Origin of the sequence: Streptomyces sp. NBC_01450, from assembly GCF_036227505.1 — a bacterium.
In the GTDB taxonomy this organism is placed as follows: domain Bacteria; phylum Actinomycetota; class Actinomycetes; order Streptomycetales; family Streptomycetaceae; genus Streptomyces.
Window position 1 is genome coordinate 57,672 of record NZ_CP109482.1, and the last position, 230,686, is coordinate 288,357.

Sequence of the window (230,686 nt, forward strand, 5' to 3'; positions counted from 1 at the left end):
GGGAGGTCGAACCGGGCAAGCTGGTCCACCATGCCGATCACGGCTGTCAATACACATCCGTGAAGCTCACAACTCGACTACTACGAGCGGGAGTTGAAGCATCCATGGGCTCGGTCGGGGACAGTTACGACAACGCTCTCGCGGAGAACCTGTGGATGATCATCAAGACGGAGTGCATCCGCGGCCGCGTCTTCGCCACCCGGGCCGAGGCGAATCTCGCGCTCTTCGAGTACATCGACGGCTTCTATAACTCCCGGCGCATCCAGAAGCGGCTCGGCTACCTCAGTCCGGTCGAGTTCGAGGAGAAGCACTACGCCGACCAGGCAACGGCCGAACGAACGAACCTGAAACCCCGTCAACCCGCCCTGACCAGCTGATCAGCACCTCCCGCACACCGGGGGAACCTCAGTTCTTGACATCGGCGATCACCTGCTCGACGACAGCGTGCCGGCGGTGATCACGCTCGGCATCCCTCAAGGCGAGCGGGGAGTCGGTGAACGCGGCGTGGTAGCGCCAGGTGTCGAACAGGCTGCCCTGCCCGGCGGGGACGGCGTCAGGGTTCAGGCGTTTGACGCGGCGCACGATCGGACGGGCGGTGACCTGTTGTTTCTTCGGCTTGGAAGTGAACGCGGTGTAGGGGACCTCGGCTATCTCGGCGTCGGAGATCCAGCACTGGCCCTCCTCGTCCCAAACAGCCTTGGGGTACTTGATCGGCGTCCAGGCGGTCTCATCGATGTGGGCGATGGCGGCCTTGACGGAAGCGTTCATCCGCATGGTGACGGAGAAGCGCGCGCCCAGCGCCCGGCAGGAGTTCACGACGTCGGCGCCGTAGAACGCGGAGTCCGCCCGCACCACCAGCAGGCCGCTCGCGCCGCAGGCGCGGGCGGTGCGGATGGTCTCGGCCGCGAACGCTGCCGCCCCGCGCGCTGAGTTCGAGGGCCCTTTGCGCAGCCTGGTGGCGGCGATCACGGGGGCGGACAGGGGTGTGGAAACGATGCCGAGCAACGCGTTCAGGCCCTTGACCTTGCTGTATCCGTAGCCTGCACCCTGTTTGGCGTAGCCGTAGGTGCGGCGGATGGTGTCGTCGATGTCCGCGTAGGCGACCTGGTCCGCGCCGGGCAGCAACGGGGTGTGACGGGCCAGTTCGGGCAGGAACCGGCGTGCCACGGCATGCAGTTGCTTCACATGCCCGTGCGTGAAGGAGCGCAGGAACGACCCCGGCGTGGACGGGGCCCGCACCCCGGAGAACAGGCGGCCCATCGCGCCATGCCGTAGCCGGTCCATGTCCGCGATGCTGTCGGCGCCCGCGGCCATACCGCCCACCAGCGACATCAGCTTCGCGGCGGGGAAGGAGCCGGTGCCGTCCTTCGAGACAGGGCTTGATCAAGTTCCGTGAGTGTCTGGGTTGTTGGTGATGCCCAGGATGGCGAGTGCTCGTTCGGGTTCGTGGCGGATGGCGCGGGTGGTCTTGGCGATGTTGTCGGCTCCGAGGGTCTTCAGGGTGCCGATGGCGAGGTTGCGGATGGTGGCCATGGCGCGGGGTGCGGTGCCGGTGTGAATGGTCGAGGCGTCCTCGGCGAACGTGACATCTCTGATGTAGTGGGAGGAATTTTCGATTCCCCAGTGCCCGCGGATGGCGGCGGCGAGGTCGGCGGGGCGGGTTTGATGGGCGGCGAGGCTGGTGACCGCGTAGACGTTCTCGCGGGTTTCGGGCCGGCCGGTGGGCTTGCGGCGGCGGTGGACCCGGATGGCGAGGTGGGCGTGGGGAAAGCGATGCCGCCGAGGTTGTCGGCGATAGCGCAGGTCTTGATCGAGCGGGACTCGCGGCGGCCGTGGGCGGTGGCGGAGGCGGTGTGCTGGACCTTGATCGAGGTCCAGGGCAGGGCGGCGAGCTGGGCGTAGGCGGTGGGCTGGTTGGTCTTGATGACGGCGATGTAGTGGGCCTTCTTCGTCTCGACCAGCCAGGTGATGTTGGCCTTCACCGAGTGGAGGGCATCGAAGGTGACGACGGTGTCGGCGAGGTCGAGCGGTGCCAGCAGGGGTTTGAAGTGGCGCACTTCGTTGGTCTTCGCACCGACTTCGACCTGGGCAATCGTGGCGACGCGGTCGTGGGTGACCGCCGAGAGCAGGTGACGGCGCGGCGCGGCCAGGCGGGCTGAGCCCTTGAGGGCCTTGCCGTCCACGGCGATGACCTGCCGCGATCGGGTCTCGGGCACGTCCGCGGACGCGGTGATGCGGTGCCGGCCGGCCAGGTAGGCGCCCACAGCCTGGTCCAGGGCGTCGCCGTCAAGTGCCTGAAGGACGCGTCCGAGAGTGACCGGCTTGGGGCTGCGCCGCCAGCCGAGCAGGTGACGGCGTACCCCGAGGGATGCCAGCAGCGAGTTCGTGGCCCGCTCGCCGAACTCGGCGAGCTCGTCGATGCTCTTCGCGCCGCAGACAGCCGCGCAGGCACACACCAGCAAGATCGCCGTCAGCGAGTACCACCGGCCCCGGCGTGAGCGCGGATCCGGAACCGATTCAAGGTAGGGACGCAGGTCAGCGATCCGGTCCGCATCCAGCGGCCCCAGCTTCTCCAGCACGGCAGGGATAGGGGAAGATGCAACAGCAGGCACGGGACATCCTCGTGATCATCTGGCTTCGACACCACAATGATCACGAACCCCCGTGCCTGCTCTGCTATCCGCCCCTACCCGCTGATCGCCAACTCTCCACGCAATCAGGGAACTTGACGGAGCCCTGCCTTCGAGACCGGCAGCCTGATGTGCTCCCCGGCCAACGTCGGCAGACCGCACCGCTCGGCCAGCCGCACCACCGGCTCCAGCCCGCCGTACGCGACCAGGTTCGGATCATCGAACGTGGAAGAGACCGCCGCCGCGGCATGGGAGGATTGCATCTCGAAAGTGCCTTGCCGATCGTGCCTGATGTGGTCCTAGAGAAACCCCATCATCGCAGGTCACAAGGCACTTCTTCGTTTCCGGAGAAACTATCCACAGGCATCAAGCCGGTGGATCCAGGCTCAGTCGGCGTCCGGGCGAACTGCTCCCAGGATTTGCATTGATCCCGCCGCTGACACGTATACGAATCCACCGGGGTGTGGGGCGGAGATGATTTGACCGTCGCCTATGTAGAGAGCGACGTGACTGGCATCGGAGAAGTAGACGATCAGGTCGCCGGGTCGCATCTTGGAAACGGGGACGTGGGGGAGCTGGGCCCACTGTTCCTCGGAAGTCCGGGGAAGGACTATTCCAGCGTGGAGCCATGCTTGAGAGGTGAGGCCAGAGCAGTCGAAGGAATCGGGGCCGGCGGCGCCCCAAACGTAGGGCTTGCCCAGTTGTTTAGCCGCATAGGCGATGGCCTCGGTACCGGCGGCGCTCGCCTTGGTTCCGACCTGATCGAGGATGCCGGTGCCGACCCACTTCGCCTGGGACTTGTCAGCCCGTTGTTTCTGCAATGCAGCGAGGCGCTGCTGGTCCTTCATTTGAAGCTGTGTTTCCAGGGTGCGGGCCCTAGCGATGTGCTCCTCGATTGTTTTGCGACTTTTGGCCATGGCGCGACGGCTTGACCATAGGTTCTTGAGTTCCGAGGTGGATTCTGTAGTGCGTGTGCGTAGCTCCTTCTCAGTTGCCTTCATCGCTGCTAGCTGCCCTAACGTGGCCTGCTGTGCCTGCTTGACCAACCCGGCGTTGTCCAGCGCGCGTTCCGGATCGAGGGCAAGTGCGAACTGAATTTCAGCGGACAATCCGCCACTGCGGTACTGGGCTCGGACCGCTGCGCCGATCGACTGCTTCAGCTGCGCTTCCCGCTGACTTGCCTGTTGCATCTGGCCGTTCAGGGCGACGACCCTTTTCTGTTGTGCACGAGCCATTTCATCCGCGGCGTTGTACTTCTCAGTGGCTACCTCCGCCTGATGGTAGAGGGAGTCCAACTGCGTCCGCACTTCGTCGAGGGTGGTGGGGCCTGGTTTCGGGGCCGCAAGTGCGGGTGAGTGCGTCGCGGTAAGGGCACACAGCAGGGTCAGGCCCACCGCCGTCCGGCGACCGCGTGCGCGCAGGATGCGTCTCATGTCTTTCCCGGAACTCTCTTTCTGGTAGAGGTGTTTGACGGCTCTACTCACGTGACGGTTGTGGAGTGCAAACTGGTTCAATTTTATTAGCCTCGATCCTTCGTGAGGGTCCGTCGACGGAGTCGGCGGGCCTTTTCGGTTTACGGGGCGGGTGGTGAGCCAGGGCCGATCTAAAGTCGTTTGATCTTGGTGTTGCCGCTGGTCACGGGGCGATGCCGAGGATGTCGAGCGGACGGGTGAAGGGTTCGTAGGACATCTTGCGGAGGCCGGCGGCGATGTTGGTGTGGCCGTTCTCGCGGAGCTTGTTGATGGCGAGGTTGCGCAGGGTGGCCATGTTCTCCGGGCCGTAGCCGGTGCGGACTTGGGAGCGGTCCTCGTCGAAGGTGACATCACGGATGAAGTGCAGCCGGTTTTCGATCACCCACTGTGATCTCACGAGGCGGGCGATCTTCTCTGGTGACGCCTGCCGACTGGTGAGGTCGGTGATCACGTAGACGGTCTCTCGGGTCCGCTTCCCGGTCTTCAGGCTGGTGCGATGCCGGGTGATCCTCGCGACCTGCGCGGCGTGCGGGAAGTCAAGGTCGTCGACAGTGAGCACCTGAACTACCCGGGTTTCGTTGCGGCCGTGGCCCTGGCTGCGGTCGTAGAACTTCGCGGTCGCCCGCTCCCAGGGCAGCGTGCGCAGCCGCTCGTGCAACGCCGGCCGGTTCTTCTTCACCGTGAACACGTAGTGCGCCTTCTTCACCTCGACGAGGAAGACGGCATGGTCACGCTGGGTGTGTAAGGCGTCGGCGGTCGCCACGGTCCCGGCCAGGTCGAAGGGATCCAACAGGGCCGCAAAGCAGGTGATTTCATTCGTCCTGCCCGGCACCCGCAGCTGGGTGACGGTCCGGCCGTCGCTGGTCATGGCGGCGAGCAGGTGCGCGGCCGGGCTCTGCCCGTGGCGGGAACCGCGGGCGCTCTTGCCGTCCGCGGCCACCGACTCCGCCCCGACCGGAACCTCGCCGGTCAGGTCCGCCAGGCCGCCCGGGCAGACGGTGGAGACGATCCGTCGGATCGTCGATCTACTCGGCGCGATCCGCACGTTCAGCGAGGTCAGCAGGCGTGCGCCGAGCCGGGCCAACGTCTGCTGCGGGGCACTGCGGGCCCACTGCCCGATCGCCGCGTATGACCGCGCGCCCGCCACCACGGCGGACGCAGCGATCAGCAGCACCGCCACGAACGGGTGACGTACGCCCCGGCGATGGCGCGGGTCCGGGAGCCTGACCAGCCGCTCCGCCAACGACAGCTCCGAACACCCGCCAACGACGGCGACCTGACGAGACAGACGGTGGCAGACTGACGGCACATCGAGGCTCCGGTTCGAGACGGTGACTGGCAAGGTCATCCGTCCACAACAGGAGCCTCGATCTGTTCGTAGCGGCCCTCGCCGACATCGTCACCACGCCGTGACCAGCACCTTCACCCACCCGGCAGGACTTTGGAACAGCCCTGGGTGGTGAGCAGGCCGGTGGCCCGGCTGTCGCGTCGGGTGGGCGCCGGGTTCCGCTGGCCGGGATCGAGTGGTGCTTTCGTCGGGACGGGAAGCCTGCTGGTCAGCCTGGGCTGGGCAAGAGCGCGCGTCGTCTGAGTGCGGTGGTGATCTCAGAAGCTGTTGTCGTTCCGATCTTGAGGGGTGTGTGTCGAACGGGAGTCTCGATCGGGTGATCGCAGCTGGTCGCGAGCATGAAGACAGGGCCTCTTGGTAGCTCGGGGTTGCGAAGCCAACCGAGATCCAGGAGACCCTAATTCCTTGTTAACAGCTCCAGCAGCGGGGACCGCCCGCGCCGGTGGAGTTCAACTCGACTGCACCGACGTGTGATTGTGTCGCCCACCGGTTCGGAAACGCGGCCGATCACCCGCAACGTGTTCGGCGGTTTCCCTCGGACATGACGGACGCGGAGTGGGCCGTGGTCCGGCCGCTGCTGCCGGTGCCCGGCTGGCTGCGCGGCCGGGGAGGGCAGCCGGAGGCGTACTGCCACCGGGCGATACTGGACGCGATCCGCTACCTCGTCGACAACGGCATCAAGTGGCGGGCCATGCCCGCCGACTTCCCGCCGTGGGACCGGGCATACGCATTCTTCCGCCGCTGGCGCGACCACGCCCTGGTCAAGGAGTTCCACGACCGGCTGCGCGCAAGGATCCGCGAGAGGGAGGGGCGCGACACGGAGCCGACGGCCGGCGTGATCGACTCACAGTCCGTCAAAGCGGATGCCGTCGTCGGCTCCGACAGCCGTGGCTTCGACGGCGGCAAACTGATCAACGGGCGCAAGCGACACGTCGTGGTCGACACCCTCTGTCTGCTGCTGGGCGTGATGGTCACCGCCGCGGACACCGGCGACCGCGCCGCCGCCCAGGTCCTGCTCGAGCAGGTGGCCGACACGCACCACCGCCTCGCCCTGGTCTGGGCCGACGGCGGCTACACCGGCCCCCTCGTCGAGTACTGCCTGGCCACGCTCGCCCTGGTCCTCGCGATCGTCAAACGCAGCGACGACATGCGCGGCTTCGTGGTCCTGCCCAAGCGGTCCTACCTTGTTCGTGGGTTGGACGGGCCGTCGTAAGGTCCAGAGACCCAGAGACACCGGGTATGGCTTCCAAGCGGTTGCCCTCGATGGTTCCATCCACCTGGCCGCCCGGTGTCTCACGACGACTCGGCCGCTGATTAGGAGCTGCGAACGCCTTCGAGCGGATCGCTGAGTAGGACCACGCCGGCGAGGTCGTCCGGGAGAACAGAGCGTCATCGAACGACCGGAGGAACAGGTGGCCCAGATCTGGGCGGGTACGGACATCGGCAAGACCCATCACCACTGCGTGGTCCTCAACGCAGAGGGCGCACGGTTGCTGTCGCGACGGGTCTTGAACGACGAGCCGGAGCTGCTGGCCCTGCTCGCCGACGTGCTGGCCCTCGACGAGGACGTGGTCTGGGCGGTCGACGTCGCCGACGGCATGGCCGCACTGTGGATCAGCCTCTTGCTCAACCACGGCCAGCACCTCGTCTACATACCCGGCCTGGCCGTTAACCGGGCTTCGGCCGGCTACCGGGGCATGGGCAAGACCGACGCGAAGGACGCCACCGTCATCGCCGACCAGGCCCGGATGCGCCGAGACCTGACCGTCCTGAAGCCGGACGACGAGCACGCCATCGAACTGCGGATCCTCACCAGCCGTCGGGCCGACCTGAACGCCGACCGCACCCGCCGGATCAACCGCCTGCGCGGCCAACTCACCAGCATCTTCCCGGCCTTGGAGCGAGTCCTCGACCTGGGCAACGCCGGGCCGCTGATTCTGCTGACCGGCTATCAGACGCCGGCCGCTCTGCGTCGAACCGGCCGCAGGCGCCTGGAGACCTGGCTGCGGAACCGTAACACCCGCAGTCCCGAAGCCCTGGCCGAGGTCGCCCTGGAAGCGGCTGAGCGCCAGCACACCGCCGTCCCCGGGGAGAAGATCACGGCGCAGGTGATCCATACCCTGGCCAAGGAGGTGATGAGCCTCAACGAGCAGATCACCGAGATCGACAAGCTCATTGCGGCCCGGTTTCGCGACCACGAACTCGCCGAAGTAATCTCCAGCATGCCCGGCATCGGCCCACTGTTGGGCGCGGAGTTCCTCGCCGCCACCGCCGGCGACATGAGCCGCTACGGCACCGCTGACCGCCTGGCCAGCCTTGCCGGAGTCGCTCCGGTCCCCCGGGACTCGGGCAACATCAGTGGCAACCTGCACAGGCCCAGGCGCTATCACCGCGGGCTGCAACGCGTCTTCTACACCTCCGCGCTGATCAGCATCCGCAGCTGCGACCAGTCGCGTCGTTTCTACGAACGCAAGCGCGCCGAAGGCAAGCGGCACATCCAGGCCGTCCTCGCCCTGGCCCGACGACGCGTGAACGTCCTGTGGGCTCTCATCCGTGACGGACAGTGCTACCAAAGCAACCTCCCCGTCACTGCTGCGGCTTGACAACATCATTAGGAGGTGGATCGTCGAGCGCCTCTTCGCCCACCTGATGCGGACCCGTCGCCTGGCACGCGACTACGAACGTTGAGGTGTCCCCCGGAGTGTGGACACGGGGGTTCATGCTGCGAGTGTGAGTTTACGTGCTCTCTGCTGTTGTTGTTCGAATTCGACTGGCGAGAGGTAGTTGAGGGCGCTGTGGCGCCTGCGGGCGTTGTAGTAGGTGAGCCACTGGAAGATCTCCAGCCTCGCCTGAGGCATCGTGGAGAACAGCCTCTGGTACATCGTCTCCCTCTTGAGTCCCTGCCAGAACGACTCGGCGAGGGCGTTGTCGTAGCTCGAGCCGACCCGGCCCATGCTCCTGTGGATCCCGAAACCGTTGCAGACCTGCGCGAACGCGGCCGACGTGTACTGCGAGCCCCTGTCCGCATGGAAGATCACCCCGCCCACGTGGCCGCCGCGGGTCGCCACGGCCATCTCCAGGGCGTCGATGACCAGTTCCGTGCGCATGTGCGTGGCCATCGACCAGCCGAGCACCCGGCGTGAACAGATGTCGATGACGCAGGCGAGATACAGCCACGTCCCGCCGACCTGGACGTATGTGATGTCGCCGCACCACTTCTCGTTCAACTGTCTGGCGGAGAAGTTGCGTTGGACGAGATCCGGGGCCGGTGGTGCAAGCCGGTCGGGGACCGTGGTGCGCTTGCGGCGCCGCAGGTGCCGGCCCTCGATACCGTGCCGGCGCATCAGGCGCTCGACGCGCTTGCGGTTGATGGTGTGCCCGAAGCCACGCAGCTCGGCATGGATGCGCCGGACTCCGTAGGTGCCCTTGTGCTCGGTATGGATCTCCCGGATCTCCACGAGCAGGGCGTCGTCGGCGGCCTGCCGCTCTCGACGGACCTTCGCACCGGCGAGCCACCGGTAGTAGCCCGAGCGCGAGACCTGCAGGACCCGGCATATCCGCTGAACGCCGAAGACTTCCGCGTGGGCGGAGACGAAGTCCCAGCGGTGGGTCTTCACTTCATCTCCTTCGCGAAATAGGCGGCTGCCCGGCGCAGGATCTCCCGCTCGAGTTCCCATTCCTTCTCTGCCTTGCGGAGCCGGCCGTTCTCCGCGCGCAGCCGGGCCAGTTCCTCGTTCCGGCTCTCCGCGCTCTGCTCGCCGCTGCTGTGATCACGGCCCGCGTGCTCGTCGGCCTGGCGCACCCAGCTCCGCAGGGTCTCGCCGGTCACCCCGACATCCGCCGCGACCGCCGCGTACGTGCGCTTCCCGCCCGCCGCGCGGTACAGCGCGACGGCATCGTTCCTGAACTCCACCGGATACGGAGACCTACGTCCCACCAGGACACCTTCCCTCGGATCTGCAAGATCCATTGTCAGAGTGTCCACACCACAGGGGTCGCCTCAGTTCGTACTGTCCGAGATGGGCGAGATACCAGCCGACCGCGTTGAGTATGCGTCCCGTGGTGCCGTTCTCTATGCCGTTGGAGCGGTGCAGTTCCAGTGCCTGCTGTGAGTGGTCCAGCGCGCTCTGCATGTCGCCCGCGCGCTCCAGCACCCAACTGGCCTGGCTGTGGGCCTTGCCGAGGAGTGCGGGGTCGCCGAGCTCGGTGAAGAATTCCAGCGCCTGCTCCATGTGCGCGGATGCCTCTTCCAGGGAGTCCGAGGACACGCTCGCCTGCGCGAGCGCCCCGTGCACGTAGCCCTCACCGAACCGGTCTCCAAGCCTCCGGGCCGCCTCCTGCGCCTGGCCGAACACCGTCTTCACCTCGTTCCATCTGGACCGGCGTTCCAGGTAGGGGCCGAGGGCCCATGCGAGGGGCCATGTGTAGGAATCGAGGCGCAGGCCGGCGGCGAGACCGACGCAGGCGAGCAGCACGGTGTGTTCGGCGTCGAACCACTCGCGCGCCGTGTCCGCGGTGGTGTGCTCGCCGTCGAACTCCGCGATGTACACGGCGGTCGCCGCGGGCGGGATGGTGACGGCGGCGGGGGCGGGGACGGAGGAGAGGTGACGCCGGGCCTTGACAGCGCTGTGCAGGTAGTGGTCGAGCATCCGTCGCTGTGCCGTGGCCCGGTCTTCCTCGGTGTCCTTCTCATGGAGCATTTCGGAGGCGTACGCGGCCAGAAGGTCGTGCGAGGAGTACCGGCCGGGGGAAAGCTCGTCCACGAGGTGGGCCCGCAGGAGCTCGTCCAGCAGCCCCCGCGTCCGCGCGGGGGAGAGGCCGACCAGACTGGCAACGGAGCCCAGGGCGGCGTCGGGACCGGGATGAAGGGGGAGCATGCGGAACAGCCGTGCCGCGTCGGCGCCAAGAGCGTGGTAGGAGTACGAGAACACGGCGCGTACGTCGGCTGCGGCGTCGCCGCTGTGGAACGCGTCGAGTCCGCCCGTGCTCTCTCGTAGTTCCGTCACGATGGCGGACAGTGACAGGGTTGGGCGGGTGGCGGCCCGCCCTGCGATGACGGCCAGGGCGAGGGGGAGCCGCCAGCACAGTGCGACGATCTCCGCCGTCGCCTCGGGCTCGGCCGCGGTACGGTGCTCGCCCAGCCTCCGGGCGAGGAGACGGTGGCTCTCCGCGTCGCTGAGAATGTCCAGCTGGATCGGGTGAGCACCCTCGATGGCCACCAGCCCGGCCATCTGGTTCCGGCTCGTTATGATGACCTGGCAGCCGGGCGAGCCCGCCAGGAGCGGCCGCACCTGGGCGGCGTCCCGGGCGTTGTCCAGGAGCAGCAGGACCCGCTTGCCACTGAGCCAGGTGCGGTAGTACGCCGCCCGCGTGTCCGTCTCCTGTGGAATGTCCCGCGGTTTCGCTCCCAGTGCGTCCAGGACCGTGCTGATGGCCTGACCGGGGGCGAGGGGTGGGCTCGCGTGGTCGAATCCGCGAAGGTTGAGGAAGATCTGCCCGTCGGGGAAGGCGTCGGCGATCTGCCGAGCCCAGCGCACAGCGAAGGTTGTTTTGCCGACCCCTGCCATCCCGGTGACGACGGTGATCGCCGCCTCGGCGGGCGATACGAGGTCGGAGGCCCTCGCCAGTTCGGCCTCACGGCCCACGAACGACGCAAGAGGGGCCGGGAGTTGGGAAGGGGGCGGCCCCGAGACGGCGGGCCCGGACCGGACTGCCGCCTTCGGACGGGCAGGCACCGACGGGGTGGTGAGGCCGGAGTCCGCGCGCAGGACACGCTGGAACATCGTCTGCAGACCCGGCCCGGGGTCGACCCCGAGTTCCTGCGCGAGCAGTTCCTGGATGTCCCGGTAGGCGGTGAGGGCGGCGGCCTGCCGTCCGGACCGGTAGAGGGCGAGCATCAGCATTTCCCGCAGACGCTCGTCGAGCGGATGCTCGTTCACCAGGCTGCTGAGTCTCCCGACCGCCAGATCGTGCGAACCCAGCTCGATCTCGGCCTTCATGAACAACATTTCGGCGGACAGCCGCTGATCTTCCAAGACGCGTCGCCGGACGTCGGCGTACTCGCCGCGGATTCCCGACAGGGCCGAACCCTGCCAGAGACCGAGTGCCGTGCGTAGGTCCTCCGCGGCCTCTTCGATCTCCCCGGTGTCCAAAGCTCGTTCCGCCCGGGCGAGCAGGCGCTGGAAGTCGGCGAGGTCGAGCGCGACGCGATCGGTGTCGAGCCGGTAACCGTGCCCCGCAGACGCTACCATCGACGGTTCCTCGGTCAAGTCAAGTGCCCTACGCAGCCGGTGCACATAGGTGCGCAGCGTGCCGAGGACGGTGTGTCCGCACCCCATACGGCGTCGATGAGTTCGTCCACCGAGACGGTCGCGCCTCTGGCCAAGAGCAGCGCGCACAGTCCGCTGCTGGGGTGACCCCAGGTCGACCTCGTCGGCTCCCCGCCGGGCCCGGACCGGCCCGAGGACGCTGAAGCGCACCTGCTCTGTCACGTGACTTCCCTCCGGACGTCCCCGGTGCCGCATCCGGCGGTCCGCGCACAGCCGACCCGGGGCTGACCCGGATCACGGAAAGATAGGTCATCGTGAACTGATACGCCAACTGCGTCTCAAAAGCAGCAGCTTGGCGACCAGAACGATGGTGGCCGCCTCCGAAGTCGGACCCGGGCCGCGGGGACGACGGTCTTGGTGCGGTCACTTTTGTGGCCGACTTCTTGAATAGGCGCAGGATCACGTCCACCGAGCCGCTGACCCCCGTCCAGACCGAGCAGCTCCGGCTGTGTGGTGTCGCCTACTTCGGCCGCGACCGTCTCGCGGGTGTAGGAACTCCTGAGGGCGGGTCGCAACCGGCGGGGTTATGCCGTGTCGCCGATGCCGTTGAGCATTGCCCGGGCCTCGGCACCTAGCCTGGGGCCGGCGAGCCAGCGGGCTTCGCTCGGCCCGACCGAGGTGTTGCTGACAAGCTCGAGCGAGCCGTCCGCTGTGGCCATGAACCAACCGCCGCCCGATGCACCGCCGTTCATAGTGCAGCCGATCCGGTAGAGCGTGGGGTCGTCTGCTGCGGGGGAGAATCGTGTCGGCCGGTCCTGGCAGGAGAACAGCAGGTTGCCGTCGAAGGGTGTCTCTGCGGGATATCCCCAGATCTTGAGGGTGGGGATGGAGGTGACGGGCGGTGCGTTGAATGCCACCGGGATCGCGTACCCGATCGTCCGTTCCAGTGATGCGTCGGGATTGTCGGAGAGCCGGACATGCAGGACCGCGTAGTCGAAGGACGCGCCGGCGCCGCCGCTGGCTTCGCCCTTTTGTGCCCAGCCGGGGGAGATGCTTGCCCGGTCGGCCCACCAGACCCCCAGCGGTGAGATCTTCTGTGTGTTGCGGTCAGCGCTGCTTGCTCCCGGCAGTGCTTCGTTGTTGTACGACGGGACGAACACGATGTTCCGGTACCAGGTGCCAGGCTTGCCGGTGTGCACACAGTGCGCCGCAGTCCACACCAGACTCGACGCGCCGTGGGCGTTCGGATCGGTGACGGCCGTTCCCGAACAGACGCGGGGGCCGTCGGGTGTCTCGAAGAACACCTTGCCCAGTACGGCTGCGTGGTCGACGTACGGCGGTTCTTCCGGGCGGGCGGTCACCGCGGTCGGTTCTGGGTCGGACACCCGCGGGTCGATCTCCGCGTCGTTCGGCATCGCTATGTCGTACGGGGCGGCTTCCGACATCTGTGAGGAGGTCCACGTTCCCGGTTCGCGGAAGCTGCCGACCGGCTCGGGCGTGGTGGCGGGCGGAGTGATCCGGCAGCCGGACACGGTCAGCAGTACGGCGGCCGCCAGCATGCCGAGGAGAGATCTGGACCGCCTACGCGTTGCACTGTTGGGCGACATTCTCCGTCCTTTCTCGTACGGTCCGCTCGTGGTCACAGAAGTACGCCGTGGTCGGCCAGATAGGCGACCGGGTCGATGTCGGAGCCGAAGACCGGCTCGGTGCGGACCTCGAAGTGGAGGTGCGGGCCGGTCACGTTGCCGGTGGCCCCCGACAGTCCGATCTCCTGCCCTGCCGACACGGTCGCCCCCTGCTCCACCTCCGGCCGGGAGAGATGTGCGTACAGCGTGTACTGGTGTTCCGCGTGGCGGATCAGCACGTAGGTGCCGTACTTGGCGTCGGTGGTCGACATGATCACTACCCCCGCGCGCACGGACATCACGGGGGTGCCGACCGGGACGGCCAGGTCGACGCCGGTGTGATGGCCCGTTGACCAGTTGCCCGCCTGGTCGTAGGGGGCGGTGATCACGTATCCGTGCACCGGCAGGGCGGTCGCGCCGTCCGCCGCGCTCGTGCTTCGCTGCTCGCCCGTGGTGAGCGGGGGTGTTGCCGCCGACGTGTCCGGTGATGGCGTAGGTCCTTCCTGCGGCGGTGTCTGGGCGCCTGCGGGCAGTTCCGGCGCTTCGATCACCCCGCCGTCGGGCTGTTCCGTGGTGTCCGGGGGCGGCATCACGCTGGCGGAGGGAAAGGGCGGGAAGGTCGTGACGGTCGCCGGGGCCGGGGTCCTGCCAGCGGCGACGGTCTCCGGTTCACCGGACAGGGCGTAGGCGGTGACCGATCCGGTGATGAGGAGACACGTTCCGGAGAGGACCGCCAGGGTCCTCTTCTTCAGGTGGGGGCGGACGACTCCGGGGGAACGGACGCGGATACGGGTACGGAAACGGCCGAGGCGGCCTGGCCTGTCGGCTCCGAAGGCGGACCGGGGGTCGGGTTCCTCGAACGGTGGTCGCTCGGTGTCGGTGTCGGGCCGGATCGGCTGCCGGAAGTATTGCACTGGGATCTCTTGACCTCGTGTGTCGCCCGCCGGTGACGGCTCGGGCGGGAGTCATGGTGAGTGGGGGGAGAGGGTTGGGGCGTCCTGGTGTGTGCCGGTTCAGGGCAGTTCTAGGCCGGTGGCGAAGGCTGGGGGGGTTACCCGGGTGAGGGCGGACAGTCGTCTTCTGGCGGCTTCGTATCTTTCGTTGCCGTCGGTCGCGCCGATGGTGTTCCACAGGGGGAGGAGTTTTTTGCCCAGTGGTATCGAGGTGAGCGGTGAGGCCACGAGTACCCAGCTGGCTGCGGCGCGTTCGATGTCTTTCCGGGCTTGTGGGTCTCCCTGCTGATGCCGTATCTCGGCGACCCGGAGTGAGAGGGCGGTTGCTGTGTGGTGATCGCCCGCCAGGTGGGCTACGTAGGCTTCGAGGGCGCGTGCTTCCAGCGCGTACAGGTGGTTTCGCCCGAACTGGTGGACGGCCTGCCGCTCCAGCGCGGATGCCTGGACTTTGGCCAGGGCCAGATTGCCGCCGATGATGGTCTCGCAGACTAGGGCCACATCGAGGGCCAGCTCGTCCGGCACCAGTACGGGGCCCGTGGTGGGAGAGACAGCGGTCTTGGGCGAGGTGGGGGCCGCGCTGGGGGTAGCAGGCAGGTCTGACGATGACGGCGAGTCAGGGCCGTCGGCTGTCGCGGGCTGGCGGTGCGCCTGCGGCCCGCCCAGAACGGCGGGCTCGGTGATCTTCGGTGCGGGGACGGTACGGCGCAGCGAGGGGGGGACACGGTTGGGCTTCAGCACAGCGGTGTCCAGGTCCGTGTACGGCTCCGGCTCGGGGAGTGGGGGTGCAGTCGGGGCGGGTGCGGGAGGGGTGTAGGGGTTGCCCGAGGCTGCGGAGACTGCGGCGGGCGCCGGCGCCGGGGCGGGGGCCTGCGCAGGACCGGAGGATGGGGCCGGGGGCGCGGGCGGGACGTCCTTGTCGAGGGGGCTCGGGTCCGCCATCAGTTCGCTGGCGCCGTCCTGCCATACCCGGATCCGCAGGGTGGCGCGGCGCTGGTGGTCGAGGACGGAGGCTTCCACGGGCCGTGCCAGCACCACCGCGCGTCCGTGCAGATGGTCCAGCACGGCCGTCTGGGCCGTGTCCCCGGTCGCCGTCGCGATGACCTCGCCGCCGACCGACACGGTGCCGTCGGCGGAGATGAGCACATGACACAGGTTGTCGCCCGCGCCGCCCTCGCGGCTGTTTCGGGCACTCCTGCCCTTGCCGCCCTTTGCGGCAGGTGGCGTCGGCCTGGCGGCACGCCGTTCCTGTCGGAACATGAGCCCTCACCGTCCTTCGATGTCTTGAGGTAGGGGAACGCGGACGGGGGCACAGCGGTCCGGCCGAGCCTCAGCTCCCCGATGCTTCGGAGTCCGGCGGTTGCCGGGCGTGCCAGGCCGGCTCGCGCCCGACCGGACGGTGGGGCGCGGGTCGTGTCCGGGGCGTCGCGGGAAAGGACCGGGACTCTCCCGTCCTGCCCGCGTCCCCGTCGCCCCGGACGGTCCGGGAGAGCCGGAACGGTCCGGGAGTCTCGCCCTTCCCCGGCACCGGCCCGCCGCTGTGGAACCGTTACCTGCCCCACCTCTTCCGACGACCGGTCCCTGCGCGGCCCCGTGCCGCCCGACCCGGCACGCGCCCCACGGGTGGGGCCGGTGTTCTCCGGCCCCACGTGCGGATCTATTCGTGCTCGGCTACGTCCGCACTCGGCTGCGCAGTTCAATTTCGACAATCGGATCCGGAAGTGAACTGGCCAGCGGATCCCGGCCGTAGGTGGCTGTCGTGAGGATCGGACCGCAGGAGGACAGCGCTCCTGCGGTCCGGCCCGGCAGCACCGGTACCACGCTCGAACGCCGCACCGAAACCCGTGACGGGTGTGGCACGAACGTCCCATCCCTGTGCCGGGCTCCCCGAACCGTCGACACCGGCCCGGTGTCCGGCGTGCCCGAACCACCGCGTGCGGAGTAGGAGATGAACACGATGAGCGCCTCGACCGCTGACTCCCCGTTGGACCCGTGGGTACGCGGTCCGGTGACGGAACGTCACAACTACCTCGCCGCACAGCCGTTCCCGGTGCATCCGCCGGAGACGGGCGCTCCCGGCAACGCCGACATGCTCGCTTCGCACACCGCTGTCCTGCCCGTCGCCGCCGACGCGCCTACCGGCGGATTCAGTTGGGTCGGGGCGCACGGAGGGGCCGGGGCGACCACGTTCGCAGGATCGCTGGGTGGGGTGGATGTCGGACATGCTTGGCCGGACGTCTCCCGGGGTGAACCCGGCGACATGCTGCTGCTCGCCCGGACCCATCTGTCCGGTCTGCAGTCCGCTTCCAAGGCCCTGGACGCGCTGCGGACGGGCAGGCATCCCGCCGGGCTGAACCTGCTGGCGCTCGTTCTCGTCGCGGACGCGCCCGGCCGTCTCCCGTCCGAACTGTGGCGCCGAGTACGGGTGTTGCGTTCCGCTGCGTCTACCTTCAGCATTCCGTGGATCCCGCAGTGGCGAGTGGGGCAGCCCGCTCCCAAGGCGCCCCGGTCCGTCCTGGAACTCGCGGCGTTCATGGCCAAGGACCGCCCCGGACCCACCGGCCCCGGATCTATGGGCCGTCCAGCGCCCACCGTCGGCCCACGGGATGCGGCCCGTCAGGAACGTCCCGCGGAGCCGGTACAGACCGTCAGACCACGGCGGCCCGCCGACCCCGGCCACCTGAACAGTGCCGATCCGGTGACAGGTCTCCAGCAGTTCGTGTATCCGACGCCGTTCTCTCCCCAGCGGGTGGTGGCCTCCGTGTACTCCGCACCTGCCTCGGCACCCCACCCCGACCACTCCGCGCCCGCCAGCCGCCCCTCCCGCCACGTATGAACCCGAAGGACAGACCATGATCCGCGACACCGTCGCCCACCAGGTCCTCGCAGCCCCCTTCGACCCGGGGGCCGACGCCGACTTCCTGCTCGGTCTGCTCGCCTGGTGCGCGTCCGCGGCCGGAGTCGGGGGCGTGCTGTTCACCGGCATCCTGATGGCCCTTCAGCTGCGCCGTGGCGAACCCGGCGAGGGCGCCTCGCACATGCGAGGCATGTTCTTCGTGCTCCTCGGCTGTGTGCTCGCGACGACCGCCGGCCCGATCGTGCAGTTCCTCGGCCCGCTGGGGCTCTGACCGCAGCCGGCTGTCCCGGCACGACGCGCCACCGGACCCTCCGCTCTTATTCCCCTTCCGTCACTTCTCGTTCAGGAGACTCCTTATGAACTGGTTCCTCGCTGCTATCCCCAACCCCGAGCGCAAGGCGCCCGCCGCCCTCACCGACAAGGTCGACCTCGTACTGGGCATCGCCGCCTGGGCGGGTACCGCCGCCGGGGTCGCCGGTGTCCTGGTGACCGGCGCGATGATGGCCATCTCGATGAAGCGCGGCGAGAGTTCGGAGCACATGAGCCGCCTTGGCATGGTGCTCGGCGGCTGTGTCCTGATCGCCACCGCGGGCCCCCTCGTCCAGTTCGTCTTCAACTGAACCGGCCGGGAAACACTCCATGTTCACCTCAGACCCCCGCAACGGCCTCCCACGACGACAAGGCGGGGACCCGGTCGCGGTCCCGCTCTGGAAGCAACGGGGGTGGCGCATCGCCGCGGGCTCTCTCGCGGCGGCCCTCTTCCTGTCGCTCGTCGCGGTCGTCACCGGCGGCGACACCCCCGAACCCCTGGAATCCACCTTCGCGCGCGGCCCGTTGTCCCGCAGCGCCCAGGACACCACGGGCCGGCCGGCCGGGTGCGACACCGACGACAGCGACCGTGCCACCCCCGACGCGCCGCCCGCCGAGATCCACTGGCGCACCCTCGGCGGTACCCGTGTCCCCCTCTCCCCGGTCGCCGGACCTACCCAGAAGACCGGCGCGGTGCTCTGGTGCTTCGCCCACACCCCGACGGGCGCGGTCATGGCGGCCCACGTCATCCCCGCGCAGATGACCTCGCCCAACTGGCGGGTGGTGACGCGCGACCAGGTGGTGGCCGGCTTCGGGCGCGACATGTTTGTCTCGCAGCGGGCCTCGTTCTCCGACGCCCGCCTGAAGAACCACAAGAACGGCACCTACGCCGGTTTCCTCCTCGTGGACTACACGTCCACCGACGCCACCGTCGACGTGCTGATCAAAAGCCCGGACGGCTCGTACTTCACCACCTCGGTCCGGCTGCGCTGGAACGGCGGCGACTGGAAGATCCTGCCCGGCAACGACGGGGGGCTGCACACCGATCTGTCTTCGGTGAGCGGCACCGACGGCTACGTGCTCTGGAAGGTGTGACATGGCCTGCACGACGGGCAGTGGCCCGGGAGACGCCATCAAGGGCTTCTTCGACTTCCTCGGTGACCCCATCGGGACCATCCTTCAGGTCATCGCCAACAAGGTGCTGGCCAGCGCCATCGAGGTCTTCGGCGACCTCACCACCGGCATCCCCACCCTCATCGCCGACTCTGGCGGCACCGCCGACAAGGTCAACCAGCAGACCCAGTGGATCGTCGTCTACACCGCCGTCGGTTCGCTGATCTTCGCCGCCGGACGCATGGCGCTGGAGCGGCGCGGCGAGGCGGGCGCCGCCGCCCTCAAGGGACTGCTGCGGGTGATCCTCGTGGCGGGCGCGGCGACCGCCGTCGTCACCGCCCTGGCGAGCCTCTCCGACCGGTACGCCGACCACCTCTTCGCCAACGGGGCGCAGCAGCAGCTCACCACCATCGGGTGCAGCGGTGGCGACGGCATCCCGCCGGTGCTGCTGCTGGTCCTCGCGTTCCTGCTGCTGATCGCCGCGATCGTGCAGACCGTGCTGCTGTACATCCGGCTCGGCGTCATGATCATCCTGCTCGGCACCCTGCCGATCGCCGCCGCCGCGTCCATGACCAACTGGGGAGGTGGCTGGTGGCGCAAGCACATCGGCTGGATGGTCGCCTGGCTGCTCTACAAGCCGGCCGCGGGACTGGTCATCTTCGCCGGGGCCGCGATGCTCTCCAATAACGGCACGGGGGGCGTCCACGAGAAGATCGCCGGTATCGGAGTTCTGCTGCTCTCGGCGCTCGCCCTGCCCGCCTTGCTCAAGCTGGTCGTCCCGGCGACGGCCGCGCTGGGAGCCGGCGGCCAGGGCGACACGGGTGCCGTGGTCGGCGCGCTCGCCTCGGGCGCCAAGTCCATCGGCGGCGGGTCCGGTTCCTCCGGCGGAGCCAGCGCGATGCCCGGTGCCGCAGGACCGTCCGGTGCTGCCGGTGGATCCGGTGCCGCCGGTGCTGCGGGAGCTGGTGGAGCGCGCGCCGCCGCCGCGGCGGGCGGCCCGGTAGGCGCCGCCGCAGCCGCCGCAATGACGGCCGGTCAGATGGTGGGCCGCATGGCCGCCGGAGCGGTCGAGGGCGCCAACGGCGACCGGGGACACAACCAGTGATGGAGCGCAGGCGCGGGTAGGCGCAGGAATGCGTGGTGTACGCCGTGAATTCCCCATAGCCACGAGACGTTCCGAGCACACAGTCACGAACGCCTCGTCGGACGCAGGGTGTTCGGCGGCGTATCCCGCGACTTCTCGGTGACCGATCCCCCCTGCCCCCGCGCCACGCCGTGGCCCACCTTCCAACTCATCAACTTCTCACCTCAGGAACTCACATGTCGACGGATACGGTCGTCCATCCCACGTACGGGAACTGGCGTCGGCCCCGGCGCCCCGGACTCGGCCCTCTCGGGCTGCTCGGCACGTTCGGGGTGTTCAGCGGGCTGGTGGTCACCCTGCTCGTCTCCCTGGTCTCCCTCGTGGCGGCCCTGTTCGTGCTGATCCCGGTCACCATGGTGATCGTGCCACTCATGGTGCGCACGCAGGACGGCCGCAATCTCTACCAGCTGCTCGGCCTGCGCGTCGGCTGGCTGCGACGCAAGTCCAAGGGCGCCCACCTGTACGTCGGCGGGCCGCTGTCGACCCGCCCCGGCGGCCACTTCAGCCCGCCCGGACTGCTCAGCCGGCTCACCATGAGCGAGGGCCGCGACGCCTACGACCGGCCCTTCGGCGTCCTGTACCACCCCACACGCAACACGTACACGATCGTGCTGGGTTGTGAGCCCGACGGTGGCTCGCTCGTCGACCCCGACCAGACCGACGTATGGGTTGCCGCTTGGGGGCAGTGGCTGGCCAGGCTTTCCCAGGAGCCCCAACTCCGCGGCGCATGCGTGGTCGTGGAGACCGCGCCCGACTCCGGCACGCGGCTGGCCAACGAGGTCCTGCCGAGGATCAAGGAGGGTGCGCCCGCCGCCGCCCAGGCGGTGATGCGCGAGGTCGTCGAGCGCTATCCCTCGGCCTCCTCCGAGATGAACACCTATATCGCCCTCACCTACGGCGTCATGCCCGGCCAGAAGCGCCAGCAGTCCGAGATCATCACCGAGTTGGCCATGCGTATCCCCGGCCTGCTGAGCGGACTGGTCGGCGCGGGCGCCGGCTCCGCGTCGCCGCTGTCCGCCGAGCGCATCGCCGAGGTGGTCCGCGTCGCCTACGACCCCGACATCGCCGGGGATGTGCTCGACGCTCGTGCCCGCTACGGCGGCACCGGACTGGTCTGGGAGGACACCGGTCCAGCCGCCGCGGTCGAGACCGTGAACTCGTACCAGCACGACTCCGGGATCTCCCGAACCTGGCTGCTCACGCTCGCGCCGCGCGGCACCGTACGGTCCGGTGTGCTGCGCGGCCTGCTGGAGGCCGCCCCGAGCACCCGCCGCAAGCGGGTCGCGCTGCTCTACCGGCCCATCGATCCGGCGACCTCCGCGCGGATCGTCGAAGCCGACCGCCGCGCCGCCCAGTTCATGGCCACCTCCGGCAAGGGCATGGTCCAGGCCCGCGCCGCCTCCGAGATGCGGGCCGCCGAACAGACCGCCGCCGAGGAGGCGGCCGGCGCCGGACTCGTCGAGTTCTCCCTCATGGTCACCGTGACTGTCGACACCCAGGCGCAGCTCTCCGACGCCGCCGTCACCGTCCGCAACCTCCAGGCTGCCGCCCGGCTCTCGCTGCGCCCCGCCGACCGTATGCAGGCCGCAGCTTTCACCTGCACACTCCCGGTCGGCGTCCTGCCGTGGGAGCACACCCTCGTCCCCCAGGCACTCCAGGAGGCACTGTGACATCCCCCGGCCACCAGTCCTCGTCGTCCAAGAACCGTCCCGCGCAGTCCCGGGGCGGACGGTCGTCCATGCCCGGTGCACGCGGCTGGCCGGGGCCGGGCGGAGGCGAGATCGGTAACCTTGACCCGCCGACCATGTGGCGCGCCACCACCGTCCAGGCGTGCGGGCTGTGGCCGTTCGCCGCCGGTTCCGGTTCTCCCATGACGGGGGTGCCCCTCGGCCAGCACATGGACACCGGCGCCACGGTGTGCGGTGATCCCATCTCCTGGTTCACCAGGGCCCGTTACATCTCCAACCCCTCGCTGTTCATGCTCGGCATGCCCGGCCTGGGCAAGTCCACCCTCATCAACCGCATGCTCATCGGCCTGGCCGCCACCGGCGTGGTACCCCTCGTGCTCGGTGACCTCAAGCCCGACTACGCCGACACCGTGCGGGCACTGGGCGGTCAGGTCATCTCCATCGGCCGCGGTGTCGGCGGCATCAACATCCTCGACCCGGGCGCCATGGGAACGGCCGCCGCCCGGCTGGGCGGTCCGGCCGGAGAGGCCCTGGCCGCCGAGGCCCAGGGCCGGGTGCTCAATATGGTTGCGGCGCTCATCACCGTGGTGCGCAGCCGGCCGATGGACGACCACGAGCAGTCCATCCTCTCGGCCGCGCTGCACCATCTGAGGGAACGTCTGCCCGTGGGCACGGCGCCGCTGCTGCCCGACCTGCTCGCCGTGCTCCAGGAAGGACCGGACCGGGTCCGCGCCGTCACCCTGGACCGCGGGGACGACACTCGCTACCGCGACGCAGTCGACCCGCTGCACCGCTCCCTGCTCGGCATCCTCGACGGCCCCCTCGGCAACACCTTCGCCTCACCGACCTCCACCCGCATCGACCCCGCCGCGCCCGCCGTGTGCATCGACATCTCCCGTATCGGCGAATCCGACACCCAGCTCACCGCGGCGGCCATGCTGGCGGCCTGGTCCGACGGCCTGGGCACCGTCGCCGCCGCACACGCCCTCGCCGACGCCGGACTCGCCCCGCGCCGCTGGTACTTCACCGTGCTCGACGAGCTGTGGCGCCCGCTGCGCGCCGCCTCCGGCATCGTCGACCGCATCGACGCCCTCACGCGCCTCAACCGTTCCCTCGGCCTCGGCGACGCCAAGATCACCCACACCCTCAAGGACGCCGAGGCCCTCGGCAGCGAGTCCGACCGGGCCAAGGCCCGCGGCTTCGTCGAGCGCGCCGGCATGGTCATCTGCGCGGGCCTGCCCCGCACGGAGATGGAGGAACTCGGCCGTGTCGTAGGGCTGTCGGAACGGGAGATCGATCTCGTCTCCTCCTGGTCCTCCCCGCCCGGCTGGGCCGTCACCGGCGGCCACGAGGAACCCCCGGGCCGCGGCCGGTTCCTCATCAAGGTCGGCGGACGGCCCGGCATCCCCATCAAGGTCGCGATCACCCAGACCGAACGCGACCTGCACAACACCAACACCCGCTGGGCCGCGACCGAAGAGTCCCGCGCCGCCGGCTCCGGGCGCACCGCATGAGCGCCGGCCCCCGGCCCACTGGCAACGAACTCGCGCCCTGGGCGATCGTCGCCGTCGCCGCCGTGGCCCTCCTGCTGTCCAGCACCGTCTGGCTCGGCGGCACCCTTGCCGCGGCCCTGAGCGGCGCCGGTTGGCACCCGCCGCCCTTCGTCCTGTCCACCTTCACCGACATCGTCACCCACGGAACGGAGAAGGGCTGGCCCGGCGCGTCACCGCTCGCCGTGTACGGCGGGATCCTGGGCGCCTTCGCCGTGCTCGTCACAGCCGTCGTCATGGTGAGCGCCCGGGTATGGGGATTCGGAAAGCCCTCCTCGGGACTGGCCGGTGCACGCGAACTCGCCGCGCTCACACCCGATGGCATCGCCGCCCGCGCCCGCGACCTGCGCCCCTCCCTCAAGGGAATCAAGGAGCTCCACGCCGACGAAACCGGCAATCTCCTCGGCGACCTGTCGCCCAACGGCCCCGAACTCCGCTCCTCCTTCGAGGACGTCGAACTCGACCTCATGGCACCCCGCGCGGGCAAGTCCACCGGCATCGCCATCCCGCGCGTCCTGCGGGCCCGCGGCGCCGTCCTGCTGACCTCCAACAAGTCCGACGTCTACGCCGTCACGCGCGCCGCCCGCACCGAGGTGGGCCGGGTCTGGACGTTCGACCCGCAGGGCATCGCCCACGCCCCCCGCGAGATGTGGTGGGACATCCTCGCCGACTGCATCACCATCGAGGGCGCCCGCCGTCTCGCCGGACACTTCGTGGCCTCCGTCAACGACGACTCCTCGAAGAAGGATTTCTGGATTTCCGCGGCGCAGAACACCCTCACCGCACTGTTCCATGCGGCGGCGGGCGGGAAGCGGCAGGTGACCGATCTGCTTGCGTGGCTCGCCGACCCCGCGGACCGCACCCCGATCGACCTGCTGCGCGACATGGGCATGCATGCCTTCGCCGAGCAGCTCCAGGGCACGGTGCGCGGGGCGGTCGAGACCCGCGACGGCATCTACGAGACTGCCCGCCAGTGTGTGTCCTGTCTGCTGGACCCGGAGATCGTCGCCTGGGTGACCCCGCAGCCCAACCTGCCGGAGTTCCGGCCGCATGAGCACGTCCTGACCCGTGACACCCTCTACCTGTTGTCCAAGGACGGCGGCGGGTCGGCGGCCGGAGTCGTCGCGGGTATCGCCGACGGCACCATGCGCGCCGGAGTGATGGCCGCCGAACGCATGGGCGGCCGCCTCGACCCACCGATGACGGCCGTTCTCGACGAGGCCGCCAACGTCTGCCGTATCTCCGATCTCCCCGATCTCTACAGCCACTTGGGCTCGCGCGGCATCAACGTCGTGACCCTGCTGCAGAGTTACCGCCAGGGCAGCCGGGTGTGGGGCGAGGCGGGCATGGACGCGCTGTGGAGCGCGGCGACCATCAAACTCCTCGGCGCGGGTCTGGACGACGCCGACTTCGTTGACAAGGTTTCCAAACTCGTCGGCCAGCAGGAGGTCAGCACGCTCAGCGTGTCCCGCAGCAAGGAGGGCACATCGCGTTCGACGTCGTACCGCCTCGACCCGATCCTTCCGCCCGACCGCATCCGCGCCCTGCCCAAGGGCACCGCGCTCCTGCTGGCCACCGGGGTCAAACCCGCGATGATCCGTCTGCGCCCCTGGTTCAAGGAGCCCGGCGCCGACATCATCTCCGCCGCGGCCAGGGCCGAGGCGGACGCCATCACCCAGCGTGCGACAGAGAAATGGACCGGGCATGGTATCGAGCACTGAAGGAGCCGGCATCTATATGGGAGGCACGCAGACACCGGGCGGGAGGCCGGGTGCGGAGGAACGGGGCGACGAGATGTCCGACACCGGAGGATGGGTACGGGTCGCGCCCACCACCGGCGAAAGCGGTGTTCCGGTGATGTCGGCCGAACCCGACGACAACGAGGGGACGGTGGCCGGGCCCGGACCGGACCCGGCCGGGCCGCCCCCGTCCACGCCTGAACAGGCACCCGCCGACGAACCGCCCCCGCACTCCCCGGGCGTCTCCGGCTCCGAGGACGTCTCCGGCTCCCCGGACGTCTCCGGCTCCGAGGACGTCTCCGGCTCCCCGGACGTCTCCGGCTCCGAGGAGGAACCGCCGTTCATCCTGTACAAGGCGGGCGAGGATTTCACCAAGGGGATGTCCGACCTGGCCCTCTGGGTGCACGGGCTGGTGTTGCCGGTCTACGGCCGTGAGATCTCCTCCACCGCCCCCTGGTGCCCGCGCTGGTACGAGCACCTGGAAGCCGTCGCCCAGCTCTACGGCCTGTGGATGGCCTGGCAGAACCTCACCGGAAAGGGCTCGCCGCTGACGGGTCCCGCCACGTGGCACCGGGACTACCTGAACCCGGTGATGCACTCCCTGCGCGACCCCTCGGGCATCTTCGCCGGCTGCAAGCCGGGCCAGCACCGGCCCAAGGAAGCACCCCCGACGGAGATCATGTGACGTACCCGGCCACCCTGGAACACAGAGCCTGACGAACCCGGAGAAAACCTCACCATGGACCGCGTCAGGGCGAACGCAGCGCCCCCGTGCAGCAGTCGGGAACTCCCCGGCTCCCCGGCGGGCGGTGACCGGTTGCCGCGGATCGACGCCCTGCGGGGCTTCGCCCTGCTCGGCATTTGCGTGGTCAACGCCCAGATGTTCGGGGGCACCTGGAGCCCGATCCCCGGCACCGCACCCGTGGACCGGGCTGCCGCATGGCTGATCACCGCCCTGTTCACCACGAAGTTCTACCTGCTCTTCGCCTTCCTGTTCGGCTACAGCTTCGTCCTTCAGGAGAAGGCCGCCGAACAGGAAAGGGTGTCCTTCGCCCGCCGCCACGTCCGCAGGGTCCTGGGGCTGTTCCTGATCGGCCTCGCCCACGCAGTACTGCTCTACCCCGGTGACATCCTCAGCACCTACGCCGTACTCGGCCTGGTCCTTCTCACCGTACGGCGGCTGAACCCGCGGACCGCGCTGCGCACAGCGACGGCCCTGGTCGTCTTCCTGACCGCCGTCTTCCTCCTCGTCGGCGTCCTCGCACTGGGGCTGCACGGCGCCCCACACATCACCACGGAGACCGTGGCGGCGGGGCAGAGCGCGCGGTACCGGGGCGACCCGCTCACGGTCGTCCGCACCAACATCGAGGAGTACCGGCACGCCTTCAGCGGCGTCCTCGTCTACAGCCTCCACCTCCTCGCCGCGGTCCTGACCGGCCTGGCCGCTGGCAGGCAGGGCTGGCTGGACCCCACAATCCGCTCTCCCGCCGACACTGCCGTCCGGCGCCGACGACTGATCGCCATCTGCCTGCCCGTCGGCCTGACAGGCGGTGTCCTCACCGCGATGTGCACCGACGGCCCATTCGACGAGCGCTCCTACTACCTTGGCCAGGCCGTGGACATCCTCACCGCACCCCTTCTCACCGCCGCCTACGCCGCCGTACTGCTGGCACTGCTGGACAGCAGGTTCGGCCCGCCAATCACCCGAGCGCTCGCCCCGGCAGGTCGGATGTCCCTCACGAACTACCTGCTCCAATCAGCCGTCATGGCCCTCACTTTCACCGGCTACGGCCTCGCCCTCCACGGCACCATCGGCCCAGCCGCCATACTCTGTGGCTCCGGCATCCTCTGGACCACCCAACTCACCCTCTCCACACCCCTCATCACCCACACCCGCTACGGCCCCGCCGAAACACTGCTACGCCTCATCACATCAGGCCCCCGCAAAACACAGTGAGCACGAGACCAAGGACCCATGCCTGCTCCTCGCGCTGCGTCTGGGCGCTCAGGGCATGGCGACGGTGTCGGCGGTGAACCTCACCGCCCAGGGTAGGCACGGGAGTCGCCGGGCTCCTCCCATGAGGAAGAGCCCGGTGTTCGAACTCTCCCTCATGGGAGCCACGTCGGCGACGGTCGGCCTGAGGCATGGTCGGCTGTGGCGCAGGTCAGCACGGCGGCTGCCTCTGGCCACGCTCGGTAGAACATGAGAGGTCCGCACTCGCCTCCCGACGTGGCCCGCTCGGCAACCCGACCACACACCCGCGGGCATAGGTCCGGACGGAGGGTCGTCCCTGGTGCTCACCCGGCGACCAGGCACGGCCCCGGCGCCCGCGATTGAGGTACTTTCCCTTCCATGCTCGAACAGCTGGTGGAAAAGGAACCGTCGGACGGTGAATTGGTGCGTGCGGCGCAAGCGGGCGAGGCGGGATGCCTCGGACTCCTTCTCGACCGGCACCGGGCGGGTATGCACGCGGTCGCTCTTGGGCTGCTCGGCGATGTGCCGGACGCCGAGGACGCCGTGCAGGAAGCGGCGATCGTCGCGCTTCGCCGTCTCGGTGACGTGCGAGACCCGGACGCGGTCGGCTCCTGGCTGCGGATGATCGTGCGCAACATGTGCCGCGCCCGGCTGCGCAGAATGTCCGCCGTTCCGATGGCCACCCCCTCGGGCACCGTCGCGATGAACCGTACGGGCGGTCCGTCCGACCCAGCGGAGGTCCTCGACCGGCACGCGCTGCGGGACTGGGTCTGGACGGCACTGGAGGAGCTGACGCCCGGGCTGCGATTGGTCACCATGCTGCGCTACTTCACCGACGTCTCGGCGTACGAGGACATCGCGACGCTCTGCTCCATCCCCGTCGGCACCGTGCGCAGCAGGCTGAGCCAGGCTCGTACGAAGCTCACGGCCGCGTTGTCGAGTTCGGCGGACCGGGCCCACGGCGACGTCGGGGCGCTGGGCATGCGGCATCGCGGTCTGGCCGAGGATGTGCTGCGCTCTGCCCACCGGGGCGAGTTCCTCCCGGCGGTGGCCGAACGCTGGCTGCCGCACGCGGAGGTGACCTGGCCGACCGGCAGGCGCACGGACCTCAGCTACCTCGGCGGCGCGTTTGAACGTGACCTGTCCGACGGGGTGCGCCAGCAGCTGGTGGACGTGGTGGCCAGCCGTGAAGTCGTCATCTGGCAGTCAGCCCTGCTCAGTCCGCCGCAGGATCCCCTTCACTGCCCGCCCGGCATCGTGTGGGTGCACTTCCTGAAGGGAGGCCGCGTCAGCGGACTGAGGCTATTCCACCTGCCCCGCCGCTGAGCCGGTCCGGGCCCGTGCAGCCACTCTGGAAAATCCGTTCTGCAGTGGGTCGAACTTTTGCGCACCCCACCACATCAGGTGGGTATGAACTCAACCAACCCCGTTCCCGACGGCACGGTGCGGACCGAAGCCGACGGCGTCCGCCAGGTGCACCGGTTCGCCGGTGCCGGCCCCTCGCGTGCTGTCCGGTGCGGATGCTCGGGCGTTCACTCCCGGCATCCGCGCACGCCGACGGACGGGCATCACTCCACGCTTTTGCACGCCCGCTTCGCCGAGACAGCCGGAGCGGTCCGGGGCCGGGACGGATTCGTCGTACGGCGGACCCGGGAGTTCACCGACGCTGAGTCGCACCGGTGCTTCGTGGACGGCGTCCTGCCCGCGTATCTCGCCGCCCGCCGCGGGAAGTCCGGGTGGGGCGGCGCGCTGGACCTCCAGGTACCCGGCGGTTCCGGCCAGCTGACGGTCGACAGCCGCGTACTCGAAGGGCTCGGGGCGACGACCGGGACACCGGCGCGTATGAGGGACCGCGCCCACGACTTCATCCACTCCGCATGCAACGTGTACGGCGGAGCCACCGTGTTGTCGTGTTTTCGGCCCCGGGGGAGGGCCAAGAGCGGGCACCTCGGACACGTCCCGGTACCGGATGCCCGCGCGGGCGCCGTGCCGCTCTGTGTCAGTGCCGGGCGGTCCGCGCGTGGGCGCGTGGAGGAAAGGACGGCAGCACGACGACGACCGTACCGATCGGCCTGGCCGAGCAGACCGAGATCCGAGCCTACGCCGACTTCATGACCGGCGCCGCGGCGGCCGTGCTCACGGCACGGGGCACCAGCTCGCTGACCGTGGGCCCGGTGTCGGCGCTGCCGGTCCGCGAGGACACGAGCGGCTTTTCGACCGTGCCGGTGGATTCGGCGCCCGGGAGGCGGTCACCCAGGACGTCGTGGCCCAGGTGTGTGACTTCTACCGCCGACAGGGCGTGCCCAGCTCCTTCATGATCGCGCCGCCCCTGCTGCCGTCCGACTGGACCTCCGTCGCCGCGAATTGCGGCCTGACCGAAGGCACCCAGTACACCAAGTTGTGGTGCGCCGCCGAGGCCGCGTCGGCACCCACCGGGGTGGCGTTCCGCCAGGTGGTGTAGCGGATCTAGGCGCCGGAATCCACAGGTCGCTGCGTCGGCGCGGTTCGGGGCCGCGCACCGTGCTGACGGCAGGTCAGCCGCCGTGCGACCCGGGAGCCGTGTCCCATGGGTGGCCGACTCGCGGCTTGCCGGAACGCGTCGAGCGAGGTCTCTTACACCACAGAGCGGGACACGACCAGCACGCCCGCTGCCGATGGCTGCGGAACGAACACTCCTGGCCCTGGGCCGACACCTTCACCACCCGTTGGCGACGGCTCGGACACGGCGGTTGTGGTTCGTGACTCGTGGGTCTCCTGTCATGGGATGGCCCTTGCTGTGACGTTGTTCCAGTGGTGGTGGCAGGCCGTAGTGTGATGGTGGTGTAGGCGACGCCGGTTCGGCCGGTGCGGGGGTGTGCCGGTTGGGTGTCCTGGCGGGGCCTTGGCAGGGCGAAGGCCCGGAGCAGCGCGAGAAGTTCGCGCGGGCTGACGGGCGCCGTGGCCAACTCGCCGTCGGGGTCGGTGGGGTGGGCGCGTTGCCGCTCGTAGAGGGTGCCGGCGGCCGGGAGTGCGCGGGCGGTCGTTGATGTGGGCCAGGCGCAGGCGAAGCTTTGTGGGTTCCCGGCGGCGGGTGTCGCCGGTCAGGGCGAGCATGGGCATCCGGGCGAGGAGGCCGAGTGCGAGGGAGATGATGTCCTCGCGCAGATGGACGTCGGCGAGAAGACGAACGAGTATCTGTATCCGGCATACCGGACGTCGGCGCAGCCGTGAAAATGAGGCCGTGTGGCGGCTGCCCGCCCGACGCCGATGATCTGTGGGCACGAAGCCCGTAATGAGTCTGGTGCTGGGGCTGGCCCTGAGGGGCTGCGCATTGTTGCTTCGAGCACTTGCGACGCGAGGTCGCTTGAGTTGAGTGGTTCGACACCGAGGAGGGTCGGCTGATGTCGAAGGTGTAGGCGCAGGCCAGTGTGCATGGCCTGTCCCCGCCCCAGCGTGCGCCGCGGGTAACCGCGGGGTGCGGAGCCTGGGGTAGCGGCCCAAGGGTCCCCGTTCCATCCGGGATCACAGGCTGGGGAAGGGCGGCCGGGTGAACGTAAGCGAATCCTCGATGATGCCTCGTCAAGCAAACGCCCGTCGATGGGTAGCCGAAACGGGTTATAGGGACCGGCCGTTGGAAGACGGCAGGTGCCGACCGGAGAGTGCTCGCCGGTCGGGAGCACACCACCGTCCCCGGGGTTCAGAGGACACCCGACCCGTCCATATCTCACTCATGCGGAACGCGAAAATCCCGATGAGGTCCAGACGGCAACGACTGGTAAGCCAACCGCAAGGAAGGCCCAACTCCTCAGCGGGCGCAGGAAGATCCAAGAAGCCAATGCCGGCGGCCGAAAGGAAGCAGGAAAACGGATGCCGCAGTGCCGACGACTCCGTCGGAGGCCTCCGCATAACTGGCCGGATAGGGGCCAATGCCCCGACCTGAAAGGGTGCTGACGTGGATCTGGTGAGCCTGTGAAGCACGACTGCCGATGACACCGGAACCTAAGGGCAAGTTTGACACCATGACGATATGCGTGACGCAGGCGGCGAAGCCCGCCAAGGACGCGACGCTGAGGTGAACGGACCGGAGGACGAGGTCAGCGACTGGGCGTCGATCGACTGGCGCCGAGTTGAAGACGACGTACGGCGTCTGCGACAGCGGATCTTCACGGCATCGCAGGCAGGGGACCTGAAGAAGGTCCGCAATTTACAGAAGTTGATGCTCCGGTCCCGCGCCAGCACGCTTCTCAGCGTGCGGCGCGTCACGGAGGTCAATGCTGGGCGCAAGACGGCCGGTATCGACGGAAAGACGGCACTGCTGCCACAGTCCAAGGCAGAGTTAGCGGACTGGATTCAGCATTGTGCCGCCCCGTGGAAACCAAAGCCTGTCAAGCGCGTGTATGTACCGAAGGACAATGGAAAACGGCGGCCATTAGGAATTCCTGTGATCGCTGACAGATGCCTTCAGGCTCTGGCGCTCAGCGCACTGGAACCCGAGTGGGAGGCACGGTTCGGGCCGAGATCCTATGGATTCCGCCCCGGTCGTGGCTGTCATGACGCGATCGTAGCCATCCACACCACGGCACGCGGCAAGAACGCCAAACGCCTGTGGGTGCTCGACGCCGACTTGAAAGCGGCATTCGACCGAATCGATCACCAGCACCTTCTCACTTCACTCGGAAGGTTCCCCGGGAGGGGGCTGATTGCCGGGTGGCTGAAGGCGGGGGTGGTCGAGAAAGGTTGGTTCACGCCCACCGAGGAGGGAACTCCCCAGCCCTTCAGTTGTAGTTCGGCGATCAGGTTCACAGGGTAACTCCCTGTTATGGACGACTGGTCCGGCGATGTGGCACAAGTAGCCGCAACGTCGCTCGGGTAGCTGAAGATCGTCTACGATCTCGATCTTGTGCCGAAGGATCACATAGCTGGTGAGACGTACCCGGAGCGGATCCGGATGGGGTTGCTGTCGCGGACCTTCACGCCCGAGTTGGTCGACTTCGTGGTCGATGAGGCCGGGGCCCGTGAGGAGCGAACGAAGTCGCTGCCCGCCCGGCTGATGGTGTACTTCGTGCTCACGATGTGGCTGTTCACCGGGAGTGGGTACGGCCTGGTGCTGCGGGAGTTGGTGGAGCACTGGCCGCGCCGGGCCGCTGAGGGCTGGCGGCCGGCACGCACGGGGTCGCTGACCGAGGCCCGTCAGCGGCTGGGGCCAGGCCCCTTGCGGTTGCTGTTCGACCGGGTGGCCGGGGTCAGCGGGAGTGCGGCCACGCCCGGGGCGTTCTGGTGCGGGCTGCGGCTGACCTCGCTGGACGGCTCGCTGTTCGACGTGCCCGCCAGCAAGGCCAACGCCGCGGCCTACGGCCGGTCCGCCAACGGTCATCGGCCCGGACCGTTCCCGCAGGTGCGGCTGCTCGCGCTGGTCGAGTGCGGCACCAAGGCGATGATCGGCGCGGCCTTCGACTCCTTCGCGGTGGGCGAGCGGACCCTGGCCAGGCGCCTGCTGGTCCACCTGCGCGCCGGGATGCTCCTGATGGCCGACCGGGGCTTTCCCGCCTTCGTCCTGTGGCAGGCGGCGACGCGGACCGGGGCTCAACTGCTGTGGCGCTGCTCGGATTCCTTCACCCTGCCCGTCGATCGGGTTCTGCACGACGGCACCTATCTCTCCCACCTCAACGGACCGCATGGGAAACGGATCACGGTGCGGGTGGTCGAGTACACGGTGACCACCTCGACCCTGGACGAGTCCGGTGTCAGCGAGGAGACCTCCGAGCTGTTCTGCTTGATCACCACGTTGCTCGAACCTCAGGCGGTACCCGCCGCCGAGCTCGCGGAGCTCTACACCTCGCGCTGGACCAGCGAAACGATCTTCAAGCACATCAAGATCGAGCAACGGGGCGGACGCACCGCGACCCTGCGCTCGAACAGCCCGGCCATGGTCGAGCAGGAACTGTGGGCCATGCTCTGCGTCTACCAGGCGATCCACCACCTGACGGTCGAGACCGCCACCCATGCCCAACTCCCCGTCTCCCACATCAGTTTCAAGCAGACCCTCGCCGCCGCCCGACGTTCCGTCGGCGCGGACTTTTCCCCTCGCCAACTGGCCGCCAAGGCCCGTGACGTCCAGGACGACCTGGCCCGCGAGGCCGTCAAGCCCCGCCCCGGACGCGCCGCACCCCGCGCCACCAAACGCAGCACCGCCGGCTACCGCACCGTGAAACCCGACGAGCCGGCCACAACCCGCGTCATCCACACCGTCGGCCTACGCCTCTTCCCCGAAGAGCGACGCCCCGCGCCACCCGCCGACACCACGAGCCAACGGATCACGCCACCAGGCATGCCGTCACCTCGACGTCGAGAGATGGCCACTGCAGCCTAAACGAGCGACGTTGCAGTTAAAGGTGCCCATCTCTTTCATTCCCTCTGTTTTTACCGTCGTTAATGGAAGCTTCACTTGCATAGCAGGATTCCTATGCCATGTACTGTCCCGGCAGCTGTAGTTCTTGATCGTCATGGTGGTGTCATGTGGTCGCGGCGGCGGTGACGTTGTTCCAGCGCCGGTGGCAGGCTTGCGCGATGGCCTGGTGACGGCGTCGCCAGGCGGACCAGTGCAGGACATGGCCGATGTCGTGGCGGAGCGGGGGCAGGGTGGTTGCCCGCAGGATGGTCAGCAGCTCGCGTGCGCTGACCGGGATGAGGCCGACGGCCATGGTGGTGGTCGCGGTGCGGGCGCGGGTGACGGCCAGGACGGCGGTGGCCAGGATGCTGATCAGGGTCCAACGCATCCAGGAGTTCCAGCAGGTCGTCTGGCCCTGGTCGAGTCCGGTGACGCCCTTGGCGAGCTGGAAGTCCTCTTCGACCTGCCATCTGGTGCAGATGATGTGTATGAGGCCGGCAAGGGTGACGGGTCGGGTGGAGTAGCAGTGGTAGAAGGAGAGTTCGCCGGTGAAGCGGTGTCGGCGCACGACCAGGACGGATGTCCCGTCGTCCTCGGTGTCGGGGGCGTCGTCGCTCTGGATGTCGGTCCAGGTCCAGTCGTAGTGGCGGTCGCCCTTCAGGCCGTGACCGGTGAGCATCCGCATCCATGCCCGCCGGGGCAGCCGTGCGGCCAGGGTGGTCGCGGTGAAGCGGCCACCCGGGGTGGTGACCTGGTGATCGGCGCGGACCGACAGGGCGTAGTCGAAGCCGAGCCGGCGAGCACTGCGGCGCAGTTCGCGCCCGCCGTAGACCTCGTCGCCGGCGAACCAGCGTGCACGCAGGCCCAGCTGTCGGGCCCGGGTGAGCATGGCGGCAGCAAGTTCGGGCTTGGTGGCGAAGTCCACGTCGTCGGGGACGTGGGTGAGCAGGCGGCGTTCTTCGTCGGCGGCCCAGTCGGCGCCCAGGTACAGGGCCCGGTCGATCGGGGCATGGCCACGTGCGGAGGCGTAGGTGAGATGGACGGCGACCTGGCACAGACCGATCCCGCCCAGGGCCCGTATTTCAATAAGTGCTCGGCAGAGGGGTGTTGGTGGGAGTCTGAGATATGACCCCGTGTCTGTCAGGCCGCGCTGCCACCCGTGCTCTGCGGACTAAGTTCGAGCAAATCCTGCCGCACTTCGATGAGCGCCGCCGTCGGTTGTACCTGGCCAGTGAGGCGACGGCCCTCGGCCGCGGCGGGATCGTCCGGGTCGCCGCCGCCTCCGGCACCAGCACTGCCACCATCGCGCGAGGTATCGCCGAGTTGGCCGGTTGCTCCTCACCGACCCGACGGGTTCGGGCTCCAGGCGCCGGCCGCAAGCGGCTGACAGACACCGACTCCGGTCTGCTGCCCGCGCTGGAGTCGCTGATCGAGCCGCACACCCGAGGCGACCCCGTCTCCCCGCTGCGGTGGACCACGCTGTCGTTACGGGCCCTGGCCTCGGCCCTCACCACACAGGGCCACCCGATCAGCGCTTCAACCGTCGGACACCTGCTGCACACCCTGGGCTACAGCCTGCAGGGAACCGCGAAGACAACAGAGGGCATCAGCCATCCGGACCGCGATGCCCAGTTCACCCACCTCAATGCCACCGCTACCGAGTTCCTCAACGACGCCCAGCCGGTGATCAGCGTCGACACCAAGGCCAAGGAATGGCTCGGCAACCGGGACCGGCCCGGTCGCACCTGGCGGCCGGGCAAGAACGCGATCAAGGTGGACTGAGGCGACCCCTGTGGTGTGGACACTCTGACAATGGATCTTGCAGATCCGAGGGAAGGTGTCCTGGTGGGACGTAGGTCTCCGTATCCGGTGGAGTTCAGGAACGATGCCGTCGCGCTGTACCGCGCGGCGGGCGGGAAGCGCACGTACGCGGCGGTCGCGGCGGATGTCGGGGTGACCGGCGAGACCCTGCGGAGCTGGGTGCGCCAGGCCGACGAGCACGCGGGCCGTGATCACAGCAGCGGCGAGCAGAGCGCGGAGAGCCGGAACGAGGAACTGGCCCGGCTGCGCGCGGAGAACGGCCGGCTCCGCAAGGCAGAGAAGGAATGGGAACTCGAGCGGGAGATCCTGCGCCGGGCAGCCGCCTATTTCGCGAAGGAGATGAAGTGAAGACCCACCGCTGGGACTTCGTCTCCGCCCACGCGGAAGTCTTCGGCGTTCAGCGGATATGCCGGGTCCTGCAGGTCTCGCGCTCGGGCTACTACCGGTGGCTCGCCGGTGCGAAGGTCCGTCGAGAGCGGCAGGCCGCCGACGACGCCCTGCTCGTGGAGATCCGGGAGATCCATACCGAGCACAAGGGCACCTACGGAGTCCGGCGCATCCATGCCGAGCTGCGTGGCTTCGGGCACACCATCAACCGCAAGCGCGTCGAGCGCCTGATGCGCCGGCACGGTATCGAGGGCCGGCACCTGCGGCGCCGCAAGCGCACCACGGTCCCCGACCGGCTTGCACCACCGGCCCCGGATCTCGTCCAACGCAACTTCTCCGCCAGACAGTTGAACGAGAAGTGGTGCGGCGACATCACATACGTCCAGGTCGGCGGGACGTGGCTGTATCTCGCCTGCGTCATCGACATCTGTTCACGCCGGGTGCTCGGCTGGTCGATGGCCACGCACATGCGCACGGAACTGGTCATCGACGCCCTGGAGATGGCCGTGGCGACCCGCGGCGGCCACGTGGGCGGGGTGATCTTCCATGCGGACAGGGGCTCGCAGTACACGTCGGCCGCGTTCGCGCAGGTCTGCAACGGTTTCGGGATCCACAGGAGCATGGGCCGGGTCGGCTCGAGCTACGACAACGCCCTCGCCGAGTCGTTCTGGCAGGGACTCAAGAGGGAGACGATGTACCAGAGGCTGTTCTCCACGATGCCTCAGGCGAGGCTGGAGATCTTCCAGTGGCTCACCTACTACAACGCCCGCAGGCGCCACAGCGCCCTCAACTACCTCTCGCCAGTCGAATTCGAACAACAACAGCAGAGAGCACGTAAACTCACACTCGCAGCATGAACCCCCGTGTCCACACTCCGGGGGACACCTCAGGACTGCCACACGTTCACCACCAACGACCAGCCCATGGCGATCCCCTACGGGATCTACGACATTGCCAACAACAGCGGATGGGTCAACGTCGGCACCGACCACGACACCGCCCAGTTCGCGGTGGAGTCCATCCGACGCTGGTGGCAGCACCGCGGACGGACGGACCACCCGAATGCCGGCAGGCTCCTGATCACCGCCGACTCCGGCGGCTCCAACGACCCCCGCCGCTGGACCTGGAAAAGCAACCTTGCCACCTTCGCACGAGAGAGCGGCCTGGAGATCACGGTCTGTCACCTACCTCCCGGAACTCAATGCCGTTGCTTGAACTCGTCAAGCAGTTCGTGGTGACGCCGGAGGAGCGCGGTCGTTGGGCCCGGCATGCATCCTTGGGTGGGGTTGTCCGATCATGTGCGACTGGGGGTGGTGACCCGGTGGGTGACTCCGGAACTGGTCGGCGAGGTGCTGGAGAAGTGCCGGGTCCGGGACAAGAAGCCCGGCGCGCTGCCGGCCGGGTTCATGGTCTACTTCACGCTTGCCCTGGCGCTGTTCCAGCAGGACTCCTATGACGATGTGGCGGAGCAACTGGTGGGCAGTATTCGGGAGTTGAGCGGGAGCATCCCGAACAAGTCCTCGTTCACGCGGGCGCGCAGGCGTCTGGGACCGCTGGTCCTGGAGGCCGTCTTCCGTGAGCTGGCCGACCCGTTGGCCCCGGTCGGCTTGGAGGGCTCCTTCTACCGCGGGATGCGGCTGGCCGCGGTGGACGGGTTCGTGCTGGACGCGCCGGACACACCGGCCAACCGGGCCGCGTTTGGTGGGCCGGTCAAGAACGGCCAGCCGGCGGGGTTCCCTCAAGTGCGGGTGGTGACACTGACCGAGTGTGGCACGCACGCGCAGATCGACGCGGCGGTGGGCGGATTCAGCGGCGGTGAGCGGGAGTTGGCGATCACTCTGGCGACCTCGGCGAGCAAGATGCTCGTCATCATGGACCGGGGCTTCCCTGGGGTCGAGTTATGGAAGGCCTATCTCGGATTCGGGGCCCATCTGCTGATCCGGGCTCGCTCGCCGGTGGCGCACCGGCCGGTTGAGTATCTGCCCGACGGGACCTACCTGGGGAGGATGAACCTGGGCGGGCAGAAGGGCGCGCATCCTGGCGGGGTGCTGGTCCGGGTGATCGAGTACCGCGTCGACGGCGGCGATGTGGTCAGGCTGTTGACTGATCTGTTGGACCCGGTTGCGTATCCGGCGGCGGAGTTGGCAGCGCTTTACCATGCCAGGTGGGAGGCGGAGTCGGCGTTCCGGCAGATCAAGACGTTCCAGCGCGGGCCGGTCGAGGTCCTGCGCTCGGGAGACCCGGATCTGGTGCGGCAGGAGGTCTGGGCGCACCTGGTCGTGCACCACTGCCTCACGCGGGTCATCATGTGTCTGGCCGACGACAACGGCATCAACCCGGACCGGGTCTCGTTCGTCAAGGTCCTCAAGCACACGCGGCGCAGCGTGGTCCGGCAGTGCGCGGATACGCCCAAGAAGATCAAGAAGTTCCTGGCTGTGCTGGCGGCGAAGGTGCGCCGGAAGCTCGACAACGGCGCCAGGCGCCTGCGCGAGGCGGACCGGCACCTCAAACGGCCGGACTCGAAGTACTCCTCGAAGCTCTCCTACCGGATCAACACCCGGGACCGGCAACCGACACGGCGGATCACAGCCAAGGCCATCACGCTGCACACCGCGATAGTCCAGTAGTCAAGCAACGGCATTGTCCCGGAACTTCGAAATGGAACAAAATAGAGCATCGTATGTTCTGCCACATCACCGCGAACTGGCGGGGGCGACCGCTGACCAGCTACCAGGTCGTCCTCGAGACCATCGCCGCCACAACAACCAAGACCGGCCTAACCATCGGGGCCGAACTGGACACCGGCAGCTACGACCTCGGCATCAGCGTCACACCCGCCGAGTTCCACACCCTTCCGATCACACCCAACGCCTTCCACGGCGACTGGAACTACACACTGTCTCCCGAGCCACCGCGAACGCCCGACGCGCCGGCAACCACTCACCGGACCGACCCGGCTCTGACCATGATGCTCACCGATCCAGCCCTGACCGGCATGTCACGAACCGCCTTTGAGCATTTGGTGGCGGTCTCGGAACCCTTCTGGGACGCCATGGCCGAGGCGGCATTCCAGCGACGCTTCCACCGCCCACGCAGCTACCGACACCCGCAGACCAGCAGCGTGGACCACACCCACCGGCTCCTGGCAGCCATCCTGCGCCGCCGCAGAGCGGTGACCATGACCTTCCTGGCCCAACTACTGGGCGTCAACCGCACCAACCTGTCCATCCAGTACCAGGACGCAAAACGGCTCCTGGACCTGCACCGGATCCTCGTCACGCCGATACCCGGATCACCCGCCCGCACATTGGAACAGCTACACGCCCGAACAACCCCCGCGGAAACCCGTCGCTGACAGTTATTGAAATACGGGCCCCCAGCGCACCGGAGTATTGCCTTGCCGCCCCGACGGCGTCGGTGGAGGACTTCTCGTCCCCCGTCTCGTCCACGATCAACACGGCGTCGTCATCCGCGAGTTCACCGGCCGCCCAGGTGGCCGTCCGGTCGCGCACGGCGTCGTGATCCCACACGCCGCGGGACAAGAAGTGCTGCAGCCGGGACGGCGACGCGTGCCCCAACGCCTCAGCGAGCGTCCAGCAGTTGCGGGTCTCGAGCCCCGTCAGCATCGCCTCGGCCATGTCCCTGGCCAGCAGCCGCGACTCCCGTCGCGGGAAGCAGGCGGCCACCGCCGCCATCGCCGCCCTGAAACACTCGCTCCACACCCCACCGGCTATCGTGGCGCCCACGGCCACCGCGTCCTGATCTGTTGTCACAGACGATCATCATCGCGGTGGCCGTACTCGTTCCCGCGGGCACCCCATCAGGCCGCTCACCAGCACGAATCCGTCAACGATCAAGAACTACAGCTGCCGAGTCCGAGCTTCATTCCTGTTAGCCTCGATCTTTCGCGCGCCCAGCAGACTCGGAGGTCTTCGTGTTGTAGTTGATCTTGAGTCGTAAGCTCGTTGTCGCCTGCCGGTGGAAGTCCGGTCCGGGTAGCTGCCAGGAGGCCCGGTAGCAGACTGGCGGCGTCGGGGGAAACGCCCGGCGTCGAAGCCCAGTGTCGAAAGCCCTGCAAAGGGGGGAGCAAAGCGTAACTGTTTAGGGGTTTCAGCTGGTTGTGGGCAGCATCCATGGCCGTCCGTGAAGAGGTCGCGTAGGGCGGTCAGGGGGTTGACGCCGTGCTTGCGCACGGTGGAGATGTAGGAGCGGATCCGGGCGAAACGCCTCGCTCCGGTCGGGGTCCGCCAGGAGCCGGAGACCTTCTGTTGCGTCTTGATCATTCTGAGGTCGCGCTCGGCCTGGTTGTTTTCGAACGGGACACTGAAGTCGGTCATGTACCGCTGGTACTCCTCGGTGCGGTCGTGCAGCCGCTCGGCCAGGGCTCTGGCCTTGGCTCTCGGTCCGGTGCCGGAGTACGGGTTGGCTGCGATCCCGCACAACGCCGCGTGCCGGTAGCGGTCTTGGAAGCCGGCCAGTACATCGGCGGCCAGAGCGTCCTGTCCGGCCGCGACCGCGTCGGCGACCGCGGTCTTGGCCTCGATAAGGACCTGGATCATGGTGGTCGCCCAGGTGGGGTCATGACGGGTGTCCTCGGTGACGGCGATCAGTTCGCGCAGGACGTGCGCACCGCACAGGGCCTTGCTGTTGCCGTAGACCGTGTAGGAGGCCAGGGCGTCGGTGACCAGGGTGCCGGTGAAGGCGGGCAGCACGCCGAGGTCGTTCATCGCGATACGACCGCGCTGGGTGTGGATGCCGTAGAAGGTGACCAGGTGGGTGCACATCACGTGCAGCCAGTGCAGTTTCCCCGCCACCCGCACCCCCGACTCATCGGCGTGTGCGACCGGGGCGGCGGTCAGATGCTCCTTGACCTGCTCCTCGAAGCCGGCCAGCCCGTCGTGGGCGCGGGCCAGGACGGACAGGACGGTGCCGGTGGACAGGGGCAGGCCGAACAGGCTGTCCATCGCCTCGGCCAGGCGCTTGGCAGGAAGGTGCTGGTAGGCCGACAGGTAGCAGACCGCGGCCCGCACTCACGTCCCGTACACGGTCGCGGCCGGTACGTGCTCCGGTGCTGTGGCCGAGGTGGTGTGCCCGCAGCCGCAGACCGCCCGGTGCAGCCGGTGCTCGGTGACCTCCGGTGCGATCTTGGGCAGATCGAAGACCTGCCGGGCCCGATAGCCCGTGCTCACCGCACCGGCCAGGTCATTCCCGCAGCCGCCGCAGGCGGCCGGATGGTGATCGAGTATCACGTCGGGATCGGCGACCTGCTCCATTCGGCCGCCCGGATCACCCTTGGCCCGACCAGGCTTACGGCCCGAACGCTGCCGCAGCGACTTCGGCGCGGGCCTCTTGCGCAGCCCGTCACTGGACGGCGGCTTGGAGGAGTTGTGCGAGTCCGATGAGAACTGCCGCTCCAGCTCCGCGATCCGCTCCGCCTGCTCGGCGTTCCTCGCGGTCAGCTCCGCGATCGTCGCCGCCTGGGCGGTCACCAACAGCTTCAACTCCACTGCCAGCGCGGCAAGCTCCTCGTACGAGGGCGGCGGCGGGGCGGAGGACACAAGATCAACCTACCCGACCGTCAAGAACCGCCTGACACCGCATCACCGCCCCTCAGTCACGGCAGCTGTAGATGTGGCTGCCTCGTGAGTTGAGGCTGGTCAGCGGGATGGCGGGGTGCCTGCGGGCATGAGTACGGCCACCTTGATCATGAACGTTTGTGACGACGTTTCAGAACCAGGTGGCCGCAGAGGCCACGATAGCCGAGCAGACATGGACGGCGGCGTTGGGGGCGGTGACCGAGGAGATCGCGGACTGCTTCGAGCGCCGTGAACCACCCGCTGTGGTACGGGAGATGACCGAGGCGATGCTGATGGAGCTGGACACGCGGAACTGCTGGACACTCGCCGAGGCCCTCGGCCACCGCGGGCCGCACCGGCTCTCCCGTGCCGCCGTCGACCATGATCTGGCCCGGGACCGGATCGCCACCTGGGCCGCCGGTGAACTCGCCGATCCGGACGCGGTGCTGATCGTGGACGAAACCGGAGACGAGAAGTCCTCCACGGACTGCGTCGGCGCGGCCCGCCAATACTCCGGAGCACTGGGCGGTATCGGTCTGTGCCAGGTCGCCGTCCACCTCACCTACGCAAGCCGGCACGGACACGCCCCGATCGACCGGGCCCTCTACCTCGGCGCCGAGTGGGCCGCTGACGAGGAACGACGCCTGCTCACCGGTGTCCCCGACGACGTCGTGTTCGCCACCAAGCCGCAACTGGCCGCCGCCCTGCTCGCCCGCACCCGCGACCTGGGCATCAAGGCCCGCTGGCTGGCCGGCGACGAGGTCTACGGAGGCAAGGAACTGCGCCGCACGGCTCGCGCACTCGACTTCGACTACGCCCTGGCCGTCCGCACCGACCACCGCGTGGACACCGCCATCGGCCGCCTGACCGTCACCCAGCTCGCCGCCCGCGTCCCGAAGAAGAACTGGATGCGCCTGCGCACCGGCCACGGCCTCAAGGGCGACCGCCACTACGACTGGGCCATGCTCGGCATCCACCCCGACGACACCCCCGACGGGCACCGGCCCGGGCACGCCACCGTCCTGGTCCGCCGCCACCGCTACACCCGTGAACTCTCCTTCTACCGCTGCCACTCGACCACTCCCGTCACCCTGGCCGATCTTGTGGATGTGGTGTGCTGCAGGTGGCGCGTCGAGGAGGACTTCCAGACCTCCAAGGGCGTCTGCGGCCTCGACCAAGGCCAGACCACCTGCTGGAACTCCTGGATGCGCTGGACTTTGATCAGCATGCTCGCCGCCGCCGTCCTGGCCGTCACCCACGCCCGCACCACCACGGCTACCACCCCCGGCAGCGAACTCGTCCCGCCCAGCGGCCGCGAACCGCTCCGACTCCTGAGGATCACCGCCCTGCCCCGCCCCCGACGCGACCGCGACCACCTCCTGCACTGGTCCGCCTGGCGCCGTCACCACCAATACCAGGCAGCCGAAGCCCACCGGAGATGGAACAACATCACCGCCACCGCAACGACCTGACCAGCCGCGATGCCCTGCCAATCAGGGAACTACAGCTGCCGTGTCAGATCGCGGATGGAAAAGGCTCAGCAACGGTACCGCGATGCTGAGCAGTCAGTGTTCAGGCCGGGACGGTGAGCCGGATCCCGAGCACAGGGATGTCCACGACGCCGTCCGCCTCGGCCCGCCAGCGCCAGTGGGCGCCGCCCACCTCGCCGCAGACCAGGCCCGTCCAGCCGGCCCCACCGGGGCCGCAGAGTGCGGCGAGCTCGGTGGCCTCGCGTTCGGTCGGCGTACCGGCCATGACGACCAGCCCTTTCACCGGGCGGCGGGCGGCCGCGCCACGCACCGTCCCGCGCTCCTCGCGCGAGGCGTCCCGTACTGGCTCGCCCTGCTGTTCGACGCGGACAACCGGCTGTAGCCCGGCGGGCAGCTCCAACGGTGGCCTGTGGTCGCTGCTGTGCAGGACGGTGACCGGGGTGCCGGGCCGGCTGCGGGCAACCTCCTCCAGCAGTCCGTGCACGACGTCGCGAGCGACGGAGTAGTCGCCGGTCACGCTCAACACCCCGTCCAGTCGACTCAGGTCGTACAGCACGGCCTCGCCGTCCGCGTCCACGCCCACCCGGACCAGGCACGCACGGCTGTCCGTGGTCCGGGGCTCGTGGCTGTGGGCGGCGGCACGCCGCCAGCGGGTGCCGTGCGCGCCATCCAGCGGAGCCCAGGGTGCGCCCGGCGCGTCGCCGGGGGCCAGCCAGGCTGTCACGCCGGCTTCGTCGACCCGCAGCGCGTGCACCGGCCGCCCGGGGATGGCCCCGGTGCTGGAAATTCCGGCGACGGCAGCGTAGGCACGGCGCACGGTACCTGCGTCGGCCGCGAAGCGCTGGCTGACCGCGCGGCGTGCCGCCAGCCGACGCCGCCGCCCGACCCCGCCGCCGAGTCGGCGCACCGCGTGCCCCATGACAGCCGACGCGGCACGCACCCGCCGCCGGCCGACGATGCCCACGGTCACCAGGGCGAGCAGCACGGCGACGGCGGCCGCAATAGCGGCGGGCAGCGGAATGGTGACAGCGGCGCTGCCTCCGACCGTCGTGTTCGTGCCTCCGCCGACCGAGGGCGCGGAAGAGCCGCCCTGGCTCGCGGTGTCCCGGGCCAGCTTCACGTCGGGGCCCGCGGCGTCCTGCGGCAGCCGCAGGATCCAGCCGGGGTGAAGTTGCTCGTCCTCACTGGTGAGGACGGCGCCGTCGGCCTGGGCCAGGCCGCGGTTCAGGTCGAAGATCTCACCGGCCCGACCGGCATCGCCCAGAGTGCTGGAGGCGACGGACTGCAAGGTGGCGGGAACACCCCCGTCCTGCGCCGGGTCCGGTACGACGAAGACCTTCACCACTTGGTCACCCGTCCCGACCGCCATGGCCTGGGCGGCAAGCGTGCCGAGCACCGCCCACAGTGCCAGCAGCACCACAGCGGCGGTTCGCCCCAGTGCCGCCGCGCGGACGGCACCCGTTCTGGCATTCCTCGGCCGGCTCTGCTGTATGGCGCTGACGCCGTCTCTCATCGTCTCCACCCATGTCACTCGTCGGGCGAGCCGGATCCCGCGTCCCGGCCCTGTCACCCCCTACACGGCGCAGCCCTGGGCAAGGGTTCGAAAGGAAATATGAACTCCTTCCCCGGCCAGTGACGTGTCAGAAGCAACACAGGTCACGAAAAACGGATCAGGGGGGTCACCAATGGGACGCCGGCACGCGAGTGGCGAGGACTTTCACCTCGTCGGACTCGACCGGGACCCCACTCCCGGGGATCCCGAACTCATCCGCGACATCGTCAATCGGTACCGGGACATCGGTGACGCGGCCCAGACGGCGCTCGGCATCCTCAAGAAGGACGGCACCATCTCCCAAGGCCGTGGGTCGGCCATGGACAAGCTCCGGGAGAAGATCGGCGACGACCTCCCGGACAAGCTCAACAAGACGGCGACCTCCTACCACGACGCCGCCCAGGCCTACACCGACTACATCCCCCGGTTGCAGGAGGCGCAGGACACCTTCGACCGGGCAGTGGATCAGGCCATCGCCGCGTCCGCGAAGGCGAACCAGACGCCGACGGCGCTCGGGGAGAACCCCACCGATCAGGAGCGGTCCGAGGCCCGCGCCGTCCAGGACGGCATCGACGCCGGCAAGAACGAGCTGTCCGCCGCCAAGAGCCTGGCCAGGCAGGCACAGCAGATGCGCGAGTCGGCCCAGCGCACCTGCGCCGACACTCTGGACAGGGCCGCCTCGGAAGCGATTCCGGAGCGGAACATCTTCCAGAAGATCGCCGACTTCTTCAAGGATTTCCCATTCGTCCAGATCCTGCTGGCCGCGTTGATCGCCGTCGTGGCGGTCTTCTTCCCGGTCGTCGGGGCACTGCTGGGCGCGGCGTTGTTCGTCTTCAACCAAGTGGTGGCGAGTCAGGCAGGGGGCCTGAAGGCCGGTGACTTCATCACCGGGCTGGTCGGCCTGATCCCGGGCGGGTCCCTGTTCAAGCTCGGCGGCAAGGCGCTTGAGGCGATCGCCCCCGGAGCGGTCGCGGCGATCAAGAACTCCTCGGCACTCACCAAGATTAACGGACCGATCAGCAAGATCAGCGAAACCTTGGAGAACAACAAGACGCTGGATGTGGTGGTGGACCTCACCGGCGGTTTCCTTGGAAACTCCGCGGTAGAGGCGGCTGCCAAGGCCGCCAACCACGACGAGATCACCGCTGCGGGCGTCTTCGCGGGAGCCGCCGCAGGAGCCGCTGCCGGCATCGGGTTCAAGGGCGTCATCGGCAAGATCGGTTCCGCGCGCGGCAACTCGGAGGTCCAGCCCGGCACCGGGGGCCGGTTCGGGGACACCACCGAGCCTTCGATCGACGACTCGATCGGCAAGAAGATCTCGGACCAAGTGGGAGGCGTCCTCGAGGAGGGTGCGGCGGTCGGCGCGAAGATCGGCGTCGGAGTCGCCGAGGGCGGCGACCCGAACGAGGTCGCGGCCGGGGAGATCGCCAACGCGGCGCCCAAGATCGGCGTGGGGCCCATCGGCATCGCGGGGGTCGGCCGCAAGATCGACGGCATCCCGATCAAGGGCAGCATCGGGGGCGGCGGCACGACCGCCCCGGTGACCGGCGGACCCGGGACGCACACCCCCGTCCCCCGACCCGTTGCTCCCGCGGACATACCCCTACCGCCCTCCCCCGTTTCACCGACCACGCCCCCACCCGTACGACCGGCGACAACACACCCCGCAGACATACCCCTACCGGCCTCCCCGACGACTCCCTGAGGGGCGGTCGTCGGCCGCAGCCAGTGGCCGCCTCCACAGGTTTCCGTCCCCGCGGGGGACGGATTGTTCACTCACATGACGACAGCCTTTGTCGTCCACTCGTCAAGGAGTACCGATATGCCCGATTTTCGCGTGAACTCTGAAGAGACCGCCTCGACCTCGCAGGCGCTGCTCAACGACTTCTCCCAGCTGCAGGACAAGCTGAACGAGGTCAAGGGCAAGATCTCCAACCTGCTTGCCAACGGCTACAGCACCCCTGCCGCCCAGCAGAAGTTCTCGCCGTTCTTCGACGAGTTCGCCAAGGGCTTCGACCAGGTCAACCAGGGCCTGCAGGGCATCGGTCAGTACGTCCGCGCCGTCGGAGACGCCTTCTCGCAGACCGACGACCAGCTCGGTTCGAACCTGAGCTGACATCGACCCGGTCTCCGACCCACGCTCCTTCATGAGAGAGACGATGCATCGTGCGTTTGAACGTCAGCGTCCGTGCCCCCCATCTTGAGGGGGTGTCCACCACCGTCGTCGTCGACACCGAGCCGTCCGCGCGCGCGGGCCGCCTCGCGGCAGAACTCGCGCGGGCCGTCGACCACAGGGGGACCGGTGGGGCGGAAACGCGGGGGCCCGCCCTGTTCATCGGCGCGGAGGAGATCGACCCCGATGCCACCCTGCAGGCGGCCGGGGTCCGGGACGGTATGGACCTCGGGCTCGACGCCGCCCTTCCGGCGGCGTCCGAGCCCGAGGGCCGGACCGAGATCCGGCTGGTGTCGGGACGGGGCGCGGGAACGGTCTTCCGGCTCGTCCCCGGCGACTACGACATCGGCAGCGACCGTGCCTGCCGCATCCGGCTGGCCGAGGACGTGACCGCTTTCGCGGCCCGCGTGCGGGTACGGCTCGACGGCGGTGCCGAACTGCTCACCGTCGGCAAGTCGTTGCTCAACGGGAAGCCCGCGGCAGACGGTACGGTGTGGCGCGAGGGCAGCCAGCTCGCCGTCGGTGACACTCTGCTGGAGCTTGCCTCCCGCGAGTTGGCCACCGCACCGCTGACCCCGGCAGCGGACGGCCTGGGTCTGGAGTTCAACCGGCCGCCACGCTTCCTGCCGGCGTGGGCAGGCGGCAAATTCCGTCTGCCCACGCCCCCCGTCAAACCCGACAAGCGGCCCATCCCGCTGCTGCCCATCCTGCTGCTGCCGGCCGGCAGCGCCGCCATCGCCATCTTCGTCACCAAGAGCTGGACCTTCGTCTTCATAGCCCTGCTGTCCCCGCTGGCCGCGCTGTTCACCCAGTTCGGCAGTCGCAAGCAGGCGATGCTGAAGTACGAGGAGAAGAAAGAGGAGTACGAGGCGGCGGCCGAGCGGGTCAGGGCCGACATCGGGAGCGCCGTCCTCGACGAGCAGCACGGCCTGCGTCTCTCCCTGCCCGATCCGGCCTCGCTGCTGCGAATGGCGGACCAGCCGTCCGAGCGGTTGTGGGAACGCCGCTGGCAGGACCCGGACTTTCTCTCCATGCGGGTGGGCACCGCCGATCTGCCCTCATCGGTGAGCGTGGAGGACCCCACGCAGGACGAACACCGGCGTACCACGGTGGCGCCGCTCAACCAGGTGCCGGTCCCCATCGCGCTGCGCCGCGCCGGCGTCGCGGGCCTGGCAGGCCCCGGCGCGGACCGCCTGGCCGGCTGGCTGACCGCCCAGGCCGCCGCCCTGCACAGCCCCGCGGACCTGCGGATCGTCGTGCTCGCCAGCCCTGACGGAGAGACGGCGTGGTCCTGGGCCCGCTGGCTGCCGCACACTCAGGCGCAGAGCGAGGACGCTTACGTGCTGGTGGGCAGCACCGTGGACTCGCTGGCCCGGCGTATCGGCGAACTGGGCCAGATCGTCGCGGCCCGCATGGCGGCGGGACCTGACCTGGTACGCGGCGGCGTCAACGGCTACCCCGACATCCTGGTCGTGCTGGAACAGGCCCGCCGGGCGCGGTCGCTGCCAGGTGTGATCGCCCTGCTCCGCGACGGGCCCTCGGTCGGGGTCCACACGCTGTGCATCGACCGCGAGGAACGGCTGCTGCCCGAGGAGTGCGGCGCGGTCGTCGTCACCGGCACGGGCGCGCCTAGTACGTCCCGGGTGCGCACCGGTACTGGCGCCGCTCTGGAGAACGTGCGTACCGATTCGCCCGAGGCGACCTGGTACGACCACCTGGGGCGGGCGCTGGCGCCGCTCCGTGGTGTAGGGGACAGCGACGAGAGCGCGCTGCCTGGTTCGGTGCGCCTGCTGGACCTGCTGCACGTCGAACCGCCTACCGCGGAGGCGGTGGTCGCCGGCTGGTCGCTCGGCGGCCGCAGCACCCGCGCCCTGCTGGGCACCGGTTACGACGGCGACTTCTCCGTGGACCTGATCCGCGACGGGCCGCACGCGTTGATCGCCGGCACCACCGGTTCCGGCAAGTCGGAGCTGCTGCAGACCCTGGTCGCCTCGCTCGCCGTGGTGAACCGGCCAGACGAGATGACGTTCGTCCTCGTCGACTACAAGGGCGGCAGCGCCTTTGCCGAGTGCGCCGACCTGCCGCACACCGTGGGCCTCGTCACCGACCTGGACACGAACCTCGTGGAGCGCGCCCTGGTCTCCCTCGGCGCCGAACTGCGCCGCCGTGAGACCCAGTTGGCCGGTGCGGCCGCCAAGGACATCGAGGACTACCTCGACAAGCGCTCGCGCGGTGGCAACGCACTGCCGCCGATGCCCCGCCTGGTGCTGGTCGTGGACGAGTTCGCGTCCATGGTGCGCGAACTGCCCGACTTCATCTCGGGCCTTGTCGACATCGCCCAGCGCGGGCGCTCGCTCGGCATCCACATGGTGCTGGCGACCCAGCGTCCCGGTGGCGCGGTCACTCCGGACATCCGGGCCAACACCAATCTGCGCATCGCCCTGCGCACCACGGACACCACCGAGAGCCGCGATATCATCGACGCGCCCGACTCCGGTGAGATCTCGACCGCCAACCCCGGCCGCGCCTACGCACGGCTCGGCCCCTCCGCCCTGCTGCCGTTCCAGGCCGGACGGGTCGGCGGCCGTCGGCCGGACGGCACGGTCCCGGAGGGCACGGAGACGCCGGTCCGGGCCGAGGCGGTGAGCTGGCGGGAACTCGGCGGCCCGCTGCCCAGCGGCCGTTCCCGCAAAGGCGGTTCGGGGCCGGCGCAGACCCAGACGGTTACCGACCTCGCAGTGCTCACCGAGGCCGTCGCACAGGCCGCACGGTTGGCCGAGGTGCCGCGCCAGCCGAGCCCGTGGCTGCCACCGCTGCCGGACGTGCTGGAATGGACCGCCTCGCCCGCACCCGCCCCCGCCACGGAGCGCGAGGCCGGGCTGCCGTCCGTGGCGTACGGCATGGTGGACCTGCCAGCCCGGCAGACCCGCGCTCCGCTGGAGTTCGACATCGACCGGGCGGGCCACCTGCACCTGATCGGCTCACCGCGCAGCGGACGGTCGCAGGCGCTGCGCACCCTGGCGGCCGCGCTGGCCCAGGCGCACGGCGCCGACGATGTCCACATTTATGGCGTGGACTGCGGCAACGGGGCGCTCAACGCGCTGACCGCCCTACCGCACTGCGGTGCGGTCGTCGACCGTAACCAGGTGGAGCGGCTGAGCCGCCTGCTGGACCGGCTGAACGCCGAAATCACCGCGCGTCAGGGCGTACTGGGCTCCCGCGGCGCGGCCGACCTCGCCGAACTGCGCCGCTCGCAGCCCCCCGGGGAGCGACTGGCGCACATCGTGGTGCTGGTGGACCGTTTCGAGGTCTTCGAGCGCGAGTTCACCGCGTACGACAACGGCAGCCTCATGGAGCGCATGGTCAGGCTGCTGCGCGACGGCGCGGGCGTGGGCATCCACGTGGTGCTCGCGGGCGACCGGGTGCTGGGCGGCAGCCGGTTCTCCGGGACGACCGAGGACAAGATCGTCCTCAAACTCAACGACCGCCAGGACTACTCGTCGGTCGGCATCCCCACCAAGTCCGCGCCGACCGACCCCGCGCCCGGTCGCGGCATCCGCACCCTGGACCTCGCCGAGGTCCAGATCGCGGTGCTCACCGGCGACCTCTCCGGCGCGGCCCAGAGTCAGTACCTCGCCGATCTGGGAAGCCGGCTCACCGAGCGCGAGGCGGAGCTGACCAGCGAACGTCGCGCGCTATGCCTGGACGTCCTGCCGGACCGGATCAGCTACCGGCAGGCACTGGCCCTGCACCACCGGCACGGTCCGATGCGCCCGCTGGTCGCCGTCGGCGGTGACACCCTCACCTCACTGGGTCCCGATCTGGCCGACGTACCGACGTTCGTCGTCGCAGGGCCCCCGCGCACCGGCCGCAGCACGGTCCTGCTCACCGCAGCGCACTCCCTGCTGGCGGACGGCGCGGGCCTGGTGGTGCTCGCGCCACGCCGGTCGCCGCTGCGCGACCTGGCGGGCCGCCACGGCGTGGCGGCAGTGATCACCGACGCACAGGTGACGGTCCAGGAGTTCCGCGACGTCCTGGGGAACATCGAGCAGGACAACGCGGTGATCATCGTGGACGACGCCGAACTGCTCATGGGCACCGACATCGACAGCGACCTGGCGCTGCTTGCCCGCGGCGGCGCGGGCAGCGGCTGGGGAGTCCTGGCCGCAGGCAACGCGGAGTCGCTGTCGCTGAGCCTGGCCGGCTGGATGGGCCAGGTGAAGCGGAACCGGACCGGCATGCTGCTGTCGCCGCAGAACCTTGCCGACGGCGAGGTCATCGGCGTCAAGCTGACCCGGGGCGTCGTCGGCCAGGCGCCCCAGCCCGGCCGTGGCCTGCTGCACCTCGGTGATGGCGCGCTGGTGTCCGTACAGGTACCCCTCTCCGGCGCCGAGGTCTGAGGCCCCGGCAGGCGACAACGCGAAGGGCGGCCGGGAATCCTCTCCCGGCCGCCCTTCGCATCGTTCCCCGTGAGCCGCGTCAGGCGGCGGCCGGCGCCAGTGGCGTCCCGTCCCCGGACACGAAGCGAAAGGTGCTCGTGACGGCGTCGAAGAGGTCGTACACCTCGTTCGTCAGCGGCAGGTTGGGGCTGGCGAGCGTGACGACGAGGAAGTCCTCGGTGCGGCCGGGAACCGGCATCATCGTGTGCATGGTGAGCAGCCGGACGTCGATGTCCCCGGTGAGCCGGGTGGTCTCGGTGCCGGTGACGCGGGCCACGGTGCCCACGTGAGGCATCCTCACGGAGGTGATCACCCGGTCCTTGGGTGCTCCGCCGCCGACGGACGTGGTGCCCAGCTGCGCGGAGAGTACCGGCAGTGTCAGCTCTGATCCTTCGGGCGTGGTGACGGCGAAGACCATCCCGTAGGCCATGAACAGACCCTCGTCGTAGAGCGTCGCGGTGCCGACGGCCAGCAGTGCGCCCTGGCGCCGGGCGGCCCGGCTGACTTCGCGCCCCTGCCGGAACATGTCGTTGATCCGGGCCTTCTCGCGGGGGTCGTCGGTGGTGGCGAGAGCCGCGGCTCGGGTCCTGGCCAGTTCCTCCCCGCTCAGGTCGACGGTGTTCCACAGGTCGGGTATGTCGAGCAGGAAGCGATGCGCGGTGTTCACTAACGGCCCTTTCCGTTGTCGAGGTTGCTCACGGCGTCCTGGTCGGTCTTGTTCATCGAGTCGAGGATGCTGCCGATGGCGTCCCTGATCCCTGTGATCTGCTTCTTCAGCTGCTTCTTGCCGTCGTTCCACTTGTTCTCGAAGTGCTGGGCCGCACCGCGGGAGAGCTCGCGACCGAACGCCGCGTCGAAGTCGAAGGTGTGGTGCCCGATGTCGATCTGGTCGTGGACGAGGTCCAGCATCTGCTGAGCCTGCTGTAGCTCGTCTCCTGGTACATAGACGTCGTCTGCCATGCCGATCCCCTCGTGCTCCGCCGCTACCGGCCTCAGCCGTCACACGGCCGGAGCGGCCCGAAAGGTTCAATCGCTTTTTCCATCGAACGGTGAACTCCGGCTGACCTCATCCCCGTGTAGGGGTCATGACCTCTCCTCACCCGTTTTCAGCCGCCTCACGTGGTCCGGTACGTCGCGCGGTCGTCGCCACCGCGGTGGTCCTGTGTGGTGTGGCAAGCCTCGCCGGATGCGGCAAGACCATCTCGATCGGCGACGCCGCCTCCGCACCGGCCGTCTCCTCACCGTCGGCCGAAGCCGCGTCCGGCGCGGGCAACACCGCGCTGCAGGTCGTGGACAAGACGGCCGCGGACGCGGGCCTGACCGGTACCGGCGGCACTGTTGTGGGCGCGGCCGTCCAGGAGGCCCCGCCGAAATGGGTCCAGCTGTCGGCGGTCACCTCGCAGCCGTTCTCGGCCTCGCACCTGATCAACATCAACCAGGCAGCGCTCTACCGATTCGACGGTGACAACGCCGACCCGAAGCACTCCCACTGCGACGACACCTGCGCCGCGAAGTGGCCGCCTGTCACCATCGAGGAGAACGGCAACGTCTACCTCGCGGGCGTCGACAGCAAGGAGGTCGGCGCCATCCGTCGAGAGGACGGCCAGGTGCAGCTCACGGTCGGCGGCGCGCCGGTCTACCGCTTCGCGGGGGACACCAAGCCCGGAGACCTGAACGGCCAGGGTGTCGACGGAAAGTGGTTCGCGGTCGGACCGACGGGCGAGCGGGTCGCCGGGTAAGACGTGGGCATGCGCAGGCGTGGAAACGGCCGAACCAGCGGTGCACGGTGGCCGGGTCGTACGCCACCAACACGGCGATCTGCGCGGGTGACAGGCCATGCAGCGACAGCAACACCCTCACCGCCCGCAGCACCGTCCGGCCCCGGCCGCACACCAGACCGCGTTATCGCTCATACCCGACGGCCGACGCATGGGCGAACACGGTGGGCGGGCGCACGCTGGCCGCCGGCCACCCGACAGATGAACCATGTCCGAGTGGTCTGCGTAGTGAAAGATGAGTGGGCTTTTTCGAGCGCGCCCACCTGGAAAGCTCCAATCGAAAGCAGGGGGCCCACGGTCGATCGGTGGCCGTTTCAGGGAAACGCCGACGCATACCTCTTTTCTTGGGAAAGTGAACCATGTCACAGTGACGGGCCCTGCGCTTCTCGGACAGCGGTGTTGAGGGTTCTGCCTATGCCGCTGCCTGCAATTCCTCGTACTCGGCGTGGACTTCTGCGGGAGTCTTGTAGCCGAGTCCGGAGTGGAGGCGCTTTCGATTGTAGAAAATCTCGATGTAGCGGACGATAGCCCGGTGAGCGTGTGCGCGTGTTGGGAACGTAGTTCGGTGCACGAGTTCGTTTTTGAGGGCGCCGAAAAATGATTCAGCCATCGCATTGTCCCAGCAGACGCCGGTGCGGCCGACCGACGCTCGCAGGCCCAACGAGCTGAGCTTGGAACGAAGTTCGCGAGACGTGTATGGACTGCCGCGATCGGAATGAAATATGCAGCCTTCGGCGAGGTCGATGTTCCGGGCCGCCATATCGAGTGCATCCGATATAAGAGAGGTCTTCATGTGGTCGGCCATCGCCCAGCCGACCACCGCTTTGGTGTGGCAGTCGATGACGGTCGCGAGATAAAGGAACCCGGCCCAGGTGTGAACGTAGGTGATATCGCTGACCAGTTTGCGCCCGGGAGCGTCAGCGGTGAAGTCACGGGTCAGCAGGTCGGGCGTGGCCGGCGCCGCATCATCGGCGATCGTGGTCGCCCGCCAGGGCCGCGGCTGGCATGGCACCAGGCCGAGCTCGCGCATCAGACTCGGCAGCTGTAGTTCTTGATCGTTGACGGATTCGTGCTGGTGAGCGGCCTGATGGGGTGCCCGCGGGAACGAGTACGGCCACCGCGATGATGATCGTCTGTGACAACAGATCAGGACGCGGTGGCCGTGGGCGCCACGATAGCCGGTGGGGTGTGGAGCGAGTGTTTCAGGGCGGCGATGGCGGCGGTGGCCGCCTGCTTCCCGCGACGGGAGTCGCGGCTGCTGGCCAGGGACATGGCCGAGGCGATGCTGACGGGGCTCGAGACCCGCAACTGCTGGACGCTCGCTGAGGCGTTGGGGCACGCGTCGCCGTCCCGGCTGCAGCACTTCTTGTCCCGCGGCGTGTGGGATCACGACGCCGTGCGCGACCGGACGGCCACCTGGGCGGCCGGTGAACTCGCGGATGACGACGCCGTGTTGATCGTGGACGAGACGGGGGACGAGAAGTCCTCCACCGACGTCGTCGGGGCGGCAAGGCAATACTCCGGTGCGCTGGGCGGGATCGGTCTGTGCCAGGTCGCCGTCCATCTCACCTACGCCTCCGCACGTGGCCATGCCCCGATCGACCGGGCCCTGTACCTGGGCGCCGACTGGGCCGCCGACGAAGAACGCCGCCTGCTCACCCACGTCCCCGACGACGTGGACTTCGCCACCAAGCCCGAACTTGCTGCCGCCATGCTCACCCGGGCCCGACAGCTGGGCCTGCGTGCACGCTGGTTCGCCGGCGACGAGGTCTACGGCGGGCGCGAACTGCGCCGCAGTGCTCGCCGGCTCGGCTTCGACTACGCCCTGTCGGTCCGCGCCGATCACCAGGTCACCACCCCGGGTGGCCGCTTCACCGCGACCACCCTGGCCGCACGGCTGCCCCGGCGGGCATGGATGCGGATGCTCACCGGTCACGGCCTGAAGGGCGACCGCCACTACGACTGGACCTGGACCGACATCCAGAGCGACGACGCCCCCGACACCGAGGACGACGGGACATCCGTCCTGGTCGTGCGCCGACACCGCTTCACCGGCGAACTCTCCTTCTACCGCTGCTACTCCACCCGACCCGTCACCCTTGCCGGCCTCATACACATCATCTGCACCAGATGGCAGGTCGAAGAGGACTTCCAGCTGGCCAAGGGCGTCACCGGACTCGACCAGGGCCAGACGACCTGCTGGAACTCCTGGATGCGTTGGACCCTGATCAGCATCCTGGCCACCGCCGTCCTGGCCGTCACCCGCGCCCGCACCGCGACCACCACCATGGCCGTCGGCCTCATCCCGGTCAGCGCACGCGAGCTGCTGACCATCCTGCGGGCAACCACCCTGCCCCCGCTCCGCCACGACATCGGCCATGTCCTGCACTGGTCCGCCTGGCGACGCCGTCACCAGGCCATCGCGCAAGCCTGCCACCGGCGCTGGAACAACGTCACCGCCGCCGCGACCACATGACACCACCATGACGATCAAGAACTACAGCTGCCGGGTCAGCGCGCGGACCAGTTCTGCTCCGGCCTGCACGTTCATCCGCTGGAGCGCGGCGTGGACACGCCGGTAGCCGTAGGTTTCATGCGAGTCGGAGAAGACCTGGAGGATGACAGCCCTCAGTTCCGCACGGTGCTTCGCGGTGGCCGACAATGGCCTCGATCTCCAGTGGTAGAAGCCCGACGTGGATACTCCCGCCCAGGTGCACATCTGCTGCACGGGAAAGTTACCGGCCTCGCCGTCGATGAATTCGTACTTCTCCGTCACCGGTATTCCTGGGCGAAGAAGGCCGCCGCTGAGATGTGAATCCTGGGTCCCACGGGCATCTTTAAGTGCGGCCTCGCGGCGAGGCCGCACTCCTGCCGACCCCGGTTCAGGCGGGTCCGGTTCCTGGGGGTCCGATGGTGACGTCGAAACCGAGGGCTTCGAGCTGGGCGGTCAGCCGCCTGGCGCGTTGCTCGGGGCTGAATCGCCTCGCTGCCCAGTCGGGGCCCAACTCCCGGTAGGGCACCTGGTCGTGGACGATGTGCCAGTAGGCCACGACGATGTCGTGGCGGGTCGCACCGAGAGCCTTGAAGCCGCCCGCCCGGCCTTTGATCTGCATGTGATGCGCGTGCAGGTAGGTGCCCTTGGCCTTGACCGCGCCCCAGGCCGCTTCGGTCAGCGCGGCCTTCAGCCACTTCGGACCGGGCCGGCTGCGTCCGCCCCTGCGCTTGCCGCCCGAAGCATGATTGCCCGGACACACCCCCGCCCAGGAGGCGAGATGAGCCGAGGACGGGAATGCCGACATGTCCAGACCGATCTCGGCGATCAGCACCTGGGCGACCTTCGCCCCCACCCCGGGGATGGTCTGGATCAGCTCCAGGACCTCCTGGTGCGGGGCAAGCCGGATCGCGATCTCCGCATCGTAGGCGTCGAGCCGCTGCTCCAGCCCGTCGATATGCGCCAGCAGACCGCGCACGATGACACCGTGGTGCTCGACACGGAAGCGGTGCTCGAGAGCCTCCTCCAGAGCCTCCCGCTTCGAGCGGAGCCGTCCCTTGGCCAGCGCGGCCAGCTCCACCGGCGAGGTCACCCCGTCCAGCAGCGCCTCCAGCACGGCCCGCGCCGTCTTCGACCACACCTGCGAGGCCACCGAGGTCAGCTTGATACCGGCGTCTTGCAGTACCTTCTCCAGCCGCTGGATCACCCGCACCCGCTCCTGAGACACCGCCGTACGCGCCCGGGTCAGGTCTCGCAGCTCGCGAAACTCCTGCACCGGCACGAACGACGGCCGCACCAGACCGCACTCCAGGATCCGGGCGATCCACACCGAATCAGCGACATCGGTCTTGCGCCCGGGCACGTTCCGCAGATGCGCCGCGTTCACCAGCCAGCAGGTGAACCGCCCCTCCAGCGCGGCGAAGACGGGCTTCCAGTACACCCCCGTCGCTTCCATGCCGACCAGCTCCACCCCCTCGCAGACCAGCCAGTCGCCCAGGTCGGCCAGCGCGCGCACGGTGGTCTTGAAGGTCCGGGTCTCCGTTGCCCGTGAACCCCGGCGCTGCCCCGGCGAGCGCACCGTCGCCACCACCGTGTCCCGGTGCACGTCCAGCCCGGCGCACCGCTCGAAGATCACCTGCATCTCTGGCCTCCTCCGCGACAGCACCGGTCAACGTGCCGCCCGGAAGGGGCCTACTGATCCAAAGAGTCTGAGATTCGCGCTCGCAGCAGCAGTCAACAATCCCTCAAGCCCCAGCGTCATACTTTTCCCCGGACTCGTGGATACCAAGCGTCACCGACGTCTGCCCGGACCGCACCCCACCAGCATGCCAACGGCGCCACAGAGCACTCAACCCGCGCACAGAAGCCAACCACCCACCGGCCAGAAGCCGTTACGCGCCCCGGATTCTCATCCCGCCACGGTGCCGGCGCACAGCGCCGTCATGGGTACTTTTCCCAGGAAATCGGTCTTCATGCGGAGTTCCCGGTTCTCGCGTTCCAGTTCGCGCAGGCGGGCACGTTCGCTGATGTTCAGCGGAGGTTCCTCCCCAACGTGCTCCTGCCGGTACCGGCTAACCCAGGTGCCCAGCGTTCCCTCGTTCACTTGTATCTCTCGGGCCAGGGCGAATGCGTTCTCAGGCGGTGAGATCGAGGAGGGTAGTCGCGTGCTCGGGGCGTGACCGGTAGTGGTCGGTTGCGGCGGCGATGTTGGTCCAGCCGGCCTGGCGCATGAGGCCGATGGCCAGGTTCCGCATCGTGGCCATGGCTCGTGGCGCGGTGCCGGTGCGCACGCGCGAGGCGTCCTGGCCGTAGGTCACGTCTCTGACATGGTGCAGGGCCTCAACTGACCAGTGGTTCTGCATCAGTTCGGCGAGCTGGGACGGGTTGGCCTGGCCCGGGGACAGGTTGGTGACGGCGTAGACCGTCTTCGTCTGGACCTTCCCGGTCCTGCGATTGACCCGGCGGCGCTTGATTTCGATGGCCTGGACGGCGTGCGGGAACAACAGGCCGGGCTGGACGGTGCAGACCTTCAGCCGGCGGATCTCGCGGCGGCCGTGGCCGGTGGTGGTAGTGCGGTCCTGCAGTGGGATCTGGCGCCAGGGCAGCTTCTTGAGCTGCTTGCGGAGCTTCTTCTGGTTCCCTTTGACGACCAGAAGGTAGTGACCTTGAGCCGCGATGACGTGCTCGGCGTGGGCGCGCTGGGTGTGCATGGCGTCGGCGGTGATCACAGTGCCGCGCAGGTCGATGCGGTTCAGCAGTGGAGCGAAGGCGGGGATCTCGTTGCTCTTCGCGGGGATCTGGCGCTGGGCGATGACGGTCTGCGAGGTGTGCAGTGCGGCGGCGAGCAGGTAGACGGCTTTGTCGTTGTCGGTGCGTGAGCCGCGCACGGCTTTGCCGTCGACGGCGAGGCCGACCGGGGTGTCGCCGGGTTCGTCGACCGGGTCGGTGGCGTAGCGGGCGATCCAGGCACCCACGGCGTCGTCCAGGGCGTCGCCGTCCAGGCGGGCCAGCAGTCGGCCCAGGGTGGTGGTGTTCGGGGTGGCGCAGGTGAGACCGAGGCGTGTCCGCAGGTCAGAGTTGCTGTCGGCGGCGAAGCGGGCGATGGCGGCCACAGATTTGGTGCCGCTGAGGACGGCGACCAGGCACAGGGCGAGCAGGGAGCCGATCCGGTAGCGGCGGCCTCGGACCCGGCGCGGGTCGGGCACCTGGTCCAGCACGTCGGCCAGGGTGCACAGGCCGGGCAGTTCGATGAGCGGGCATGGGAGGTCAACGTCCTCGTGGTGGCGCGCGAGGGCGTCGATCAGGGAAGATGGCACGCGAACGCGACCCCTGTTCATGATCTTCGGCTTCGAGAACCTTGATCATCGGGAGTCGCGTTCGTCATTTCCAGTCGGGCACATCGACCACCGGGCACCACACCGGCGCGAACCCCTCATCTCGACATCTGAGAACGCATCAGCCCTGGGCTTCGTGCCGCCGTGCGCGCGTAGGGATGGTTCGCATAGGAGGCGTCGACGATGTCCGCGATTTCTCTTCTCGGGGTCGGATGGTCGCGTGCGACATGCCTGATCGTCATGTTTGCGCCTTCTCCGGCCTCTGTATAAGCCGCGAAATCCCCCTGCATACCGCAACGGCTCGGGTGCGACAGGGGGAAATCTCGTTGCTGATGCGCAGGGCCGGACTGAGTAACCTCCGCCGAGGTGGGCGGCAGGCCCGGGAAGGCTGATATTGCCATACCTGCCGCCACCGCGATACTACCAGCGGCCACGAGGGAATTTTGCACGTCAGAAGCAAACCCCGCATAGGTTCCCATTCCCCGCAGCCCGGCACCCATCACCTGAAGCACATTTCCAACGAGTTTGACCGAACTGAACTCAGGCTTTCCGCACAGACCGATCTCATCCGCAACCCTGTGGACACTCTCAAGCCCAAGTCCGGCGATACCTGCAATGCATAGAGCATTCCCAGCGGTCCCGCCCAGAAGGTGGCCAACTCCTTGCATCGTATACGGCATGGACTTGTATGTGAAGCTTTTGAAGAACGCAGTCCTATTTTTCAGATAACTTTCTTCAATCCGTGACCTAGCGGCATCAGATTGCGCAAGTCGCGAAATCTCCGCGTTTTGAATTCCTGAAATTCCGAATGTTCCCTGTTGGCCACATCGCTCCAGAGACTCATCGAGTGATTCCGATGCGCGCAGTTCAGTCATAACTGCATTACCTCTCTGCAGTGATTCATGCGTCCGCTGCTCCAACAATCCGAACTACCCACAACTACTACGTACGACCACACAGTCAAGGTTCAGCGGTATTGGTCGATCTGACACGGCAGCTGTAGTTCCCTGATTGGCAGGGCATCGCGGCTGGTCAGGTCGTTGCGGTGGCGGTGATGTTGTTCCATCTCCGGTGGGCTTCGGCTGCCTGGTATTGGTGGTGACGGCGCCAGGCGGACCAGTGCAGGAGGTGGTCGCGGTCGCGTCGGGGGCGGGGCAGGGCGGTGATCCTCAGGAGTCGGAGCGGTTCGCGGCCGCTGGGCGGGACGAGTTCGCTGCCGGGGGTGGTAGCCGTGGTGGTGCGGGCGTGGGTGACGGCCAGGACGGCGGCGGCGAGCATGCTGATCAAAGTCCAGCGCATCCAGGAGATATCGAAGTCGACCGCCCACCGCCGGTTCCTGATCTGGTCGAGAGCCGGTGTCTGGGCCCGCCTGCACGAAGCCGTGCTGCACCGCCTCGATGACGCCGGCCTCATCGACGTCACCCGCGTCGTCCTCGACACCGCCCATGTGAGGGCTAAAAAGGGGGCGAACACACAGGTCCGAGCCCCGTGGACCGGGGCAAACCCAGGGCTTGATCAAGTTCCGTGAGTGTCTGGGTTGTTGGTGATGCCCAGGATGGCGAGTGCTCGTTCGGGTTCGTGGCGGATGGCGCGGGTGGTCTTGGCGATGTTGTCGGCTCCGAGGGTCTTCAGGGTGCCGATGGCGAGGTTGCGGATGGTGGCCATGGCGCGGGGTGCGGTGCCGGTGTGAATGGTCGAGGCGTCCTCGGCGAACGTGACATCTCGGATGTAGTGGGAGGAATTTTCGATTCCCCAGTGCCCGCGGATGGCGGCGGCGAGGTCGATGGGGCGGGTTTGATGGGCGGCGAGGCTGGTGACCGCGTAGACGTTCTCGCGGGTTTCGGGCCGGCCGGTGGGCTTGCGGCGGCGGTGGACCCGGATGGCGAGGTGGGCGTGGGGGAAAGCGATGCCGCCGAGGTTGTCGGCGATAGCGCAGGTTTTGATCGAGCGGGACTCGCGGCGGCCGTGGGCGGTGGCGGAGGCGGTGTGCTGGACCTTGATCGAGGTCCAGGGCAGGGCGGCGAGCTGGGCGTAGGCGGTGGGCTGGTTGGTCTTGATGACGGCGATGTAGTGGGCCTTCTTCGTCTCGACCAGCCAGGTGATGTTGGCCTTCACCGAGTGGAGGGCATCGAAGGTGACGACGGTGTCGGCGAGGTCGAGCGGTGCCAGCAGGGGTTTGAAGTGGCGCACTTCGTTGGTCTTCGCACCGACTTCGACCTGGGCAATCGTGGCGACGCGGTCGTGGGTGACCGCCGAGAGCAGGTGACGGCGCGGCGCGGCCAGGCGGGCTGAGCCCTTGAGGGCCTTGCCGTCCACGGCGATGACCTGCCGCGATCGGGTCTCGGGCACGTCCGCGGACGCGGTGATGCGGTGCCGGCCGGCCAGGTAGGCGCCCACAGCCTGGTCCAGGGCGTCGCCGTCAAGTGCCTGAAGGACGCGTCCGAGAGTGACCGGCTTGGGGCTGCGCCGCCAGCCGAGCAGGTGACGGCGTACTCCAAGGGATGCCAGCAGCGAGTTCGTGGCCCGCTCGCCGAACTCGGCGAGCTCGTCGATGCTCTTCGCGCCGCAGACAGCCGCGCAGGCACACACCAGCAAGATCGCCGTCAGCGAGTACCACCGGCCCCGGCGTGAGCGCGGATCCGGAACCGATTCAAGGTAGGGACGCAGGTCAGCGATCCGGTCCGCATCCAGCGGCCCCAGCTTCTCCAGCACGGCAGGGATAGGGGAAGATGCAACAGCAGGCACGGGACATCCTCGTGATCATCTGGCTTCGACACCACAATGATCACGAACCCCCGTGCCTGCTCTGCTATCCGCCCCTACCCGCTGATCGTCAACCCTCCACGCAAGCACGGAACTTGACGGAGCCCTGGGGCAAACCGGGTTCCAAGATGCACATCCTGTCGGACGCGAACGGACTGCCCCTCCTCGTCGGCATCTCGGCCGGCAACACCCACGACAGCGAGGGCCTGAAGCCCATGATCGAGGGTCACCAAACGAGACACGACCCCCACCGCGGCCGGTACTTCAAGCCCCAGCGCCTACATGCAGACAAAGCCTACGATCGCGCCGACCTGCGCAGATGGCTCCGTTGGAAGCGAATCGGAGTACGCATCGCCCGCAAAGGCGTCGAATCCAGCGAACGATTAGCCTCGATCTTTCGTCAGGGTCCGTCGACGGAGTCGGCGGATCTTTTCGCTTTCCGGGACGGCTGGTGGGCAGGCCGGTGGCCCGGCTGTCGCGTCGGGTGGGCGCCGGGTTCCACTGCCCGGGGGGCGGGTGGTGTTGTCTTGGGACGGGAAGTCTGCTGGTCAGCCCGGGTTGGGCAGGAGCGCGAGTCGTTCGAGGGCGCCTGTGATCTCACCTGTCCAGGGCCAGTGCTGGGTGAAACGGAGGATCCTGCGCCGGCCGGTGGTGACGACCTGGGCGGCCGCGGTGAACAGGCGGAACCGCAGTCGGCGGGGTTCCCAGAGCCGGGCTTTGCCCCTCAGGGCGAGCATGGGTGTCGGCGTACACGTGAACTTCAGGGAGTACGCGGACAATGGGCATCCAGGCCAGCAGGTCGAGAGCGATCTGGACGATCTCCAGCCAGACCTTGTTCTGCGCGGTGTGGTGGAGGGGCAGGTTGCGCAGGCCGGTCGCGCGGGCGGCCCGGATCCGGTCCTCCGCGCGGGCCCGCAGCCGGTGTCGGAGCTCGAGCTCGGCGATCGGCCGGTCGGGGGTGTTGGTCGCGAAGCAGGTGATCCGCATGCCGTCCGCGTCCGTGATCCTCAATTGGGCCCCGGGATGCGGTCGTTCCTTGCGGACGATCAGCCGCATGCCCTTTGGCCAGTTGTCCAACAGCCTGCCCGTGAGCTCGGCGACCCAGGCCCCGTCGCGGACCGTGCCGTCGGACTCGACGGCCGGCGTCCAGGCCGAAGCAGGGATCTTCAGCACATGCTCGTGGATCGCTTCGGTGATCACCATGCCGACCGAGTAGGACAGCCATCGGCCTTGCTTCGCGAGCCAGGACACGAAGTCGTGGGTGCCGCCGGCGGAGTCCGTGCGGATCAGTGTCTGCCGCCCTCGCCGGTACTTCTTCGGTAGCTGGCCCAGGGCCAGTTGGGCGGTGGTGATGTGGTCGGCGGCCGTGTTCGAGCCCGCGTTCCCCGGTCTGAGCAGGGCGGCGACAGGCTCTCCGGTTCCGCCGGGGCCGTGGTCGACGAAGGCCGTCAGGGGGTGATGGCCGTAGGTCTTCTTCCATGTCGCGGCCGCGTCCTCCTTGTCGGAGTGTGCGATCACGAGGACGCCGTCCAGGTCGACCGTGACCTGTCCATCGGTGTCCGGGGCGTTTTTGCCCGCCAACGACCAGACCCGGCTGCGGACTTCGGCCCGTGCGGACCGGATGGCCTGCAGGGCTTTCTCACCGCAGGCGGCGAGGGACTCGATCAGACGGGAGACGGTCGGATCGGAAGCGACCGGGCCGAAGACGGCCGGCTCACACCGCAGCATCGCGACGTCCGCAAGGCAGTCCCCGCCGAGCGCGACCGCCAGAGCGACGTCCAGGATGATCTTGCCGGGATCGTGGACGGCCCGCGGCTTCCGCCACGGAACCAGAGCTGCGGATATGGCCTGGTCAAGGCCGGTCTTGCGAACTGTTTCAACGAGCAGGACCGCCCCGGCCTGCGAGACCACCCGTCGACCGTCTCCCTGGACACGGACACGCGGGTACGACGAGATAGGCTCTCTCACCTGGAAAGTGCTCTTTTCCTTGCAGCCAACAGGACCCTCAGCAAGTCCTATCGTTGCAGGTCAAGGGCGCTTTCCGTGTTTCTGATCAACTCCTGGACAGCTCACCTCGTGAAAGCGCGAGGTTAGGGCGCCGACGCTGGGTCATCGAGCGCACGATGTCCTGGCTCTCCGGCTACCGACGCCTGAACCCTCGCTACGAGCGCCATCCCCGCAACTACCTTGCCTTCCTCGGACTCGCAGCCGCCCTCTGCTGCTTCAAGCGACTCGTCCGCCTCACCACGTAGGACACGGTCTAAGAGATCCCTCCCACCCGGCCCCTGCCGGGGCCGGGCTCAGAGGTGTCCACCACTCGGGGACAGGTCCCAAGGCCGGGTAGTTAGGGTTTTCGCAGGTCACGCAAGGGGAGTTGGTGACCATGCTGTGGCGGCGTAGAGGCCGGGGCCGAGCTTGTGGATGAGTCCGCTGGTGGCCCAGCGGTTCAGTTGTCTGTACATGGTTTCCAGGGTGACGTCGCCGAAGTGAGCCGCGATGTCGCGGGGTTGCCAGAGGCGGGTGGGGTCTTCCTCAAGCAGGGTCAGGATTCGGTGTCGGCGTCGCTTGCCGGGGGCGGTGTGCCGATCATCCCGGGAGGCGGTCGGCAGTGCGGGCAGCGGATCGGAGGGTTCGAGGATGGTGACGTCGAGGTCGGTGACGGTGCGGCTGGCATCGGGCCGGCCGTCGTTGTCGCATCGCCCGTTGTAGCGGGAGGTCGGTGCTTTGACCTTGCGGGTACTCACCCGCTGCCGCCGGGGTGGGAGCAGGCCTGACAGGATCCGGCGTCCGATGAGACCGACCGGTTCGACGGTCGTGGTGACGACGTCGGCGGCCTGGATGACCTGATCACGGGCGGCTTGGAGGGCGATAGTGAAGCCGCAGCGGTCGGGGTCTGTGCCGGGGACGGACTCGGCGGCGTCGACCATAACGGTCCGCAGTGCCTGGTAGAGCGTGAGGAGCGACCACATCTCCTGCTCGATGCCGATGGGGTCACCCGAGCGCAAAAGGCGGCCGTTCATGATCGTGTGGCGGAGCGCGTAATACGCCGATTCGTGCTCCCACCGCTGATGGTAGAGATCCACCAACACGGCCGCCGGGAAGCGGCGGGCGTCCGTCAGGGTGGTGGCCAACCGGTAGGAGCCGGTGAAGACAGTGCCGTCGGTGCAGGTCACGGTGATCTGCGCATCGATGACCCGCACCCGCACGGTGCCGATGACTGACAGATAGGAGCCGTCGACGAGACGGGTGAGAGCCGGTGTGCGCCGGTTGCTGCGGAGCCGTCCGAGGAACTGGGCGCCGGTGGTGGTGACGGCGGAGAGGAAGGCGTTGCCGTCGAACCCCTTGTCCCAGAGCACCAGCATGTCCGGCCTCAGAAGGTGCAGCAGGCGGCCGGCGTAGCTCGTCTCGCCCTCGGCCGTCGGGCCGAACACCGCACCGATCAGGGCCCGGGTGCCGGTCTCGACCAGCGTCATCAACTCCAGCGTCGGATAGCCGTGATGAGACGTTCTCCCCAGCCAGGCCCGGTTCCGATCGGAGTCGAAGACCCTCTGCGAACTGCAGCCGTCGAATGACACCGTCCGGTAGGGCCCGAACCGCACTCCCGGCGTCGTCGGCCTTGCCAACGGCCCGGCCAGTACGTCGAACAACGCCCGAACCGGCGCGCTGCCGAGTCGCCGGCGCAGGTCACGTAACGCCTTCGCGGTCGGGCAGACCACAGGAATCCCGGACAGGCCGGCCGTCAGCTTGTCCCAGACGAGCCGGTAGCCGACCTCGGGGAACAAGCACATCACGAGCAGAAAGTAGACCCCCACCCGCGAGGGCAGATCACGCAGCCGCCGCTGCACCGTCCTCGTCTCCGACAGGACCGCGTCGACGAGCTCGAACGGCACGATCGCCGTCAGTTCCCCCAGATGACCGGGCGCGAACCGGCCCGCAGCCACCGTGACCGTTCGGGTGATAGTCGCCAACGGCGGCGGCAGGACACAATGATCGAGCAACGGAGCTCCTTCGGGACAAGCTGTCTTGGACGACTGCCTGTACCAACGAGCCCCGTTGCTCTACGTCGGAAACTCGCCAACTCCCCTTGCGTGACCTGCGAAAACCCTAACTACCCGGCCTTGGGACAGGTCCCCTCACCCTGGAGAGACAACGCTGAAAACGCTCACTGAGCTTCTTCAGCCGCCCCTCCGTCGAGTGAGAAGCCTCTGAGTGTTGACGACGCCGACGAGCAGGGCAACTACCGCCGTCCCAGCCCGGACCGCCCCCTGGACGTCACCCGATCAGGGGCCACTCTGAAAAAGCTCACTGTTCCCGACATACGTCACCGGTCGAACGTCGGCGCCGACCCAAGTACCTGGCTGTCGCAATCAGGATTGAGCCGTGAGTCGGAGCTGGGCAGGACGCCTTGTCGTTGGAGTCGGCGAGCCTCGGCAAACCCCCACACCCGGCAGTCGGGGGCGTGTTGCTGCTTCCCCCCCCCGCACAATCATCTGCCGACCGACTTACCGCGGACTCTCACCCTCAAAGCGCGAAAGGGCCTGTACTCCCTACCAGTTCGCCAGGGATACAGGCCTTTGTCATGCTCAGTGATGCGCGTCAGGCGACCCAGGGCATGCCACCGTGGTCGGGGCGGAAGATCAGCGGGCTATTCCAGCACCGTGGCTGCTGTATCTGCCAGAGGCGATCCAGATTGTCCAGGCAGCGTCACTGGCGTGGCGAGCCCATTGGCGACCATAGGCGCCGGGCCGGCCGACGGCCTTAGCCACTCCGTAGCGGTCGATCACTTCGGCGAGGCCCTGCGCGGGTTCCAGGAAGGTAAGCCAGGTGCCTTGCGCGAGCTCTCGGACGGTCAGTGGATGCCGCTCACCGTCGGCGAGCGCTGCGAAAGCGGAGCGGAGCGTCTCGGTGGCCTCGTTGGTCTGATGAGGTGCAATGTCGTCGAGGAATTCGTCAAGGCGGCTACTGCCTGTCCTGCATCCCAGGACTGCGTAGTGGGCGTCGAGCACAGGGAGCGCGGCAGCGGCAGCGGGATCCATCAGCCAGAGGGTTCCAGGCATGGGTTGATGAGCCTTTCGGAGGCGTCGAGTCTCAGCGGTTCTTGATGGCTGTCGGCCAGTTATCGGAGAGGGCCGGCTGTCCGCCGGGGCCATAGCGCACGAGCAGATGCCAGGCGGTGTCGGTCAGGTCGCGGGCCCATCGCTCACCGACGCGGTCGATGTCGCGGTGCGGGACGTGGGCGCTGAGGTGCTCCCATAACAAGGGCCGTTCGCCACTGAAGAAGCGCAGCAGGTACTCACAGAAGTAGGCGATGTCTCCTCGTTCGGGGTTCAAGAGACCGTGGATGCCGATCTCCATCTTCTTCATGAGGTAGCCGTTGCCGGTCGGTTCGGCCTCATTCGGGTCCGCCTGGCGGCCGTTGCGGTCCACGGTGTTCCAGAAGACGATGTTGTCTGGGCCGGGCAGCATGGCGAGTAGCTGGACGAGATGGTGCACGTCCGGGTCGTCGTACAGGTGAGGGGGGTTGGACATGGGGGCTCCTTGGAAGTGGTGGATGTGAGGTCAGTCGGCCTGGCGCAGCACGTTGCTCATATGGGGGCGTTGGGGCCGATGAGCATGGGGTTGGCTTTGGCGAAGCCGCTGCGCAGGGTGAGGCTGTTGCCGAAGTGGGTGAGGTACATGTCTGGGGCGACGGCGATCAGGACGACGCCTATGTTGATCTCGCCCGCTGCCTCCGCCTCGGCCTGGACCCGCTGAAGCAGACGCTCCCACGTCCCGTCGGCCGACCACAGGCGGTGCCGTTCGTAGACCCTCTTCCACGGGGCGAACCGTTCGGGTAAACCACTGAAAGCCGGTCCGCGCACGGTGCAGGATCCCGTCGATCACCTGCCGGTGATCTCGCTATCTGCCACAACGCACGTTGCTGACAGGCAGGAAGGCCCCAGCTTCTACCACTCAGCATTCGCCCGTCAGATGTCGACGTGTCCAGTTCTGCCCTGCGCCTCCTGTCCATCCGCCTGTCACAGCACCGTCGCGCGCTCGGCTCCCACTGGCGGCGTCTGAGCACCGAACGCCAAGCCTTGCTTGTTCTCGCCCACCTGCGGGTGGGACAGCGCAGTGGCTCTTTGGACACCCAGCCTCCCTGTCATACTCCGCGAGGGGAATAACGGAAGCGCCTACAACTCGGTTCACTGAGCCTTTCCCAGTAATGGATCACGACGGTGCGTGATCGTTCAGATGGTGCGGTCGTACTCGAGTTGTAGCAGGACGAGGGCTGCGGCGGCGATCTTCGTGATGTGGCTGGGGTCGAGGCTGACCCTGCGCAGTGCCTTGAAGGTCGTCTTGAGCAGGGAGTTGGCGCGCTCACAGACACCGTGGATGCCGCGGATGACCTTGTTGTACGTCTGTTGCTCCTCGGTCAGCTCGCCTCCGGCGGGCTTCTTGAAGGGGCGGCGGAAGCCGTCGTCGGCGTTCTCGTAGCCGAGGTCGACCAGGGTCGGCATGTCCAGCTCGGCCGCGATGCGGTTGAGTGCCTCGACCAGCCCGTGGTGGCGGGCGCAGGTGGTGTCGTGCTCCCGGCCCGGCCGTACTGGCGAGACCCAGATGGGCCAGCCGTCCGGGGTGGCGATAACCTGCACGTTCCCGCCATGGTGCTTGTGTTTTCCGGACCACCAGAGGTCTGAGGTGTCCCCCGGAGTGTGGACACGGGGGTTCATGCTGCGAGTGTGAGTTTACGTGCTCTCTGCTGTTGTTGTTCGAATTCGACTGGCGAGAGGTAGTTGAGGGCGCTGTGGCGCCTGCGGGCGTTGTAGTAGGTGAGCCACTGGAAGATCTCCAGCCTCGCCTGAGGCATCGTGGAGAACAGCCTCTGGTACATCGTCTCCCTCTTGAGTCCCTGCCAGAACGACTCGGCGAGGGCGTTGTCGTAGCTCGAGCCGACCCGGCCCATGCTCCTGTGGATCCCGAAACCGTTGCAGACCTGCGCGAACGCGGCCGACGTGTACTGCGAGCCCCTGTCCGCATGGAAGATCACCCCGCCCACGTGGCCGCCGCGGGTCGCCACGGCCATCTCCAGGGCGTCGATGACCAGTTCCGTGCGCATGTGCGTGGCCATCGACCAGCCGAGCACCCGGCGTGAACAGATGTCGATGACGCAGGCGAGATACAGCCACGTCCCGCCGACCTGGACGTATGTGATGTCGCCGCACCACTTCTCGTTCAACTGTCTGGCGGAGAAGTTGCGTTGGACGAGATCCGGGGCCGGTGGTGCAAGCCGGTCGGGGACCGTGGTGCGCTTGCGGCGCCGCAGGTGCCGGCCCTCGATACCGTGCCGGCGCATCAGGCGCTCGACGCGCTTGCGGTTGATGGTGTGCCCGAAGCCACGCAGCTCGGCATGGATGCGCCGGACTCCGTAGGTGCCCTTGTGCTCGGTATGGATCTCCCGGATCTCCACGAGCAGGGCGTCGTCGGCGGCCTGCCGCTCTCGACGGACCTTCGCACCGGCGAGCCACCGGTAGTAGCCCGAGCGCGAGACCTGCAGGACCCGGCATATCCGCTGAACGCCGAAGACTTCCGCGTGGGCGGAGACGAAGTCCCAGCGGTGGGTCTTCACTTCATCTCCTTCGCGAAATAGGCGGCTGCCCGGCGCAGGATCTCCCGCTCGAGTTCCCATTCCTTCTCTGCCTTGCGGAGCCGGCCGTTCTCCGCGCGCAGCCGGGCCAGTTCCTCGTTCCGGCTCTCCGCGCTCTGCTCGCCGCTGCTGTGATCACGGCCCGCGTGCTCGTCGGCCTGGCGCACCCAGCTCCGCAGGGTCTCGCCGGTCACCCCGACATCCGCCGCGACCGCCGCGTACGTGCGCTTCCCGCCCGCCGCGCGGTACAGCGCGACGGCATCGTTCCTGAACTCCACCGGATACGGAGACCTACGTCCCACCAGGACACCTTCCCTCGGATCTGCAAGATCCATTGTCAGAGTGTCCACACCACAGGGGTCGCCTCAAACAGCCCATACCTAAGCAGCGACACGCTACTAGTAGCGTGTCGCTGCTTAGGTATGGGCTGTTTGATTGGGAGGCTTGCGTCTGGCAGATTCCTCTCCCGCTCTGCCGGACAGGACTGGTGCGATGGGTTCGCAGAAGAAGAGGCCGGTGGTGCTGACCGCGCAGGACCGCGAGGAGTTGGTCCGGGTGACCACGACGGGGGTTCGTCCGGCCTCGGTAATCAGGCGGGCGAGGGTGCTCCTCGCACTCGACACCTCTGCAGGCGGGATCGGCTCGCAGGAGGTGATCGCGGCCCGGCTCGGCGTCTCCGGTGAGACGTTGCGGCTGGTCGCCAAGCGTTTCACCGAAACCGGTGGCGATGTTCACGCCACCATCGCGCGGAAGAAGCGCGACCTCCCGCCGGTGCCCTCGCCGGTGACCGGTGAGGTCGAAGCCCGGCTGATCGCGATGGCGTGCTCACAGCCACCCCAGGGCTATACCCGGTGGTCGCTGCGGCTGCTGGAGAAGCACGTCGCACTGGTCGAGGACATCCCCGATCTGGACCATTCCACCATCGGCCGGGTCTTAAAAACGGAACTGCGTCCTCACCTGAAGAAGTGCTGGACCATCCCACCACGAGCGAACGCGGAGTTCGCGGCCCGGATGGAAGACGTACTGGCCGTCTATGCCCGGCCCTATGACCCGGCATGTCCGGTCGTGTGCATGGACGAGAAGCCCTACCAGCTCCTCGGCCATGTCCGCGACCCGCTCCCGGCCCGCCCTGGTCACGACGCCCGCCAGGACAGCGAGTACATCCGCTGCGGCACGTGCTCGATCTTCGTATGGGTCGAACCCCTGCGCGGGTGGCGTCGAGTTCAGGCACTGTCCCAGAGGACCCGGATCGACTGGGCCGGCCAGGTCAGGCAGCTGCTGAGCGTGGACTACCCCGATGCCGAGACGGTTGTGCTGGTGATGGACAACCTCAACACCCACGGCATCGCCTCACTGTACGAGGCATTCGAACCAGAAGAGGCCTTCGCCCTGGCTCAGCGCCTCGAGATCCACCACACGCCCAAGCACGGGTCATGGCTCAACATCGCCGAGATCGAACTCTCCGCGCTGACCAGGCAATGTCTCGACCGCCGGATCGGCGACCTCGACACCCTCAACACCGAACTCTCGGCCTGGCAGAACGCCACCAACACCGACCAACGTCAGGTGGACTGGCAGTTCACCACCCACGACGCACGCATCAAACTGCGCCACCTCTATCCCAGGAATTAGCTGCGACAGTCTACTAGTGTCTTGTGATTCTGTTTGTGGAACCTGAGGCGTCCTTGATCGTTGAGTCTGGTATGGATCTCTCCTCTGAACAGATGGCCGGGCTACGGGGGTTGGCGGGTTCGCGGGATGTGCCGGCTCTCGTGGCGCTTCGCGCTCGGATCGTGCTGTGGTCGGCCGAGGGGCGGCGGCGAAAGGACATCGCCGAGCTTGCCGGTGTGGCACCGCTGACGGTGGACCGCTGCAAGGCCCGCTATGCCGAGCGGGGTTCGGCCGGGCTGGAGGGCAAACGCCGGGGCGGGCCGCGAACGCAGGTGCCGCCCCGGGTGCGGGCCCGGGTGATCGCTTTGACGAGGATGTCTCCGCCGGCGGATTCCGGGCTCTCGCACTGGTCGACGCGGACGCTGGCCGACCACTTGAGGAGGCGTGAGGGCATTTCGGTGTCCTGGCATTACATTGCCCGCATCTGGCGTGAGGAGAATCTGAAGCCGCACCGTTCGGGCACCTTCAAGATCTCGAAAGACCCGGCGTTCGCGGAGAAGGTCGCCGATGTCGTCGGTTTGTACCTGGCCCCGCCCGGTGGCGCCGTGGTGCTGTCGGTCGACGAGAAGACGCAGGTGCAGGCCCTGGACCGGACCCAGCCGGTGCTGCCGGTGGCCTTCGCGGTTACCGAGCAGCGCACCCACGACTACGTCCGGCACGGCACCACGAACCTGTTCGCCGCGCTGAACGTCACGACCGGTGAAGTGCTGGGCGAGTGCAAGCCGAACCGGAACGGCGCGAGCTTCCTGGCGTTCCTGAAGAAGGCCGTCGAACCGCACACGGGCAAGGAGATCCATGTCGTCCTGGACAACCTGTCCACGCATACCACCCCGGACGTGAAGGCGTGGCTGGTGAAGAACCCGCACGTCCACTTCCATTTCACCCCCGTCGGGTCCTCGTGGCTGAACCAGATCGAGATCTGGTTCGGGATCATCACCCGGCAGTCCATCCGCCGCGGCACGTTCTCGAGTGTCAACGTCCTGGTCAAATAGATCCGCGACTACATCAACTCCTGGAACGAGAACGCGAAGCCCTTCACCTGGACCGCCACCGCCGACGAGATCCTCGCCAAGGTCCGACTCGTCCAGACCAGCGTGAAGAAACTCGTCAATAACAACCCGAAGTAACACGAACGGGATCACGAGACACTAGAGGACTTGAATAGAAATATGGTTTTCGACAATGAAGTGGAACGCACTATTTCTGACGATATCAGGGTAATCACTGCAACCGAAATCCCTGGCACGTCATTTACGGGCCAAGCCATCCCTCCCAGGAAGGGGAAAATACGGACCGAGCGACATCTGGCCGGGCTGGTCGAATCCAGATTCGCGGACGTGGTAAACGGCCTCTATTCCGATCGACTTCATCTCGTAGAGCGACGCAACGACGGCAAGAGCAACTCCTTTTCGATGTCCGATCGCTACGACAAAGCCCTCACCGTTCGCCTGGATGTCATTCCCCTCCCAGCAGGAATCGTCGCCCGAACTTACGTCAACACTACGTCGGACAACCACACCATTCAGTTGCCTGATACCATCGACGCGCAGCAGGTTGACCGAGCTCTGAGTCATGAGCTGGGGGAACTGCTGGCAGTCAGGGAAAGGGCCAGGATCAATGAAGAAACTCCCTTTCAAGACAGTTTGAAGAGAGGGCCGGTTAGGGGACCTGTGGCCCTTTCCGACGAGGATCTCGGCAGAGTCAGTGAACTCAACTACCTTGCCAGCCGCATGAATGACCGTACCCTGGCGGTGCGGGAACGTAGCGAGGCCCGCAAGGAATTCTCGTTTCTACTTGACCACACTGGACTGCGTTCGCAGGCCTTCGCACGCGAGTCGGAGGCCCGTACCGAAGAACAGTATGCGGCGGATTTACGTATTACGTCCATCAGGCGGCACCTGTCTCCGACCGCGTTGCGGGAACTGCAACAGCTCTCTGTACCCATTCATCAACTGGGGGGTTTCGATGCGCACGCACTGTTGGATTTCCGGGCCCGTGTCCGGTCTCAACCCGCACAGAACGTGACCGGGACAGGAATCGGGAATCATCCCGTGCCGGGCTTTCGCGCCGATGGTTCTGCCATCTCCCGAGCGGAACTCTCCGCGGAGGCACAACTGATGGCCGACACCCGCACCGGCATCAGTCAGCGCACTCTCGACGAGTTGCGTTCTGAGACTCGCCAAACGGGACAATCGCCCAGCCGGAAGGTAATCATCGGTGGCGGGGCCAGCCTGGCTGGGCGGGACCCTGAAGCTCTACTCATCGACGCACGCGGGCGATGGCATCTGGACCCGGGCGAAGGCATATTTCAGTCCGCTGACCAGGTCAGGGACACCCGCGCTATAGGCCTTGGCTACAGTCATCAGTTCACCGACCCCACGAGCCGTGTCACGATGCAGGCCGTGCAGTTGTGGGAGGACACACTGGCTTCACGGGGGCCGCTCGTCGACGGTTCCGCCCGACTCGTAGCCGGGGAAGACGGAAACCTCTGGGCACACATCGTGCCGAATGACGGCTCAGAAAGTGTTCGTGTCAGGGTCGAAGGAGTACCGACCGTTGCTACAGGGATACCGCCCCAGCTGATTCCGGGAGCTGACCTCGCTGTGCCGACGATAGCCGCCGTGCATGACAGGTTGCACAAGACTCTCCCCGACGACAGCCCCGCGCACGAGCAGCTGACCGCAGTTGCCACGGCACGGGAAACACTCGAAGTGCTTCAGCAGGAAAACAGCGAGAACGCGCTGCGCGCAGATCCGTCCGCGGGGGCCGCGATGCGCACCCTCGACGCCACCGTCAAGTGGGATGACGCCAGGGAAACGCTCCCTGGAAAGGTACTTCTCGGCGACGCAGTGTCGGACAACAAATTCGATCCTCACATCGCCAACTCCTGGCTCATCTCCGGCGCATCCGGAAATGCCATATCCGCGGCCGAAATAATTTTGGAGGCCAACCCCAACGCAAAAGTGGCAATAGTCGGCTCGAACATTCCGCCTATTCTGTTTGAGCAAATTCCACTGCGAGTCGCGCGAGAACGATACGAGGCCGCGTACGGCGGAGACGGAAGGCTCAGCTTCCATATCGCCCCTGGAAACCGGGCACGTGACATCCCGATCACATACAACTCGGAAGGAGAGGCTCGCTTCCGCGTAGGCGACGTCGAAGCCGAGGCCTACATCGCCAGCCTTGCCCGCACAGCCCCCGTTCCCGAAGCTGTGCAGGGACTTAACCGCTGGATCCATACGAGCAACGGCAACCTGGAGGGAGATCTCATGTTCGACAAGAACTCCCAGTACCTGGGATACTCTCTCACCTTCCAAGGAAAAGGATCAGAACACCAGGTTCACGTCACCGGTGCCGCTTCCGGATTTCTCCCCAACACCGCATTCTCCCCGCAGGTGCAAAACGCCCTCAACGACATGGGGGCACGCCAAGTCCCCCTTCAGAGCGGCAGCCCTGCCGTAGGATTCGCGCCGACGGCCTGGCAATCGATCTTGCTGGCGAAGGCTCGCCAAAAAGGTGAAGTAGAACTGCACAAGGAGCCGCCCAGCAGCTGGATAAGGACCGAACCGGCCAGCGTAGCCTCTAACTACTCCATCGCCGCAGCAAGCAATCTCCGCCCCGCTCCCGCGACACGCAACCAGTCCCGACTCGACACAAGATTCCCATCCAAAGCAGCAACAAACAGTACAAATCCTGCAACCCGAGCCCGTCGATAGTTCGGCACGTTGAGTTCGGCGGCGATCCGGTCGAGGGTGCCGATCAGGCCGTGGCGGCGGGCGCAGGTGGTGTTGTGCTCGCGGCCCGAGCGGACGGGCGAGACCCAGATCGGCCAGCCGTCCGGGGCGCTGATGACCTGTACGTTTCCGTCATGATCCCTGTGTTGCCGGACTACCAAAGGTCTGCGCGGTTGGGTCCGGGGGGCGGCGACGTAGTCGCCATCGATGATGGTGCCGTCAAGGTTCAGATGCGTCAGCCCGGCCGCCTTCATACGCTTGAGCTCAGTCGCGAAGGCCGGCACCTCAGCTACGAACAGTCAGTCCTTCATCGATGTATGAGGCTCCTCGGTCAGTACGATTCGTAGCAAGATCGTCCAAACCAGGAACCTCATGCCTGCCCGGACGTGGGGATCACGCGGACCGCGGGGTGCACCTCGCGCTCACGGACGGTGGCCTAGTACTCCAGCAGTACTTCGTGGCTTGACCTGGGGAAACGCCGAGCGGTGGGAGTGTAGCGGGCGGGCAGTTGTCACGGGCGGTTTCTGCCTGTCCGCCCCTCGAAGGAGTGCCCGCGACGGCGGGGGCGCATCCGTGCGGGGAAGCCCCCGATCGTGACCACCCAACAGGCAGAGACCTGGGACCGCGACCTGGACGACCTCTTTACCACCATCGGACACCGCTTCGGCCGCGTTGAACCCCGCCGCCGCATGCGGGACTACGTGCGCGGACTACTCGCGCCGGTGGCCCGCAAAAACAGCTGGCAACTGGCCGAACACGCAGGCCACTTAACCCCCGACGGCCTGCAGCACCTGCTCTCCCGCGCCCGCTGGAACCCCGACGACATCCGCGATGACCTGCAGACCTACGTCGCCGAACAACTCGGTCGCCCCGACGGGGTACTGGTTGTCGACGACACCGGATTCCTGAAGAAGGGCACCACCTCCGCCGGGGTGCAGCGCCAGTACTCCGGCACCGCCGGGGCCCGTATTTCAATAAGTGCTCGGCAGAGGGGTGTTGGTGGGAGTCTGAGATATGACCCCGTGTCTGTCAGGCCGCGCTGCCACCCGTGCTCTGCGGACTAAGTTCGAGCAAATCCTGCCGCACTTCGATGAGCGCCGCCGTCGGTTGTACCTGGCCAGTGAGGCGACGGCCCTCGGCCGCGGCGGGATCGTCCGGGTCGCCGCCGCCTCCGGCACCAGCACTGCCACCATCGCGCGAGGTATCGCCGAGTTGGCCGGTTGCTCCTCACCGACCCGACGGGTTCGGGCTCCAGGCGCCGGCCGCAAGCGGCTGACAGACACCGACTCCGGTCTGCTGCCCGCGCTGGAGTCGCTGATCGAGCCGCACACCCGAGGCGACCCCGTCTCCCCGCTGCGGTGGACCACGCTGTCGTTACGGGCCCTGGCCTCGGCCCTCACCACACAGGGCCACCCGATCAGCGCTTCAACCGTCGGACACCTGCTGCACACCCTGGGCTACAGCCTGCAGGGAACCGCGAAGACAACAGAGGGCATCAGCCATCCGGACCGCGATGCCCAGTTCACCCACCTCAATGCCACCGCTACCGAGTTCCTCAACGACGCCCAGCCGGTGATCAGCGTCGACACCAAGGCCAAGGAATGGCTCGGCAACCGGGACCGGCCCGGTCGCACCTGGCGGCCGGGCAAGAACGCGATCAAGGTGGACTGCCACACGTTCACCACCAACGACCAGCCCATGGCGATCCCCTACGGGATCTACGACATTGCCAACAACAGCGGATGGGTCAACGTCGGCACCGACCACGACACCGCCCAGTTCGCGGTGGAGTCCATCCGACGCTGGTGGCAGCACCGCGGACGGACGGACCACCCGAATGCCGGCAGGCTCCTGATCACCGCCGACTCCGGCGGCTCCAACGACCCCCGCCGCTGGACCTGGAAAAGCAACCTTGCCACCTTCGCACGAGAGAGCGGCCTGGAGATCACGGTCTGTCACCTACCTCCCGGAACTCAATGCCGTTGCTTGAACTCGTCAAGCAGTTCGTGGTGACGCCGGAGGAGCGCGGTCGTTGGGCCCGGCATGCATCCTTGGGTGGGGTTGTCCGATCATGTGCGACTGGGGGTGGTGACCCGGTGGGTGACTCCGGAACTGGTCGGCGAGGTGCTGGAGAAGTGCCGGGTCCGGGACAAGAAGCCCGGCGCGCTGCCGGCCGGGTTCATGGTCTACTTCACGCTTGCCCTGGCGCTGTTCCAGCAGGACTCCTATGACGATGTGGCGGAGCAACTGGTGGGCAGTATTCGGGAGTTGAGCGGGAGCATCCCGAACAAGTCCTCGTTCACGCGGGCGCGCAGGCGTCTGGGACCGCTGGTCCTGGAGGCCGTCTTCCGTGAGCTGGCCGACCCGTTGGCCCCGGTCGGCTTGGAGGGCTCCTTCTACCGCGGGATGCGGCTGGCCGCGGTGGACGGGTTCGTGCTGGACGCGCCGGACACACCGGCCAACCGGGCCGCGTTTGGTGGGCCGGTCAAGAACGGCCAGCCGGCGGGGTTCCCTCAAGTGCGGGTGGTGACACTGACCGAGTGTGGCACGCACGCGCAGATCGACGCGGCGGTGGGCGGATTCAGCGGCGGTGAGCGGGAGTTGGCGATCACTCTGGCGACCTCGGCGAGCAAGATGCTCGTCATCATGGACCGGGGCTTCCCTGGGGTCGAGTTATGGAAGGCCTATCTCGGATTCGGGGCCCATCTGCTGATCCGGGCTCGCTCGCCGGTGGCGCACCGGCCGGTTGAGTATCTGCCCGACGGGACCTACCTGGGGAGGATGAACCTGGGCGGGCAGAAGGGCGCGCATCCTGGCGGGGTGCTGGTCCGGGTGATCGAGTACCGCGTCGACGGCGGCGATGTGGTCAGGCTGTTGACTGATCTGTTGGACCCGGTTGCGTATCCGGCGGCGGAGTTGGCAGCGCTTTACCATGCCAGGTGGGAGGCGGAGTCGGCGTTCCGGCAGATCAAGACGTTCCAGCGCGGGCCGGTCGAGGTCCTGCGCTCGGGAGACCCGGATCTGGTGCGGCAGGAGGTCTGGGCGCACCTGGTCGTGCACCACTGCCTCACGCGGGTCATCATGTGTCTGGCCGACGACAACGGCATCAACCCGGACCGGGTCTCGTTCGTCAAGGTCCTCAAGCACACGCGGCGCAGCGTGGTCCGGCAGTGCGCGGATACGCCCAAGAAGATCAAGAAGTTCCTGGCTGTGCTGGCGGCGAAGGTGCGCCGGAAGCTCGACAACGGCGCCAGGCGCCTGCGCGAGGCGGACCGGCACCTCAAACGGCCGGACTCGAAGTACTCCTCGAAGCTCTCCTACCGGATCAACACCCGGGACCGGCAACCGACACGGCGGATCACAGCCAAGGCCATCACGCTGCACACCGCGATAGTCCAGTAGTCAAGCAACGGCATTGTCCCGGAACTTCGAAATGGAACAAAATAGAGCATCGTATGTTCTGCCACATCACCGCGAACTGGCGGGGGCGACCGCTGACCAGCTACCAGGTCGTCCTCGAGACCATCGCCGCCACAACAACCAAGACCGGCCTAACCATCGGGGCCGAACTGGACACCGGCAGCTACGACCTCGGCATCAGCGTCACACCCGCCGAGTTCCACACCCTTCCGATCACACCCAACGCCTTCCACGGCGACTGGAACTACACACTGTCTCCCGAGCCACCGCGAACGCCCGACGCGCCGGCAACCACTCACCGGACCGACCCGGCCCTGACCATGATGCTCACCGATCCAGCCCTGACCGGCATGTCACGAACCGCCTTTGAGCATTTGGTGGCGGTCTCGGAACCCTTCTGGGACGCCATGGCCGAGGCGGCATTCCAGCGACGCTTCCACCGCCCACGCAGCTACCGACACCCGCAGACCAGCAGCGTGGACCACACCCACCGGCTCCTGGCAGCCATCCTGCGCCGCCGCAGAGCGGTGACCATGACCTTCCTGGCCCAACTACTGGGCGTCAACCGCACCAACCTGTCCATCCAGTACCAGGACGCAAAACGGCTCCTGGACCTGCACCGGATCCTCGTCACGCCGATACCCGGATCACCCGCCCGCACATTGGAACAGCTACACGCCCGAACAACCCCCGCGGAAACCCGTCGCTGACAGTTATTGAAATACGGGCCCCCGGCCGCACCGAGAACTGCCAGATCGGCGTCTTCGCCGCCTACGCCAGCACGGCCGGCCGCGCCCTGGTGGACCGGGAGCTGTACCTGCCCAAGTCCTGGACCGACGACCGTGACCGCTGCCGCGCGGCGAAGATACCCGACGAGCGGGAGTTCGCCACCAAGAACACCCTCGCGGCGACGATCGTCCGCAGGACACTGTCCTCGCCGCTGCCGATCGCCTGGGTGACGGCGGACGCCGCCTACGGACAGGACAACCGCTTCCGCCGGATGCTGGAAACATCCGGCGTCGGCTACGTGCTCGCCGTTCCGAAGTCCCAGTTCTCGCTGGCTGGCCCACGCATCGACAGGGTGTTCGAGCAAGCCCCCGCCCAGGCGTGGGAGCGCCGTTCCTGTGGCGCGGGAGGGGTCTGTAAAGCAAGCGGTGTAACTGGGTTTGGTGTGGCTAGAGTTGGCCTGCGGTGAGACGGCCGTCGAAGGCCAGGTCGAAGGCGTTCATAGCGCCCTTCCAGCGCATGGTCCAGCGTTTACGGCCGGCGCCGGTCGGGTCGAGGCTCATGACGGCCATGTAGACACATTTGAGGGCGGCCTGCTCCGTGGGGAAGTGCCCGCGGGCGCGGACGGCCTTGCGGATGCGGGCGTTGACGCTCTCAATACTGTTGGTCGTGCACACGATGCGGCGTATTTCTGCATCAAACTGAAGGAAAGGCGTGAACTCGGGCCAGCTGGACTCCCAGAGGCGGACGATCGCCGGGTACTTCTTGCCCCAGGTCTCGGCGAATTCCAGGAACCGCGTCGTGGCCGCGTCCTCGGTCGGCGCGGTGTAGACGGGCTTGAGCGCCTTGGCGATCTTGTCCCAGTCCTGTCGGGCCGCGTATCGAAATGACGCCCGCAGCAGGTGAACCACGCACGTTTGCACCACAGTTCGCGGCCAGACCTCGCCAACTGCGTCGGGCAGGCCCTTCAACCCGTCGCAGACCAGCATGAGGACGTCTTCGACGCCCCTGTTCTTGAGCTCGGAGAGCACTCGGAGCCAGTGTTTCGCGCCTTCGCCGCCGTCGCCGGCCCACAGGCCGAGGATGTCGCGGTGTCCCTCGGCGGTGACCGCCAGGGCCACGTAGATCGGCCTGTTCGCTACTTGGCCATCGCGAATCTTGACGTTGATAGCGTCAATGAAGACGACCGGGTAGACGCGGTCGAGCGGCCGGTTCTGCCATTCCGCCATGCCATCCATCACCTTGTCGGTGATCGTGCTGATGGTCGTCTTGGAGACGTCCGCGCCGTAGACCTCGGCCAGGTGCGCGGAGATCTCCCCGTGCGTAAGCCCCTTCGCGGACAGCGAGAGCACCATCTCGTCCACGCCGGTCAGCCGGCGCTGCCGCTTCTTGACGATGGCCGGCTCGAAGGAGCCCTCCCGGTCGCGAGGCACGTCGATCTCGACCGGCCCGATGTCCGTCAGCACCGTCTTGGACCGGGTGCCGTTACGGGAGTTGCCGCCGTCCTTGCCCGCCGGGTCGTGCTTGTCATAGCCGAGATGGTCGGTGATCTCGCCCTCCAGGGCCGACTCCAGAACCGCCTTGGTCAGCTGCTGCAGCAGCCCGCCCTCGCCGGTCAGCTGCAGCCCCTTGCTGCGGGCCTGCTCGACGAGCTGGTCGATCAGTTTCTGCTCGACCGTCGCGGCCTCCGGCGACGGATCCGCCTGGTCAGCGGCGGCCACGAACTCGGTCACGGTGTCAGTCACTTGATGTCTCTTCCATGATCATCAATTACACCGGTGAGCGTACAGACCCGGATTCGGCGGGAGGGAAATGTCACGGTCGTGTATCGGAGAGGCGGAATGAGAACTGGCGGGCGGGGTCGGGCCGTATCCGGGGTGTCCGCCCAAAAGGGCCGAGGCAGTTTACGAAAAGAACATCCCATGGGGGTTCGTGTGTCCCGCACTCGTAGCAGGTTTTTTGCGGCGGTCGTACTAGTCGGCGGTCTTTTCCTCACAGCATGTGGCGGCGGAGGCACTGATAAGGCATCCGGATCTGCGGAGCGGCATTCTACGGCCACGGTCGATTCCAGTGAGCTGACGTTCAAGAACGGTACGGCGAAGCAGAATAATGCCGATCTCAACACCGGGGATCTGGCGGACGATGCGGCGCCCGTACGGCAGGCGGGCGATGCTTCCCCAGTCGTTCGCAAGTGGGTACAGCTGTCTGACAGCTCCGTAGGCAACCTCAGTTCAGTGGTCACCAACGGCGCCGGGTTCGTCCTCTACCGCTTCGACAAGGACAAGGCAGATCCATCGACGTCGAACTGCTTCGACGCCTGCCAGAAGACGTGGCCTCCGCTGGTGGTGGCGTCGAACGGCAAGGTGTTCATCGACGGGATCAACAAGTCGGACGTCGGTTTCATCAAGCGGGGCAAGGGCTTTCAGGTGACGATCGGTGGCTGGCCGGTGTACCTGTTCAGCAAGGACCAGGCACCAGGTGACGTTAACGGCCAGGGTGTGGGTGGCACGTGGTTCGGTGTCACGCCCGACGGCCAGAAGGCCGGCCAAGACTCCGGGGGCTCCCAGCCCGAGGTGAACCCCGCCGACGGCGGCCAGCAGGGAGACGGTGAGGCCAAGAGGGAGCTTGAGCCCCGCGATCAGGGAGGCACCTACCGGATCGTCGCAGACGCCGCCGACTCGGAGAGTGCGTCCGGCATCGTCAGCGGCACCGGGTGCGTCAACACTGCATCGTTCGGCACCTCCATCTCCCCCGAGGGCAAGGACTCGGCCAAGCCCATCAAGATCTGGACCGGCACGAACTGCACCGGCAAGTCCGCACTCCTGGCGGACGGCAGCGGAATCTTCAAGGACTTCGGCATAGACAAGATCAAGTCCGTCTTCATCGGACAGTTCACCCAGCAGTAGACACTCAGGGGCTGCACTCGCAAAGAGGATTCAGACCGGAGAGTGCAGCCCCGGCCTTACATTTTTCACGTTATCGCTTTTACAGTCCCGGCAGCTGTAGTTCTTGATCGTCATGGTGGTGTCATGTGGTCGCGGCGGCGGTGACGTTGTTCCAGCGCCGGTGGCAGGCTTGCGCGATGGCCTGGTGACGGCGTCGCCAGGCGGACCAGTGCAGGACATGGCCGATGTCGTGGCGGAGCGGGGGCAGGGTGGTTGCCCGCAGGATGGTCAGCAGCTCGCGTGCGCTGACCGGGATGAGGCCGACGGCCATGGTGGTGGTCGCGGTGCGGGCGCGGGTGACGGCCAGGACGGCGGTGGCCAGGATGCTGATCAGGGTCCAACGCATCCAGGAGTTCCAGCAGGTCGTCTGGCCCTGGTCGAGTCCGGTGACGCCCTTGGCGAGCTGGAAGTCCTCTTCGACCTGCCATCTGGTGCAGATGATGTGTATGAGGCCGGCAAGGGTGACGGGTCGGGTGGAGTAGCAGTGGTAGAAGGAGAGTTCGCCGGTGAAGCGGTGTCGGCGCACGACCAGGACGGATGTCCCGTCGTCCTCGGTGTCGGGGGCGTCGTCGCTCTGGATGTCGGTCCAGGTCCAGTCGTAGTGGCGGTCGCCCTTCAGGCCGTGACCGGTGAGCATCCGCATCCATGCCCGCCGGGGCAGCCGTGCGGCCAGGGTGGTCGCGGTGAAGCGGCCACCCGGGGTGGTGACCTGGTGATCGGCGCGGACCGACAGGGCGTAGTCGAAGCCGAGCCGGCGAGCACTGCGGCGCAGTTCGCGCCCGCCGTAGACCTCGTCGCCGGCGAACCAGCGTGCACGCAGGCCCAGCTGTCGGGCCCGGGTGAGCATGGCGGCAGCAAGTTCGGGCTTGGTGGCGAAGTCCACGTCGTCGGGGACGTGGGTGAGCAGGCGGCGTTCTTCGTCGGCGGCCCAGTCGGCGCCCAGGTACAGGGCCCGGTCGATCGGGGCATGGCCACGTGCGGAGGCGTAGGTGAGATGGACGGCGACCTGGCACAGACCGATCCCGCCCAGCGCACCGGAGTATTGCCTTGCCGCCCCGACGGCGTCGGTGGAGGACTTCTCGTCCCCCGTCTCGTCCACGATCAACACGGCGTCGTCATCCGCGAGTTCACCGGCCGCCCAGGTGGCCGTCCGGTCGCGCACGGCGTCGTGATCCCACACGCCGCGGGACAAGAAGTGCTGCAGCCGGGACGGCGACGCGTGCCCCAACGCCTCAGCGAGCGTCCAGCAGTTGCGGGTCTCGAGCCCCGTCAGCATCGCCTCGGCCATGTCCCTGGCCAGCAGCCGCGACTCCCGTCGCGGGAAGCAGGCGGCCACCGCCGCCATCGCCGCCCTGAAACACTCGCTCCACACCCCACCGGCTATCGTGGCGCCCACGGCCACCGCGTCCTGATCTGTTGTCACAGACGATCATCATCGCGGTGGCCGTACTCGTTCCCGCGGGCACCCCATCAGGCCGCTCACCAGCACGAATCCGTCAACGATCAAGAACTACAGCTGCCGAGTCTGAGCCACACGATCAGCGACTGCGGGAATCCCGAGGATTCTCTCGCCGCCTCCATGTGGCTTGGGAATGGCCACCGCACGCACCGGTGGAGGAAAGTAGGAGCCCGACGACATCCGGTTCCAGACCTTGTAGAGGTTGTTCTTCAGGTCTTTCTCGAAGTCGGCGATGCTCTGTCCGTCCACTCCCGGTGCCCCCTTGTTAGCCCTGACTTCCTCCCATGCTTCCTTTACTTCCCACTTAGAAATCTCAAACGGCTTGGCCTGCGACTTCAACTGGCTCACCGAACTCCTCCCGGACACCGTCCGGTTGATGCGATCAACTCAGTCACGGACGACCCGGCCCCTTCGCTCCACCCCGTTACAGGGGCTTCTCCACTACTACGAGCCGGTCCGCCGGCGCGTCCCGCATCGGTACTCGGCCCCTTCACGGCACAACCGCTCGGGGTGCTCCCTCTCGCCCGCCCCTACCAGGACGGGCTGTATCGGTACGCGCCTTCTCCTGTTCCACATGACCGCAGCAGATCAGGTTCACGTCGTCTCCATGCCGGACACCGCCTGGCCAGTCGACGGGCTCCCGCCAGGCTTATCCCGGGACGGTTCCAAGCTCCCCGGTTTTGATGTCGTTGGAATCTTTTCGACACGTCAGCAACGATTCACTTGCGTTCGTCTCCCTGATCCCCACCTGACGCCTCTTGGACGCCTTTTCCTCATCGCTCACCACGACAGTCTTCGGCTAACGCGGCATGAGGCGGTTTGAAGTCTCCCCCCGCAGGGCGACTTCGAAGGGCCAATCCTTCATCGGTCACGCAGCACTGCTTCGAGTAACTCGTCCTACAATCGAATTCCCCTCTGCATTCAGGACACACTGGAACGAGATTCAGCACCTCGCTCCAGACTTCCTAGCACTTTGCAGAAGTTGAGGGTAGAGGCTCCTGGTTATAACAAGAGCGGCGAAGACTATGCGGAGCTAGTCCATTCTTCTCCTGAAGACTGGCAGCACCCCAACAATATCAAGAGATTGTCAATCTGGCTTGAAGCATTGAGCCTTTCCCGGTAAGCGCCCGTCGCTCGCTGTGATCGCGAGGCTGGCGCAGTGGCGCGTGCGGTCCCCAAGTCCGGGCAGCCGTAAGGCCCCTGGTAGGAACGATCTTGCGAAGGAAAGATCCGACCGAGGGGCCTCACGTGCCGATCAGTGTCACATACACCGCGGTGCTCGATGTGAAGCGGTCCACCGCCGAGCACCTGGCCCGGCTGCTGCGCGATCACCGCATCGTGACCGGAACCCGCAAGGGCAGGCGTGCGCTGGGCTGTTTCCGTCAGGCGGTAATCGTCCTGCGCTGGTTCATCGACGGCACTCGTCTTTCCCAACTCGCCCGCGACAACGGCCTGTCGGTCTCCACCGCCTACCGCTACCTCCACGAGGGGCTGACCGTTCTGGCGGCCGGGGCACCGGACCTCGCGACCGCGCTGGAGCGCGCGAAGGCGGCGGGACTGACGCATCTGAACCTCGACGGCACCGTCATCCGCACCGACCGCGTCGCCGCCCCCGGCCCCAACGGCGCTGATCTGTGGTGGTCCGGAAAACACAAGCACCATGGCGGGAACGTGCAGGTCATCGCCACCCCGGACGGCTGGCCGATCTGGGTCTCACCGGTCCGCCCGGGCAGGGAGCACGACACCACCTGCGCCCGCCACCACGGCCTGATCGACGCCCTCAACCGGATCGCCGCCGAGCTGGACATGCCGACCCTCGTCGACCTCGGCTACGAGAACGCCGGCGACGGCTTCCGGCACCCGCACAAGAAGCCCGCCGGAGGCGAGCTGACCGAGGCCCAGCAGACCTACAACAAGGTCATCCGCGGCATCCACGGCGTCTGCGAGCGCGCCAACTCGCTGCTCAAGACCACCTTCAAGGCCCTGCGCCGGGTCAGCCTCGACCCCAGCCGCATCACGAAGATCGCCGCCGCAGCCCTCGTCCTGCTCCAGATCGAGTACGACCGCACCATCTGATCAATCACGCAACGCCATGATCCATTACTGACAAAGGCTCATTGAAGGCTCGACAACCGATGCCAGGCATCGCGCGGCAGGGTGGCCAGTCCTACGGTCAGCAGCAGAGCGGTCAGCAGCACGGCCCTGGAAGATGACGAGGAGCGGGCTTCCGCAAGTGGGGCTGTCGGGGCCCTGTTCCTGAAGTCTCATGTAGTAGGACTTCCCAATGACGTTGTCAAGCCGTTGCCGTGACTGGTGGTGTGGCTTGGTAGCACGCTCCGTCGCGGATCATGGCCCACAGGACGTTGGCCCGGCGGCGGGCGAGTGCCAGCAGCGCCTGCTTGTGCCCCTTGCCCTCGGCCCGCTTGCGCTCATAGAACTGTTTCGAGGCGGGACAGTTCCGCAGGCTGGCGAAGGCCGAGAGGTAGAAGGCGCGGAGCAGGGGAGCGGCGTGGGCGGTGGAGGTTGCCGCTGACGTGTCCGGAGTCGCGGGGGACGGGTGCGAGGCCGGCGTAGCCGGCCAGGCGGTCGGCGGTGCCGAAGGTGTCCATGTCGCCGCCGGTCGCAGCGAGGAACTCCGCGCTCAGCATGGTGCCCATGCCAGGCAGGCTCTGGATCACCTCGGCGTGCGGGTGCTCGCGAAACCGGGCCTCGATAAGGTCTTCGAGCTCGGTGATCTCCTCATCGAGGGTCATCACACCCTTCGCCAGACGGGCCACCATGGTGGCCGCGAGTTTCTCGCCGGGCAGTGCGGTGAACTGGGCCTCGGCGGCCTCCACGACGGTCCGGGCCAGGGCCGCGCTGTTGCGGACCTTGCGGTTCTTCAGCCACGCCGCGATCCGGGAGGTACCGGCGCGACGGATCGCGGCCGGGGCCTGGTAGCCGGTCAACAACAGGACCGGCCCCTTCTTCGTCAGGTCCAACGAACGTTCCAACGCAGGGAAGATTTCCAGGAGTTGGGCGCGCAGTCGGTTGATCTGCCGGGTCCGGTCTCAGAGTGCGGAACGTGAGTTCTTGTCCGTTTCGTGGTTGAGGTTGGGGAAGGATCGCTGGTCGCGGGTGTGGGGTGGCCCTCAGGCGTCGGGGCGGGCGAACAAGCCGGGTTCGGGTTCGATGAGGATGCCCCGGCTGACCAGGCGTTTCAGTTTGCAGCGGATGCCTTCGGTGTTCTTCGGGAGGATCGGCAGGTCGAGGGCCTGGCAGAGATCGCGGGCGCGCATCGGCCGGTCCGCGTCGGCCAGGGCGGAGAGGATCTGCTGGTAGGCGGGGTGGTCGGGGATGTCGGGGCGGTCCGGCCCGGTGGCGGGTGAGGGTAGCGGGAGCGTGAGGAGGGTCTTGCGGGTGATGCGCAGGTTCTCGCTCTCCGCGTCGAGTTCGCCGAGCTGCCGGGTGAGTTCTTCGATGCGGTCCCGGAACTGCTCGGCTTGGTCGTCCAGTTCGCGTTCGCGGGTTTCGATGTGTTCCAGGATGGCTTTGACCTGTGGGTTTTCGCTCATGCGGTCCTCCAGGAGGCGATGGTGGCTCCGGTGAGGCGGCGGCTCATGACGGAGGTCATCGCCCACAGGACGCGGGAGCGGGAGGAGGCGGGGCGGTGTTCGTAGTCGCGTACGAGACGGCGGTAGAACATCAGGATCCCGTTCGTCTGCTCCACGATCCACCGTTTGGCCTGTGGAACGAAGCCTTTGTCGTCCGGGTTGCGCTCGACGATCTCGACGTCGATACCCACGTGTCTGCCGTGCTCGACGACCTTCTTCTTGAAGCCCTGGTCGACCAGGGCCTTTTTCACCGTGTCGCACTGCTCGGTGACAGCGTCCAGCAGGGCGATGCCGGCGGTGTTCTCGTGCGCGGAGGCGGGCAGGACGACGCAGTCAATGACGAGGCCCAGCACGTCCACGGCCAGGCATCTCTTCCTGCCCGGCACCCTTTTCGCGGCGTCCCGGCCCGTCGTCGTGGCCGGGACGCCGACGGCCACGTGGATGCTCTGCGTGTCCAGGACCACCAGGCTCGGGTCGGCTAATCGTTTCCGCTTCTCCCGCAGCTGCCAGCGCAGCAGGTCGTGAATGTCCTGGTCGGTGCCCTCGTCGCGCCAGAGGTAGAAGTAGTACTTCACCGCTCCGGGCGGGGGCATGTCATGGGGCAGGAACTCCCACTGACAACCCGTGCGGTTCTGGTAGAGGATGGCGTTCACGATCTCCCGCATCGCGTACTTCCCCTGATGCCCGCTGACCGACGGATGCCGGGCCTTCCATGCCGTGATCACGGGTTCGACGAGCTCCCACTGCTCATCGGTGAGATCACTCGGGTACGGCTTGCGCATGCTCATGCCACAACTCAAGCGAACCCCGAACGCCTGACCGGCAGCGATGCCCCAACGTCACACCATCGAGCGATGACAAGACCGACGGAACGCCACATCCCGCACTCTCAGACCAGATCGGTGCGGCGGGTAACCAGAGTGCGCAGGTCGACCGATATCTCGTCGCCGGGCCGCAGGACACCGAGGTCGGTGCGCATGCGGGCCTGGTCGGCGATGACGAAGGCGTCCTTCGCGTCGGTCTTGGCCTGGCCGCGGTAGCCGGCCGAGGCGCGGTGGATGGCCAGGCCGGTGATGTAGGTGATGTGCTGGTCGTGGCTGACCAGCAGACCGAGCAGGAGTGCGGCCCCGCCGTGGTTGATGTCCACCGCCCACAGCACATCCCGCGACAGCTCCAGTACGTCAGCGATGAGCTGGAGCAGTTCAGCCTCGTTGTTCAGGATCCGACGCGACAGCAGTCTCTTGCCCTGGGCGTCGATCACCACGCAGTGGTGATGTTCCTTGCCGATGTCCACTCCGGCCCAGATCTCGGGCACAGCCCCTCCGTCAGCTCGTCGTACACCAACCCAGCAGACGACCTCGCCGACGTTGTCCTACAAAGCGATCGCGTCGCGTCTCCCAATTAGCGGTCGAGTCGTCGCGGGGTTTCGGGCGGCCAAGTTCTCTGAGCCATCCAGCGGCGACTCCATGACAGCCATACCCGGAACCCCTGGGCCCCGCCGATCTTACGAATGACCAGCTCAGCCCCACATCAAGAAAGGTAGGACCTCCATGATCTTGGAAGCCGTGCCTGTCCCGTTCCGGGGCACCAATGAGCTAACAGATCGTCACGAACTGGGCGTCACGCGACAACGCCGAAACCCTGGGGCCTGCCGATCAATAACTCGTCGATCTTGGTGGGGATTACGGGAGGGTGGGGTCGTGCCCGGCGATCGCGGCGAGTTGTTGTGCCGTGGTCACGGTGAGGGCGCCGGCCGGGGCCTTGTGCCCGAGCGCGGTGAGCACGGGGGTGGCCTCCTGGAGGGTCGCGCCGATTCTGCTCTTGGCCAGGCTGGTCGCCTCGGCGAGAACGGCGTTCGTCATGGACCAGCGCCTCTTGAGGAGGAAGACGACAAGCTGGTCGGAGACGGAGAGCCGTCTGCCGTCGGCGCCGGGGCCGCCGTCGGGGCGTTTCCCGGGCAGGAAGATCGGCGGGTGCTCGGCACGCCAGGCTCGGTAGCGGACGGCGAGATCGTCAAAGGCGGCGGGCTCGAGTCCGGTGAGGCTGGGGTGCCGCAGCCAGGCGGGGAGCTTGTCCCCGGTGGGAAAGCGCCCGAACTCGGGGCTGGGCGGGAGCGGTTCGGGAGCGAGCGGTTCGGGGCGCAACGTGTAGTTCCACGTGCCGTGCCACTCGTGCGGCGTCAGGGGCAGGCGGTCCATGACGGTGTCGGGGACGGTGACGCCGGTGGGGTAGGCGCCGGGGTCGAGCTCGGCGTGGACGGACAGCCCGCTGCGTGTCGTGGTCGCTCCGATGGTGCTGACGACGACTTCGTGGCTGGTCAGGGGCCTGCCACGCCAGTTGATGCTGATCTGTGAGAACAGCCGGTGCTCTATTTTGTTCCAGTGTGTCCTGAATGCAGAGGGGAATTCGATGTAGGACGAGTTACTCGAAGCAGTGCTGCGTGACCGATGAAGGATTGGCCCTTCGAAGTCGCCCTGCGGGGGGAGACTTCAAACCGCCTCATGCCGCGTTAGCCGAAGACTGTCGTGGTGAGCGATGAGGAAAAGGCGTCCAAGAGGCGTCAGGTGGGGATCAGGGAGACGAACGCAAGTGAATCGTTGCTGACGTGTCGAAAAGATTCCGACGACATCAAAACCGGGGAGCTTGGAACCGTCCCGGGATAAGCCTGGCGGGAGCCCGTCGACTGGCCAGGCGGTGTCCGGCATGGAGACGACGTGAACCTGATCTGCTGCGGTCATGTGGAACTGGAGAAGGCGCGTACCGATACAGCCCGTCCTGGTAGGGGCGCGCGAGAGGGAGCACCCCGAGCGGTTGTGCCGTGAAGGGGCCGAGTACCGATGCGGGACGCGCCGGCGGACCGGCTCGTAGTAGTGGAGAAGCCCCTATAACGGGGGTGGAGCGAAGGGGCCGGGTCGTCCGTGACTGAGTTGATCGCATCAACCGGACGGTGTCCGGGAGGAGTTCGGTGAGCCAGTTGAAGTCGCAGGCCAAGCCGTTTGAGATTTCTAAGTGGGAAGTCAAGGAAGCATGGGAGGAAGTCAGGGCTAACAAGGGGGCACCGGGAGTGGACGGACAGAGCATCGCCGACTTCGAGAAAGACCTGAAGAACAACCTCTACAAGGTCTGGAACCGGATGTCGTCGGGCTCCTACTTTCCTCCGCCGGTGCGTGCGGTGGCCATTCCCAAGCCACATGGAGGCGGCGAGAGAACCCTCGGGATTCCCGCCGTCGCTGATCGTGTGGCTCAGGCCGTCGTGGCCCGGCATCTGGTGCGGAGGGTGGATCCTATTTTCCATCCGGACAGCTTCGGATACCGGCCCGGACGGTCCGCCTTGGACGCCGTGGAGAAGTGTCGGGAACGCAGCTGGAAACGGGACTGGGTTGTCGAGTTCGACATCTCCCAGTTCTTCGACAGTGTGCCCTGGGACCTCCTGGTCAAGGCGGTGGTAGCGCACACCGACGCCGTTTGGGTGAAGCTGTATGTGCGGAGGTGGCTTGCTGCCCCGCTCAAGATGCCCGACGGCACCCTGCTGGAACGGAAGTGCGGGACGCCACAAGGAGCCCCGGTTTCTCCCGTTTTGGCGAACCTGTTCCTGCACTACGCGTTCGACGTCTGGATGGCCCGGGAGTTCCCTGCTGTCTCGTTCGAACGCTATGCGGACGATGCGGTCGTGCACTGCGTCACCGAGCGCCAGGCCCACCAAGTGCTGGCCGCGCTCTCGGACAGGATGGCCGAGGTCGGGCTGTGTCTGCACCCGGCCAAGACCCGGATCGTGTACTGCCGGGACGGATTGCGGCGCGGCTCGTACGAGCACACGTCTTTCACGTTCCTGGGGTTCACGCTCCAACAGCGCCAGATGCGGGACAAGAACGGCCGCATCAGATGGTCGTTCCGTCCCGCGGTCAGCAGGGACGCCCTCAAACGACTCGGCGAGGAGGTCCGCTCCTGGCGGCTTCACCGGCGGGTCAACCTCACCGTGGAAGAACTCGCGCAGCGGATCAATCCGATCGTCGCGGGCTGGATGCAGTACTACGGCCGGTTCTATCGATCGGCCTTGTATCCAATTCTGATGCGCATCAACGCCTACCTGGTGCGCTGGCTACGCAACAAGTACAGACGGTTTCGCGCGATGAGGAAGGCCATCGCGGCCTTCCAGAGGGCAGCCAAGCGCCGCCCGGGGATGTTCGCGCAGTGGAGATGGATCAGTTCCCCCTCCTTGGCCTGGTGATCAGGACGACAAGAGCCGTATGACGAGAGATCGTCACGTACGGATCTGTGGGAGCCGGAGGGTGTGACTCCCTCCGGCTACCCGACCTTCGATGTTCCCGGTCAATGCCGTTGCTTGAACTCGTCAAGCAGTTCGTGGTGACGCCGGAGGAGCGCGGTCGTTGGGCCCGGCATGCATCCTTGGGTGGGGTTGTCCGATCATGTGCGACTGGGGGTGGTGACCCGGTGGGTGACTCCGGAACTGGTCGGCGAGGTGCTGGAGAAGTGCCGGGTCCGGGACAAGAAGCCCGGCGCGCTGCCGGCCGGGTTCATGGTCTACTTCACGCTTGCCCTGGCGCTGTTCCAGCAGGACTCCTATGACGATGTGGCGGAGCAACTGGTGGGCAGTATTCGGGAGTTGAGCGGGAGCATCCCGAACAAGTCCTCGTTCACGCGGGCGCGCAGGCGTCTGGGACCGCTGGTCCTGGAGGCCGTCTTCCGTGAGCTGGCCGACCCGTTGGCCCCGGTCGGCTTGGAGGGCTCCTTCTACCGCGGGATGCGGCTGGCCGCGGTGGACGGGTTCGTGCTGGACGCGCCGGACACACCGGCCAACCGGGCCGCGTTTGGTGGGCCGGTCAAGAACGGCCAGCCGGCGGGGTTCCCTCAAGTGCGGGTGGTGACACTGACCGAGTGTGGCACGCACGCGCAGATCGACGCGGCGGTGGGCGGATTCAGCGGCGGTGAGCGGGAGTTGGCGATCACTCTGGCGACCTCGGCGAGCAAGATGCTCGTCATCATGGACCGGGGCTTCCCTGGGGTCGAGTTATGGAAGGCCTATCTCGGATTCGGGGCCCATCTGCTGATCCGGGCTCGCTCGCCGGTGGCGCACCGGCCGGTTGAGTATCTGCCCGACGGGACCTACCTGGGGAGGATGAACCTGGGCGGGCAGAAGGGCGCGCATCCTGGCGGGGTGCTGGTCCGGGTGATCGAGTACCGCGTCGACGGCGGCGATGTGGTCAGGCTGTTGACTGATCTGTTGGACCCGGTTGCGTATCCGGCGGCGGAGTTGGCAGCGCTTTACCATGCCAGGTGGGAGGCGGAGTCGGCGTTCCGGCAGATCAAGACGTTCCAGCGCGGGCCGGTCGAGGTCCTGCGCTCGGGAGACCCGGATCTGGTGCGGCAGGAGGTCTGGGCGCACCTGGTCGTGCACCACTGCCTCACGCGGGTCATCATGTGTCTGGCCGACGACAACGGCATCAACCCGGACCGGGTCTCGTTCGTCAAGGTCCTCAAGCACACGCGGCGCAGCGTGGTCCGGCAGTGCGCGGATACGCCCAAGAAGATCAAGAAGTTCCTGGCTGTGCTGGCGGCGAAGGTGCGCCGGAAGCTCGACAACGGCGCCAGGCGCCTGCGCGAGGCGGACCGGCACCTCAAACGGCCGGACTCGAAGTACTCCTCGAAGCTCTCCTACCGGATCAACACCCGGGACCGGCAACCGACACGGCGGATCACAGCCAAGGCCATCACGCTGCACACCGCGATAGTCCAGTAGTCAAGCAACGGCATTGTGTTCCCGGCGGAAAGTGGCAGACAGTCACATCAAGGCCCGACTCGTAGGTGAAATCGGCGAGTTCCTTCTTCCAGGCACGCACACGGTAGCCGTTGGAGCCTCCGGCGTCGGCGGTGACCAACAGGCGAGAAGCGTGCGGATAGCGGAGGCGCCCCTCACCGTTCCACCAGCGGCGCAAAGTGGCCACCGCGAAGGCAGAGGTGTCCCCGTCGCAGCCCACCGACACCCAGCCGGTATCCGCGCCGATGTCGTAGATCCCGTACGGCACCGCTTTCTGGGTACCCTTCTCGGGGAAGTCGTGCACGCGGACCTGCACCGGCTGCCCGGCGCGATGCCACTCGCGTCCGATGACCGCGTAGTTGCCCAGCGTCTCCTTCTTCTTGGCATCCACGCTGATGACCGGCTGCCCGTCGGCGAGGTACGCCGTGACCTGGTCGTTGATGTAGCGGAACTGGGCGTCCCGGTCCGGATGACGGGCCCCCTCGGTGGTCCTCGAGGTGCCCTGCAGGGAGAAGCCCTCCGCCTTCAACAGCGTGGCCACCGTGTCCGAAGCGACCCGGTGCCCCCGGCGCGTCAGCTCGGCCGCCAGATTCCGGGTGGACTTCACCGTCCACAGCAGCGGAGATTCCGGGTCGCCGCGCTGGTCCGGCTCGACCAGCGCCAGCAACGCGGGCACCAGCCCCGGATCGGCCTCCCGCAAGGGCTTCCGACCCGCGCCCGGTGCCCGGACCCGGCCAGCGGGCTCCTCCGCGTGCTCCAGCTCCCGCTTCCCGCGCGACACCGTGGACTCCGCCACCCCGGCCGCTCCGGCCACCATGCGGATCCCGCCGTGGCCCAGAACGCGGGCCGCGGCGCCCAGCGTCAGGCGCTGCTGGCGCTCATCGAGATGCGGCAGCAACAGCCCGAACGCATCCACCAGCTCTGCCTTCGTCCCCTCCGACACCCCCGCATCCTACGACCCAACAGCCCACGAATACCGAAGAGTTATTGATCGGCAGGCCCCCTGGGTGGGTCTGTAAAGCGAGCGGTGTAACTGGGTTTGGTGTGGCTAGAGTTGGCCTGCGGTGAGGCGGCTGTCGAAGGCCAGGTCGAAGGCGTTCATAGCGCCCTTCCAGCGCATGGTCCAGCGTTTACGGCCGGCGCCGGTCGGGTCGAGGCTCATGACGGCCATGTAGACACATTTGAGGGCGGCCTGCTCCGTGGGGAAGTGCCCGCGGGCGCCGTCCTTGGAATCCAGGGGTCGTCGCAACACATGGTCGCTTGGTCAGGCTGCGATCAGTTTATGCAGTCGCTCGGCTGGGGTGTCCCAGTCGAGTGTCTTGCGTGGACGCCCGTTGAGTTCGGCGGCGACTGCGTCCAGATGCTCTCGGGAGTGGGCCGCAAGGTCGGTGCCCTTGGGGAAGTACTGCCGCAGCAGGCCGTTGGTGTTCTCGTTCGAGCCGCGCTGCCACGGGCTGGCGGGATCGCAGAAATAGACCGGGATGTCGGTGGTCGTGGTGAACGAGCCGTGTGCGGCCAGCTCGCTGCCCTGGTCCCAGGTCAGCGAGCGCGTCAGGTGAGTGGGCAGAGTCTGGATGGTATTCACGAGAGCATCGCGGACCAGTTCCGCACTGCGGCCGTCGGGCAGATGGACGAGCATCACATAGCGGGTGGTGCGTTCGACCAGTGTGCCGATCGCCGACGCTCCGTCCTTGCCGATGATCAGATCTCCCTCCCAGCGGCCGGGAACGGCCCGGTCCTCAGCTTCGGCCGGGCGCTCGCTGATCATGACCATAGGGTCGGTGAACCGCGATGTGCGCTGCTGGGCTTGACGGCGCGGCTTGCGGCGGACCCGACCCGTGCGCAGGGCTCGGTGAATCTCACGGCGCAGCTCGCCACGGCTCTGGACGTAGAGGGCCTGCTAGACCGTCTCGGGGACCACGTGCAGCTCCGGCCGCTCGGGAAAGGCGCTGGGAAGAGCCTGGCAGATCTGCTCGGGACTCCACCGACGGTCGAGTCGCTCTTGGATGAACTGCCGTAGTTCACCGTGTTGTTCGATCTTTGCGGGCTTCGGCCGCGGACGGCGAGCCTCGGCGCGAGCCTGGGCGGCATGGGGCCGGTAGACGCCGCTGTCGGGATGCCGATTGCGGCGAGTCTCCCGACTGATCGTGGCCGGGCTCCGCCCGAGTTCGGCGGCGATCGCCCGGACCGCCGCCTTCTCCCGTATCCGGTCAGCGATGTAGATGCGTTCGTCCACGCTCAGATACCGAGATGATGCCGGCGGCACCGCCGGAGGAACCGGATGGGCCACCCCTCTCCGACTGGACGGTACGTATCCGTTACGCCAGCGCCTGCCGCTTCTCGGGTCAATCCCGACGATCCGGCAAGCCTCGTTGTTACTGAAGCCCTGCTGCATGAGCTGGAAGTATGCCGCCCGTTCCGCGGTGAGCCTCTTCGCCCCCTGAGCAGGGCTTGATCAAGTTCCGTGGGCGTCCGGATTGTTGGTGATGCCCAGGATGGGGAGTGCTCGTTGGGGCTCGTCGCGGATTGCCCGGGTGGTCTTGGCGATGTTGTCGGCTCCGAGGGTTTTCAGCGCGCCGATGGCGTGGTTGCGGAGGGTCGCCATGGCCCGTGGTGCGGTTCCGGCGTGGACGGTGGAGGCGTCCTCGGCGAAGGTGACATCCCTGATGTGGTGCGAGGAGTTCTCCACGCCCCAGTGCCCGCGGATCGCGGCGGCCAGATCGGCGGGACCGGCTTGGTGGGCGTCGAGATTTGTGACGGCGTAGACACTCTCACGGGTCTCACGCCGGCCGGTCTGCTTGCGGCGGCGGTGGATGCGGATGGCCAGGCGGGCGTGGGGAAAGGCGATTCCGCCGAGTTTGTCGGCGATCGAGCAGGTCTTGATTGAGCGGGACTCGCGGCGTCCGTGTCCAGCCCCGGAGGCGGTGTGCTGGACTGCGATGGACTGCCAGGGCAGGGCGGCGAGTTGGGCGTGGGCGGTGGGCTGGTTGGTCTTGATCACGGCGATGTAGTGGGCCTTCTTGGTCTCGACCAGCCAGGAGATGTTCGACTTGACCGAGTGCAGGGCGTCGAAGGTGACGACGGTGCGGGTCAGGTCCAGCGGTGCCAGCAGTGGACAGAAGTGTGTGGTTTCTTCGTCTTCGCGCCGACTTCTACCTGGGCAAGGGTCACGACGGTGCCGTGGGTGACCGCGGAGAGCAGATGTCGGCGCGTCGCAGTGAGACGGGCTGATCCCTTGAGTGCCTTGCCGACGACAGCGATCACACGCGACGGCCCGAACCCGGAGGGCGACGAAGCCTGGGCGGGTTCGGTGGCGGCGCGGTGCCGGTCGGCCAGGTAGGCGCCGACCGCCCGGTCCAGGGCGTCACCGTCAACAGCCCCCAGCACACGGCCGATCGTGGCCGGTGACGGAGTGCGCCGCCATCTGAGCAGGTGGCGCCGGATCCCGATCACTGCCAGGAGTGCCGTCGAGGCACGCTGGCCCCACTCGGCGAGTTCGTCGATGCTCCTGGCTCCCGAGACAGCCGCGCAGGCGCACACCAGCAGGATCGCTGTGAGTGAGTACCACCGGCCCCGCCGTGCGCGCGGGTCGGGCACCGAGTCGAAGTAGGGGCGCAGGTCGGCGATCCGGCCGCTGTCCAGCGGGCCCAGTTTCACCAGCACGGCAGGTACGGGAGAGGATGCAGCAGCAGGCACGGGCCACCTCATGATCATCTGGCTTAGACCGACCGGCAATTGGTGATGCCTGCCGGTGGCTGGTCGCTCTGGGCACGAGACAGGCACGGGCCTGAGTGATCATGGAGTTCTCTACGCTCAGTGATCACCGGAGGGCCCGTGCCTGCTGTGCCATCTTGCCTGCTCGAACCCCTGTGGGACCAGTTCGCCGCCCTGCTGCCCGCGCGCGATGACTATGCGCCGACTCACCCGCTGGGCTGTCACCGTCGCCGGGTCCCGGACCGGATCGTCTTCGAGCACATCGTGCGGGCCCTGGTCCACGGCACCGGATACGAGCGGATCGCCAGTCAGGGCTGCTCGGACCGCACCATCCGACGCCGCGTCAAACTCTGGTCACAGATGGGCATATCAGAGCAGGTCCACGCCCTGGCGCTCCAGGCGTACGACCGGATGATCGGCCTCGGACTGGCCGAGATCTCCGTGGACGGCTGCATCACGAAAGCTCCCTCGGGTGGCGAGAAAGCCGGACGCTCCCCGGTCGACCGGGGCAAGCAGGGGCTGAAGCGATCGGTGGCCTCCGACGCGGCCGGGGTCCCTCTCGGGATCGTCTCCGCAGGCGCCAACCGGCACGACTCACCGCTCCTCGGCCCCACCCTCGGAGCAACGAAAGCCCAGGTAGGAGCGCTCCCAGAGCAAGTGAACATCAATCTCGACCGCGGCTACGACAGCGCCAGGACCCGTGCCTTGCTCGACGAGTTCGGCTTCACCGGCGAGATCGCCCGCAAGGGCGTGCCCGCACCGATCCAGGCCGGCAAGCGGTGGGTGGTCGAGCGTTCACACTCGTGGATGAACGGCTACGGCAAGCTGCGGCGCTGCACCGAGAAGGACGGCAGCGCCGTGGACTTCTACCTCTACCTCGCCGCCGCTTTCGTCACGCTCCGCATGCTCATCCGACGCTCGACGAGCCGCTATCGCTGGGACGGCCGCCCCACCACCCGACGCCTCAAGTGATCCATTTGCCGGTCGGTCTTAGACACCACAATGATCACGAAGCCCGTGCCTGCCTTGTTATGCGCCCCAACCGGTCACAACCCGACCAGCCGCACGACCCCGGAACTTGCAACCGCCCTGCCCCCTGAGGCTTCCGGTTCTCCCGGATCTTGAAGTCCATCGAGCGGCCGGTTCTGCCATTCCGCCATGCCATCCATCACCTTGAGTCGGTGATCGTGCTGATGGTCGTCTTGGACACGTCCGCGCCGTAGACCTCGGCCAAGGTGCGCGGAGATCTCCCCGTGCGTAAGCCCCTTCGCGGACAGCGAGAGCACCATCTCGTCCACGCCGGTCAGCCGGCGCTGCCGCTTCTTGACGATGGCCGGCTCGAAGGAGCCCTCCCGGTCGCGAGGCACGTCGATCTCGACCGGCCCGATGTCCGTCAGCACCGTCTTGGACCGGGTGCCGTTACGGGAGTTGCCGCCGTCCTTGCCCGCCGGGTCGTGCTTGTCATAGCCGAGATGGTCGGTGATCTCGCCCTCCAGGGCGGACTCCAGAACCGCCTTGGTCAGCTGCTGCAGCAGCCCGCCCTCGCCGGTCAGCTGCAGCCCCTTGCCGCGGGCCTGCTCGACGAGCTGGTCGATCAGTTTCTGCTCGACCGTCGCGGCCTCCGGCGACGGATCCGCCTGGTCAGCGGCGGCCACGAACTCGGTCACGGTGTCAGTCACTTGATGTCTCTTCCATGATCATCAATTACACCGGTGAGCGTACAGACCCTGCCGCCTCACATACGCGACAGAGGTCTGACCTGCGCAGATGCCAGGCTGGAAGAGGCTCAGTGTCAGCCTTCCAACGCAGCGGAGAGTTCAACCTCGACGAGTTGCCCGGAATAGCCGAGCTGCGCGACGCCCAGTAGGGTGCTCGCTCCGTTGAAGGCGGGTGCGAGGGACGAGGCTCGGAGCCGTTTCGAGACCTCGCCAAGGATGCCGGGCTCCCCGGTGACGACATAGATCACAGCCCGTACGACCTGCTCGGGACCCGCGTTGACGGCAGCAAGTGCGGCCAGCGCGTTGGCGGCCACCTGGTCAGTTTGGGCAAGTACGTCACCGGGGCCGACCAAATTGCCCGCCAGGTCGAGGGGGCACTGTCCGGCGAGGTGTGCGGTGCGACCGGCTTGCACGACAACGATGTGGTGATAGCCGGGAGTGGCGTGCAGAGTGTCGGGGTTGATGCGCTTAATGTAACCAGGCATGTAGGTCATAGTATTGCTGAGCCTCTTCATATCGACCACCGATCGGGTGACGCGGCAGGAGTGCCGACCACAGTCCTCACGCTCGATCCTGCTGGTAGATCGTAGGTCAACGACGGCCCGATGTTGGTTCTGGATCCCTTTCCGTGCCAGGGCCACGGAGGGTCACCGAAACCGAGATCATGAACCCTCGTGACTGACGCGCTCCTCCAAGACCTTTGGTTCCACCACGCTGATGACGTCGTGCTCGACGCCATCGCCGTCCGCGGCGAGTTGGTGACCGTCCAAGCCGCCGCGAGGTCCGGCCGAGCGCCATGTCCGGGCTGCGGGACCAGCTCGACACGGGTACACAGTCGGTACGTACGCCGCCTGGACGACACTGCAACTGGTCAACGTCGCGTGATCATCGAGTTACAGGTGCGCCGGTTCCGCTGCCACCAACAGGCCTGCTCCAAGGCGACGTTCGTCGAGCAAGTGCCTGGCCTGACCTTCCGATACAGGCGGCGGAGCCAGAGACTGCACACGGCTCTGCGGCACGTAGCGCTCATGCTGGCCGGTCGAGCCGGCGCCCGGCTCGCTGATGTTTTTGCCGTCCCGGTGAGCCGGTCCACGCTGTTACGGCTGATACGAGGCCTGCCCGAGACCGCATCGCCGACGCCCCGCGTGCTGGGAGTGGATGAGTTCGCTCTACGCAAGGGCCATGTCTACGCCACGATCTTGGTGGACATCGAGACGCGCCGTCCCGTCGACCTGCTGCCCGACCGCAAGGTCGAAACCGTCGCCCGCTGGCTGACAGATCACCCTGGCGTCGAAGTGATCTGTCGGGATCGCTCCGGCACATATGCCGAGGCCGGACGGCTCGGCGCCCCCGACGCGATCCACGTGGCAGACAGGTGGCAGTGCGCCATGAGGCGCCTTGTCGTATCCCCGGTTTCAATCGGGAGGAACTCGGAGGGAGGTTCCTGGGTCTGATGGCTTACCCAATCCGGAAACGGCGATGGGGAAAATAGCATGCCAGAAAAGCGACGGCCGGGTTCAGACGTCAGAGACGGTGCGTCGCGGGACCCGCGTGATACGGCGAAATTGCGCCGCGAGGCGCTCTGTTGTATCCCCGGCTCAGCCGGGAAGGACTCGGAGGAACGTTCTTGAATCGAATGGCTTACCTCAGCCTGAAAGGGTGAGAGGGACAAGAGCATGCCAGGAAATCGGCGACTGTGTCCAGACGTTAGGAGCAGTGCGCCGAGCGATTCACGCAATACGGTGAAAGCTAGACTGCCTGAATCCCAATCTCCAGGAGATGCAAATATCCATCCGCCGGAAAGACGTCTGGAACCGGCGCCACGTCCTGCATCGGCATTTCTTTCGCGGCCGTTGCAACCTCCGGAACGTGGAGCGATGCCCAGTGAGGGCATTCAAGGAGATGAGTGGGGCACCTAAGTTGCGTTAGTACGTACGACAGAGATGAACGCGGGATCACCTAAGGGATGCGAATCCTATGGTGACGGAGACCCCATAGTAGTCGCCGGAGTAACGACCGGTCATGAAGTCCGGGAAAGCCGGAATGAGGGCGAAGGGGGTCAGGTGATCGGACACTCGAAGACCTGGGAGGTATGCGAAATTGCAGAGCGCCGAAACAGTGCTGGGTGTCCTCCGTGAACGCGGCAGGCACGGCCTGCCATGTAATGAACTGTACCGACAGATGTTCAATCCGCAGCTGTATCTCATGGCTTACGGGCGTATCTACTCCAACAAGGGAGCGATGACGCCTGGAGTCTCGGCAGATACCGTGGACGGCATGTCGCTGGACAAGATCGAGCGCATTATCGATGCGATGCGCCACGAGCGCTATCGATTCAGTCCGGTCAAGAGAGTCATGATCCCGAAGAAAAACGGGAAACTCAGACCCCTCGGATTGCCTGGCTGGACGGATAAGCTGGTTGGAGAGGTGATGCGTCTCCTATTGGAGGCATATTATGACCCCCAGTTTTCCGATCGGTCCCATGGGTTCCGTGCCCGTCGGGGCTGCCACACCGCGCTGCGCGAGGTGGCTAATACCTGGACGGGTACGACCTGGCTGATTGAGGGCGATATCTCCGACTGCTTCGGGTCGCTTGACCATGAGGTCATGCTCTCGACGTTATCTGAGAAAGTCCACGATCGCCGGTTTCTGCGGCTATTGCGCAACATGCTTCAGGCCGGATACTTGGAGGACTGGGTATGGAACGCCACGCTCTCCGGGGCACCACAAGGCGGTGTTCTCTCTCCCACGCTCTCCAACATTTATCTGCACCGGTTGGACAACTTTGTCGAAAAGGTTCTGATACCCGAATATGACCGAGGGGCGGAACGAGTTAAGAATCCCGCCTATCGTAAGGTTCAGAAAGCACTCACGCTAGCTCGGGTGCGTGGTGACCGTGCCGAGGCGCGATCGCTACGTAAAGAGCTACGCAGTATGCCGAGCAAGGATCTCAACGATCCTCGCTACCGGCGGTTGCGCTATGTGCGGTACGCCGACGACACCTTGCTCGGTTTCACCGGACCGAAAGCCGAAGCCGAGGAGATCAAGCAACGCCTCGGGCAGTTCCTGCGTGACGAACTCAAACTGGAGCTGTCCGAGGAGAAAACATTGATCACTCACGCCAGAACCGGCGCGGCAAGATTCCTCGGTTACGAGATCACCGTTCAGCAGAACGACAAGGCGATCAGCAATGGCCAACGGTCAAGCAACGCGACCGTCAAGTTGCGGGTGCCAGTCGCGGTGATCAAGGCTAAATGTGCCTCCTATATGAAACGCGGGAAACCCGCACGCAGGACCCCTTTGATGAACATGGACGATTACACCATCGTCTCTATCTTCGGGGCCGAATATCGCGGGTTGGCACAGTACTACCTGTTGGCCAGTGACGTCTATCGGCTGAATCGGCTGAACTGGGTCATGGAGACATCGCTGCTAAAGACGCTTGCGGGCAAGCACCGCTCGACCGTATCGAAGACGGCGGCCAAGTATAAGGCCAAGGTCGAAACTCCATACGGGTTGCGCACGTGCTTCGAAGCGACCGTTGAACGCAGTGGTGGCAGGAAACCACTGGTAGCACGGTACGGTGGCATACCACTTCGGTGGCAGAAGACAGCGGTCCTCGAAGACCGTAAACCAGATCGAGCAGTTGGTCCCAAGGAATTGGTCACCAGACTCCTTGCGGGGAGGTGCGAGATCTGTGAGCGGTCGGGGAAGGTTCAAGTTCACCACATCCGAAAACTCTCGGATCTCGACAAGCTCGGTCAGCCGGACAGGCCGGCGTGGGCATCAATCATGGCGAAGCGGCGCCGCAAGTCCCTTGTGGTCTGCCAGAACTGTCACGACGATATCCATACTGACTCGCAAGTCGCGAAACCCACGGAGTAGTCACTGGAGAGCCGGATGCCTTTAACGGGGCACGTCCGGTTCGGTGGGGGGTCGCGTGGAAAAGGGTCTGAACTCCAGATACCTCGCCGCGCGGCCTACCCTGCGCTGGATTTCCTGAACCCCAATACCCAGAAGATTGAAGGTCGAATCCACCGGAAAGACGTCTGAAACCGGTGCCGTTTCCTGTCCTGGGTTAATGCCAGACCCGAGACAACCTTCGGGGAACGGAGCGATGCCTAATGAGGGCATTCAAGGGTATGAGTGGGGCGCCTATGTCACGCTAGTACGTACGACAAGGACGAACATGGGATCGCCTACGGGAGGAGATCTTCCTATGGCGACGGAGGCTCCGTAGTAGTCGCCGGAGTCACGACCGGCCAAGGAGAACGGGAAAGCCGTTCGCATCGGGCGAAGGGGGCCAGGTGATTGGACACCGCAGAAATGGGAGGTATGCGAAATGCAGAACGCCGAAACAGTGCTGGGTGTCCTCCGTGGACGCGGCAGGCGAAGCTTGCCGTGCAACGAACTGTACCGACAGCTATTCAATCCGCAGTTGTATCTGCTGGCCTATGGGCGTTTGTACTCCAACAAGGGAGCGATGACGCCCGGGGTCACCGGGGAGACCGTGGATGGCATGTCGCTGGGCAAGATCGAGCACGTCATCGACGCGCTGCGCCACGAGCGGTACCGGTGGAGCCCAGCCAGAAGGGTCTACATCCCGAAGGGGCGGGGCAGTTCACAGCTGCGGCCGCTCGGCCTGCCCCCATGGAGTGACAAGCTCGTTGGCGAGGTGATCCGTCTGCTTCTTGAGGCGTATTACGAGCCGACGTTCTCTGATTCCTCTCACGGTTTCCGTCCCCGCCGGGGTTGTCATACCGCACCAGGGCTTGATCAAGTTCCGTGAGTGTCTGGGTTGTTGGTGATGCCCAGGATGGCGAGTGCTCGTTCGGGTTCGTGGCGGATGGCGCGGGTGGTCTTGGCGATGTTGTCGGCTCCGAGGGTCTTCAGGGTGCCGATGGCGAGGTTGCGGATGGTGGCCATGGCGCGGGGTGCGGTGCCGGTGTGAATGGTCGAGGCGTCCTCGGCGAACGTGACATCTCTGATGTAGTGGGAGGAATTTTCGATTCCCCAGTGCCCGCGGATGGCGGCGGCGAGGTCGGCGGGGCGGGTTTGACGGGCGGCGAGGCTGGTGACCGCGTAGACGTTCTCGCGGGTTTCGGGCCGGCCGGTGGGCTTGCGGCGGCGGTGGACCCGGATGGCGAGGTGGGCGTGGGGGAAAGCGATGCCGCCGAGGTTGTCGGCGATAGCGCAGGTTTTGATCGAGCGGGACTCGCGGCGGCCGTGGGCGGTGGCGGAGGCGGTGTGCTGGACCTTGATCGAGGTCCAGGGCAGGGCGGCGAGCTGGGCGTAGGCGGTGGGCTGGTTGGTCTTGATGACGGCGATGTAGTGGGCCTTCTTCGTCTCGACCAGCCAGGTGATGTTGGCCTTCACCGAGTGGAGGGCATCGAAGGTGACGACGGTGTCGGCGAGGTCGAGCGGTGCCAGCAGGGGTTTGAAGTGGCGCACTTCGTTGGTCTTCGCACCGACTTCGACCTGGGCAATCGTGGCGACGCGGTCGTGGGTGACCGCCGAGAGCAGGTGACGGCGCGGCGCGGCCAGGCGGGCTGAGCCCTTGAGGGCCTTGCCGTCCACGGCGATGACCTGCCGCGATCGGGTCTCGGGCACGTCCGCGGACGCGGTGATGCGGTGCCGGCCGGCCAGGTAGGCGCCCACAGCATGGTCCAGGGCGTCGCCGTCAAGTGCCTGAAGGACGCGTCCGAGAGTGACCGGCTTGGGGCTGCGCCGCCAGCCGAGCAGGTGACGGCGTACTCCAAGGGATGCCAGCAGCGAGTTCGTGGCCCGCTCGCCGAACTCGGCGAGCTCGTCGATGCTCTTCGCGCCGCAGACAGCCGCGCAGGCACACACCAGCAAGATCGCCGTCAGCGAGTACCACCGGCCCCGGCGTGAGCGCGGATCCGGAACCGATTCAAGGTAGGGACGCAGGTCAGCGATCCGGTCCGCATCCAGCGGCCCCAGCTTCTCCAGCACGGCAGGGATGGGGGAAGATGCAACAGCAGGCACGGGACATCCTCGTGATCATCTGGCTTCGACACCACAATGATCACGAACCCCCGTGCCTGCTCTGCTATCCGCCCCTACCGGCCTGATCGTCAACCCTCCACGCAAGCACGGAACTTGACGGAGCCCTGATACCGCACTGCGCGAGGTGGCTCACACCTGGACGGGGTCGATCTGGTTTATCGAGGGTGATATTTCCCGGTGCTTCGACCGGCTTGACCACGGTCATGCTCCGGATTCTGGGCGAGAAAATCCACGATAACCGGTTCCTGCGGCTCATGCGGAACATGCTCAAAGCCGGATACATGGAGGACTGGATCTGGAACGCCACGCACAGCGGTAGCCCGCAGGGTGGAGTTGTTTCACCCATCCTCTCAAATATTTACCTGCACAAGATGGATGAGTACGTCGAGAAGGTTCTGATCCATAAATACACCCGGGGAAGAGTCAGGAAGCCGAACCGCGCCTTTCACAGGGTGTGGGCGGCTATAGGGAGCGCCCGAAAGCGCGGCGATCGCGCCAAGGTGCGGGAGTTACGCAAGCAGCTCCACAGCATGCCCAGCGTGGATACCCAGGACCCTGGGTATCGGCGGCTGAGGTATGTGCGCTACGCAGATGACACCCTGCTCGGGTTCGCCGGACCAAAGGCAGAGGCCGAGGAAATCAAGGAGCGTTCTGGCGCAATTCCTGCGTGATGAACTCAAGTTGGAATTGTCGCCGGAGAAGACGCTCATCACGCACGCCCGTACCGGGGCGGCGAGGTTCCTCGGGTATGACATCACCGTGCACCACAACGACCGCAAATTCTCCGGCAGGCGTCGGTCTGTCAATGGGACGATCGGTCTGCGTGTCCCCCGTTCGGTGGTAGTTGCCAAGCAGGCCCAGTACATGAAGCGCGGCAAACCCGCGCGTCGACCCCAACTGCTGAACCAGGACGATCACGTCATCATCAGCACGTACGGGTCCGAGTACCGCGGCATCGTCCAGTACTACCTGCTGGCCGGCGACGTCTTTCGACTCGCCCGGCTGCAATGGGCCATGTCGGCCTCGATGTTGATGACACTGGCCAACAAGCACCGTTCGTCGTTCTCAAAGATGGCCCGCAAGTACGCGGCCACCATCGAGACACCGCACGGACCGCGCCCGCGTTGAACAACCCGGCAGGAAGCCCCTGGTCGGACGGTTCGGCGGGATTCCGCTGAGGCAGGACAAGAAGGTGGTTGTCACCGATCGCCAGCTGGCCCCGGTCAACATCAAACGCAAGGAGCTGGTCACCCGGCTCCTCGCGGGACGATGCGAGGCATGTGGGCGCGTCGACGAGGTGGAAGTTCACCACGTCGCCAAGCTCGCAGACCTCGGAAGATCCGGGCACCGGCCGCCGTGGGCAGATCTCATGGCCGCGAAGCACCGCAAAGCCCTTGTGGTCTGCGGGACTTGTCACGCGGACATCCACGGCAAGAACCCTGGCTCAGCACCCACGGAGTAGTCACTGGAGAGCGACGTGCGGTGACAAGTCGCATGCGTCGTTCGGGCTGGGGGCCGTTGGAAAAGGGCCTGCTCAGCAGGCACCTCGCCGACGGCCCACCAGTACTCTCTGGCACAACCTCGCCGAAGCAGTCGAGAAGACCGTCGTCCACCACCGTGCCTTGCTGCCCGAGCCTGCGACCAGCACGCCGGCCCCGTCGCCAGCCCTGGGCCTGCCGCCGGACACTGCCGGACCGCGGCGCTCGGGCGTTTGTCGGACCGTGTCCGTGAACAACATGCCACCGTCCATGGCCTCCTGAAGGAGGGCATCGCTCTGCGTGTCATAGCCCGACGGCTGGGCCTGGCCCGCAACACCGTGCGGCGCCTGGCGCACGCGAAGGACCCCGACGGCACTGTCACGTTGACTGATCCGGTGGGATGATCTTCTGGTCGATCACGCGGGGAGGGGTCGTTCGTGGGCAGCGCGCCGCCGTCGTACAAGGGGCACCGGTACCCGGCGGAAATCATCGCCCACTGCGTGTGGCTCTACCACCGCTTCCCGTTCAGCTTCCGCGAGGTCGAGGAGTTGATGCTCGAGCGCGGTGTCGTCGTCTCGTATGAGACGGTCCGGCGGTGGTGCGCCAAGTTCGGGCAGGCCTACGCAGGCGCGCTGCGCCGCAGGCAGCCCCGGGCCGGGGACAAGTGGCATCTGGACGAGGTCTTCATCAAGATCAACGGACAGCAGAAGTACCTGTGGCGGGCCGTGGACGCCGACGGTAACGTCCTGGACATCCTCGTACAGAACCGGCGGGACACCGCCGCGGCCAGGCGGTTCTTCCGCAAGCTTTTGAAGAAGACTCGTACGGTGCCCCGGGTGGTTGTCACGGACAAGCTTCGTTCCTACGGCGCGGCCCACCGCGAGGTCATGCCCTCGGTCGAACACCGCTCACACAAAGGTCTGAACAACCGGGCGGAGAACAGTCATCAGCCCACCAGGCAGCGTGAACGCGCGATGAAGGGCTTTCGGAGTACTGGCGGGGCCCAGCGGTTCCTGTCCGCGTTCAGCGGCATCTCACCGCACTTCCGGCCCCACCGCCATCTGATGAGCGCCTCCGGCTACCGAGCCGAGATGACCATCCGCTTCGCGATCTGGGACCAGGTCACCGGCATCGCGGGCCTGCCCGCCGAAGCCTGAGCACCGACCCGAGACCCGACCCCCACCACGCCCCGACATGGCGTCAGAAGCCCACGCACTCAACAACCCCATACGGTGTCGACGAGTTCGACCGTGCGTACCTGCGCGCTCTCGGCCAGGAGCAGGGCGGCGAGCACCGTCCGCTGCTGGGGCGTGCCGAGCTCGGCCTCCTCGGGACCAGGCCAGGCCCGGACGGGGCCCAGCACACTGAGCTTCTTCAGATCGGCCACCGATCGGGTGATGCGGCTGAGGTGTCGACCACAGTCATCGCGCTCGATCCTGCTGGTCGACCGGACGTCAACGACGGACCCACCGCCACTCTGCCGGGGCGCAGTTGAAGAAGCTCACTGAATCTCAGCCGACGGTCCACCGGTTACCTCCTTGGGTGCTCCGCGTCCGACGTCACGGTGCGGGGGCGCGGGTCTACCCGGGTTGAACCCGCGGTCCGCCCGGTCTGCCACGTCCGACCCGGCTTCGGGTTCATGGGCTCCCCTTCGGGGCACCCTTCGCGACACGGTCGGCGTGTTCAGCACGGGACGGCCCGCCTGGAGCTGACGGCCCCTCAGGTCGCGTCGTCCGAGGTCGGGGTGGTGTCACCGAGGAAGGACTTCCAGCCGCCGGTCGGCTCCTGGCCGACGCCGAGCATGCGCAGCTTGGCGAGGATCTCCGGCTTCTGCACGTCCATCCAGTCGGTGAACTGCCGGAAGGACACGAGGCGTACGTCCGAGCCACTCTCCTTCTCCTGCGCGATGTGCGTGAACGCCTGCTCCACGGCGTCCATGTAGATGCCGCCGTTCCAGTGCTCGAAGTGGTTGCCGATGAAGAAGGGGGCGCGGTTGGTCTCGAAGGCCCGCTGGAATCCGGAGATGTAGGCCTGAGCCGCCTGTTCGCGCCAGGCAGGGTAGTTATAAGCGGGCGCGTTGGTCGAGTTGACCGACTGGTTGGCGAGCACGTTGTAGTCCATGCTGAGAACTTCGAAGGTGTGCCCGGGGAACGGCATCTGCTGGAGCGGGAAGTCCCAGACACTGAGCTTCTTGTCGGGCCAGACCTGGGTGCCGCCGGGCGAGGAGGCGTCGTAGCGCCAGCCGAGCGCACGGGCAGTGGGCAGCAGGTTGTCCTGGCCGAGGAGGCAGGGGGTGCGGCCGCCGACGAGTTCCTTGTCGTAGTCGAAGGGCAGCGCGGGCAGCTCGCTCCAGCCGGTGTTGGTCCGCCACTCCTTCACGAAGGACTTGGCCTGGTCTATCTCGCTGCGCCACTGCTGGGGCGTCCAGTTGCCGACGCTGCCGGAGCCGCCGCAGAAGTGGCCGTTGAAGTGGGTCCCGATCTCGTGCCCCTCCAGCCACGCCCGGCGCACGTTCTTCAGGGTGACCTTGATGTGCTCGTCGGTGAGGTAGCCGATGTCGGAGGCGCCCTGCGGGTTGTTCGGCGGGTTATAGAGGCGCTTCTTCGACTCGGGCAGCAGGTAGAGCCCGGACAGAAAAAAGGTCATGCCGGCGTCGTGCTGCCGGGCGAGGTCCAGGAAGCGTGGGAAGAGGCCGTTGCCCACCTCACCGGCGCCGTCCCAGGAGAAGATCACGAACTGCGGCGGGGTCTGTCCCGGCTCCAGCGGCAGGGGGGCGTCAGGCTGGTGCGGCTGCTTTCCCGTGAACGACGTGGAATTGTCACCGATGGGACTTGCGGTCGTCTTGAGAGTCTCGCTCCGGCCGTTCTTCACCCCGGGCTCCGGGGGGGTACCGAACGGAAGGTTCTCCCCCCCGCAGCCCGCGACCCCCGCGGTGGCTGCGGCAGCCGCACCGAGCCCGAGTATTCCTCTGCGAGTGAGTGTGCCCATGTGATCCCCGATTCATCGTGCCCAGTGAAGGTCTTTCACTGCACACGACGTATGCGGGGACGATCCCGTTCTAACAACGCCCGGTCACTTCACGGACTTTTCTGCCGGTATTCGTCGAAAGAGCACGGCTCACGGTACGTGCCTCTTCAGACTTCCCGGATAGAGATACTCGGCGGGAGGTTCGGTGGAACTGTGCGCCCACGCACGGAAGAAGCCGTGCAGGTTCCGTCCAGCCATTTCACTGGTGAGGCTCTCGAATTGCGGCCAGGATGCGTTTCCATAACGATGGTCCCTCGTCCACCGCTTCAGGGTCGCGAAGAACACCCGGTCGCCGACCGTGCGCCGTAGCGCGTGCAGCATGAGTGATCCTCTGGCGTAAAGCGCCTCGTTCAACTCCTCGCCTTTACCGGGGTCGTAGAGGCGCACCTTCCAGAACTTGGCGTCTTTCTCGCCGTCTTCCAGCGTGCTGCGGTAGAAGTCCTCGTCCAGGTCTGCTCCGTTGTGCTCCTCCCACAACTGATTGGCGTACTGCGCGAAGCATTCGGCTATGCAGCCATCGCGCCAGTCGGTGAAGGAGACACTGTCACCGAACCACTGGTGGGCGATCTCGTGCACCATCGCGGAGTCGAATAGCGCGCCGTTGTAGGTGGGCCGGCTCTGCGTCTCCAAGTCGATGGGCCCGCTGTCGTCGACCTGCTCCCCCACGACGGTCGAGCCCGCCGAAGAGAAGGGGTACGGACCGAACTTGCTCACCAACAGGTCGTGGATCTCCTGAAGTTGCTTCTCGGTCTCATCGTCCACGAAAGTGTCCGGACTGTAGGCGTTGATCACCGGGGTACCGTCGGAGAGCTTGGAACTCCGCACCGTGAACTTGTCGACGGCGACGGTGGCCAGGTAGGTCGCGAGCGGATGATCCTCACGCCAGCGGAAGGTCGTTCTTCCGTTCGCGGTCGTGGTCCTTCCACGTCCTCCGTTGCCGATCGCGGTCCAGCCGTCGGGGACGGTCGCGGTGAGTTGGAAGGTGGCCTTGTCCGACGGGTGGTCGTTCGACGGGAACCAGGACGTTGCCCCGTGGGGTTCACCGAGGGCGACCACTCCACCGCTGGTGAGCGTGTGCCAGCCCTCCTTGGAGGGGCGGCCCGAATAGCGGACGCGTACGGCGAACCGCGCGTTCTCGGCGATGGTGTGCGCAGGGGAAACGACCAGTTCGTGTGCGCCTTCGCGTTTGACGCTCCCGGCGGCCTCTCCGTCGACGGTCACGGAGGTCACGTCGAAGCCGCGCAGGTCCAGGTGGAAGGTGCCCAGAACCGCGCTCGCCTGGGCCGTGATGATGGTGTCGCCGTCGAGATGGTCCCGCCGGGACGGGTCGTAGCGCACCCGCACGTCGTAGTGGCTGACGTCGTAGCCGCCGTTGCCGTCGTTCGGGAAGTACGGGTCCCCGGTGCCCGGACCACCCTGTGCAGCGGCTGCCGTGCCGGACGGGCTGCCGGTGTGGCATGCGGTCAGCAGCAGCACGCCGACGACGACTCCCCTCGGTGCCAGGTGCCTGCGCATGCTGGTTTCCCTCGTCCTCTCGTCGGTGGCGCCCGGCTGCTGAACGGATCGTCTCGGCCGGAAACACCCTCACGTGGATGTACGGAGCCCAGCCGCGCGGAGTTCTCTTGAATCCATGGAGTGAGGATGACCCCGGCGACGACCAGGCGTGGTGCCGACGGGACTGGGCCTCGGCGTCGGGTGGCGCGGGCATGGGCTGCCCCGCTGGGCACCGCACGCTCCCCCAGGCGCAAGGCGTCGCCGCATGCCGCGGGACGGCGCCCGGCCCGTCGCGTGCGAGGCCCTGGACGGCGACCGCTTCCACCGGGGCATCCTCACTCCCCGGCACACCCGCAGGGCCTGGCCGGCGACATGCCTGCGCACTGCCCCCTGCCCGGTCCGGGCGTCGGCCTTATAAGACCGTGTTCTATGTGGTGATGCGGACGAACCGTTTGTAGCAGCACAGGGTGGCGGCGAGACCTAGTGTGATGCGCCAGAAATCCTGAGAGTTAGTTACTACCCTGTTGGCATGTCGCATCCGGGGCCTTCTGCTGTGGAGATCACGCTGTCCGAGGCCGAGCGTGCCGAGTTGGTGCGCCGGACGGAATTGCCGCACCGGCGCTCGGCGGAGAAGGCCCGCATCATCCTGGCGTGCGCTGACGGTATGTCAAACGCGGCTGTGGCGCGGGTCGTCGGTGTTCAAGCCAAGACGGTGGGCAAGTGGCGGCGGGCTTTCGGCGCGGAGCGGATGGCCGGGCTTGAGGACGCCGGCTGGATCGGCCGGCCGAAGGCCGACCTGGTCCTGGACGATGCTGAGCGGAGGCAGTTGACGCAGTGGGCGCGGCAGGCGAAGACCGCCCAGTTCCTCGCGTTGCGCGCCAAGATCGTGCTGCGCTGCGCGGAGGGTGGTACGAACCAGCAGGCCGCGGCCGACCTCGGCATCGACAGGTCGACCGTGGACCGCTGGCGGGCCCGGTTCATCGCGAAACGCCTCGACGGTCTTCACGACGAGTCCCGCTCGGGCCGCCCGCCCTCGATCCTCCTCGACCGGGTCGAGGAGGTCATCGTGGCCACCCTGGAGTCCACGCCGGGCCAGGACACGCACTGGTCACGGGCTTCGATGGCCCAGCGCACCGGCCTGTCGAAGTCGACCATCGGCCGGATCTGGAAGAAGTTCGACCTCAAGCCCCACCTGCAGGACTCCTTCAAACTCTCCACCGACCCGCAGTTCGTCGCCAAGGTCGTTGATGTAGTCGGCCTGTACCACCACCCGCCCGAGAAGGCGGTCGTGCTCTGCGTGGACGAGTCGGGTCGGACCGGGGCGCGGTGACACCATTTCTGATGTTCCGTTTCCCCGGCCCGCCCGCCGAGTGAAGTAGGCCGCCGACGAGGTGCCCGTGGTTCGGGTCCTTTTCCGACGGCCCCTTCCCGAACGGGACGGGCCAGTTTCCCGGCATCCCGCTCTCCAGTGATCACTTCCGTGGTGGCGCGGTGCCCCGCCCGGCATGGATGTCCTCGTGGCAGCGACGGCAGATCACCAGGGTCTTGCGCCGTCGTTTGGCCATGAGGTGCACCCAGTCGGGCTTGTCCCGACGTCCGGGCCGGTTGAGATCGGCGAGCTTGCGGACGTGATGGACCTCAAGATTCGTCCGGGCTTCGCAGATCTCGCAGCACTCGGCGATGAGCCGGTGGATCAGCTCGTTTCGCTTCGCACTGGCCATGACCGGCCGCCTGTCGGTGAGGACGGCCTTGCGCTGTCGTTTGAGCGGTATCCCGCCGTAGCGGGCTACCAGCGGTTTCCTCTCCCGGTCGCGTGGAACGGTGACGGTCAGACAGGTTCGCGGTCCCTCAGGTGTCTCGACGGTGCTCTTGTACTTCCGAGCCATCTTCGTGACCGTCGACCGGTGCTTCCCTGCCAGCGTCTTCAGTAGCGAGGTCTCCATGACCCACTGGAGCCTGCCCAGGCGGAACACATCCTGGGCAAGAAGGTAGTACTGGACCAAACCCCGGTACTCGGCCTGGTACTTCGCGACGATCGTGAAGTCCTCGTCGTGAAGCAGCATGCCGCGTTGCGCCGGTTGCCCGTTGCTCATGTAGAGCGCGCACTTCTGCCTGATCACCTGCCGTGGCACGAACAGGCCGATCGCTCCATTGACCGCCCGACGGTTCCGGGTGATCTTCGTGTCGGAGTGCTGGGCCCGGATCTCATAGCCGAGGAAGTGCGCCGCCTGGCTGGTGGCGTGCGTGATCACGGTCTTGGACTCGGAAAGTTCCAGCCTGAGCTCGTCACGCAGGAACGCACCGATCTTCGACTTGATCTCCTCGGCTTCGTGCTTGAGGCCGGCGAACCCCAGAAGCCAGTCGTCGGCATAGCGGACATATCTCAGCCGGCGGTAGTCCGGATCGTTCGGGTCCTGGCTCGGCAGGGTGCGACGCTGGAGCCCAAGCGCCCGCACCGCCTCCCGGTCGCCACGCCGTCTGGCTCTCGCGATCGCGAACTCGACCGTCCTGTATGCCCGGTTGGGCCGCCGACGCAGACCCCGGTTGTACTCAGGCAGCAGAGACTGTTCGACGAACTGGTCCAGCCGGTCAAGGTAGATGTTCGAGAGGATCGGGGAGGCAACTCCGCCCTGCGGGGCGCCGCTGAGCGTGTCGTGCCACCTCCAGTCCTCCAGGTAACCGGCCTTGAGCATGTGGCTGATCAGCCGCAGGAACCGGCCATCGTGGATCTTCTCCGCCAGCGTCGACAGCATGACCTCGTGATCGAGGCTGCCGAAGCAGTCGGAGATGTCCCCCTCGATGAACCAGTGCGTCCCCTTCCAAAGGTCCACCACCTCGCTCAGTGCGGTGTGGCAGCCCCGTTGGGGGCGGAAACCGTGTGAGGCGACCCCTGTGGTGTGGACACTCTGACAATGGATCTTGCAGATCCGAGGGAAGGTGTCCTGGTGGGACGTAGGTCTCCGTATCCGGTGGAGTTCAGGAACGATGCCGTCGCGCTGTACCGCGCGGCGGGCGGGAAGCGCACGTACGCGGCGGTCGCGGCGGATGTCGGGGTGACCGGCGAGACCCTGCGGAGCTGGGTGCGCCAGGCCGACGAGCACGCGGGCCGTGATCACAGCAGCGGCGAGCAGCAGGGCTTGATCAAGTTCCGTGGGCGTCCGGATTGTTGGTGATGCCCAGGATGGGGAGTGCTCGTTGGGGCTCGTCGCGGATTGCCCGGGTGGTCTTGGCGATGTTGTCGGCTCCGAGGGTTTTCAGCGCGCCGATGGCGTGGTTGCGGAGGGTCGCCATGGCCCGTGGTGCGGTTCCGGCGTGGACGGTGGAGGCGTCCTCGGCGAAGGTGACATCCCTGATGTGGTGCGAGGAGTTCTCCACGCCCCAGTGCCCGCGAATCGCGGCGGCCAGATCGGCGGGACCGGCTTGGTGGGCGTCGAGATTTGTGACGGCGTAGACACTCTCACGGGTCTCACGCCGGCCGGTCTGCTTGCGGCGGCGGTGGATGCGGATGGCCAGGCGGGCGTGGGGAAGGCGATTCCGCCGAGTTTGTCGGCGATCGAGCAGGTCTTGATTGAGCGGGACTCGCGGCGTCCGTGTCCAGCCCCGGAGGCGGTGTGCTGGACGGCGATGTCCCGCCACGGCAGGGCCGCGAGCTGGCTGTGGGCGGTCGGCTGGTTGGTCTTGATCACGGCGATGTAGTGGGCCTTCTTGGTCTCGACCAGCCAGGAGATGTTCGCCTTGACCGAATGCAGGGCGTCGAAGGTGACAACGGCGCCGGCCAGGTCCAGCGGTGCCAGGAGCGGTTGGAAGTGCGTGGTTTCGTTCGTCTTCGCGCCGACCTCCACCTGAGCGAGGGTCACGACGGTGCCGTGCGTGACCGCTGAGAGCAGATGCCGGCGCGTCGCGGTGAGACGGGCTGATCCCTTGAGTGCTTTGCCGTCGACAGCGATCACGCGCGGCCGCCCGGACGCGGAGGGCGACGGTGCCTGGGTGGGCTCGGTGGCGGCGCGGTGCCGGTCGGCCAGGTAGGCGCCGACCGCCCGGTCCAGGGCGTCACCGTCAACAGCCCCCAGCACACGGCCGATCGTGGCCGGTGACGGAGTGCGCCGCCATCTGAGCAGGTGGCGCCGGATCCCGATCACTGCCAGGAGTGTGTTCGGGGCACGCTGGCCCCACTCGGCGAGTTCGTCGATGCTCCTGGCTCCCGAGACGACCGCGCAGGCGCACACCAGCAGGATCGCTGTGAGTGAGTACCACCGGCCCCGCCGGGAGCGCGGGTCGGGCACCGAGTCGAAGTAGGGGCGCAGGTCGGCGATCCGGCCGCTGTCCAGCGGGCCCAGTTTCACCAGCACGGCAGGTACGGGAGAGGATGCAGCAGCAGGCACGGGCCACCTCATGATCATCTGGCTTAGACCGACCGGCAAATGGATCACTTGAGGCGTCGGGTGGTGGGGCGGCCGTCCCAGCGATAGCGGCTCGTCGAGCGTCGGATGAGCATGCGGAGCGTGACGAAAGCGGCGGCGAGGTAGAGGTAGAAGTCCACGGCGCTGCCGTCCTTCTCGGTGCAGCGCCGCAGCTTGCCGTAGCCGTTCATCCACGAGTGTGAACGCTCGACCACCCACCGCTTGCCGGCCTGGATCGGTGCGGGCACGCCCTTGCGGGCGATCTCGCCGGTGAAGCCGAACTCGTCGAGCAAGGCACGGGTCCTGGCGCTGTCGTAGCCGCGGTCGAGATTGATGTTCACTTGCTCTGGGAGCGCTCCTACCTGGGCTTTCGTTGCTCCGAGGGTGGGGCCGAGGAGCGGTGAGTCGTGCCGGTTGGCGCCTGCGGAGACGATCCCGAGAGGGACCCCGGCCGCGTCGGAGGCCACCGATCGCTTCAGCCCCTGCTTGCCCCGGTCGACCGGGGAGCGTCCGGCTTTCTCGCCACCCGAGGGAGCTTTCGTGATGCAGCCGTCCACGGAGATCTCGGCCAGTCCGAGGCCGATCATCCGGTCGTACGCCTGGAGCGCCAGGGCGTGGACCTGCTCTGATATGCCCATCTGTGACCAGAGTTTGACGCGGCGTCGGATGGTGCGGTCCGAGCAGCCCTGACTGGCGATCCGCTCGTATCCGGTGCCGTGGACCAGGGCCCGCACGATGTGCTCGAAGACGATCCGGTCCGGGACCCGGCGACGGTGACAGCCCAGCGGGTGAGTCGGCGCATAGTCATCGCGCGCGGGCAGCAGGGCGGCGAACTGGTCCCACAGGGGTTCGAGCAGGCAAGATGGCACAGCAGGCACGGGCCCTCCGGTGATCACTGAGCGTAGAGAACTCCATGATCACTCAGGCCCGTGCCTGTCTCGTGCCCAGAGCGACCAGCCACCGGCAGGCATCACCAATTGCCGGTCGGTCTTAGACACCACAATGATCACGAAGCCCGTGCCTGCCCTGTTATGCACCCCAACCGGTCACAACCCGACCAGCCGCACGCCCCCGGAACTTGCAACCGCCCTGTCACTGACCCGCAAGATCTCCGGCTGTAGTACTTGCCGCTCCTGCTTGATGTGGTCCTAGAGAAACCCCATCATCACAGGTCACAAGGCACTTCTTCGTTTCCGGAGAAACTATCCACCGGCATCAAACCGGTGGATCCGGGCTCATTGCGTCGGCCCACCTCCTTACCCTCACGGGGCAGAATAAAAATATTTCACCGAATTTAAATTTCACATTTTTCTCGGCTTGCTCGTGCTGGAACCAGGCGAGGAGGAGAACAACCTGTGTTCCTCGCTCATTGACCTGGTTGATGAGCTTGCCGCGCTACGCATCGAAGCTGTTAATGCAACGCCTGGCGCCGCCCCCCGGGTGGGCTGCATCACCTGCATAACATGCGACGGAAATGCCCTTTGCAGGTATTCCATCATATTATTGTCTAGCTTTTCCCAACATTCCTTCAGCATCTCCTTGCATTCCCCAGAGGGCGCATTGTACAGCGACGCTAGGTTGCCCATCTCCTGTAGAAGACGCTCCCGCATCTCATCCTTGGGTAATTGAACTCTACTCATGGCGTCATGCGAGAACTTGGCACCCCGCAGTTCGGCCTGCGCCAGCTGATCTTGGGCCATTTGAGGTGACTTGCGATAAATCTCGTTAAGCATCGCCATGAATACCGAACCTGCCATATGTGAGGCCAATTTTTCCGCGCCTGAATATTTGGCAAGGAGCTCAGACGCTTGCACCATGACCATATCCGGGAGGGACTCCCCCTTTTTCGGGAGGGGCTCCTCCTTTTCACGAAAAGTCGCAAACCAATCTTGGTATGCCTCTTTCACGGATAATGCATTTCGCGCGGATGCAGACATCGTTAACCTCTCTTTGTCGCAAGTGAGAAGCCTTGGAAGGGCCTCTTACATAGCTCTACGGGCAGAGCTACCCCTCGGTTCATGATGCGTGCCGGTGATCACGGAGCCTGACTGCCACGGCAGCTGTAGTTCGTGAGGCGTGAGGTATCGCCGCTGGCCAGCGTGGTGGGTGGGGTGCCTGCGGGCAGGGGTACGGCCACCGGCATCGTGATCTTGTGTGACGAAGAATCAAGAAGCGGTGGCCGCGCAGGCCACGGTAGTACATGCCGGGTGGGACGGGCTGTTCGAGGGGTTGATGGGCAGGGCTTGATCAAGTTCCGTGAGTGTCTGGGTTGTTGGTGATGCCCAGGATGGCGAGTGCTCGTTCGGGTTCGTGGCGGATGGCGCGGGTGGTCTTGGCGATGTTGTCGGCTCCGAGGGTCTTCAGGGTGCCGATGGCGAGGTTGCGGATGGTGGCCATGGCGCGGGGTGCGGTGCCGGTGTGAATGGTCGAGGCGTCCTCGGCAAACGTGACATCTCTGATGTAGTGGGAGGAATTTTCGATTCCCCAGTGCCCGCGGATGGCGGCGGCGAGGTCGGCGGGGCGGGTTTGATGGGCGGCGAGGCTGGTGACCGCGTAGACGTTCTCGCGGGTTTCGGGCCGGCCGGTGGGCTTGCGGCGGCGGTGGACCCGGATGGCGAGGTGGGCGTGGGGGAAAGCGATGCCGCCGAGGTTGTCGGCGATAGCGCAGGTCTTGATCGAGCGGGACTCGCGGCGGCCGTGGGCGGTGGCGGAGGCGGTGTGCTGGACCTTGATCGAGGTCCAGGGCAGGGCGGCGAGCTGGGCGTAGGCGGTGGGCTGGTTGGTCTTGATGACGGCGATGTAGTGGGCCTTCTTCGTCTCGACCAGCCAGGTGATGTTGGCCTTCACCGAGTGGAGGGCATCGAAGGTGACGACGGTGTCGGCGAGGTCGAGCGGTGCCAGCAGGGGTTTGAAGTGGCGCACTTCGTTGGTCTTCGCACCGACTTCGACCTGGGCAATCGTGGCGACGCGGTCGTGGGTGACCGCCGAGAGCAGGTGACGGCGCGGCGCGGCCAGGCGGGCTGAGCCCTTGAGGGCCTTGCCGTCCACGGCGATGACCTGCCGCGATCGGGTCTCGGGCACGTCCGCGGACGCGGTGATGCGGTGCCGGCCGGCCAGGTAGGCGCCCACAGCCTGGTCCAGGGCGTCGCCGTCAAGTGCCTGAAGGACGCGTCCGAGAGTGACCGGCTTGGGGCTGCGCCGCCAGCCGAGCAGGTGACGGCGTACTCCAAGGGATGCCAGCAGCGAGTTCGTGGCCCGCTCGCCGAACTCGGCGAGCTCGTCGATGCTCTTCGCGCCGCAGACAGCCGCGCAGGCACACACCAGCAAGATCGCCGTCAGCGAGTACCACCGGCCCCGGCGTGAGCGCGGATCCGGAACCGATTCAAGGTAGGGACGCAGGTCAGCGATCCGGTCCGCATCCAGCGGCCCCAGCTTCTCCAGCACGGCAGGGATAGGGGAAGATGCAACAGCAGGCACGGGACATCCTCGTGATCATCTGGCTTCGACACCACAATGATCACGAACCCCCGTGCCTGCTCTGCTATCCGCCCCTACCCGCTGATCGCCAACCCTCCACGCAATCAGGGAACTTGACGGAGCCCTGGGCGAGCAGAGCGCGGAGAGCCGGAACGAGGAACTGGCCCGGCTGCGCGCGGAGAACGGCCGGCTCCGCAAGGCAGAGAAGGAATGGGAACTCGAGCGGGAGATCCTGCGCCGGGCAGCCGCCTATTTCGCGAAGGAGATGAAGTGAAGACCCACCGCTGGGACTTCGTCTCCGCCCACGCGGAAGTCTTCGGCGTTCAGCGGATATGCCGGGTCCTGCAGGTCTCGCGCTCGGGCTACTACCGGTGGCTCGCCGGTGCGAAGGTCCGTCGAGAGCGGCAGGCCGCCGACGACGCCCTGCTCGTGGAGATCCGGGAGATCCATACCGAGCACAAGGGCACCTACGGAGTCCGGCGCATCCATGCCGAGCTGCGTGGCTTCGGGCACACCATCAACCGCAAGCGCGTCGAGCGCCTGATGCGCCGGCACGGTATCGAGGGCCGGCACCTGCGGCGCCGCAAGCGCACCACGGTCCCCGACCGGCTTGCACCACCGGCCCCGGATCTCGTCCAACGCAACTTCTCCGCCAGACAGTTGAACGAGAAGTGGTGCGGCGACATCACATACGTCCAGGTCGGCGGGACGTGGCTGTATCTCGCCTGCGTCATCGACATCTGTTCACGCCGGGTGCTCGGCTGGTCGATGGCCACGCACATGCGCACGGAACTGGTCATCGACGCCCTGGAGATGGCCGTGGCGACCCGCGGCGGCCACGTGGGCGGGGTGATCTTCCATGCGGACAGGGGCTCGCAGTACACGTCGGCCGCGTTCGCGCAGGTCTGCAACGGTTTCGGGATCCACAGGAGCATGGGCCGGGTCGGCTCGAGCTACGACAACGCCCTCGCCGAGTCGTTCTGGCAGGGACTCAAGAGGGAGACGATGTACCAGAGGCTGTTCTCCACGATGCCTCAGGCGAGGCTGGAGATCTTCCAGTGGCTCACCTACTACAACGCCCGCAGGCGCCACAGCGCCCTCAACTACCTCTCGCCAGTCGAATTCGAACAACAACAGCAGAGAGCACGTAAACTCACACTCGCAGCATGAACCCCCGTGTCCACACTCCGGGGGACACCTCACTGCGACGGTGACCAGTTCGCGGTGGAGTACGCCCGGCTTGTGAACGTCACCGGCAAGCTGGTGGAGTTCGAGAAGACGATCCCCGAGCGGCTTGCCGAACCCGAGCGCAGGCGCAGTGAGCGCATCGTGACGTGGTCCTGGCGCGGCCAGGCGGCCGTAGGCACCGTGCTGATCGCGCTGGTCTTCGTCCTGGATCGCTCGACCACGGGCGGCAGCGCAGGCATCGCGATCACAGTGAGCGACGGGCGCTTGCTAAAAGGTGCAGGCTGCCGCTTATATAGGCGCCCCCCGTCACGCGCAACTCAACCATTGAATTGACCAATCAGTCGGACCGGTCTGCAAGAACCCGCTGTGCCCAATTTGTGAGCTCTAGTTAGCGGCCGAACGTCTGATTTTGCTTTTGGGTCGCCACGACCTTTGAGGCACCATTGGCTGCTTGTTTCCGCTGCGCGTCGTCAGCTCTTCGTGATGCTGTCTGCTGGGCTGCCCGAGCTCCAGCAGCGGCGGCCCGACGCTGCTGCTCGGCCGCCTGGCGAGCAGCAGCCTGCTCAGCAAAACCTCGAACCGCTCGGACGGCGTCGTTGGCCTCTTGCGCGCGGCGGGCCTCATCCCTTGCTTGTTGATGATCCCTCAGCATCCGGGCGCCAGCGAGTACAGCCCCGCCAACAGCAAAGGCTCCCGCAGCAACCAAACGGGGGTCTATATTTTCATCATCCGGATTCTGCATTATACTCTCCTTAATTATATCCTGTTGTTCTGAGTGACGCTAACTGGTTCAAACGGCACACTCATGGGACTCGGAGCTTTAAAATGGATGAGGGCCCCCACCCCCACTGTTCGTCCTGTACCTGATTGCCGTATAGAGGTTTTGGAGGGGATTAGGAATCTTATTCTTTTCTCTTGTCTGGGTTCCGTCGTCATGAGTGTCTACGTCAACAGGAACCTCAAGGTTCAACCTGATCCGATAACGTTGGTTAGCCTCGATCTTTCGTGACGGTCCATCGGTCTTTCGCGGGCCGTTTCGGTTTGTTTGGGTCGGTAGTGAGCACGCTGATGGCCCGGCTGTCGCGTCCGGTGGCAGGGCTCCGTCAAGTTCCCTGATTGCGTGGAGAGTTGGCGATCAGCGGGTAGGGGCGGATAGCAGAGCAGGCACGGGGGTTCGTGATCATTGTGGTGTCGAAGCCAGATGATCACGAGGATGTCCCGTGCCTGCTGTTGCATCTTCCCCTATCCCTGCCGTGCTGGAGAAGCTGGGGCCGCTGGATGCGGACCGGATCGCTGACCTGCGTCCCTACCTTGAATCGGTTCCGGATCCGCGCTCACGCCGGGGCCGGTGGTACTCGCTGACGGCGATCTTGCTGGTGTGTGCCTGCGCGGCTGTCTGCGGCGCGAAGAGCATCGACGAGCTCGCCGAGTTCGGCGAGCGGACCACGAACTCGCGGGACGCGTCCTTCAGGCACTTGACGGCGACGCCCTGGACCAGGCTGTGGGCGCCTACCTGGCCGGCCGGCACCGCATCACCGCGTCCGCGGACGTGCCCGAGACCCGATCGCGGCAGGTCATCGCCGTGGACGGCAAGGCCCTCAAGGGCTCAGCCCGCCTGGCCGCGCCGCGCCGTCACCTGCTCTCGGCGGTCACCCACGACCGCGTCGCCACGATTGCCCAGGTCGAAGTCGGTGCGAAGACCAACGAAGTGCGCCACTTCAAACCCCTGCTGGCACCGCTCGACCTCGCCGACACCGTCGTCACCTTCGATGCCCTCCACTCGGTGAAGGCCAACATCACCTGGCTGGTCGAGACGAAGAAGGCCCACTACATCGCCGTCATCAAGACCAACCAGCCCACCGCCTACGCCCAGCTCGCCGCCCTGCCCTGGACCTCGATCAAGGTCCAGCACACCGCCTCCGCCACCGCCCACGGCCGCCGCGAGTCCCGCTCGATCAAGACCTGCGCTATCGCCGACAACCTCGGCGGCATCGCTTTCCCCACGCCCACCTCGCCATCCGGGTCCACCGCCGCCGCAAGCCCACCGGCCGGCCCGAAACCCGCGAGAACGTCTACGCGGTCACCAGCCTCGCCGCCCATCAAACCCGCCCCGCCGACCTCGCCGCCGCCATCCGCGGGCACTGGGGAATCGAAAATTCCTCCCACTACATCAGAGATGTCACGTTTGCCGAGGACGCCTCGACCATTCACACCGGCACCGCACCCCGCGCCATGGCCACCATCCGCAACCTCGCCATCGGCACCCTGAAGACCCTCGGAGCCGACAACATCGCCAAGACCACCCGCGCCATCCGCCACGAACCCGAACGAGCACTCGCCATCCTGGGCATCACCAACAACCCAGACACTCACGGAACTTGATCAAGCCCTGGTCCGGTGGGCGCTGGGTTCCACGGGGCCGGCTGGGTGGTGCTGCTCGTGGCACGGGAACAAGCTGGTCAGCCTGGGTTAGTCATGGCACGACCTTCCCGTTACCCGCTTGAGCTCCGCCGTCGCGCGGTGCGCATGGTCGCCGATGTAGGCGACGACTATCCGAACGAGACGGCCGCCCTGCAGGCGGTGGCCGAGAAGCTCGGCATCGGCTCCCGCGAGACGCTGCGGAACTGGGTGAAGCAGCACGAGATCGATACGGGGACACGTCCGGGGGCGACGACGGAGGAGTCCGCCCAGCTCAAGGCGTTGAAGAAGGAGAACGCCGAACTGAAGCGGGCCAACGAGATCCTGAAGGCCGCGGCGAGTTTCTTCGCGGCCGAGCTGTGCGCCACGAGGCGCGATGTTGATCGAGAGGTGGTGAAAGGCCACTTCCGTCAGGTCGTCGTAGCGGCCTGATCGAAGCTTGGGGGCAGCCTGATCCGGGGAACGCCGGTGAGGGTGGCAAGCGGCCCCGACGAAGGCGGGACGTGCCGGAACTACCAGACGGTGCGGGTCTGTTCAGCGAGGTCAGAAGGTGTAGCGAGAGCGAACCAGTGGTTGAAGCTCCGTAACAGCGAAGCCGGGTCAAATCTGGTGGATATGGGCCGGTGTGCAGTGCGTGGAACTCTGCTTTGCGGCGGGGGCCCAACTCCGAAGCCGTGTAGCTCTGACGGTGGGGAGGCCACGTTGAAGGTCTGCGGCGTAAGCGTGGCGATGCTGCCGGAGTAGAGCTGGGCGCCTCCCTGACCGATCGATCACATGGTGAACGTGGGAACCATCCGCGGTCGCCCTCCCGCCGGGCAGCCGGTCCGGTGGTGGGCAGGTCCGTTGCCGATTGAGGGCCGTGGGATGGGGCGGAGGCCCCGTAGTAGTCGCGGGCGTGACGACCCGCCGTGGAGGCCGTGAAAGACGGCCGCAGGGCGAAGGGGGCCAGCAAGTCAGCAGTTGAGGTTGCTGGAAGGCCGGGAGGTTTTCGCTGGTGAATACCGACGAACTGGAGCGCGCCTTATTTATGGCGGAGCGACGGGTACTGAATATCCAGACCAAGCTGCACCGTTGGGCCCGTGATGATTCTCATCGCAGGTTCGACGACCTCTACAACCTTGTTGCCGATCCCGGTTTCCTTCTGGTGGCCTGGGATCGGGTGAGGGGTAACAAGGGTGCCCGCACGGCCGGAGTGGACGGTCGCACGGCCCGTTCCGTCGAGGCCGGGCAGGGCGTCGAGGAGTTTCTCGACGAACTGCGGTCGCATGTGAAGGACCGTAGTTTCCGCCCGCTTCCAGTGCTGGAACGCATGATCCCGAAGGCCGGCGGGAAACTGCGCCGCTTGGGGATGTCGGCGGCGGCTGAACCTGGACCCAGTCTGGACAGGTGAAATCTGACCCGGGTGTCTTCGGTTCGGTCGTTTCAGTCGTTGTCGGTAGTGGCGGGGACGCGTCCGAGTTCGCGTCCTCGCATGCGGAATGAGTCGCCTTTGAGGGAGTGGACCTCGGCGTGGTGGACGAGGCGGTCGATCATGGCGGCGGCGACGGTCTCGTCGCCGAAGACCTCTCCCCAGCGTCCGAAGGGTTTGTTGCTGGTGACGATCACGGACGCGCGTTCGTATCGGTTCGAGATGAGCTGGAAGAACAGGTTCGCGGCCTCGGCTTCGAAGGGGATGTAGCCGACCTCGTCCACCACGATCAGCGGGTAGCGGCTCAGCTTGGTGAGCTCGGCCTGGAGTCGTCCGGAGTGGTGGGCAGCGGCCAGGCGGTCGACCCACTCGGCGGCGGTGGCGAAGGCGACGCGGTGTCCGGCCTGGCAGGCGCGGACGGCGAGGCCGATCGCCAGGTGTGTCTTCCCCGTGCCCGGCGGGCCCAGAAAGACGGCGTTCTCCTTGCCGGCGATGAAGTCCAACGTGCCCAGATGCGCGAGCTGTTGTCGCGTCAGGCCGCGCAGATGGGTGACGTCGAGCTCCTCGATCGTCTTGATCGCGGGAAAGCGGGCGGCACGTACTCTCGCCTCGCCGCCGTGTGATTCGCGGGCGGAGACCTCGCGTTGGAGGCAGGCGACGAGGTATTCGGCGTGGGTCCAGGACTCCTTGCGGGCGCGTTCGGCGAGCCGGTCGGCGGCGTCCAGCAGGGCCGGGGCCTTCATCGCGCGGGCGAGGAAAGCGAGGTCGGCGAGGGTCTGGGAGCCGGTCCTGCGGCCCGCTCCGGTGCTTTCGGCCGAGGCACTGGTGGTGCGAGGCATCAGCCGGCCTCCCTGTCGCCGCCGCCTTCGATGACGGTGAACAGCCGGTCATAGGCGCCGAGTTCGCGTTGTTCGACCTCGACGAGCGGGCCGGCCTCGAACTGGGCGGCCTGCTGATGGCGGGCCTGCCCACGCATCGTCTGGCCCGCAGCGGCGTGATCGGGATCGGTGAGGGTCTGGTGGCGGGCCCAGCAGCGGGGGTGGCGGGCGACGACCACGCCGCCGGGCGCCAGCGCGATGACGGTCGTGCGGGAGGGCAGCATCCGCGCGGCGATCACCCGCGAGTAGCCGGACACCATGACCAGCACCGGCGGTCGCCCCGTCTGCCCGTAGCCGAGCGGGATGTCCGCGTCGGGGAACCACAGGTCGCACTGGGCCAGCTCGCCCGGCTGATAGGTCGTGCGGGAGACCGGATCGACGGGAACGTAGGCGGGCCGCAGTTCCCGCACCCGCTCCTTGAGGACCGTCATCCCGCGCTCCCATCCGATCCGCTCGGCGATCACGGTGGCGGGCATCGTCGGGGTCTCCCGCAACAGCTCACGGATCTGCACCTCGACCGCGTCGACCACCGAGCCTTTGGCCGGCCGCTCGTACTTCGGCGGCCGGTCACTCGCCAGTGCACGCTTCACCGTGTTCTTCGAGATGCCCAGATGCCGGGCGATCGCCCGGATCGGCATCTGCTCGGCCCGGTGCAGCCTGCGGATCTCTGCCCAGTCCTCCACGCGGATCACCCTTCCCTCCTGACCTTCCGATCAAGATCAGGTTCAGGCGAAGACCACCGAGAGGGTCACTTTTGATCCGCCGTCAGAGGGTCAGAATTCAGGCGCCGCCGAGAGGGGATCGCGACCATCACCGACCGGGTGGTCCAGGCATCCTTGAAGCTGGTGTTGGAGCCAATTTTCGAGGCGGATTTCCTCTCGTGCTCCTACGGGTTTCGCCCGAATCGCCGGGCTCATGACGCGGTAGCCGAGGTGCACTATCTAGCTTCGCGGCCACGCAACTATGAGTGGATCGTGGAGGGTGACATCACGGCCTGCTTCGACGAAATTTCACATTCGGCCCTGATGGACCGGGTGCGGCGTCGAGTCGGAGACAAACGCGTCCTGGATCTGGTTAAGGCTTTCCTCAAGGCGGGCATCCTCGGTGAGGATCGTCTGCTGCGGGAGACGACTGCCGGAACCCCACAAGGGTCGATTCTCTCGCCCTTGCTCAGCAATGTGGCTCTTTCAGTCCTGGACGAGTACATCGCTCAGGCGCCGGGAGGCCCTGCTGCTGGGCAGCGGGAACGGAACAGACGGCACCGTCACGGTCTTCCCACCTATCGCCTTGTGCGGTATGCGGACGACTGGTGCCTGATGGTGTTCGGCTCCCGAACGGATGCCGAAGTTCTGCGTGAGGAGATCACAGAGGTCTTGTCCTTGATGGGCTTGCGCCTGTCTCCGGAGAAGACCCTGATCACCCATATCGAGGAAGGGCTGGATTTTCTCGGGTGGCACCTCCAGCGCCACCGCAAGAGAGGCACCAGCCAGCGCTACGTCTATACCTATCCCGCGAAGAGGGCCGTTCAGGCTGTGAAGCGGAAGGTCAAGATGCTGTGCCGAGAGGTCGAAGTGAACCAGCCGCTGGACGACCTGCTGCGTCGGATGAATATGGCGTTGCGGGGCTGGTGTGCTTACTTCCGGCCCGGGGTGTCCTCCGCGACTTTCGCCTATCTGAGCTACTACACGTGGCAGACGGTATGGCGATGGATGCGGCGCAAACATCGCCGGTCCACCTGGAAGGATCTCCGCAACCGCTATTGCGGCGGCGGATGGTGGCCCGCCAGTGAGAACAGAGAGCTGTTCGACCCCGAGAAGGTAGGAACGACCCGCTACCGATATCGAGGTTCTATTATTCCAGCACCCTGGCCCATCGCGGGATGAGGATGTCCAACACGCGGTCCATTTCGGGGCTTGTGGAGAGCCCGGTGCATTGAGCCTTTGTCAGTAATGGATCATGGCGTTGCGTGATTGATCAGATGGTGCGGTCGTACTCGATCTGGAGCAGGACGAGGGCTGCGGCGGCGATCTTCGTGATGCGGCTGGGGTCGAGGCTGACCCGGCGCAGGGCCTTGAAGGTGGTCTTGAGCAGCGAGTTGGCGCGCTCGCAGACGCCGTGGATGCCGCGGATGACCTTGTTGTAGGTCTGCTGGGCCTCGGTCAGCTCGCCTCCGGCGGGCTTCTTGTGCGGGTGCCGGAAGCCGTCGCCGGCGTTCTCGTAGCCGAGGTCGACGAGGGTCGGCATGTCCAGCTCGGCGGCGATCCGGTTGAGGGCGTCGATCAGGCCGTGGTGGCGGGCGCAGGTGGTGTCGTGCTCCCTGCCCGGGCGGACCGGTGAGACCCAGATCGGCCAGCCGTCCGGGGTGGCGATGACCTGCACGTTCCCGCCATGGTGCTTGTGTTTTCCGGACCACCACAGATCAGCGCCGTTGGGGCCGGGGGCGGCGACGCGGTCGGTGCGGATGACGGTGCCGTCGAGGTTCAGATGCGTCAGTCCCGCCGCCTTCGCGCGCTCCAGCGCGGTCGCGAGGTCCGGTGCCCCGGCCGCCAGAACGGTCAGCCCCTCGTGGAGGTAGCGGTAGGCGGTGGAGACCGACAGGCCGTTGTCGCGGGCGAGTTGGGAAAGACGAGTGCCGTCGATGAACCAGCGCAGGACGATTACCGCCTGACGGAAACAGCCCAGCGCACGCCTGCCCTTGCGGGTTCCGGTCACGATGCGGTGATCGCGCAGCAGCCGGGCCAGGTGCTCGGCGGTGGACCGCTTCACATCGAGCACCGCGGTGTATGTGACACTGATCGGCACGTGAGGCCCCTCGGTCGGATCTTTCCTTCGCAAGATCGTTCCTACCAGGGGCCTTACGGCTGCCCGGACTTGGGGACCGCACGCGCCACTGCGCCAGCCTCGCGATCACAGCGAGCGACGGGCGCTTACCGGGAAAGGCTCATTGAGAGGTGCCCGCCGGGTTCGGGAAGCGGTCCGGGGAAACGGTCCGGTCGAAAGGCCGGAACCGCGCCCCGGGCCGACTTTCACCGACCGGCCACACACACGCTCGTAGCGTTCATCGACGAGCACCGGGACCGCTTCGGCGGCGTCGAGCCGATCTGCAGGACGCTCACCGAGCACGACTGCAAGATCGCCCCTTCCACCTACTACGCCCACAAGAAACGCCTCGAAGCTCCCTCCGCCCGTTCCGTGCGCGATGAGGAACTCAAGGAGCAGGGCTTGATCAAGTTCCGTAGGCGTCCGGATCGTTGGTGATGCCCAGGATGGGGATTGCTCGTTGGGGTTCGTCGCGGATCGCCCGGGTGGTCTTGGCGATGTTGTCGGCTCCGAGGGTTTTCAGCACGCCGATGGCGAGGTTGCGGAGGGTCGCCATGGCCCGTGGTGCGGTTCCGGCGTGGACGGTGGAGGCGTCCTCGGCGAAGGTGACATCCCTGATGTGGTGCGAGGAGTTCTCCACGCCCCAGTGCCCGCGAATCGCGGCGGCCAGATCGGCGGGACCGGCTTGGTGGGCGTCGAGATTTGTGACGGCGTAGACACTCTCACGGGTCTCACGCCGGCCGGTCTGCTTGCGGCGGCGGTGGATGCGGATGGCCAGGCGGGCGTGGGGAAAGGCGATTCCGCCGAGTTTGTCGGCGATCGAGCAGGTCTTGATTGAGCGGGACTCGCGGCGTCCGTGTCCAGCCCCGGAGGCGGTGTGCTGGACGGCGATGTCCCGCCACGGCAGGGCCGCGAGCTGGCTGTGGGCGGTCGGCTGGTTGGTCTTGATCACGGCGATGTAGTGGGCCTTCTTGGTCTCGACCAGCCAGGAGATGTTCGCCTTGACCGAATGCAGGGCGTCGAAGGTGACAACGGCGCCGGCCAGGTCCAGCGGTGCCAGGAGCGGTTGGAAGTGCGTGGTTTCGTTCGTCTTCGCGCCGACCTCCACCTGAGCGAGGGTCACGACGGTGCCGTGCGTGACCGCTGAGAGCAGATGCCGGCGCGTCGCGGTGAGACGGGCTGATCCCTTGAGTGCTTTGCCGTCGACAGCGATCACGCGCGGCCGCCCGGACGCGGAGGGCGACGGTGCCTGGGTGGGCTCGGTGGCGGCGCGGTGCCGGTCGGCCAGGTAGGCGCCGACCGCCCGGTCCAGGGCGTCACCGTCAACAGCCCCCAGCACACGGCCGATCGTGGCCGGTGACGGAGTGCGCCGCCATCTGAGCAGGTGGCGCCGGATCCCGATCACTGCCAGGAGTGTGTTCGGGGCACGCTGGCCCCACTCGGCGAGTTCGTCGATGCTCCTGGCTCCCGAGACGACCGCGCAGGCACACACCAGCAGGATCGCGGTCAGCGAGTACCACCGGCCCCGCCGGGAGCGCGGGTCGGGCACCGAGTCGAAGTAGAGGCGCAGGTCAGCGATCCGACCGGCATCCAGCGGCCCCAGCTTCACCAGCACGGCGGGAATGGGAGAAGATACAGCGGCAGGCACGGGCCACCTCATGATCATCGGGCTTAGACACCACAATGATCACGAAGCCCGTGCCTGCCCTGTTATGCACCCCAACCGGTCACAACCCGACCAGCCGCACGCCCCCGGAACTTGCAACCGCCCTGCTCAAGGAGCGCATCCAAGAGGTCCACACGTCCAACTACCGCGTCTACGGGGCCCGGAAGATCTGGCGCGAACTGAACCGGCAGGGACATGCCGTGGCCCGCTGCACCGTCGAGCGCCTCATGCGCGAACTCGGCATCACCGGCGCCGTCCGCGGCAGGAAGGTGATCACCACGCTGCCCGGCGGGCAGGCCGAACGGGCGCCGGACCTGCTGGACCGCGACTTCGTCGCCGACGCCCCCAACCGCTGCTGGGTCGCGGACTTCACCCACGTGAAGACCTGGGCCGGTGTCGTCTACGTCGCCTTCGTCGTGGACACGTTCTCCCGCCGGATCGTCGGCTGGTCCGCGGCCACCGTGAAGGAAACGGTCTTCGTCCTGGACGTCCTGCAGATGGCCGTGTGGCAACGTGACCGCGACCAACACCCAGTTCAGCCAGGCGAGTTGATCCACCACTCGGATGCCGGGTCGCAATATACGAGTTTCCGGCTCGCCGAGCATCTGGACGCCGCCGGCATCGCCGCCTCGATCGGATCGGTCGGCGACGCCTACGACAATGCCCTGATGGAGAGCACGATCGGCCTGTACAAGACCGAGCTGATCAAGCCCAGACGGCCCTGGAAGTCGCTCTCCCAGGTCGAGTTGGCCACCGCGGAGTGGGTCGACTGGTACAACCACCGCCGACTCCACGGTGAGATAGGGCACGTTCCGCCCGTCGAGTACGAAGCCAACCACTACATGGAATCCACGAAACCCCAGGTCACAACCATCATCTGAGATCTCTATCGAACCCGGGGCGGTTCAATCTTAGGTGGATCTTGAACGCTTTACTGGGCAGGAGCGTCCTTCAGACAGGAGATAAAACAAGACAAGGGTGGCTAGTCGTGGGCACTGACGGAAGTCAAAGCGAGCCGGTGGATCCCTCTCGCGCAGATCGTGAATGGAGCAACGCTTTTAATCGACCACGTCCTGCTCCGAGCCCTCCGTCTCTCAGGCCAAATGGCGCAGTAGGGGCTAAGCGACCGGCTCCTGCCAGGGGTCTTGACGACTTGCCTGCCACTCCGGGGAGCTACGAGAGCGGGCTGAAAAACCGTCTAAGTGCGATGCAGGATGCTTCGCTCGCGGCTGCGGCGCGGATGACGGTTCCGGGGACAAGTCAGGGGACACATCCGCAGCAGCTGGGTGCGATGCAGGATGCTTCGCTTGCGGCTGCGGCGCAGATAGCGGTTCCGGGGACGAGTCCGAGCTCCCGGTGGAGCGCAGATTCGGTGGAGACGGTGCGGGCGCGCAGCGTTCTGCAGAAGGCGAAGCCACCGGCCCGGGCGAGGTGATCGGTCGGCCGGATTTCTCGAGCAAGCTCCACTGCAGTCTGGGGGCAGCGCGGGGCGGTCAGTTTCTCTTTGTCCATTTGGTGTGAGGTTCTCGGCGTGTGAGTCTGCGGGTCATGAGGGTGATGAGCGACCAGGTCAGGTGGGCTTCGGAGTGCTGTGGCAGGCGTTCGTAGTCCCGGACGTTTCGCCGGGATTTCATGATCCAGCCCAGGGTTCGTTCGACTTTCCAGCGCCGGGGCAGGACGACGAAGCCCTTGGCGCCGCGGGGCCGGGAGACGGTTTTGAGGGTCATGTTGAGGAAGCTGCCTGTCAACGGCCATTGAGATGCCCAGGTGGGTGGCCGTGGGGTGTCCAGGCTGGTGGCCACCGGAAACCCAGGCGTGTGGCCAGTGGTGTTCCTGGGGGTGGGGGTCAGTTCAAGGGGACTACTCCCTTCCCGGCGAGGGCCTCGGCGAGGCGGTGCGAGTCCCCGGTGGTGGTCACGAGGTGAGCGTGATGCATGAGGCGGTCGGTGCTCGCGCCCGCGAGAGTCTTCGGCATGATCGTGTCGAAGCCCGAGGGGTGAATGTTGCTGGTCACCGCGATGGACCGGCGTTCGTAGGCCGCGTCGATGATCCGGTAGAACGCCTCGGCGGCGTCTTCCCCGACCGGAAGCAGGCCAATGTCGTCAATGACGATCAAATCAGCGCGGCAGATCCGGGCGACGGTGCGGGCGGTGGACCCGTCGACCTTCGACTTCCCGATCGCGGCGCTCAGCGTCTCCAGGGTGAACCAGGACACCCGCAGGTCGTTTTCGATCGCGGCCTGGGCCAGGCCCTCGGTGAAGTGGCTTTTCCCCGTCCCCGACGTTATCAGCGGGGCGTGAGCCCCTCGATTCTCTGTCTGCGACGAGCGTCACCGTGAGCGTTCTGCGTCGTTGATGCATTGCTATCAACGGGAGTTCTTCAACGAGACGGAACGGCATCAGTGGCGCACAGCTTGGCGGTCCGGCCCGCGAACGGGCGGCGGACGTGGACCGTGATCGGTGAGAAGTACCGGACCGTCGCGCCGGTCGAGGACTGGCTGGAGGCCCACCGGCAGCTGTGGTCACCGAACACGGTCCGCGGCTATGCGACCTCGCTGGCCCAGTGGTGGACATTCCTCGAACAGCGCGATGAGGCCGAAAGGTGGGGCGATCTCGGGGTCCCGGCAGTCGCCGGGTTCCTGTCCTGGCTGCGCAACGGCCGCACCGTCGAGCACGCCCTCGTCACGCCCGAACAGGCCCCGGAGGCAGGGACGCTGGAGGCGAGACTGGCCGCGCTGATCTCCTTCTATCGCTGGCAGGAGGCGGTCTTCTCGGTGCCGGTCGCGGGTCGGCTCATGCGCGGGACGCCGCGCCGGGCCCCGGCCCGGGGACTGCTCGCGCACCTGGACGCCCGCACCGCACCAGCACCGTCCTCGCTGGTCAGGGTCCGGCGCCAGAGGCATCGCGGGCGCCCTCCGCTGCTGCTGCCGACCGAGATCCAGGCGATCCTGGACGGCTGCGCGATGCCGGATGCCACGGTCGGCGACTGGAACGGGAACCTGCGCGACCGGCTGCTGTTCGCCCTGCTCGCGGAGACCGGCATGCGGCTGGGTGAGGTCCTCGGCCTGCGGATCTGCGACTTCGTGATGGGCCGCGGCTCCACTCCCTATGTCGAGGTCGTGCCGCGCGAGGACAATCCGAACGGGGCGAGGGTGAAGATGATGCGCCCGCGACGGGTCTATGTCGGCTGCGACCTGGAGCGGCTGTTCGCCGACTACCTCACCCAACTCGCCTGCCGGGCCGCCGAGTTGGGTATCGAGATCGATGCCGGATCGCCGTTGCTGGTGAACCTGGAGCGGCCGCCGCTGCTGGCCGCCCTGCGTGAGGGCACGGTGCGGGACAAGGTGTCCGCCCTGCGCAAGAAGCGCATCGGGCCGGCCTCATGGACGCCGCACTGGTTCCGTCACAGCCACGCGACCGCGCTGCTGCTGGCCGGGACGCCGGAGTGGGTGGTCTCCCGGCGGCTCGGTCACGCACACGTGCAGACGACGCTCGACCTATATGGCTGGGTTCGCGAGGACGAGGCCCTGCGGGCCGCGGCGAACTGGAAGTCGTACATCTCCGCCTGGCAGGTCGACGATGGCCGGTGAACAGCGTCATCTGCACGCAGCCGGCGACGAGGATCCGTTCTGGCGACTCTGGCGGGAGCTGCCCGAGCCCTGGAAGGGGCCGGTGATCAGGGACGGCATCGACGACTGGGAGAAGATCACCGAGAACGGCGACCGGAGTATCGACCTGACCGGTCTGCCCGACGTGATCGCCGCCGAACTGGCCTGGATGGCGCACTGGCAGGCGATGGACGGGACCCGCTCCTCGGTGCTGGGCACCAACCAGTTCGCGAACATCCTGCGTCGCGCGATCCGCGACAACCATCCCTTCCCGACGTCGATCCGGGCCATGGAATGGGAGACGGCGGCAGCCTTGCAGCGGTGGTTCTATGCCACCCGCTGGGGTCGGCTCATTCCTCGCGGCAGCGTCGCCCGGCTGCGGGTGATCTTCCGCTTCAGTCGCCTCGCCCTGCTCGCCCGCTGTTCGGACGGGCCCTGGTGGACTCTGGACGAGTGGCACCCGCGCTGCGACCCGCGCATCCCGCTGGCCGAGCACGAACCCCAGGCCCACTACGGCTGTTCCCCCTCAAGGATCACTCAGCCGTGGCTGCGGGAGGCCGTGAAGTGGTGCCTGGGCACGCAGTTGGAGGCCGGCGCTTTGCGCTGGTCGACGGTGAGCCAGGAGCGGATGCGGTGCTTCGCCCGCTTCGACCGGTGGTTGGAGACCTTCACCGACCCACTCGACGTCCTGGGCGACCCGGCCCACGCGGTCCAGTTGGCCGCCGCCTTCCGCCGCTGGGACACCGACCCCGCCAACCGGCTCCTGCGACGCTCCGAGCAGCGGTTCGCTCAGCAGCCCGTCCATCCCCGCCTGGTCAACGACGACCTGCGGGCCGTCGCCGAGCTCTTGGCGTTCGTCGCCGCCAACCCCGTCGAGGCCCGCCAGGTCCTCGGTCCCAACCCGTGGTCGCGGGTCACCGATGCGCACGCGACCGGCTGGTTCCGCCAGGTCTCCCGCATCCCGCACCAGCGCGAACTCAATGACGAGCACTACGTCGACGACCACGCACTCGCGCAGATCCCCGCCGCCCTGCCCCTGCTCGGGCTCGCCCGCCACGAAGAGATGGTCCTCACCCGCGGCGACGGGCAGCAGGTCACCGCCCGCGGCTTCGACGACCCGCAGGCCATGCGGATGATCCTGTTGCAGATTCTCACCGGACGACGGGCCAGCGAGATCCGCACCAGCCGCTTCGAGTGCCTCTCCCCGGTCCTCGACCGGGCCGTCGACGCCGCCGAGGGCGAACAGATCGCCCGCTTCCACTACGCACAGAGCAAGATCGATATTGCGCCGGACAACATCCTCGTCGACGCCGAGGTCGTCGCCGTCATCGAGGAGCAACGGCGGTGGGTCCGCGACCACTTCCCCGGCATCACCCCGCGTCACCTGTTCCTGCAGCGGACCGGGAACCGGCAGGGCGACAAGCCCTACCCCTCGGGCACCTACAGCTGGATGCTCCGCGAGTTCAGCAAGATCGTGAAGGTCACCGACAGCAAGGGCAAGCCCATCGGGCTCAGCCACACTCATCGCTTCCGGCACACGAAGCTGACCCGGCTCGCCGAACTCGGCCTGCCCGTCCACGTGTTGATGCGCTATGCCGGGCATGCCACCCCGTCGATGACGATGTATTACGTCGCCGCCCGCCAGGAACACGCCGAGCAGGCGTTCCTGGCCACCGCGAAACTCCGTGCGGACGGCACTCACGTCGTCTTCTCCCGCGACGACCACGACAGCCTCCACCTGTTCAACCGGGCCGACCGGTTCCTGCCCCACGGCTGGTGCCTGCTGCCACCCCTGCAGACCTGCGACAAAGGAAACGCCTGCTTGACCTGCTCGGTCTTCGTCACCGACGCCTCTCATCAAAGTGCCCTGGAACGGCAGTTGACCGAGACCGAGTCCCTGATCAACCGCAGCACCACCGCGTTCCAGGAGCGGCACGGCCGCCCGATGCCCGAGGACAACGTCTGGCTGCTGCAACGGCGGGCCGAACACGCGGCCCTCACCAAGCTGCTGGACACCCTCCGCTCCAAGCCCGGATGCGCCGTCCAGGGCGCCGGCTGCGGCGCCGTCCCCACCGGCCCCGTCCCACTCACCCTCGACCTCGTCCGTCACCGAAGGACCCGGCCATGACCGACGATGCCCGCGCAAAACGCACTCAGACCCTCGCCGCCTCCGCGAAGGCCAAATCCCAGGCCAAGACCGCTGCGGCGGAGAAGGCGATCCGCACCCTGGTCAAACGCGGTGAGCCAATCACCTTCCAGGCCGTCCAGCGCGAGGCCGGCGTCTCCCACGCGTTCCTCTATAACCACCCCGACCTGCGCGGACGCATCGAACGACTCCGGGCCCAGGCCCGGCCGGTTCCCGCCCCCACGCCTCCAGCCGACGAGCAGAGCACCCTCGTCCTCGCCCTGACCGGCCAGATCACCCGCCTGAAGAAGCAACACCGAGAAGAAGTACAGGCGCTGCGGGACGCGCTTGAACAAGCCCACGGCGAGAACCTCGACCTCCGACGCGAACTCGCCCGCCGCGGCGGAGACGTCCCCGTCCCACGGGCTCGAACCATCGGCCCTTGCTGACCACGTCGCATCGATCGAAGAACCGTGCTGAGCTGCAAAAGCGTGCTCAGATCGCGAACGAACCAGCGATAACGAGCGGGCCGGCGATGACCAGGTTCTCGGCGCGGCCGATCCATTCCAGGGTGGTCAGGGAGTTCTGGGTGGGTGCGGGGATGGTGGAGTCCTCGGCCCGCCAGGAGCCCAGGGTCTTGCCGGTGGGGAAGTTCGCCGAGTGGCGGCGAAGACGCCGGGTGGCCGCGTCGCGGCCGGTGACCTCCTCGGCTATCAGCAGTCGTAGGACCTCGGCGGGGTCCCAGCGTTGCGCGCGGGCGGTGGCCAACACATCGGGGGCGGCTTTGCGCATATAGGGCAGGCGCATCCGGCGCATCAGCCTGTCCAACTCCTCGGGCAGGGCCGGGGCCTGGGGAAACGTCACGGTTGCATATTCCTTCGCTGGTCGGGGTGTGCGCCGATAGGCTCGGCGGGTGATTAATCTGGCGGTGCGTGGTGACAGCCGAGAGATCGTGGCTCGCGCCGAAGCCGGTGTGGAGTGGACCGCTGCATTTGCGGACCTGGACGCGGCAAGCTTCCCGATGCTCTTCGCCCTGACCCCGGATGGGGACGCGGTGTTCAACCAGCGGCAGATGCCGCTGCTGCTGGCGGAACTCGACCGGCTTCCGGCCGTCTGTGGTGGTGAATGGGTCGCTCAGGCCCGCGGGTTGTGCCAGGTCGTCGAGCGCGGGATGCACCTGTATCTCTGGTTCCTCGGCGACTGACCCCGCCCGGCTGGGCTTGAACTGTCGTGAGGCCGTTGCCTACCGGCCCAGGGCCTGCCAGCCGCTGGTTCCGTTCTGGACGGAGTGGGACTCGTCCGCGCGGACGACCTCGCCGGCGGGCTTGCTGTCGGCGAGGTGTCCCAGGATCGAGAGCAGGTCGTCGTCGGCGAAGCGCCCGGCCGTGGCCGCAAGTCCGAGGGCCTGGTCGACTTTGTCGTTGCCCAGGACGGTGGCCAGCTCGACCGCGCGGGCCATCTTGGCGCGGATGCGGACCGCTCCGGCGGGTCCGGCTTCCTTGAGCCAGCGCCCGGCCCCGGGGCCGATGCCCACGAACGCGATCTCCGCCTCCGAGCGGGGCCGCAGCCTGGGCTGGTGGATGCTGCGGCCGTCCGGGTGGTCGGGGTAGTGGGCGTCGATGATCTGCGGAACACCCGGGGTGGAGAGCTGGTGGCGCCAAATCTCCGACAGGTCACCGGAGTTGGTGCGGGCGGTGATGGACAGTTCCTCGCCGACCACCCGGCACCACACCCTGGCGCCGGTGTAGCCCGGCGGGGTCGAGTACCGCACCGCGTTGAAGCTGATCGTGCGGTCGGAACCGACCAGTCTCTCCTCGCCCAGCGCGAGCGCGAGCGGCTCGATGGGCAGGATGTGCAGGGTGGTGCGTTCGATGTCTAGGCGGTTAGCGGGTATCTGCCCGGTCGCCCGGTGACGGCGGGAGTTCACCTCATCGCACCAGGTCAGGCAGGCATCGGTGAGCTCGGCGAAGGTGTCGTAGGCGGGCAGCAGGTTCACGCTGGTGGGCACCAGGTCGGCCTTCGCGATACGGACCGTGGCCTCCGCGCCGCCCTTCGACTCGGGATCGTAGGGCACGCAACTGACCACCTGGCAGCCGTAATGCCGGCCCGCGGCGACCATCTGCGGATGACGGACCGGGATCCCGGCGATGTGCTCGACGGTGACCGTCTTCGCGTTGTCGGTCAGTACATACGTCGGCGCCCCGCCGATCCGCCGCAGCGTGGTGTCCAGGCAGGCCACCAGCGTGCCCAACGTGCAGTCCCAGACCGGGATCACGACCCTGAACCGCGACCAGGACAGCCATGCGCAGAACAGCCAGGTCCGCCGGCCGCCGATGCGCGGTCCCTCTCCCCAGTCGAACTGCAGCCACCGGCCCGGCTCGGGAATCCACGGCCGGTAGGTGCGGCGCTTACCCGCCTTCCACGCGCTCTTCGACGCGTTCACCGCCCGCCTCGTCGAACGCTCACTGCCCCGGTAGCCCATCTTCACGAGCTTGTCGTGGACCACATCGGCGCGGATCGTCGCCTTCGACTGCTCGACCCACTCCTCGACCTTCTCCAGGAACGTATCGATCATCTTCGGCCGCGGCTCTCGCTCATAAGGATTGCGCCCGCCGTTGCGGGCCTCGACATACCGCTTGACCGTCTTCGGGTCGTGCCCCGTCAAGGTCGCCGCGGACCAGACCGTCCCGGTCAGGTCGTACGCCTCAAGGATTTCCATGATCTCCGTGTCAGACTTCGTCACAGGACCTCTCCGGCCGGTAGCTGATGCGTGCAAACACCAGCAAACGGTCGGAGGGGTCTCCTCCAGTTACGGAAGTGATCAGGAACACCACTGGTCAGACGGCCATCCACCTGGAATTCCGGTGGCCATCAGCCTGGACTCAGCTGGCCGCACACCTGGACTTTCCCACGGCCGCCGTCACTGCCGGACCAGGTGGTGAGCTGGCCGGCGTAGGCTGAGTCGGCCCAGACCTGTGTGATCTGCGGTTGCATGACCCGCAGCCGCCAGAGGAGTTCGCGGGCGGCGTCCCGGTCAGTGGTGTCGGCGGGCGTCACCGTGATCATCACCGGAAGTCCGAGGGTGTCGACGGCGATGTGTCTCTTGCGTCCGTTGACCTTCTTCCCGGCGTCGAAGCCGCGGGTGGCCTTGGAGACGGTCTCGGCGCCCTTGACCGACTGCGAGTCGACGATCAACGTCACGGGCCAGGGACATCGCCCCTGCCCGGTGCGGATCTGCCGACGGAGTTGATCACGGAGGAAGCCGATGACGCCGCGGCGGTGCCAGGCGGCGAAGTGGTAGTAGACGGTCTGCCAGGGCGGATAGTCCGCGGGCAGGGCCCGCCACTTGACCCCGTTGTCGACGAGATAGCGGATCGCGTCGACGATGTCACGCCGATGCCACTTCTCCGGCCGGCCGCCCGTTTTGGTCTGGCAGGCCGGCAGGGGAAGCAGCGGTTCGATCAGCGCCCACTCCGCGACAGAGGTGTCGGAGGGATAGCGACGCCGGCGAGTCGTTGAAGATGGCATGAGAGGAGGTCCGGGATTACTTGGAGAGCTGGGCCAGCGTGGCGCGAACACCCGTGAGCTGGGCGGATGCGAGCTGGGCCCACTCGTCGTCGGGATGGCGGGCGAGGTGCGGGTCGAGCGTCCCCGTGATCAACCGGGTCAGCCGTCCCAGGACGAGACGGAACTGCTTCTTCTCGTATTCGATCCAGTCGGCCGGCTCCTCGGAGAAGAGGTAACCGTCCTTGCGGCGCCAGATGATCGGGGTCAGATGCTCCGCAGCCCCGACATCGCGCAGATGACGGACCCCTCGCGCGACCTGGGACGGAGAGAGACGGGTGGCCGCGACCAGCTGCTTGGTCTGGAGCCCGGAGGGTCTGGCCTCCATGAGAGAGACGCGGACCAGGTCGCCGTAGTGCTCGGACAACGGCCGGGCCTGACCGGCGCCGCGGGGACGACGCGACACCGCTGTCACTCGCTGTCGGCGTACACGTGAACGTACACAGCCGCGTACGGATGAACGTGCTCAGTTCTTGATGCGGTGAGGTCGCCGTCTCGGCAGGCTGCTCCTGTGTCTTCGGGGTGGCAGAGAGGCGGCTGACGGTGGTTCTGGACCCGCATCGCTGGCTGGAGTTGAGGCGTTTCCGAGGTCTTTACGAGTCCGGGGCGATGAGCCTGTCGGAGATCGCCAAGGCGACCGGGCTGAACCGTCGCACCGTCAGCAAGTACCTGTCGGGGCAGGCACCGATCGCGCCGCCGAAGCGGGCGCCGAACGGGAAGCCGAAGGCTCGGGTGGTGGACGAGGTCGCGCCGCTGATCGACGCGATGCTGCGGGCCGAGATCCTCATCAAAGGGGCCGTAGTCCACGAGCGTCTGGCCAAGGAGTACGGCTTCACCGGCAACTACCAGCGCGTGAAGATCTACCTGCAGGAAGCCCGGCCCCGGATCGCGGACGAACTGGGCATCAGCCCCGGCGAACTCGCCGGTCTGCACCGTCGGTTCGAGGTCGTCCCCGGTGCTCAGGCGCAGGTCGACTGGGGCGACGAGGGCAAGATCCTCGCCCATGTCGGGATCCCGAAGGTCTACTCGTTCCACATGACCCTGTCCTACTCGCGCGACCCGTTCTGCTGCTTCACCACCAGCCAGGACCTGGCGACGTTCTTCGACTGCCATCGCCGCGGGTTCGCGCACTTCGGCGGTGTGCCGATGACGATCGTCTACGACCGGACCAAGACGGTTGTCCGTCGCCACGTCGCTCCTGGTGAGGCGGTTCCGCTGCATCCTGAAGCGGTGGCCTTCGCCGGGCACTACGACTTCGACATCGATGTTCTGGCCGCCTATCGCCCGACTGGGAAAGGACGGGTCGAGCGCCAAGTCCTGATCGTCCGCGATCATGTTCTGGCGGGCCGGGCGTTCTCCTCCGTCGAGGAGATGGACGCTGCGTTCACCTCCTGGGTGCCGATGCGGCGGGCGAAGGTCCACGGCACCCATGGCGAGGTCATCGGGCATCGCGCTGTCCGTGACCACATGGCCTTGCGGCCGCTGCCCAGGACACCGTATGCGGTCGCCCAGCGGCATCTGCGGCACGTCGGCAAGGACTGCCTGGTCGCCTTCGACGCGAACCTCTACTCGGTGCCGGCCCGCAAGGTCCGTGCCCGTCAACTGGTCGAGATCCGGGCCACAAAGTCGCAGATCAGCCTGCACTCCACCATCGCCGACGCCAACGGCGAGACCCTCCTGGCCGTCCACCCGCGGGCTGTTGGCCGCGGCGCCCGCATCGTCGACGACAGGCACTGGGACGGCCTGCCCAAGGGCGACAACCGGCGCGTCACCACCGGCGACGTGCTGCCCCGGCCCCGCCACCGGGATGTCCTGGGTGAGGAGGCCGGACCGCTCAAGGCCCTGCTGAACCGGTCCGCCGCCAGCCGCATCGAGGTCAGCCGGCGTCCGTTGTCGGTCTATGACGAGCTGACCGGCACCCGTCCGTTCACCACCAATTCGACGACGAGGGAAGCCCGTTGAGCCAGCTGGTCACCGCCCGCATCCGCAGCACGGCCGCCAAGCTCGGCCTGCCCCACCTGGCCGAGAGCCTGAACCAGTACGCCGAGCGGGCCGAGGAGGGCACGCTCGGCTACCTCGACTTCCTCGACCTGGTCCTGGCCGAAGAGCTTGCGGTCCGCGATGACCGGCGCTTCCGCCAGGGCCTGCAGGAACCGGTGGAAGCCTTTGAAAACCTGCACATAGCCGCGGCGGGTGGACGGGGCCCGCCCGTCCACGGCCAGGCCGCCGACCACGCGGTCGATGTCCTCCGGGGTGACATCCCACGCGGGCCGGCCCAGGGCCTTCAACGTCCGCTCCAGCAGCCCGGTGTCGTTGTCTATCGTCACCGGGCTGAACCCACGGGCTCGCCAGGAGGTCACGAAGGCCTCCACGCATAACGCCTGGAACTCCCACGGGTCCCGGGCAACGGGCATCTCGGGGACTGCCCGGCCCTCGATCACCCGCAGACGCGACTCCACCATAGGGGCACACCTTCCTCGCACCTGATGAATGAAGGTAGTGCCTTCAAAAGCGTACTGTCAGCGAGACAATCCAAGAGAAGCCCAGAACCCGGCTATGGCCAGGTGGCAGCGCAGACTCCCTACAAGGAACAAGTGCCAGCCCCAGTTGAGTGGGGCCAGGTCTTCGGCGACGAGGTCCTCGCCACCGCGATCCTCGACCGGCTCCTGCACCACTGCGAAGTCGTCCCGATCAACGGCCCCAGCTACCGGCTCAAGAACCGCCTCCAGGCCATCGAACGCGAGACGGACGTGGCATAAGCATCCGCTTCACGAGGCGCGTGGCGTGGTCTGCGGCTTCCTCCGGCGACCGGACCTCCACGCCAAGTAGGCAGTCAACGCCGCGGCGGTGAGAGGCAGCAGTGGATACAGAGCTGCCGTTCCCCAGGACGTGAAACCCCTATCGACTACTTCAGGGGTTCCCCACGGCGTTCGGGCGACGGGTACTACCTCCCCTTGCTTGCCGTCATAACGCACCCTCACCGTCTCCGTGCTCATGCCACCCACAAGCTCAACGTCGCTCGTTTAGGCTGCAGTGGCCATCTCTCGACGTCGAGGTGACGGCATGCCTGGTGGCGTGATCCGTTGGCTCGTGGTGTCGGCGGGTGGCGCGGGGCGTCGCTCTTCGGGGAAGAGGCGTAGGCCGACGGTGTGGATGACGCGGGTTGTGGCCGGCTCGTCGGGTTTCACGGTGCGGTAGCCGGCGGTGCTGCGTTTGGTGGCGCGGGGTGCGGCGCGTCCGGGGCGGGGCTTGACGGCCTCGCGGGCCAGGTCGTCCTGGACGTCACGGGCCTTGGCGGCCAGTTGGCGAGGGGGAAAAGTCCGCGCCGACGGAACGTCGGGCGGCGGCGAGGGTCTGCTTGAAACTGATGTGGGAGACGGGGAGTTGGGCATGGGTGGCGGTCTCGACCGTCAGGTGGTGGATCGCCTGGTAGACGCAGAGCATGGCCCACAGTTCCTGCTCGACCATGGCCGGGCTGTTCGAGCGCAGGGTCGCGGTGCGTCCGCCCCGTTGCTCGATCTTGATGTGCTTGAAGATCGTTTCGCTGGTCCAGCGCGAGGTGTAGAGCTCCGCGAGCTCGGCGGCGGGTACCGCCTGAGGTTCGAGCAACGTGGTGATCAAGCAGAACAGCTCGGAGGTCTCCTCGCTGACACCGGACTCGTCCAGGGTCGAGGTGGTCACCGTGTACTCGACCACCCGCACCGTGATCCGTTTCCCATGCGGTCCGTTGAGGTGGGAGAGATAGGTGCCGTCGTGCAGAACCCGATCGACGGGCAGGGTGAAGGAATCCGAGCAGCGCCACAGCAGTTGAGCCCCGGTCCGCGTCGCCGCCTGCCACAGGCCGAAGGCGGGAAAGCCCCGGTCGGCCATCAGGAGCATCCCGGCGCGCAGGTGGACCAGCAGGCGCCTGGCCAGGGTCCGCTCGCCCACCGCGAAGGAGTCGAAGGCCGCGCCGATCATCGCCTTGGTGCCGCACTCGACCAGCGCGAGCAGCCGCACCTGCGGGAACGGTCCGGGCCGATGACCGTTGGCGGACCGGCCGTAGGCCGCGGCGTTGGCCTTGCTGGCGGGCACGTCGAACAGCGAGCCGTCCAGCGAGGTCAGCCGCAGCCCGCACCAGAACGCCCCGGGCGTGGCCGCACTCCCGCTGACCCCGGCCACCCGGTCGAACAGCAACCGCAAGGGGCCTGGCCCCAGCCGCTGACGGGCCTCGGTCAGCGACCCCGTGCGTGCCGGCCGCCAGCCCTCAGCGGCCCGGCGCGGCCAGTGCTCCACCAACTCCCGCAGCACCAGGCCGTACCCACTCCCGGTGAACAGCCACATCGTGAGCACGAAGTACACCATCAGCCGGGCGGGCAGCGACTTCGTTCGCTCCTCACGGGCCCCGGCCTCATCGACCACGAAGTCGACCAACTCGGGCGTGAAGGTCCGCGACAGCAACCCCATCCGGATCCGCTCCGGGTACGTCTCACCAGCTATGTGATCCTTCGGCACAAGATCGAGATCGTAGACGATCTTCAGCTACCCGAGCGACGTTGCCCACAAGCTGGCCAGAGCACTCGACGTAATCGCCTCCTCGGCCCCCGCCTTTGAGCTGGCACTGCGCAAGACGAACCTGAACTTCTTCTCCAGCCAGCCCCAGTCGCACAAGCCCAAGTGCCCCGACCCACACCGTTGCCCCGAGAAACAAGACAGCAAGCACGCTCCAGGCCATGGACGTTATGCCCCGCCCCTTAGCTTCCATGGAGCAATCATGGCGCACCAGGAGGAGGAAACAGTTGGGGACGTTGATCTGTACGCAGTCGGGGAGACAAGTCCGTACGCCGACACCCGGGGCCCAATTGAGGATCACGGACGCGGACGGCATGCGGATCACCTGCTTCGCGACCAACACCCCCGACCGGCCGATCGCCGAGCTCGAGCTCCGACACCGGCTGCGGGCCCGCGCGGAGGACCGGATCCGGGCCGCCCGCGCGACCGGCCTGCGCAACCTGCCCCTCCACCACACCGCGCAGAACAAGGTCTGGCTGGAGATCGTCCAGATCGCTCTCGACCTGCTGGCCTGGATGCCCATGCTCGCCCTGAGGGGCAAAGCCCGGCTCTGGGAACCCCGCCGACTGCGGTTCCGCCTGTTCACCGCGGCCGCCCAGGTCGTCACCACCGGCCGGCGCAGGATCCTCCGTTTCACCCAGCACTGCCCCTGGACAGGTGAGATCACAGGCGCCCTCGAACGACTCGCGCTCCTGCCCAACCCGGGCTGACCAGCAGACTTCCCGTCCCAACGACAAAACCACCCGCCCCCGGGCAGTGGAACCCGGCGCCCACCCGACGCGACAGCCGGGCCACCGGCCTGCCCACCAGCCGTCCCGGAAAGCGAAAAGATCCGCCGACTCCGTCGACGGACCCTGACGACAGGGCTTGATCAAGTTCCGTGAGTGTCTGGGTTGTTGGTGATGCCCAGGATGGCGAGTGCTCGTTCGGGTTCGTGGCGGATGGCGCGGGTGGTCTTGGCGATGTTGTCGGCTCCGAGGGTCTTCAGGGTGCCGATGGCGAGGTTGCGGATGGTGGCCATGGCGCGGGGTGCGGTGCCGGTGTGAATGGTCGAGGCGTCCTCGGCGAACGTGACATCTCGGATGTAGTGGGAGGAATTTTCGATTCCCCAGTGCCCGCGGATGGCGGCGGCGAGGTCGGCGGGGCGGGTTTGATGGGCGGCGAGGCTGGTGACCGCGTAGACGTTCTCGCGGGTTTCGGGCCGGCCGGTGGGCTTGCGGCGGCGGTGGACCCGGATGGCGAGGTGGGCGTGGGGGAAGCGATGCCGCCGAGGTTGTCGGCGATAGCGCAGGTTTTGATCGAGCGGGACTCGCGGCGGCCGTGGGCGGTGGCGGAGGCGGTGTGCTGGACCTTGATCGAGGTCCAGGGCAGGGCGGCGAGCTGGGCGTAGGCGGTGGGCTGGTTGGTCTTGATGACGGCGATGTAGTGGGCCTTCTTCGTCTCGACCAGCCAGGTGATGTTGGCCTTCACCGAGTGGAGGGCATCGAAGGTGACGACGGTGTCGGCGAGGTCGAGTGGCGCCAGCAGGGGTTTGAAGTGGCGCACTTCGTTGGTCTTCGCACCGACTTCGACCTGGGCAATCGTGGCGACGCGGTCGTGGGTGACCGCCGAGAGCAGGTGACGGCGCGGCGCGGCCAGGCGGGCTGAGCCCTTGAGGGCCTTGCCGTCCACGGCGATGACCTGCCGCGATCGGGTCTCGGGCACGTCCGCGGACGCGGTGATGCGGTGCCGGCCGGCCAGGTAGGCGCCCACAGCCTGGTCCAGGGCGTCGCCGTCAAGTGCCTGAAGGACGCGTCCGAGAGTGACCGGCTTGGGGCTGCGCCGCCAGCCGAGCAGGTGACGGCGTACTCCAAGGGATGCCAGCAGCGAGTTCGTGGCCCGCTCGCCGAACTCGGCGAGCTCGTCGATGCTCTTCGCGCCGCAGACAGCCGCGCAGGCACACACCAGCAAGATCGCCGTCAGCGAGTACCACCGGCCCCGGCGTGAGCGCGGATCCGGAACCGATTCAAGGTAGGGACGCAGGTCAGCGATCCGGTCCGCATCCAGCGGCCCCAGCTTCTCCAGCACGGCAGGGATAGGGGAAGATGCAACAGCAGGCACGGGACATCCTCGTGATCATCTGGCTTCGACACCACAATGATCACGAACCCCCGTGCCTGCTCTGCTATCCGCCCCTACCCGCTGATCGCCAACTCTCCACGCAATCAGGGAACTTGACGGAGCCCTGCCCTGACGAAAGATCGAGGTTAGGCTTTGAAGGTCAGTAGGAATCAGTGACTGTGACAGAATAAAAGAACTTCGGAAGGAAAACACCCGTTCGACAAGGACTCCGCCACTTAGGAACGTCTCGGTGATTTCTGCTGAAGCGAGTCAGTCAGATCGTGATCCGATCCCGAGTTTCTCACACCTTGAGGATACTGCCGTGTAACGCGCGATGCACCCAAAGAGACAGGCATATAGTTTGCCGCAGTTGCAGTCGTATAGTTTCCATGAAAATTTCCTGATGCTGCGCGAGATGCACCGTCAAAATTTTGGCCAATTTGGCCCTCTTGGTAGAGGGCATGCTGGCGCGCCCCAAAACGCTTCAGCCTATCCTTCTCAATATTTACCGTTGACGCCAGATTGCTAAAATCGTGACGAATTGTAGCTGCGTCAACAAACAGCATCTTGCCCGTGGGGTCGTAAAGCAGATATCCGTTCGCATTCTGCTCTCGATGCCGCCCCAGGATCGCATATGCGTGACCAGGCGTCAGTTTTGCGTTCTCCAGGTTTTCCGCACCGTCCCACGTGCCTGCAATGAGGGGTTGGTTGGCGTTCAGGGCGTTCTCGATAAAATTCACCGCTTCGCCGTTGTAATCGTTAATCTTCGTGAAACCTATGAACTTTTCGAGCGTCTTAGGCAGGGCCGGCTTGGTCAGTTTGAGTGTATGGCTTTCTATGCCCAGGTGAGCGAATCCATTTTCCACGTTCTCCCCTGCATCCAATTTTTCATACGAAAAACCATGACCCGACGGGGTCATCGCCTTCGCCAAGGCCTTCTCGGTCAAGGCCACCCAGGAAACTTCCAGTGCATTGGCTGTTAGGGGTACTACCCCTTCTCGTTGCATAGACTGCGCAACGAGAACGTTCGGCCTAACATCTATGTCGCTATTAAGGCTTACGGTAAATCCGCCTCTCTCGTTAGGGGTTATCATGTCCCGTATGTAAGCTGAATTTTTGTGGGCGATTGCAGCAAGCGACGCCATTGCCCAGCAATCATCCAGCTTACCTTGCTTGACGTCTGTGAAATTAGGCATACCTCCGTCCCGAAATAGTCCAGGCGTATTCATCTGCATGACGACAAATCCATTTCTATGAACACTGTCTTGCAGTCTTTTCGAGGGGGCAACTGAACTAGGTCGAGCAATTGGCTCGCTGGAAGGCGTGGACATGATTCACTCCCGATGATCTCGTCTGCTCTGAGCTACGGACTGGGGTGAGATCGGGTTCAAGGAGCTTTTTCAGCGTGCCCCAGTGAGCCTCTTTCATCCTGTGCTGGCGGGTGAAATGGGCTGGTCAGTCTCGGCAGCTGTAGTTCTTGATCGTTGACGGATTCGTGCTGGTGAGCGGCCTGATGGGGTGCCCGCGGGAACGAGTACGGCCACCGCGATGATGATCGTCTGTGACAACAGATCAGGACGCGGTGGCCGTGGGCGCCACGATAGCCGGTGGGGTGTGGAGCGAGTGTTTCAGGGCGGCGATGGCGGCGATGGCGGCGGTGGCCGCCTGCTTCCCGCGACGGGAGTCGCGGCTGCTGGCCAGGGACATGGCCGAGGCGATGCTGACGGGGCTCGAGACCCGCAACTGCTGGACGCTCGCTGAGGCGTTGGGGCACGCGTCGCCGTCCCGGCTGCAGCACTTCTTGTCCCGCGGCGTGTGGGATCACGACGCCGTGCGCGACCGGACGGCCACCTGGGCGGCCGGTGAACTCGCGGATGACGACGCCGTGTTGATCGTGGACGAGACGGGGGACGAGAAGTCCTCCACCGACGCCGTCGGGGCGGCAAGGCAATACTCCGGTGCGCTGGGGGCCCGTATTTCAATAACTGTCCCGGCAGCTGTAGTTCTTGATCGTCATGGTGGTGTCATGTGGTCGCGGCGGCGGTGACGTTGTTCCAGCGCCGGTGGCAGGCTTGCGCGATGGCCTGGTGACGGCGTCGCCAGGCGGACCAGTGCAGGACATGGCCGATGTCGTGGCGGAGCGGGGGCAGGGTGGTTGCCCGCAGGATGGTCAGCAGCTCGCGTGCGCTGACCGGGATGAGGCCGACGGCCATGGTGGTGGTCGCGGTGCGGGCGCGGGTGACGGCCAGGACGGCGGTGGCCAGGATGCTGATCAGGGTCCAACGCATCCAGGAGTTCCAGCAGGTCGTCTGGCCCTGGTCGAGTCCGGTGACGCCCTTGGCCAGCTGGAAGTCCTCTTCGACCTGCCATCTGGTGCAGATGATGTGTATGAGGCCGGCAAGGGTGACGGGTCGGGTGGAGTAGCAGCGGTAGAAGGAGAGTTCGCCGGTGAAGCGGTGTCGGCGCACGACCAGGACGGATGTCCCGTCGTCCTCGGTGTCGGGGGCGTCGTCGCTCTGGATGTCGGTCCAGGTCCAGTCGTAGTGGCGGTCGCCCTTCAGGCCGTGACCGGTGAGCATCCGCATCCATGCCCGCCGGGGCAGCCGTGCGGCCAGGGTGGTCGCGGTGAAGCGGCCACCCGGGGTGGTGACCTGGTGATCGGCGCGGACCGACAGGGCGTAGTCGAAGCCGAGCCGGCGAGCACTGCGGCGCAGTTCGCGCCCGCCGTAGACCTCGTCGCCGGCGAACCAGCGTGCACGCAGGCCCAGCTGTCGGGCCCGGGTGAAGTTCCCCCTTAGAGCTGGACACCTGGACACTGGGACGTGAGCCCAGGGAGAGCAGAGCCAGGTGGCAGGCAAGAGCAAGATGAGCAACAGGTACACCGAGGAGTTCAAGCGTGACGCTGTCGCGCTGGTCCGCTCCTGTCCGGACCGGACGGTCACAGAGATCGCCCGGGAACTGGGCGTCAGCCCCGAAGGGCTGCGCGGTTGGGTCAACCGCGACAAGGCCGACCGAGGTGAGGGCAAGCCCGGCGAGCTGACCTCGACCGAACGCGAGGAACTCAAGCGGCTCCGCAAGGAGAACGCCGAGCTGCGCATGGAGAAGGACATCCTGCGCAAGGCGGCCGCCTATTTCGCGAAAGAGACGATGCGGTGAGCCGTTTCCGCTTCGTTGACGACCACCGGGATGCCTTCGGCGTCAAGCGGCTGTGCCGGGTACTGGAGATCGGCCGCTCGGGCTTCTACTCCTGGCTGAAGGGCCGCCCGGCCGCCGAGGACCGCGCCGGGGCGGAGGAGGCCCTGGCGGCGGAGATCGCCGGGATCCACGCGGAGTCGGGACGTGCCTACGGCGCCCCGCGCGTGCACGCGATGCTGCGGCGCCGGGGTCGGCCGGTCAACCGCAAGAGGGTCGAGCGGATCATGCGGGAGCGCGGGATCCGCGGGATCACCCGCCGGCGGCGCTCGCTGACCAGACCGGACACCAGGGCCGTGCCGGCTCCCGACCTGGTCGGGCGCGACTTCACCGCCGCCCGGCCCGGGACGAAGCTGGTCGGCGACATTACCTACCTGCCGACCGATGAGGGCTGGCTCTACCTCGCCACGGCCATCGACCTGGCCACCCGTGAGGTGATCGGCTACGCGATGGCCGAACACCACCGCGCCGACCTGGTCGTCGACGCGCTTCGGATGGCCGTCGGCAGGGGCGGTCCGGAGGAAGGCTGCATCTTCCACACCGATCGCGGCAGCGAATACACCTCAACCCAATTCCGCTCCGAACTACGGGTGTTGGGGATGCGGCAAAGCACTGGTCGGACCGGCTCGTGCTACGACAACGCCGCCGCCGAGTCATTTTTCGCGATCTTGAAAGCGGAGATAGGGACCACCGTCTGGCCCACCCGCGCGTCGGCCCGAGCCGACGTCTTCCGCTTCATCGAGGTCTACTACAACCGCAAGCGGCTGCACTCGACACTCGGCTACCTCACACCCCACGAGATGCGCCTGAGCTACAGTCGGGACATCACCCTCGCAGCGTAGAAGTTGAGTGTCCACTCCGCCGGGGGAACTTCACGGGTGAGCATGGCGGCAGCAAGTTCGGGCTTGGTGGCGAAGTCCACGTCGTCGGGGACGTGGGTGAGCAGGCGGCGTTCTTCGTCGGCGGCCCAGTCGGCGCCCAGGTACAGGGCCCGGTCGATCGGGGCATGGCCACGTGCGGAGGCGTAGGTGAGATGGACGGCGACCTGGCACAGACCGATCCCGCCCAGCGCACCGGAGTATTGCCTTGCCGCCCCGACGGCGTCGGTGGAGGACTTCTCGTCCCCCGTCTCGTCCACGATCAACACGGCGTCGTCATCCGCGAGTTCACCGGCCGCCCAGGTGGCCGTCCGGTCGCGCACGGCGTCGTGATCCCACACGCCGCGGGACAAGAAGTGCTGCAGCCGGGACGGCGACGCGTGCCCCAACGCCTCAGCGAGCGTCCAGCAGTTGCGGGTCTCGAGCCCCGTCAGCATCGCCTCGGCCATGTCCCTGGCCAGCAGCCGCGACTCCCGTCGCGGGAAGCAGGCGGCCACCGCCGCCATCGCCGCCCTGAAACACTCGCTCCACACCCCACCGGCTATCGTGGCGCCCACGGCCACCGCGTCCTGATCTGTTGTCACAGACGATCATCATCGCGGTGGCCGTACTCGTTCCCGCGGGCACCCCATCAGGCCGCTCACCAGCACGAATCCGTCAACGATCAAGAACTACAGCTGCCGAGACTGTCAGCGACGGGTTTCCGCGGGGGTTGTTCGGGCGTGTAGCTGTTCCAATGTGCGGGCGGGTGATCCGGGTATCGGCGTGACGAGGATCCGGTGCAGGTCCAGGAGCCGTTTTGCGTCCTGGTACTGGATGGACAGGTTGGTGCGGTTGACGCCCAGTAGTTGGGCCAGGAAGGTCATGGTCACCGCTCTGCGGCGGCGCAGGATGGCTGCCAGGAGCCGGTGGGTGTGGTCCACGCTGCTGGTCTGCGGGTGTCGGTAGCTGCGTGGGCGGTGGAAGCGTCGCTGGAATGCCGCCTCGGCCATGGCGTCCCAGAAGGGTTCCGAGACCGCCACCAAATGCTCAAAGGCGGTTCGTGACATGCCGGTCAGGGCTGGATCGGTGAGCATCATGGTCAGGGCCGGGTCGGTCCGGTGAGTGGTTGCCGGCGCGTCGGGCGTTCGCGGTGGCTCGGGAGACAGTGTGTAGTTCCAGTCGCCGTGGAAGGCGTTGGGTGTGATCGGAAGGGTGTGGAACTCGGCGGGTGTGACGCTGATGCCGAGGTCGTAGCTGCCGGTGTCCAGTTCGGCCCCGATGGTTAGGCCGGTCTTGGTTGTTGTGGCGGCGATGGTCTCGAGGACGACCTGGTAGCTGGTCAGCGGTCGCCCCCGCCAGTTCGCGGTGATGTGGCAGAACATACGATGCTCTATTTTGTTCCAGTGTGTCCTGAATGCAGAGGGGAATTCGATGTAGGACGAGTTACTCGAAGCAGTGCTGCGTGACCGATGAAGGATTGGCCCTTCGAAGTCGCCCTGCGGGGGGAGACTTCAAACCGCCTCATGCCGCGTTAGCCGAAGACTGTCGTGGTGAGCGATGAGGAAAAGGCGTCCAAGAGGCGTCAGGTGGGGATCAGGGAGACGAACGCAAGTGAATCGTTGCTGACGTGTCGAAAAGATTCCGACGACATCAAAACCGGGGAGCTTGGAACCGTCCCGGGATAAGCCTGGCGGGAGCCCGTCGACTGGCCAGGCGGTGTCCGGCATGGAGACGACGTGAACCTGATCTGCTGCGGTCATGTGGAACTGGAGAAGGCGCGTACCGATACAGCCCGTCCTGGTAGGGGCGCGCGAGAGGGAGCACCCCGAGCGGTTGTGCCGTGAAGGGGCCGAGTACCGATGCGGGACGCGCCGGCGGACCGGCTCGTAGTAGTGGAGAAGCCCCTATAACGGGGGTGGAGCGAAGGGGCCGGGTCGTCCGTGACTGAGTTGATCGCATCAACCGGACGGTGTCCGGGAGGAGTTCGGTGAGCCAGTTGAAGTCGCAGGCCAAGCCGTTTGAGATTTCTAAGTGGGAAGTCAAGGAAGCATGGGAGGAAGTCAGGGCTAACAAGGGGGCACCGGGAGTGGACGGACAGAGCATCGCCGACTTCGAGAAAGACCTGAAGAACAACCTCTACAAGGTCTGGAACCGGATGTCGTCGGGCTCCTACTTTCCTCCGCCGGTGCGTGCGGTGGCCATTCCCAAGCCACATGGAGGCGGCGAGAGAACCCTCGGGATTCCCGCCGTCGCTGATCGTGTGGCTCAGGCCGTCGTGGCCCGGCATCTGGTGCGGAGGGTGGATCCTATTTTCCATCCGGACAGCTTCGGATACCGGCCCGGACGGTCCGCCTTGGACGCCGTGGAGAAGTGTCGGGAACGCAGCTGGAAACGGGACTGGGTTGTCGAGTTCGACATCTCCCAGTTCTTCGACAGTGTGCCCTGGGACCTCCTGGTCAAGGCGGTGGTAGCGCACACCGACGCCGTTTGGGTGAAGCTGTATGTGCGGAGGTGGCTTGCTGCCCCGCTCAAGATGCCCGACGGCACCCTGCTGGAACGGAAGTGCGGGACGCCACAAGGAGCCCCGGTTTCTCCCGTTTTGGCGAACCTGTTCCTGCACTACGCGTTCGACGTCTGGATGGCCCGGGAGTTCCCTGCTGTCTCGTTCGAACGCTATGCGGACGATGCGGTCGTGCACTGCGTCACCGAGCGCCAGGCCCACCAAGTGCTGGCCGCGCTCTCGGACAGGATGGCCGAGGTCGGGCTGTGTCTGCACCCGGCCAAGACCCGGATCGTGTACTGCCGGGACGGATTGCGGCGCGGCTCGTACGAGCACACGTCTTTCACGTTCCTGGGGTTCACGCTCCAACAGCGCCAGATGCGGGACAAGAACGGCCGCATCAGATGGTCGTTCCGTCCCGCGGTCAGCAGGGACGCCCTCAAACGACTCGGCGAGGAGGTCCGCTCCTGGCGGCCTCACCGGCGGGTCAACCTCACCGTGGAAGAACTCGCGCAGCGGATCAATCCGATCGTCGCGGGCTGGATGCAGTACTACGGCCGGTTCTATCGATCGGCCTTGTATCCAATTCTGATGCGCATCAACGCCTACCTGGTGCGCTGGCTACGCAACAAGTACAGACGGTTTCGCGCGATGAGGAAGGCCATCGCGGCCTTCCAGAGGGCAGCCAAGCGCCGCCCGGGGATGTTCGCGCAGTGGAGATGGATCAGTTCCCCCTCCTTGGCCTGGTGATCAGGACGACAAGAGCCGTATGACGAGAGATCGTCACGTACGGATCTGTGGGAGCCGGAGGGTGTGACTCCCTCCGGCTACCCGACTTTCGAAGTTCCGGGAGGTAGGTGACAGACCGTGATCTCCAGGCCGCTCTCTCGTGCGAAGGTGGCAAGGTTGCTTTTCCAGGTCCAGCGGCGGGGGTCGTTGGAGCCGCCGGAGTCGGCGGTGATCAGGAGCCTGCCGGCATTCGGGTGGTCCGCCTGTCCGCGGTGCTGCCACCAGCGTCGGATGGACTCCACCGCGAACTGGGCGGTGTCGTGGTCGGTGCCGACGTTGACCCATCCGCTGTTGTTGGCAATGTCGTAGATCCCGTAGGGGATCGCCATGGGCTGGTCGTTGGTGGTGAACGTGTGGCAGTCCACCTTGATCGCGTTCTTGCCCGGCCGCCAGGTGCGACCGGGCCGGTCCCGGTTGCCGAGCCATTCCTTGGCCTTGGTGTCGACGCTGATCACCGGCTGGGCGTCGTTGAGGAACTCGGTAGCGGTGGCATTGAGGTGGGTGAACTGGGCATCGCGGTCCGGATGGCTGATGCCCTCTGTTGTCTTCGCGGTTCCCTGCAGGCTGTAGCCCAGGGTGTGCAGCAGGTGTCCGACGGTTGAAGCGCTGATCGGGTGGCCCTGTGTGGTGAGGGTCGAGGCCAGGGCCCGTAACGACAGCGTGGTCCACCGCAGCGGGGAGACGGGGTCGCCTCGGGTGTGTGGCTCGATCAGCGACTCCAGCGCGGGCAGCAGACCGGAGTCGGTGTCTGTCAGCCGCTTGCGGCCGGCGCCTGGAGCCCGAACCCGTCGGGTCGGTGAGGAGCAACCGGCCAACTCGGCGATACCTCGCGCGATGGTGGCAGTGCTGGTGCCGGAGGCGGCGGCGACCCGGACGATCCCGCCGTGGCCGAGGGCCGTCGCCTCACTGGCCAGGTACAACCGACGGCGGCGCTCATCGAAGTGCGGCAGGATTTGCTCGAACTTAGTCCGCAGAGCACGGGTGGCAGCGCGGCCTGACAGACACGGGGTCATATCTCAGACTCCCACCAACACCCCTCTGCCGAGCACTTATTGAAATACGGGCCCCCGGCCGCACCGAGAACTGCCAGATCGGCGTCTTCGCCGCCTACGCCAGCACGGCCGGCCGCGCCCTGGTGGACCGGGAGTTGTACCTGCCCAAGTCCTGGACCGACGACCGTGACCGCTGCCGCGCGGCGAAGATACCCGACGAGCGGGAGTTCGCCACCAAGAACACCCTCGCGGCGACGATCGTCCGCAGGACACTGTCCTCGCCGCTGCCGATCGCCTGGGTGACGGCGGACGCCGCCTACGGACAGGACAACCGCTTCCGCCGGATGCTGGAAACATCCGGCGTCGGCTACGTGCTCGCCGTTCCGAAGTCCCAGTTCTCGCTGGCTGGCCCACGCATCGACAGGGTGTTCGAGCAAGCCCCCGCCCAGGCGTGGGAGCGCCGTTCCTGTGGCGCGGGAGCGAAGGGGCAGCGCGAGTACGACTGGGCGGCTGTGCAGTTGCGCCCGGTGGCTGAGTACGACCACCAGGACGGCGTGCTGACCCGTCGACGGTGGGCGCTGGCACGGCGCAGCGTGAACCGCCCGGACGAGATCTCCTACTACCTCGGCTATGCGCCGCTGGATGTCGGTGTGGACGTGCTGGTGCGGGTGGCCGGGCTCCGGTGGGCGATCGAGATGTGTCAACCACACTGCACACATAGACGTCAGTCGTCTGCTGGCGGTGCGTCCGGGGCGTTTTGCCAGTAGCGGTGGGTGTACCAGCCTGGTGGGCGTGCGCGGCGTTCTCGAAGAGCGGCGAGCTCGTCGGGGTCGGCGTGGAGGATCCAGCGGTGGGGTGGGACGGACAGGCGCCGTCCCTGGACCCAGCCTTTGCTTGCCCAGGCGTGCAGGGTGATCGGTGGCATGCCGAGTTCTGTGGCGAGGTCATCGAGCCACCACTCCTGGGGCCCGGGTTCCTCGCCGGGCGGGGTGGCGGCTCGGCGTCGGCGGTTCGGTGGGAAGCCGAGCTGTTCCAGGAGGTGCTCGATGGCGCGGATACCGATCGTGTCGCTGCCCTTGGCCGGGCGGAACCCTTCAGCGGCCAGAATCCGTGCGATCGGCCGGGCCCGGTGGCCCTGCTGGGCGAGTTCCCGGATGCGTGCGACGAGTTGGGGGTAGTAGCTGAGTTGCTCCAAGGTGCGCACGGCGCGGATCGCGGTGCCGGTGGTGGTGTGCCCGCCGGCCCAGGTGAGTGTGCAGGTCACCTGCTCGCTCTCGCCGACGATCGCGATGGTGACCTTTTCCAGGACGGCGCGGATGAGTTCCTTGCGATCCGTGTCCGTGGTGCTCTCAGCCCGCCAGAGGGCGGGGACGTCGGCCGCTTTTGCGGTGATCGCCTCGCGCTCGGCACGGGTCAGCGTGGCCGGGCGGGCCGCGGTGAAGCGTTCGTAGTCCTCACGGAGTTGCTGCTGGGCGGCGAGGGCGTGTTCCCAGTCGTGTTCCAGCTGGCGTACGACCAGGCGGTTTTCGGGTTCGGCGAGGCGATAACACCGGCGGGCCCGGTCGGCAGCGATCTGCGCGCGTTCCAGGCGCTGGCGCCAGATGCGGTCCACCCGGGCCCGGTCGGCCTCGATCTGTTCGGCCGCGTGCAGGGAGACTTCGAGGGCGGCCGGGGCGAGGGCGGCCAGGACCTGCTCGGTGACGAACATGTCGATGCCCCGGCCTGCCATCCTCTGGCAGAGTGGGCCGCCGTAGTCGGTGAGCGCGCGAGCGCAGCCGTAGTCGGGCGTCTTCACGCCGCCCCGGACGTGGTAACGCACGGTCATCCGGGTCCCGCACCGGCCGCAGTGCACCAGGCCGGACAACAGTGCGGTGCCCCGTCGGACCGCGCCGGGCTGCTCGGCCCTGGCAGCGTTGGCGGCGAGCCGGGCGAGGTTGGACCGCCAGATCTCCTCGCTGATGTAGGCGGGCAATGCGCCCGGGATCATCACCAGCCACTGGTCCTCGGCGGTGACAGTCTTGCCGCTGCCCGGCCGGCCGGGAATCTTGCGCCTCGGATCAACACGGCGCCGGCCATAGGCATAGATGCCGGCGTAGATCGGACTGCGCAGCATCCACTGCAAGGTGGGACGGGTGGGACGCCGGAAGACAATCTCGCCCTTGTCCGGTCCGGATCGGGCCCGCATGGGCAGGTCAACGGCATTGTCGACGAGATAGCGCAGTACTCCGTAGAGCGTGCCGAGTTCGGTGAACTTCGCGAAGACCAGTCGGACCACGGCCTGGATCTGCTCGTCCGGGTCCAAGACGGCCTCGCCCGAGGGACGGCGCAGATATCCCATCGGCAGGGCGAACGACAGCTCGCCGCGGCGGGCCTTGTTGACCTTCCCGGCCTGCATCCGCTGCTTGATCAGATGGAGTTCAACTTCTGACATCGTCCCCTTCAGACCCAGCAGCATCCGGTCATTGTGGTCACCGGGGTCGTACACGCCGTCGGTATCCGCCAGCAGGGCGCCCGAGAGCGCGCACAGCTCCAGCAGCTGATAGAAGTCCTTACCCGAGCGTGCCAGACGGGACATCTCGATGCCCAGTACCAGCCCGACATGCCCCAAGGAGACCTCACTGACCAGGCGTTGGAAGCCCGGCCGCGCTATCGCGCTGGTCCCGGACTTGCCCAGGTCATCATCGATCACCAGCACCCTGCCCGCCTGCCAGCCCAACGCGACCGCCCGGTCGGTCAGCGCATACTGCAACCGCGTGGACTCACCGTGGTCAAGAACCTGCTGGCGGGTCGACTGACGTACGTACACGACCGCGAGTGCGTCGCGATGCCGCCCGGTCACCTTCCCGTCCAACCGTTCCCAGGGCATCAACACCGTCACGAGGCCGACCCCTCATCCCTCGGAACGGCCAGATCCCCGGCCGCGGGAATCGTGTCCGCCGGAAGAGTCCGGCCGACCAGCGCCGCCAGCCAATACAGCGCGGCCTGCCGGTTCACCGCCGGCAGTGCCGCCCACACACTGTCGTCCGCCCGCCTCGGGGCCGGTATCTGGGGCAGCTGCCCCCTCCGTCGTCCATGACGACGCCTCCGCTTGATCGCTCGCACGGGCCTGCAGCCGCTCGATCACCGCGACCAACCGCAAAAGCCCCTCACGTGCAATTATCGGCTCGTCTACTGCCTGATACACCTTCATGTGTGCATTCTGGCTGGCAGATTGAGGAGTGTTTCCAGGCGGCGAAGAACGAGTGCGGCCTGGACCAGTACGAAGTGCGCCGCTATGTCGGCTGGTACCGGCACATCACGCTCGCGATGCTCGCGCACGCCTTCCTCACGGCGATGACCGCGCAGGAGGGCGAAAAGGGGGCTGCACTGGTGAGGAGGCTGAGGTCATCGAACTCACCGTGGCGGAAGTGCGGCGACTCCTGGCAGCTTGCACTCCCCGGCACCCCCGTGCCCCCACTCACGCGCTGAGTTGGTCGAGCTGGCGCCGACGGCGCCAGGCGGTGGCCCGCCACTGCCACTACCGCCGTCGCGGGCACTCCTTCGAGGGGCGGACAGGCAGAAACCGCCCGTGACAACTGCCCGCCCGCTACACTCCCACCGCTCGGCGTTTCCCCAGGTCAAGCCACGAAGTACTGCTGGAGTACTAGCGTTCTGTCCAGCAGGCCGAACGCCTTCGACGATGCGGTAAGCACTGCTTCGGCAAGGCTGCGAGCTGGGCGTACGGATGCCTGTGGCCCTGGTGGGCGAGCGTGGGCAGGGATTGCCGATGTGGTGGCGGCTGCGGTCTCGGTGCCGGGCCCGGCGGACGCCCCCGGGGGGTACGGCGGTGACCCGCACCGGATCGTCGGTGCACCAGGGTGCCCGACTCACCGGGTCGGGTGGGTCGTGTGGGCGTGGGGGGTCAGCGGGCGGCTCGGGCCGCCTGCTCGCGCATCTCCGCGAGGTCCAGATAGGCGGCCGAGCCCGGGCATTCCGTGGCCGTCCAGTCTCGGTGACCGCCGAGAGCGGGCCCCTTGGTGACCCTCCCGGATGTGGGATTGTGGTAGGTGATCCGGGCCCTCGGGTCGAGGTCGTGCAGATGGGCGAGTGCGCTCGTCAGCCGGATCAAGGAGGCGCGCATCCGCGCTGAGGGCTTGTCCTTGACGAAGTTCCCCAGCAAGGCGATGCCGATGTTGCCGGGGTTGTAGCCGTAGGTGTGGAACCCGGTTACCACCTCGTTGCGGGTGTTATGTGCGGGGATCCCGTCCTCGCCGCTGTACCGCCCCTCGTAAATCGTTCCCTGACGGTCGATCAAGAAGTTGTAGCCGATATCGCCCCAGTCGTTCGCGACGGCGTGCTGTTGGTAGATGGCGCGCACGGTGGCCGCGGGGTCGGGATCGTCGAGAGGGGTGGCGGTGTGATGGACGGTGATCGCCTGGGCCCGGGAGAACTGGGCGGGCGACGACTCCCGGCCGTCGGCGGTCAGCCGCTTCGCCTCGTCGGCGCCCCAGCCCGCCCGGTGTACCAGCCCCTTCGGGGGGAAGGAAAGGGGCCGTGATCCGCCCGCCGCGGAAGGCTTTGCGGAGGCAGAGGCGGACGGTGACGCGGAGGTGCGGGCCAGGGCGGACGGGGACGTGGTCGGCAGCGGAGTGCCCGTCGCCGCGTCGACGCGCGGCTTGAACCGCCCGGCGTTGATGGCGACGGCCTCGATCACCATCGCGTCGCTGTTGACGTCGAGTTGGTAGCCGTAGCCGCCGTCGCCCGGGACCATTGCCTGGCTCATGGGACCCATGGCCCCGGGTTTCATGCCACAGGGACAGCCCGCGACGACGTCCTGCCATGCCCCGGGTTTCTTGTCCTGGTCGAAGGTCCGCAGACGCACGCCGTGCGCAGAACCGGTCCAGGTGAGACCGATCCATGTGATCGGGAAGGATGTCCGCTCCACACCGCGCCCCACCGAGGTGGTCTTCGCCATGCGGACCTGGGGCAGCAGGTTCCTGTGCGGCCCCGAGCGGGCGCCCGGTGCCGCTGTGCCGTCCGCGGCCCCGTCACCGGAGCCCGTGCCGAGCAAGGACACTCCGGCGGCCACGGAGCCGGCGGCCACGGAGCCGGCCACCGCGAGGAGGCAACGGCGGGAGATCCATCGGCTGCGCTCTGGCTGGGGCCAGTCGTCCTCGTGCATGCTCTTCACCCTCAGATTCGTCAAGACAGTCGTACATCGACACCTACGGCGCTGCGCGGAAGGCGAGTTCACTTGTTCTCTCCGCGCCCAGGGCGGGCGTGACAGAGCCGGAAGAAGCGCACTTCGAGCCAGGGGGTGAGGTTCCGGCCAACCGCGAGGGGGGATCGAACTGTGACGGGTTGGCTCCCGTAGTAGCGACGGGTGACCGATCCGGCCGGCGGGTCACTGTCCGCGCTCCCGTGGTGAGCGGTGGTCCGTACTGGCCTCCGGCGCTCCGGGGCGCGGTGCGCCAGTGATCCGTCACCGACACCTAGAGGTTGTCCCGTATGGGGTTTGTGTTATCCCGTGAGTGCCATGTTGTGGAGGCGGGCGATGCCGAGTGCGGCTTGGTGGACCCCGTTGCCCTTGAGTCGGCAGTCCCGCAGAATCTTCCAGTTCTTCAGCCGGGACAAGGCGTGCTCGACGCGTGCCCGAGCGCGGCGGTGGACCGAGTTCTCCGCTTCCTGCACGGGACTCAGATGCTCTTGACCACGACGTTTTCGGTGCGGAATGAGCAGCCCGGTGCCCTGGCAGCCGCCATCCGCGATGGTGGGGACACCGCGGCAGACCCGGTCGACTCCGGACTCGCTGAAAGCCCGGCAGTCGTTGCGACTGCCGGGCAGCGGATCGCCGATCGCCACCACCAGGCGGCTGTTGGCGTCGATGACCACCTGCAGGTTCGTCGAGTACCGGTAGTTCTTGCTCGAGGCCGCGATGCTGCGGTCTCGCGTGGGGACCAGGGTGCCGTCGACGATGTAGACGGTGTCTTCCCGTTTGCGGCGGGCCGGTGAGATCGCCAGCAACGGTGTGAGATGGTCCAGAATCCGGTCCGCGGCCGACTTGGAGACCCCGAACAGCGGCGCCACCTGCCGCAACGTCAGATTCGTGCGCCAGTACGTCGCCACCAGCAACACCCGGTCCTCGAGCGGCAACCGCCACGGCCGGCCTCGCTGGATGTCACCACCGCGCCGGCGCACCAGCGCGACGAGCCGGTTGAACTGCTCCGGACTCAACCCGACAAACGGCTCGATCCACTTCGGATCATCCGCTGAGATCACCCCACCCATGATCGGACAACGCCCCAACAGCCACACCGGTTACGGGACAACCTCTAGCTTGTTCTTTACCTTCCGTCGGCGTCGTAGGGCGGGGACGGAAGGTTCCAGACTGCGTCTGACCGGCTGACGATCTTTCGAAGTTCGCGGGCGCTTCGTGGCGATACAGCCTGTATCACGATGTCGAGGAGAGCTCGGGCTTCGAGAGGGTCGCCGCAGCAGTACCAGTGCACGTTGCCCCACTCGTAGTCGTGCCACAGAGCACGCTCGGGCTGGTGGACGTAGTCCTTCCACAGGCCCACAGCCGTGCTGACGTCGCCCGGCTGCAGATAGTTTCGGGTGCGCTCGAGTTCGATGATCTCGGACAGCGCACGCGAAGACAGGCCGTCGATGACCGGCCGTGCACCCGTTGCCCGGTGGCTGCCGACGCCGCCGGCACGGATCCGTCCTGGCCGCCTACGCGGCATGGACCTTTCGGTTCGTCGTCATGCGGTACATGGTGCCACGGTCTCGAATGGCATCTCGAACGGATTCGCTCACCCGGGTATTCGCCGGACGTGGGGGCGGCCTTCGTCTGATCCTGTGCTCCGACCAAGGTGCACGTGACCACGACGAAGGCCGTGAGGGTGAGTCTGCTGCCTGATGTCCGGAGGGAAGCGTTGGCGGAGGCATCACGCTTCCGGGGCGAGTTCTACGCATGCCTGACCGCGCGGCGCGACGAATTGTTCGAGTTGGTGGACGCGGTGCTGTGTGCGGACGGTGCGGTGAAGTTCCTTGTTCTTCAACTCCTGATCGACGATCTGTCGGGTGATATGCACGTTCTCCTGGAAACTGTATGATGTTCGAGCGGTACTCCATCGCGGCACTTTCCATATACGCCCGGTCGCCTGGATCATTGGACCTGAAACGCGCTTCCCGACTACTCACTTCACTCTCGATACCGCTCCTAATTGTTGCGATGAATTGGTCCTGGTTCGCACGGACCGTAGCCAGCCCGGTCTTCGCCTCATGAATAATTCCCCGGCCGTCCAGGACGACTTTCTGGAACCTGTAGGTGTCCACATCGGCGCGGGCCGTGTTCATTTTCCGCTCTCGGGCCCCGCTTGACGCAAGGAATCCCATGACGCTCTGCTTGGCCAGCCGTTCGACTACCGCGGGGGTCCACTCCTCTGGAATATAGACCGCTCCTTCAGGACTCAGATTCCTGCTCCCCCTCCAGCTTTTCACTGCCTGAGCGTAGTAATCGGCCAACCGCTCGTCTTCGTCCGGCATGCCCTGCTCCTTTCTCCGCGTCCCTCGTGACTTCCGACTCCTTGTGGGCATCGCACAAGGCGCTACGGGTGTGCCGTCCGGTTTGGTTCACACCGCTTCTCCGCACGGCGGCTGGCCGGACCGACAGCGGCGCGTCTTCTGCGGCGGTGCTTCCTCCGGGGGCGGTACGGCGGTGCGCCGGAGTGAACTGGCCACTCGGCGCGCGCGTTACTCCGCATGAGGTGTCCCGTCGGTCAGCGGGACGGGGACGGTTCGGCGGGAGTTGAGGAGCGTGAAGCGATGAGTGGCACCAGTTCGAGTACAAAGGTCGCGGCGGCCGTGGGAGGTATGGGCTGCCTCGCGATTCCGTTCGGCGGAGTCATCATGATCGGCGCCATTGTCATCCTCGGCGGATTCACCGTCCTGCTCTTCCCCATCGTCATCATCTACATGTTCTTCCACGGTCTGTCGTTCTCCGGGCTGTCCGGTGTGGGCGACCCGACGAGTGACCTCTCGTCCGCCGAGCAGCGCTGCGAACAGGCGGAGAGGGACACTCTGGACTCCGATCCCGAGGCCGCCTCCGAGAGAGCCTCGAAGATCATCACCGGGGACGGCCTCGGGAAACTGGAGGTGACCCCGCCCGACGGTGCCGAGGACAACGGAGACCAGCCCTGCACCGTCCCCGCCGAACTCTTCGACAACATCAAGGACGCGGGCGGCATCTGCGATTCCATCGGGCCCGTGATCATCGCCTCCCAGATCGAGTACGAGTCGGGATTCAACGACGATTTCATCGGCCTGGACGGCGCCCGGGGAATGTCCCAGGTCCCGCAGGACGCGTTCAAGAGAATCGCCGGGGAGAACGCGGACCCGACCGACTCCGACGTCTCGATCGAGACGCAGGGAAAATACCTGTGCGAGCTGTCGGGAGAGATCCGCGGCATGGTGGACCGGCAGGAGGTCTCGGGCGACGTCCTCGATCTGACCCTGGTGGCCTATCACGGTGGGCTCGAAGCGGTGCGCCAGGCAAAGGGGATACCGCCGACCGACGACGCCCAGAAGTACGTCACCGGGGTGCGGACCTGGTTCGCCTCCATGGAGGGCGTAGGGCCGATTCCCCGGAAGCTGAGGAGCGTGGCCGCCCTCCACGACGGCGGCGGAGCGCAGCTCGCACCGGGCGCGACGCCTGCACCCACCCCGACTCCGCAGCAGTGAAGGACACCGTGTGATGAAACCGACGTTGGCGTACCTCTCCGACGACGCGATCTCCCGTGAGGGCGCGGAGGCGTACTTCCGTTCCTGCCCCCGCGTCCGCGTCGTCACACCGGGCCGGGCCGCTCACGCGTCCGTGCTCGTAATGCTGGCGGGTGAGGTCACCGACGCCATGCTCACCGACATGGAGACGGCCGCGCGCACCAGCGTGCACCCCGACATGCGGATGGTGCTGGTGGCCGAGTCCGTCAGCGAAGCCCAACTGGCCCGCGCCGTACGGTGCGGACTGGTCAGCGTGCTGCTGGCGTGCCACGACGTGTATGTGACGGCGGCTTCCTCCGGGACCTCGCAGCCGAGGCCACCCGCACCTCAAACCGGATACGCGGCCTGCTCGCCCAGTTCCATCCCAGCCTGGAACGCGTCCTCGGACCGCGCCTGGACGACCCCGTGGTGACCTGGCTGCTGGAACGCTACGGATCCCCGGCCAGCTTGCGAAAGCCCGGCCGCCGCGAGGTGATCCGGCCCAGGGCTCCGCGCATGGCTACCCGGCTGATCGACAACGTCTTCGACGTGTTCGAAGAGCAGACCGTCGTGGTCCCGGACACCGGTCCCCTCGACGTCGTGCCCCCTCCCTGGCACGCTCGCTCGCGGCCGTCCACGAACAGGGACGAGCCCTGGAAGCGCAGATCGGACAACTGCTGGAGGCTCACCCTCTTTCCACCGTCCTGACGTCGCTTCCGGGGGTCGCGGTCCGCCGCCACCTTGCTGGTCACCGTCGGCGACGGCACCGGCTTCCCCACCGCCGCTCACCTGGCCTCCCGGCGAAGTTCCTGTCCACGTTCGCCGCCCTGCACGATCCCGCCACCCGCGCCTACTACAACCGATGCAGGGCCCGCAGGAAGAGCCACACCCAGGGGCGGGTGTTGTGCGACCGGGGTGTGGAGTTGCTCGGGGCGGGTGAGCTCATTTGTGAGCCAGGTGTTGTTGAGGGTGATCAGGCTGTCGAGTTCGGGATCTCCCGTCGTGGCGGATCGCCGTCGGTCCGCTGTTGTTTCGCGGTCGAGGTGGTCGGAAGTTGCCATGCGGCCCTCCGGGGTAGGGGTGGTCCCTGTCCGGGCGGACGGGGCACGGGGGCGTCCAGCGGGCTGGTGCCGGCCATGTCGTGTGAGCGATGGCTTTCAAATGCTGTGTGACGGATGCCGGTTGCTCCCATTGAGCGCTACGTGCTCGCTGTGTGATCCAGTTCACCGAGCGAAGCGGACACCCAGGACGGACTCGGCGCGGCCGGGGCGTCGGCCTGGCGCCGGTGGGTCTTGAGCCGTGGTCTCAGCAGGCCCGGCACGGAGGACGCACGCGACGGCATGGGAGCGGTTGCGGAGGCCGAGTCGGGCGAGCGTGCCGTGCGGGATGTTCTTTGGGTGCGATCCAAGTAGTTGAGCTTGCGGGCGATCTGGGGTGTCTCCAGTCCGTTGGAGAGCATGCGCGGGATGTCCCGCTCCCGGTCGGTGATGCTCAGGACGGTCGTGTCACCGGTCCCGGACGCGGCGCGCAGCATCGTTCTCGTCTTCCGGATTGAGGTTCCCCCGAGATGCGGAGTGTGTTGACAGAGGGTCAGATGGGACTCATGAGAGGAACATCGACCATGGCTGCCCCCAGGAAGTACTCGCTGGAGTTGCGTGAGCGTGCGGTGCGGATGTACCGCACCGCCGAACCGAAGCCCCAAATCAAGAAGCTCGCCGTCGACCTCGGCGTGCATCCGGAGGCGCTGCGCGGCTGGATCCGCCAGGCCGAGGCGGACGCCGACGAGCGGGATGATCGGCTGACCACCGATGAACGCGCCGAACTTGCCGCGCTGCGCAAGGAGAACATCCAGCTCAAGCGGGCAAACGAGGTCCTGCGGACGGCCTCGGCGTTTTTCGCGGCGCAGCTCGACCCGACCCGGCCCAGGTGACGGCGCTCGTTGACGAGCACCCGCACCTGGGGGTCGAGTGCGTACTCCGGGAACTCTCCATCGCCTCCTCGACGTACTACCGCTGGCGTCGTGCCGAGCGCGAGCCGTGCGAACGCCGGCGCCGGGACGTGGAACTCACCGGGCAGATCAAGGAGATCCACGCCGACTCGGGCGGGATCTACGGCTCGCCGCGCGTGCACGCCGTGCTCAAGCGCGAGGGCGTCCGCGTGGGCCGCAAACGGGTCGAGCGCCTGATGCGCGAGGCCGACATCGCGGGCATCAGCCCCCGCCGAAGCGGCTTCACACGCCGCGATCCCAAGGCCACACTCGCCCCGGACCTGGTCGAGCGGGACTTCACCGCATCCGCGCCGAACCGGCTGTGGGTCACCGACCTCACCATGATCACCACCGGTGAGGGGCCCTTGTGGCTGTCCGCGATCCGGGACGCGTTCTCCCGCCGGGTGGTCGCCTGGGAAACCTCCGCCCGCGCGGACGCCGACCTGGTCCTGACCACCCTCGAGTACGCCCTCGCGAGCCGGGAGGTCGAACCGGGCAAGCTGGTCCACCATGCCGATCACGGCTGTCAATACACATCCGTGAAGCTCACAACTCGACTACTACGAGCGGGAGTTGAAGCATCCATGGGCTCGGTCGGGGACAGTTACGACAACGCTCTCGCGGAGAACCTGTGGATGATCATCAAGACGGAGTGCATCCGCGGCCGCGTCTTCGCCACCCGGGCCGAGGCGAATCTCGCGCTCTTCGAGTACATCGACGGCTTCTATAACTCCCGGCGCATCCAGAAGCGGCTCGGCTACCTCAGTCCGGTCGAGTTCGAGGAGAAGCACTACGCCGACCAGGCAACGGCCGAACGAACGAACCTGAAACCCCGTCAACCCGCCCTGACCAGCTGATCAGCACCTCCCGCACACCGGGGGAACCTCAGATGAGCGCGGTGGCGAGGTCCTGGGGGAGTACGGCCGGCCTACATCTGGGCCGTCACCGTTCTGTCGAATCTGGCGCCTGCCGGGGCCCTCGTGCTCCGGGAAGGGGTGAACCCCTGTGCCGACGTCGACGTAGTCGACAGATATAGCGGGTTCGGCCGCCTTCGACGCACGGCGCGGCGGCATATGGGGAAGGAGCGGACCCACGTTCACGCCAAGTGTGGAGAAGGCGGCCTCCGAGGGCGGCGCCTGATGCTTGCTGAGCGTCCCGTCAGGTCGCGTCAGGAAAGAGTCAGCGAGGGACCGGCACGGTTGACCGAAACGATCGCCGATCTGGAAGGCCTTGCGCCCATGAGTATGACGGTGCCCACGCCGACCCACGCGTCCAACACCCGCCCGCCCCTTGTGCCCGAGCCGCCGGCCGCCCGCGCCGAGGGGACGGCCTGGACCTGGGCGGTGGCGCTGGCCCTGTGTGCCGCGTACGGCGCCGTGTCCGTACGCCTGCACCAGCGGATGCTGTCCACCGGCTACGACCTGGGTATCTTCGAGCAGGCCGTGCGTTCCTACGCGCAAGGTCACCTGCCGGTGGCGGAGTTGAATGACCCGGGATTCACCCTTCTCGGCGACCACTTCTCCCCCGTACTGGCGTTACTGGCCCCCTTCTATCGGTTGTGGCTGACTCCGGTGACCCTTCTGCTGGCCCAGGCGGTGCTCCTGGCGGTCTCGGTGGTCCCGCTGGCCCGTTTCGCGCAGCGCGTGCTGGGCCGTCCCGCCGCCGTCGTGACGGCACTGCTGTACGGCACGTCCTGGGGCATCGCCAGCGCGGTCGGCTTCGACTTCCACGAGGGCGCCTTCGCCGTACCCCTCCTGGCGTTCGGCCTCGTCGCAGTGGCCGAGGGCCGGTGTCGCGCGGCGGCAGCCTGGGTGGTGCCGCTGTTGTCGGTCAAGGAGGACATGGGGCTGACGGTGGCCGCCATCGGCTGTGTCATGGTCTGGCGCGGGTATCCGCGGCCGGGCGCCGTCCTGGCCGCGGTCGGCATGGTGGGCAGCGCGCTAGAGATCCTGGTCGTTGTACCCGCCGTGAATCCGCAGGGGGACTTCGCCTACTGGGGCCAACTGCCGACCGCCGGGGCGGAAGGCGGGAGTCCGTTGGACGTGTTGCGCCACTACACCGTGGGCGTGATCACGCCCGAACCCAAGGCGATCATGCTGCTGACGCTGTTGGCGCCCATGGCCTTTCTCGCTCTGCGCTCGACTCTGATATGGGTCTGCGTCCCCGACCTGGCGTGGCGGCTGCTGTCGGACAACCCCGCGTACTGGGGGACCGGCTTCCACTACAGCGCCGTGCTCATGCCGATCGTGTTCGTCGCGTTCCTCGAGGCCCTGCGGTACGCGGACGTCCGTCAGCGCCGGTATTCCCTGGCCGTCGGAGGCGCGGTGACGGCTCTGCTGCTGCCGCAGTTCCCGCTCGTGCAAATTTTCCAGACCAACACCTGGAGGACTGACCCGCGTGTGGCGCAGGCCCACCGCGTCCTGGAACGCATCCCCACTGGGGCGACCGTAGCCGCTTCCAACCGGCTCGTGCCGCACCTGACGGACCGGGCGCAGGTGACGGTGTTCGGGTTTCCCGGCAGTCGTCCCGACCCGCAGTGGATTGTCGTCGACACCGCCACCCCGCAGGGATGGCCCAACTCGCCGGAGAGGGAACGGCGGTTGCTCGACGCCGCACGCGCACACGGCTACCTGACCGTGCTGGACCGCAACGGCTACCTCCTGCTGCGCCGCCGATGACGTACTAGAAACGGCGTAGCAGAAATGACGTGCCGGACAGTGGCGGCGCGCCGGCCACGGCGCGACCGCACAGCGGCTCATGAGGCCCACGAAGGAGGCTGCCGCGTATGCGAATCCTGTTGATCGAGGACGAGAAGGACCTCGCCGAAGCCCTGCACACGGGGCTGACGGCGGAGGGCTACATCGTCGACATAGCCAACGACGGGCACGAGGGGCTGTGGATGGCCCGCACCGGCGACTACGCGCTGATCGTGCTGGACCTGATGCTGCCGGGCCTCAGCGGCTACCGGGTGTGCGCCCAGTTGCGCCGCGAGGAGATCACCACCCTCATCCTGGTGCTCACCGCCAAGGACGGCGAGTACGACCAGGCCGAGGCGCTGGACACCGGCGCCGACGACTACCTGGTCAAGCCTTTCTCGTACGTCGTCCTGGTCGCCTGGCTGAGGGCCCTGCTGCGTCGCTCCTCCTCGGCGGCGCCACTGATCCTGACCGTGGGGGACCTCACCGTCGACCCGGCCTCCCGCACCTGCCGACGGGCCGGGAGCCGCGTCGAGCTCAGCCCGCGCGAACTCGCTATCCTGGAGGTGCTCGCCCGCCGGCCCGGACAGGCGGTGTCCAAGGCCGAGTTGCTGCACCACGCCTGGCCCGGCGAGGCCGTGGACCCCAACCTCGTCGAAGCCCGCGTCAGCTCTCTGCGCCGGAAGATCGACACCGTGTTCCGGCGGCAGTCCCTGCAAACGGTGCGCGGCGCCGGGTACCGACTGGTGGACGACCGTGAACAGCGAGCGTGACGACCGACACAGCGGTTGGCGGTGGCGGTGGCGGTGGCGGTGGTCGTGGCGGTGGCCATGGCCACGGTCGGTGCGCGCCCGCTCCGCCCTGGCCGCCGCGGCCGCCGCCGCGGCGGTCCTGGCCACCACCGGCGTCTGGGCGCACACCACACTGCACCGCCAGCAGGTCGGCGCCACCCATGCCCAGGCCGAGAGCCAGATGGAACGAGTGCTGGATCAGCTCTACCGGGGTGCGCTGCCCGGCGGCTTCGGCCCCCTGCCCTACGAAGTGGTCATCTCCGGCCGGTCGGCCTCCGGCGGCGCCAGCAGCGACCTGGACGAACTCGGCTCGCGGCAGAGGCACTTACTGCCCGCGCCCACCCGTTGGGACCCATGGACGATACGCACCGTCCACCTCCCGCACCCGCCCGGCACCCCGCGGACCGCGCTCACCGGCCGCACCGTCCAGGCGCTGACCGCCGACATCCAGGCCCGCGATCTCGGACACGACAAGGCCGTCAGCATGGCCATCGCCGACGACGGACTGCTGCGCGTGTACGTGCTGCTGACCTCCCCCGAGGCGGACCACGTCATGGAATCCGCCGACCGCGTCGTGCTCATGACCGGCGTCGTCGGTGTCGTCCTGGTCGCCGTCGCCGCGCACACCGCGACCCGCCTGGCCCTGCGTTCCGTCAAGGCGATCCGCACCCGCACCGCCCAGGTCACCGCCAGGCAGCCCCGGGAACGCGTCGACGTGCCCGACACCCGGGACGAGATCGCCGCCCTGGCCCGCACCATCAACGCCACCCTGGAACGCCTGGACGCGGCGGCGACCCTGCAGCAGCGCTTCGTCGCCGACGCCGCGCACGAGCTTCGCAGCCCGCTCACCACACTCCTGACCAGCCTGGAGGTCGCGCTGGCCTATCCCGACCGCACGGACTGGCCGACCGCGGTGGCCACTGCCGCACGTCACACCCGCCGTCTGCGGTCCCTCACCGAGGACCTCCTGCTCCTGGCCCGTCTGGACGCCGACGCACCCGGCACCGCTGCCACGTCAGTCGACCTGTCGGCCCTCGCCCAGCGGCTCGCCCACGAACGCGAGCAGGCGGAAGGACACCCCGATGTCCGTCCCGACACCCCCGGACCGGCATTTGTCTCCGGCAGGCCGCAGGAACTGGAACGACTGCTGCGCAACCTCCTCGACAACGCGGTACGCCATGCGACGCACAGCGTGCGTCTCACCGTCCGCGTCGAGGGGGACCGGGTCGTCACCTCGGTGTGCGATGACGGTCCGGGCGTTCCCGCAGCCGATACCGAAAGGATCTTCGAGCGGTTCACCCGCCTGGACGACCACCGTGCCCGCACCTCGGGCGGGACCGGCCTGGGACTGGCCATCGCCCGCGAACTCGCCCATCGCCACAGCGGCACACTTAGAGGTCGTCTCATTTGGTGAGTCGGCGGTAGCAGATAAGGGTGCAGGCGATGCTGGTGAAGGCTAGGAAGTGCTCGGCTTTGCGTTCGTAGCGGCGGTGCAGTCGACGGCAGCCGGCAAGCCAGGCCATGGTGCGTTCGATTGTCCAGCGGTGTCGGCCGAGTCGCTGGGAGGACTCGATGCCTTTGCGGGCGATCCGGTGGGTGATTCCGCGTGAGCGGAGCCAACGTCGCAGGTGGTCGTAGTCGTAGCCCTTGTCCGCGTGCAGCTTGGCGGGCCGGCGGCGGCGTGGTCCGCGGCGGGAGCGGATCGGCGGGATGCCTCGCACGAGGGGTTCGAGGGCTTGGCTGTCGTGCAGGTTCGCGCCGGAGATGCCGATGGAGAAGGGCAGACCGGTCCGCTCGGTGATCAAGTGGATCTTCGACCCTTTCTTGCTCCGGTCTACAGGATTCGGACCCGTCAGCTCCCCCCTTTCAGGGCCCGCATGTTCACCGAGTCGATCGCACAGCGGGACCAGTCCAACTCGCCGCGAGCACCCAGTTCGTCCAGGACCAGGCGGTGGAGCTTGGCCCAGACCCGGGCCTTGCTCCACTCGCTGAACCGCCGGTGGGCCGTCGGCCCCGAAGGCCCGAACGAAGGAGGCAACTGCCGCCAAGTACAGCCCGACGTGGACACGAAGACGATCGCCGCCAGAACCTCGCGGTCTCCGTGCCGCCGTCGGCCACCGCCCTGCGGCCGCGAGGGAGCGGGCGGCACCACCCGCACGAACAGCTCCCACAACTCATCCGGCGCCAGACGCTCAACGATCCCCACGACGCCAGACTATCGAACATCCCCAAATGAGACGAGTTCTAACGCTCGGCTCGGACGGCCCGGGAGCCTGCTTCGTCGTCCGCCTGCCCGGCGGCGCGGACGAGCCGTGACCGGCGATCGATCCCCCGGCATCGTCCACGCGTGCCTGACCCGGCAGATCCTCATGCTCGCCGACCGGGCCTGCCAGGGTGCCAGCGCCACCGTCCGCAGCCCCTGCTACGGCCGTGACCTGCCCGAGTGCTACCAGCAGTACAACCGCGACCACGCCGGCCTGCGCGCCTGCGGCGAACGCGCTGTCGCCCGCCTCAAGTCCTGGCGCCTGTTGCGGCGAGCACGCTGCTCGACCAACCACGTCGGCAGGACCGTGGCAGCCGTGCACACCCTCTTGACCTGCCAATAATCAGGATGAAAGAGGTTCAAGTGACGAATTCCGCAGCGAAATACGCAAGTTGCGCATGAGGCAGTCGATGGGGCGCGTCGGCTCTTGTTACGATAATGCCGCCGCGGAAAGCTGGTTCGCCATCCTGAAAGCGGAGATCGGGACGACCATGTGGGAGACCCGCGAGGCCGCCCGGGCCGACGTTTTCCGCTACGTCGAGGTCGAGTACAACCGCAGCCGGCTCCGTCGGCACCCCGACTACGGGGACGTCACCCCGCTCGAAACGAGATCCTTGCTCAGGCAGAGCCTCGTCCCGGCAGCGTAAACACCCGCTGTCCAGTTCGCGGGGGGAACTTCACACGATGATTTCCTCATCGACGAGGACGCCCGCACCGTGACCTGCCCCGCCGGACAGACCAGCATCTCCTGGGCCCACACCCATACCCGGCACGGCGCCCCGATTATCCAGGCGCGCTTCTCCGCAGGCACCTGCCGCCCCTGCCCGCTACGGGAGAAGTGCACCACCTCGCTGAACATCACGTGGGGGCGGGCCCTGACCCTGCGCGAGCCCCGTCAGCGTGCAGCCCTGCAACAGCGACGCCGTGAACAGGGCACCGAAGCCTGGCGCACCCGTTACCGGGCCCGCGCCGGAATCGAGTCGACCATGCACCAGATCGTCCACCGCACCGGCACCCGCCGCACCCGCTACCGAGGCACCGACCGCACCCACCTCGGCCACTGCCTGGCCGCCACCGCGATCAACCTCATCCGCATCGACGCCTGGGAACACGGCACCCTTCCTGAACCGACCCGCTCCACCCACCTCAGCCGACTCCTCGACCCCCACCACTCGAAATGAGAGATCCCCAACGGGGTCCTCCAGCCGAGGAGCAGGTCAAGTGCTTCATCTAACAGATTGAGCTTCTTCAGCGGCCCCTCCGTCGAGTGATGAACCCCCGGGTGTTGACGATGTCGACGAGCAGGGCGCCTACGCCGTGCTGCCGCGAACCGCTGCCCTGGGCGTCACTCGATCGGTGGCCCTTCTGAGAAGGCTCAGTGTTCGGCATCCTCCTCATTCTCTTCTCGTCCAGCCGGACCACGCCGTACCGAACCGGGCGCGTTCCACTCCTGCCGCGTGCTGGCCCGGGCCCGGGCCAGCACCGAGGACTGCAGCTGGTAGGGCACGGACGTCACCATGATGCCCGGCGTGAACAGCAGACGGCCCTTGAGGCGCAGCGCGCTCTGGTTGTGCAGCAGGTGCTCGTACCAGTGGCCGACCACGTACTCCGGGATGATCACCGACACCGCGTCCCGCGGCGACTCCTTGCGCAGGCTCTTGACGTACTCGATGATCGGCCGCGTGATCTCGCGGTAGGGCGAGTCCAGCACCTTCAGCGGTACGTCGACCCCGCGCCGCTCCCACTCCTCGCGCAGCGCCTTGGTCTCCGCCGCGTCGACGTTGACGGTCAGCGCCTCCAGCGAGTCCGAGCGCATCAGCTTGGCGTAAGCGAGGGCGCGCAGCGTCGGGCGGTGGATCTTGGAGATCAGGACGACGGAGTGGATGCGGGAGGGCCGAACGCTGTCGTCGCTCGGGCCCTCGGGAGCCGCGATCTCGGAGGCGACCCGGTCGTAGTGCTTACGGATGGCCGTCATCGTCGCGTAGAAGATGCACATGCCCAGCAGCGCCACCCAGGCACCGTGCGTGAACTTCGTGACCAGGACGACGACCAGCACCAGGCCGGTGAAGAAGGCGCCAAAGGTGTTGATGGCGCGCGAGCGCAGCATGTGCCTGCGCTTGGCCTGGTCCTTCTCGACCGCGAGGTGGCGGTTCCAGTGCCGGACCATGCCGGTCTGGCTGAGCGTGAAGGACACGAACACGCCGACGATGTAGAGCTGGATCAGCCGGGTCGAGTCGGCGCCGTAGATCCACACCAGGAGTCCGGCCGCGCCGGCCAGCAGCACGATGCCGTTGGAGAAGGCGAGGCGGTCGCCGCGGGTGTGCAGCTGGCGCGGGAGGTAGCGGTCCTGGGCGAGGATCGAGCCGAGCAGCGGGAAGCCGTTGTACGCGGTGTTCGCGGCGAGGAACAGCACCAGCGCGGTGGCCGCGGCCAGCACGACGAACAGGAAGCTGCCCTTGCCGAAGACGGCCTCGGCGACCTGGGAGATCACCGGGTTCTGGACGTAGCCGGAGCCGATCGCGACGCCGTTGTGGATCAGGTCGGTGGCCGGGTTCTCGGCCATGCGGACCTTGGTGACCATGGCCAGCGCGATGATCCCGCAGAACATGGTGACGGCCAGCAGGCCCATCGCCGCGAGGGTGCTCGCCGCGTTCTTCGACTTCGGCTTGCGGAAGGCCGGCACACCGTTGGAGATCGCCTCGACGCCGGTGAGCGCGGCACAGCCGGAGGAGAAGGCGCGCAGCATCAGGAAGACCAGGGCGAAGCCGGCCAGGCCCTGATGCTCGGCCTTGATCTCGTACGACGCGGTCGGCGCCTGCATGGTGTCGCCGAGCACGAGCCCGCGGAAGGCGCCCCAGGCGATCATGACGAAGACGCCGCCGACGAAGACGTACGTCGGAATGGCGAACAGCGAGCCGGACTCCTTCACCCCGCGCAGGTTCATCAGCGTCAGCAGCACGATCACCGCGATCGCGCACAGCACCTTGTGCTCGACCACGAACGGGACCGCCGAGCCGAGGTTCTCGATGCCGGAGGCGATCGACACGGCGACGGTCAGGACGTAGTCGACGAGCAGAGCGCTGGCGACGGTGAGGCCCGCCTTGGAGCCGAGGTTGGTCGTGGCCACCTCGTAGTCCCCGCCGCCGCTGGGGTAGGCGTGCACGTTCTGCCGGTAGGAGGCGACGACGGTGAACATCAGCACGACGACCGCGAGGGCGATCCAGGGGCTGTAGTGGTACGCCGACACGCCCGCGATGGACAGGACCAGCAGCACCTCTCCGGGGGCGTATGCAACGGAGGACAGCGGGTCGGAGGCGAAGACGGGTAGGGCGATGCGCTTCGGCAGGAGCGTTTCGCCCAGCCGGTCACTACGCAGAGCCCGCCCGATCAGCACATGCTTTAGATCTGACATCAGTTGAGCCTTGCTCCTCAATACATTCATAATGCATTTATCGTTCACAGGTTCTGAACTTCTTCAGCAGTCGCACCTCGGAGTGATGAGCATGCCGGTGACATAGGTGGTGGCCGGCGCGGCTTATCCCGGACGGCGAGCTCACGCTTGCTGCGGCCCCCGTGGCCGGCTCCGTCGTGCCGGGCCGTCGCCGCTGGCCGCCGTCTGTCCTTCTGCGTGGGGCAACGGGCGCGAAGCGGGATCGGTTCACCGCGTTTCCGCAAGACCGGGCGGACCGACCTGTCGTCCACGACCTGGCGGTGATGAACTGCTCTGCCTGGCCCGGGCGTTGCCCTGAGCGGCCCGCGCGTCGCACTTGAACCGGAAGCATAGGGTGCGAATGTATGTTGGAGCCAGGGGACCGCACAGGGCGCGGGTTGCCGCTACGGAGGTCCGCTGGGGTGGCGATCCCACCTCGTCCTCCGCCGTCGTGGCTCACGCCCCTTCGCCGGCTCGTCGACGTCATCGGGTCTGTCCTTCGTTCCCCTTGGCCATGTACCACGCAGCGGGGCTGTCTGTTGGAGTCGCGTACGAGCCGCCTGGAAAGGAGAGAATGGTGGACGGCATACGCTTTTCGGTACTGGGGCCAGTCCGCGCGTGGCGTGGACCGGACGAGATCGATCTCGGGTCGCCGCAGCAGCGGGCACTGCTGTCCGTGCTGCTTCTCGCCGAGAACGCACCGGTACCGAACAGCGACTTGATCGACGCGGTGTGGGGTACCCGGGCGCCCGCCTCGGCGCCAGCCGTCGTCCGGACGTATGTACACCGGTTGCGCAAATCCCTGAAGGACAGCGGCGGCCCCGCCGGTGCGGAGATAGCCTCCACCGGCGACGGATACCGGCTGATTGTCGGCAAGGAGGCCCTCGACCTGCACGTCTTCCGGGAATTGGCCGTCGAGGCCGAGCAGGCGCGCCGATCGGGGGACACAGTGGCCGCACTCGACTGTCTTCAACGGGCTCTCAAGCTCTGGCACGGCAGCGCGCTGTCCGGTGTGCGCGGCGAGTACGCGAGGTCCCAGCGGGTCCGGCTCGGCGAGATGCGGCTGTCGGCGCTGCTTGCCCAACTGACGCTGAAGCTCGGCCTGGGGGCGCACGAGCAGGTGGCCGCGGAACTGACCGCGCTGGTCGCCGAGCATCCGCTGGACGAACGCCTCCGTGAACTGCGCATGCTCAGCCTGTACCGCTCGGGCAGGCAGGCGGCGGCTCTCGACGTCTACCAGGAGACACGGCTGCTTCTGGCGGACGAGCTGAATGTCGGCCCCGGTGCCGGACTTCGGTCCCTGTACGAGCGCATCCTGCGCGCGGACGCCGAGTTGCTCGCGCCGCCGAGCGCACCGGAGCCTGCTCCGCCTTTGCCCTCACTCGCGCTCCCCGCCGCGGTGGCGGCACCGGAGCCGGCTTCGCCATCACTCCCTGCCGTGGTGGCGCATCTCCCCCCAGATCTGGGGGTGTTCGCCGGGCGGACTGCGGAGCTGGACAGCGTGATGCAGCTGTCCCCGCAGGGGACAGTGGTCATCAGCGCAGTCGCCGGAATGGCCGGCGCCGGCAAGACCGCCTTCGCGGTGCACTGGGCGTGGAAGGTCGCCGACCGTTTCCCCGACGGACAGTTGTACCTCAACCTCCGCGGTTTCGATCCGGCCGATGCCCCCGTGGCACCCGACTACGCGCTGCGGAGTCTGCTGGAGTCCCTGGGGGCCGCCCCCCAGGGTCTGCCCCACGACGTCGACTCGCTGACAGCGAAGTACCGGACTCTCCTCGCGGGCAAACGGGTCCTGGTCCTGCTGGACAACGCCCGCGACGCGATGCAGGTACGGCCGCTGCTGCCGGGCACACCCGGTTGTCTGGTCATCGTCACCAGCCGCAACCAGCTGACCGGACTGATCGCCGTGGACGGTGCCACTCCCCTGAACCTGACCGTCCTACCCGAGGACGAGGCCCGCGCGCTGCTCTCGCGCAGGCTCGGGGAGCAGCGGGTCGCGGCGGAGCCGGATGCCGTAGCGCAGATCATCGCGCGGTGCGCTCGGCTGCCCCTGGCCTTGGCGGTGGCCGCCGCCCGCGCCGCCGCCCGTGGCACCCTCCCGCTCGCGGTGATCGCGGAGGAACTGCGGGACAGTGCGAAGAGTCTGCACGTCTTCCACGAGGGCGGCGATCCCTCCGCTGACGTACGCGCCGTCTTCTCATGGTCGTACCAGGCGCTCTCCTCCGACGCGGCCCGTCTGTTCCGCCTGCTCGCGCTGCACCCCGGTCCCGACGTCACGGTGGCCGCGGCGGCCAGCCTCGGCGGGCATCTCATGCCGTACGCACGGCAGTTGCTGTCCGAACTGTTCCAGGCACATCTCCTGAACGAAGAGACCCTGGGCCGCTACTTCCTCCACGACCTGCTCCGTGCCTACGCGACCGAGCTGACCGACGGCGTCGATTCGCCCGAGGAGGCGCGGGCCGCTCGGCACCGCATGTTCGATCACTATCTCCACATGGCGTTCCGGAGGGCTGAACTGGCGGGTCCAGCACGCGCGTTGATCGGCCTGGCCCCTCTGTTGGAGGGCGTCGTCGTCGATGATGAGGCCATGGACCTGGCCGGTGCGATGCGCTGGTTCGATGTCGAGCGGGCGACGCTGCTGCTGTGTGTGCAGGAGGCTGCCACGCACAGGCACGACGTCCACACCTGGCAGCTCGCGTGGGCCATGGCGCCGTATCTCCATCTGCGCGGGCTGTGGCGGGAGGAGGAGAACGTCAACCGGGCAGCCCTGGAGGCGGCACGCCGGCTAGGGGACCACACCGCCCAAGGCTACGCCCACCGCGGTCTCATCATCGCCATGGCGGGGTACGGCCGTTTCGACGAAGCGGCTGCGCACGCCCGGGAGGCCATCGCGTGCTTCTCCCGGGCTGGGGACACCAGGGCCACCGCGGAGAGCTACGGCACCCTCGCCTGGGCCACCGAACGGCAGGGGGACCTGCACGCGGCCCTGACTGCGGCGCGGAGGTCCCTGGCTCTGTTCCGCGCCCTCGACACCAGTGGTGACGACCGCGCGCAGACGGCCGTGGCCTTCACGCTCAACACCGTCGGGTGGATCCTGATCGCGATCGGCCGGTACGAGGAGGCGCTGCGGCACTGCCAGGAGGCACTGGACCTGTGCGTCGAGCTGGGCGACGAGTCCAACGCGGCGATCATCTGGGACAGCGTCGGCCTCGCGCAGTACCACCTCGGACAGTACGGGGAGGCGGTCACCAGCCTCACCACCTCCCTCGCCCTCGACCAGAAGAACGGGGGCAGTCCCTGGCTGATCGCCGGGACACTCATGCGGCTCGGGGACGCGCACCTGAGCCTCGGCGATCCGGAACCGGCGCGGGCCGCCTGGTCCGAGGGCCTGGAGATCTTGGACCAGCTGAGCCCCTCGGACATCCAGCAGACGCGCATCAGGGATCTGCCCGAGGACACCGCACCGGGGGCCGTCTTCGCGGACGCCTGATCCGGTGCCCGATCGCCTGCCCGTAGACCTTTGTCGGGCCGACGGATTCCCGCTCTTCGCCAGGCTGCTGGGCCGTCGGGCCGCCGAGAATGTCGGCGGCCCGACAAGGGGGTTCGAGGGCAGCCTAAGCGCCAGGGTTACAGCTGCCAGTGGCGGCGGACACCCGGTGGAAGTCGCCGTACCCCGAAGGGACGTGGCGCACCGCCGTCTGCTCGTCGGGGTCCCCCTCGTGCACGGAGAACACGAGGGGGAAGGGAGCACGGCAGGCGACGCGAGAGCAACTGCCCCCACAGCGGGATGGTGACCCGCCGGGCCTCCTCGAGAATGGCGCCGGGTACGAAGCTGCCGGCGTAGAGGTTGGCCGCCACGACGTGCGGCCCGACCGCCGCGAGCCGGACGCTGATGGAGATACGCCTCAGTCCGCCGAGCTGGTGGTGGCCGGTAGATCAGCCGCGTTCGCCAGGCTTGTAGCAGTTCAGGACAGCGATGGAGATCCGGCGGCGAGAGCGGCCGCGGACCTGGATGACGGGGGTGTGCCCGCAACAGGCCCAGGTGTGTGCGGTCGGCCGCGTCATCGAGAAGCCGGACTCGTCCTCGAAGGCGATCCATGCGTTGAGCGCCGCCGCGTCCCTTCCACCTGCGGCCAGGTCTCCTTCACCCAGCCGCAGATCGCCTCCTCGTCGCGTTCTACGGCATGCTCGACAGCGCCCGATCACCCGCCGTTCGTGGAGTGCTGGGCTGAAGCCCGGTGGCCGCCTGCCGGGTCGAGCTGGCGGCCACCGAAGGGGCGTTCGTCCGTGGCGGTCGGAGACAGGGCTCTGACAGGCGCGTTGGTCGGCGCAGGATTCGATCAGGCGACGGTCATGTAGATCGAGGTGAACGAGTCGTTGTACACGCCGGCGAGGGAGTAGATGCCCGTGTAAGGCGGCAGGGACCAGGAGAGGCCCTGGTAGTTCGAGTTCGTGTAGAGCGTCGCCCGCATCGGGGAGTTGTTGTAGACCGACGAGATGTTGTCGTTGATCAGGGACCCGTCGGTGAACTTCAGGTCGTTCTTCTGGATGGTGACGTACTTGTTGGCGGGGAAGGAGTAGGAGGCACCCGAGTAGCCGCCGTCCTTCCAGGTGCAGAGAGTGGTGGCCGAGCAGGTGGGGGTGACCGCGGCCGAGGCGGTGGGTGCGAGGGTGGCCGCGGCACCGACCGCGAGAGCCGTGGCGGTGAGAATACCGACGATCGGACGCTTCACTTCAATCCTCCAGAGAAAAGGGTGCGGACTGTCGACGGTCGCACTGTCCGCGGTTGCACATTCAGAGTGCCGACGGAGGGCGGCCAGGTCATAGAAAGTCGGCGCCAATTTTGCGGGCCGCGAGCAGTTCGCAGCCTCGCTGGACTGGCGCGTGTTTCCGATCGGACGGCACAGTCTTTCTATCTCCCGGGCCCGGCATCGGGCTACGGTCACCGTGTACGCATTCTCTGTATTTACGGCTGTGCGTGCACGTGATGAGAGATACCTCTTTCGTATGTGACTGGTGATTCTTGATGGCGGGCGTCCGTTTCGTTCAGCGGCACTGGTTGTCCTCGCTCATGGCGACGGGCCTGAGCCTCACCGCCTTGGCGGGCTGTACGGCTTCTGAAGGGACTGCGTCCGAGGGCGGGGCGGCGGAGAGGCTACACGCGCGCATGACGCGGACCCTGCAGGACCTCCTCCCCGCGGGCGGGAGCACGGTGCAGCAGCAGAAGGAGAGCGGTGCGGGACCCGCGACCGGGACACCCCCCTACGTGGAGGTCAACTTCCGCGAGGGAGGCAGGGAGGCGAAGGTCAGCGTGGCGCTCACCCGATGGGGGGCGTCTGCGCCTCCGCCCTGCCCGGACACGGCGTACTTCCCCTACAGCCGGTGTACGGAGTCGACGAGGACCGACGGCTCCCGGGTCGCCGTCGATAGGTCGCCGGAGAGTCCGGACCGGCCGTCCGGCGCGAAGGCGGTCACCGTCACCTGGATCGCTGCGAACGGTGACCAGGTCGCCGTACGGCAGAGCCGCCCGTCCGGCGATGGAGCCGCCACCGCGGCTCACCCCCCCGGGCTTCCGCTGACCCAGGCTCAACTCACCGCGATAGCCGTCTCCGCGCGGTGGGGGAAACTGCACTCCCTCCTGCCTCGGCCCAAGCCCTCGACGCCCGAGCCGGTCGCCGCCATGACCGGCCCGCGGATCGCGAAGCTCCTCACTTCGCTGCTGCCTGCCGGAATGCACGCGTCCGGTCCGGGGGGCTCGGACGGGTTCGGGCATATCGTCGTCGACGACGGAAAGGGGAAAAGCCTCGTCGCCGCGAATGTGCAGAAATGGGATCCGGAAGACCCGGGCATCACGAAGATTTTCACGGACGCGCGGACACTTCCCGACGGGACGAAGGCGACAGCGTCCGAGAGACCCGCTCCCGGAAACGGGAAAGGAGCTGTGCAGTTGACCTACGACACCGTTCGCGAGGACGGGTTCCGTGTCGTCATCATGGCAGTCAACGCGCCAGCCTACGGAATTCCAGCAGACCGGGAAAAACCGGCTCTTGATACTGGACAGCTCAAGACGATGGCACTCTCCAAAGCCTGGCGGACCGCCGCGAACCACGCGGACGGGGACCGAGCCGGTTGATCCCCGCCCGGATCGTCGGTCAGTCTCGGCAGCTGTAGTTCTTGATCGTTGACGGATTCGTGCTGGTGAGCGGCCTGATGGGGTGCCCGCGGGAACGAGTACGGCCACCGCGATGATGATCGTCTGTGACAACAGATCAGGACGCGGTGGCCGTGGGCGCCACGATAGCCGGTGGGGTGTGGAGCGAGTGTTTCAGGGCGGCGATGGCGGCGATGGCGGCGGTGGCCGCCTGCTTCCCGCGACGGGAGTCGCGGCTGCTGGCCAGGGACATGGCCGAGGCGATGCTGACGGGGCTCGAGACCCGCAACTGCTGGACGCTCGCTGAGGCGTTGGGGCACGCGTCGCCGTCCCGGCTGCAGCACTTCTTGTCCCGCGGCGTGTGGGATCACGACGCCGTGCGCGACCGGACGGCCACCTGGGCGGCCGGTGAACTCGCGGATGACGACGCCGTGTTGATCGTGGACGAGACGGGGGACGAGAAGTCCTCCACCGACGCCGTCGGGGCGGCAAGGCAATACTCCGGTGCGCTGGGCGGGATCGGTCTGTGCCAGGTCGCCGTCCATCTCACCTACGCCTCCGCACGTGGCCATGCCCCGATCGACCGGGCCCTGTACCTGGGCGCCGACTGGGCCGCCGACGAAGAACGCCGCCTGCTCACCCACGTCCCCGACGACGTGGACTTCGCCACCAAGCCCGAACTTGCTGCCGCCATGCTCACCCGGGCCCGACAGCTGGGCCTGCGTGCACGCTGGTTCGCCGGCGACGAGGTCTACGGCGGGCGCGAACTGCGCCGCAGTGCTCGCCGGCTCGGCTTCGACTACGCCCTGTCGGTCCGCGCCGATCACCAGGTCACCACCCCGGGTGGCCGCTTCACCGCGACCACCCTGGCCGCACGGCTGCCCCGGCGGGCATGGATGCGGATGCTCACCGGTCACGGCCTGAAGGGCGACCGCCACTACGACTGGACCTGGACCGACATCCAGAGCGACGACGCCCCCGACACCGAGGACGACGGGACATCCGTCCTGGTCGTGCGCCGACACCGCTTCACCGGCGAACTCTCCTTCTACCGCTGCTACTCCACCCGACCCGTCACCCTTGCCGGCCTCATACACATCATCTGCACCAGATGGCAGGTCGAAGAGGACTTCCAGCTGGCCAAGGGCGTCACCGGACTCGACCAGGGCCAGACGACCTGCTGGAACTCCTGGATGCGTTGGACCCTGATCAGCATCCTGGCCACCGCCGTCCTGGCCGTCACCCGCGCCCGCACCGCGACCACCACCATGGCCGTCGGCCTCATCCCGGTCAGCGCACGCGAGCTGCTGACCATCCTGCGGGCAACCACCCTGCCCCCGCTCCGCCACGACATCGGCCATGTCCTGCACTGGTCCGCCTGGCGACGCCGTCACCAGGCCATCGCGCAAGCCTGCCACCGGCGCTGGAACAACGTCACCGCCGCCGCGACCACATGACACCACCATGACGATCAAGAACTACAGCTGCCGGGACAGAGTCACGAACCAGACGACTCACTGATCGACTTCACGGAAATCTTGACTGAGCCAGGATTCAACCGCCGCCGACACTGACTCCGGGGCGGAAATGCGAAAGTGCCTTCCTGACCTGGGACGATGAACCTTGCTGAGGGGTTCTGTCGGTCCAGGCGGAGGACACTTTCTACGTGCAGGCTATCGGGTTGCGTCCCAAGGTCCATGTCACTGCTGATGGTTCGGGGGTGGTCGGGCATGCCGGGGCACGGTTGCTGGCGGATCTCGCCGATGCCACCGGGCTGAGCGCCGCGTACTCCGCCGCTCTCAGGCCGCTTCGGCCGCGTGGGACCGGGCATGATCCGGGCCGGATCGCCACCGACCTGGCGGTGATGCTCGCCGACGGCGGCGAGGCCATCGCGGACCTGGCCGTACTGCGGGACCAGGCAGGGGTGTTCGGCCCCGTCGCCTCGAACCCGACGGCCTGGCGGCTGCTCGCCGACACCGACGAGAGGACACTGGCGTCGCTGCGCTCGGCCCGCGCCCAGGCCCGGGAAGTCGCCTGGCTGCAGGCCGCGGAGTACGGCGAGGGCATACCCGCAGCCCGGGCCGCGGGACGCATTCTGCCCGGGCTGGTCCTGGACCTCGACGCCACGCTGGTCACCTGCCACTCGGAGAAGGAGCAGGCCGCCCCGACCTATAAGGGCGGCTTCGGCTTCCACCCATTGCTGTGCTTCCTGGCCAACACCGGCGAGGCACTGGCTGGCCGGCTGCGGCCAGGGAACGCCGGTGCCAACACCGCCGCCGACCACGTCACGGTGCTCGACCAGGCGCTCGCGCAGATCCCCGACGCCCACCGGCACGGCACCGACATCCTGATCCGCACCGACAGTGCCGGATCCGCGAAAGCCTTCCTCGCCCACGTCCGCGACGTGCGGAAACGAGGAATCCGTACCTTCTTCTCGGTCGGATACGCCATCACCGAGCCGGTCCGCCGCGCTGTCCGGGCCATGCCCGACTGCCTCTGGCATCCCGCCCTCAACCAGGACGGGACGCTGCGTGATGGCGCCGAGGTCACCGAGCTGACCGGCATGGTCGACCTGACCGGCTACCCCGTCGGCACCCGCATCATCGCGCGCCGGGAACGTCCGCACCCCGGAGCCCAGCTGTCCCTGTTCGATCAGGACGAGGGCCTGCGCCACCAGGTGTTCCTCACCGACACCCCGTACTGCGATGGCGGCTCCACCCAATTCCTGGAGGTCCGTCACCGCGGGCATGCATGCGTCGAGGACCACATCCGGTGCGGCAAGACCACCGGCTTCGGCCGCTTCCCCTCCCGCGACTTCGCCATCAACGCCGTCTGGCTCGAACTCAGCCTCGCGGCGATCGATCTGCTGGCCTGGATGCGTGTCCTGCTGCTGGGCGGCGAACTCGCCGCTGCCGAGCCGAAGAAGCTCCGCTACCGGCTGCTGCACGTCGCCGCACGCCTCACCCGCGGCGGCCGCCGTCTGCGCTTGCGGATATCGGCGACCTGGCCCTGGAGAAACGAACTGGCCACAGCCTTCCACCGCCTCGCCGCACTGCCCCGTCCCACCGGCTGACCGGCAAACGCCGCCCGCCACGACCCGAAGGACCCTGGAGAACCCGACCACCGCGCCGGGACTCCGCCATGCCCGAGCACCGAAATCACCTCGGCCACCCGGCAGTTACCCCTCGGCGACGCCTCATCACCCCAACCGAAACGGCGAGGCTTATGCGTGCGCGATGCTGCGCACCGAGGGGAGAACTCTCCCTTCCGCATCCGCTCTTGAGCCCTTCACGCTGGGTGAACCGGTGCTCGGTGCGGTGCGCACTCTGCACGGCGATGCGCACCACCGTGCGGTGAGTGCCCTGCACCGTGCGCACCGGACCGGGAGTGAACCGCACCGGTGCGCACCGCTGGTGGAGAAGTGCGTTGCGTTGTGCACTACACATCGCACCGGTGCGCGCCACGATGCGCACTCAGGTGCGGCCGACGACATCGAGGACGACGTCGCCGGCCGCCGTCCCGACCTCTCAAACCGCAGCTAGCCCGTATCCACTGCCGATGTTGCCGCGGACGTCGGCAAGGAACTGGGAGACCTGGTCGACCTCCTGCATGCACTCGATCAGGAACCCCGCCGCGATCCAGGCGGCCTGCGCCCCGCCGCCCGCGTGGCACCACCGCTTGAGGTACCGGCTCGCCACGGCCACCAGCTGCCCGAGGACGTACCCGGACTCGCAGTCGGTGTGCCCATCGGGCACGACGCTGATGTAGTCGGCCAGCAGCAGCGCGCCGAACTCACCGACCAGCAGCGCCAGCTCCTGGCCGTCGGCATGGAACTCCGCGAGCGCTGCCTTGTCCTGCTCGCTGTCCTGGTACAGCCAGACCAGCTCCACATAGTCGGCGGCCCGCGCGATCTGCTCCGGGGCAAGCTGGGGCACCGTCGACGTCGTCGTCTCCATGACGCTTCCTCGCTGTTCGCACGCCGGGCGCCTGCTGCACCCGGCCGCTCTCTACGGTGCAGCCCCTGGCCTGTGGACAGATTTCGGAGCCGGGATGGGGCACCGCTCGTGACGTCGATCACGGACGAACCGTCTCGTCAAGGGGTGGTCAAGGGCCATAACGGACACCCTGGAGCGGTGACCGTCAGGTCGCGGACAAGGGGTGCTTTCTCACGGTGGCTTCGGCCCGTACGCCTCGCGCGTGCGGGCCGGACCTGTCACCGATCCGGCCGCGTACGGCCGGAGAATCCCGAGGACGCGACCACCGCACCCCTCCCGCCCGTCCCGCCGACGCCGCCGACCGGGTCGGGCAGTGCTGCGACAGCGGGCCCCGCAATGAGCCCTGTGGCGAGCCACGCTCCCAGCCCCGCAGTTCCGAGCCGTCGTCTGGCGGTTGTCGCTGATCAGACCCCTTGTCGCCCCGCCCCGGCCGGTTGCAACTCCTCTTCTCCCAGCACTGATGTGCCTGGAGAAGCGTCCCGGGGCCGGAAGGCGGCGGCGAAGGCCGGCGCGGGGTGCTGTCACGTTATTGCGTGGGACTTAGCCGAGGGCGTATCGGGGTGTGGTCGGCCGGGCCGGGGGTGGTGGTTCAGGCTCTGGTGGGCATACCAGTGTTATCGGTGACGTGGTCCCAGATGGTGAAGCGGAGGGTCATTTCGAAGCGGTGCTGAGCGGCGGTCATCAGGTGGCGGTGGGGCCGGAAGTGGGGTGAGATGCCGCTGAAGGCGGACAGGAAGCGTTGCGCGGCGCCGGGTGAGCGGGAAGTACTTCATGGCGCGTTCACGCTGTCGGGTGGGCTGGTGACTGTTCCCGGCCCGGTTGTTCAGCCCCTTGTGCGCCCGGTGCTCGACGGACGCCATGAGGTCGCGGTGGGCGACGCCGTAACTCTTCAGCTTGTCCGTGACCAGCACCCGCGGCACCCGGCACTGCTTCTTCATCAGCTTGGCCATGAACCGTTTCGCGGCCTTCGCGTCCCGCCTGGACTGCACGAGGATGTCCAGGACGTTGCCGTCCTGGTCGACAGCCCGCCACAGGTACTGCCGTAGCCGGTTGACCTTGATGAAGACCTCGTCGAGATGCCACTTGTCCCTGGCGTGGGGCCGGCGGCGCCGCAGGCCGTCGGCGTAGGCCTGGCCGAACTTCAGGCACCAGCGACGGATCGTCTCGTACGAGACGATCACACCGCGCCGGAGCATCAGCTCCTCGACCTCGCGGTAGCTGAGCGGGAAGCGAAAGTACAGCCACACGCAGTGCGCGATGACCTCCACCGGGTAGCAGTGGCCCTTGTACGACAGCGACGCGTTCTCCACGACAGGCCCCCCAGCCACCACCAACCCGAAGATCATCTCACCCACCGGGTCAACGTGACAGCACCCACTTCCGGCCCCACCGCCACCTGATGACCGCCGCTCAGCACCGCTTCGAAATGACCCTCCGCTTCACCATCTGGGACCACGTCACCGATAACACTGGTATGCCCACCAGAGCCTGAACCACCACCCCCGGCCCGGCCGACCACACCCCGATACGCCCTCGGCCAAGTCCCACGCAATATCGTGACAGCACCATATTGGGGAGTCCTACGAGTTCACATCCCGTACACACCCCTCTCGTAACGCGGACAAGTAGCCACGACATTCTGGATCTTGTCGTCCCGGTAGTATCGGCACGATCTGGGCAGCTGTCAGAAGGGGATGGGCTGCCTCCGGGGGAGCAGCCGTCGAGCAGCGTCCCCTCGGCACGGTCGAGGAGGCTCGTCGAACTGATGACACGATCCGAGACCGGGATACGGCCCGAGAGGCAGGCGGCACCGTCCGAGGGCCGCGCCGTGCGTATCTCCGAAGAACAGGCCCATGAGCACGTCGGGGACAAGGCCGAGAGCTCGCAGGGCAAGGCGCCCGAGAAGGCATTCGAGCAAGCCCCGGCGAAGACTCCCGGCGGCGACAGGCACCAGAACGCCCACATTGCCGAGAGCCTCGCGAATCCCCTGAAGCCCAAGGGCGCCCACCGGCAGGAGGGGCGTGCCGGTGGGCGCGGTGAAGGGGAGCGACACGGGCCGGAGATCCCTGTGGAGCCGAAGCCCGGGAGCTCCCGCCCGGTGCCGAAGAAGGTCAGGTTCACATCTGGCGTCAAGCCCGAGCCGGAGGTGAAGACCGACGACGAGGCACCGCTTGCCCCGCAGCCGCGGGCCCCCTGGTATGTCCAGGAGGGCATGCTCGGCGAGGCCGAGATCACCGACGTCCCCGGCTGGGACCACGCCACCGCCCAGGCCGCGGCGCGCGATGCGATGGCTGCGTTCGACACCTCGGGCCTGTCGGCGGCCCTGCGTACCAGGATCGAGACGCATATCGCCGCGCTGCTGCGCACCGGCAGTGATCACCCGGACCGCCCGGACGATCAGGACCAGGGCGGCGACGGCCACCAGGGCCACAGGCAGGACCAGGGCGACCGGCAGGACGCCCTCCTGCCGCAGAAACCGAAGGACGCCGAGGAATCCGCCAGTCAGTGGACCACCCTGCTGCTGCGCGGCTCGATGTTCGAGGCCGACGACCGCCTGGTGTGGGTGAAGCCGGCACTGGACCAGCCCACCTACAAGCCGCCGTCCGCCATCGCCCGCGCGGTGCGGCGCTACGGCGTGTCTTTCAACAGCACCGCGGCCGAGCAGGTGAAGGAGAAATCGTCCGGCAGCGCCCTGGAGGGCATCTCCTACTTCGCGTTCAACCTCGCCTCGGCCGCCGCTTCCACCGTTGTGAGCGGACTGCCGTTCCTCAAGGCGGACGCGGCCGGCACCAAGCGGTTCGGCACCCGGCGCAACATCATCAACGGCCGTAAGCTCTTTGTCAGCGACGCGAACGAATTCACCAGCGGCCTCAGGATGCGGGTCTTCGTGGACGGCCGTGAGCTGCGGCAACGGCCCGGCAGACAGAGCCCCGCGAAGACCCGCAACCCTCCCGCCGACGCCGCCCCCGCGGACACGCAGAAGACCACTCGCGGGAACCCGCCGGCGCAGAGCCTTGCCGGTTCGGTGCGGCAGGGCCCGGCCATCGACCGCGGCATCGGCGTCAAGTTCCCCGCGGACTACTCGGGGGCCGACGAGCCGCGGCCCGGCCCGCGGCAGGACGGTACGGACAGCACGCCGTCCGGCCCGGCCCGCCAGGGGCCGCAGAAGTTCCGCCGCGGCGGCGAGGTCCTCAACGCCATCGATCTGACACCCGCGGTCGCCGACCTCGTCGGACAGTTGCGCGGTCAGGGCCTGTCGGCGTCGAATGCCCGGAAGATCGCCGAACAGGCGCAGACGATGCTCAACGAACAGACCGCACGCAACCGCAGCCGCTGGTGGCTCACCAGCGGCGACCCGGGCGGCAAGATCCGCGTCGGCCGCGGCTGGAACACCTTCCGCGGCCATCCCCGGATCAAGGTGTCGATCGCCGGCCTGCAGTTTCTGCACGTGGCCAAGGGCGGGGACGGTGGGGGAGTGAAGGTCCGCGAGGACCTCGGGGGCGGCCTGTCCACCATCACCGGCGCAGGCGGCGACAGTTCAGGTTCGATCACGGGCGGCTTCAACGTCACCGGCCTGGTCGCACCGGCACTGGAGGGCCATCACCACGGGCCGGTCGAGGTCAAGGGCATCGCGCCGCTGGCCGGCGGCACCTTCGGCCTCAAACGCGCCTGGGGTGCCAACGTCACCTCTCAGGCGCTCGGCCACGTGATCCTCAACAGCACGGAGGAACACGCTCGTTACCGCGCGGTGCTGCGCTTGGACGTCAACTGGAACTCCCGCACCCACAAGGGCCTGACCAACCAGAAGCTGTACGTCTCCGCCGACCTGGGCGTGCCCTGGCAGGACGGCGAGGGCGCCCGGGACTTCGAGCGCCGGGTCCTGGGCGGAGTGCACACGCCGTACCTCCAGGCAGGCAAACAGCCACAGAGCAGCGACGAGACGAACGAGCAGGGCCCATCCACCCGGCCCGCCGCCGAGCCGGGTCCCATGGTGTGGCCCACGCCGGTCATGGCCCAGCCCCACGTCCGCGCACTGCTGCACATCGCCGGGCTGGAGTCCGACGGCACCACCGTCAGCGAGCAGCCGCCGGACGGCATCGACCAGCGGCCCCCGGGTGACCCGCACCCCAAGGAGTCACTGGCACTGGCCTCCCGCAAGGGCACGGGGTACGCCGTCGCGGCGGCACTGCCCGGCTCGGAACTCGTCGAGGACCAGTTCCGGCGCCGGCTGACTGCCCTGTCCCAGCGACGCACCCATGGCTGGGGCGGGTTCGTGGACAAAATCACCGGGCGGGGCCCGTCCAAGGGCCTGTCGTCAGCGGACCGCCAGCTCGCCACCCACTTCGGCCGCCCCGCACTGGAAGGGGACCTCAGCGGCCTGCTCTCCGGCTACAAGGAAGAGGTGACCTTCGGCGGACGTCGCTACGAACTCGGCGTCCGCGGTCACCTGCGCGAGCACCTCGACCACCGCGCGTACCCGATGGTGGTCAACATCCGGGCCGCGGTCGGCGAGACGGTGGCGACGGCCCGCGACAGCCGCTGGTCGGCGACATTCGGTCTCGGCGCGGGCTTCCGGGTGACGATCGGCAAGGTTCTCCGGCTCCAGATCGGCGGCTTGCGGGCCCAGTTCTCCTTCGGGCGCGGCCGCGGCGAGGGCTTCGGCGGCACCGCCAAGTCCTACCGACGGATGGAAAACGTCAACAACGTCCACGAGCATGTCTACAACATCGCCTACGAGCTGACGCTGCGGCCGGTCGGCGAGACCCGCGACGACCGGATCGAACGCCGGTGGGTGGCACGGCCGGACGAACTGGTGGCACAGGTCGTCATCCCCGAACAGCACGTCCCTGTGGAGCCGGTGACCGCGGAGCAGGCGGACAGCGCCGGGAAGGTGCACGCCGTCAAGAAGCCGCCCCAGGGCCGGTACATGAACTTCGACACCGGAGCCTCCGGCCTCTACCCGGCCTTCCCCGCGATGCCCGAACTGGCCCAGCAAGCCGCCCGGTTGTACTTCCGGCTGAACGGACTGGACGAGACCAACGCCCAGCACTTCGCCAAGCTCCCCAAAGAGATCGTGAACGCCACCAGGCCTGAACATCTGACAGCGTTCTTCGGCCAGCTCACCGACAAGTGGGGCGAAAACGTCGAACTCCCGGAGATCGACGGCTGGAAGAACACCCTCACCATGAAAGTGGCCGGTTTCGAGCCGCGCCAGATCCGGGACGCGGACGGCGACACCGAAATCGAGCAGTACTCCCAGGCGGTCGGCAAGTACACCCAGGACAGCAGCAGCAACTATGGCCTGCAAGGACAAGTCGTCGCCGGAGTCACCCTGCGCTTCGGCTCCGACCAGTCCGGCACCCACGACGAGCCGGACAGCTCCGGCGGCGGCAGCGGCAGCAGCCATCCGGCCGGGCAGCAGGCCGGCGGCACCGGACACGAGGGCGGTCACAAGACCGGGCACGGCGCGAGCCCCGGCGGCCGGTTCCTGCTGACCGCACACGCCGACTACGGCCACGAGTGGAGCACGTCGAAGGAAACCGCCACCGGCGCAGTGGAGATCTCCCGGGCCACCCACGGCGGCAAACCGGTGCGGCTCGGCTCCGACGCGGTCTTCAGTCTGACCCTGACCCGGCAGAAAGGCGGCGTCGCGCTCCAGGAGACCGTCCACCTCAAGGCAGACCAGGCCCTCGAACTACTCGCACCGCAGCGACGGGTCACCGACCTGATGGCCCCCCGCCCGCAACCGACGGAAACCACCAGCCGGACGAGCAACGACCGGACCGCCCCGCAAGGGGCCCGGAGCACCAGCCGGACGGGCCACGACCCGCACGATGCCCCCGGCGACGCTCTGCACGCCGCCACGGTAGACGCTTCGCGTCCGCGGCCGGCCCGCACCTACTGCGGCGACAAGGTCCCGCTGACTGCCGCGTACACCGAGCGGATCGAGAGTGACAAGGTCCTGGAGCAGATCGAGCAACGGATGAGGGATCGCGGCGTACTGCGCGTCCGGCACGACCGAGAGGGCAACGTGGTGGACGTCCCCGACCGGATTACCCGCGCACTGCGCGCGGTGTACCGGCCTGAGGCGATGAAGACGCAGACCGGCGCGCTCTTCGACAACGGCCTGTGGACCTGGATCCCGGTCCGAGGCTTCGGCGGCTCGACGCAGTACCTCTACGTCAACGTCACTGCCGAGCGGATGTCGGCCCCGACGAGCCACCGCAGCCGCCCCGATGTGGACCTCACACTGCGCGGCGAGACCTCCGAAGACACCAAGGTGGCAACGAAGTCCACCCGGGTGGCCGGTGGCGGCGCCATCGCCGGCGGCCGCGGCGGCACCCACAACGCCCAGACCAATGCGCAGTTCCACCTCGGCGGTGACATCGGCAGCTCCTATACCGACAAGGTCGGACGTCAGGCCGAGAAAGTCGTCAAACGGCTTGGCATCTATCGCGCCACCACCAAGGGCTCCGAGGAATTCGAGCACGATCTGACCTTCCGGATCGAAATGGGCACAGTCCGGGAGATGCCCGAGATCCTCAAACTCGTCGGTCTGCCCGGAAACGGGATCTACGCCGGATTCGGCGCCGTCGCCGGCACGTTCGGCCGTAAGGAGGCGATGGACCAACTCTGGAACGCCAACCGCCCCTGGATCTGGCGCGATGACGGCACCGGCTCCCACCCCGACGGCAGCAGCCGCGACGTCGGCGGCAGCATCCGGCTGATCGTCCCGCACTTCCTCACCACCACGACGCCCGACCAGACCGCACACGCCGCCGGCGGCACCGATCGCACCGACCAGAAAGCACAGGGCGGCCCCGAAGCGCTTTACTTCACCCGCAACTACGGCACCAATCCCCGCTGGCAGCCCCGGCCCCCGGACCGACAGCACCCGGCCACACCGGAGCTGCTGGAAAACCTGCACCCATGGGACCTGCCCGCCTCCTCCGCGATCAACCGATGGGTGAAGTTCGCGGCGTTCCGGGCCGTCCGGCAGAGCGATCCGGCCCAGGGCGACGAGCCATGGCGGATCCCGGGCATCGACTTCACCAACCCGCACGGCCTGGCATACACCCGCCGCACCAGCCAGGCCCTCATGCGCCCGAACATCAAGGATCTGCTCCAGCACAACTACCGGGTCGACGTCGGCGGCCGCAAGGTCAACGTCGGCATCGAGCTGAGCAACGGCCGCGTCGTCACCCAGGACATCCGTCACAAGGCACGTCGCTACCGGCAGGAGGACGCCGAAGTAGAAGTGCACACCGAGCACAGCCGCGGCTGGGCAGCCGGGGCCGGCATCGACGGCGGCGGCGCAGAAGCCGACCAGGACGCCGCATACCTCGGCCGGCTCCCCTACGAGCGGCTCGGGAGCAACACCGACAAGCAGGTATCCGCACTCGGTCAGACTGACGAGCACAACGAGGAAGGCACCCGCACCTTCCGCTACTACGACTTCGACGTCACGGTCGTTGTCAACCCCGATCAGACACCCGGACACCAATTCCGGGTCGACGTCCCCAACGGCCTGACCGCCATGTTCCCGCTCACTGAGGACCGCACCACTCTTGAGGGCGGCCTCCTGACCCGACACCCGGAACTGTTCGCCGCCGTGACGAGCTCCGGGGCCAGGGCGGGCCTGGAGAGCGGTGACAGCGCCATTACGCGCCTGGTCGCGGGGGTCGACGCCGGCGCTCCGCTCGAAGAGGCCGCCCGCCTGGGCCGTGTCGATCGAAGCTCGGCGGAACACCGCTCGCCGGTGTTCGGTGCGGACACCGGAGTGAGTCACACGGACCCTGCTCGGGCCGGCGGCTTCACCCGCAGCGTCACGGAGGGCAGGGACGAGCACGAGGCCGTCGTCGTCGCCGTCAACGCCCACAGGGACGGCGTGGACAAGCCCGCCCCCGCCCTCGCCGCCTCCTCGGTCTCGTGCCCAGGCCCCTATGCACCGTCGTGGGGTTCTCGGGCTCCGGGTTCGGCGGATCGTCAGGCGGCTTCCGTACCGGGGCGGCCGCAGCAGCAGATGGAGCCGGTGGCGGAGCGGGTTGAGCAGCCGACCCGTGAGATGCAACAGCTCATGGGACAGCCGAATCTGAGGCGACCCCTGTGGTGTGGACACTCTGACAATGGATCTTGCAGATCCGAGGGAAGGTGTCCTGGTGGGACGTAGGTCTCCGTATCCGGTGGAGTTCAGGAACGATGCCGTCGCGCTGTACCGCGCGGCGGGCGGGAAGCGCACGTACGCGGCGGTCGCGGCGGATGTCGGGGTGACCGGCGAGACCCTGCGGAGCTGGGTGCGCCAGGCCGACGAGCACGCGGGCCGTGATCACAGCAGCGGCGAGCAGAGCGCGGAGAGCCGGAACGAGGAACTGGCCCGGCTGCGCGCGGAGAACGGCCGGCTCCGCAAGGCAGAGAAGGAATGGGAACTCGAGCGGGAGATCCTGCGCCGGGCAGCCGCCTATTTCGCGAAGGAGATGAAGTGAAGACCCACCGCTGGGACTTCGTCTCCGCCCACGCGGAAGTCTTCGGCGTTCAGCGGATATGCCGGGTCCTGCAGGTCTCGCGCTCGGGCTACTACCGGTGGCTCGCCGGTGCGAAGGTCCGTCGAGAGCGGCAGGCCGCCGACGACGCCCTGCTCGTGGAGATCCGGGAGATCCATACCGAGCACAAGGGCACCTACGGAGTCCGGCGCATCCATGCCGAGCTGCGTGGCTTCGGGCACACCATCAACCGCAAGCGCGTCGAGCGCCTGATGCGCCGGCACGGTATCGAGGGCCGGCACCTGCGGCGCCGCAAGCGCACCACGGTCCCCGACCGGCTTGCACCACCGGCCCCGGATCTCGTCCAACGCAACTTCTCCGCCAGACAGTTGAACGAGAAGTGGTGCGGCGACATCACATACGTCCAGGTCGGCGGGACGTGGCTGTATCTCGCCTGCGTCATCGACATCTGTTCACGCCGGGTGCTCGGCTGGTCGATGGCCACGCACATGCGCACGGAACTGGTCATCGACGCCCTGGAGATGGCCGTGGCGACCCGCGGCGGCCACGTGGGCGGGGTGATCTTCCATGCGGACAGGGGCTCGCAGTACACGTCGGCCGCGTTCGCGCAGGTCTGCAACGGTTTCGGGATCCACAGGAGCATGGGCCGGGTCGGCTCGAGCTACGACAACGCCCTCGCCGAGTCGTTCTGGCAGGGACTCAAGAGGGAGACGATGTACCAGAGGCTGTTCTCCACGATGCCTCAGGCGAGGCTGGAGATCTTCCAGTGGCTCACCTACTACAACGCCCGCAGGCGCCACAGCGCCCTCAACTACCTCTCGCCAGTCGAATTCGAACAACAACAGCAGAGAGCACGTAAACTCACACTCGCAGCATGAACCCCCGTGTCCACACTCCGGGGGACACCTCAGGGGAGCCGACACCCCATCCCGTCGCCGCTCGACCGCCGGAAGACGGGCCGCAAACGCGATCTGATCTGCGACGGACGCGGCACCCCGCTCAAGTTCATCACCACCGCGGGCAACGTCAATGCGGGCGCCCAGACTCTCGACCTGATCGACGGCTTCCCTCCCGTGGCCGGACACACCAGCCGGCCAGGCCGCCGTCGCTGCCGCTGCCGTATGAATTGAACCCGACCGGGGTCTTGGTCGTTACATAAAGTAGTGACTGCTCGGCGTCGGTGAAAAAGATGAACGCGAGTGCTTTGATCGACTAATTGCTCACATGCTCCACAGGATATCCGTTAATCGATAGGGCAGGCTGCCATGCTTTCACGGAACGACCAGCTAAAAATCATCGACGCTGTGTCGATATCCTTGGCCCGCGACGATCTCATAGTGGGCGGAGACTTCGCGCTGAACGCCCACGAACTGCGAGACAATACAGAGAGCGATCAAGTCTGCTTCTTCGTCACTGGAGAAATCAAAACGGGGCTTTTCGGTTCCGAGCATCTACAAAGAGCCCGCGAACGGGTCAAAAATATGGGTTACTCGGACGATCACCTGCGCGTGCTCCAGGCTCCGAGGCTGCAATATCCGCCCACCCCTTACCTGCACGGACCTGCCAACACCCAGATTCTTTCTGTCGAGGATGCTATTCGCATAAAAATCGACTGCTGTTCAGATAGGTCCGGCCGTCAATTCCCTGGGGGCGACTTCCACGACCTCTATCAAATCAAAGAAAAGTTGGGTATATTCGGACTGGATGGATTCATCGCCTCGCGCATCGACCATGTGAAGACAGACGATCTTCGCGCAAACCTGAGGCGTACCTGGTCGGACCTTCGATGGAACGACGAGATCAAGGCGTATGCGAGTAATCTCTCGGGCGCGCGTTCGCCTGAAGAAGTGTTGGCCGGGCTAAAAGCTCTAGAAAACGAAGAGCTCCCTATGACAATGGCTACCCTTCAACTTTTCAGGGCCATTGAAAGCAAGAATGAGACACGCATTTTCAATTGCCAAAAAAATCTCACCGGAGCAATACGCAAAGCTATTCGTGACGGATTTCAACCGTCACTGCTACCCGCCTCACCCAACGAAATAACATATACCGATAGGCCGGTCAATCCGGCATCGCAAGCAGCGGACGTGGCAAAAAACGAAATTGAGAAGTACAGCTCCGCAGATACCCTTAATTCGCCCCATGCTGAGCCTGGCATATACGGTCTCTCCCCTGTCCCCCACTATACAAGTGGAGCAATTCTTGGCCCGCTCGCGTATAGCGCGAGGCTTTCCCGTGGCATAGCCAGTTCGAATCCATCGGAGTGCTCTGCCTGGCTGAACAGGGATAAGATCCCCGCAGTCACGGGAAGCCCAGTCGGTAGCAGTTCATCCCCCGCTCGTCGGCGATGAACACAACCCATCGCCTCCTCGATCGCGACCGTGGACCGACTCTCATGTCGTCCGGTAGCTGGTAGCGCATGGTTCTTCATGACCAGCCGGAGCCGGGCTGAACGCACAGACTTCGGGCTGCTTCAGGCGGAATGCATAACCCATCACCTCACGCTCGTAGCATTCGACTCTGCCGCATAGCTGTGTGCGGCTCTCACAAACTGAAGGCGAGTTATCGTGGCTATACTGAATGTACAGGACCTTGAACCTCAGTTCGCTAGCTTCCGTGACTACTGGCTTGGTTGGGGGCATCAGGAACGCAGGGACGGAAACGTCACCTACTACCGCAGCGGCTTGGGGGACGGTCAGTTCAATGGGATCCTTCGAGTCAGGACGAGCCAGGATGTCGATAGTGCCCTTACTCAGGCAAGAGATGCTCTGGCAGATGTTCCTCATCTGTGGTGGATAGGAGCGGACAGCGGAGTGGGAGTCGGCGAGCGACTTGATGAGCTTGGGTTCGAGAGGGTCGGCACAGTTCCAGTAATGGCTGTGTCACTGGATCGAGTGACCAAAGTCGATGGCCCTGCCGAACTCAAAATCGAGGTAGTCGATGGCAACGAACCGTTGCAGGAGTGGGTTCAGTCCTACTGGAATTCGTTCGGTATGGATCCTGCGCTGGTAAGCGATGCCGTTCGCATAGAAGCAGCGCGTCCTGACTCCTCCCGGATTGTTCGCTTCATCGCGCGAGCAGAGGGCGTTCCCGTTGGTACGGCACTCATGCGAGCTGCGCATGGTGTGGCAGGGATATTCGTGGTATCCACTTCACCCGAATATCGTCATCGGGGCATCGGCGCAGCACTCACCGCAGCGGCGCTGGAGGCTGGACGTCAGTCCGGCTTGCACATCGGGGCGCTCCAGGCGAGTGCTTCAGGCGCCCCCCTCTATACTCGCATGGGATTTGAAAAGGTCGCAGAATATCAACTTTTCAGCGTATCCCATTGAGATTGCGGTTGTGGTGTCGTAGGTGCTGACGGGCTGTGGTTCCCCGATGTTCCTGACGCCGTTTCACGATGTCGCGCCAGGTCGCTATCACGCGGGGCGCGTTGCCGGTCGGCAATTGGGAGGCGTCCTCGTCGGCGGCCAGGGCTGATTCAAAGTCTTCGTGGTCAAGTGGGGTTGCTGGTCAGGGCAGTCCGATTAGGTCCAGCGGCAGGGCTGATGCGTTCTCAGATGTCGAGATGAGGGGTTCGCGCCGGTGTGGTGCCCGGTGGTCGATGTGCCCGACTGGAAATGACGAACGCGACTCCCGATGATCAAGGTTCTCGAAGCCGAAGATCATGAACAGGGGTCGCGTTCGCGTGCCATCTTCCCTGATCGACGCCCTCGCGCGCCACCACGAGGACGTTGACCTCCCATGCCCGCTCATCGAACTGCCCGGCCTGTGCACCCTGGCCGACGTGCTGGACCAGGTGCCCGACCCGCGCCGGGTCCGAGGCCGCCGCTACCGGATCGGCTCCCTGCTCGCCCTGTGCCTGGTCGCCGTCCTCAGCGGCACCAAATCTGTGGCCGCCATCGCCCGCTTCGCCGCCGACAGCAACTCTGACCTGCGGACACGCCTCGGTCTCACCTGCGCCACCCCGAACACCACCACCCTGGGCCGACTGCTGGCCCGCCTGGACGGCGACGCCCTGGACGACGCCGTGGGTGCCTGGATCGCCCGCTACGCCACCGACCCGGTCGACGAACCCGGCGACACCCCGGTCGGCCTCGCCGTCGACGGCAAAGCCGTGCGCGGCTCACGCACCGACAACGACAAAGCCGTCTACCTGCTCGCCGCCGCACTGCACACCTCGCAGACCGTCATCGCCCAGCGCCAGATCCCCGCGAAGAGCAACGAGATCCCCGCCTTCGCTCCACTGCTGAACCGCATCGACCTGCGCGGCACTGTGATCACCGCCGACGCCATGCACACCCAGCGCGCCCACGCCGAGCACGTCATCGCGGCTCAAGGTCACTACCTTCTGGTCGTCAAAGGGAACCAGAAGAAGCTCCGCAAGCAGCTCAAGAAGCTGCCCTGGCGCCAGATCCCACTGCAGGACCGCACTACCACCACCGGCCACGGCCGCCGCGAGATCCGCCGGCTGAAGGTCTGCACCGTCCAGCCCGGCCTGTTGTTCCCGCACGCCGTCCAGGCCATCGAAATCAAGCGCCGCCGGGTCAATCGCAGGACCGGGAAGGTCCAGACGAAGACGGTCTACGCCGTCACCAACCTGTCCCCGGGCCAGGCCAACCCGTCCCAGCTCGCCGAACTGATGCAGAACCACTGGTCAGTTGAGGCCCTGCACCATGTCAGAGACGTGACCTACGGCCAGGACGCCTCGCGCGTGCGCACCGGCACCGCGCCACGAGCCATGGCCACGATGCGGAACCTGGCCATCGGCCTCATGCGCCAGGCCGGCTGGACCAACATCGCCGCCGCAACCGACCACTACCGGTCACGCCCCGAGCACGCGACTACCCTCCTCGATCTCACCGCCTGAGAACGCATTCGCCCTGCATGAAGGCCTCCCTCATATCGGATGCACTCGATATGGCGGCCCGGAACATCGACCTCGCCGAAGGCGGCATATTTCATTCCGATCGCGGCAGTCAATACACGTCTCGGGAACTTCGTTGCAAGCTCCGCTCGTTGGGCCTGCGAGCTTCGGTCGGCCGCACCGGTGTCTGCTGGGACAATGCGATGGCTGAATCATTTCTCGGTGCCCTCAAAAACGAACTCGTGCACCGAACTACGTTCCCAACACGCGCACACGCCCACCGGGCCATCGTCCGCTACATCGAGATGTTCTACAATCGAAAGCGCCTCCGCTCCGGACTCGGCTACAAGACTCCCGCAGAAGTCCACGCCGAGTACGAGGAGTTGCAGGCGGCGGCATAGGCAGAACCCTCAACACCGCTGTCCGAGAAGCGGAGGGCCCCTCATTCATCCTGTGCTGGCGGGTGAAATGGGCTGGTCAGTGGGTGTGGTGACGAGGCAGGGCCCCTCGTCGTTGGCGTGGTGATTCCACTCAGCACACCGTCGACCGAAGGGGCCCTGCTGGTTCCGTATCCTGCCACGCTCGACGTCCCGCATGAGCTCGTTGAGCACGCTGCCTGGCTGCTGTGCGAGCACCGCCGCGCACGTAACACCCGCTGGCGGAAGCTCCGCTGCTTCGACCAGGCACTGCTCACGCTGGTCCACCTGCGCAAGAACGAGACGTTCGCCCAGCTCGGCGCCGGGCTCGCGATATCGCAGGCCACCGCCTGGCGTTACGTGGACGTGGCCCTGGAGGTGCTGGCTTCCTGGGCCCCAGGCCTCCATGAAGCCCTCACCGGCCTCGGTGAGGGCGATGACGTCATCGTTGACGGCACGCTGATCCCCACCGACCGCGTCCGCGCCGATCAGCCGTACCACTCGCAGAAACACAAGAAGCACGGCATGAACGTGCAGGTCATCGCCCGCCTTGACGGCACACCGCTGTGGTTCTCCCGCGCGACACCCCGCCGCACACATGACCTGACCGCGGCCCGCGCCCACGGCAAATCGTCCAGGCCTGCCTGACCCGGCAGATCCTCATCCTGGCGGACCGCGCCTACCAGGGCGCCGACGCCACATTCCGCACCCCGTCCTACCACCACAGCGAACAGCCCGAGCACTACCAGCAGTTCAACCGCGACCACGCCCGGCTCCGAGCCCCCGGCAAAACGCGCCTTCGCCCGGCTCAAGTCCTGGCGCATCATGCGCAGAGCACGCTCCTCCACCCGCCGCATCAGCCGCACCGTCCAAGCCATCCACGCACTACTGACCTGCGACTATTCAGGATGAAAGAGGTTCACTGAGCTTCTTCAGACGGGCCACAGATCGGGTGATGCGGCCGAGGTGTCGACCACAGCCATCGCGCTCGATCCTGCTGGTCGACCGGACGTCAACGACGGACCCGCTGCCGCTCTCCCGGGGCGCAGTTGAAGAAGCTCTGTGTATGGCGGGACATCCGCCGTGAACTCCACTCCGCTCGGTTCCGTAGTGCAGGGTGAGATCAGTTGTCTCGCGAGTGGCAGGACGGTTAATGGGTCGACTGGATCTCTACACGGCAACTGAAGCGAGGACCCCCCCAAAATGTCCCTTTCTGATGAAGAGTTTTTTTCCAGACAGGACGCGGTCAACAGAATCAGCGGGGCTTTGTCGGAATTTTCGAACAAGTCCTTCAATCTGCATCACCTGCAAGAGAAGGCCGACCTGATAGGCGAAGACCTGCAACGTAAAATCCTTGCGGAAATGATAGAGGAACAAGTTCTCAAGCGGGACGGCGCCGGCGCGGGTGAATATTCGAAATGGCGTTACGACGAGCGTCGACTCGACAGTTACAGACAGGGACTGGGAATAGACCTGCCCCCTGCTCCGGCTGATCAGGCGCGATGGTCGGCCGATCAGCAGCGCCATATGGTCCCCGCCGAAGGGAACGCTGGTGCGGAAGCACGGGGCGAGCCCCTCTCATATGCAGAGAGGTCTCCGGACAGTGCACTCCTGCACGCCCTGGAAGAAAGCGCACTCCAGAATGCTCTTCAAGAGAGCGTACTTGATCACGCTCTGCACGAGAGCGCCCGTCAGTACGCCGTGGAATCGGCCGACCGTGATCTTGCGCGAGCCCTGGAGTTGAGCGCCAGGGAGGCGGTCCGCCATGAAAGCGCCCCGAACGAGCCCGCCTCCACGCAAGCCGGGGGGGTTCCCATGCCGCCCGCGTCCCTCACACAGGCCGCACGTATGCAATCAGTTGTCCACGGGACCAGTGCGGCGAGTCGCGACACGGGGTTGCGGCGATCGCCGGTACTGGGAATGGCCACCGGAACACCCGCGAAGCGTGCGCCCAGGGTGCCCTGACCGCGATGTCCAGGAGAGCGGCCGTCGCATCACCAGGTGCTGCCGTCGGCCGGACCGTCGGCCGGCGCACGGTCTGTGACCTCTCCGGCGACCTGCCAGGACAAGGGCAGTCGAGGCGTTGCGCTTCTTCAGGACGGCTACCGATCGAGTGACGTCCAGGAGCGCGGTCGGGTCGGCGCGCCGATGGGCGCCCAGCCCATCGACCGTGGCCACCGCCGCGTCGCAGCCGCCGGCTCGCGCTCGCCATCCCCGCCGCGTCCAGGCCGTGTACTCCGGCACGTACTCCTGCCCCTGGTTGTCCGAGCCGGCTCGTGGTCTCTCCGGAGGGACGAGACCGCCAGTCTCCGCGGGGGACGCAGCGGCGCGGCGCTTTTGCTGCCGTCCTGTCCCGCTGCGCGGCTGGTCGTGCACGGCAACCCGGAAAGAAGGGGGGTGACCGCTTCGGAGTGCAGCCCGCCCGGCCCAGCGAGTGGCCGGGACAACAGGGCTCCCGTCAATGCTCCGGACTCACGTCGACGACATCGTCCACTCGGTGGTAGGACCGGAGGGACCGCTACGGCTCATCCCGGGCACCCGGAGGAGCTGGTCGAGCACTACTATCGGAACCGGTTGGCGTCGGAGGCCGCCGGACGCCTGTGCATACCGGAGGACACGGTGAAGTCGCGGGCACCTCACGCGCTCAAGTCGCTGCACACGCTCTGCTCGTCGGCACCGGCGCACGCAGGCGCCTGCCCCTTCGAAAGGCGGGGACGGCGTGAGTGCACCGAAGCATCCTGACGACGAACTGCTCGGTGCGTATGTGTCCGGCACCCTGGACGCCGGCCGACGTGCAGCGCTCGGCGCACACGCGACCGGTTGCGAGCGCTGCCGGATGAGACTCGCCGCGTTGCAAGACTTGGAAGCAGCTCTGGGTGAAGTGCCGACCGAGGTGTTTCTGGAGGGTCCGCCCGAGGACGGCGATCTGCTGCTTCAGCGCACCCTTCGGCAGGTTCGCGCCGAGCAAGCCGGCGTTTCACAACTCAGGTCCGCCACCGTCGATGCGGGGGGGGCGCCGCACCACCGACGACGGCACTCTTCTCCGGCAGGTCCGCCGAGGGCGGGAACGGTCCCACGGGAGGTGCGCCGGACACGTCCGCCGCTCCGGCCGCGACCGGCGTGCGAGTGGCCTCCGCCACCGATGCCCTTACAAAGGTGTCCCTGCGGGTCCAGCTCACCCCGGTGCTCCCCTTCGGTGGAGACCACGACCAGCCGGCACCGTTCGCCGTCCGGTACATCGGTGACGGTGGCGTCGATCTTTACATGGTCATCGCAGAAGCCGGCACTGACCTGGACGGCCACACGGGACAACCAGGTCACTGCACTGGCGCACACCGGCCGGGAGAGGCTGGTCGCCGTCGCCGCGACCAGCCTGCAACAGGTCGAAGCGCTGGTGATCGAGAACGGCCAGGGCAAGCAGCTCGTGAGGGTCGGCCCCTTCTGATCCCGCACCCGTCTCGCACCCTTCCGGCTGGGCCGGGCCCCCTGGCCATCTCGGTCGGCCGTGCTCCTGCCTACCGGCCCGCGAAAGCTTCACGCCGCTCTCGACTTCGCTGCTGCTCCTCTGATGCGCGGGACTGGCCGGCACCCGCGATGACAACTCGGCAGCCGATACTGCGGTCCTCGCGCTGCGGCTGCCGGCGCAGCGCAATGTGCAGCTGCGGCAAGAAGGCAGAGATCGAAGACGGACGACCACAGCGGCCCGGGCTACCGCGGCCAGCCTGCCCGAGCAGCTCGAAATCAAAACGAACCGTGCGGGAGCCCTGCCGTGCAGGGCCGATCTAAAGTCGTTTGATCTTGGTGTTGCCGCTGGTCACGGGGCGATGCCGAGGATGTCGAGCGGACGGGTGAAGGGTTCGTAGGACATCTTGCGGAGGCCGGCGGCGATGTTGGTGTGGCCGTTCTCGCGGAGCTTGTTGATGGCGAGGTTGCGCAGGGTGGCCATGTTCTCCGGGCCGTAGCCGGTGCGGACTTGGGAGCGGTCCTCGTCGAAGGTGACATCACGGATGAAGTGCAGCCGGTTTTCGATCACCCACTGTGATCTCACGAGGCGGGCGATCTTCTCTGGTGACGCCTGCCGACTGGTGAGGTCGGTGATCACGTAGACGGTCTCTCGGGTCCGCTTCCCGGTCTTCAGGCTGGTGCGATGCCGGGTGATCCTCGCGACCTGCGCGGCGTGCGGGAAGTCAAGGTCGTCGACAGTGAGCACCTGAACTACCCGGGTTTCGTTGCGGCCGTGGCCCTGGCTGCGGTCGTAGAACTTCGCGGTCGCCCGCTCCCAGGGCAGCGTGCGCAGCCGCTCGTGCAACGCCGGCCGGTTCTTCTTCACCGTGAACACGTAGTGCGCCTTCTTCACCTCGACGAGGAAGACGGCATGGTCACGCTGGGTGTGTAAGGCGTCGGCGGTCGCCACGGTCCCGGCCAGGTCGAAGGGATCCAACAGGGCCGCAAAGCAGGTGATTTCATTCGTCCTGCCCGGCACCCGCAGCTGGGTGACGGTCCGGCCGTCGCTGGTCATGGCGGCGAGCAGGTGCGCGGCCGGGCTCTGCCCGTGGCGGGAACCGCGGGCGCTCTTGCCGTCCGCGGCCACCGACTCCGCCCCGACCGGAACCTCGCCGGTCAGGTCCGCCAGGCCGCCCGGGCAGACGGTGGAGACGATCCGTCGGATCGTCGATCTACTCGGCGCGATCCGCACGTTCAGCGAGGTCAGCAGGCGTGCGCCGAGCCGGGCCAACGTCTGCTGCGGGGCACTGCGGGCCCACCGCCCGATCGCCGCGTATGACAGCACCGCCACCACGGCGGACGCAGCGATCAGCAGCACCGCCACGAACGGGTGACGTACGCCCCGGCGATGGCGCGGGTCCGGGAGCCTGACCAGCCGCTCCGCCAACGACAGCTCCGAACACCCGCCAACGACGGCGACCTGACGAGACAGACGGTGGCAGACTGACGGCACATCGAGGCTCCGGTTCGAGACGGTGACTGGCAAGGTCATCCGTCCACAACAGGAGCCTCGATCTGTTCGTAGCGGCCCTCGCCGACATCGTCACCACGCCGTGACCAGCACCTTCACCCACCCGGCAGGACTTTGGAACAGCCCTGCTAACTAAGCTTGAAATTAAAGGTTTCCCCTCGGTTCTTCGGGTCGAGGGGTGTCCTTTTTGTGCTGGTGTTTGCCGACGGGGTGTCGGGGGGCGGGGCTGGTGGTGGTGCCCCGTGGGCGGCCTGGGCCGGGGTGGGTGGCTTTCGGCGGTTTCGCGGGTGTGCCCAGGATCTTGCGGATGCGGGGATAGCCGCGGCGGACCCGGCCGGGAGTGAGCTGATCCGATGTGAGTGGCTTCTCCCAGGGCCGGCGCAGATCGCCGGTGAGGGTGCGGGCGAGTCGGAGCTGGGTGTAGGCGGCGAGGATCAGCCAGACCCAGCGGTCGGCCTGAGCGGGGTGACGCAGGCGGGGGCGGGTCATGCCCAGGGCCTGCTTCCAGAACCGGAATGTGTGTTCGATGTCGAATCTTCTCAGGAAGATCCGCCACAGGCGGTCGACGTCGTGAGTGTCGGCGTCGGGGGCCGAGTGCCATAGCCATAACGGCTTGGGATCGCGGTTGCCGGGCAGGCGCTCGACCGCGAGGTGTACCAGCGTTCCCTCCACGTTGGGCAGGTCACCCGGGTGATCGGCCCAACCGCCCTGGCGGCGTTCGAGTTTGGGGTGCAGGCGTCCCCAGCAGCGGGCGGTCACGGCACCGAACCGGTCATGACGGGTGGTGGACTCCTGGACGGGTGCGGGACGGGTGCGGGGTGGGTGGCCGGGTCGGCCAGCCGGAAGGGTGCGCCATGACGCGGTTGGCGGCCTTTGGTGGGTCCCCTGCGGCGCCCTGGCGGGTGGTGCATGACGCGGTCGGCGCGGATCCGCCCGAGCAGCCGGACCGGCTCGTTGCGCAGCAACCACGTCAGCCGCACGATGTCGTAGCCGGCGTCCAGCACGAACAGCACCTCGGGGTCGCCCTCGCGCCACTGACCAGCCTGGCGCAGGCGCGTGAGCAGGTTCCGGACCTGGGCGGCGGTGACCTCGGTCAGGTCATCGTCCGGGCCGAGGCGGACCGCGTCCAGCGGCCCGGTCCACGAGGTCCGTCCGCCGCCCAGCGCGGCGGCGACCTGGTAGGGCCAGCCCGGAATCGTCTGCCGCACCCCGTCGCAGCGGCACGGGCGGTGGCAGTGCAGCCGGTCCGGCGAGCACTCCGCGTCCGGGCGCGGCCACGGTGTCACGTCCAGCGCGATCGAGATCTGCCGGTCCGTCCCGCGCGGAAGCTCCAGCCCGGCCAGCGCCAACCGCAGCCGCGACACATCCAGGCGGCCTCGGGCGAGCGCGTCGTACATCGCCCCGTGCCCACGCCGGTGAACTGTCTCAAGCGACAACTCCGGCAGCGACACCACCGGGCCGCCCGCGCACAGCACCGCGTCCGTCAACTCGAACAACGCATCGGCACGGCGGGGCATTGCCACGTACAACTCCAATCGAAAGGAGGACAGTTCGGCAAGTGCCTGCCGATGAGCGGCTCCAGGGACGACACTCGACACTGACGACCTCCCGGCCCGTTGTGCGACTCAACATCACACAGCGTGAAAGGGAGGTCGTCGCCATGTCCGGCAGATCCCCATGTGAGTGAACGATCCGAACCTCAAACGATCACTGAAGGTTAAATTTCAAGCTTAGACCGACCGGCAATTGGTGATGCCTGCCGGTGGCTGGTCGCTCTGGGCACGAGACAGGCACGGGCCTGAGTGATCATGGAGTTCTCTACGCTCAGTGATCACCGGAGGGCCCGTGCCTGCTGTGCCATCTTGCCTGCTCGAACCCCTGTGGGACCAGTTCGCCGCCCTGCTGCCCGCGCGCGATGACTATGCGCCGACTCACCCGCTGGGCTGTCACCGTCGCCGGGTCCCGGACCGGATCGTCTTCGAGCACATCGTGCGGGCCCTGGTCCACGGCACCGGATACGAGCGGATCGCCAGTCAGGGCTGCTCGGACCGCACCATCCGACGCCGCGTCAAACTCTGGTCACAGATGGGCATATCAGAGCAGGTCCACGCCCTGGCGCTCCAGGCGTACGACCGGATGATCGGCCTCGGACTGGCCGAGATCTCCGTGGACGGCTGCATCACGAAAGCTCCCTCGGGTGGCGAGAAAGCCGGACGCTCCCCGGTCGACCGGGGCAAGCAGGGGCTGAAGCGATCGGTGGCCTCCGACGCGGCCGGGGTCCCTCTCGGGATCGTCTCCGCAGGCGCCAACCGGCACGACTCACCGCTCCTCGGCCCCACCCTCGAAGCAACGAAAGCCCAGGTAGGAGCGCTCCCAGAGCAAGTGAACATCAATCTCGACCGCGGCTACGACAGCGCCAGGACCCGTGCCTTGCTCGACGAGTTCGGCTTCACCGGCGAGATCGCCCGCAAGGGCGTGCCCGCACCGATCCAGGCCGGCAAGCGGTGGGTGGTCGAGCGTTCACACTCGTGGATGAACGGCTACGGCAAGCTGCGGCGCTGCACCGAGAAGGACGGCAGCGCCGTGGACTTCTACCTCTACCTCGCCGCCGCTTTCGTCACGCTCCGCATGCTCATCCGACGCTCGACGAGCCGCTATCGCTGGGACGGCCGCCCCACCACCCGACGCCTCAAGTGATCCATTTGCCGGTCGGTCTAACCTGCTCCGGTCGCCGCCTCACCCTGCACCCGTCCGAACGCGTCCCCTGCGAGGACCTCACCCAGCTGTCCAGCACGGTGCATGCACCACCGGCCCTCTTACACTCCCTGACCGACCTGCCCAAAGGGCCCAGAACCTGTGGACGAAGTGGAACAGCTGGGCAGACCAGCCGCCACCCCTTGGCCGAATCCGCAACTCAGCCCCACCACGGCCTTCGCGACCCCGAAACGATCAACCAGGAATCAAGCCGTGGATCCAGGCTGAACCTAGCAGTCTAGTACTGCGTAGTAGGTGCTATAGGCATCTCGGTTACCCAGGGGATTGTGAATTCCCCACCAAGCAAGTCAAATGAATTGGGAGTAGTAATGGAAACTGTCATTGATGTAGCATTTGCCGCAAAGGCGTACTCTGATCTCCAGGCGAGCCGCACATCTTCAGGAAATACGCAAACATCGCACACTGATGGAAATCAGAGCGCTAGCACTGCAAATAATGCAATGAATGCCGGCTCGTCACTCACTGGAACGACGAGTCACCAGGGATCGCAAGCCCCTCGTCGCTGACCTCGATGTTTCCTGCGGGACCGCCGACGGGGGTCGGTGCACCCTTTTGCCAGGGCGGTTGCAAGTTCCGGGGTCGTGCGGCTGGTCGGGTTGTGACCGGTTGGGGCGCATAACAGGGCAGGCACGGGCTTCGTGATCATTGTGGTGTCTAAGCCCGATGATCATGAGGTGGCCCGTGCCTGCTGCTGCATCCTCTCCCGTACCTGCCGTGCTGGTGAAACTGGGCCCGCTGGACAGCGGCCGGATCGCCGACCTGCGCCCCTACTTCGACTCGGTGCCCGACCCGCGCTCCCGGCGGGGCCGGTGGTACTCACTCACAGCGATCCTGCTGGTGTGCGCCTGCGCGGCTGTCTCGGGAGCCAGGAGCATCGACGAACTCGCCGAGTGGGGCCAGCGTGCCCCGAACACACTCCTGGCAGTGATCGGGATCCGGCGCCACCTGCTCAGATGGCGGCGCACTCCGTCACCGGCCACGATCGGCCGTGTGCTGGGGGCTGTTGACGGTGACGCCCTGGACCGGGCGGTCGGCGCCTACCTGGCCGACCGGCACCGCGCCGCCACCGAACCCGCCCAGGCTTCGTCGCCCTCCGGGTTCGGGCCGTCGCGTGTGATCGCTGTCGACGGCAAGGCACTCAAGGGATCAGCCCGTCTCACCGCGACGCGCCGACATCTGCTCTCCGCGGTCACCCACGGCACCGTCGTGACCCTTGCCCAGGTAGAAGTCGGCGCGAAGACGAAGAAACCACACACTTCTGTCCACTGCTGGCACCGCTGGACCTGGCCGGCGCCGTTGTCACCTTCGACGCCCTGCATTCGGTCAAGGCGAACATCTCCTGGCTGGTCGAGGCCAAGAAGGCCCACTACATCGCCGTGATCAAGACCAACCAGCCGACCGCCCACAGCCAGCTCGCGGCCCTGCCGTGGCGGGACATCGCCGTCCAGCACACCGCCTCCGGGGCTGGACACGGACGCCGCGAGTCCCGCTCAATCAAGACCTGCTCGATCGCCGACAAACTCGGCGGAATCGCCTTTCCCCACGCCCGCCTGGCCATCCGCGTCCACCGCCGGCGCAAGCAGACCGGCAAGCGCGAGACCCGTGAGAGTGTCTACGCCGTCACCAGCCTCGACGCCCACCAAGCCGGCCCGGCCGATCTGGCCGCCGCGATCCGCGGGCACTGGGGAGTGGAGAACTCCTCGCACCACATCAGGGATGTCACCTTCGCCGAGGACGCCTCCACCGTCCACGCCGGGACCGCACCACGGGCCATGGCGACCCTCCGCAACCTCGCCATCGGCGTGCTGAAAATCCTCGGAGCCGACAACATCGCCAAGACCACCCGGGCGATCCGCGACGAACCCCAACGAGCAATCCCCATCCTGGGCATCACCAACGATCCGGACGCCTACGGAACTTGATCAAGCCCTGGGCAGGCAGCGGACGGCTTGTTGTGGATCGAGGAGGGTGCGATGCCGTCGGTGCTGGGGTTGATGGAACAGCGTGAGGCGCGGGCGAGGCAGGATCTGGAGTCCTGGACGGAGGTCCTGGAGCAGGCTCAGGCGGAGGTGGATGCCGCGCGGGAGCGGGTCGAGCGGGCCCGGGTGGGGCGTGAGGAGCTCGTGTCGGTGTTGGCCGGGGAGAGCCCGGTGAATACGCCGGTTCCGGTGCCGTCCGGTGGTGAGACGGCTGCCGCCGTGGGATCGGGCGGCTTGGGTGCGGGGCATGGCGAGCGGCCGCCGGTGTGGCGGTCGGGCATGGGTGAGGAGGTGCTCGGCGGCCTGTATCGGGAGGTGTTCGCCGCGGTGGTGGCCGCTTCGGGGCCGATGAACGGGGTGGAGCTGACGCGGGCGGTGGGCCGGGAAGCGGAGATCAAGAACGAGGTGGAGAAGATCCGGCACCGTGCCTACGTGCTGGAGAAGCGGGGCTGGCTGGTGCGGGCGAAGGACGGACGGTTCATGCCTGAGCCCGGAGCAGTCGGCCGGGACGCTTCTCCGGCCAGCGCGGAGCGTCTGCGGCCAGGCGCCGGGACAGTCTGATCACGGCGGCCCACCACACCATCTGGGCGTGGTGGTCGGGGCGGCGTTCGTGGTCACGGTTGAGGCGGCGTGAGCGGGCAAGCCAGCTCAGCGTCCGCTCCACGACCCACCTGCGGGCCAGTACGACAAATCCGCGTTGTCCGTCGGAGCGGCGCACGACCTCGGTCCGCACTCCGTGACGGGCGAACGCCTTCGCCAGCGCCGGACCCTGGTAGGCACTGTCGACCCACACCAGTTGCAGCAGCCGTCCCGGCTGCTGCATGAACGTCTCCAGCAGCGCGGGCGCGGCCTTGGAGTCGTGGACATCGGCCGTGGTCACGGTCACTTCCAGGAGCAGGCCATCGGTGTCGGTCAGGATGTGACGCTTGCGGCCGTCACGTGACTTGCCGCCGTCGTATCCGCGACTGTCCTCGCCGACGGTCTCGGAGGCGTCCACCGACTGACTGTCGATGACTCCCGCACTGGGCTCGGCGTTGCGGCCGGCGCGCTGCCTCGCCGAACGTCGCAGGCGTTCGTACAGTTCACGCGCATAGTCGTAGGCCCGCCAGCGGCGGAAGAAGTCGTAGACCGCCCCGGCAGCTGTAGTTCTTGATCGTCATGGTGGTGTCATGTGGTCGCGGCGGCGGTGACGTTGTTCCAGCGCCGGTGGCAGGCTTGCGCGATGGCCTGGTGACGGCGTCGCCAGGCGGACCAGTGCAGGACATGGCCGATGTCGTGGCGGAGCGGGGGCAGGGTGGTTGCCCGCAGGATGGTCAGCAGCTCGCGTGCGCTGACCGGGATGAGGCCGACGGCCATGGTGGTGGTCGCGGTGCGGGCGCGGGTGACGGCCAGGACGGCGGTGGCCAGGATGCTGATCAGGGTCCAACGCATCCAGGAGTTCCAGCAGGTCGTCTGGCCCTGGTCGAGTCCGGTGACGCCCTTGGCCAGCTGGAAGTCCTCTTCGACCTGCCATCTGGTGCAGATGATGTGTATGAGGCCGGCAAGGGTGACGGGTCGGGTGGAGTAGCAGCGGTAGAAGGAGAGTTCGCCGGTGAAGCGGTGTCGGCGCACGACCAGGACGGATGTCCCGTCGTCCTCGGTGTCGGGGGCGTCGTCGCTCTGGATGTCGGTCCAGGTCCAGTCGTAGTGGCGGTCGCCCTTCAGGCCGTGACCGGTGAGCATCCGCATCCATGCCCGCCGGGGCAGCCGTGCGGCCAGGGTGGTCGCGGTGAAGCGGCCACCCGGGGTGGTGACCTGGTGATCGGCGCGGACCGACAGGGCGTAGTCGAAGCCGAGCCGGCGAGCACTGCGGCGCAGTTCGCGCCCGCCGTAGACCTCGTCGCCGGCGAACCAGCGTGCACGCAGGCCCAGCTGTCGGGCCCGGGTGAGCATGGCGGCAGCAAGTTCGGGCTTGGTGGCGAAGTCCACGTCGTCGGGGACGTGGGTGAGCAGGCGGCGTTCTTCGTCGGCGGCCCAGTCGGCGCCCAGGTACAGGGCCCGGTCGATCGGGGCATGGCCACGTGCGGAGGCGTAGGTGAGATGGACGGCGACCTGGCACAGACCGATCCCGCCCAGGGCCCGTATTTCAATAACTGTCAGCGACGGGTTTCCGCGGGGGTTGTTCGGGCGTGTAGCTGTTCCAATGTGCGGGCGGGTGATCCGGGTATCGGCGTGACGAGGATCCGGTGCAGGTCCAGGAGCCGTTTTGCGTCCTGGTACTGGATGGACAGGTTGGTGCGGTTGACGCCCAGTAGTTGGGCCAGGAAGGTCATGGTCACCGCTCTGCGGCGGCGCAGGATGGCTGCCAGGAGCCGGTGGGTGTGGTCCACGCTGCTGGTCTGCGGGTGTCGGTAGCTGCGTGGGCGGTGGAAGCGTCGCTGGAATGCCGCCTCGGCCATGGCGTCCCAGAAGGGTTCCGAGACCGCCACCAAATGCTCAAAGGCGGTTCGTGACATGCCGGTCAGGGCTGGATCGGTGAGCATCATGGTCAGGGCCGGGTCGGTCCGGTGAGTGGTTGCCGGCGCGTCGGGCGTTCGCGGTGGCTCGGGAGACAGTGTGTAGTTCCAGTCGCCGTGGAAGGCGTTGGGTGTGATCGGAAGGGTGTGGAACTCGGCGGGTGTGACGCTGATGCCGAGGTCGTAGCTGCCGGTGTCCAGTTCGGCCCCGATGGTTAGGCCGGTCTTGGTTGTTGTGGCGGCGATGGTCTCGAGGACGACCTGGTAGCTGGTCAGCGGTCGCCCCCGCCAGTTCGCGGTGATGTGGCAGAACATACGATGCTCTATTTTGTTCCAGTGTGTCCTGAATGCAGAGGGGAATTCGATGTAGGACGAGTTACTCGAAGCAGTGCTGCGTGACCGATGAAGGATTGGCCCTTCGAAGTCGCCCTGCGGGGGGAGACTTCAAACCGCCTCATGCCGCGTTAGCCGAAGACTGTCGTGGTGAGCGATGAGGAAAAGGCGTCCAAGAGGCGTCAGGTGGGGATCAGGGAGACGAACGCAAGTGAATCGTTGCTGACGTGTCGAAAAGATTCCGACGACATCAAAACCGGGGAGCTTGGAACCGTCCCGGGATAAGCCTGGCGGGAGCCCGTCGACTGGCCAGGCGGTGTCCGGCATGGAGACGACGTGAACCTGATCTGCTGCGGTCATGTGGAACTGGAGAAGGCGCGTACCGATACAGCCCGTCCTGGTAGGGGCGCGCGAGAGGGAGCACCCCGAGCGGTTGTGCCGTGAAGGGGCCGAGTACCGATGCGGGACGCGCCGGCGGACCGGCTCGTAGTAGTGGAGAAGCCCCTATAACGGGGGTGGAGCGAAGGGGCCGGGTCGTCCGTGACTGAGTTGATCGCATCAACCGGACGGTGTCCGGGAGGAGTTCGGTGAGCCAGTTGAAGTCGCAGGCCAAGCCGTTTGAGATTTCTAAGTGGGAAGTCAAGGAAGCATGGGAGGAAGTCAGGGCTAACAAGGGGGCACCGGGAGTGGACGGACAGAGCATCGCCGACTTCGAGAAAGACCTGAAGAACAACCTCTACAAGGTCTGGAACCGGATGTCGTCGGGCTCCTACTTTCCTCCGCCGGTGCGTGCGGTGGCCATTCCCAAGCCACATGGAGGCGGCGAGAGAACCCTCGGGATTCCCGCCGTCGCTGATCGTGTGGCTCAGGCCGTCGTGGCCCGGCATCTGGTGCGGAGGGTGGATCCTATTTTCCATCCGGACAGCTTCGGATACCGGCCCGGACGGTCCGCCTTGGACGCCGTGGAGAAGTGTCGGGAACGCAGCTGGAAACGGGACTGGGTTGTCGAGTTCGACATCTCCCAGTTCTTCGACAGTGTGCCCTGGGACCTCCTGGTCAAGGCGGTGGTAGCGCACACCGACGCCGTTTGGGTGAAGCTGTATGTGCGGAGGTGGCTTGCTGCCCCGCTCAAGATGCCCGACGGCACCCTGCTGGAACGGAAGTGCGGGACGCCACAAGGAGCCCCGGTTTCTCCCGTTTTGGCGAACCTGTTCCTGCACTACGCGTTCGACGTCTGGATGGCCCGGGAGTTCCCTGCTGTCTCGTTCGAACGCTATGCGGACGATGCGGTCGTGCACTGCGTCACCGAGCGCCAGGCCCACCAAGTGCTGGCCGCGCTCTCGGACAGGATGGCCGAGGTCGGGCTGTGTCTGCACCCGGCCAAGACCCGGATCGTGTACTGCCGGGACGGATTGCGGCGCGGCTCGTACGAGCACACGTCTTTCACGTTCCTGGGGTTCACGCTCCAACAGCGCCAGATGCGGGACAAGAACGGCCGCATCAGATGGTCGTTCCGTCCCGCGGTCAGCAGGGACGCCCTCAAACGACTCGGCGAGGAGGTCCGCTCCTGGCGGCTTCACCGGCGGGTCAACCTCACCGTGGAAGAACTCGCGCAGCGGATCAATCCGATCGTCGCGGGCTGGATGCAGTACTACGGCCGGTTCTATCGATCGGCCTTGTATCCAATTCTGATGCGCATCAACGCCTACCTGGTGCGCTGGCTACGCAACAAGTACAGACGGTTTCGCGCGATGAGGAAGGCCATCGCGGCCTTCCAGAGGGCAGCCAAGCGCCGCCCGGGGATGTTCGCGCAGTGGAGATGGATCAGTTCCCCCTCCTTGGCCTGGTGATCAGGACGACAAGAGCCGTATGACGAGAGATCGTCACGTACGGATCTGTGGGAGCCGGAGGGTGTGACTCCCTCCGGCTACCCGACTTTCGAAGTTCCGGGAGGTAGGTGACAGACCGTGATCTCCAGGCCGCTCTCTCGTGCGAAGGTGGCAAGGTTGCTTTTCCAGGTCCAGCGGCGGGGGTCGTTGGAGCCGCCGGAGTCGGCGGTGATCAGGAGCCTGCCGGCATTCGGGTGGTCCGCCTGTCCGCGGTGCTGCCACCAGCGTCGGATGGACTCCACCGCGAACTGGGCGGTGTCGTGGTCGGTGCCGACGTTGACCCATCCGCTGTTGTTGGCAATGTCGTAGATCCCGTAGGGGATCGCCATGGGCTGGTCGTTGGTGGTGAACGTGTGGCAGTCCACCTTGATCGCGTTCTTGCCCGGCCGCCAGGTGCGACCGGGCCGGTCCCGGTTGCCGAGCCATTCCTTGGCCTTGGTGTCGACGCTGATCACCGGCTGGGCGTCGTTGAGGAACTCGGTAGCGGTGGCATTGAGGTGGGTGAACTGGGCATCGCGGTCCGGATGGCTGATGCCCTCTGTTGTCTTCGCGGTTCCCTGCAGGCTGTAGCCCAGGGTGTGCAGCAGGTGTCCGACGGTTGAAGCGCTGATCGGGTGGCCCTGTGTGGTGAGGGTCGAGGCCAGGGCCCGTAACGACAGCGTGGTCCACCGCAGCGGGGAGACGGGGTCGCCTCGGGTGTGTGGCTCGATCAGCGACTCCAGCGCGGGCAGCAGACCGGAGTCGGTGTCTGTCAGCCGCTTGCGGCCGGCGCCTGGAGCCCGAACCCGTCGGGTCGGTGAGGAGCAACCGGCCAACTCGGCGATACCTCGCGCGATGGTGGCAGTGCTGGTGCCGGAGGCGGCGGCGACCCGGACGATCCCGCCGTGGCCGAGGGCCGTCGCCTCACTGGCCAGGTACAACCGACGGCGGCGCTCATCGAAGTGCGGCAGGATTTGCTCGAACTTAGACCGACCGGCAATTGGTGATGCCTGCCGGTGGCTGGTCGCTCTGGGCACGAGACAGGCACGGGCCTGAGTGATCATGGAGTTCTCTACGCTCAGTGATCACCGGAGGGCCCGTGCCTGCTGTGCCATCTTGCCTGCTCGAACCCCTGTGGGACCAGTTCGCCGCCCTGCTGCCCGCGCGCGATGACTATGCGCCGACCCACCCGCTGGGCTGTCACCGTCGCCGGGTCCCGGACCGGATCGTCTTCGAGCACATCGTGCGGGCCCTGGTCCACGGCACCGGATACGAGCGGATCGCCAGTCAGGGCTGCTCGGACCGCACCATCCGACGCCGCGTCAAACTCTGGTCACAGATGGGCATATCAGAGCAGGTCCACGCCCTGGCGCTCCAGGCGTACGACCGGATGATCGGCCTCGGACTGGCCGAGATCTCCGTGGACGGCTGCATCACGAAAGCTCCCTCGGGTGGCGAGAAAGCCGGACGCTCCCCGGTCGACCGGGGCAAGCAGGGGCTGAAGCGATCGGTGGCCTCCGACGCGGCCGGGGTCCCTCTCGGGATCGTCTCCGCAGGCGCCAACCGGCACGACTCACCGCTCCTCGGCCCCACCCTCGAAGCAACGAAAGCCCAGGTAGGAGCGCTCCCAGAGCAAGTGAACATCAATCTCGACCGCGGCTACGACAGCGCCAGGACCCGTGCCTTGCTCGACGAGTTCGGCTTCACCGGCGAGATCGCCCGCAAGGGCGTGCCCGCACCGATCCAGGCCGGCAAGCGGTGGGTGGTCGAGCGTTCACACTCGTGGATGAACGGCTACGGCAAGCTGCGGCGCTGCACCGAGAAGGACGGCAGCGCCGTGGACTTCTACCTCTACCTCGCCGCCGCTTTCGTCACGCTCCGCATGCTCATCCGACGCTCGACGAGCCGCTATCGCTGGGACGGCCGCCCCACCACCCGACGCCTCAAGTGATCCATTTGCCGGTCGGTCTTAGTCCGCAGAGCACGGGTGGCAGCGCGGCCTGACAGACACGGGGTCATATCTCAGACTCCCACCAACACCCCTCTGCCGAGCACTTATTGAAATACGGGCCCTGGGCGGGATCGGTCTGTGCCAGGTCGCCGTCCATCTCACCTACGCCTCCGCACGTGGCCATGCCCCGATCGACCGGGCCCTGTACCTGGGCGCCGACTGGGCCGCCGACGAAGAACGCCGCCTGCTCACCCACGTCCCCGACGACGTGGACTTCGCCACCAAGCCCGAACTTGCTGCCGCCATGCTCACCCGGGCCCGACAGCTGGGCCTGCGTGCACGCTGGTTCGCCGGCGACGAGGTCTACGGCGGGCGCGAACTGCGCCGCAGTGCTCGCCGGCTCGGCTTCGACTACGCCCTGTCGGTCCGCGCCGATCACCAGGTCACCACCCCGGGTGGCCGCTTCACCGCGACCACCCTGGCCGCACGGCTGCCCCGGCGGGCATGGATGCGGATGCTCACCGGTCACGGCCTGAAGGGCGACCGCCACTACGACTGGACCTGGACCGACATCCAGAGCGACGACGCCCCCGACACCGAGGACGACGGGACATCCGTCCTGGTCGTGCGCCGACACCGCTTCACCGGCGAACTCTCCTTCTACCGCTGCTACTCCACCCGACCCGTCACCCTTGCCGGCCTCATACACATCATCTGCACCAGATGGCAGGTCGAAGAGGACTTCCAGCTGGCCAAGGGCGTCACCGGACTCGACCAGGGCCAGACGACCTGCTGGAACTCCTGGATGCGTTGGACCCTGATCAGCATCCTGGCCACCGCCGTCCTGGCCGTCACCCGCGCCCGCACCGCGACCACCACCATGGCCGTCGGCCTCATCCCGGTCAGCGCACGCGAGCTGCTGACCATCCTGCGGGCAACCACCCTGCCCCCGCTCCGCCACGACATCGGCCATGTCCTGCACTGGTCCGCCTGGCGACGCCGTCACCAGGCCATCGCGCAAGCCTGCCACCGGCGCTGGAACAACGTCACCGCCGCCGCGACCACATGACACCACCATGACGATCAAGAACTACAGCTGCCGGGACTGATGCGGACGCCGGTCTCGTAGCTGAGGGTGTCGAGTTCGGCGCGGACTATCAGTCCCGTGCGGGTGGTGGTCGCTGCGATGCTGTTCACGATGACTTCATGGCTGGTCAGCGTCCTGCCCCGCCAGTTCATCGTGATGTGGGAAAACAGTCGGTGCTCGATTCGGTTCCACTTAGATGTGCCCGGACAATGCCGTTGTTTGAAGGTTCATTGAGTTGGTAGTGACGGACTGAACGTCGCGCCGTTATGCCGGGTGTGCATCCGTGGAGCGGGGTATCTGAGCGAGTGCGGCTGGGCTTGATCACGAAGTGGGTGACGCCCGAGTTGGTGGACGAGGTCCTGTCGGAGTGTCGCAAACAGGGCCGTCGGCCGGGAGCGTTGCCGGCGGGGTTCATGGTCTACTTCACACTCGCGCTTGCGCTCTTCCACCAGGACTCCTACGACGATGTGGCCGAACAACTGGTAGGTGGTGTCCCGGAGTTGAGTGGGTGCATCCCGCACAAGGCGTCTTTCACCCGGGCTCGGGAGCGCCTGGGGCCGGAGGTTGTGGAGCAGCTCTTCCACCGCCTGGCCGGCCCGCTGGCCCCTGCGGGGCTGGCCGGATCCTTCTACCGGGGGATGCGTCTGGCTGCGGTCGACGGTTTCCTGCTGGACGTGCCGGACAACGAGGCCAACCGACGCGCCTTCGGCGGGCCGAAGGACTCCAGCGGGAAGCCGGGCGGGTTTCCGCAGGTGAGAGTCGTGACGCTGACCGAGACCGGCACGCATTCCTCCATCGACGCGCGGGTGGGCGGCTACAACAGCGGTGAACGCGACCCAGCCGTGTCCATGGCTTCCTCGGCCTCCGGGATGCTCGTGATCATGGACCGGGGGTTCCCCGGGGTGGAGTTGTGGAAGGCGTACACCGGTGCCGGTGCCCACCTACTGCTGCGGGCCCGCTCGTGTGTCGCACGCCGCCCAGTACGCCACCTGCCCGACGGCACCTACCTGGCGCGCATGAACCTCGCGGGGCAGAAGGGCGCCCATCCGGGCGGCGTGCTGGTGCGCGTGATTGAGTACCGCGTCGATGGGCGCGAAGTGATCCGGCTGCTGACCGACCTCTTCGACCACGACACCTACCCAGCAAGGGAGTTAGCGGTCCTGTACCACGAAAGATGGGAGGTGGAATCCGCCTACCGGCAGATCAAGACCTTCCAGCGAGGTCGGCAGGAAGTCCTGCGATCGACAGACCCGCAGCTGGTGCGCCAGGAAGTGTGGGCGCATCTGGTCGTGCACCACTGCCTGACCGGCATCGTCATGCAACTCGCCGACAGCAACGGCATCGACCCGGACCGCATCTCGTTCGTCAAGGTCCTCAAGCACACCCGACGCAGCGTGGTCCGCCAGCGCGCCGACACCCCGTCAAAGATCCGCAGGTTCCTGACCGCGCTGGCGGCGAAGGTCCGCCGGAAACTCGACAACGGCACCCGCCGACTGAGAGAGGCAGACCGCTTCCTCAAACGGCCCAACTCGCCGTACTCCTACCGGCCGAAGGACCAACTGAAGGCCCCACCACGCCGCGTAGCCGCCAGGACCATCACACTGCAGGCGACGATAGTTCAGTAGTCAAACAACGGCATTGTGTGCCCGGAGGAAAGTGACACACGGTGATCTCCAGGCCGGTCTCGACAGCCAGCGCGGCCAGCTCGAACTTCCAGGCCCGGGTGCGGTAGCCGTTGGAACCGCCCGCGTCCGCGGTGATCAGCAGACGGTGCGAGCGCGGGTAGGTGTCGTGCCCGACCGCGTGCCACCAGCGGCGGACGGAGGCGACGGCGAAGGCTGCGGTGTCGTGGTCGGTGCCGACGTTGACCCAGCCCGCGTCCGCGGTCAGGTCGTAGATCCCGTATGGGATCGCCTTGCCCAGATCGGCATCGGGAAAGTCATGGGTGCGAACCCGGACCGGATCGCCTTCGCGACGCCACTCGTGGCCGGCGTTCTTATAGTTGCCGACCAACTCCTTCTTCTTGGTGTCCACGCTGATCACCGGGTCTCCGGCGGCCTGGAAGTCCTTGGCCTGGCCGTTGATATAGCGGAACTGCGCATCGCGGTCCGGGTGTTGGGCACCTTCGATGGTCTTGGCGTTGCCCTGGAGACTGAAGCCCTCCTCGCGCAGCACGGCCGCCACGGTGTCCGCCGAGACCCGGTGCCCCTGCCGGGTCAGCTCAGCAGCCAGTTGCCGGGTCGACTTCGTCGTCCAGCGCAGCGGCGACATCGGGTCCCCGCGTACATCCGGTTCCACCAAGGCCAGCAAGGCGGGCCGAAGGCCCGGATCCAGGTCCACCGCACGCTTGCGGCCCCCACCGGACCGGCGCACCCGCCCCAACGGCGCCTCGCCGGACTCGAGTTCCGTCACACCGCACGACACGGTGCCCTCCCGGACGCCGGCCGCACGAGCGACGAGCCTGATGCCTCCATGGCCCAGCGACCGTGCCTCTGCTCCTATAGCCAGCCGCCGCTGCCGCTCGTCGAGATGCGGGAACAGCGTCGCGAACTTCGCGGCCAGGGCCGCCTCGATCCCCTCCGGACTCCCCATACCATGGCAACGAGCCTCGGAGCCGGAAGCGACGGCTTGTTTCCCGGCAGGCCCTAACTACCCGGCCTTGGGGAAACTTCAGAGGTTCGCGGTGGCCGGGGCGACGTTTCCGTTCCGGATGGCCTGGACGAGGGACGTGGCCGCAGTGACCACGGAGGATGATGCGGACGCGGTCTTGAGCACCTTGAGCGCTGGTGTCTCGCCCGCGAACTCGGCGAAGCTGGTCGCGGCGGCGAGGATCTGCGTCAGAGTGGTGGGCAGCCGGTCCAGACTGAAGTTAGCCTGGAGGCCGGCTCCTAGATGGTCGCCCCACCAGAGCTTTCCGAACGCTGGAGGGGGGCCGCTCCGCCCCTGCGCCTGCGCCGACGTGCTGGTGGCGGAGCCGGACCCGACGTTCTGGAAATTCAGCGTGTATCCGTTCCTCCGTTTGGCGAGTCTCCGGACCGCCGAGGGGGCCGCGGGGGCCGGCAGCGTCGTCAGAGGAATGGAATGGTCCCTGGGAGGCTGGGCCGGCCCTGTGGATGCGCTGCTCATGAAGGCGTCCTCATCTCTGCTGGTGGGACGTTTCGTCCGCACAACGGAAGGGTGATCTGAGGGGTTCCAACGATCCGGGAAGGACGCGGCGGAGGTCACGGCGGTCCCGGACCGGGTGAACTCCACCGCCGCGCCCGGCGTAGTGCCAGGAGAGGGGCCCACCTTCCACGGCCTGATCCCTTCTGTGAACCGGAGTTGCACCTCATGACGAAGCCTCGACGACCCCGTCTCTCCGCCCTTGCCTCGACGTTCGCCCCTGCGGTCGCCCTCGGTCGGCCTTCTCGCCTCGCCCGCCGACGCCGCGTACCTGTGCGGCTCCAGCGAGGTGTGCCTGTACCAGAACACCGACTTCACCGGCTCGGTGTAGTCGTGCCGAAGATCCCGTTGAGCAACGGGCTGTGGACCAGGTGCAAGACGAACTTCGCCGGGGTGAAGTTCAGCAACGGCGATCCGCTCGACAACAACGTCTCGTCGGTGGTCAACAACTCCGGCAGCGCACTCTTCTCGTGGGAGACAGCACCCGACGACGGGCAGATGTTCGGTGTCCCTGGAGGTCATGACGCCGAGACTCTCGGGAGTTTCGACAACAAGACGTCGTCCGCCTGCTGACAGCGGGACCGTCAACGAGCCACATGGCATGCGCTGTTCGAAAGAGATGGAGACATGGCAGTGAACGCGGAGAAGGCAGAGAGCGCGGCGGGCGCGGAAGTGACCACGGCTGCTGCGAGAGGCGGCGCGCACCGTGGCCCGATGCGGAAGATCTCCGTACGGCGCACCGAGCCCATCAAAGTGACGTCGGCGCCCTTCAGCCATCAGCCGGCCATCGTCCCCGTCTGACGTCGTACGGAGAGCGGAGAGTCGCGGATCGGCGGTGACACGGGGATGCTGACGTTTCCTCACCTGACCGTGGTTCCGGACGGGGACGACGTCGTGGTGGGGCGCGCGGACACCGGTGTCTACGCGGTGTTCCCGGCGGACGGCGCCGCGTTGCTGGGACGGCTACAGGCCGGTGCCAGCACGGACGAGGCGGCGGGCTGGTACCGGGAACGCTACGGTGAGTCGGCAGACATGATGGACTTCCTCTCCACCTTGCGGATGCTGGGGTTCGTCCACGTGTCCGGTGAACCCTCCGTCACCGCACCACCGGGAGCGCCACGGGGTCAACTCCTGGGAAGACTCGCCTTCTCCTGGCCCGCGTGGCTCGTCTATGCCGGTCTCTGCGGGTACGCGCTGTATCTGCTGGTGCGGTTCCCCGGCCTGCGGCCGAGCCCCAACGATCTGTTCTTCACGCAGTCCCTGCTGCTGACCGAGCTGGGGTTGCTGGCCGCACAGGTTCTGGGCGGCCTCCACCACGAGGTGTGGCACGCGCTGGCGGGCCGGAGACTCGGTGTCCGCACCCGACTCCGGCTCGGCAACCGCCTCTACTTCCTGGTGTTCGAGACCGATCTCACCGAGCTGTGGAGCCTGCCGCGCCGGTACCGGTATCTCCCGCTGCTGGCCGGGATGGTGGGTGACCTGGTCTGGTTCTCGCTGGCGACGATCCTGGCCCGGACGGCCGACACCTACGGCGGTCCGCACGGCTTCCCGGGCACGTTCCTCCGGGCCCTGGCCCTGTCCGCGCTCCTGCGGCTGGCCTGGCAGTTCCAAGTCCATCTGCGGACCGACGTCTACCAGGTCCTCGTCACCGCACTGCGCTGCGTGGACCTGCGCGGGACCACCAGGGAATCTCTCGTCAACCGGGTACGCCGACTGCTCCGCCGGGCCGCCCCGTACGTCGAGGAGCGCTGGTATCCGCGCGATCGGCAGGTGGCGCGCTGGTACGTCTTCCTGGCCGGGGCCGGCTATGTGGTCACCCTGGGTATGGGGGGCTGGATCGGCGTGCCCTTCCTGGCCCACATGTTCACCGGTGTCACCGCACAACTGCGCGGCGAGAAAAACGCGCTGGACGCAGCCCCTTTCCCGAACGCCTCGTTCGTGGACGGCTGCCTCACCCTCCTCATCAACCTCGCGCCCATGGCGACGGTTGTGTTCATCGTGCTGTTCCGACGGCGAGCCCACCGGACGGCAGCCGGAGAGCAGGCTCCGGACCGGCCACCACGCCGTAACCGTCGTTACCTCCCCGCCATGTCACCAGCGGAACGGAACGAAGAATGACCCACCACCTCTGGATCACCGGCCCGCACCGGCAGGACCGCCAGGCCGTATGGGAGGACGCATCACCCAAAGGGGTCAGGTTGGTGAGCGACTGCCACAGTCGACTGCGCGGTGTCTACACCGGCACCAACACCCTGCTCCGCCAACTGGTCCCGCTGGTCTACGAACACGCCACCGAGCTGGTGCACTCGTACGCCACCGAGATCCTCTACGTGGCACCGGAGTTGAACGACCTCATCGCCACTGAGCCCGAGGTGTTCCGGCCGATCCCCGTGGAGGTGTACCGGGAACACCGGCGCTTCCTCGCCCGTGCCTACTCCACCGTACGACCGTTGCTGCTCGCGCACGGCCTCACGGACTTCCTCAGGGAATGCGCCGCCCTGCCGCCCGTCCTCCCCTCCCTCAGCTGCTCCTTCGAGAACGTCCACGCGGCCGACGAACTGGACCGGCAGCTTCTGACCATCCTGGTCCGCCGGGTGGATCCGGGGATGGTGACGATCGGCGTGGGTTCGGCGGACGAGAGGCTGCCCGAGCCGCTCGCGAGAGCCCTCTACCGCCACACCCGTCGACTCTCAACAGGGTTGACTTCGAGACGGCCTTCGCGCGGACAGGACGACGTCGGCGAAGCTCTACGGCGGGCACCGGCCGGTCTCCGCGAGACCTGGGCGAAGGCGTTCGTCGACTCGGACGGCACCAGTGACGTGCCGCTCGAACAGGCAGCGTACGACGCCGTAAGCGTGAGCCGACGCCGGGACTGGCACGATGAGCGAGCCGAACTGCTCTTGCAACAGGACGACTTCGGGCTGCGGCTGGGCGCGATTCCCTACCATCGCGCGCACGGCCGCTTCCACACCACGCGGGGAGCCGCCGCGTACACCGAGGCCACGGAGTACGTCACCGACGTCGGTTACTACGAGGCGGCCGTGCGCATCGGCGACCTCGGCCGGGCGCTGGTGGACCGGACCACGCAGATGCGGGCCCACCCCAGCCTCTTCCTAGACCAGGACATTCCGCTGCTCGCGCTCCGCCGCACCGACGAAGCGCGCCGCGTCTACGAGGAGTTGCGCGCCTTCTCTGCCGAGCCCGCCGTCCAGGCCCATGTCGCCTACGGCATGAGCATGTTGTACGCGCGCTTTTACCCGCCGGAGCAGCGCGACCTCACTCGGGCAAGGGCCTGGATCAACACGGCCCTTGCTCTGGCCCGCACCCTTCCCGATGCCGAACTGCGCGCCCATCTCACGGCGTTTGAGCAGAACGGACTGGCGCTGATCGAGTACCGGCTGGGCCACTTCGACGAGGCGATCAGACTGGAGACCGAGGCGATGGAGCTGCTGGATAGCAAGCCCGGTCCACACCCGTACGAACGGTATCTGCGCCGCGCGCTGCTCACCTTCAACCGCGCGCAGGTCTGCGCCACGGTCGGCAGGTACGACGAGGCAATCGCCGACTGGACCTCGGTGATCGACCTCTTCCCCCACGAGAGCGACGGCTATCTCGAACGCGGCACGGCGCATCGCGGGGCCGGCCGCCCCGAGGAGGCCCTGGCCGACTACGGCCGCGCGATCGCCCGCAACCCGCCGCCCGAGGCGTACTACAACCGGGCGGGCATGCTCCTGGAACTGGGGTGCGAGCAGGAGGCGTTGGCCGACTACGACATCCTCCTGGATCTCGACCCGGACCACGTGGACACGCTGGTCAACCGCGCCGCCCTCCACTACGACCGGGGCGACCTCGGCCAGGCCCGCCAGGACGTCGAGCGCGGCCTGACCCTGGAGCCCGCCCATGCCCGGCTCCTGTGCGCCCTTGGCCTGCTCGAACTGGCAGACGGCCGCGTGGAGACCGCTCACCGGGCCTTAACCCGCGCCATCGAGGAAGCCCCGACTCTCGCGGCCGCCTGGGCTAATCGCGGCGTCCTCGCCTACACCGTGGGCGACACCGGTGCCGCCATCACCGACCTGACCCAGGCCCTCACTCTGGGCGAGGACGCGGACATCCGCTACAACCGGGCCCTGGCCCACCAACACCAGGGCAACTGGCAACAGGCGATCGACGATTACACCGAGTCCCTGGGCAACGCGGGCAGCACCCCCGAGGACATCCACACCCGCCTCGCGGAATGCCGACGCGAACTGACAGACTCCGAGCAGGCGTAGAGAGGGCGTGGAGAGGGCGGAGCCGGGCAGTGTCCCCAACTACTCCGGTGGTGGACAAGGGGCGTCGCCGACCCTGACTGTCTGTCTGAGTACCTCGGCGTTCACGGGGGCGGCCGCTCAGGGCGGAGGTGACCCCACTGGGCCTGCGCGGCGTCGGCGGTTAGGTCGTGGGGCCGGCCGGTCTCTGCACAGGTCGCACCCGCAGCCCGGTCCGCGATGACCGCGAAGCGCACCAGCTCGCGGGTCAACGCGGCGAGGTCGGCGGCGGTGCTGTACAGCCCGGGCGCCGCGTCCCGACCTGCGAACCATGCGAATGCCGAATACGTATATGGAGTGGAATCCCGTGTCTAAGACTTGTCCCGTAAATGATCTGACGTGGGTGGGTGACCTGCTCGTTTCTTGGTCATCCGGCCAGAGTGAGGTTGTGCAGGCGGGCGATGCCGAGCATGGCGTGGTGGACGCCGTCGCCTTTCAGGCGGCAGTCGCGGAGGATCTTCCAGGTCTTCATGCGGGCGAAGGTGTGCTCGACGCGGGCGCGGACCTTGCGGTGGGAGGTGTTGTGTTCTTCTTTCCAGGCCGGGAGTTCGGTCTGGCCGGGTTCGCGGCGGTGCGGGATCACCAGGCCGGTGCCCCGGTAGCCGCCGTCCGCGATGAGGTTGTTCTTGCCGACGGCGTCCTTGGCGCCGGACAGTTCCCATGCCTTGCAGTCGTTGCGGTTGCCGGACAGCGGCCGGCCGACGGCGACGACGAGCCGGGTGTCGGCGTCGATGACGACCTGGTGATTGGTGGAGTACCTGTAGTTCTTCGACTGCTCGGCCACCGTGTGGTCGCGGGTGGGCACGAGGGTGCCGTCCACGATCAGCACGGCGTCCTTGCGGAACCGCGTGCGCTGCTGTAGTGCCAGTGCCGGCCCGAGGTGGTTGTCGATGCGGTCCGCCGCGGACTTCGACACCCCGAACAGCGGGGCGAGTTGGCGCAGCGTGAGGTTGGTTCGCCAGTACGCGGCGACCAGCAGGACCCGGTCCTTCAGCGGCAGGCTCCAGGGCCGGCCCTTGCGGACCGGGTCTGCCTCTTCGCGCCGCAACGCGGTGAGCAGCTTGCCGAACTGACGCGGACTCAGCCCCGTGAACGGGGTTATCCAGGACGGCTCCGACGCCGTGATCACACCAGCCACACCAAGATCATCTCACCCGTGACCAGCGGTTACGGGACAAGCCTTAGCCCCAGATTGGTCTCAAGATAAAGGAGCACGCCACCATGTCAGCGCCAACGCCTTCGAGGACTCCGCGTCCTCTCCCCATTATCCCGGGGCCCGATTCGTCCTTTTCGTTCCGGCCGGGAGCGACCCTAGATTGTCCGGCTGTGGCACGACCTACCGGAGCTACGGTCCTGGAACCTACTGCGGTACCGTCGGGCGGTACTTACATTCAACTGGATACGGACGGATACATTAACAGCCCGGGTGCGTATATACCGCAACGTCCTGCACCGCAGCCTCCAACGCAGGACGCTTCGTCCTTTTCGTTCCGGCCGGGAGCGACCCTAGATTGTCCGGCTGTGGCACGACCTACCGGAGCTACGGTCCTGGAACCTACTGCGGTACCGTCGGGCGGTACTTACATTCAACTGGATACGGACGGATACATTAACAGCCCGGGTGCGTATATACCGCAACGTCCTGCACCGCAGCCTCCAACGCAGGACGCTTCGTCCTTTTCGTTCCGGCCGGGAGCGACCCTAGATTGTCCGGCTGTGGCACGACCTACCGGAGCTACGGCCCTGGAACCTACTGCGGTACCGTCGGGCGGTACTTACATTCAACTGGATACGGACGGATACATTAACAGCCCGGGTGCGTATATACCGCAACGTCCTGCACCGCAGCCTCCAACGCCTGACTCTGAGCGCACGCTTGGTGGCGAGTTTGGCCTCGACGCCTTTCAGCGCACGCGGAGAGGGCAGCTCTCGAAGGGGGTTCGTGGGATTGCGGCCGCTGCTGGATTGACGGTCCCTGGTGCTTCTTCGGTGCAGCGGAAACAGTCGCCAGATGATGTTTCCGTAGCTCAGAGACCGGTTCTGACGAGGCCTGCTGCTTCAGGCCCAGGCCGAGCGTGAATTGGGAGTGTCTTAGACCGACCGGCAAATGGATCACTTGAGGCGTCGGGTGGTGGGGCGGCCGTCCCAGCGATAGCGGCTCGTCGAGCGTCGGATGAGCATGCGGAGCGTGACGAAAGCGGCGGCGAGGTAGAGGTAGAAGTCCACGGCGCTGCCGTCCTTCTCGGTGCAGCGCCGCAGCTTGCCGTAGCCGTTCATCCACGAGTGTGAACGCTCGACCACCCACCGCTTGCCGGCCTGGATCGGTGCGGGCACGCCCTTGCGGGCGATCTCGCCGGTGAAGCCGAACTCGTCGAGCAAGGCACGGGTCCTGGCGCTGTCGTAGCCGCGGTCGAGATTGATGTTCACTTGCTCTGGGAGCGCTCCTACCTGGGCTTTCGTTGCTTCGAGGGTGGGGCCGAGGAGCGGTGAGTCGTGCCGGTTGGCGCCTGCGGAGACGATCCCGAGAGGGACCCCGGCCGCGTCGGAGGCCACCGATCGCTTCAGCCCCTGCTTGCCCCGGTCGACCGGGGAGCGTCCGGCTTTCTCGCCACCCGAGGGAGCTTTCGTGATGCAGCCGTCCACGGAGATCTCGGCCAGTCCGAGGCCGATCATCCGGTCGTACGCCTGGAGCGCCAGGGCGTGGACCTGCTCTGATATGCCCATCTGTGACCAGAGTTTGACGCGGCGTCGGATGGTGCGGTCCGAGCAGCCCTGACTGGCGATCCGCTCGTATCCGGTGCCGTGGACCAGGGCCCGCACGATGTGCTCGAAGACGATCCGGTCCGGGACCCGGCGACGGTGACAGCCCAGCGGGTGGGTCGGCGCATAGTCATCGCGCGCGGGCAGCAGGGCGGCGAACTGGTCCCACAGGGGTTCGAGCAGGCAAGATGGCACAGCAGGCACGGGCCCTCCGGTGATCACTGAGCGTAGAGAACTCCATGATCACTCAGGCCCGTGCCTGTCTCGTGCCCAGAGCGACCAGCCACCGGCAGGCATCACCAATTGCCGGTCGGTCTTAGAGCGTTGTGGCCAATCGGATTACGTTCGAGGGGTAGCCAGGGCGGTTCGGACGCTCGTGCGGTGCGGGTAGCGGGCATGAAAGAACGGGCCCCTCGGTAGGGACACGGTTGAGTCGACCAAGCCCTCCGAGGAGACCCGTTGCCCACCCAGTGGACCACTGCCGTGCCCGAGACGTCCAACTCCGTCACCCTGGAATGCGACTGCTACGTCCACCAGTTCGGGGCGATCGCTCCAAGGCGGCGGGACTCGTACTACGAGACCGACATGAGTGACGCGGAATGGGCTCTGGTCCGGGCGTCGATGCCGATGCCGGCCTGGATGGAGTCCAGAGGCGGCCGGCCGGAGGAGTATTGCCACCGCGACATGATCGATGCGGTGCGCTATGTGGTCGACAATGGCGGGAAGTGGAAGGCCGTGCCACGGGATTATCCCTGGTGGCGGGCGGTGTACGACTTCTTCCGCCGGTGGCGTGCGCACGGCTACGTCCGGGAGCTGTACCAACGGCTGTGCCGCGCCGACCGGTTGGCGCGGGGCCGGAGTGCGGAGCCGACGGCCGGGATCATCGACGCGCAGTCCGTCGACGGAGCGGACACCGTCGTCACGTCACGCGGCTTCGACGGGAACAAGAAACGCGACGGCCGCAAGCGCTCGATCCTGACCGACACGTGCGGTGACCTGCTGGAAGTCATCGTGACCCCGGCCGATGTGCACGACTCCAAGCCCGCGCCCGCGCTCCTGGACCGCTATATGGACGAGCCCGGGCGGCTGCTGAAACTCATCTGGGCCGACAGCGCCTACCAGGGGCAGCCCCTGGCCGATGCCTTTGCCCGGCACGGGGTGAGGGTCGAGGTCGTTCAACGCCCGGACGGGACACACGGCTTCACCGTCCTGGCCCGCCGCTGGGTGGTGGAACGCACCCTGGGTCAGCTCTCACGGGCCCGGCGTCTCAACCGTGACCACGAGCGCCGCCCGGACCATCACGAGCAGATGGTCTGGTGGGCCGGCCTGATCACGCTCACCCGCCGGATCGCCGGCGAGCGCCGGCACTGGCCCGATCGCCGGCCGGGCCGCCGGCCGGGCCCGCAGCTGGCCTGAACAGGCCCTTCTCCCGCTCCAGCCAGCCCTTTGCATGCAGGGCATAGGCGCGGTGGCGCACCCGCTCCACCGCGAGTTTTTCCCGTCCCTGCCCCAGGGTGTCTGCGATCGTGGCCACGTCCACCAGGCCGCCGGCGGCCACGACCGTCTCGAAGATCTGCCGGTACATGCCGCACAACGCCTGCCGGTCCAGGCCCGCGTGCCACTGCGACGGCCGCTCGTCGTAGCCTTCACGCGCCCGGCGCGAGGGCACCTCGGTCTCGCTGTCCGTCGCCTGAGGCCCGTCGCCAACCGCTCCGGCATCGGCGGCCGCCTGCGACGCTTGCGCACCTGCCGCGGCAAGCTCGTCCATCAGCTCCTCCCGCCCGATCCGGGCGAACTCCCACCGCTGACGGGCCTCCACCGCCTGTTCCTCGGCCTCACGCAACCGCTCCTCCGCCCCGTCCAGGACTTCACGAGCCCGCGCTTCACGCCGCTCCATCATTGCGATCACCGACGGCATCGACCACCTCCACGACGAGAAATCCAGACGTCACGGTGCTGCCCGGCCTCACCGACGAGAACACGTCGATCATGAAAGAACCGCAGCTCTTCGAGCTGCGGTTCGGTTGGCCACAACGCTCTTAGTGCATCGGTGCAGGTGGGACGCCATGCTGGTGGCGGTTTTGGGTGGGTAGGCTCCTGGGGTGCATGAGGGGATTCGCCCCGATCTGATGATGCGCCAGATGATCTCGGGACATGGCAACGGGGCTCCCGGTAGGACAGAAGATCGACCAAGATCCGACTGTCTGCAAGGGAGCCCCGTTGGGCGCTCAGTCTGCCATCGATGCTGCTTCAATCGTCATGTCGACGCCCCGGCCGACGTCTCCTCGAAGACCGCGAAGGAGGGTGGAGCCGCAGTTCGGCGACCGGATCCGGCTCGGCGTACTCACCGGGGAGATCACCCCCGAAGTGGTCGACGAGGTACTGGAGTTGACCGGAAGGGCCGAGCGCCGCCGCAGGCTCCTGCCGGCCCGCGCGGTGGTCTACTTCGTCCTGGCTCTGTGCTTGTTCAGCAGCTCCGACAGCACTGGGCCGCCGGGTTACCGGGTGGTCCGGCGGACCCTGACCGAGAAACTGCGGCACCTGCCGGGCGGCCTCGTCCAGCGCCTGCCCACCAGTTCGGCCCTCACCAGAGCCCGCCAGCGCCTGGGCGACAAGCCGTTCCAGGCGCTCTTCGAACGCCGGTGCGGCGCTCAGGCGACACCCACGACCCCGGGAGCGTTCGCCTTCGGCCTGCGGCTGGTTGCCTGGGACGGCACCGCGCTGGACGTGCCGGACACCCCCGAGAACGCTGCCGCGTTCGGATTCACCGGCCGCGACGGCACGAACAAGAGCGGAAACCCGCAGGTCAGACTGATGGCCCTGATCGAGTGCGGCACCCACGCCATCATCGACGCAGCCTTCGACTCGATCGCTAGATTCAGCGAGCACAAGCTCGCCCGCCGCCTGCTCGCCTCCCTGCGGCCCGGCATGCTGCTGCTGGCCGACCGCAACTTCGCCGGCCATGAACTGTGGGGCCTGGTCGAGGCGACCGGCTGCCACCTCGCCTGGCGGATCAAGAAGAACCTCGTCCTGCCACCCCTGTGGGTTCTGCCCGACGGCTCGTACGTGTCCGTCATGCCCACCCCCGCCGAGGGCCAGCGTCTGGGCAATGCCCGCTTCCACGGCCGCACCCCGGCAAGGCTGCCCCATGGACACCTCGTGCGCATCATCGACTACACCGTGACCGTCCGGTCCCAGGACGAGTCGGCCCAGGTGGAGAAGTTCCGGCTGGCGACCAGCCTGCTCGACCACCGGCAGGCGCCCGCACGGCAGTTGTCCCAGCTCTACCACCAACGCTGGGGTGCGACACGAAGTCGCACGAGACTGAGTGAACTACCTGATCGGAGGATCGACTTGATGTCGACAGCGTAGTTCCGGGCCAGTGCTCAAGGCCCGTCCCCACTTCGACATGCGTCGCCGGTAACGGCGGGGTGTGGAGCTCGAAGGACAAGCCCAAGGGCCCCCGTGCCATCCGGGGGCCACAGGCAAGGGGAAGACCGGACGGGTGAACACAAGTGAACCCCTGATGATGCTTCGTGATCGTGGGCCCCGCCGATGGATTGCTCCAGCGGGGTGCAGGACTGGTCGCTGAGAAGCGGCAGGCGCCGGCTGAAGACCCAACGTCAGCCGGGAGAGCATCGCCGTCCCGGAGTTTAGGGGGCACCCACCCCGGTCGTATCTCACTCGTGTGGAACGTGGAAACCCCGCTGGGGTCCGGACGCGCAAGCGTCCGGTCAGCCGACCGTAAGGAAGGCCCAACTCCCCAGCGGGCACAGGATGACCCAAGAAGCCAACGCCGGTCGCCGAAAGGCAGCGGGAAACCGGGGCAGATGACCAGCGCCTCCGCTGGCCGTCCCGCATAACCGGCCGGATACGGGCTCTGCCCGGACCCGCAAGGGTGCTGACGTGGGTCAGGTGGGCCTGTGAGGACCCGATGGCCACCAACGCTGAAACCGAAGGGCAAGTTGGACACCGTGGCGACAACATCTCCCGTGGCGGACACCGTCCAGGACGACAGTGCCGTCACGGGGAACGGACCTGAGGACGACTTCACCGACTGGCAGTCGATCGACTGGCAGGGCGCGGAGAACGAAGTACGGCGGCTGAGGCAGCGGATCTTCACGGCATCGCAGGCAGGGGACCTCAAGAGGGTCCGCAATCTCCAGAAACTGATGCTCCGCTCCCGCTCCAACACGCTGGTGAGCGTGCGGCGGGTGACGGACATCAACGCTGGCCGCAAGACGGCGGGGATCGACGGTCGGGTTGTCCTGCTGCCCCAGGGGAAGGCCGAACTGGCCGACTGGATGCAGCACCGGGCAGCGCCGTGGAGGCCCTTGCCCGTCAGGCGGGTCTATATCCCCAAGGCCAATGGTCGTCAGCGCGGCCTCGGAATTCCCGTGATCATCGACCGGTGTCTTCAAGCCGTGACGCTGAACGCGCTGGAACCCGAGTGGGAGGCACGGTTCGAGCCGAGATCCTATGGATTTCGTCCGGGCCGTGGCTGCCACGACGCGATCGGAGCGATCTTCCTGGCCGCCAAGGGCAAGAGCCCGAAGCGCCAGTGGATCCTTGACGCAGACCTGGCAGCGGCGTTCGACCGCATCAACCACGACCGCCTCATGGCCTCCATCGGCCAGTTCCCCGCACGGGGTCTGATCGAGCAGTGGCTCAAGGCAGGAGTGATCGACCGCGGCGTCTTCGCCCCGACTGAGGAGGGGGTTCCGCAAGGCGGGATCATCTCCCCGGCGCTGATGAACGTGGCCTTGCACGGGATGGAAGAGGCTGCCGGAGTCCGCTACCGGCTCACAGGCCCACGGGCCGGTGAACTGGCAGTCGGCTCGCCGACTCTGATCAGGTACGCCGACGACCTGGTGGTTCTTTGCCACAGCCGTGACGAGGCCCAGCAGGTCAAGGAGCGGCTCGCCCGGTGGCTCAAGCCCCGAGGTCTGGCCTTCAACGAGGACAAGACGCGCATCACGCACCTCAATGAGGGCTGTGACTTTCTGGGCTTCACCGTCCGCCGCTATCACGGCATGCTGCTGATCAAGCCGAGCAAGGCATCCGTGCGACGGATCCGGGCACGGCTCACCGCCGAGGTGCTGGCCCTTCGGGGGCAGAACGCGGCGGCGGTGATCGCCAAGCTCAACCCGATCATCCGGGGCTGGGCTGCCTACTTTCGGGGAGCGGTCTCCAGCGAGGTGTTCGCCTCGCTGGACAACCATGTGTGGAGGCTGGTCTACAAGTGGGCCCGCCACACACACCCGAACAAGCCGAACGGCTGGGTGACCTCCCGGTACTTCGGCCGGTTCAACGAGTCCCGGCAGGACCGGTGGGTGTTCGGTGACCGCGAGAGCGGCCGCTACCTCACCAAATTCGCCTGGACCAGGATCGTCAGACATCAACTCGTCGTCAAAGGGGCGTCCGTGGACGACCCGGCGCTGACCGAGTACTGGGCCTCGCGGCGACGCAGGAACAAGCCCCCGCTCAGCCCGCGCCTGCTGAGTCTGCTCCAAGGACAGCACGGCCGGTGCCCGCTTTGCGGAACGCTTCTCCTGCACGCCGACCAGCAGCCGCAGAACCCCCAGGAATGGGAGCAGTGGCTGCGGGCGATCCGGACGGCGGTACGCGCGAACCCGCTCACCGCCGAAGCGGACGGAAGCCAGTCCGACGATCCCGTCACCTTCCGACTCACCCACGTTCACTGCCATCGCTGGCGCGGCGGCAGTGAACCACTGCGACCAGCCATTCTGGCTGCCCGTGGGCCTTCAGGGCCTGCTTGAGCCGGATGCGGTTAACGCCGCCCGTCCGGTTCTGAGGGGGGTGCGGCGCAGCAATGCGCCGCACCTACCCGACAGATCGAGAACGGCTTCGCCGAACTCAAAAACCGGCTGCGAGGCGCCGGCTTCATCCTGCGCTCCAAGACCCCCGAGCTCATCTGCCAGGAGATCTACGCACTCCTCACCGTCTACCAGGCACTATGCGCGCTCAAAGTCCACGCAGCCGAACAAGGCGAGGTCGATCCCGACCGGATCTCCTTCACCACGACGGTGCAGCTCGCCCGGCTCACGACCGCCGGACAGACCGCAGCGAACCCGCAGGTCCTGTGCGCCGCCCGACTCGAAGTCGTCCAGGAGCTGCTGAACGACCTCCTGCCCTCACGCCGCGACCGCCGCTGCCAACGACTGAAGAAACCACCGAGGAACACCTTCGAAGCCAAACGCCGGGACGAGCCCCACCCTCCCAGCCACGTCAGCTACTCACTCAAAGTCACAGGGAACCCAGGACACCTATCCTCACCTGCAAAAACACCCTAAATCACCGGCATTGCTCTGGCCAGCAAGAATGAGGATTGTCGAGGTCCTTGTTCCTGCCACCGCCGGAGGCACTTCCCAGGTGAGCAAGCGTATCGGGTTGTACCCGTGTGTCCGCGTCGAGGGCGGCGGCCGCGGGGTGGTCTCGCAGGCCGGGGCCGTGCTGCTCGTCGAGACGGTCCGCAAGGTGGGTCTGGACACCGCGATATCGGCGGCGATGGCGCCGTGGCGCAAGTCGCGGGCGGTGCACGATCCGGGGAAGATCCTGCTGGATGTCGCGCTCGCGACGGCTCTGGGCGGGGACTGCCTCGCCGATGTCGCCATGCTGCGGGCCGAGCCCGACGTGTTCGGCCCGGTGGCATCAGACCCCACGGTCTCCCGGCTCATCGACGTCCTCGCCGCAGCCGGGCCGAAGGCGCTCACCGCGATCCGCACGGCGCGAGCCGAAGTGCGCACGCGGGTGTGGGAGTTGGCCGGTGAAGACAGTCCGGCCGCCGGTGGCAGCGTGACCGTGGACATCGACGGCGTGCTCGTCCTCGCCCGCTCCGAGAAGCAGGACGCCACCGCGACCTGGAAGAAGACCTTCGGCCACCATCCGCTCGTCGCGTTCGTCGACCACGGCCAGACAGGGTCCGGGGAACCGGTGGCCGCCCTGCTGCGGCCCGGCAACGCGGGCTCCAACACCGCCACCGACCACATCACCACCCAACTCCAGCCTGTCCACCCGGACCTGGCTCGAGGACCATCCCCGCATCCACCACGCCTTCATCCCCGTCGGCGCGTGCTGGCTCAACCTGCAGGGAGGCTGGTGGCGCATCTTCCGCAAAGCTGCCCTCGCCGGCCAGTCATTCGCCAACCCCGATGACATCGCCCAGGCCACGGCCCTCGCAACCGACCAGCTCAACTCCCGTGCCGGTCCCTGGATCTGGGGCAGAACCACACCATCAACCCGTTCCCTACGACGCCGATATGTGTATCTCCTTTGAGGAATCCAGCACTAGCAGCCGAAAACGCCCACGCCGGACTCCGTGGCGCGGGCTGCGGACGGGGCGAGGCCGAAGT

At 67.1% G+C, this 230,686-nt stretch carries 161 protein-coding genes and 59 pseudogenes (2 of these 220 only partly in view); 118 read left to right on the top strand and 102 right to left on the bottom strand.

Going from position 1 to position 230,686, the window contains the following annotated elements:
* Positions 1 to 377 carry the 3' portion of an IS3 family transposase gene (locus OG568_RS59640; protein ID WP_060898472.1) on the top strand. The gene continues 541 nt to the left of window position 1, outside the view, so only the last 377 of its 918 coding nucleotides appear in the window; its start codon lies beyond the left edge, outside the window; its stop codon occupies positions 375 to 377.
* Positions 378 to 405: 28 nt separating this feature from the next.
* Here OG568_RS59640 and OG568_RS59645 read toward each other — a convergent pair whose 3' ends face one another.
* From OG568_RS59645 to OG568_RS59670, 6 genes are all read right to left on the bottom strand, one after another.
* Positions 406 to 1,335, bottom strand: coding sequence for an IS1380 family transposase (locus OG568_RS59645; protein WP_329538557.1), 930 nt, complete (start codon positions 1,333 to 1,335; stop codon positions 406 to 408).
* A gap of 48 nt (positions 1,336 to 1,383) precedes the next feature.
* Positions 1,384 to 1,533 (bottom strand): hypothetical protein, encoded by a 150-nt coding sequence (locus OG568_RS59650; RefSeq protein ID WP_329538366.1) that lies wholly within the window; start codon positions 1,531 to 1,533, stop codon positions 1,384 to 1,386.
* The gene (locus tag OG568_RS59655) at positions 1,497 to 2,579 is read right to left on the bottom strand and encodes an ISAs1 family transposase (protein WP_329538367.1); all 1,083 of its coding nucleotides are present in this window, start codon (positions 2,577 to 2,579) and stop codon (positions 1,497 to 1,499) included. The genes OG568_RS59650 and OG568_RS59655 overlap by 37 nt, the downstream gene beginning before the upstream one ends.
* Before the next feature lie 137 nt (positions 2,580 to 2,716).
* Positions 2,717 to 2,893: a hypothetical protein gene (locus OG568_RS59660; RefSeq protein WP_329538574.1), complete on the bottom strand. Its 177-nt coding sequence runs from the start codon at positions 2,891 to 2,893 to the stop codon at positions 2,717 to 2,719.
* A 123-nt stretch (positions 2,894 to 3,016) separates the two neighbouring features.
* On the bottom strand, positions 3,017 to 4,063 hold the full coding sequence (locus OG568_RS59665; RefSeq protein WP_329538368.1) for a C40 family peptidase: 1,047 nt from the start codon (positions 4,061 to 4,063) through the stop codon (positions 3,017 to 3,019).
* Between the two features lie 202 nt (positions 4,064 to 4,265).
* Positions 4,266 to 5,345, bottom strand: coding sequence for an ISAs1 family transposase (locus OG568_RS59670; RefSeq protein WP_329538369.1), 1,080 nt, complete (start codon positions 5,343 to 5,345; stop codon positions 4,266 to 4,268).
* A gap of 646 nt (positions 5,346 to 5,991) precedes the next feature.
* On the opposite strand from OG568_RS59670, the gene OG568_RS59675 reads away from it, so the two are divergent.
* Entirely contained in the window at positions 5,992 to 6,663 is a 672-nt protein-coding gene (locus tag OG568_RS59675) for an IS5 family transposase (protein ID WP_329538370.1), read from the top strand.
* Between the two features lie 199 nt (positions 6,664 to 6,862).
* Entirely contained in the window at positions 6,863 to 8,053 is a 1,191-nt protein-coding gene (locus OG568_RS59680; protein ID WP_329538371.1) for an IS110 family transposase, read from the top strand.
* 114 nt (positions 8,054 to 8,167) lie between these two features.
* Here the strand turns inward: OG568_RS59680 and OG568_RS59685 are convergent.
* From OG568_RS59685 to OG568_RS59705, 5 genes are all read right to left on the bottom strand, one after another.
* Positions 8,168 to 9,387, bottom strand: a protein-coding gene (locus OG568_RS59685; RefSeq protein ID WP_329530430.1) for an IS3 family transposase whose coding sequence is annotated in 2 segments (ribosomal slippage) — positions 8,168 to 9,132 and positions 9,132 to 9,387 — 1,221 coding nt in all. Because the reading frame shifts where the segments join, the coding sequence is not laid out codon by codon here.
* Positions 9,377 to 11,701, bottom strand: coding sequence for an AfsR/SARP family transcriptional regulator (locus OG568_RS59690; protein WP_329538372.1), 2,325 nt, complete (start codon positions 11,699 to 11,701; stop codon positions 9,377 to 9,379). Before OG568_RS59690 ends, OG568_RS59685 begins: the two co-directional genes overlap by 11 nt.
* A 602-nt stretch (positions 11,702 to 12,303) precedes the next feature.
* Positions 12,304 to 13,326, bottom strand: coding sequence for a trypsin-like serine peptidase (locus OG568_RS59695; RefSeq protein WP_329538373.1), 1,023 nt, complete (start codon positions 13,324 to 13,326; stop codon positions 12,304 to 12,306).
* A 32-nt stretch (positions 13,327 to 13,358) separates the two neighbouring features.
* Positions 13,359 to 14,258 carry a M23 family metallopeptidase gene (locus OG568_RS59700; protein ID WP_329538374.1) on the bottom strand — a complete coding sequence of 300 codons (900 nt, stop codon included), beginning with the start codon at positions 14,256 to 14,258 and terminating at the stop codon, positions 13,359 to 13,361.
* A 99-nt stretch (positions 14,259 to 14,357) separates the two neighbouring features.
* A complete protein-coding gene (locus tag OG568_RS59705; RefSeq protein ID WP_329538375.1) occupies positions 14,358 to 15,554 on the bottom strand; it encodes a hypothetical protein in 1,197 nt (398 codons plus the stop codon).
* 688 nt (positions 15,555 to 16,242) lie between these two features.
* Here OG568_RS59705 and OG568_RS59710 point away from each other — a divergent pair.
* The 11 genes from OG568_RS59710 to OG568_RS59760 all read left to right on the top strand — a co-directional run bounded on the left by OG568_RS59710 (position 16,243) and on the right by OG568_RS59760 (position 27,995).
* A complete protein-coding gene (locus OG568_RS59710; protein WP_329538376.1) occupies positions 16,243 to 17,130 on the top strand; it encodes a DUF6668 family protein in 888 nt (295 codons plus the stop codon).
* A 16-nt stretch (positions 17,131 to 17,146) separates the two neighbouring features.
* Positions 17,147 to 17,422 carry a hypothetical protein gene (locus OG568_RS59715; protein WP_329538377.1) on the top strand — a complete coding sequence of 92 codons (276 nt, stop codon included), beginning with the start codon at positions 17,147 to 17,149 and terminating at the stop codon, positions 17,420 to 17,422.
* 85 nt (positions 17,423 to 17,507) lie between these two features.
* Entirely contained in the window at positions 17,508 to 17,771 is a 264-nt protein-coding gene (locus tag OG568_RS59720) for a hypothetical protein (RefSeq protein WP_329538378.1), read from the top strand.
* A 19-nt stretch (positions 17,772 to 17,790) separates the two neighbouring features.
* Positions 17,791 to 18,555: a hypothetical protein gene (locus tag OG568_RS59725; RefSeq protein ID WP_329538379.1), complete on the top strand. Its 765-nt coding sequence runs from the start codon at positions 17,791 to 17,793 to the stop codon at positions 18,553 to 18,555.
* Position 18,556: 1 nt separating this feature from the next.
* On the top strand, positions 18,557 to 19,678 hold the full coding sequence (locus OG568_RS59730) for a hypothetical protein (protein ID WP_329538380.1): 1,122 nt from the start codon (positions 18,557 to 18,559) through the stop codon (positions 19,676 to 19,678).
* 215 nt (positions 19,679 to 19,893) lie between these two features.
* Positions 19,894 to 21,387: an SCO6880 family protein gene (locus OG568_RS59735; RefSeq protein WP_329538381.1), complete on the top strand. Its 1,494-nt coding sequence runs from the start codon at positions 19,894 to 19,896 to the stop codon at positions 21,385 to 21,387.
* Between the two features lie 68 nt (positions 21,388 to 21,455).
* A complete protein-coding gene (locus OG568_RS59740; protein WP_329538558.1) occupies positions 21,456 to 22,919 on the top strand; it encodes an ATP/GTP-binding protein in 1,464 nt (487 codons plus the stop codon).
* Positions 22,916 to 24,676, top strand: a complete 1,761-nt coding sequence (locus OG568_RS59745; RefSeq protein WP_329538382.1) for a type IV secretory system conjugative DNA transfer family protein — start codon at positions 22,916 to 22,918, stop codon at positions 24,674 to 24,676. The genes OG568_RS59740 and OG568_RS59745 overlap by 4 nt, the downstream gene beginning before the upstream one ends.
* A gap of 16 nt (positions 24,677 to 24,692) precedes the next feature.
* Positions 24,693 to 25,379 carry a DUF4913 domain-containing protein gene (locus OG568_RS59750; RefSeq protein ID WP_329538383.1) on the top strand — a complete coding sequence of 229 codons (687 nt, stop codon included), beginning with the start codon at positions 24,693 to 24,695 and terminating at the stop codon, positions 25,377 to 25,379.
* Positions 25,380 to 25,433: 54 nt separating this feature from the next.
* Positions 25,434 to 26,651, top strand: coding sequence for a DUF418 domain-containing protein (locus OG568_RS59755; RefSeq protein ID WP_329538385.1), 1,218 nt, complete (start codon positions 25,434 to 25,436; stop codon positions 26,649 to 26,651).
* A 396-nt stretch (positions 26,652 to 27,047) separates the two neighbouring features.
* On the top strand, positions 27,048 to 27,995 hold the full coding sequence (locus tag OG568_RS59760; protein ID WP_329538387.1) for an RNA polymerase sigma factor: 948 nt from the start codon (positions 27,048 to 27,050) through the stop codon (positions 27,993 to 27,995).
* Between the two features lie 90 nt (positions 27,996 to 28,085).
* On the opposite strand, the gene OG568_RS59765 is transcribed toward OG568_RS59760, so the two are convergent.
* On the bottom strand, positions 28,086 to 28,529 hold the full coding sequence (locus tag OG568_RS59765) for a hypothetical protein (protein ID WP_329538389.1): 444 nt from the start codon (positions 28,527 to 28,529) through the stop codon (positions 28,086 to 28,088).
* 403 nt (positions 28,530 to 28,932) lie between these two features.
* On the opposite strand from OG568_RS59765, the gene OG568_RS59770 reads away from it, so the two are divergent.
* From OG568_RS59770 to OG568_RS59785, 4 genes and pseudogenes are all read left to right on the top strand, one after another.
* The gene (locus tag OG568_RS59770; protein WP_329538390.1) at positions 28,933 to 29,130 is read left to right on the top strand and encodes a hypothetical protein; all 198 of its coding nucleotides are present in this window, start codon (positions 28,933 to 28,935) and stop codon (positions 29,128 to 29,130) included.
* A gap of 566 nt (positions 29,131 to 29,696) precedes the next feature.
* Positions 29,697 to 29,879 (top strand): hypothetical protein, encoded by a 183-nt coding sequence (locus tag OG568_RS59775; protein ID WP_329538575.1) that lies wholly within the window; start codon positions 29,697 to 29,699, stop codon positions 29,877 to 29,879.
* A gap of 796 nt (positions 29,880 to 30,675) precedes the next feature.
* A pseudogene (locus OG568_RS59780) lies at positions 30,676 to 31,443 on the top strand (reverse transcriptase N-terminal domain-containing protein); the annotation flags it as partial.
* Positions 31,444 to 31,548: 105 nt separating this feature from the next.
* Positions 31,549 to 33,018: an IS4 family transposase gene (locus tag OG568_RS59785; protein WP_329538392.1), complete on the top strand. Its 1,470-nt coding sequence runs from the start codon at positions 31,549 to 31,551 to the stop codon at positions 33,016 to 33,018.
* A gap of 142 nt (positions 33,019 to 33,160) precedes the next feature.
* Here the strand turns inward: OG568_RS59785 and OG568_RS59790 are convergent.
* Positions 33,161 to 34,111: pseudogene (locus OG568_RS59790) on the bottom strand (IS701 family transposase); the annotation flags it as partial.
* A 50-nt stretch (positions 34,112 to 34,161) separates the two neighbouring features.
* Between OG568_RS59790 and OG568_RS59795 the strand changes: the two are divergent.
* From OG568_RS59795 to OG568_RS62050, 5 genes and pseudogenes are all read left to right on the top strand, one after another.
* Positions 34,162 to 34,815 (top strand): annotated as a pseudogene (locus OG568_RS59795) (ISAzo13 family transposase); the annotation flags it as partial.
* A gap of 66 nt (positions 34,816 to 34,881) precedes the next feature.
* Positions 34,882 to 36,101, top strand: a protein-coding gene (locus OG568_RS59800) for an IS3 family transposase (RefSeq protein WP_329530430.1) whose coding sequence is annotated in 2 segments (ribosomal slippage) — positions 34,882 to 35,137 and positions 35,137 to 36,101 — 1,221 coding nt in all. Because the reading frame shifts where the segments join, the coding sequence is not laid out codon by codon here.
* Between the two features lie 33 nt (positions 36,102 to 36,134).
* Positions 36,135 to 36,443: pseudogene (locus OG568_RS59805) on the top strand (ISAzo13-like element transposase-related protein); the annotation flags it as partial.
* Positions 36,444 to 36,512: 69 nt separating this feature from the next.
* Positions 36,513 to 37,871 (top strand): IS4 family transposase, encoded by a 1,359-nt coding sequence (locus tag OG568_RS59810; protein ID WP_329538393.1) that lies wholly within the window; start codon positions 36,513 to 36,515, stop codon positions 37,869 to 37,871.
* A 17-nt stretch (positions 37,872 to 37,888) separates the two neighbouring features.
* Positions 37,889 to 38,619 (top strand): annotated as a pseudogene (locus OG568_RS62050) (ISAzo13-like element transposase-related protein); the annotation flags it as partial.
* Here the strand turns inward: OG568_RS62050 and OG568_RS59820 are convergent.
* The 3 genes from OG568_RS59820 to OG568_RS59830 form a co-directional block, all read right to left on the bottom strand.
* On the bottom strand, positions 38,520 to 38,939 hold the full coding sequence (locus tag OG568_RS59820) for a transposase (RefSeq protein ID WP_443078019.1): 420 nt from the start codon (positions 38,937 to 38,939) through the stop codon (positions 38,520 to 38,522). The pseudogene OG568_RS62050 and the gene OG568_RS59820 sit on opposite strands and share 100 nt — an antisense overlap.
* A 165-nt stretch (positions 38,940 to 39,104) precedes the next feature.
* Positions 39,105 to 40,274 (bottom strand): IS66 family transposase, encoded by a 1,170-nt coding sequence (gene tnpC, locus OG568_RS59825; RefSeq protein WP_329538395.1) that lies wholly within the window; start codon positions 40,272 to 40,274, stop codon positions 39,105 to 39,107.
* Complete coding sequence (locus OG568_RS59830; protein WP_329538396.1) at positions 40,275 to 40,802, bottom strand: DUF6444 domain-containing protein; 528 nt, start codon at positions 40,800 to 40,802, stop codon at positions 40,275 to 40,277. It abuts the gene before it with no gap.
* A 158-nt stretch (positions 40,803 to 40,960) separates the two neighbouring features.
* Between OG568_RS59830 and OG568_RS59835 the strand changes: the two genes are divergently transcribed.
* On the top strand, positions 40,961 to 42,292 hold the full coding sequence (locus OG568_RS59835) for an IS701 family transposase (protein WP_329538398.1): 1,332 nt from the start codon (positions 40,961 to 40,963) through the stop codon (positions 42,290 to 42,292).
* A 100-nt stretch (positions 42,293 to 42,392) separates the two neighbouring features.
* Here OG568_RS59835 and OG568_RS59840 read toward each other — a convergent pair whose 3' ends face one another.
* On the bottom strand, positions 42,393 to 43,832 hold the full coding sequence (locus tag OG568_RS59840; RefSeq protein WP_329538400.1) for a hypothetical protein: 1,440 nt from the start codon (positions 43,830 to 43,832) through the stop codon (positions 42,393 to 42,395).
* Positions 43,833 to 43,995: 163 nt separating this feature from the next.
* Here OG568_RS59840 and OG568_RS59845 point away from each other — a divergent pair, with 163 nt between their 5' ends.
* From OG568_RS59845 to OG568_RS59855, 3 genes are all read left to right on the top strand, one after another.
* Positions 43,996 to 45,567, top strand: coding sequence for a putative T7SS-secreted protein (locus tag OG568_RS59845; RefSeq protein ID WP_329538401.1), 1,572 nt, complete (start codon positions 43,996 to 43,998; stop codon positions 45,565 to 45,567).
* Positions 45,568 to 45,699: 132 nt separating this feature from the next.
* Positions 45,700 to 45,978, top strand: a complete 279-nt coding sequence (locus OG568_RS59850; RefSeq protein ID WP_329538402.1) for a WXG100 family type VII secretion target — start codon at positions 45,700 to 45,702, stop codon at positions 45,976 to 45,978.
* Positions 45,979 to 46,070: 92 nt separating this feature from the next.
* Entirely contained in the window at positions 46,071 to 50,435 is a 4,365-nt protein-coding gene (locus OG568_RS59855) for an FtsK/SpoIIIE domain-containing protein (RefSeq protein ID WP_329538403.1), read from the top strand.
* A 79-nt stretch (positions 50,436 to 50,514) separates the two neighbouring features.
* On the opposite strand, the gene OG568_RS59860 is transcribed toward OG568_RS59855, so the two are convergent.
* Positions 50,515 to 51,141 (bottom strand): hypothetical protein, encoded by a 627-nt coding sequence (locus OG568_RS59860; RefSeq protein ID WP_329538404.1) that lies wholly within the window; start codon positions 51,139 to 51,141, stop codon positions 50,515 to 50,517.
* Entirely contained in the window at positions 51,141 to 51,434 is a 294-nt protein-coding gene (locus OG568_RS59865; protein ID WP_329538405.1) for a hypothetical protein, read from the bottom strand. Before OG568_RS59865 ends, OG568_RS59860 begins: the two co-directional genes overlap by 1 nt.
* A 209-nt stretch (positions 51,435 to 51,643) precedes the next feature.
* On the opposite strand from OG568_RS59865, the gene OG568_RS59870 reads away from it, so the two are divergent.
* Complete coding sequence (locus OG568_RS59870) at positions 51,644 to 52,213, top strand: hypothetical protein (protein WP_329538406.1); 570 nt, start codon at positions 51,644 to 51,646, stop codon at positions 52,211 to 52,213.
* Between the two features lie 451 nt (positions 52,214 to 52,664).
* On the opposite strand, the gene OG568_RS59880 is transcribed toward OG568_RS59870, so the two are convergent.
* Entirely contained in the window at positions 52,665 to 53,402 is a 738-nt protein-coding gene (locus OG568_RS59880) for an IS3 family transposase (protein ID WP_329538560.1), read from the bottom strand.
* On the opposite strand from OG568_RS59880, the gene OG568_RS59885 reads away from it, so the two are divergent.
* Positions 53,388 to 54,728 carry an IS701 family transposase gene (locus OG568_RS59885; RefSeq protein ID WP_329538407.1) on the top strand — a complete coding sequence of 447 codons (1,341 nt, stop codon included), beginning with the start codon at positions 53,388 to 53,390 and terminating at the stop codon, positions 54,726 to 54,728. The genes OG568_RS59880 and OG568_RS59885 overlap by 15 nt on opposite strands.
* Positions 54,729 to 54,749: 21 nt before the next feature.
* On the opposite strand, the gene OG568_RS59890 is transcribed toward OG568_RS59885, so the two are convergent.
* The 6 genes and pseudogenes from OG568_RS59890 to OG568_RS59915 all read right to left on the bottom strand — a co-directional run bounded on the left by OG568_RS59890 (position 54,750) and on the right by OG568_RS59915 (position 59,356).
* On the bottom strand, positions 54,750 to 55,028 hold the full coding sequence (locus tag OG568_RS59890; protein WP_329538408.1) for an IS3 family transposase: 279 nt from the start codon (positions 55,026 to 55,028) through the stop codon (positions 54,750 to 54,752).
* Positions 55,029 to 55,134: 106 nt separating this feature from the next.
* Positions 55,135 to 56,385, bottom strand: coding sequence for an IS110 family transposase (locus OG568_RS59895; protein ID WP_329538409.1), 1,251 nt, complete (start codon positions 56,383 to 56,385; stop codon positions 55,135 to 55,137).
* Positions 56,386 to 56,694: 309 nt separating this feature from the next.
* Positions 56,695 to 56,892, bottom strand: a pseudogene (locus OG568_RS59900) (transposase); the annotation flags it as partial.
* Entirely contained in the window at positions 56,879 to 58,060 is a 1,182-nt protein-coding gene (locus OG568_RS59905) for an ISAs1 family transposase (protein WP_329538410.1), read from the bottom strand. The gene OG568_RS59905 and the pseudogene OG568_RS59900, both read right to left, overlap by 14 nt.
* A gap of 116 nt (positions 58,061 to 58,176) precedes the next feature.
* Positions 58,177 to 58,953 (bottom strand): hypothetical protein, encoded by a 777-nt coding sequence (locus tag OG568_RS59910; RefSeq protein ID WP_329538411.1) that lies wholly within the window; start codon positions 58,951 to 58,953, stop codon positions 58,177 to 58,179.
* 157 nt (positions 58,954 to 59,110) lie between these two features.
* Entirely contained in the window at positions 59,111 to 59,356 is a 246-nt protein-coding gene (locus OG568_RS59915) for a hypothetical protein (protein ID WP_329538412.1), read from the bottom strand.
* A gap of 28 nt (positions 59,357 to 59,384) precedes the next feature.
* Here OG568_RS59915 and OG568_RS59920 point away from each other — a divergent pair.
* A pseudogene (locus OG568_RS59920) lies at positions 59,385 to 59,584 on the top strand (IS5/IS1182 family transposase); the annotation flags it as partial.
* A 9-nt stretch (positions 59,585 to 59,593) separates the two neighbouring features.
* Here OG568_RS59920 and OG568_RS59925 read toward each other — a convergent pair.
* Positions 59,594 to 60,790 (bottom strand): ISAs1 family transposase, encoded by a 1,197-nt coding sequence (locus OG568_RS59925; protein ID WP_329538413.1) that lies wholly within the window; start codon positions 60,788 to 60,790, stop codon positions 59,594 to 59,596.
* Between the two features lie 161 nt (positions 60,791 to 60,951).
* Between OG568_RS59925 and OG568_RS59930 the strand changes: the two are divergent.
* Positions 60,952 to 61,227 (top strand): annotated as a pseudogene (locus OG568_RS59930) (transposase); the annotation flags it as partial.
* A gap of 162 nt (positions 61,228 to 61,389) precedes the next feature.
* Here OG568_RS59930 and OG568_RS59935 read toward each other — a convergent pair.
* Positions 61,390 to 62,809, bottom strand: a pseudogene (locus tag OG568_RS59935) (IS1380 family transposase).
* Positions 62,810 to 62,862: 53 nt separating this feature from the next.
* Between OG568_RS59935 and OG568_RS59940 the strand changes: the two are divergent.
* On the top strand, positions 62,863 to 63,093 hold the full coding sequence (locus OG568_RS59940) for a transposase (protein ID WP_329538414.1): 231 nt from the start codon (positions 62,863 to 62,865) through the stop codon (positions 63,091 to 63,093).
* Between the two features lie 108 nt (positions 63,094 to 63,201).
* Here OG568_RS59940 and OG568_RS59945 read toward each other — a convergent pair whose 3' ends face one another.
* The 6 genes and pseudogenes from OG568_RS59945 to OG568_RS59975 form a co-directional block, all read right to left on the bottom strand.
* A complete protein-coding gene (locus OG568_RS59945) occupies positions 63,202 to 64,839 on the bottom strand; it encodes a transposase domain-containing protein (protein ID WP_329529911.1) in 1,638 nt (545 codons plus the stop codon).
* Between the two features lie 639 nt (positions 64,840 to 65,478).
* On the bottom strand, positions 65,479 to 65,898 hold the full coding sequence (locus OG568_RS59950; RefSeq protein ID WP_329538415.1) for a hypothetical protein: 420 nt from the start codon (positions 65,896 to 65,898) through the stop codon (positions 65,479 to 65,481).
* A gap of 31 nt (positions 65,899 to 65,929) precedes the next feature.
* Positions 65,930 to 66,370 (bottom strand): hypothetical protein, encoded by a 441-nt coding sequence (locus OG568_RS59955; protein ID WP_329538416.1) that lies wholly within the window; start codon positions 66,368 to 66,370, stop codon positions 65,930 to 65,932.
* A gap of 212 nt (positions 66,371 to 66,582) precedes the next feature.
* Positions 66,583 to 66,739, bottom strand: a pseudogene (locus tag OG568_RS59960) (transposase); the annotation flags it as partial.
* Positions 66,740 to 67,071: 332 nt separating this feature from the next.
* Positions 67,072 to 67,545: pseudogene (locus tag OG568_RS59970) on the bottom strand (HARBI1 family protein); the annotation flags it as partial.
* A 5-nt stretch (positions 67,546 to 67,550) separates the two neighbouring features.
* Positions 67,551 to 68,770, bottom strand: a protein-coding gene (locus OG568_RS59975; protein ID WP_329530430.1) for an IS3 family transposase whose coding sequence is annotated in 2 segments (ribosomal slippage) — positions 67,551 to 68,515 and positions 68,515 to 68,770 — 1,221 coding nt in all. Because the reading frame shifts where the segments join, the coding sequence is not laid out codon by codon here.
* A gap of 190 nt (positions 68,771 to 68,960) precedes the next feature.
* Between OG568_RS59975 and OG568_RS59980 the strand changes: the two genes are divergently transcribed.
* The 3 genes and pseudogenes from OG568_RS59980 to OG568_RS59990 all read left to right on the top strand — a co-directional run bounded on the left by OG568_RS59980 (position 68,961) and on the right by OG568_RS59990 (position 73,855).
* Entirely contained in the window at positions 68,961 to 70,100 is a 1,140-nt protein-coding gene (locus OG568_RS59980; protein ID WP_329538417.1) for an IS630 family transposase, read from the top strand.
* A 71-nt stretch (positions 70,101 to 70,171) separates the two neighbouring features.
* Positions 70,172 to 71,266, top strand: a pseudogene (locus OG568_RS59985) (IS630 family transposase).
* Between the two features lie 42 nt (positions 71,267 to 71,308).
* Positions 71,309 to 73,855 carry a hypothetical protein gene (locus OG568_RS59990; protein ID WP_329538418.1) on the top strand — a complete coding sequence of 849 codons (2,547 nt, stop codon included), beginning with the start codon at positions 71,309 to 71,311 and terminating at the stop codon, positions 73,853 to 73,855.
* 2 nt (positions 73,856 to 73,857) lie between these two features.
* Here OG568_RS59990 and OG568_RS59995 read toward each other — a convergent pair.
* Positions 73,858 to 74,191, bottom strand: a pseudogene (locus tag OG568_RS59995) (transposase family protein); the annotation flags it as partial.
* A gap of 311 nt (positions 74,192 to 74,502) precedes the next feature.
* On the opposite strand from OG568_RS59995, the gene OG568_RS60000 reads away from it, so the two are divergent.
* The 5 genes and pseudogenes from OG568_RS60000 to OG568_RS60020 all read left to right on the top strand — a co-directional run.
* Positions 74,503 to 74,937: a transposase gene (locus OG568_RS60000; protein ID WP_329538561.1), complete on the top strand. Its 435-nt coding sequence runs from the start codon at positions 74,503 to 74,505 to the stop codon at positions 74,935 to 74,937.
* Positions 74,888 to 75,847: pseudogene (locus OG568_RS60005) on the top strand (ISAzo13 family transposase); the annotation flags it as partial. The gene OG568_RS60000 and the pseudogene OG568_RS60005, both read left to right, overlap by 50 nt.
* 69 nt (positions 75,848 to 75,916) lie before the next feature.
* Positions 75,917 to 77,275, top strand: coding sequence for an IS4 family transposase (locus OG568_RS60010; RefSeq protein WP_329538393.1), 1,359 nt, complete (start codon positions 75,917 to 75,919; stop codon positions 77,273 to 77,275).
* Between the two features lie 17 nt (positions 77,276 to 77,292).
* A pseudogene (locus OG568_RS62055) lies at positions 77,293 to 78,023 on the top strand (ISAzo13-like element transposase-related protein); the annotation flags it as partial.
* A 3-nt stretch (positions 78,024 to 78,026) separates the two neighbouring features.
* Positions 78,027 to 78,428, top strand: a pseudogene (locus OG568_RS60020) (transposase); the annotation flags it as partial.
* 40 nt (positions 78,429 to 78,468) lie between these two features.
* Here OG568_RS60020 and OG568_RS60025 read toward each other — a convergent pair.
* Positions 78,469 to 79,740 (bottom strand): IS256 family transposase, encoded by a 1,272-nt coding sequence (locus tag OG568_RS60025; RefSeq protein WP_413254821.1) that lies wholly within the window; start codon positions 79,738 to 79,740, stop codon positions 78,469 to 78,471.
* A 213-nt stretch (positions 79,741 to 79,953) separates the two neighbouring features.
* Between OG568_RS60025 and OG568_RS60030 the strand changes: the two genes are divergently transcribed.
* Positions 79,954 to 80,925: a hypothetical protein gene (locus tag OG568_RS60030; RefSeq protein ID WP_329538419.1), complete on the top strand. Its 972-nt coding sequence runs from the start codon at positions 79,954 to 79,956 to the stop codon at positions 80,923 to 80,925.
* A 121-nt stretch (positions 80,926 to 81,046) separates the two neighbouring features.
* On the opposite strand, the gene OG568_RS60035 is transcribed toward OG568_RS60030, so the two are convergent.
* Together OG568_RS60035 and OG568_RS60040 are read right to left on the bottom strand one after the other, a co-directional pair.
* Positions 81,047 to 82,387 (bottom strand): IS701 family transposase, encoded by a 1,341-nt coding sequence (locus OG568_RS60035; RefSeq protein ID WP_329538420.1) that lies wholly within the window; start codon positions 82,385 to 82,387, stop codon positions 81,047 to 81,049.
* Positions 82,388 to 82,486: 99 nt separating this feature from the next.
* Positions 82,487 to 82,771: pseudogene (locus OG568_RS60040) on the bottom strand (group II intron reverse transcriptase/maturase); the annotation flags it as partial.
* Between the two features lie 906 nt (positions 82,772 to 83,677).
* Here OG568_RS60040 and OG568_RS60045 point away from each other — a divergent pair.
* Entirely contained in the window at positions 83,678 to 84,499 is an 822-nt protein-coding gene (locus OG568_RS60045) for an HARBI1 family protein (RefSeq protein WP_443078020.1), read from the top strand.
* A 217-nt stretch (positions 84,500 to 84,716) separates the two neighbouring features.
* Here the strand turns inward: OG568_RS60045 and OG568_RS60050 are convergent.
* The 5 genes and pseudogenes from OG568_RS60050 to OG568_RS60070 form a co-directional block, all read right to left on the bottom strand.
* A pseudogene (locus OG568_RS60050) lies at positions 84,717 to 85,473 on the bottom strand (transposase); the annotation flags it as partial.
* A gap of 81 nt (positions 85,474 to 85,554) precedes the next feature.
* A complete protein-coding gene (locus OG568_RS60055) occupies positions 85,555 to 85,977 on the bottom strand; it encodes a hypothetical protein (protein ID WP_329529971.1) in 423 nt (140 codons plus the stop codon).
* Positions 85,974 to 86,804 (bottom strand): IS5 family transposase, encoded by an 831-nt coding sequence (locus tag OG568_RS60060; RefSeq protein WP_329529970.1) that lies wholly within the window; start codon positions 86,802 to 86,804, stop codon positions 85,974 to 85,976. Before OG568_RS60060 ends, OG568_RS60055 begins: the two co-directional genes overlap by 4 nt.
* 104 nt (positions 86,805 to 86,908) lie before the next feature.
* Positions 86,909 to 87,331 (bottom strand): annotated as a pseudogene (locus OG568_RS60065) (IS110 family transposase); the annotation flags it as partial.
* Between the two features lie 367 nt (positions 87,332 to 87,698).
* The gene (locus OG568_RS60070) at positions 87,699 to 88,472 is read right to left on the bottom strand and encodes an ISAzo13-like element transposase-related protein (protein ID WP_443078021.1); all 774 of its coding nucleotides are present in this window, start codon (positions 88,470 to 88,472) and stop codon (positions 87,699 to 87,701) included.
* Positions 88,473 to 88,981: 509 nt separating this feature from the next.
* On the opposite strand from OG568_RS60070, the gene ltrA (OG568_RS60075) reads away from it, so the two are divergent.
* Together ltrA (OG568_RS60075) and OG568_RS60080 are read left to right on the top strand one after the other, a co-directional pair.
* Positions 88,982 to 90,244, top strand: a complete 1,263-nt coding sequence (ltrA, locus tag OG568_RS60075) for a group II intron reverse transcriptase/maturase (RefSeq protein WP_329537798.1) — start codon at positions 88,982 to 88,984, stop codon at positions 90,242 to 90,244.
* Between the two features lie 171 nt (positions 90,245 to 90,415).
* The gene (locus OG568_RS60080) at positions 90,416 to 91,774 is read left to right on the top strand and encodes an IS4 family transposase (protein ID WP_329538393.1); all 1,359 of its coding nucleotides are present in this window, start codon (positions 90,416 to 90,418) and stop codon (positions 91,772 to 91,774) included.
* A gap of 16 nt (positions 91,775 to 91,790) precedes the next feature.
* On the opposite strand, the pseudogene OG568_RS60085 reads toward OG568_RS60080, so the two are convergent.
* The 5 genes and pseudogenes from OG568_RS60085 to OG568_RS60105 form a co-directional block, all read right to left on the bottom strand.
* Positions 91,791 to 92,708 (bottom strand): annotated as a pseudogene (locus OG568_RS60085) (ISAzo13 family transposase); the annotation flags it as partial.
* 132 nt (positions 92,709 to 92,840) lie between these two features.
* A pseudogene (locus OG568_RS60090) lies at positions 92,841 to 93,011 on the bottom strand (IS256 family transposase); the annotation flags it as partial.
* Positions 93,012 to 93,056: 45 nt separating this feature from the next.
* Positions 93,057 to 94,187: pseudogene (locus OG568_RS60095) on the bottom strand (IS30 family transposase).
* 60 nt (positions 94,188 to 94,247) lie between these two features.
* Positions 94,248 to 94,904 (bottom strand): ISAs1 family transposase, encoded by a 657-nt coding sequence (locus OG568_RS60100; RefSeq protein ID WP_329538562.1) that lies wholly within the window; start codon positions 94,902 to 94,904, stop codon positions 94,248 to 94,250.
* Complete coding sequence (locus OG568_RS60105; protein WP_329538421.1) at positions 94,883 to 95,455, bottom strand: transposase family protein; 573 nt, start codon at positions 95,453 to 95,455, stop codon at positions 94,883 to 94,885. The genes OG568_RS60100 and OG568_RS60105 overlap by 22 nt, the downstream gene beginning before the upstream one ends.
* Before the next feature lie 171 nt (positions 95,456 to 95,626).
* Here OG568_RS60105 and OG568_RS60110 point away from each other — a divergent pair, with 171 nt between their 5' ends.
* Entirely contained in the window at positions 95,627 to 96,478 is an 852-nt protein-coding gene (locus OG568_RS60110) for an IS5 family transposase (RefSeq protein WP_329538358.1), read from the top strand.
* Between the two features lie 74 nt (positions 96,479 to 96,552).
* Here OG568_RS60110 and OG568_RS60115 read toward each other — a convergent pair whose 3' ends face one another.
* On the bottom strand, positions 96,553 to 97,185 hold the full coding sequence (locus OG568_RS60115) for a transposase (RefSeq protein ID WP_329538422.1): 633 nt from the start codon (positions 97,183 to 97,185) through the stop codon (positions 96,553 to 96,555).
* Between the two features lie 113 nt (positions 97,186 to 97,298).
* Positions 97,299 to 97,709, bottom strand: coding sequence for a RidA family protein (locus tag OG568_RS60120; protein WP_329538423.1), 411 nt, complete (start codon positions 97,707 to 97,709; stop codon positions 97,299 to 97,301).
* Between the two features lie 273 nt (positions 97,710 to 97,982).
* On the opposite strand from OG568_RS60120, the gene OG568_RS60125 reads away from it, so the two are divergent.
* The 3 genes and pseudogenes from OG568_RS60125 to OG568_RS60135 form a co-directional block, all read left to right on the top strand.
* Positions 97,983 to 98,678, top strand: a complete 696-nt coding sequence (locus OG568_RS60125) for an ISL3 family transposase (RefSeq protein ID WP_329538563.1) — start codon at positions 97,983 to 97,985, stop codon at positions 98,676 to 98,678.
* Between the two features lie 646 nt (positions 98,679 to 99,324).
* Positions 99,325 to 101,109: a reverse transcriptase/maturase family protein gene (locus OG568_RS60130; protein WP_329536215.1), complete on the top strand. Its 1,785-nt coding sequence runs from the start codon at positions 99,325 to 99,327 to the stop codon at positions 101,107 to 101,109.
* A gap of 457 nt (positions 101,110 to 101,566) precedes the next feature.
* A pseudogene (locus OG568_RS60135) lies at positions 101,567 to 101,989 on the top strand (reverse transcriptase/maturase family protein); the annotation flags it as partial.
* Between the two features lie 11 nt (positions 101,990 to 102,000).
* Here OG568_RS60135 and OG568_RS60140 read toward each other — a convergent pair.
* Positions 102,001 to 103,197 carry an ISAs1 family transposase gene (locus OG568_RS60140; protein WP_329538424.1) on the bottom strand — a complete coding sequence of 399 codons (1,197 nt, stop codon included), beginning with the start codon at positions 103,195 to 103,197 and terminating at the stop codon, positions 102,001 to 102,003.
* 151 nt (positions 103,198 to 103,348) lie between these two features.
* Here OG568_RS60140 and OG568_RS60145 point away from each other — a divergent pair.
* The 3 genes and pseudogenes from OG568_RS60145 to OG568_RS60150 all read left to right on the top strand — a co-directional run.
* Positions 103,349 to 104,713 (top strand): annotated as a pseudogene (locus OG568_RS60145) (reverse transcriptase domain-containing protein); the annotation flags it as partial.
* A gap of 249 nt (positions 104,714 to 104,962) precedes the next feature.
* A complete protein-coding gene (locus tag OG568_RS62060; RefSeq protein WP_443078006.1) occupies positions 104,963 to 105,133 on the top strand; it encodes a hypothetical protein in 171 nt (56 codons plus the stop codon).
* A 33-nt stretch (positions 105,134 to 105,166) separates the two neighbouring features.
* Complete coding sequence (locus tag OG568_RS60150; RefSeq protein WP_329538425.1) at positions 105,167 to 105,886, top strand: IS6 family transposase; 720 nt, start codon at positions 105,167 to 105,169, stop codon at positions 105,884 to 105,886.
* A 59-nt stretch (positions 105,887 to 105,945) separates the two neighbouring features.
* Here OG568_RS60150 and OG568_RS60155 read toward each other — a convergent pair whose 3' ends face one another.
* The 3 genes from OG568_RS60155 to OG568_RS60165 form a co-directional block, all read right to left on the bottom strand.
* Complete coding sequence (locus OG568_RS60155) at positions 105,946 to 106,116, bottom strand: hypothetical protein (RefSeq protein ID WP_329538426.1); 171 nt, start codon at positions 106,114 to 106,116, stop codon at positions 105,946 to 105,948.
* A gap of 332 nt (positions 106,117 to 106,448) precedes the next feature.
* The gene (locus tag OG568_RS60160) at positions 106,449 to 107,717 is read right to left on the bottom strand and encodes a hypothetical protein (protein WP_329538427.1); all 1,269 of its coding nucleotides are present in this window, start codon (positions 107,715 to 107,717) and stop codon (positions 106,449 to 106,451) included.
* A gap of 129 nt (positions 107,718 to 107,846) precedes the next feature.
* Positions 107,847 to 109,271 (bottom strand): M1 family metallopeptidase, encoded by a 1,425-nt coding sequence (locus tag OG568_RS60165; protein ID WP_329538428.1) that lies wholly within the window; start codon positions 109,269 to 109,271, stop codon positions 107,847 to 107,849.
* A gap of 532 nt (positions 109,272 to 109,803) precedes the next feature.
* Between OG568_RS60165 and OG568_RS60170 the strand changes: the two are divergent.
* A pseudogene (locus tag OG568_RS60170) lies at positions 109,804 to 110,574 on the top strand (IS630 family transposase); the annotation flags it as partial.
* 148 nt (positions 110,575 to 110,722) lie between these two features.
* Here OG568_RS60170 and OG568_RS60175 read toward each other — a convergent pair.
* Positions 110,723 to 112,132, bottom strand: a pseudogene (locus tag OG568_RS60175) (reverse transcriptase domain-containing protein); the annotation flags it as partial.
* A 63-nt stretch (positions 112,133 to 112,195) separates the two neighbouring features.
* Between OG568_RS60175 and OG568_RS60180 the strand changes: the two are divergent.
* Positions 112,196 to 112,375: pseudogene (locus tag OG568_RS60180) on the top strand (transposase); the annotation flags it as partial.
* A gap of 129 nt (positions 112,376 to 112,504) precedes the next feature.
* Here the strand turns inward: OG568_RS60180 and OG568_RS60185 are convergent.
* From OG568_RS60185 to OG568_RS60200, 4 genes are all read right to left on the bottom strand, one after another.
* A complete protein-coding gene (locus OG568_RS60185; protein ID WP_329538429.1) occupies positions 112,505 to 113,599 on the bottom strand; it encodes an ISAs1 family transposase in 1,095 nt (364 codons plus the stop codon).
* 77 nt (positions 113,600 to 113,676) lie between these two features.
* A complete protein-coding gene (locus OG568_RS60190; protein WP_329538358.1) occupies positions 113,677 to 114,528 on the bottom strand; it encodes an IS5 family transposase in 852 nt (283 codons plus the stop codon).
* 423 nt (positions 114,529 to 114,951) lie between these two features.
* Positions 114,952 to 115,557, bottom strand: coding sequence for a hypothetical protein (locus OG568_RS60195; protein ID WP_329538430.1), 606 nt, complete (start codon positions 115,555 to 115,557; stop codon positions 114,952 to 114,954).
* A gap of 340 nt (positions 115,558 to 115,897) precedes the next feature.
* Positions 115,898 to 117,094 carry an ISAs1 family transposase gene (locus tag OG568_RS60200; RefSeq protein ID WP_329538431.1) on the bottom strand — a complete coding sequence of 399 codons (1,197 nt, stop codon included), beginning with the start codon at positions 117,092 to 117,094 and terminating at the stop codon, positions 115,898 to 115,900.
* A 139-nt stretch (positions 117,095 to 117,233) separates the two neighbouring features.
* On the opposite strand from OG568_RS60200, the pseudogene OG568_RS60205 reads away from it, so the two are divergent.
* From OG568_RS60205 to OG568_RS60235, 7 genes and pseudogenes are all read left to right on the top strand, one after another.
* Positions 117,234 to 118,297 (top strand): annotated as a pseudogene (locus OG568_RS60205) (IS3 family transposase); the annotation flags it as partial.
* Between the two features lie 72 nt (positions 118,298 to 118,369).
* Entirely contained in the window at positions 118,370 to 118,648 is a 279-nt protein-coding gene (locus tag OG568_RS60210) for a hypothetical protein (RefSeq protein WP_329538432.1), read from the top strand.
* Between the two features lie 920 nt (positions 118,649 to 119,568).
* A pseudogene (locus OG568_RS60215) lies at positions 119,569 to 119,712 on the top strand (ISAs1 family transposase); the annotation flags it as partial.
* Between the two features lie 104 nt (positions 119,713 to 119,816).
* Positions 119,817 to 120,584: an ISAs1 family transposase gene (locus OG568_RS60220; protein WP_329538433.1), complete on the top strand. Its 768-nt coding sequence runs from the start codon at positions 119,817 to 119,819 to the stop codon at positions 120,582 to 120,584.
* Entirely contained in the window at positions 120,548 to 120,697 is a 150-nt protein-coding gene (locus tag OG568_RS60225) for a hypothetical protein (protein ID WP_329538366.1), read from the top strand. Before OG568_RS60220 ends, OG568_RS60225 begins: the two co-directional genes overlap by 37 nt.
* 93 nt (positions 120,698 to 120,790) lie before the next feature.
* A pseudogene (locus OG568_RS60230) lies at positions 120,791 to 121,093 on the top strand (transposase); the annotation flags it as partial.
* 634 nt (positions 121,094 to 121,727) lie between these two features.
* A pseudogene (locus tag OG568_RS60235) lies at positions 121,728 to 122,099 on the top strand (group II intron reverse transcriptase/maturase); the annotation flags it as partial.
* A gap of 56 nt (positions 122,100 to 122,155) precedes the next feature.
* Here the strand turns inward: OG568_RS60235 and istB are convergent.
* Together istB and OG568_RS60245 are read right to left on the bottom strand one after the other, a co-directional pair.
* A complete protein-coding gene (gene istB / locus OG568_RS60240) occupies positions 122,156 to 122,980 on the bottom strand; it encodes an IS21-like element helper ATPase IstB (protein WP_329538435.1) in 825 nt (274 codons plus the stop codon).
* 248 nt (positions 122,981 to 123,228) lie between these two features.
* Positions 123,229 to 123,711 (bottom strand): annotated as a pseudogene (locus OG568_RS60245) (helix-turn-helix domain-containing protein); the annotation flags it as partial.
* A gap of 153 nt (positions 123,712 to 123,864) precedes the next feature.
* Between OG568_RS60245 and OG568_RS60250 the strand changes: the two are divergent.
* A complete protein-coding gene (locus OG568_RS60250) occupies positions 123,865 to 124,902 on the top strand; it encodes a reverse transcriptase domain-containing protein (protein ID WP_329538564.1) in 1,038 nt (345 codons plus the stop codon).
* A 91-nt stretch (positions 124,903 to 124,993) separates the two neighbouring features.
* Here OG568_RS60250 and OG568_RS60255 read toward each other — a convergent pair whose 3' ends face one another.
* Positions 124,994 to 125,815, bottom strand: a complete 822-nt coding sequence (locus OG568_RS60255; RefSeq protein ID WP_443078020.1) for an HARBI1 family protein — start codon at positions 125,813 to 125,815, stop codon at positions 124,994 to 124,996.
* A gap of 430 nt (positions 125,816 to 126,245) precedes the next feature.
* On the bottom strand, positions 126,246 to 127,454 hold the full coding sequence (locus OG568_RS60260; RefSeq protein ID WP_329538436.1) for an ISAs1 family transposase: 1,209 nt from the start codon (positions 127,452 to 127,454) through the stop codon (positions 126,246 to 126,248).
* 83 nt (positions 127,455 to 127,537) lie between these two features.
* Between OG568_RS60260 and OG568_RS60265 the strand changes: the two genes are divergently transcribed.
* Positions 127,538 to 128,386: an IS3 family transposase gene (locus OG568_RS60265; RefSeq protein WP_329538437.1), complete on the top strand. Its 849-nt coding sequence runs from the start codon at positions 127,538 to 127,540 to the stop codon at positions 128,384 to 128,386.
* Between the two features lie 612 nt (positions 128,387 to 128,998).
* On the opposite strand, the pseudogene OG568_RS60270 reads toward OG568_RS60265, so the two are convergent.
* Positions 128,999 to 129,274: pseudogene (locus OG568_RS60270) on the bottom strand (IS5-like element IS4811 family transposase); the annotation flags it as partial.
* A gap of 77 nt (positions 129,275 to 129,351) precedes the next feature.
* Positions 129,352 to 129,786 (bottom strand): annotated as a pseudogene (locus tag OG568_RS60275) (ATP-binding protein); the annotation flags it as partial.
* Between the two features lie 120 nt (positions 129,787 to 129,906).
* Between OG568_RS60275 and OG568_RS60280 the strand changes: the two are divergent.
* Genes OG568_RS60280 through OG568_RS60290 form a run of 3 tightly spaced genes read left to right on the top strand, consistent with a single transcriptional unit; the run spans position 129,907 to position 133,686 of the window.
* Positions 129,907 to 131,094 (top strand): tyrosine-type recombinase/integrase, encoded by a 1,188-nt coding sequence (locus tag OG568_RS60280; RefSeq protein WP_329538438.1) that lies wholly within the window; start codon positions 129,907 to 129,909, stop codon positions 131,092 to 131,094.
* Entirely contained in the window at positions 131,084 to 133,240 is a 2,157-nt protein-coding gene (locus OG568_RS60285) for a tyrosine-type recombinase/integrase (RefSeq protein WP_329538439.1), read from the top strand. The genes OG568_RS60280 and OG568_RS60285 overlap by 11 nt, the downstream gene beginning before the upstream one ends.
* A complete protein-coding gene (locus tag OG568_RS60290) occupies positions 133,237 to 133,686 on the top strand; it encodes a DUF6262 family protein (protein ID WP_327749340.1) in 450 nt (149 codons plus the stop codon). Before OG568_RS60285 ends, OG568_RS60290 begins: the two co-directional genes overlap by 4 nt.
* A gap of 76 nt (positions 133,687 to 133,762) precedes the next feature.
* Here OG568_RS60290 and OG568_RS60295 read toward each other — a convergent pair.
* Positions 133,763 to 134,101, bottom strand: a pseudogene (locus OG568_RS60295) (ATP-binding protein); the annotation flags it as partial.
* Between the two features lie 49 nt (positions 134,102 to 134,150).
* Between OG568_RS60295 and OG568_RS60300 the strand changes: the two are divergent.
* Positions 134,151 to 134,441 carry a hypothetical protein gene (locus tag OG568_RS60300; RefSeq protein ID WP_329538440.1) on the top strand — a complete coding sequence of 97 codons (291 nt, stop codon included), beginning with the start codon at positions 134,151 to 134,153 and terminating at the stop codon, positions 134,439 to 134,441.
* A gap of 39 nt (positions 134,442 to 134,480) precedes the next feature.
* On the opposite strand, the gene istA (OG568_RS60305) is transcribed toward OG568_RS60300, so the two are convergent.
* The 3 genes and pseudogenes from istA (OG568_RS60305) to OG568_RS60315 form a co-directional block, all read right to left on the bottom strand.
* Positions 134,481 to 135,956, bottom strand: a complete 1,476-nt coding sequence (gene istA, locus OG568_RS60305; protein WP_329538565.1) for an IS21 family transposase — start codon at positions 135,954 to 135,956, stop codon at positions 134,481 to 134,483.
* 209 nt (positions 135,957 to 136,165) lie between these two features.
* Positions 136,166 to 136,765, bottom strand: a pseudogene (locus OG568_RS60310) (IS5 family transposase); the annotation flags it as partial.
* Positions 136,766 to 136,781: 16 nt separating this feature from the next.
* Entirely contained in the window at positions 136,782 to 137,207 is a 426-nt protein-coding gene (locus tag OG568_RS60315; RefSeq protein WP_329538441.1) for a hypothetical protein, read from the bottom strand.
* A gap of 137 nt (positions 137,208 to 137,344) precedes the next feature.
* Here OG568_RS60315 and istA (OG568_RS60320) point away from each other — a divergent pair, with 137 nt between their 5' ends.
* The 3 genes and pseudogenes from istA (OG568_RS60320) to OG568_RS60330 form a co-directional block, all read left to right on the top strand.
* A complete protein-coding gene (istA, locus tag OG568_RS60320; RefSeq protein WP_329538442.1) occupies positions 137,345 to 138,763 on the top strand; it encodes an IS21 family transposase in 1,419 nt (472 codons plus the stop codon).
* A pseudogene (locus OG568_RS60325) lies at positions 138,760 to 138,951 on the top strand (ATP-binding protein); the annotation flags it as partial. The gene istA (OG568_RS60320) and the pseudogene OG568_RS60325, both read left to right, overlap by 4 nt.
* A gap of 459 nt (positions 138,952 to 139,410) precedes the next feature.
* Positions 139,411 to 139,560, top strand: a pseudogene (locus OG568_RS60330) (ATP-binding protein); the annotation flags it as partial.
* Between the two features lie 523 nt (positions 139,561 to 140,083).
* Here the strand turns inward: OG568_RS60330 and OG568_RS60335 are convergent.
* A complete protein-coding gene (locus OG568_RS60335) occupies positions 140,084 to 141,295 on the bottom strand; it encodes an IS4 family transposase (protein ID WP_329538443.1) in 1,212 nt (403 codons plus the stop codon).
* 329 nt (positions 141,296 to 141,624) lie between these two features.
* On the opposite strand from OG568_RS60335, the pseudogene OG568_RS60340 reads away from it, so the two are divergent.
* Positions 141,625 to 142,062: pseudogene (locus OG568_RS60340) on the top strand (transposase); the annotation flags it as partial.
* Positions 142,063 to 142,223: 161 nt separating this feature from the next.
* On the opposite strand, the gene OG568_RS60345 reads toward OG568_RS60340, so the two are convergent.
* The 3 genes from OG568_RS60345 to OG568_RS60355 all read right to left on the bottom strand — a co-directional run bounded on the left by OG568_RS60345 (position 142,224) and on the right by OG568_RS60355 (position 144,783).
* Entirely contained in the window at positions 142,224 to 142,373 is a 150-nt protein-coding gene (locus tag OG568_RS60345) for a hypothetical protein (protein WP_329538366.1), read from the bottom strand.
* On the bottom strand, positions 142,337 to 143,419 hold the full coding sequence (locus OG568_RS60350) for an ISAs1 family transposase (protein ID WP_329538444.1): 1,083 nt from the start codon (positions 143,417 to 143,419) through the stop codon (positions 142,337 to 142,339). The genes OG568_RS60345 and OG568_RS60350 overlap by 37 nt, the downstream gene beginning before the upstream one ends.
* Positions 143,420 to 143,688: 269 nt before the next feature.
* Positions 143,689 to 144,783, bottom strand: coding sequence for a C2 family cysteine protease (locus OG568_RS60355; protein WP_329538445.1), 1,095 nt, complete (start codon positions 144,781 to 144,783; stop codon positions 143,689 to 143,691).
* A gap of 230 nt (positions 144,784 to 145,013) precedes the next feature.
* On the opposite strand from OG568_RS60355, the pseudogene OG568_RS60360 reads away from it, so the two are divergent.
* Positions 145,014 to 145,421: pseudogene (locus OG568_RS60360) on the top strand (transposase); the annotation flags it as partial.
* A 55-nt stretch (positions 145,422 to 145,476) separates the two neighbouring features.
* On the opposite strand, the gene OG568_RS60365 reads toward OG568_RS60360, so the two are convergent.
* Entirely contained in the window at positions 145,477 to 146,268 is a 792-nt protein-coding gene (locus tag OG568_RS60365; protein WP_329538448.1) for a hypothetical protein, read from the bottom strand.
* A 49-nt stretch (positions 146,269 to 146,317) separates the two neighbouring features.
* Here OG568_RS60365 and OG568_RS60370 point away from each other — a divergent pair.
* Positions 146,318 to 147,486, top strand: a protein-coding gene (locus OG568_RS60370) for an IS3 family transposase (RefSeq protein WP_329538566.1) whose coding sequence is annotated in 2 segments (ribosomal slippage) — positions 146,318 to 146,591 and positions 146,591 to 147,486 — 1,170 coding nt in all. Because the reading frame shifts where the segments join, the coding sequence is not laid out codon by codon here.
* Between the two features lie 32 nt (positions 147,487 to 147,518).
* On the opposite strand, the pseudogene OG568_RS60375 reads toward OG568_RS60370, so the two are convergent.
* Positions 147,519 to 148,106 (bottom strand): annotated as a pseudogene (locus tag OG568_RS60375) (IS701 family transposase); the annotation flags it as partial.
* A 73-nt stretch (positions 148,107 to 148,179) separates the two neighbouring features.
* Positions 148,180 to 148,907: pseudogene (locus OG568_RS60380) on the bottom strand (ISAzo13-like element transposase-related protein); the annotation flags it as partial.
* Positions 148,908 to 149,491: 584 nt separating this feature from the next.
* Here OG568_RS60380 and ltrA (OG568_RS60385) point away from each other — a divergent pair.
* Positions 149,492 to 150,754 carry a group II intron reverse transcriptase/maturase gene (gene ltrA / locus OG568_RS60385; protein WP_329538450.1) on the top strand — a complete coding sequence of 421 codons (1,263 nt, stop codon included), beginning with the start codon at positions 149,492 to 149,494 and terminating at the stop codon, positions 150,752 to 150,754.
* Positions 150,755 to 150,840: 86 nt separating this feature from the next.
* Here ltrA (OG568_RS60385) and OG568_RS60390 read toward each other — a convergent pair.
* A pseudogene (locus tag OG568_RS60390) lies at positions 150,841 to 151,806 on the bottom strand (ISAzo13 family transposase); the annotation flags it as partial.
* 56 nt (positions 151,807 to 151,862) lie between these two features.
* Here OG568_RS60390 and OG568_RS60395 point away from each other — a divergent pair.
* Positions 151,863 to 152,486: pseudogene (locus tag OG568_RS60395) on the top strand (IS701 family transposase); the annotation flags it as partial.
* 23 nt (positions 152,487 to 152,509) lie between these two features.
* Here OG568_RS60395 and OG568_RS60400 read toward each other — a convergent pair.
* Positions 152,510 to 154,663, bottom strand: a complete 2,154-nt coding sequence (locus OG568_RS60400; protein ID WP_329538451.1) for a recombinase family protein — start codon at positions 154,661 to 154,663, stop codon at positions 152,510 to 152,512.
* Between the two features lie 326 nt (positions 154,664 to 154,989).
* Here OG568_RS60400 and OG568_RS60405 point away from each other — a divergent pair.
* Positions 154,990 to 155,253: pseudogene (locus OG568_RS60405) on the top strand (IS701 family transposase); the annotation flags it as partial.
* Between the two features lie 433 nt (positions 155,254 to 155,686).
* Here the strand turns inward: OG568_RS60405 and OG568_RS60410 are convergent.
* From OG568_RS60410 to OG568_RS60420, 3 genes are all read right to left on the bottom strand, one after another.
* Positions 155,687 to 156,946, bottom strand: coding sequence for a peptidoglycan recognition protein family protein (locus OG568_RS60410; RefSeq protein WP_329538452.1), 1,260 nt, complete (start codon positions 156,944 to 156,946; stop codon positions 155,687 to 155,689).
* 338 nt (positions 156,947 to 157,284) lie between these two features.
* Positions 157,285 to 158,052: a transposase gene (locus OG568_RS60415; RefSeq protein ID WP_329538453.1), complete on the bottom strand. Its 768-nt coding sequence runs from the start codon at positions 158,050 to 158,052 to the stop codon at positions 157,285 to 157,287.
* 56 nt (positions 158,053 to 158,108) lie between these two features.
* Positions 158,109 to 158,507 carry a hypothetical protein gene (locus tag OG568_RS60420; RefSeq protein ID WP_329538454.1) on the bottom strand — a complete coding sequence of 133 codons (399 nt, stop codon included), beginning with the start codon at positions 158,505 to 158,507 and terminating at the stop codon, positions 158,109 to 158,111.
* Positions 158,508 to 158,642: 135 nt separating this feature from the next.
* Here OG568_RS60420 and OG568_RS62065 point away from each other — a divergent pair, with 135 nt between their 5' ends.
* The 3 genes and pseudogenes from OG568_RS62065 to OG568_RS60435 form a co-directional block, all read left to right on the top strand.
* Entirely contained in the window at positions 158,643 to 158,879 is a 237-nt protein-coding gene (locus OG568_RS62065) for a hypothetical protein (RefSeq protein WP_443078024.1), read from the top strand.
* 712 nt (positions 158,880 to 159,591) lie between these two features.
* Positions 159,592 to 160,506 carry a transglycosylase SLT domain-containing protein gene (locus tag OG568_RS60430; protein ID WP_329538455.1) on the top strand — a complete coding sequence of 305 codons (915 nt, stop codon included), beginning with the start codon at positions 159,592 to 159,594 and terminating at the stop codon, positions 160,504 to 160,506.
* Positions 160,507 to 160,833: 327 nt separating this feature from the next.
* A pseudogene (locus OG568_RS60435) lies at positions 160,834 to 161,417 on the top strand (IS110 family transposase); the annotation flags it as partial.
* A gap of 305 nt (positions 161,418 to 161,722) precedes the next feature.
* On the opposite strand, the gene OG568_RS60440 reads toward OG568_RS60435, so the two are convergent.
* A complete protein-coding gene (locus OG568_RS60440) occupies positions 161,723 to 162,058 on the bottom strand; it encodes a hypothetical protein (protein WP_329538456.1) in 336 nt (111 codons plus the stop codon).
* Between the two features lie 87 nt (positions 162,059 to 162,145).
* Between OG568_RS60440 and OG568_RS60445 the strand changes: the two genes are divergently transcribed.
* From OG568_RS60445 to OG568_RS60465, 5 genes are all read left to right on the top strand, one after another.
* Positions 162,146 to 162,454: a transposase gene (locus tag OG568_RS60445; protein WP_329538365.1), complete on the top strand. Its 309-nt coding sequence runs from the start codon at positions 162,146 to 162,148 to the stop codon at positions 162,452 to 162,454.
* The gene (locus tag OG568_RS60450) at positions 162,451 to 163,368 is read left to right on the top strand and encodes an IS3 family transposase (protein WP_060898472.1); all 918 of its coding nucleotides are present in this window, start codon (positions 162,451 to 162,453) and stop codon (positions 163,366 to 163,368) included. Before OG568_RS60445 ends, OG568_RS60450 begins: the two co-directional genes overlap by 4 nt.
* A 381-nt stretch (positions 163,369 to 163,749) precedes the next feature.
* Complete coding sequence (locus tag OG568_RS60455; RefSeq protein ID WP_329538457.1) at positions 163,750 to 165,189, top strand: DUF2079 domain-containing protein; 1,440 nt, start codon at positions 163,750 to 163,752, stop codon at positions 165,187 to 165,189.
* 107 nt (positions 165,190 to 165,296) lie between these two features.
* Positions 165,297 to 165,980, top strand: coding sequence for a response regulator transcription factor (locus OG568_RS60460; protein WP_329538458.1), 684 nt, complete (start codon positions 165,297 to 165,299; stop codon positions 165,978 to 165,980).
* A gap of 70 nt (positions 165,981 to 166,050) precedes the next feature.
* A complete protein-coding gene (locus tag OG568_RS60465) occupies positions 166,051 to 167,412 on the top strand; it encodes a sensor histidine kinase (protein WP_329538459.1) in 1,362 nt (453 codons plus the stop codon).
* On the opposite strand, the gene OG568_RS60470 is transcribed toward OG568_RS60465, so the two are convergent.
* Positions 167,402 to 168,198 (bottom strand): IS5 family transposase gene (locus OG568_RS60470; RefSeq protein WP_329538568.1). Its coding sequence is split into 2 segments (ribosomal slippage): positions 167,402 to 167,856 and positions 167,856 to 168,198, totalling 798 coding nucleotides; the frame shifts between segments, so codons are not numbered across the junction. The genes OG568_RS60465 and OG568_RS60470 overlap by 11 nt on opposite strands.
* A gap of 130 nt (positions 168,199 to 168,328) precedes the next feature.
* Between OG568_RS60470 and OG568_RS60475 the strand changes: the two are divergent.
* From OG568_RS60475 to OG568_RS60485, 3 genes and pseudogenes are all read left to right on the top strand, one after another.
* Positions 168,329 to 168,604 (top strand): annotated as a pseudogene (locus OG568_RS60475) (transposase family protein); the annotation flags it as partial.
* Between the two features lie 55 nt (positions 168,605 to 168,659).
* Complete coding sequence (locus tag OG568_RS60480) at positions 168,660 to 168,908, top strand: IS3 family transposase (RefSeq protein ID WP_329538460.1); 249 nt, start codon at positions 168,660 to 168,662, stop codon at positions 168,906 to 168,908.
* A gap of 69 nt (positions 168,909 to 168,977) precedes the next feature.
* Positions 168,978 to 169,442 carry a transposase gene (locus tag OG568_RS60485; RefSeq protein WP_329538461.1) on the top strand — a complete coding sequence of 155 codons (465 nt, stop codon included), beginning with the start codon at positions 168,978 to 168,980 and terminating at the stop codon, positions 169,440 to 169,442.
* Between the two features lie 194 nt (positions 169,443 to 169,636).
* Here the strand turns inward: OG568_RS60485 and OG568_RS60490 are convergent, their stop codons facing one another.
* Entirely contained in the window at positions 169,637 to 171,673 is a 2,037-nt protein-coding gene (locus tag OG568_RS60490; RefSeq protein WP_329538463.1) for an APC family permease, read from the bottom strand.
* Between the two features lie 592 nt (positions 171,674 to 172,265).
* Between OG568_RS60490 and OG568_RS60495 the strand changes: the two genes are divergently transcribed.
* A complete protein-coding gene (locus OG568_RS60495) occupies positions 172,266 to 175,181 on the top strand; it encodes an AfsR/SARP family transcriptional regulator (RefSeq protein ID WP_329538464.1) in 2,916 nt (971 codons plus the stop codon).
* Positions 175,182 to 175,471: 290 nt separating this feature from the next.
* On the opposite strand, the pseudogene OG568_RS62070 reads toward OG568_RS60495, so the two are convergent.
* From OG568_RS62070 to OG568_RS60500, 3 genes and pseudogenes are all read right to left on the bottom strand, one after another.
* A pseudogene (locus tag OG568_RS62070) lies at positions 175,472 to 175,591 on the bottom strand (alpha/beta hydrolase); the annotation flags it as partial.
* 42 nt (positions 175,592 to 175,633) lie between these two features.
* Positions 175,634 to 175,875, bottom strand: a pseudogene (locus tag OG568_RS62075) (IS630 family transposase); the annotation flags it as partial.
* Positions 175,876 to 176,031: 156 nt separating this feature from the next.
* A complete protein-coding gene (locus OG568_RS60500; RefSeq protein ID WP_329538466.1) occupies positions 176,032 to 176,424 on the bottom strand; it encodes a peptidase inhibitor family I36 protein in 393 nt (130 codons plus the stop codon).
* 434 nt (positions 176,425 to 176,858) lie between these two features.
* Here OG568_RS60500 and OG568_RS60505 point away from each other — a divergent pair, with 434 nt between their 5' ends.
* The 3 genes from OG568_RS60505 (at position 176,859) to OG568_RS60515 (ending at position 180,915) form a co-directional block, all read left to right on the top strand.
* Positions 176,859 to 177,824, top strand: a complete 966-nt coding sequence (locus tag OG568_RS60505) for a hypothetical protein (RefSeq protein ID WP_329538467.1) — start codon at positions 176,859 to 176,861, stop codon at positions 177,822 to 177,824.
* 125 nt (positions 177,825 to 177,949) lie between these two features.
* Entirely contained in the window at positions 177,950 to 179,299 is a 1,350-nt protein-coding gene (locus tag OG568_RS60510) for an IS701 family transposase (RefSeq protein ID WP_329538469.1), read from the top strand.
* Positions 179,300 to 179,508: 209 nt separating this feature from the next.
* Entirely contained in the window at positions 179,509 to 180,915 is a 1,407-nt protein-coding gene (locus OG568_RS60515) for an IS1380 family transposase (RefSeq protein WP_329538470.1), read from the top strand.
* Positions 180,916 to 181,369: 454 nt separating this feature from the next.
* On the opposite strand, the gene OG568_RS60520 is transcribed toward OG568_RS60515, so the two are convergent.
* Entirely contained in the window at positions 181,370 to 181,798 is a 429-nt protein-coding gene (locus tag OG568_RS60520) for a hypothetical protein (RefSeq protein ID WP_329538471.1), read from the bottom strand.
* Positions 181,799 to 182,426: 628 nt separating this feature from the next.
* A pseudogene (locus tag OG568_RS60525) lies at positions 182,427 to 183,183 on the bottom strand (IS6 family transposase).
* 419 nt (positions 183,184 to 183,602) lie between these two features.
* Here OG568_RS60525 and OG568_RS60530 point away from each other — a divergent pair.
* The 11 genes and pseudogenes from OG568_RS60530 to OG568_RS60580 all read left to right on the top strand — a co-directional run bounded on the left by OG568_RS60530 (position 183,603) and on the right by OG568_RS60580 (position 199,066).
* A complete protein-coding gene (locus tag OG568_RS60530; protein ID WP_329538472.1) occupies positions 183,603 to 190,007 on the top strand; it encodes a hypothetical protein in 6,405 nt (2,134 codons plus the stop codon).
* A protein-coding gene (locus tag OG568_RS60535) for an IS3 family transposase (protein WP_329530430.1) occupies positions 189,997 to 191,216 on the top strand; the annotation gives its coding sequence in 2 pieces (ribosomal slippage) (positions 189,997 to 190,252 and positions 190,252 to 191,216; 1,221 coding nt in all). Before OG568_RS60530 ends, OG568_RS60535 begins: the two co-directional genes overlap by 11 nt.
* Before the next feature lie 6 nt (positions 191,217 to 191,222).
* Positions 191,223 to 191,468, top strand: coding sequence for a transposase (locus tag OG568_RS60540; protein WP_329538473.1), 246 nt, complete (start codon positions 191,223 to 191,225; stop codon positions 191,466 to 191,468).
* 135 nt (positions 191,469 to 191,603) lie between these two features.
* Positions 191,604 to 192,689 (top strand): hypothetical protein, encoded by a 1,086-nt coding sequence (locus OG568_RS60545; protein WP_329538474.1) that lies wholly within the window; start codon positions 191,604 to 191,606, stop codon positions 192,687 to 192,689.
* A 522-nt stretch (positions 192,690 to 193,211) separates the two neighbouring features.
* Positions 193,212 to 193,670 carry a GNAT family N-acetyltransferase gene (locus OG568_RS60550; RefSeq protein WP_329538475.1) on the top strand — a complete coding sequence of 153 codons (459 nt, stop codon included), beginning with the start codon at positions 193,212 to 193,214 and terminating at the stop codon, positions 193,668 to 193,670.
* A gap of 356 nt (positions 193,671 to 194,026) precedes the next feature.
* Complete coding sequence (locus OG568_RS60555) at positions 194,027 to 195,208, top strand: ISAs1 family transposase (protein WP_329538410.1); 1,182 nt, start codon at positions 194,027 to 194,029, stop codon at positions 195,206 to 195,208.
* A gap of 17 nt (positions 195,209 to 195,225) precedes the next feature.
* Positions 195,226 to 195,606, top strand: a complete 381-nt coding sequence (locus OG568_RS60560; RefSeq protein WP_329538476.1) for an integrase core domain-containing protein — start codon at positions 195,226 to 195,228, stop codon at positions 195,604 to 195,606.
* 117 nt (positions 195,607 to 195,723) lie between these two features.
* Positions 195,724 to 196,533 (top strand): annotated as a pseudogene (locus OG568_RS60565) (transposase family protein).
* Between the two features lie 291 nt (positions 196,534 to 196,824).
* The gene (locus OG568_RS60570) at positions 196,825 to 197,586 is read left to right on the top strand and encodes a hypothetical protein (RefSeq protein ID WP_329538477.1); all 762 of its coding nucleotides are present in this window, start codon (positions 196,825 to 196,827) and stop codon (positions 197,584 to 197,586) included.
* Between the two features lie 754 nt (positions 197,587 to 198,340).
* Positions 198,341 to 198,445, top strand: a pseudogene (locus OG568_RS60575) (zf-HC2 domain-containing protein); the annotation flags it as partial.
* A gap of 423 nt (positions 198,446 to 198,868) precedes the next feature.
* A complete protein-coding gene (locus OG568_RS60580; RefSeq protein WP_329538576.1) occupies positions 198,869 to 199,066 on the top strand; it encodes a hypothetical protein in 198 nt (65 codons plus the stop codon).
* Positions 199,067 to 199,435: 369 nt separating this feature from the next.
* On the opposite strand, the gene OG568_RS60585 is transcribed toward OG568_RS60580, so the two are convergent.
* Together OG568_RS60585 and OG568_RS60590 are read right to left on the bottom strand one after the other, a co-directional pair.
* The gene (locus tag OG568_RS60585; protein ID WP_329538478.1) at positions 199,436 to 200,512 is read right to left on the bottom strand and encodes an ISAs1 family transposase; all 1,077 of its coding nucleotides are present in this window, start codon (positions 200,510 to 200,512) and stop codon (positions 199,436 to 199,438) included.
* A 228-nt stretch (positions 200,513 to 200,740) separates the two neighbouring features.
* Positions 200,741 to 202,194 (bottom strand): annotated as a pseudogene (locus tag OG568_RS60590) (NF041680 family putative transposase).
* Between the two features lie 247 nt (positions 202,195 to 202,441).
* On the opposite strand from OG568_RS60590, the gene OG568_RS60595 reads away from it, so the two are divergent.
* The 4 genes from OG568_RS60595 (at position 202,442) to OG568_RS60610 (ending at position 205,911) form a co-directional block, all read left to right on the top strand.
* Complete coding sequence (locus OG568_RS60595; RefSeq protein WP_329538479.1) at positions 202,442 to 203,293, top strand: IS5 family transposase; 852 nt, start codon at positions 202,442 to 202,444, stop codon at positions 203,291 to 203,293.
* A 792-nt stretch (positions 203,294 to 204,085) separates the two neighbouring features.
* Complete coding sequence (locus tag OG568_RS60600) at positions 204,086 to 204,751, top strand: transposase family protein (protein WP_329538480.1); 666 nt, start codon at positions 204,086 to 204,088, stop codon at positions 204,749 to 204,751.
* On the top strand, positions 204,655 to 205,293 hold the full coding sequence (locus tag OG568_RS60605; RefSeq protein ID WP_329538569.1) for an ISAs1 family transposase: 639 nt from the start codon (positions 204,655 to 204,657) through the stop codon (positions 205,291 to 205,293). The genes OG568_RS60600 and OG568_RS60605 overlap by 97 nt, the downstream gene beginning before the upstream one ends.
* Positions 205,294 to 205,344: 51 nt before the next feature.
* Complete coding sequence (locus OG568_RS60610; RefSeq protein WP_329538481.1) at positions 205,345 to 205,911, top strand: hypothetical protein; 567 nt, start codon at positions 205,345 to 205,347, stop codon at positions 205,909 to 205,911.
* Here OG568_RS60610 and OG568_RS60615 read toward each other — a convergent pair.
* From OG568_RS60615 to OG568_RS60625, 3 genes and pseudogenes are all read right to left on the bottom strand, one after another.
* Positions 205,829 to 206,473 (bottom strand): annotated as a pseudogene (locus OG568_RS60615) (IS5 family transposase); the annotation flags it as partial. The gene OG568_RS60610 and the pseudogene OG568_RS60615 overlap by 83 nt on opposite strands.
* Before the next feature lie 44 nt (positions 206,474 to 206,517).
* The gene (locus tag OG568_RS60620) at positions 206,518 to 207,489 is read right to left on the bottom strand and encodes an IS701 family transposase (protein ID WP_329538570.1); all 972 of its coding nucleotides are present in this window, start codon (positions 207,487 to 207,489) and stop codon (positions 206,518 to 206,520) included.
* Positions 207,466 to 208,181 (bottom strand): annotated as a pseudogene (locus OG568_RS60625) (ISAzo13-like element transposase-related protein); the annotation flags it as partial. The pseudogene OG568_RS60625 and the gene OG568_RS60620, both read right to left, overlap by 24 nt.
* A 584-nt stretch (positions 208,182 to 208,765) precedes the next feature.
* Here OG568_RS60625 and ltrA (OG568_RS60630) point away from each other — a divergent pair.
* A complete protein-coding gene (gene ltrA / locus OG568_RS60630) occupies positions 208,766 to 210,028 on the top strand; it encodes a group II intron reverse transcriptase/maturase (RefSeq protein WP_329537798.1) in 1,263 nt (420 codons plus the stop codon).
* Between the two features lie 86 nt (positions 210,029 to 210,114).
* Here the strand turns inward: ltrA (OG568_RS60630) and OG568_RS60635 are convergent.
* Positions 210,115 to 211,047, bottom strand: a pseudogene (locus OG568_RS60635) (ISAzo13 family transposase); the annotation flags it as partial.
* Between the two features lie 98 nt (positions 211,048 to 211,145).
* On the opposite strand from OG568_RS60635, the gene OG568_RS60640 reads away from it, so the two are divergent.
* Entirely contained in the window at positions 211,146 to 211,997 is an 852-nt protein-coding gene (locus OG568_RS60640; protein ID WP_329538479.1) for an IS5 family transposase, read from the top strand.
* 130 nt (positions 211,998 to 212,127) lie between these two features.
* On the top strand, positions 212,128 to 213,066 hold the full coding sequence (locus OG568_RS60645; protein ID WP_329538571.1) for an IS701 family transposase: 939 nt from the start codon (positions 212,128 to 212,130) through the stop codon (positions 213,064 to 213,066).
* A gap of 38 nt (positions 213,067 to 213,104) precedes the next feature.
* Here the strand turns inward: OG568_RS60645 and OG568_RS60650 are convergent.
* Positions 213,105 to 213,290: pseudogene (locus OG568_RS60650) on the bottom strand (ISAzo13-like element transposase-related protein); the annotation flags it as partial.
* Between the two features lie 60 nt (positions 213,291 to 213,350).
* Here OG568_RS60650 and OG568_RS60655 point away from each other — a divergent pair.
* Complete coding sequence (locus OG568_RS60655) at positions 213,351 to 214,709, top strand: IS4 family transposase (protein WP_329538482.1); 1,359 nt, start codon at positions 213,351 to 213,353, stop codon at positions 214,707 to 214,709.
* A 16-nt stretch (positions 214,710 to 214,725) separates the two neighbouring features.
* On the opposite strand, the pseudogene OG568_RS60660 reads toward OG568_RS60655, so the two are convergent.
* Both OG568_RS60660 and OG568_RS60665 read right to left on the bottom strand, forming a co-directional pair.
* Positions 214,726 to 215,676: pseudogene (locus OG568_RS60660) on the bottom strand (ISAzo13 family transposase); the annotation flags it as partial.
* Between the two features lie 78 nt (positions 215,677 to 215,754).
* Positions 215,755 to 216,210, bottom strand: coding sequence for a hypothetical protein (locus OG568_RS60665; protein ID WP_329538484.1), 456 nt, complete (start codon positions 216,208 to 216,210; stop codon positions 215,755 to 215,757).
* A 238-nt stretch (positions 216,211 to 216,448) separates the two neighbouring features.
* On the opposite strand from OG568_RS60665, the gene OG568_RS60670 reads away from it, so the two are divergent.
* Genes OG568_RS60670 through OG568_RS60690 form a run of 5 tightly spaced genes read left to right on the top strand, consistent with a single transcriptional unit; the run spans position 216,449 to position 220,517 of the window.
* Positions 216,449 to 216,577: a peptidase inhibitor family I36 protein gene (locus OG568_RS60670; RefSeq protein ID WP_329538485.1), complete on the top strand. Its 129-nt coding sequence runs from the start codon at positions 216,449 to 216,451 to the stop codon at positions 216,575 to 216,577.
* 2 nt (positions 216,578 to 216,579) lie between these two features.
* A complete protein-coding gene (locus OG568_RS60675) occupies positions 216,580 to 216,819 on the top strand; it encodes a hypothetical protein (RefSeq protein WP_329538486.1) in 240 nt (79 codons plus the stop codon).
* Positions 216,820 to 216,873: 54 nt separating this feature from the next.
* Positions 216,874 to 217,047 carry a hypothetical protein gene (locus OG568_RS60680; protein WP_329538487.1) on the top strand — a complete coding sequence of 58 codons (174 nt, stop codon included), beginning with the start codon at positions 216,874 to 216,876 and terminating at the stop codon, positions 217,045 to 217,047.
* Between the two features lie 45 nt (positions 217,048 to 217,092).
* Positions 217,093 to 218,364 (top strand): hypothetical protein, encoded by a 1,272-nt coding sequence (locus OG568_RS60685; RefSeq protein WP_329538488.1) that lies wholly within the window; start codon positions 217,093 to 217,095, stop codon positions 218,362 to 218,364.
* Positions 218,361 to 220,517: a tetratricopeptide repeat protein gene (locus OG568_RS60690; RefSeq protein ID WP_329538489.1), complete on the top strand. Its 2,157-nt coding sequence runs from the start codon at positions 218,361 to 218,363 to the stop codon at positions 220,515 to 220,517. Before OG568_RS60685 ends, OG568_RS60690 begins: the two co-directional genes overlap by 4 nt.
* 403 nt (positions 220,518 to 220,920) lie before the next feature.
* On the opposite strand, the gene OG568_RS60695 is transcribed toward OG568_RS60690, so the two are convergent.
* Both OG568_RS60695 and OG568_RS60700 read right to left on the bottom strand, forming a co-directional pair.
* Positions 220,921 to 221,691 (bottom strand): transposase, encoded by a 771-nt coding sequence (locus OG568_RS60695; protein WP_329538490.1) that lies wholly within the window; start codon positions 221,689 to 221,691, stop codon positions 220,921 to 220,923.
* 974 nt (positions 221,692 to 222,665) lie between these two features.
* The gene (locus OG568_RS60700; RefSeq protein WP_329538479.1) at positions 222,666 to 223,517 is read right to left on the bottom strand and encodes an IS5 family transposase; all 852 of its coding nucleotides are present in this window, start codon (positions 223,515 to 223,517) and stop codon (positions 222,666 to 222,668) included.
* 255 nt (positions 223,518 to 223,772) lie between these two features.
* On the opposite strand from OG568_RS60700, the gene OG568_RS60705 reads away from it, so the two are divergent.
* Positions 223,773 to 224,729 carry an IS5 family transposase gene (locus OG568_RS60705; protein ID WP_329538491.1) on the top strand — a complete coding sequence of 319 codons (957 nt, stop codon included), beginning with the start codon at positions 223,773 to 223,775 and terminating at the stop codon, positions 224,727 to 224,729.
* On the opposite strand, the gene OG568_RS60710 is transcribed toward OG568_RS60705, so the two are convergent.
* Complete coding sequence (locus tag OG568_RS60710) at positions 224,650 to 225,231, bottom strand: hypothetical protein (protein ID WP_329538492.1); 582 nt, start codon at positions 225,229 to 225,231, stop codon at positions 224,650 to 224,652. The genes OG568_RS60705 and OG568_RS60710 overlap by 80 nt on opposite strands.
* Positions 225,232 to 225,617: 386 nt before the next feature.
* On the opposite strand from OG568_RS60710, the gene OG568_RS60715 reads away from it, so the two are divergent.
* The 3 genes and pseudogenes from OG568_RS60715 to OG568_RS60725 all read left to right on the top strand — a co-directional run.
* The gene (locus tag OG568_RS60715) at positions 225,618 to 226,685 is read left to right on the top strand and encodes an IS4 family transposase (protein ID WP_329538493.1); all 1,068 of its coding nucleotides are present in this window, start codon (positions 225,618 to 225,620) and stop codon (positions 226,683 to 226,685) included.
* 602 nt (positions 226,686 to 227,287) lie between these two features.
* Positions 227,288 to 229,093, top strand: a complete 1,806-nt coding sequence (gene ltrA, locus OG568_RS60720) for a group II intron reverse transcriptase/maturase (RefSeq protein WP_329538494.1) — start codon at positions 227,288 to 227,290, stop codon at positions 229,091 to 229,093.
* 613 nt (positions 229,094 to 229,706) lie between these two features.
* Positions 229,707 to 230,330, top strand: a pseudogene (locus OG568_RS60725) (transposase); the annotation flags it as partial.
* 291 nt (positions 230,331 to 230,621) lie between these two features.
* Here the strand turns inward: OG568_RS60725 and OG568_RS60735 are convergent.
* Positions 230,622 to 230,686: the 3' portion of a hypothetical protein gene (locus OG568_RS60735; protein ID WP_329538495.1), read on the bottom strand. The gene runs 103 nt beyond the window's last position; 65 of the gene's 168 nt are visible here — the last part of the coding sequence; its start codon lies off the right edge, out of view — the gene reads right to left on this strand; its stop codon occupies positions 230,622 to 230,624.

Coding starts and splice junctions, on each gene's coding strand:
- OG568_RS59650 (WP_329538366.1), bottom strand. CDS start 1,533: ATGGCCACCATCCGCAACCTCGCCATCGGCACCCTGAAGACCCTCGGA.
- OG568_RS59660 (WP_329538574.1), bottom strand. CDS start 2,893: ATGCAATCCTCCCATGCCGCGGCGGCGGTCTCTTCCACGTTCGATGAT.
- OG568_RS59665 (WP_329538368.1), bottom strand. CDS start 4,063: ATGAGACGCATCCTGCGCGCACGCGGTCGCCGGACGGCGGTGGGCCTG.
- OG568_RS59675 (WP_329538370.1), top strand. CDS start 5,992: ATGACGGACGCGGAGTGGGCCGTGGTCCGGCCGCTGCTGCCGGTGCCC.
- OG568_RS59690 (WP_329538372.1), bottom strand. CDS start 11,701: ATGGTAGCGTCTGCGGGGCACGGTTACCGGCTCGACACCGATCGCGTC.
- OG568_RS59695 (WP_329538373.1), bottom strand. CDS start 13,326: ATGTCGCCCAACAGTGCAACGCGTAGGCGGTCCAGATCTCTCCTCGGC.
- OG568_RS59705 (WP_329538375.1), bottom strand. CDS start 15,554: ATGTTCCGACAGGAACGGCGTGCCGCCAGGCCGACGCCACCTGCCGCA.
- OG568_RS59710 (WP_329538376.1), top strand. CDS start 16,243: ATGAACACGATGAGCGCCTCGACCGCTGACTCCCCGTTGGACCCGTGG.
- OG568_RS59715 (WP_329538377.1), top strand. CDS start 17,147: ATGATCCGCGACACCGTCGCCCACCAGGTCCTCGCAGCCCCCTTCGAC.
- OG568_RS59720 (WP_329538378.1), top strand. CDS start 17,508: ATGAACTGGTTCCTCGCTGCTATCCCCAACCCCGAGCGCAAGGCGCCC.
- OG568_RS59725 (WP_329538379.1), top strand. CDS start 17,791: ATGTTCACCTCAGACCCCCGCAACGGCCTCCCACGACGACAAGGCGGG.
- OG568_RS59730 (WP_329538380.1), top strand. CDS start 18,557: ATGGCCTGCACGACGGGCAGTGGCCCGGGAGACGCCATCAAGGGCTTC.
- OG568_RS59735 (WP_329538381.1), top strand. CDS start 19,894: ATGTCGACGGATACGGTCGTCCATCCCACGTACGGGAACTGGCGTCGG.
- OG568_RS59740 (WP_329538558.1), top strand. CDS start 21,456: ATGCCCGGTGCACGCGGCTGGCCGGGGCCGGGCGGAGGCGAGATCGGT.
- OG568_RS59745 (WP_329538382.1), top strand. CDS start 22,916: ATGAGCGCCGGCCCCCGGCCCACTGGCAACGAACTCGCGCCCTGGGCG.
- OG568_RS59750 (WP_329538383.1), top strand. CDS start 24,693: ATGGGAGGCACGCAGACACCGGGCGGGAGGCCGGGTGCGGAGGAACGG.
- OG568_RS59755 (WP_329538385.1), top strand. CDS start 25,434: ATGGACCGCGTCAGGGCGAACGCAGCGCCCCCGTGCAGCAGTCGGGAA.
- OG568_RS59760 (WP_329538387.1), top strand. CDS start 27,048: ATGCTCGAACAGCTGGTGGAAAAGGAACCGTCGGACGGTGAATTGGTG.
- OG568_RS59810 (WP_329538393.1), top strand. CDS start 36,513: ATGCATCCTTGGGTGGGGTTGTCCGATCATGTGCGACTGGGGGTGGTG.
- OG568_RS59820 (WP_443078019.1), bottom strand. CDS start 38,939: ATGGCGGCGGTGGCCGCCTGCTTCCCGCGACGGGAGTCGCGGCTGCTG.
- OG568_RS59845 (WP_329538401.1), top strand. CDS start 43,996: ATGGGACGCCGGCACGCGAGTGGCGAGGACTTTCACCTCGTCGGACTC.
- OG568_RS59865 (WP_329538405.1), bottom strand. CDS start 51,434: ATGGCAGACGACGTCTATGTACCAGGAGACGAGCTACAGCAGGCTCAG.
- OG568_RS59895 (WP_329538409.1), bottom strand. CDS start 56,385: ATGCAGGTGATCTTCGAGCGGTGCGCCGGGCTGGACGTGCACCGGGAC.
- OG568_RS59910 (WP_329538411.1), bottom strand. CDS start 58,953: ATGACTGAACTGCGCGCATCGGAATCACTCGATGAGTCTCTGGAGCGA.
- OG568_RS59915 (WP_329538412.1), bottom strand. CDS start 59,356: ATGCTCGCCGCCGCCGTCCTGGCCGTCACCCACGCCCGCACCACCACG.
- OG568_RS59950 (WP_329538415.1), bottom strand. CDS start 65,898: ATGCCTGGAACCCTCTGGCTGATGGATCCCGCTGCCGCTGCCGCGCTC.
- OG568_RS59955 (WP_329538416.1), bottom strand. CDS start 66,370: ATGTCCAACCCCCCTCACCTGTACGACGACCCGGACGTGCACCATCTC.
- OG568_RS59980 (WP_329538417.1), top strand. CDS start 68,961: ATGGGTTCGCAGAAGAAGAGGCCGGTGGTGCTGACCGCGCAGGACCGC.
- OG568_RS59990 (WP_329538418.1), top strand. CDS start 71,309: ATGGTTTTCGACAATGAAGTGGAACGCACTATTTCTGACGATATCAGG.
- OG568_RS60010 (WP_329538393.1), top strand. CDS start 75,917: ATGCATCCTTGGGTGGGGTTGTCCGATCATGTGCGACTGGGGGTGGTG.
- OG568_RS60055 (WP_329529971.1), bottom strand. CDS start 85,977: ATGAGCGAAAACCCACAGGTCAAAGCCATCCTGGAACACATCGAAACC.
- OG568_RS60060 (WP_329529970.1), bottom strand. CDS start 86,804: ATGAGCATGCGCAAGCCGTACCCGAGTGATCTCACCGATGAGCAGTGG.
- OG568_RS60080 (WP_329538393.1), top strand. CDS start 90,416: ATGCATCCTTGGGTGGGGTTGTCCGATCATGTGCGACTGGGGGTGGTG.
- OG568_RS60120 (WP_329538423.1), bottom strand. CDS start 97,709: ATGCCTGGTTACATTAAGCGCATCAACCCCGACACTCTGCACGCCACT.
- OG568_RS60160 (WP_329538427.1), bottom strand. CDS start 107,717: ATGGGCACACTCACTCGCAGAGGAATACTCGGGCTCGGTGCGGCTGCC.
- OG568_RS60165 (WP_329538428.1), bottom strand. CDS start 109,271: ATGCGCAGGCACCTGGCACCGAGGGGAGTCGTCGTCGGCGTGCTGCTG.
- OG568_RS60225 (WP_329538366.1), top strand. CDS start 120,548: ATGGCCACCATCCGCAACCTCGCCATCGGCACCCTGAAGACCCTCGGA.
- istB (WP_329538435.1), bottom strand. CDS start 122,980: ATGCCTCGCACCACCAGTGCCTCGGCCGAAAGCACCGGAGCGGGCCGC.
- OG568_RS60285 (WP_329538439.1), top strand. CDS start 131,084: ATGGCCGGTGAACAGCGTCATCTGCACGCAGCCGGCGACGAGGATCCG.
- OG568_RS60290 (WP_327749340.1), top strand. CDS start 133,237: ATGACCGACGATGCCCGCGCAAAACGCACTCAGACCCTCGCCGCCTCC.
- istA (WP_329538565.1), bottom strand. CDS start 135,956: ATGGAAATCCTTGAGGCGTACGACCTGACCGGGACGGTCTGGTCCGCG.
- OG568_RS60345 (WP_329538366.1), bottom strand. CDS start 142,373: ATGGCCACCATCCGCAACCTCGCCATCGGCACCCTGAAGACCCTCGGA.
- OG568_RS60355 (WP_329538445.1), bottom strand. CDS start 144,783: ATGTCCACGCCTTCCAGCGAGCCAATTGCTCGACCTAGTTCAGTTGCC.
- OG568_RS60410 (WP_329538452.1), bottom strand. CDS start 156,946: ATGCACGAGGACGACTGGCCCCAGCCAGAGCGCAGCCGATGGATCTCC.
- OG568_RS60415 (WP_329538453.1), bottom strand. CDS start 158,052: ATGGGTGGGGTGATCTCAGCGGATGATCCGAAGTGGATCGAGCCGTTT.
- OG568_RS60420 (WP_329538454.1), bottom strand. CDS start 158,507: ATGCCGCGTAGGCGGCCAGGACGGATCCGTGCCGGCGGCGTCGGCAGC.
- OG568_RS60430 (WP_329538455.1), top strand. CDS start 159,592: ATGAGTGGCACCAGTTCGAGTACAAAGGTCGCGGCGGCCGTGGGAGGT.
- OG568_RS60440 (WP_329538456.1), bottom strand. CDS start 162,058: ATGCTGCGCGCCGCGTCCGGGACCGGTGACACGACCGTCCTGAGCATC.
- OG568_RS60445 (WP_329538365.1), top strand. CDS start 162,146: ATGGCTGCCCCCAGGAAGTACTCGCTGGAGTTGCGTGAGCGTGCGGTG.
- OG568_RS60455 (WP_329538457.1), top strand. CDS start 163,750: ATGAGTATGACGGTGCCCACGCCGACCCACGCGTCCAACACCCGCCCG.
- OG568_RS60460 (WP_329538458.1), top strand. CDS start 165,297: ATGCGAATCCTGTTGATCGAGGACGAGAAGGACCTCGCCGAAGCCCTG.
- OG568_RS60480 (WP_329538460.1), top strand. CDS start 168,660: ATGAGGCAGTCGATGGGGCGCGTCGGCTCTTGTTACGATAATGCCGCC.
- OG568_RS60490 (WP_329538463.1), bottom strand. CDS start 171,673: ATGTCAGATCTAAAGCATGTGCTGATCGGGCGGGCTCTGCGTAGTGAC.
- OG568_RS60495 (WP_329538464.1), top strand. CDS start 172,266: ATGGTGGACGGCATACGCTTTTCGGTACTGGGGCCAGTCCGCGCGTGG.
- OG568_RS60505 (WP_329538467.1), top strand. CDS start 176,859: ATGACGCGGACCCTGCAGGACCTCCTCCCCGCGGGCGGGAGCACGGTG.
- OG568_RS60520 (WP_329538471.1), bottom strand. CDS start 181,798: ATGGAGACGACGACGTCGACGGTGCCCCAGCTTGCCCCGGAGCAGATC.
- OG568_RS60530 (WP_329538472.1), top strand. CDS start 183,603: ATGACACGATCCGAGACCGGGATACGGCCCGAGAGGCAGGCGGCACCG.
- OG568_RS60545 (WP_329538474.1), top strand. CDS start 191,604: ATGCTTTCACGGAACGACCAGCTAAAAATCATCGACGCTGTGTCGATA.
- OG568_RS60550 (WP_329538475.1), top strand. CDS start 193,212: ATGGCTGTGTCACTGGATCGAGTGACCAAAGTCGATGGCCCTGCCGAA.
- OG568_RS60560 (WP_329538476.1), top strand. CDS start 195,226: ATGAAGGCCTCCCTCATATCGGATGCACTCGATATGGCGGCCCGGAAC.
- OG568_RS60570 (WP_329538477.1), top strand. CDS start 196,825: ATGTCCCTTTCTGATGAAGAGTTTTTTTCCAGACAGGACGCGGTCAAC.
- OG568_RS60610 (WP_329538481.1), top strand. CDS start 205,345: ATGCCGTCGGTGCTGGGGTTGATGGAACAGCGTGAGGCGCGGGCGAGG.
- OG568_RS60655 (WP_329538482.1), top strand. CDS start 213,351: ATGCCGGGTGTGCATCCGTGGAGCGGGGTATCTGAGCGAGTGCGGCTG.
- OG568_RS60665 (WP_329538484.1), bottom strand. CDS start 216,210: ATGAGCAGCGCATCCACAGGGCCGGCCCAGCCTCCCAGGGACCATTCC.
- OG568_RS60680 (WP_329538487.1), top strand. CDS start 216,874: ATGGCAGTGAACGCGGAGAAGGCAGAGAGCGCGGCGGGCGCGGAAGTG.
- OG568_RS60685 (WP_329538488.1), top strand. CDS start 217,093: ATGCTGACGTTTCCTCACCTGACCGTGGTTCCGGACGGGGACGACGTC.
- OG568_RS60690 (WP_329538489.1), top strand. CDS start 218,361: ATGACCCACCACCTCTGGATCACCGGCCCGCACCGGCAGGACCGCCAG.
- OG568_RS60710 (WP_329538492.1), bottom strand. CDS start 225,231: ATGCCGTCGGTGATCGCAATGATGGAGCGGCGTGAAGCGCGGGCTCGT.